223 protein-coding genes, 1 tRNA gene, 8 pseudogenes and 3 riboswitches (2 of these 235 running past the window's edge) are annotated in these 230,686 nt (G+C 43.4%); of the genes and pseudogenes, 43 read left to right on the top strand and 189 right to left on the bottom strand.

Annotated elements, in window-relative coordinates:
- The 19 genes and pseudogenes from A9176_RS06805 to A9176_RS06720 form a co-directional block, all read right to left on the bottom strand.
- Positions 1 to 163: the 5' portion of a hypothetical protein gene (locus A9176_RS06805; RefSeq protein WP_077282812.1), read on the bottom strand. It extends 149 nt beyond the left edge of the window; the window shows 163 of its 312 coding nt (coding positions 1-163); its start codon is at positions 161 to 163; its stop codon lies off the left edge, out of view.
- Positions 164 to 165: 2 nt separating this feature from the next.
- Positions 166 to 1,122 (bottom strand): annotated as a pseudogene (locus tag A9176_RS06800) (cell division protein FtsK); the annotation flags it as partial.
- A gap of 41 nt (positions 1,123 to 1,163) precedes the next feature.
- Positions 1,164 to 1,970, bottom strand: a complete 807-nt coding sequence (locus tag A9176_RS06795) for an IS3 family transposase (RefSeq protein WP_198150919.1) — start codon at positions 1,968 to 1,970, stop codon at positions 1,164 to 1,166.
- 45 nt (positions 1,971 to 2,015) lie between these two features.
- Entirely contained in the window at positions 2,016 to 2,258 is a 243-nt protein-coding gene (locus A9176_RS06790; protein ID WP_077282423.1) for a transposase, read from the bottom strand.
- Positions 2,259 to 2,429: 171 nt separating this feature from the next.
- Positions 2,430 to 2,867 carry a CidA/LrgA family protein gene (locus tag A9176_RS06785; RefSeq protein ID WP_051660646.1) on the bottom strand — a complete coding sequence of 146 codons (438 nt, stop codon included), beginning with the start codon at positions 2,865 to 2,867 and terminating at the stop codon, positions 2,430 to 2,432.
- Between the two features lie 209 nt (positions 2,868 to 3,076).
- Positions 3,077 to 3,574 (bottom strand): hypothetical protein, encoded by a 498-nt coding sequence (locus tag A9176_RS06780; protein ID WP_068852832.1) that lies wholly within the window; start codon positions 3,572 to 3,574, stop codon positions 3,077 to 3,079.
- A 304-nt stretch (positions 3,575 to 3,878) separates the two neighbouring features.
- Positions 3,879 to 4,892 carry a biotin-dependent carboxyltransferase family protein gene (locus A9176_RS06775; RefSeq protein ID WP_077282810.1) on the bottom strand — a complete coding sequence of 338 codons (1,014 nt, stop codon included), beginning with the start codon at positions 4,890 to 4,892 and terminating at the stop codon, positions 3,879 to 3,881.
- Positions 4,889 to 5,605 carry a 5-oxoprolinase subunit PxpB gene (gene pxpB, locus A9176_RS06770; protein WP_077282808.1) on the bottom strand — a complete coding sequence of 239 codons (717 nt, stop codon included), beginning with the start codon at positions 5,603 to 5,605 and terminating at the stop codon, positions 4,889 to 4,891. Before pxpB ends, A9176_RS06775 begins: the two co-directional genes overlap by 4 nt.
- A gap of 11 nt (positions 5,606 to 5,616) precedes the next feature.
- Positions 5,617 to 6,846 carry an NRAMP family divalent metal transporter gene (locus A9176_RS06765; RefSeq protein ID WP_077282806.1) on the bottom strand — a complete coding sequence of 410 codons (1,230 nt, stop codon included), beginning with the start codon at positions 6,844 to 6,846 and terminating at the stop codon, positions 5,617 to 5,619.
- Between the two features lie 5 nt (positions 6,847 to 6,851).
- Positions 6,852 to 7,616: a 5-oxoprolinase subunit PxpA gene (locus A9176_RS06760; protein WP_077282804.1), complete on the bottom strand. Its 765-nt coding sequence runs from the start codon at positions 7,614 to 7,616 to the stop codon at positions 6,852 to 6,854.
- Positions 7,617 to 7,620: 4 nt separating this feature from the next.
- On the bottom strand, positions 7,621 to 8,391 hold the full coding sequence (locus A9176_RS06755) for a putative hydro-lyase (RefSeq protein ID WP_077282802.1): 771 nt from the start codon (positions 8,389 to 8,391) through the stop codon (positions 7,621 to 7,623).
- Between the two features lie 12 nt (positions 8,392 to 8,403).
- A complete protein-coding gene (locus A9176_RS06750; RefSeq protein WP_077282800.1) occupies positions 8,404 to 9,744 on the bottom strand; it encodes an acetyl-CoA carboxylase biotin carboxylase subunit in 1,341 nt (446 codons plus the stop codon).
- On the bottom strand, positions 9,744 to 10,145 hold the full coding sequence (locus tag A9176_RS06745; RefSeq protein ID WP_077282798.1) for an acetyl-CoA carboxylase biotin carboxyl carrier protein: 402 nt from the start codon (positions 10,143 to 10,145) through the stop codon (positions 9,744 to 9,746). Before A9176_RS06745 ends, A9176_RS06750 begins: the two co-directional genes overlap by 1 nt.
- A 181-nt stretch (positions 10,146 to 10,326) precedes the next feature.
- Entirely contained in the window at positions 10,327 to 10,860 is a 534-nt protein-coding gene (locus A9176_RS06740) for a C39 family peptidase (protein ID WP_242943207.1), read from the bottom strand.
- Between the two features lie 48 nt (positions 10,861 to 10,908).
- Entirely contained in the window at positions 10,909 to 11,067 is a 159-nt protein-coding gene (locus tag A9176_RS08975; protein WP_278320916.1) for a hypothetical protein, read from the bottom strand.
- A pseudogene (locus tag A9176_RS06735) lies at positions 11,050 to 11,583 on the bottom strand (hypothetical protein); the annotation flags it as partial. The pseudogene A9176_RS06735 and the gene A9176_RS08975, both read right to left, overlap by 18 nt.
- A gap of 52 nt (positions 11,584 to 11,635) precedes the next feature.
- Entirely contained in the window at positions 11,636 to 12,238 is a 603-nt protein-coding gene (locus A9176_RS06730; protein WP_077282794.1) for a hypothetical protein, read from the bottom strand.
- 118 nt (positions 12,239 to 12,356) lie between these two features.
- Complete coding sequence (locus A9176_RS06725; RefSeq protein WP_077282792.1) at positions 12,357 to 13,895, bottom strand: ClC family H(+)/Cl(-) exchange transporter; 1,539 nt, start codon at positions 13,893 to 13,895, stop codon at positions 12,357 to 12,359.
- 144 nt (positions 13,896 to 14,039) lie between these two features.
- Positions 14,040 to 14,285, bottom strand: a complete 246-nt coding sequence (locus A9176_RS06720; RefSeq protein ID WP_019039753.1) for a GlsB/YeaQ/YmgE family stress response membrane protein — start codon at positions 14,283 to 14,285, stop codon at positions 14,040 to 14,042.
- Between the two features lie 266 nt (positions 14,286 to 14,551).
- Here A9176_RS06720 and A9176_RS06715 point away from each other — a divergent pair, with 266 nt between their 5' ends.
- Positions 14,552 to 15,391 carry a VOC family protein gene (locus A9176_RS06715; RefSeq protein ID WP_077282790.1) on the top strand — a complete coding sequence of 280 codons (840 nt, stop codon included), beginning with the start codon at positions 14,552 to 14,554 and terminating at the stop codon, positions 15,389 to 15,391.
- A gap of 51 nt (positions 15,392 to 15,442) precedes the next feature.
- On the opposite strand, the gene A9176_RS06710 is transcribed toward A9176_RS06715, so the two are convergent.
- Together A9176_RS06710 and A9176_RS06705 are read right to left on the bottom strand one after the other, a co-directional pair.
- Entirely contained in the window at positions 15,443 to 17,125 is a 1,683-nt protein-coding gene (locus tag A9176_RS06710; RefSeq protein WP_077282788.1) for a glycoside hydrolase family 13 protein, read from the bottom strand.
- A 15-nt stretch (positions 17,126 to 17,140) separates the two neighbouring features.
- Positions 17,141 to 18,484: an SLC45 family MFS transporter gene (locus tag A9176_RS06705; RefSeq protein WP_077282786.1), complete on the bottom strand. Its 1,344-nt coding sequence runs from the start codon at positions 18,482 to 18,484 to the stop codon at positions 17,141 to 17,143.
- 146 nt (positions 18,485 to 18,630) lie between these two features.
- Here A9176_RS06705 and A9176_RS06700 point away from each other — a divergent pair, with 146 nt between their 5' ends.
- A complete protein-coding gene (locus A9176_RS06700; protein ID WP_077282784.1) occupies positions 18,631 to 19,626 on the top strand; it encodes a LacI family DNA-binding transcriptional regulator in 996 nt (331 codons plus the stop codon).
- Between the two features lie 56 nt (positions 19,627 to 19,682).
- Here A9176_RS06700 and A9176_RS06695 read toward each other — a convergent pair whose 3' ends face one another.
- The 7 genes from A9176_RS06695 to A9176_RS06665 form a co-directional block, all read right to left on the bottom strand.
- Positions 19,683 to 21,293, bottom strand: coding sequence for an ATP-binding cassette domain-containing protein (locus tag A9176_RS06695; RefSeq protein ID WP_077282783.1), 1,611 nt, complete (start codon positions 21,291 to 21,293; stop codon positions 19,683 to 19,685).
- A 50-nt stretch (positions 21,294 to 21,343) separates the two neighbouring features.
- Positions 21,344 to 22,117 carry a hypothetical protein gene (locus tag A9176_RS06690; protein WP_077282782.1) on the bottom strand — a complete coding sequence of 258 codons (774 nt, stop codon included), beginning with the start codon at positions 22,115 to 22,117 and terminating at the stop codon, positions 21,344 to 21,346.
- Positions 22,104 to 22,739, bottom strand: a complete 636-nt coding sequence (locus tag A9176_RS06685) for an ABC transporter ATP-binding protein (protein WP_077282781.1) — start codon at positions 22,737 to 22,739, stop codon at positions 22,104 to 22,106. The genes A9176_RS06690 and A9176_RS06685 overlap by 14 nt, the downstream gene beginning before the upstream one ends.
- Before the next feature lie 2 nt (positions 22,740 to 22,741).
- Positions 22,742 to 23,359, bottom strand: a complete 618-nt coding sequence (locus A9176_RS06680; RefSeq protein ID WP_077282780.1) for a hypothetical protein — start codon at positions 23,357 to 23,359, stop codon at positions 22,742 to 22,744.
- Entirely contained in the window at positions 23,347 to 23,973 is a 627-nt protein-coding gene (locus A9176_RS06675) for a hypothetical protein (protein ID WP_157093702.1), read from the bottom strand. The genes A9176_RS06680 and A9176_RS06675 overlap by 13 nt, the downstream gene beginning before the upstream one ends.
- A 263-nt stretch (positions 23,974 to 24,236) precedes the next feature.
- Positions 24,237 to 24,650: a hypothetical protein gene (locus A9176_RS08905; RefSeq protein ID WP_242943206.1), complete on the bottom strand. Its 414-nt coding sequence runs from the start codon at positions 24,648 to 24,650 to the stop codon at positions 24,237 to 24,239.
- A 418-nt stretch (positions 24,651 to 25,068) separates the two neighbouring features.
- Entirely contained in the window at positions 25,069 to 25,377 is a 309-nt protein-coding gene (locus A9176_RS06665) for a bacteriocin immunity protein (RefSeq protein WP_077282776.1), read from the bottom strand.
- 208 nt (positions 25,378 to 25,585) lie between these two features.
- Here A9176_RS06665 and A9176_RS06660 point away from each other — a divergent pair, with 208 nt between their 5' ends.
- Positions 25,586 to 26,035: an ASCH domain-containing protein gene (locus A9176_RS06660; protein WP_077282774.1), complete on the top strand. Its 450-nt coding sequence runs from the start codon at positions 25,586 to 25,588 to the stop codon at positions 26,033 to 26,035.
- A gap of 45 nt (positions 26,036 to 26,080) precedes the next feature.
- Here A9176_RS06660 and A9176_RS06655 read toward each other — a convergent pair whose 3' ends face one another.
- Genes A9176_RS06655 through A9176_RS06645 form a run of 3 tightly spaced genes read right to left on the bottom strand, consistent with a single transcriptional unit; the run spans position 26,081 to position 28,613 of the window.
- The gene (locus tag A9176_RS06655; RefSeq protein WP_242943205.1) at positions 26,081 to 26,638 is read right to left on the bottom strand and encodes a hypothetical protein; all 558 of its coding nucleotides are present in this window, start codon (positions 26,636 to 26,638) and stop codon (positions 26,081 to 26,083) included.
- 9 nt (positions 26,639 to 26,647) lie between these two features.
- Positions 26,648 to 27,508, bottom strand: a complete 861-nt coding sequence (locus A9176_RS06650; RefSeq protein WP_077282772.1) for a YceG family protein — start codon at positions 27,506 to 27,508, stop codon at positions 26,648 to 26,650.
- On the bottom strand, positions 27,489 to 28,613 hold the full coding sequence (locus A9176_RS06645; protein WP_077282770.1) for a toxic anion resistance protein: 1,125 nt from the start codon (positions 28,611 to 28,613) through the stop codon (positions 27,489 to 27,491). The genes A9176_RS06650 and A9176_RS06645 overlap by 20 nt, the downstream gene beginning before the upstream one ends.
- A gap of 172 nt (positions 28,614 to 28,785) precedes the next feature.
- Between A9176_RS06645 and A9176_RS06640 the strand changes: the two genes are divergently transcribed.
- From A9176_RS06640 to A9176_RS06630, 3 genes are read left to right on the top strand one after another with little or no spacing between them, the layout of a single operon-like run.
- On the top strand, positions 28,786 to 30,126 hold the full coding sequence (locus A9176_RS06640; protein ID WP_077282768.1) for an FAD-dependent oxidoreductase: 1,341 nt from the start codon (positions 28,786 to 28,788) through the stop codon (positions 30,124 to 30,126).
- A 30-nt stretch (positions 30,127 to 30,156) separates the two neighbouring features.
- The gene (locus A9176_RS06635) at positions 30,157 to 30,978 is read left to right on the top strand and encodes a LysR family transcriptional regulator (protein WP_077282766.1); all 822 of its coding nucleotides are present in this window, start codon (positions 30,157 to 30,159) and stop codon (positions 30,976 to 30,978) included.
- Positions 30,979 to 31,018: 40 nt separating this feature from the next.
- Complete coding sequence (locus tag A9176_RS06630) at positions 31,019 to 31,357, top strand: hypothetical protein (protein WP_077282764.1); 339 nt, start codon at positions 31,019 to 31,021, stop codon at positions 31,355 to 31,357.
- Positions 31,358 to 31,404: 47 nt separating this feature from the next.
- On the opposite strand, the gene A9176_RS06625 is transcribed toward A9176_RS06630, so the two are convergent.
- Positions 31,405 to 31,815 (bottom strand): GNAT family N-acetyltransferase, encoded by a 411-nt coding sequence (locus tag A9176_RS06625; RefSeq protein WP_077282762.1) that lies wholly within the window; start codon positions 31,813 to 31,815, stop codon positions 31,405 to 31,407.
- 136 nt (positions 31,816 to 31,951) lie between these two features.
- Between A9176_RS06625 and A9176_RS06620 the strand changes: the two genes are divergently transcribed.
- Positions 31,952 to 32,353 (top strand): VOC family protein, encoded by a 402-nt coding sequence (locus tag A9176_RS06620; RefSeq protein WP_077282760.1) that lies wholly within the window; start codon positions 31,952 to 31,954, stop codon positions 32,351 to 32,353.
- Positions 32,354 to 33,141: 788 nt separating this feature from the next.
- On the opposite strand, the gene A9176_RS06615 is transcribed toward A9176_RS06620, so the two are convergent.
- Positions 33,142 to 33,726: a hypothetical protein gene (locus A9176_RS06615; RefSeq protein ID WP_077282758.1), complete on the bottom strand. Its 585-nt coding sequence runs from the start codon at positions 33,724 to 33,726 to the stop codon at positions 33,142 to 33,144.
- A 94-nt stretch (positions 33,727 to 33,820) separates the two neighbouring features.
- Positions 33,821 to 34,240 (bottom strand): hypothetical protein, encoded by a 420-nt coding sequence (locus A9176_RS06610; protein ID WP_077282756.1) that lies wholly within the window; start codon positions 34,238 to 34,240, stop codon positions 33,821 to 33,823.
- A gap of 265 nt (positions 34,241 to 34,505) precedes the next feature.
- On the opposite strand from A9176_RS06610, the gene A9176_RS06605 reads away from it, so the two are divergent.
- On the top strand, positions 34,506 to 35,909 hold the full coding sequence (locus A9176_RS06605) for an ATP-binding cassette domain-containing protein (RefSeq protein WP_077282754.1): 1,404 nt from the start codon (positions 34,506 to 34,508) through the stop codon (positions 35,907 to 35,909).
- Between the two features lie 55 nt (positions 35,910 to 35,964).
- On the opposite strand, the gene A9176_RS06600 is transcribed toward A9176_RS06605, so the two are convergent.
- From A9176_RS06600 to A9176_RS06545, 12 genes and pseudogenes are all read right to left on the bottom strand, one after another.
- The gene (locus A9176_RS06600) at positions 35,965 to 37,437 is read right to left on the bottom strand and encodes a 6-phospho-beta-glucosidase (protein ID WP_077282752.1); all 1,473 of its coding nucleotides are present in this window, start codon (positions 37,435 to 37,437) and stop codon (positions 35,965 to 35,967) included.
- 14 nt (positions 37,438 to 37,451) lie between these two features.
- Positions 37,452 to 37,766, bottom strand: a complete 315-nt coding sequence (locus A9176_RS06595) for a PTS lactose/cellobiose transporter subunit IIA (RefSeq protein ID WP_077282750.1) — start codon at positions 37,764 to 37,766, stop codon at positions 37,452 to 37,454.
- 5 nt (positions 37,767 to 37,771) lie between these two features.
- Positions 37,772 to 38,089 carry a PTS sugar transporter subunit IIB gene (locus tag A9176_RS06590; RefSeq protein ID WP_029509400.1) on the bottom strand — a complete coding sequence of 106 codons (318 nt, stop codon included), beginning with the start codon at positions 38,087 to 38,089 and terminating at the stop codon, positions 37,772 to 37,774.
- A gap of 81 nt (positions 38,090 to 38,170) precedes the next feature.
- Positions 38,171 to 39,484 carry a PTS sugar transporter subunit IIC gene (locus A9176_RS06585; RefSeq protein WP_029509399.1) on the bottom strand — a complete coding sequence of 438 codons (1,314 nt, stop codon included), beginning with the start codon at positions 39,482 to 39,484 and terminating at the stop codon, positions 38,171 to 38,173.
- Between the two features lie 210 nt (positions 39,485 to 39,694).
- A complete protein-coding gene (locus A9176_RS06580; RefSeq protein WP_077282748.1) occupies positions 39,695 to 41,512 on the bottom strand; it encodes a LysM peptidoglycan-binding domain-containing protein in 1,818 nt (605 codons plus the stop codon).
- 217 nt (positions 41,513 to 41,729) lie between these two features.
- Positions 41,730 to 42,059, bottom strand: a pseudogene (locus A9176_RS06575) (MFS transporter); the annotation flags it as partial.
- A gap of 101 nt (positions 42,060 to 42,160) precedes the next feature.
- Positions 42,161 to 44,860: an HAD-IC family P-type ATPase gene (locus A9176_RS06570; RefSeq protein ID WP_077282746.1), complete on the bottom strand. Its 2,700-nt coding sequence runs from the start codon at positions 44,858 to 44,860 to the stop codon at positions 42,161 to 42,163.
- A 191-nt stretch (positions 44,861 to 45,051) separates the two neighbouring features.
- Positions 45,052 to 45,498, bottom strand: a complete 447-nt coding sequence (locus A9176_RS06565; RefSeq protein WP_077282744.1) for a threonine/serine exporter family protein — start codon at positions 45,496 to 45,498, stop codon at positions 45,052 to 45,054.
- An 11-nt stretch (positions 45,499 to 45,509) separates the two neighbouring features.
- Positions 45,510 to 46,283, bottom strand: a complete 774-nt coding sequence (locus A9176_RS06560) for a threonine/serine ThrE exporter family protein (protein WP_077282741.1) — start codon at positions 46,281 to 46,283, stop codon at positions 45,510 to 45,512.
- Positions 46,284 to 46,444: 161 nt separating this feature from the next.
- Complete coding sequence (locus tag A9176_RS06555) at positions 46,445 to 46,870, bottom strand: Rrf2 family transcriptional regulator (protein WP_077282738.1); 426 nt, start codon at positions 46,868 to 46,870, stop codon at positions 46,445 to 46,447.
- Positions 46,871 to 46,932: 62 nt separating this feature from the next.
- Positions 46,933 to 47,790, bottom strand: coding sequence for an NAD(P)H-binding protein (locus tag A9176_RS06550; protein ID WP_029509392.1), 858 nt, complete (start codon positions 47,788 to 47,790; stop codon positions 46,933 to 46,935).
- Between the two features lie 171 nt (positions 47,791 to 47,961).
- Entirely contained in the window at positions 47,962 to 48,891 is a 930-nt protein-coding gene (locus A9176_RS06545) for a DMT family transporter (protein ID WP_077282736.1), read from the bottom strand.
- A gap of 202 nt (positions 48,892 to 49,093) precedes the next feature.
- Here A9176_RS06545 and A9176_RS06540 point away from each other — a divergent pair, with 202 nt between their 5' ends.
- A complete protein-coding gene (locus A9176_RS06540) occupies positions 49,094 to 49,582 on the top strand; it encodes an MscL family protein (RefSeq protein WP_029509390.1) in 489 nt (162 codons plus the stop codon).
- An 81-nt stretch (positions 49,583 to 49,663) separates the two neighbouring features.
- On the opposite strand, the gene A9176_RS06535 is transcribed toward A9176_RS06540, so the two are convergent.
- The 4 genes and pseudogenes from A9176_RS06535 to A9176_RS06520 form a co-directional block, all read right to left on the bottom strand.
- Positions 49,664 to 50,998 carry a dihydrolipoyl dehydrogenase family protein gene (locus A9176_RS06535; RefSeq protein WP_077282734.1) on the bottom strand — a complete coding sequence of 445 codons (1,335 nt, stop codon included), beginning with the start codon at positions 50,996 to 50,998 and terminating at the stop codon, positions 49,664 to 49,666.
- Positions 50,999 to 51,158: 160 nt separating this feature from the next.
- Positions 51,159 to 51,794, bottom strand: coding sequence for an NAD(P)H-binding protein (locus tag A9176_RS06530; protein ID WP_077282732.1), 636 nt, complete (start codon positions 51,792 to 51,794; stop codon positions 51,159 to 51,161).
- A gap of 170 nt (positions 51,795 to 51,964) precedes the next feature.
- Positions 51,965 to 53,311, bottom strand: a pseudogene (locus A9176_RS06525) (FAD-dependent oxidoreductase).
- Between the two features lie 488 nt (positions 53,312 to 53,799).
- The gene (locus A9176_RS06520; RefSeq protein WP_048701613.1) at positions 53,800 to 54,000 is read right to left on the bottom strand and encodes a cold-shock protein; all 201 of its coding nucleotides are present in this window, start codon (positions 53,998 to 54,000) and stop codon (positions 53,800 to 53,802) included.
- Between the two features lie 263 nt (positions 54,001 to 54,263).
- Between A9176_RS06520 and A9176_RS06515 the strand changes: the two genes are divergently transcribed.
- The 3 genes from A9176_RS06515 (at position 54,264) to A9176_RS06505 (ending at position 57,631) form a co-directional block, all read left to right on the top strand.
- Positions 54,264 to 55,565, top strand: a complete 1,302-nt coding sequence (locus tag A9176_RS06515) for a Y-family DNA polymerase (protein ID WP_077282730.1) — start codon at positions 54,264 to 54,266, stop codon at positions 55,563 to 55,565.
- The gene (locus A9176_RS06510) at positions 55,558 to 55,986 is read left to right on the top strand and encodes a hypothetical protein (RefSeq protein ID WP_077282728.1); all 429 of its coding nucleotides are present in this window, start codon (positions 55,558 to 55,560) and stop codon (positions 55,984 to 55,986) included. Before A9176_RS06515 ends, A9176_RS06510 begins: the two co-directional genes overlap by 8 nt.
- Positions 55,987 to 56,095: 109 nt before the next feature.
- Complete coding sequence (locus A9176_RS06505; RefSeq protein ID WP_077282726.1) at positions 56,096 to 57,631, top strand: glycosyltransferase family 39 protein; 1,536 nt, start codon at positions 56,096 to 56,098, stop codon at positions 57,629 to 57,631.
- Between the two features lie 59 nt (positions 57,632 to 57,690).
- On the opposite strand, the gene A9176_RS06500 is transcribed toward A9176_RS06505, so the two are convergent.
- From A9176_RS06500 to A9176_RS06485, 4 genes and pseudogenes are all read right to left on the bottom strand, one after another.
- Complete coding sequence (locus tag A9176_RS06500) at positions 57,691 to 58,785, bottom strand: ABC transporter permease (protein WP_431739657.1); 1,095 nt, start codon at positions 58,783 to 58,785, stop codon at positions 57,691 to 57,693.
- Positions 58,782 to 59,501: pseudogene (locus tag A9176_RS06495) on the bottom strand (ABC transporter ATP-binding protein). The gene A9176_RS06500 and the pseudogene A9176_RS06495 overlap by 4 nt, the downstream one beginning before the upstream one ends.
- 133 nt (positions 59,502 to 59,634) lie before the next feature.
- Positions 59,635 to 60,315, bottom strand: coding sequence for a VIT1/CCC1 transporter family protein (locus A9176_RS06490; protein WP_077282725.1), 681 nt, complete (start codon positions 60,313 to 60,315; stop codon positions 59,635 to 59,637).
- Position 60,316: 1 nt separating this feature from the next.
- Positions 60,317 to 60,985, bottom strand: a complete 669-nt coding sequence (locus A9176_RS06485) for a VIT1/CCC1 transporter family protein (protein WP_242943204.1) — start codon at positions 60,983 to 60,985, stop codon at positions 60,317 to 60,319.
- A 182-nt stretch (positions 60,986 to 61,167) separates the two neighbouring features.
- Between A9176_RS06485 and A9176_RS06480 the strand changes: the two genes are divergently transcribed.
- Positions 61,168 to 62,034, top strand: coding sequence for a LysR family transcriptional regulator (locus A9176_RS06480; protein WP_077282721.1), 867 nt, complete (start codon positions 61,168 to 61,170; stop codon positions 62,032 to 62,034).
- A 30-nt stretch (positions 62,035 to 62,064) separates the two neighbouring features.
- Here the strand turns inward: A9176_RS06480 and A9176_RS06475 are convergent, their stop codons facing one another.
- From A9176_RS06475 to A9176_RS06345, 28 genes and pseudogenes are all read right to left on the bottom strand, one after another.
- The gene (locus tag A9176_RS06475) at positions 62,065 to 63,270 is read right to left on the bottom strand and encodes a PLP-dependent aminotransferase family protein (protein WP_077282719.1); all 1,206 of its coding nucleotides are present in this window, start codon (positions 63,268 to 63,270) and stop codon (positions 62,065 to 62,067) included.
- A gap of 106 nt (positions 63,271 to 63,376) precedes the next feature.
- Entirely contained in the window at positions 63,377 to 63,652 is a 276-nt protein-coding gene (locus A9176_RS08900; RefSeq protein ID WP_242943203.1) for an MFS transporter, read from the bottom strand.
- Complete coding sequence (locus A9176_RS06470) at positions 63,649 to 64,488, bottom strand: MFS transporter (protein ID WP_242943202.1); 840 nt, start codon at positions 64,486 to 64,488, stop codon at positions 63,649 to 63,651. The genes A9176_RS08900 and A9176_RS06470 overlap by 4 nt, the downstream gene beginning before the upstream one ends.
- Entirely contained in the window at positions 64,485 to 65,258 is a 774-nt protein-coding gene (locus A9176_RS06465) for an amino acid ABC transporter ATP-binding protein (protein WP_077282717.1), read from the bottom strand. The genes A9176_RS06470 and A9176_RS06465 overlap by 4 nt, the downstream gene beginning before the upstream one ends.
- Before the next feature lie 10 nt (positions 65,259 to 65,268).
- Complete coding sequence (locus A9176_RS06460; protein ID WP_077282715.1) at positions 65,269 to 65,478, bottom strand: hypothetical protein; 210 nt, start codon at positions 65,476 to 65,478, stop codon at positions 65,269 to 65,271.
- Between the two features lie 65 nt (positions 65,479 to 65,543).
- Positions 65,544 to 66,350 (bottom strand): IS3 family transposase, encoded by an 807-nt coding sequence (locus tag A9176_RS06455; protein ID WP_198150923.1) that lies wholly within the window; start codon positions 66,348 to 66,350, stop codon positions 65,544 to 65,546.
- Between the two features lie 45 nt (positions 66,351 to 66,395).
- Entirely contained in the window at positions 66,396 to 66,638 is a 243-nt protein-coding gene (locus A9176_RS06450; protein WP_004912700.1) for a transposase, read from the bottom strand.
- 10 nt (positions 66,639 to 66,648) lie between these two features.
- A complete protein-coding gene (locus A9176_RS06445; protein ID WP_077282711.1) occupies positions 66,649 to 67,278 on the bottom strand; it encodes a hypothetical protein in 630 nt (209 codons plus the stop codon).
- A 95-nt stretch (positions 67,279 to 67,373) separates the two neighbouring features.
- Positions 67,374 to 68,120: a sensor histidine kinase gene (locus A9176_RS06440; RefSeq protein ID WP_077282709.1), complete on the bottom strand. Its 747-nt coding sequence runs from the start codon at positions 68,118 to 68,120 to the stop codon at positions 67,374 to 67,376.
- The gene (locus A9176_RS06435) at positions 68,121 to 68,708 is read right to left on the bottom strand and encodes a hypothetical protein (protein WP_077282707.1); all 588 of its coding nucleotides are present in this window, start codon (positions 68,706 to 68,708) and stop codon (positions 68,121 to 68,123) included.
- A gap of 4 nt (positions 68,709 to 68,712) precedes the next feature.
- Positions 68,713 to 69,390, bottom strand: a complete 678-nt coding sequence (locus tag A9176_RS06430) for a response regulator transcription factor (RefSeq protein WP_077282705.1) — start codon at positions 69,388 to 69,390, stop codon at positions 68,713 to 68,715.
- Positions 69,391 to 69,432: 42 nt separating this feature from the next.
- Positions 69,433 to 69,867 (bottom strand): peptide-methionine (R)-S-oxide reductase MsrB, encoded by a 435-nt coding sequence (gene msrB / locus A9176_RS06425; protein WP_010003633.1) that lies wholly within the window; start codon positions 69,865 to 69,867, stop codon positions 69,433 to 69,435.
- A 127-nt stretch (positions 69,868 to 69,994) separates the two neighbouring features.
- On the bottom strand, positions 69,995 to 71,872 hold the full coding sequence (gene pabB, locus A9176_RS06420) for an aminodeoxychorismate synthase component I (protein ID WP_077282703.1): 1,878 nt from the start codon (positions 71,870 to 71,872) through the stop codon (positions 69,995 to 69,997).
- Complete coding sequence (locus tag A9176_RS06415; protein WP_077282701.1) at positions 71,859 to 72,458, bottom strand: anthranilate synthase component II; 600 nt, start codon at positions 72,456 to 72,458, stop codon at positions 71,859 to 71,861. Before A9176_RS06415 ends, pabB begins: the two co-directional genes overlap by 14 nt.
- Positions 72,459 to 72,495: 37 nt before the next feature.
- A pseudogene (locus A9176_RS06410) lies at positions 72,496 to 73,184 on the bottom strand (NADPH-dependent F420 reductase).
- A 2-nt stretch (positions 73,185 to 73,186) separates the two neighbouring features.
- Positions 73,187 to 74,227, bottom strand: coding sequence for an LLM class flavin-dependent oxidoreductase (locus A9176_RS06405; RefSeq protein ID WP_077282699.1), 1,041 nt, complete (start codon positions 74,225 to 74,227; stop codon positions 73,187 to 73,189).
- Between the two features lie 168 nt (positions 74,228 to 74,395).
- A complete protein-coding gene (gene ribH, locus A9176_RS06400) occupies positions 74,396 to 74,875 on the bottom strand; it encodes a 6,7-dimethyl-8-ribityllumazine synthase (protein WP_077282697.1) in 480 nt (159 codons plus the stop codon).
- A gap of 12 nt (positions 74,876 to 74,887) precedes the next feature.
- Positions 74,888 to 76,081: a bifunctional 3,4-dihydroxy-2-butanone-4-phosphate synthase/GTP cyclohydrolase II gene (locus A9176_RS06395; RefSeq protein ID WP_077282695.1), complete on the bottom strand. Its 1,194-nt coding sequence runs from the start codon at positions 76,079 to 76,081 to the stop codon at positions 74,888 to 74,890.
- Positions 76,074 to 76,670 carry a riboflavin synthase gene (locus A9176_RS06390; RefSeq protein WP_077282693.1) on the bottom strand — a complete coding sequence of 199 codons (597 nt, stop codon included), beginning with the start codon at positions 76,668 to 76,670 and terminating at the stop codon, positions 76,074 to 76,076. The genes A9176_RS06395 and A9176_RS06390 overlap by 8 nt, the downstream gene beginning before the upstream one ends.
- Positions 76,634 to 77,692 (bottom strand): bifunctional diaminohydroxyphosphoribosylaminopyrimidine deaminase/5-amino-6-(5-phosphoribosylamino)uracil reductase RibD, encoded by a 1,059-nt coding sequence (gene ribD, locus A9176_RS06385; protein WP_077282691.1) that lies wholly within the window; start codon positions 77,690 to 77,692, stop codon positions 76,634 to 76,636. Before ribD ends, A9176_RS06390 begins: the two co-directional genes overlap by 37 nt.
- A 115-nt stretch (positions 77,693 to 77,807) precedes the next feature.
- Positions 77,808 to 77,952, bottom strand: a riboswitch (FMN riboswitch).
- Between the two features lie 85 nt (positions 77,953 to 78,037).
- Positions 78,038 to 79,036 carry an AI-2E family transporter gene (locus tag A9176_RS06380; RefSeq protein WP_077282689.1) on the bottom strand — a complete coding sequence of 333 codons (999 nt, stop codon included), beginning with the start codon at positions 79,034 to 79,036 and terminating at the stop codon, positions 78,038 to 78,040.
- Positions 79,037 to 79,066: 30 nt separating this feature from the next.
- Positions 79,067 to 80,314, bottom strand: a complete 1,248-nt coding sequence (locus tag A9176_RS06375; protein WP_077282687.1) for an LCP family protein — start codon at positions 80,312 to 80,314, stop codon at positions 79,067 to 79,069.
- Between the two features lie 142 nt (positions 80,315 to 80,456).
- The gene (locus A9176_RS06370; protein WP_077282685.1) at positions 80,457 to 82,484 is read right to left on the bottom strand and encodes a KUP/HAK/KT family potassium transporter; all 2,028 of its coding nucleotides are present in this window, start codon (positions 82,482 to 82,484) and stop codon (positions 80,457 to 80,459) included.
- A gap of 205 nt (positions 82,485 to 82,689) precedes the next feature.
- Entirely contained in the window at positions 82,690 to 83,169 is a 480-nt protein-coding gene (locus A9176_RS06365) for a glutathione peroxidase (protein WP_010004943.1), read from the bottom strand.
- A 26-nt stretch (positions 83,170 to 83,195) separates the two neighbouring features.
- The gene (locus A9176_RS06360; RefSeq protein WP_077282683.1) at positions 83,196 to 84,248 is read right to left on the bottom strand and encodes a 2,3-butanediol dehydrogenase; all 1,053 of its coding nucleotides are present in this window, start codon (positions 84,246 to 84,248) and stop codon (positions 83,196 to 83,198) included.
- A gap of 163 nt (positions 84,249 to 84,411) precedes the next feature.
- Positions 84,412 to 84,960 carry an NADPH-dependent FMN reductase gene (locus tag A9176_RS06355; protein ID WP_077282681.1) on the bottom strand — a complete coding sequence of 183 codons (549 nt, stop codon included), beginning with the start codon at positions 84,958 to 84,960 and terminating at the stop codon, positions 84,412 to 84,414.
- A 94-nt stretch (positions 84,961 to 85,054) separates the two neighbouring features.
- Complete coding sequence (locus A9176_RS06350) at positions 85,055 to 86,326, bottom strand: 2-hydroxycarboxylate transporter family protein (RefSeq protein WP_077283265.1); 1,272 nt, start codon at positions 86,324 to 86,326, stop codon at positions 85,055 to 85,057.
- A 23-nt stretch (positions 86,327 to 86,349) separates the two neighbouring features.
- A complete protein-coding gene (locus tag A9176_RS06345; protein WP_029509347.1) occupies positions 86,350 to 87,978 on the bottom strand; it encodes a malolactic enzyme in 1,629 nt (542 codons plus the stop codon).
- Between the two features lie 141 nt (positions 87,979 to 88,119).
- Here A9176_RS06345 and A9176_RS06340 point away from each other — a divergent pair, with 141 nt between their 5' ends.
- Entirely contained in the window at positions 88,120 to 89,010 is an 891-nt protein-coding gene (locus A9176_RS06340) for a LysR family transcriptional regulator (protein ID WP_077282679.1), read from the top strand.
- 83 nt (positions 89,011 to 89,093) lie between these two features.
- Positions 89,094 to 90,206: an SLC13 family permease gene (locus A9176_RS06335; protein ID WP_077282677.1), complete on the top strand. Its 1,113-nt coding sequence runs from the start codon at positions 89,094 to 89,096 to the stop codon at positions 90,204 to 90,206.
- 34 nt (positions 90,207 to 90,240) lie between these two features.
- Here the strand turns inward: A9176_RS06335 and pnuC are convergent, their stop codons facing one another.
- The 6 genes from pnuC to dnaG form a co-directional block, all read right to left on the bottom strand.
- The gene (gene pnuC / locus A9176_RS06330; protein WP_077283263.1) at positions 90,241 to 91,026 is read right to left on the bottom strand and encodes a nicotinamide riboside transporter PnuC; all 786 of its coding nucleotides are present in this window, start codon (positions 91,024 to 91,026) and stop codon (positions 90,241 to 90,243) included.
- A 271-nt stretch (positions 91,027 to 91,297) separates the two neighbouring features.
- The gene (locus A9176_RS06325) at positions 91,298 to 91,867 is read right to left on the bottom strand and encodes a uracil-DNA glycosylase family protein (protein WP_077282675.1); all 570 of its coding nucleotides are present in this window, start codon (positions 91,865 to 91,867) and stop codon (positions 91,298 to 91,300) included.
- 68 nt (positions 91,868 to 91,935) lie between these two features.
- A complete protein-coding gene (locus A9176_RS06320; RefSeq protein WP_077282673.1) occupies positions 91,936 to 92,673 on the bottom strand; it encodes a 3-oxoacyl-ACP reductase in 738 nt (245 codons plus the stop codon).
- Positions 92,673 to 93,230, bottom strand: a complete 558-nt coding sequence (locus tag A9176_RS06315) for a QueT transporter family protein (RefSeq protein ID WP_010004500.1) — start codon at positions 93,228 to 93,230, stop codon at positions 92,673 to 92,675. The genes A9176_RS06320 and A9176_RS06315 overlap by 1 nt, the downstream gene beginning before the upstream one ends.
- A gap of 6 nt (positions 93,231 to 93,236) precedes the next feature.
- Positions 93,237 to 93,282, bottom strand: a riboswitch (PreQ1 riboswitch).
- Between the two features lie 52 nt (positions 93,283 to 93,334).
- On the bottom strand, positions 93,335 to 94,633 hold the full coding sequence (gene rpoD / locus A9176_RS06310) for an RNA polymerase sigma factor RpoD (protein ID WP_010001570.1): 1,299 nt from the start codon (positions 94,631 to 94,633) through the stop codon (positions 93,335 to 93,337).
- 59 nt (positions 94,634 to 94,692) lie between these two features.
- Positions 94,693 to 96,555 (bottom strand): DNA primase, encoded by a 1,863-nt coding sequence (dnaG, locus tag A9176_RS06305; protein WP_077282671.1) that lies wholly within the window; start codon positions 96,553 to 96,555, stop codon positions 94,693 to 94,695.
- Between the two features lie 568 nt (positions 96,556 to 97,123).
- Between dnaG and rsgA the strand changes: the two genes are divergently transcribed.
- Complete coding sequence (gene rsgA, locus A9176_RS06300) at positions 97,124 to 98,068, top strand: ribosome small subunit-dependent GTPase A (protein WP_207650667.1); 945 nt, start codon at positions 97,124 to 97,126, stop codon at positions 98,066 to 98,068.
- Positions 98,069 to 98,227: 159 nt separating this feature from the next.
- Here the strand turns inward: rsgA and spxB are convergent, their stop codons facing one another.
- The 4 genes from spxB to A9176_RS06280 form a co-directional block, all read right to left on the bottom strand.
- Positions 98,228 to 100,048, bottom strand: a complete 1,821-nt coding sequence (spxB, locus tag A9176_RS06295; protein ID WP_029509339.1) for a pyruvate oxidase — start codon at positions 100,046 to 100,048, stop codon at positions 98,228 to 98,230.
- A 388-nt stretch (positions 100,049 to 100,436) separates the two neighbouring features.
- Complete coding sequence (gene topA / locus A9176_RS06290; protein ID WP_077282667.1) at positions 100,437 to 102,542, bottom strand: type I DNA topoisomerase; 2,106 nt, start codon at positions 102,540 to 102,542, stop codon at positions 100,437 to 100,439.
- A 38-nt stretch (positions 102,543 to 102,580) separates the two neighbouring features.
- Positions 102,581 to 103,447: a DNA-processing protein DprA gene (dprA, locus tag A9176_RS06285; RefSeq protein ID WP_077282665.1), complete on the bottom strand. Its 867-nt coding sequence runs from the start codon at positions 103,445 to 103,447 to the stop codon at positions 102,581 to 102,583.
- Positions 103,448 to 103,527: 80 nt separating this feature from the next.
- Complete coding sequence (locus A9176_RS06280) at positions 103,528 to 105,411, bottom strand: ABC-F family ATP-binding cassette domain-containing protein (protein WP_077282663.1); 1,884 nt, start codon at positions 105,409 to 105,411, stop codon at positions 103,528 to 103,530.
- Positions 105,412 to 105,511: 100 nt separating this feature from the next.
- On the opposite strand from A9176_RS06280, the gene A9176_RS06275 reads away from it, so the two are divergent.
- The gene (locus A9176_RS06275) at positions 105,512 to 106,450 is read left to right on the top strand and encodes a dihydroorotate oxidase (protein WP_077282661.1); all 939 of its coding nucleotides are present in this window, start codon (positions 105,512 to 105,514) and stop codon (positions 106,448 to 106,450) included.
- 35 nt (positions 106,451 to 106,485) lie between these two features.
- On the opposite strand, the gene A9176_RS06270 is transcribed toward A9176_RS06275, so the two are convergent.
- From A9176_RS06270 to A9176_RS06255, 4 genes are read right to left on the bottom strand one after another with little or no spacing between them, the layout of a single operon-like run.
- Entirely contained in the window at positions 106,486 to 107,121 is a 636-nt protein-coding gene (locus A9176_RS06270) for an ABC transporter ATP-binding protein (RefSeq protein WP_077282659.1), read from the bottom strand.
- Positions 107,111 to 108,016 (bottom strand): iron chelate uptake ABC transporter family permease subunit, encoded by a 906-nt coding sequence (locus A9176_RS06265; RefSeq protein WP_172643214.1) that lies wholly within the window; start codon positions 108,014 to 108,016, stop codon positions 107,111 to 107,113. Before A9176_RS06265 ends, A9176_RS06270 begins: the two co-directional genes overlap by 11 nt.
- Positions 108,013 to 108,867, bottom strand: a complete 855-nt coding sequence (locus A9176_RS06260; protein ID WP_077282655.1) for an ABC transporter substrate-binding protein — start codon at positions 108,865 to 108,867, stop codon at positions 108,013 to 108,015. The genes A9176_RS06265 and A9176_RS06260 overlap by 4 nt, the downstream gene beginning before the upstream one ends.
- 1 nt (position 108,868) lies before the next feature.
- A complete protein-coding gene (locus A9176_RS06255; protein ID WP_157093701.1) occupies positions 108,869 to 109,663 on the bottom strand; it encodes an NEAT domain-containing protein in 795 nt (264 codons plus the stop codon).
- A gap of 399 nt (positions 109,664 to 110,062) precedes the next feature.
- Here A9176_RS06255 and A9176_RS06250 point away from each other — a divergent pair, with 399 nt between their 5' ends.
- Positions 110,063 to 112,306, top strand: a complete 2,244-nt coding sequence (locus tag A9176_RS06250) for a leucine-rich repeat domain-containing protein (protein ID WP_077282651.1) — start codon at positions 110,063 to 110,065, stop codon at positions 112,304 to 112,306.
- Positions 112,307 to 112,397: 91 nt separating this feature from the next.
- Here the strand turns inward: A9176_RS06250 and A9176_RS06245 are convergent, their stop codons facing one another.
- Positions 112,398 to 113,645, bottom strand: a complete 1,248-nt coding sequence (locus A9176_RS06245) for an acetate/propionate family kinase (protein WP_077282649.1) — start codon at positions 113,643 to 113,645, stop codon at positions 112,398 to 112,400.
- 155 nt (positions 113,646 to 113,800) lie between these two features.
- On the opposite strand from A9176_RS06245, the gene A9176_RS06240 reads away from it, so the two are divergent.
- Both A9176_RS06240 and A9176_RS06235 read left to right on the top strand, forming a co-directional pair.
- The gene (locus A9176_RS06240; protein WP_077282647.1) at positions 113,801 to 114,703 is read left to right on the top strand and encodes an N-acetylmuramoyl-L-alanine amidase; all 903 of its coding nucleotides are present in this window, start codon (positions 113,801 to 113,803) and stop codon (positions 114,701 to 114,703) included.
- Complete coding sequence (locus A9176_RS06235; RefSeq protein WP_029509328.1) at positions 114,703 to 115,002, top strand: hypothetical protein; 300 nt, start codon at positions 114,703 to 114,705, stop codon at positions 115,000 to 115,002. Before A9176_RS06240 ends, A9176_RS06235 begins: the two co-directional genes overlap by 1 nt.
- 57 nt (positions 115,003 to 115,059) lie before the next feature.
- Here A9176_RS06235 and A9176_RS06230 read toward each other — a convergent pair whose 3' ends face one another.
- From A9176_RS06230 to thrC, 3 genes are all read right to left on the bottom strand, one after another.
- A complete protein-coding gene (locus A9176_RS06230; protein ID WP_077282645.1) occupies positions 115,060 to 115,593 on the bottom strand; it encodes a 5-formyltetrahydrofolate cyclo-ligase in 534 nt (177 codons plus the stop codon).
- 43 nt (positions 115,594 to 115,636) lie between these two features.
- Entirely contained in the window at positions 115,637 to 116,869 is a 1,233-nt protein-coding gene (glyA, locus tag A9176_RS06225; protein WP_010003658.1) for a serine hydroxymethyltransferase, read from the bottom strand.
- Positions 116,870 to 116,981: 112 nt separating this feature from the next.
- The gene (gene thrC, locus A9176_RS06220; RefSeq protein WP_077282643.1) at positions 116,982 to 118,445 is read right to left on the bottom strand and encodes a threonine synthase; all 1,464 of its coding nucleotides are present in this window, start codon (positions 118,443 to 118,445) and stop codon (positions 116,982 to 116,984) included.
- 113 nt (positions 118,446 to 118,558) lie between these two features.
- Between thrC and A9176_RS06215 the strand changes: the two genes are divergently transcribed.
- From A9176_RS06215 to A9176_RS06205, 3 genes are read left to right on the top strand one after another with little or no spacing between them, the layout of a single operon-like run.
- Positions 118,559 to 119,845, top strand: a complete 1,287-nt coding sequence (locus A9176_RS06215) for a homoserine dehydrogenase (protein ID WP_077282641.1) — start codon at positions 118,559 to 118,561, stop codon at positions 119,843 to 119,845.
- Complete coding sequence (gene thrB, locus A9176_RS06210; protein ID WP_077282639.1) at positions 119,842 to 120,720, top strand: homoserine kinase; 879 nt, start codon at positions 119,842 to 119,844, stop codon at positions 120,718 to 120,720. The genes A9176_RS06215 and thrB overlap by 4 nt, the downstream gene beginning before the upstream one ends.
- A 4-nt stretch (positions 120,721 to 120,724) precedes the next feature.
- Positions 120,725 to 122,083: an aspartate kinase gene (locus tag A9176_RS06205; RefSeq protein ID WP_077282637.1), complete on the top strand. Its 1,359-nt coding sequence runs from the start codon at positions 120,725 to 120,727 to the stop codon at positions 122,081 to 122,083.
- Between the two features lie 40 nt (positions 122,084 to 122,123).
- On the opposite strand, the gene A9176_RS06200 is transcribed toward A9176_RS06205, so the two are convergent.
- The 10 genes from A9176_RS06200 to A9176_RS06155 form a co-directional block, all read right to left on the bottom strand.
- Positions 122,124 to 124,673: a M1 family metallopeptidase gene (locus A9176_RS06200; RefSeq protein ID WP_077282635.1), complete on the bottom strand. Its 2,550-nt coding sequence runs from the start codon at positions 124,671 to 124,673 to the stop codon at positions 122,124 to 122,126.
- Positions 124,674 to 124,756: 83 nt separating this feature from the next.
- Complete coding sequence (locus A9176_RS06195) at positions 124,757 to 125,725, bottom strand: asparaginase (protein WP_278320901.1); 969 nt, start codon at positions 125,723 to 125,725, stop codon at positions 124,757 to 124,759.
- Entirely contained in the window at positions 125,722 to 126,513 is a 792-nt protein-coding gene (gene recO / locus A9176_RS06190) for a DNA repair protein RecO (RefSeq protein ID WP_068849936.1), read from the bottom strand. Before recO ends, A9176_RS06195 begins: the two co-directional genes overlap by 4 nt.
- A 44-nt stretch (positions 126,514 to 126,557) precedes the next feature.
- Entirely contained in the window at positions 126,558 to 127,469 is a 912-nt protein-coding gene (gene era / locus A9176_RS06185; protein ID WP_055307985.1) for a GTPase Era, read from the bottom strand.
- Between the two features lie 113 nt (positions 127,470 to 127,582).
- Complete coding sequence (locus A9176_RS06180) at positions 127,583 to 128,056, bottom strand: diacylglycerol kinase family protein (RefSeq protein ID WP_077283259.1); 474 nt, start codon at positions 128,054 to 128,056, stop codon at positions 127,583 to 127,585.
- The gene (gene ybeY, locus A9176_RS06175; RefSeq protein ID WP_029509318.1) at positions 128,040 to 128,513 is read right to left on the bottom strand and encodes an rRNA maturation RNase YbeY; all 474 of its coding nucleotides are present in this window, start codon (positions 128,511 to 128,513) and stop codon (positions 128,040 to 128,042) included. The genes A9176_RS06180 and ybeY overlap by 17 nt, the downstream gene beginning before the upstream one ends.
- Entirely contained in the window at positions 128,494 to 129,504 is a 1,011-nt protein-coding gene (locus A9176_RS06170) for a PhoH family protein (protein ID WP_077282633.1), read from the bottom strand. Before A9176_RS06170 ends, ybeY begins: the two co-directional genes overlap by 20 nt.
- Before the next feature lie 62 nt (positions 129,505 to 129,566).
- Entirely contained in the window at positions 129,567 to 130,763 is a 1,197-nt protein-coding gene (locus A9176_RS06165; RefSeq protein WP_077282631.1) for an ammonium transporter, read from the bottom strand.
- Between the two features lie 152 nt (positions 130,764 to 130,915).
- Complete coding sequence (pyk, locus tag A9176_RS06160; protein ID WP_010002699.1) at positions 130,916 to 132,337, bottom strand: pyruvate kinase; 1,422 nt, start codon at positions 132,335 to 132,337, stop codon at positions 130,916 to 130,918.
- Positions 132,338 to 132,433: 96 nt separating this feature from the next.
- Positions 132,434 to 135,787, bottom strand: a complete 3,354-nt coding sequence (locus A9176_RS06155; protein WP_077282629.1) for a DNA polymerase III subunit alpha — start codon at positions 135,785 to 135,787, stop codon at positions 132,434 to 132,436.
- Between the two features lie 127 nt (positions 135,788 to 135,914).
- On the opposite strand from A9176_RS06155, the gene A9176_RS06150 reads away from it, so the two are divergent.
- Positions 135,915 to 136,112: a DUF2929 family protein gene (locus A9176_RS06150; protein ID WP_077282627.1), complete on the top strand. Its 198-nt coding sequence runs from the start codon at positions 135,915 to 135,917 to the stop codon at positions 136,110 to 136,112.
- A gap of 29 nt (positions 136,113 to 136,141) precedes the next feature.
- On the opposite strand, the gene A9176_RS06145 is transcribed toward A9176_RS06150, so the two are convergent.
- From A9176_RS06145 to A9176_RS08745, 11 genes and pseudogenes are all read right to left on the bottom strand, one after another.
- Positions 136,142 to 137,029 carry a type I 3-dehydroquinate dehydratase gene (locus A9176_RS06145; protein WP_029509312.1) on the bottom strand — a complete coding sequence of 296 codons (888 nt, stop codon included), beginning with the start codon at positions 137,027 to 137,029 and terminating at the stop codon, positions 136,142 to 136,144.
- A complete protein-coding gene (locus A9176_RS06140; RefSeq protein ID WP_029509311.1) occupies positions 137,026 to 137,580 on the bottom strand; it encodes a hypothetical protein in 555 nt (184 codons plus the stop codon). The genes A9176_RS06145 and A9176_RS06140 overlap by 4 nt, the downstream gene beginning before the upstream one ends.
- Positions 137,577 to 138,377, bottom strand: coding sequence for a shikimate kinase (locus A9176_RS06135; protein WP_077282625.1), 801 nt, complete (start codon positions 138,375 to 138,377; stop codon positions 137,577 to 137,579). Before A9176_RS06135 ends, A9176_RS06140 begins: the two co-directional genes overlap by 4 nt.
- A gap of 13 nt (positions 138,378 to 138,390) precedes the next feature.
- Positions 138,391 to 139,230, bottom strand: coding sequence for a prephenate dehydrogenase (locus tag A9176_RS06130; RefSeq protein WP_029509308.1), 840 nt, complete (start codon positions 139,228 to 139,230; stop codon positions 138,391 to 138,393).
- Positions 139,227 to 140,522 (bottom strand): 3-phosphoshikimate 1-carboxyvinyltransferase, encoded by a 1,296-nt coding sequence (aroA, locus tag A9176_RS06125; RefSeq protein ID WP_077282623.1) that lies wholly within the window; start codon positions 140,520 to 140,522, stop codon positions 139,227 to 139,229. The genes A9176_RS06130 and aroA overlap by 4 nt, the downstream gene beginning before the upstream one ends.
- A gap of 36 nt (positions 140,523 to 140,558) precedes the next feature.
- A complete protein-coding gene (gene aroC, locus A9176_RS06120) occupies positions 140,559 to 141,737 on the bottom strand; it encodes a chorismate synthase (protein WP_048701894.1) in 1,179 nt (392 codons plus the stop codon).
- A 43-nt stretch (positions 141,738 to 141,780) separates the two neighbouring features.
- Positions 141,781 to 142,848 (bottom strand): 3-dehydroquinate synthase, encoded by a 1,068-nt coding sequence (aroB, locus tag A9176_RS06115; protein WP_077282621.1) that lies wholly within the window; start codon positions 142,846 to 142,848, stop codon positions 141,781 to 141,783.
- A gap of 25 nt (positions 142,849 to 142,873) precedes the next feature.
- Positions 142,874 to 143,884, bottom strand: a complete 1,011-nt coding sequence (gene aroF, locus A9176_RS06110; protein ID WP_077282619.1) for a 3-deoxy-7-phosphoheptulonate synthase — start codon at positions 143,882 to 143,884, stop codon at positions 142,874 to 142,876.
- Positions 143,881 to 144,714: a shikimate dehydrogenase family protein gene (locus tag A9176_RS06105; RefSeq protein ID WP_077282617.1), complete on the bottom strand. Its 834-nt coding sequence runs from the start codon at positions 144,712 to 144,714 to the stop codon at positions 143,881 to 143,883. Before A9176_RS06105 ends, aroF begins: the two co-directional genes overlap by 4 nt.
- Before the next feature lies 1 nt (position 144,715).
- Positions 144,716 to 146,656 (bottom strand): transketolase family protein, encoded by a 1,941-nt coding sequence (locus A9176_RS06100; protein WP_077282615.1) that lies wholly within the window; start codon positions 146,654 to 146,656, stop codon positions 144,716 to 144,718.
- 311 nt (positions 146,657 to 146,967) lie between these two features.
- Positions 146,968 to 147,072: pseudogene (locus A9176_RS08745) on the bottom strand (ECF transporter S component); the annotation flags it as partial.
- A gap of 153 nt (positions 147,073 to 147,225) precedes the next feature.
- On the opposite strand from A9176_RS08745, the gene A9176_RS06095 reads away from it, so the two are divergent.
- Positions 147,226 to 148,032, top strand: a complete 807-nt coding sequence (locus A9176_RS06095) for an IS3 family transposase (protein WP_198150922.1) — start codon at positions 147,226 to 147,228, stop codon at positions 148,030 to 148,032.
- Here the strand turns inward: A9176_RS06095 and A9176_RS06090 are convergent.
- The 15 genes from A9176_RS06090 to A9176_RS06025 form a co-directional block, all read right to left on the bottom strand.
- Complete coding sequence (locus A9176_RS06090) at positions 148,029 to 149,072, bottom strand: metallophosphoesterase (protein ID WP_077282611.1); 1,044 nt, start codon at positions 149,070 to 149,072, stop codon at positions 148,029 to 148,031. The genes A9176_RS06095 and A9176_RS06090 overlap by 4 nt on opposite strands.
- A gap of 1 nt (position 149,073) precedes the next feature.
- The gene (locus tag A9176_RS06085) at positions 149,074 to 149,253 is read right to left on the bottom strand and encodes a hypothetical protein (RefSeq protein ID WP_077282609.1); all 180 of its coding nucleotides are present in this window, start codon (positions 149,251 to 149,253) and stop codon (positions 149,074 to 149,076) included.
- A 48-nt stretch (positions 149,254 to 149,301) separates the two neighbouring features.
- Entirely contained in the window at positions 149,302 to 149,472 is a 171-nt protein-coding gene (locus A9176_RS08740; RefSeq protein ID WP_157093700.1) for a hypothetical protein, read from the bottom strand.
- Positions 149,473 to 149,922: 450 nt separating this feature from the next.
- A tRNA-Phe gene (locus A9176_RS06080) sits at positions 149,923 to 149,994 on the bottom strand.
- A gap of 164 nt (positions 149,995 to 150,158) precedes the next feature.
- Positions 150,159 to 150,551, bottom strand: coding sequence for a DUF722 domain-containing protein (locus A9176_RS06075; RefSeq protein ID WP_077282607.1), 393 nt, complete (start codon positions 150,549 to 150,551; stop codon positions 150,159 to 150,161).
- A 190-nt stretch (positions 150,552 to 150,741) separates the two neighbouring features.
- Positions 150,742 to 150,954, bottom strand: a complete 213-nt coding sequence (locus tag A9176_RS06070; RefSeq protein WP_077282605.1) for a hypothetical protein — start codon at positions 150,952 to 150,954, stop codon at positions 150,742 to 150,744.
- A 190-nt stretch (positions 150,955 to 151,144) separates the two neighbouring features.
- Positions 151,145 to 151,426, bottom strand: coding sequence for a helix-turn-helix domain-containing protein (locus A9176_RS06060; protein WP_077282601.1), 282 nt, complete (start codon positions 151,424 to 151,426; stop codon positions 151,145 to 151,147).
- A gap of 1 nt (position 151,427) precedes the next feature.
- A complete protein-coding gene (locus A9176_RS08735) occupies positions 151,428 to 151,586 on the bottom strand; it encodes a hypothetical protein (RefSeq protein WP_157093699.1) in 159 nt (52 codons plus the stop codon).
- A complete protein-coding gene (locus tag A9176_RS06055) occupies positions 151,576 to 151,980 on the bottom strand; it encodes a dTDP-glucose pyrophosphorylase (protein ID WP_077282599.1) in 405 nt (134 codons plus the stop codon). Before A9176_RS06055 ends, A9176_RS08735 begins: the two co-directional genes overlap by 11 nt.
- Positions 151,981 to 152,031: 51 nt before the next feature.
- Entirely contained in the window at positions 152,032 to 152,727 is a 696-nt protein-coding gene (locus A9176_RS06050) for a putative HNHc nuclease (protein WP_077282596.1), read from the bottom strand.
- Between the two features lie 11 nt (positions 152,728 to 152,738).
- A complete protein-coding gene (locus tag A9176_RS06045) occupies positions 152,739 to 153,149 on the bottom strand; it encodes a single-stranded DNA-binding protein (RefSeq protein WP_077282594.1) in 411 nt (136 codons plus the stop codon).
- A complete protein-coding gene (locus A9176_RS06040; RefSeq protein ID WP_077282592.1) occupies positions 153,136 to 153,759 on the bottom strand; it encodes an ERF family protein in 624 nt (207 codons plus the stop codon). Before A9176_RS06040 ends, A9176_RS06045 begins: the two co-directional genes overlap by 14 nt.
- Positions 153,752 to 154,099 carry a hypothetical protein gene (locus A9176_RS06035; RefSeq protein ID WP_077282590.1) on the bottom strand — a complete coding sequence of 116 codons (348 nt, stop codon included), beginning with the start codon at positions 154,097 to 154,099 and terminating at the stop codon, positions 153,752 to 153,754. Before A9176_RS06035 ends, A9176_RS06040 begins: the two co-directional genes overlap by 8 nt.
- Before the next feature lie 48 nt (positions 154,100 to 154,147).
- On the bottom strand, positions 154,148 to 154,954 hold the full coding sequence (locus A9176_RS06030; protein WP_198150921.1) for an IS3 family transposase: 807 nt from the start codon (positions 154,952 to 154,954) through the stop codon (positions 154,148 to 154,150).
- Positions 154,955 to 154,999: 45 nt separating this feature from the next.
- Positions 155,000 to 155,242, bottom strand: coding sequence for a transposase (locus A9176_RS06025; protein WP_004912700.1), 243 nt, complete (start codon positions 155,240 to 155,242; stop codon positions 155,000 to 155,002).
- Positions 155,243 to 155,310: 68 nt separating this feature from the next.
- On the opposite strand from A9176_RS06025, the gene A9176_RS06020 reads away from it, so the two are divergent.
- From A9176_RS06020 to A9176_RS06000, 5 genes are all read left to right on the top strand, one after another.
- Positions 155,311 to 155,820 (top strand): S24 family peptidase, encoded by a 510-nt coding sequence (locus tag A9176_RS06020; protein WP_077282586.1) that lies wholly within the window; start codon positions 155,311 to 155,313, stop codon positions 155,818 to 155,820.
- A gap of 64 nt (positions 155,821 to 155,884) precedes the next feature.
- Positions 155,885 to 156,499 (top strand): DUF4352 domain-containing protein, encoded by a 615-nt coding sequence (locus A9176_RS06015; protein ID WP_077282584.1) that lies wholly within the window; start codon positions 155,885 to 155,887, stop codon positions 156,497 to 156,499.
- A gap of 169 nt (positions 156,500 to 156,668) precedes the next feature.
- Positions 156,669 to 157,712: a site-specific integrase gene (locus A9176_RS06010; protein WP_077282582.1), complete on the top strand. Its 1,044-nt coding sequence runs from the start codon at positions 156,669 to 156,671 to the stop codon at positions 157,710 to 157,712.
- Positions 157,713 to 158,103: 391 nt separating this feature from the next.
- Positions 158,104 to 158,334, top strand: coding sequence for a hypothetical protein (locus A9176_RS06005; RefSeq protein WP_077282580.1), 231 nt, complete (start codon positions 158,104 to 158,106; stop codon positions 158,332 to 158,334).
- Between the two features lie 111 nt (positions 158,335 to 158,445).
- Complete coding sequence (locus A9176_RS06000) at positions 158,446 to 159,012, top strand: hypothetical protein (RefSeq protein WP_077282578.1); 567 nt, start codon at positions 158,446 to 158,448, stop codon at positions 159,010 to 159,012.
- A 454-nt stretch (positions 159,013 to 159,466) separates the two neighbouring features.
- Here A9176_RS06000 and trmB read toward each other — a convergent pair whose 3' ends face one another.
- The 3 genes from trmB to A9176_RS05985 are packed head-to-tail and all read right to left on the bottom strand — an operon-like array spanning position 159,467 to position 162,175.
- Positions 159,467 to 160,126: a tRNA (guanosine(46)-N7)-methyltransferase TrmB gene (gene trmB / locus A9176_RS05995; protein ID WP_029509297.1), complete on the bottom strand. Its 660-nt coding sequence runs from the start codon at positions 160,124 to 160,126 to the stop codon at positions 159,467 to 159,469.
- A gap of 47 nt (positions 160,127 to 160,173) precedes the next feature.
- Positions 160,174 to 161,445, bottom strand: a complete 1,272-nt coding sequence (locus tag A9176_RS05990) for an ABC transporter permease (protein ID WP_198150920.1) — start codon at positions 161,443 to 161,445, stop codon at positions 160,174 to 160,176.
- Positions 161,432 to 162,175, bottom strand: coding sequence for an ABC transporter ATP-binding protein (locus tag A9176_RS05985; RefSeq protein ID WP_077282574.1), 744 nt, complete (start codon positions 162,173 to 162,175; stop codon positions 161,432 to 161,434). The genes A9176_RS05990 and A9176_RS05985 overlap by 14 nt, the downstream gene beginning before the upstream one ends.
- Before the next feature lie 70 nt (positions 162,176 to 162,245).
- Between A9176_RS05985 and A9176_RS05980 the strand changes: the two genes are divergently transcribed.
- From A9176_RS05980 to A9176_RS05970, 3 genes are read left to right on the top strand one after another with little or no spacing between them, the layout of a single operon-like run.
- Complete coding sequence (locus A9176_RS05980; protein WP_010000190.1) at positions 162,246 to 162,677, top strand: HIT family protein; 432 nt, start codon at positions 162,246 to 162,248, stop codon at positions 162,675 to 162,677.
- Positions 162,678 to 162,682: 5 nt separating this feature from the next.
- The gene (locus A9176_RS05975) at positions 162,683 to 162,922 is read left to right on the top strand and encodes a hypothetical protein (protein WP_029509294.1); all 240 of its coding nucleotides are present in this window, start codon (positions 162,683 to 162,685) and stop codon (positions 162,920 to 162,922) included.
- Between the two features lie 54 nt (positions 162,923 to 162,976).
- Positions 162,977 to 163,888: a peptidyl-prolyl cis-trans isomerase gene (locus A9176_RS05970; RefSeq protein ID WP_029509293.1), complete on the top strand. Its 912-nt coding sequence runs from the start codon at positions 162,977 to 162,979 to the stop codon at positions 163,886 to 163,888.
- A 33-nt stretch (positions 163,889 to 163,921) separates the two neighbouring features.
- Here the strand turns inward: A9176_RS05970 and A9176_RS05965 are convergent, their stop codons facing one another.
- Genes A9176_RS05965 through A9176_RS05955 form a run of 3 tightly spaced genes read right to left on the bottom strand, consistent with a single transcriptional unit; the run spans position 163,922 to position 168,417 of the window.
- Positions 163,922 to 164,869 carry a 3'-5' exoribonuclease YhaM family protein gene (locus tag A9176_RS05965; RefSeq protein ID WP_077282572.1) on the bottom strand — a complete coding sequence of 316 codons (948 nt, stop codon included), beginning with the start codon at positions 164,867 to 164,869 and terminating at the stop codon, positions 163,922 to 163,924.
- A gap of 15 nt (positions 164,870 to 164,884) precedes the next feature.
- Entirely contained in the window at positions 164,885 to 167,248 is a 2,364-nt protein-coding gene (locus A9176_RS05960) for an ATP-binding protein (RefSeq protein ID WP_077282570.1), read from the bottom strand.
- Positions 167,249 to 167,253: 5 nt separating this feature from the next.
- On the bottom strand, positions 167,254 to 168,417 hold the full coding sequence (locus A9176_RS05955; protein WP_077282568.1) for a metallophosphoesterase family protein: 1,164 nt from the start codon (positions 168,415 to 168,417) through the stop codon (positions 167,254 to 167,256).
- Between the two features lie 122 nt (positions 168,418 to 168,539).
- On the opposite strand from A9176_RS05955, the gene A9176_RS05950 reads away from it, so the two are divergent.
- Entirely contained in the window at positions 168,540 to 169,571 is a 1,032-nt protein-coding gene (locus A9176_RS05950; RefSeq protein WP_077282566.1) for a lactonase family protein, read from the top strand.
- 35 nt (positions 169,572 to 169,606) lie between these two features.
- Here A9176_RS05950 and A9176_RS05945 read toward each other — a convergent pair whose 3' ends face one another.
- From A9176_RS05945 to A9176_RS05840, 22 genes are all read right to left on the bottom strand, one after another.
- Positions 169,607 to 170,299, bottom strand: coding sequence for an SGNH/GDSL hydrolase family protein (locus A9176_RS05945; protein WP_242943201.1), 693 nt, complete (start codon positions 170,297 to 170,299; stop codon positions 169,607 to 169,609).
- 142 nt (positions 170,300 to 170,441) lie between these two features.
- Complete coding sequence (locus A9176_RS05940; RefSeq protein WP_077282562.1) at positions 170,442 to 171,293, bottom strand: DegV family protein; 852 nt, start codon at positions 171,291 to 171,293, stop codon at positions 170,442 to 170,444.
- Between the two features lie 7 nt (positions 171,294 to 171,300).
- On the bottom strand, positions 171,301 to 171,801 hold the full coding sequence (locus tag A9176_RS05935; protein WP_029509284.1) for a dihydrofolate reductase: 501 nt from the start codon (positions 171,799 to 171,801) through the stop codon (positions 171,301 to 171,303).
- Entirely contained in the window at positions 171,794 to 172,999 is a 1,206-nt protein-coding gene (locus tag A9176_RS05930; protein WP_077282560.1) for a CCA tRNA nucleotidyltransferase, read from the bottom strand. Before A9176_RS05930 ends, A9176_RS05935 begins: the two co-directional genes overlap by 8 nt.
- A 95-nt stretch (positions 173,000 to 173,094) precedes the next feature.
- Positions 173,095 to 174,360, bottom strand: coding sequence for a tetratricopeptide repeat protein (locus A9176_RS05925; RefSeq protein ID WP_077282558.1), 1,266 nt, complete (start codon positions 174,358 to 174,360; stop codon positions 173,095 to 173,097).
- Between the two features lie 201 nt (positions 174,361 to 174,561).
- A complete protein-coding gene (locus tag A9176_RS05920; RefSeq protein WP_010000206.1) occupies positions 174,562 to 174,789 on the bottom strand; it encodes a CsbD family protein in 228 nt (75 codons plus the stop codon).
- A gap of 262 nt (positions 174,790 to 175,051) precedes the next feature.
- The gene (locus A9176_RS05915; RefSeq protein WP_010000207.1) at positions 175,052 to 175,327 is read right to left on the bottom strand and encodes an HU family DNA-binding protein; all 276 of its coding nucleotides are present in this window, start codon (positions 175,325 to 175,327) and stop codon (positions 175,052 to 175,054) included.
- A 195-nt stretch (positions 175,328 to 175,522) separates the two neighbouring features.
- Positions 175,523 to 176,836 carry a ribosome biogenesis GTPase Der gene (der, locus tag A9176_RS05910; protein ID WP_077282557.1) on the bottom strand — a complete coding sequence of 438 codons (1,314 nt, stop codon included), beginning with the start codon at positions 176,834 to 176,836 and terminating at the stop codon, positions 175,523 to 175,525.
- 103 nt (positions 176,837 to 176,939) lie between these two features.
- Entirely contained in the window at positions 176,940 to 178,130 is a 1,191-nt protein-coding gene (gene rpsA, locus A9176_RS05905) for a 30S ribosomal protein S1 (RefSeq protein ID WP_010000210.1), read from the bottom strand.
- A gap of 95 nt (positions 178,131 to 178,225) precedes the next feature.
- A complete protein-coding gene (gene cmk / locus A9176_RS05900; protein WP_077282556.1) occupies positions 178,226 to 178,903 on the bottom strand; it encodes a (d)CMP kinase in 678 nt (225 codons plus the stop codon).
- Positions 178,904 to 178,916: 13 nt separating this feature from the next.
- Complete coding sequence (locus A9176_RS05895; RefSeq protein WP_029509277.1) at positions 178,917 to 179,489, bottom strand: hypothetical protein; 573 nt, start codon at positions 179,487 to 179,489, stop codon at positions 178,917 to 178,919.
- 76 nt (positions 179,490 to 179,565) lie between these two features.
- A complete protein-coding gene (locus A9176_RS05890) occupies positions 179,566 to 180,150 on the bottom strand; it encodes an ECF transporter S component (protein ID WP_077282554.1) in 585 nt (194 codons plus the stop codon).
- 66 nt (positions 180,151 to 180,216) lie between these two features.
- A riboswitch (FMN riboswitch) is annotated at positions 180,217 to 180,352 on the bottom strand.
- Positions 180,353 to 180,404: 52 nt separating this feature from the next.
- Entirely contained in the window at positions 180,405 to 181,154 is a 750-nt protein-coding gene (locus tag A9176_RS05885) for a pseudouridine synthase (RefSeq protein WP_077283257.1), read from the bottom strand.
- On the bottom strand, positions 181,147 to 181,746 hold the full coding sequence (gene scpB / locus A9176_RS05880) for an SMC-Scp complex subunit ScpB (RefSeq protein ID WP_010002770.1): 600 nt from the start codon (positions 181,744 to 181,746) through the stop codon (positions 181,147 to 181,149). The genes A9176_RS05885 and scpB overlap by 8 nt, the downstream gene beginning before the upstream one ends.
- Entirely contained in the window at positions 181,739 to 182,515 is a 777-nt protein-coding gene (locus A9176_RS05875; protein WP_029509275.1) for a segregation and condensation protein A, read from the bottom strand. Before A9176_RS05875 ends, scpB begins: the two co-directional genes overlap by 8 nt.
- Positions 182,494 to 182,850 (bottom strand): hypothetical protein, encoded by a 357-nt coding sequence (locus tag A9176_RS05870; protein WP_010000220.1) that lies wholly within the window; start codon positions 182,848 to 182,850, stop codon positions 182,494 to 182,496. The genes A9176_RS05875 and A9176_RS05870 overlap by 22 nt, the downstream gene beginning before the upstream one ends.
- 38 nt (positions 182,851 to 182,888) lie before the next feature.
- Complete coding sequence (xerD, locus tag A9176_RS05865) at positions 182,889 to 183,785, bottom strand: site-specific tyrosine recombinase XerD (protein ID WP_068850017.1); 897 nt, start codon at positions 183,783 to 183,785, stop codon at positions 182,889 to 182,891.
- Positions 183,769 to 184,650, bottom strand: coding sequence for a CvfB family protein (locus A9176_RS05860; RefSeq protein WP_077282552.1), 882 nt, complete (start codon positions 184,648 to 184,650; stop codon positions 183,769 to 183,771). The genes xerD and A9176_RS05860 overlap by 17 nt, the downstream gene beginning before the upstream one ends.
- A 112-nt stretch (positions 184,651 to 184,762) precedes the next feature.
- Positions 184,763 to 185,209, bottom strand: a complete 447-nt coding sequence (locus A9176_RS05855; protein WP_029509270.1) for a GatB/YqeY domain-containing protein — start codon at positions 185,207 to 185,209, stop codon at positions 184,763 to 184,765.
- A gap of 86 nt (positions 185,210 to 185,295) precedes the next feature.
- Positions 185,296 to 185,481, bottom strand: a complete 186-nt coding sequence (gene rpsU / locus A9176_RS05850) for a 30S ribosomal protein S21 (protein ID WP_077282550.1) — start codon at positions 185,479 to 185,481, stop codon at positions 185,296 to 185,298.
- Between the two features lie 135 nt (positions 185,482 to 185,616).
- Complete coding sequence (locus tag A9176_RS05845; protein WP_048701813.1) at positions 185,617 to 187,119, bottom strand: carboxypeptidase M32; 1,503 nt, start codon at positions 187,117 to 187,119, stop codon at positions 185,617 to 185,619.
- A 33-nt stretch (positions 187,120 to 187,152) separates the two neighbouring features.
- Complete coding sequence (locus A9176_RS05840) at positions 187,153 to 188,418, bottom strand: MFS transporter (RefSeq protein WP_029509267.1); 1,266 nt, start codon at positions 188,416 to 188,418, stop codon at positions 187,153 to 187,155.
- 169 nt (positions 188,419 to 188,587) lie between these two features.
- Between A9176_RS05840 and A9176_RS05835 the strand changes: the two genes are divergently transcribed.
- Both A9176_RS05835 and A9176_RS05830 read left to right on the top strand, forming a co-directional pair.
- Positions 188,588 to 190,135 (top strand): PucR family transcriptional regulator, encoded by a 1,548-nt coding sequence (locus A9176_RS05835; RefSeq protein WP_077282548.1) that lies wholly within the window; start codon positions 188,588 to 188,590, stop codon positions 190,133 to 190,135.
- Positions 190,136 to 190,270: 135 nt separating this feature from the next.
- Complete coding sequence (locus A9176_RS05830; RefSeq protein WP_077282546.1) at positions 190,271 to 191,668, top strand: amino acid permease; 1,398 nt, start codon at positions 190,271 to 190,273, stop codon at positions 191,666 to 191,668.
- 140 nt (positions 191,669 to 191,808) lie between these two features.
- Here A9176_RS05830 and A9176_RS05825 read toward each other — a convergent pair whose 3' ends face one another.
- The 4 genes from A9176_RS05825 to A9176_RS05810 form a co-directional block, all read right to left on the bottom strand.
- Positions 191,809 to 192,825 (bottom strand): LacI family DNA-binding transcriptional regulator, encoded by a 1,017-nt coding sequence (locus A9176_RS05825; RefSeq protein WP_077282544.1) that lies wholly within the window; start codon positions 192,823 to 192,825, stop codon positions 191,809 to 191,811.
- 61 nt (positions 192,826 to 192,886) lie between these two features.
- A complete protein-coding gene (locus A9176_RS05820; RefSeq protein ID WP_068850036.1) occupies positions 192,887 to 193,735 on the bottom strand; it encodes a sugar ABC transporter permease in 849 nt (282 codons plus the stop codon).
- Positions 193,736 to 193,737: 2 nt separating this feature from the next.
- Positions 193,738 to 195,099, bottom strand: a complete 1,362-nt coding sequence (locus A9176_RS05815; protein ID WP_068850039.1) for a carbohydrate ABC transporter permease — start codon at positions 195,097 to 195,099, stop codon at positions 193,738 to 193,740.
- Between the two features lie 57 nt (positions 195,100 to 195,156).
- Positions 195,157 to 196,389 (bottom strand): extracellular solute-binding protein, encoded by a 1,233-nt coding sequence (locus A9176_RS05810; protein WP_077282542.1) that lies wholly within the window; start codon positions 196,387 to 196,389, stop codon positions 195,157 to 195,159.
- 354 nt (positions 196,390 to 196,743) lie between these two features.
- On the opposite strand from A9176_RS05810, the gene A9176_RS05805 reads away from it, so the two are divergent.
- From A9176_RS05805 to A9176_RS05790, 4 genes are read left to right on the top strand one after another with little or no spacing between them, the layout of a single operon-like run.
- Positions 196,744 to 197,847: an ABC transporter ATP-binding protein gene (locus A9176_RS05805; protein WP_048701826.1), complete on the top strand. Its 1,104-nt coding sequence runs from the start codon at positions 196,744 to 196,746 to the stop codon at positions 197,845 to 197,847.
- A 49-nt stretch (positions 197,848 to 197,896) separates the two neighbouring features.
- Entirely contained in the window at positions 197,897 to 199,681 is a 1,785-nt protein-coding gene (locus A9176_RS05800; RefSeq protein WP_077282540.1) for a glycoside hydrolase family 13 protein, read from the top strand.
- A gap of 10 nt (positions 199,682 to 199,691) precedes the next feature.
- On the top strand, positions 199,692 to 201,323 hold the full coding sequence (locus A9176_RS05795; protein WP_077282538.1) for a glycoside hydrolase family 13 protein: 1,632 nt from the start codon (positions 199,692 to 199,694) through the stop codon (positions 201,321 to 201,323).
- Between the two features lie 15 nt (positions 201,324 to 201,338).
- Positions 201,339 to 202,985, top strand: a complete 1,647-nt coding sequence (locus tag A9176_RS05790; RefSeq protein ID WP_077282536.1) for an alpha-glucosidase — start codon at positions 201,339 to 201,341, stop codon at positions 202,983 to 202,985.
- Positions 202,986 to 203,042: 57 nt separating this feature from the next.
- On the opposite strand, the gene A9176_RS05785 is transcribed toward A9176_RS05790, so the two are convergent.
- The 8 genes from A9176_RS05785 to A9176_RS05750 all read right to left on the bottom strand — a co-directional run bounded on the left by A9176_RS05785 (position 203,043) and on the right by A9176_RS05750 (position 213,827).
- Positions 203,043 to 203,909 (bottom strand): YitT family protein, encoded by an 867-nt coding sequence (locus A9176_RS05785; RefSeq protein ID WP_029509253.1) that lies wholly within the window; start codon positions 203,907 to 203,909, stop codon positions 203,043 to 203,045.
- A gap of 110 nt (positions 203,910 to 204,019) precedes the next feature.
- Positions 204,020 to 205,789 carry an aspartate--tRNA ligase gene (aspS, locus tag A9176_RS05780; protein ID WP_077282534.1) on the bottom strand — a complete coding sequence of 590 codons (1,770 nt, stop codon included), beginning with the start codon at positions 205,787 to 205,789 and terminating at the stop codon, positions 204,020 to 204,022.
- The gene (gene hisS / locus A9176_RS05775; protein ID WP_077283255.1) at positions 205,786 to 207,090 is read right to left on the bottom strand and encodes a histidine--tRNA ligase; all 1,305 of its coding nucleotides are present in this window, start codon (positions 207,088 to 207,090) and stop codon (positions 205,786 to 205,788) included. The genes aspS and hisS overlap by 4 nt, the downstream gene beginning before the upstream one ends.
- A gap of 337 nt (positions 207,091 to 207,427) precedes the next feature.
- Positions 207,428 to 208,102, bottom strand: coding sequence for a beta-phosphoglucomutase (gene pgmB, locus A9176_RS05770; RefSeq protein ID WP_077282532.1), 675 nt, complete (start codon positions 208,100 to 208,102; stop codon positions 207,428 to 207,430).
- A gap of 12 nt (positions 208,103 to 208,114) precedes the next feature.
- Positions 208,115 to 209,083, bottom strand: coding sequence for an aldose epimerase family protein (locus A9176_RS05765; protein ID WP_077282530.1), 969 nt, complete (start codon positions 209,081 to 209,083; stop codon positions 208,115 to 208,117).
- Between the two features lie 40 nt (positions 209,084 to 209,123).
- Positions 209,124 to 211,391, bottom strand: a complete 2,268-nt coding sequence (locus A9176_RS05760; protein ID WP_077282528.1) for a glycoside hydrolase family 65 protein — start codon at positions 211,389 to 211,391, stop codon at positions 209,124 to 209,126.
- Positions 211,392 to 211,415: 24 nt separating this feature from the next.
- Positions 211,416 to 212,771 carry an SLC45 family MFS transporter gene (locus A9176_RS05755; protein WP_077282526.1) on the bottom strand — a complete coding sequence of 452 codons (1,356 nt, stop codon included), beginning with the start codon at positions 212,769 to 212,771 and terminating at the stop codon, positions 211,416 to 211,418.
- 111 nt (positions 212,772 to 212,882) lie between these two features.
- Positions 212,883 to 213,827: a LacI family DNA-binding transcriptional regulator gene (locus tag A9176_RS05750; protein WP_077282524.1), complete on the bottom strand. Its 945-nt coding sequence runs from the start codon at positions 213,825 to 213,827 to the stop codon at positions 212,883 to 212,885.
- 119 nt (positions 213,828 to 213,946) lie between these two features.
- Between A9176_RS05750 and A9176_RS08970 the strand changes: the two genes are divergently transcribed.
- Complete coding sequence (locus A9176_RS08970) at positions 213,947 to 214,081, top strand: hypothetical protein (RefSeq protein ID WP_257784547.1); 135 nt, start codon at positions 213,947 to 213,949, stop codon at positions 214,079 to 214,081.
- Positions 214,082 to 214,115: 34 nt separating this feature from the next.
- Here A9176_RS08970 and A9176_RS05745 read toward each other — a convergent pair.
- The 4 genes and pseudogenes from A9176_RS05745 to A9176_RS05730 form a co-directional block, all read right to left on the bottom strand.
- A pseudogene (locus A9176_RS05745) lies at positions 214,116 to 214,715 on the bottom strand (nitroreductase family protein).
- A 110-nt stretch (positions 214,716 to 214,825) separates the two neighbouring features.
- Positions 214,826 to 215,350, bottom strand: a complete 525-nt coding sequence (locus A9176_RS05740; protein WP_181407071.1) for a GNAT family N-acetyltransferase — start codon at positions 215,348 to 215,350, stop codon at positions 214,826 to 214,828.
- Positions 215,351 to 215,570: 220 nt separating this feature from the next.
- Positions 215,571 to 216,770, bottom strand: coding sequence for an aminotransferase class I/II-fold pyridoxal phosphate-dependent enzyme (locus A9176_RS05735; RefSeq protein ID WP_077282522.1), 1,200 nt, complete (start codon positions 216,768 to 216,770; stop codon positions 215,571 to 215,573).
- Positions 216,771 to 216,899: 129 nt separating this feature from the next.
- Positions 216,900 to 218,033 carry a THUMP domain-containing class I SAM-dependent RNA methyltransferase gene (locus A9176_RS05730; RefSeq protein WP_029509241.1) on the bottom strand — a complete coding sequence of 378 codons (1,134 nt, stop codon included), beginning with the start codon at positions 218,031 to 218,033 and terminating at the stop codon, positions 216,900 to 216,902.
- Between the two features lie 59 nt (positions 218,034 to 218,092).
- Here A9176_RS05730 and A9176_RS05725 point away from each other — a divergent pair, with 59 nt between their 5' ends.
- Positions 218,093 to 218,377, top strand: a complete 285-nt coding sequence (locus A9176_RS05725; protein ID WP_010004533.1) for a hypothetical protein — start codon at positions 218,093 to 218,095, stop codon at positions 218,375 to 218,377.
- Here A9176_RS05725 and A9176_RS05720 read toward each other — a convergent pair.
- From A9176_RS05720 to A9176_RS05700, 5 genes are all read right to left on the bottom strand, one after another.
- Positions 218,369 to 219,007, bottom strand: a complete 639-nt coding sequence (locus A9176_RS05720) for a DnaD domain-containing protein (RefSeq protein WP_010004532.1) — start codon at positions 219,005 to 219,007, stop codon at positions 218,369 to 218,371. The genes A9176_RS05725 and A9176_RS05720 overlap by 9 nt on opposite strands.
- 132 nt (positions 219,008 to 219,139) lie before the next feature.
- Positions 219,140 to 220,447 carry an asparagine--tRNA ligase gene (gene asnS, locus A9176_RS05715; protein WP_048701901.1) on the bottom strand — a complete coding sequence of 436 codons (1,308 nt, stop codon included), beginning with the start codon at positions 220,445 to 220,447 and terminating at the stop codon, positions 219,140 to 219,142.
- A gap of 52 nt (positions 220,448 to 220,499) precedes the next feature.
- Complete coding sequence (locus A9176_RS05710) at positions 220,500 to 221,681, bottom strand: pyridoxal phosphate-dependent aminotransferase (protein ID WP_077282521.1); 1,182 nt, start codon at positions 221,679 to 221,681, stop codon at positions 220,500 to 220,502.
- Between the two features lie 22 nt (positions 221,682 to 221,703).
- Positions 221,704 to 222,237, bottom strand: coding sequence for a hypothetical protein (locus tag A9176_RS05705; RefSeq protein WP_029509235.1), 534 nt, complete (start codon positions 222,235 to 222,237; stop codon positions 221,704 to 221,706).
- 38 nt (positions 222,238 to 222,275) lie between these two features.
- Positions 222,276 to 224,681, bottom strand: coding sequence for an exonuclease domain-containing protein (locus tag A9176_RS05700; protein ID WP_077282519.1), 2,406 nt, complete (start codon positions 224,679 to 224,681; stop codon positions 222,276 to 222,278).
- Between the two features lie 156 nt (positions 224,682 to 224,837).
- On the opposite strand from A9176_RS05700, the gene mvk reads away from it, so the two are divergent.
- Positions 224,838 to 225,770 carry a mevalonate kinase gene (mvk, locus tag A9176_RS05695; protein ID WP_077282517.1) on the top strand — a complete coding sequence of 311 codons (933 nt, stop codon included), beginning with the start codon at positions 224,838 to 224,840 and terminating at the stop codon, positions 225,768 to 225,770.
- A gap of 26 nt (positions 225,771 to 225,796) precedes the next feature.
- Here mvk and A9176_RS05690 read toward each other — a convergent pair whose 3' ends face one another.
- The 4 genes in view from A9176_RS05690 to recD2 are tightly spaced (at most 43 nt apart) and all read right to left on the bottom strand, a layout consistent with a single transcriptional unit that may run on beyond the window.
- Positions 225,797 to 226,786 carry an aldo/keto reductase gene (locus tag A9176_RS05690; protein ID WP_029509232.1) on the bottom strand — a complete coding sequence of 330 codons (990 nt, stop codon included), beginning with the start codon at positions 226,784 to 226,786 and terminating at the stop codon, positions 225,797 to 225,799.
- 3 nt (positions 226,787 to 226,789) lie between these two features.
- Positions 226,790 to 227,683, bottom strand: coding sequence for a GDSL-type esterase/lipase family protein (locus tag A9176_RS05685; protein ID WP_077282515.1), 894 nt, complete (start codon positions 227,681 to 227,683; stop codon positions 226,790 to 226,792).
- A complete protein-coding gene (locus tag A9176_RS05680) occupies positions 227,680 to 228,654 on the bottom strand; it encodes a ribose-phosphate diphosphokinase (RefSeq protein WP_029509229.1) in 975 nt (324 codons plus the stop codon). The genes A9176_RS05685 and A9176_RS05680 overlap by 4 nt, the downstream gene beginning before the upstream one ends.
- Before the next feature lie 43 nt (positions 228,655 to 228,697).
- Positions 228,698 to 230,686: the 3' portion of an SF1B family DNA helicase RecD2 gene (recD2, locus tag A9176_RS05675; RefSeq protein WP_077282513.1), read on the bottom strand. 399 nt of this gene lie beyond the right edge of the window; 1,989 of the gene's 2,388 nt are visible here — the last part of the coding sequence; its start codon lies beyond the right edge, outside the window; the stop codon is at positions 228,698 to 228,700.

The raw sequence follows: 230,686 nt of genomic DNA, 5'->3' as shown, positions 1-230,686 counted from the left end.
CAATTGCGCCACTTTCAACATCAATATTCTTAACGATATTTCTAACGTTAGACATTTCATTGGCATCAATCGAACGTAACTTATCCAACATCAACGACATATTTCTTGAACCATTAACTAAACTTAATCTAGTACACTCAATTGCCATAATATCAACTGCCATTATTATCCCTGACTTTCTCTTATTGTGATATTTTCACGCATGTATTCATGTAAATTGAAGTCTCTTGGTACTTCCGGTGCAAAGAATGATCTAACTTGACTATCTCCAATCTTAATAAAGCCCCAGCCTTTCAAATGTGATGACAAAGGACGCAATTGTTTTTCATTATCAGGGAATACCATTTTTTCAATTTCTGGTGTTGGCACACCCATGTTAATACGCATATTCAATTGGTTACGTACTGCCATTGGCAAAGAACCTGCATCAGGTCTTTGCATACCAATCAAAATATAAAAACCAAGTTCACGTCCCAACATAGCAATCTCATTCAAATTAGACATTGCGGTATCATAACTTGCTTTAATCGGGTCATCATAGGCTAACCTATCATTCATTTCAACAAACGCCCCAAATTCATCAAAAATTAAAAAGCAAGGCTCAAAACCAAAATCCTTATAGGTGCCAATATGACCTGATGCCTTTAATTCTTCCATACGTTCTGCACGCTTCATCATTAACTGATAATACTTAATCACAGCACCGTTTATTTCAGATGCTGTACTATGAACACGCCCCTTTAATTCATCAACATATTTCAAACTAGCCAAGTCAGACCGTTTTGGGTCGATAATATCGACATACTTAGTAACTTGTAACAACTGTCCAATAATCGCAAACATAGTATAAGATTTACCAGTACCAACGTTACCTGATAGTAAAGCATTGTAAAAAGTATCATACTTCCTCCAATCAATACCCTTTGAAATTTGCAATAACCCTTTTTTAGGTTTCAATTCTTCTAACTGTCTTCTAAACTTAATCGGGTCAAAAGCAAAGGTACTAATCATCTTGTTTTTCTCAAATTCCGTGGTCTGTCTATCTGCTAGTAGGGCAATTTCAACAGTATTATCAAATTCACCCTTGGAAAAACGTTCCATATATTTTTGGCCATCTACTGGTGCTCAGAAGTCAATAAATTGGACTATTTTTATTCAGTTAATTAAGCAACATTTGAGATACGATTACTATTATAAAAATTGATATACCAACCAATGGCTGCTTGGACTTCAGTTAATGTTTGGTATGCCTTCAAATAAACCTCTTCACGCTTCAATATTGAATGAAACGCTTCCATACGGCCATTATCGTACGGATGGCCTTTGAGTGAATAAGAATGTTTCAAGCCATAATTTTGACATTTAATATTAAACTCAGCACTCGGGTATTGTGACCCCATATCTGAATGAATAATGAGTGGCTTTCGATGCTTATCTAACGCCATCTGTAAGGCACTTGTGGCTAGCTCGGCTGTCATTGTATCGCCAATTTTATAGCCCAATACTTTTCTCTTCTCAGGATCCAAAACGGTCGCTAAATAGACCCATCTATGATTAGTCAACTGAATATAAGTGATATCTGTTTGCCAAACACCGCTTAAATCATGCAAATGTCTAATCAGATTGGGTTTTTGATCAACCGTCACAACAGTTTTGGGTTTGCGATAATGTTTTTGCATGCGTGATCTAATCCCTAATTCACGCATTAATTTGAGTGTCATATATTCAGATATTTTTGGACAGTCATTGTTTAGTTGACTATAAGCAGCAATACGACGATAACCATAAAATTTAAAGGTTTTCCAAATGTCTAAAATATAAGGTTTCAGGGATTCTCTACGCTTTTCTTGTCGACTGGGTTGCCAATGGCGCCAGTTGTAATAGGTACTAGGTTTGATTTTAAGTGCACTTAAAATACGCACAAGCGCGTAGCCTTGTGCTAAAAATTGATTAACTAGCGGCAATCCCACATTACGGACTATTTTTTGGCTAGTAAGATGGCCGCTCAATGCCTGTCAGGCTATGCGTGATAAAATTTCGTTTTCTTCCTCCAAAATAGCGAGGCGCTTCTCTAGTTGCTTAACGTCTTTTAAAGTCTTTGACTGACCCCTGATCATGATTGGGGTAGCTTGTTTAACCCAAATAGCAATAGAATCTTTTGATGGTCCAAATTCTTCTGCTAATGATTTGAGTGAACGGCCTTCTTGGTGAAGTTTAACCAATGAATCTTTGAAATCTTGTGAATAACGAATTGACATAAAAATACTCCTATACTTTCATTTTACGGACTGAATAAAAATAGTCCATTTTTTTAGTATAAGAGCAACAACGGCTGGAAGATGAAAATGGGATACTTTTTGAATAGATGTTGTCCGATCCAGTAAACAAAAATTGTTAAGAAAATGCCCCAGAATGGTGTATTAAGAATATTAATCATTGTAGGCGCCTCGTACGATTTTAGTGCGCTTTGCGCTGAATTTGCCGGCAATTTTAGAAATGATTTTAGAGGTGTAGGCCACCGACAACAACAAAATAATAGTAGCTAAGATAACGACGACAATGATTTTAATGCCTTCCTCTCGGAATAAATGCAAAGAATTAGCTAACGAAATGCCTGACGGTACAAATAGTAACCCAATCATCCCCAAGAGATTTTGTGATAACTTCTCGACTTGCTCCAATCGGACCAGTCCACTGGTTAAACAAAGAAATAATAAGATTAAGCCGATCAACGGTGTTGGCACTGGAAATTGCGGTAAGATAACACTCATCCCCAATGATATTAAATAAGATACCAACAGAATCGCACTAAAAATGAGAAACTGGGTTAATATTGGCGCAGCTGGTTTTTCGTGATGATTTTTCATGATTCTCTCCTCTTTTTCTTCATGAAAGCGCTTACACTACACAAACTATTTTACGCTTTTATTCGATAATTACAACACTTATACCGTAATATAACAAATATCATTATTGCATAACATCAAGATAAATCGCTGACAATATAAAAAGCCGATCCCTAAACGGCATCGGCTTTTTATATTGATTTTTGCAGCATAATCATAATGATGAGCCATTAAATTTTGATATTCTTACCAAACCATTCTTGCAAAATCTGGTATTTTGTGTTGAATTCAAATGCAAACGGATAGGTCTTGCCTGTATCTTGACGAATCAAATCACCGCGTGCAATAAAGGCATTACCATCTGGTTCCCAAGTCGTTTTTAAGTTTACGATTTGATCCTTTTCAAACAGCTTGCTAAAGCTAGTACCCTGTTCTTCACTTTCTAAGCTTTTCGCCACAGCATCGTTGATATTTTGGCTCCCAAGATCCTGCCCATCAACATATGTACTACCTGCGTAATTGTCAGGATCTGCCAGATACGTGCCAAAGCCCGCATCGGTAAACAGCTCACCATTAATCCGCTTAACCACTTTATTTGTGTCGATTTGTGGTGCTGGGCTAGTATGTGGCTGCCCCTGTGATTGCCGGATGAATAACAACAGGATAATCCCCAACAACGCCACGATTCCTACCAAAGAACCAAACATCAACTTTTGCTTATTTGTCATGTCTTCCCCCTCTTCTCACCGACAAACAGACAAAACATTGCCGGTGCTGTTCATTCATTTTTGGCACCACTCACAACGCATAAAAACAGTTAGTTGCAATCAATGTTTCTATGCGTTGCTCCCCCAGGTACCTTTAACAGATATTATTTTATCAAAAAATTTTTTAACTCGCTACCACAATGCTCCTAAGTAGTCAATGAATGAAAATGGTGTACGTACTTAACATAAACAAAAAACAACAACCGTTTTAAAGTTGTTGTTTTTACTGTGTTGTTAAAACCTATCGCAAATAATTTTGTATCGTTTAAAAAAGCTGTTTAATTTTATTTGCCATTATTCTGACAGGTAGCAATGTTTCCCAAGGATGCGATTGATAAACACCTTTGATAAATCGATCCATTTCAGCTGTCATTTCCCAAGCGTCGCTAATAGCTACCTTCTCGAAAAAAATAGGTTGATCTTGCGGCCACTGGGCGAGTATGCCCAAATCAGCGGTCATTACTTTGGCAATGACTGGATAACCACCATGTGTTGCACGATCAGCTAATAAAATAATTGGCTGACCATCACGTGAAATTTGTATGGCACCGTTCATATTGGCTTCTGAAAGTAAGTTTTCAGTTTTAGCATTAATTTCAGGCCCGTCTAAACGATAACCCATCCGATCAATATGCTTACCTAAATGAAATGCTTGGCTTAATAATTTTTCCCAGTCCTTATTAGAAAACCAATCTGATTCCGGCCCGTCAACAATCCGAACTTTATGGCGAGTTGTCAAACTAACCAGCTGATTAGGCATTTTTGGTGATAATTTTGGCTGCAGTCGAGGCCATGCTTCTGCCAAAGATAAAATCGGTAGTACGTCGCCGTGTTCTAATGATCTCCCGTTAAAACCACCTAGTTTTATTGATAAACTCGTTGATCGTGATCCCATACGCGTCGGGACCTGTACACCACCTGCAACACTTAAATAGATAAATCGTCCCTGTGTGATTTGTGTAAAATCCAGCACATCGTTTTCTTTCACCAAAATTGGCATATCTTGACCAACCACTTCATCATTACGTTTCACTAATGCGCGCGCGCCTGTTAAAGCAACAATTGTCTGACTTGAAATTTGGATTTTTCCGCCCGTGATAGCAAACTCTATGCTAGCGGAATTATCGCTTGGACAATTACCAACCAGCGCGTTACCAATTTGATAAGCAAAGTTATCCATTACACCGGAATTTGGCAGGCCCTCACCTTGGTGACCAATTCTACCGGTATCTTGAACTGTTGCTAACGTACCAGCAGTTAAGATTTTAATTGCATTCATTGTATCGATGCCCCCGCAAAAAAGTCATTGAAATGTACACCGGCCAATTGTTGGAATTCGCGTTTATCAATTGCATAAAATTGTACCCTATCTCCAGCATGAAAGCTTATTTCGGGACGATTAGCATCAAATACGACTAATGGTGTTCGTCCGATAATTTGCCACCCGCCAGGCGATACGACAGGATAATAACCGGTTTGCTGACCAGCAATGCCAATCGACCCAGCTGGAATACGTAAGCGCGGCGTTTCTTTTCGTGGCGTATGCAGTTTCTCATCTAAACCACCAAGATAAGCAAATCCTGGTAAAAATCCTAACATGTAGATTCTATAGGTATGACTCGTATGTAAACGAATAACCTCTGCCACAGACAAATCATGATACTTCGCAACCTCAAGTAAGTCTAGGCCCACTGTTTCATCGTATAATACTGGTACGTGATACAGTCGGCTGTCGCTACTCGTATCAATATTTATTTGTTGCTCTAACTGTGTCCGTAGAAAATTTTGAAAAGCTACAATATCGATAACTAGTGGATCAAAAACAAATGTCACCACACGGTAAGCCGGTATAATATCCAACAAACCGTTAATATGTTGACTTTCTACCAATTTAGCTATGGCTAAAACCTGTCGATTAATCGTTTCGGAAATAACATTTTCAAAGACAACATTAATGCTGGTATCACCGGAAAACATAATTTTTGGTGTCATATTTTCTCCTTTTATAAGGTATTGATCAGTATTTCAATACCAGCAAATGCCATGAATAGGACAACAAGCCAACCAAAAATACTTAACAGTATTGGATGTTTATAGGTATCTCCCATAATCTTATGCTTATGTGCGCCAACTAGTAAAATAGCTAAAGCAATTGGTAAGATGAGACCGTTAATTGCACCAACAATCACTAAAATTTGAGCTGGTTTGCCAATGATATAAAAGACCAAGGTAGAAAGTGCAATAAAACTAATGACTAAGTAAGGACGATACTTTTGGAATTTTGTAGCCCCTTCTGAAGAGTGCGAATAATTTAAAAATGATACAGATGTAAATGTTGAGCCAAGAACTGATGTCATACCGGCGGCAAATAACAGTAAGCCAAAAAACTTATAACCAAAGTTACCAGCGGCAATTTGAAAGATAGCGGCTGCTGGGTTGGCAGGGTCAAGCTTATGCCCCGCCATGACGACTGCAAGGCCTGCTAAAAATAACATCACACGAATGACTGAAGCAATACCGATACCAGAAAGGGCACCTTCATTAACGTATTTCAAACCTTTTTGACCACGAATGCCACCTTCTAACAAACGATGACCACCAGCAAAAGAAATATACCCACCTACTGTCCCACCAACAATTGTAACAATTGAGTAGAAATTGATATCAGTCGGTAGAAAAGTATGTTTAACCGCTGCACTAACGGGCACAGTTGTCACAGACAGGATGTAGATTAAAACAGCAATTTTAACAACTGCTAAGACTTGGACTGTCCGATCCATTACGACTAGCGCATTGCGAACGACGAACACGATAATTGCCAAAAGCGCTGCTATAATCGCCCCGTTTTCTGCCGAAATACCAAACAACACATTTAGTCCAAGACCTGCCCCAGCAACATTCCCAATATTAAAGAAAAAGCCACCCACAACAATTAAGAAGGTTAAAAAGTAACCCAATCCCGGGAAAATATCGTTGGCAATTTGCTGCGCATGTTTACCAGAAACGGTAATAATACGCCAAATATTTATCTGCACGACAATATCAATTAAAATAGTGACCAAAATAGCAAAGCCAAAATTTGGCCCTAATTGACTTGTAAATGCTGCAGTTTGGGTTAAGAAACCTGGCCCAACAGCAGACATTGCCATAACAAAGGCAGCGCCCATTGCGACAGATCGTGCGCTTCTTTTGTTAATTGATGAAACATTATTTTTTGTGTCGTTTTGAGCCATATTTTTTATCCTCTTGTTGTGATATCACTAGTAACGTCAATTTGTTTATGGCGTAGTAACTGCTTAATGTGTCGTGCTAGTTCTACCGCCGCTTGATTATCACCGTGCACACAAATTGAGTCCACAGTTAAGGGCACAGTTTCCCCAGTGATTGCCACCACAGACTGATTGATTACCATGTCTAATGCGCGTTGTGCAGCTTCTTGTGGATCTAAAATCATTGCATTTGGTTGTGTCCGTGGCACAAGCGTACCATCAGCCTGATAGTTTCTATCGGCAAATACTTCTTGTGCAAATTGTATATGCGCTTCTTTTGCGGCATGAATTAATTCACTGTTTGCTAAGCCATAAATAATGGTTTGCGGATCCACTTGCTGAATGCCAGCTACAACTGCTTTGGCAATATGTCGGTCTTTCGCAGCCATGTTGTACAAGGCCCCATGTGCTTTGACATGATGTAACTTATGATCTGGCGTAAACGCGCTCAAAGCCCCCACCTGATACGCAACCATAGCTGTGATGTCACTAGGAGACATGATAATTTCTCGGCGACCAAAGCCCTGTAAATCAGCAAATCCTGGATGGGCACCAATTGCAACGCCCTCATCAATAGCTAATTGAATCGTTTTAGCCATGATTGTTGGATCACCAGCATGAAAGCCACACGCAATGTTCGCAGAGGTAACTTGTTTTAAAATTTCTTGGTCTAAGCCAATGATATATTTTCCAAAACTTTCGCCTAAATCAGCATTAAAATCAACTTTTATCATTTTTTCACACGATTAAATCCTTATTGGGTAAATTGGTAACTAGCATATGACCTGGTGCGTGCGTGATAGCGAAATGCGGTTTTGAAGACATTACTGCTGCTTGAGGTGTAACGCCACAAGCCCAAAAAACCGGTGTTTCGTCAGCTTTAATTGTTACAGCATCACCAAAATCTGGTTTAGTGAGATCGATAATGCCAATCTCTTCAGGATTACCGATATGAATTGGTGCGCCGTGAACACCGGGCATACGATTTGTCACATTCACTGCGGTTGCAATTTGACTACTTTTGATTGGGCGCATGCTCACAACCATGTTGCCTGAAAAATGACCTGCTGGTAGCAAAGGTATATTGGTATTAAACATTGGCACATTGACTTGTTCCGTAATATGACGAATTTCAATACCAGCTTCAATTAACAAGTCTTCAAAAGAAAAACTACAACCAATCAAAAAACTCACCAAATCATCACGCCAGTAATCTGTCACTGACAACACTTCTGCTGTCAAATTACCATCTTGGTAAATACGATACTTTGGTAGATCAGTTGTCAAATCAATATCGGCACCTAACCGTTGTAAGTGTCGGTTCCCCATTTCTGTGACTTCTAAGATCGGTATAGGTTTTGGATTCCGTTGCGCCAGTAATAAGAAATCATACGCATCTTTTTTTGGTAGAACGATTAAATTTGCTTGTGCAAACCCAGGACATATCCCAGCTGTGGGTTTTTGATACGCATTATTTCTGACTGAATGTCTAAATGCTGTTGGCGTCATAATAACAATCTCCTATTCCTCAAGTTGATGGTCGAGCCAGTCAATATCTGTTCTACTTTCCTCTGAAGTGAAGTCAGGGTGTGTCAAGATACGTAGTAATAAATCCAAATTCGTTTTAACGCCTAATATCACTGTTTCTTCAATAGCGATTTTTAAACGTGTTAAGGCTTCTTGACGATCACGGCCTGATGCAATGATTTTGACAATCATTGCATCATAAAATGGTGGTACTGTGTAACCTTGATATATAGCAGTTTCAACGCGTACGCCTAAACCGGCAGGTAAATGGAGACCGCTAATTGTACCGGATGATTGCGCGGAAACTCTTGCCTCAACAGCAAACTTTTTTTTAGTATCTACAGGTATATCAGCTAGCTTTTGACCGTAGGCTAATTGTAATTGTGCACCTACAATATCAATACCTGAAATCTCCTCAGAAATCGCATGTTCCACTTGAATTCGTGTATTCATCTCCATAAAGTAATAACGACCAGGGCCTTGATACAAAAATTCAAAAGTACCCGCACTACGATAGGCCATCTTTTTTGTTGCTTTTAACGCAACTTCTAACATCTCAGAGCGTGTGGCTGCATCTAGGTATTGACTGGGGGCTTCTTCAATGACTTTTTGATGATGACTCTGAATGGTGCAGTCACGTTCACCCAAGACAAGGGCATTTCCTAACCCATCACCTAATACCTGAACTTCGATATGTCGTGGCTGATCAATAAATTTCTCAAGATACATTCGGCCATCACCAACTGACGCTTTAATTTCATTCTGGGCAAGCTCGAATAATGATTGAAAACTATCTTGGCTTGGAATCAGTCGCATGCCTTTTCCGCCACCACCAGCAACAGACTTAAGCATCACTGGATAACCAATTTGATTAGCCTGTGTCAAACCAGCATGTACATTATCAAAAAAAACATCACTTCCAGACACAATCGGTACGCCGGTTTCTGACATGAATTGACGTGCACTAGCCTTATCTCCCATTTGAGAAATGGTATCACTTGTTGGGCCAATAAATGTAAGACCCATTGATTCGACGTTACTGGCAAAATCCGCGTTTTCAGACAAAAAGCCATAACCAGGATGAATGGCATCCGCATGTGTAATCTCTGCTGCCGCTAAAATTGCATGTTGGTTCAAATAGCTATCAATCGCATTTGCAGGACCTATTTGGACGGCCTCGTCTGCCATTGCGACATGTAGCGATGCTTTGTCGGCGGACGAATAAACCGCTACTGTTGTGAACCCCAATGTTTTTGCCGCTCGAATAATTCTGACCGCAATTTCACCACGGTTAGCAATTAAAATTTTAAAGTTGTGTTCTACTGTACTGTGCATCACGACAACCTAAACAATTTTTGTCCATATTCAATTGCATCACCATCTTGAACTAAAACCTCAGCAATCACGCCCTCATTATCTGCTAAGATGTTGGTCATCATTTTCATGGCTTCTGCAACACCAACTACAGTCGATTGGGTTACTGTCTGTCCCACTGTAACAAAGGGTGACGATTCAGGATCAGACGCGGCATAAAACGTGCCAATTGTTGGTGATACGATGTAACGCATCTCTTGCTGTGGTTGTTCTTTTGCAATATCTATGCTGTCAGCTATTTGAATCTCACGATTAATGTTTTTTGAGACACTAATTTTCGAATCACCTTTTTTAAATGAGATATGACTAAGGTTATTGTCGTTTAATATCTTTACGATAGCAGCAATGTCATCAATTTCCATGTGTTTTTCACCTTTATTAAATATAAATTAAAATTTATCACTTTATTCAAGGTGTTATGTTATTTATGTGAGAAAACCTTACTCAAAATTACATTTTTATTAATTTTTGTGTGTTGTGAATAGGATTTTTTTCAAAAAAAAAAGACAATCACTTGTCTTTTTACCACGTTATTTTATGACGCTACATAATTGCAAATACTGGTCGTCCGGCATTCCAATCAGCAGGATCGCGACTCAGCGTATTTGAAAGATAGTTAAGATCGTACCAGCCATTGAAGTAATAGCGACTGTAAGGATCATAGACCTGCGTTGCCCCGTTACTGTAACCGTAAGTGGCAATTGCGTGACCGATACCATTAGCCACATTAACATAGAAAATTACAGGAACGCCTTGTTGTAACAATTGCGCCGTGCGGGCAACCGTATTAATTTGTTCGACTTGACGACCATAATAATGTACGGTATTAATCAAGTCAATGCCCGTCGCACCGTATGATGATGTACTGATGTTATTCATCACGCCTCTTACGTTGTCTGGATTCACTGGGATACCATATGACCCATTCAAAACCATTGCAATACTAGTTGGGACACAGCCAGCTGGCCCCATTGTATAGTCATTAAAAGGATGATTTGCCCAGCGACTATCTAATTGCGAGAAGTAAACCGGTTGGTTTGCATGCTTTGTGACAACTTGATAATTTGTCGGGTTCAAATAGGCTGTCCCTGTTTGCGGTACAGCATGGCCTTTTTGAATCAGTGTTCATTGAATGGCTTCAATACGCTTTGCTAAGCCAGTTGAGCCAGCAATACCATCATTAGCTGTCCAAGCCAACCAACCCACATCTTGGATATGAACACGATAGTAAAGGTTATAGTAACTAGCTAATTGGCCGGTCAAAGTCACTTTAATGGCCTCCATTTGGCGTGACTGACCAACCGTCCCTGCTAACTGACCATCGGTGACTGCATTTTGCCAACCTGTTCCTGAAACGTGTGCCTGATAGACAACATCCCCGGTCAAGCCATTGTTATCAAGATAAATCTTGATTGCTTCTAAGCGTTTACCCTGCCCTGTTGTCCCAGCAACTGTATCATTATTACGCGTCCCTTGCCAGCCATAGTCTTGGCCTTGTACTTGGTATTGTAAGTTAGCTGTGCCAACACTTGGTCGTTGCGTGCTTTGGGTGAAGGTTTGTTGCTTCAAATTAAGCAAGAATTGAATCGCTTCAAGGCGTAACCCTAGACCAGTTGAGCCAGCCACAGTCCCGTTTGAAGCCCAATCTAGCCACCCAAAATCTTGAATATGAACACGATAGTAAACGTCATACTGGTTGGCTAATTCACCGGTCAAATGAATCTTGATGGCCTCCATTTGACGGGCTTGTCCAACTGTTCCTGCTAGCGCACCATTTTTAACTTCACTCTGCCAGCCAGTTCCGGAAACATGTGCTTATCACCTGGGTAGGTGTTGCTCGTGTTGTTAACGGTTATTTTAACCCCCTCCAAACGTAACGCTTGGCGGTGACACCAGCTGTTTCGTTTTCATGGACAGGGTTTTGCCAGCCATAGTTTTGTCCTTGACCTTGCACAGTGATATCGGGTGTTGCAACGGTTTGTGGCGTAGTCGTTACACTTTGTGCGGGGGTTGATGTCACTGCCGATACCGGTGCTGTTGTGACTGGTGATACTGCACTAGCTGTATTTTCAGTAGGCGTTTGTGGCGCTGTACTTGTGGCGTTTGGCGTAGATGCTGTCTGCGGGACAGATACATCACTAACGTTGTTAGTTGTTGCGTCAGTGCCAGTAACTGGACTTTCTGCACTAGCCGATGTTGCCGAAGAGCTTGCTGGCGTGGTACTTGTCACCGGTGATGACTTTGTCGTAGATGCATCTGCTGGCTGCGTTGCTGTTGCATCAGTCGTTGTCGCGGTCGGATTTGCTGTCACAGTCTGCACAACCTGATCGGTACTAGTTTGCGTAGTTGTGTCAGCGTGTACCTGTGACACGCCAGTTAAGGCGATGGCACCAGCAACAAAAATCCCCGTCACCAACGTTTTACAGGATTTGTATAACTTATACTTTTTTAACATCACATCTCCTCAATTCTCCCGAAAAATAAAACGACAATAGTCTTATACTATATTTTCTCACATTTTATACACAGATTACACCCATTTTAAATCATATTATGTTCGTTAGCCTATCTGACTACACCACCACCGTCGCTAGTAATTGCCGTTTAATGGCTTGCGCCACATCTTGATTAGCGCGCAGGTAAATGATGTCGCCAGCACGTAAAACCAAGTCGCCTTTTGGAATGAGCAAGTTATCCGACCGTTTGACCAATGTGATTAAACTGTTGGGCATTAAATTCAAATCGCGTATTTGCTGATCTTCCATGATGCTGCCGGCTAAAACGGGAATTTCAAGCGTGGCCATCTTAGACGAAACATTTTTTTGCTGGTTTTGTTGTAATAATCTAGCCAACAATGATTCGTAAATTGGCGCACCGTTGAGTAAATCAACGACTAAATAAGCCACTAAACTAACAAAGGCCAATGGCAAAATATGCGTGACGCTCCCAACCATTTCAAAAACAAGAATGATCGCAGTGAATGGTGCCTTGCCAATACAAGCAAAATACCCCGCCATACCAATCACTACAAAATTTAAAATATACGTCGTCGGCATCCAGTTCAAGGTCACGAACACATTGCCAATGAGGGTGCCACTCAAAGCCCCTAACGTGAGAATGGGTAAAAAGATCCCACCAGGCAGACCAGAACCATAACTCACCATTGAAAAAACAAACCGCACAGCCAATAGGCCTAGCAGTAGCTTAATGCTAGTTGGGGTATTATTGAGCGATAAAATCAAACCGTTACCACCACCCAAAATGTGTGGCCAAAGTAGGCCAACTGGCAGTACTAAGATGAATGGGATCACCCCATAAAAATACTTGGGTAGCGGTAATTTGTCATACAAGGACAAGCTAGCCAGCAGGATACGTTGATATAAATAACCAAACAACCCTAACATCAGCCCAAATACCAAGAGCAAACCGTACAACTTCACCGGAAAAACGGTTAAATTCCCCACAGCTAAGACTGGTGTTTGCCCAAACATGACCGTCGAGACAAAGTCCGATACAGTCGCCCCTGTGACAGCCCCCACCCAAACAAACGGTGAAATGCTATGATAGATTTCTTCAAGGACGAACATCACACCAGCTAGCGGGGCGTTAAAGGCCGCAGATAAGCCAGCAGCGGCGCCACTGGCGATTAAACTTTTAGCTTTGTTATGGCTTAAATGTCGGTATTTTGCTACGCCTTGACCAATTGCAGCACCAAGTTGGATCGATGGCCCCTCGCGGCCAAGCATCAGGCCACTACCAATGGCTAAAATCCCAGCAGTAAATTTGCGCCAAAGCGTTGCCCACCAATTATCCGTTATCTCTCCGGTTAATACCCCTTCAACTTGCGGGATCCCTGATCCTGATATATGCGGATTTTGCTTGAGTAACCAAGCAACTACGATGAGACAGCCAGCATTTAACAAAATAATGAGGCCCAATGAGAACAATTCACCCCGTCCGACAGCAAGGTATAAGGTCTGAAAGTACGCTAAAACTTTTTCAATTGACAGCCGAAAGAGACTCACCACGATACCGGTTAGAAAACCAATCAAGACACCATAGCCCACAATGGCTAGTTTTGACGTATTTAAGTGTAACTTCTGATTTAACATAGCCTTAGTTTACAACAGAATTTGGGGTGAGTTCAAATTCTGCTATCATGCGCTCTGGTCTGTCTAAAAAAAAGGGAACCTTAACGGTTCCCTTTCACATGTCAGCAGGCTTATCTCAGATAACACTGCTGTTATTCACTTGTTTTAGCGGTTTGCTCGAATACCGAACACAGCTGACACAATCAATACTAGGACAACTGCCCCAATAATTGAAGGAATCAAAGCCATGCCAGCTAGACTTGGTCCCCAGTGGCCAAGAACGCCTTGTCCAATAGCTGAACCAATCAAGCCAGCAAGGATATTACTAATCCAACCCATGGATGCCCCACGGTTCGTAATAGCACCTGCAATTGCACCAATAATGGCACCAACAATTAATGACCAAATCATATGAGATTCCTCCGTCCTTTGCGCTATATTCTTGTTACTTGTTGATTATATTATATCACTCTCGCAGTAATTTCACAAATCAACCCAACACAAAACGCCTTATCATAGGCTTTGGTAGCGTTTGCCAGCTGTTATGATTCACAATCAAAATCATCATCACTGAACAGCGCATTTCAATGTCAGCAAATCACTAGACTTTTTTCGTAAAACACTTTATTATACTTATAAATAGTAAGCAAAATAAATCAACAGTCAGGATAGCGCCAATGCAGCCAATTACTTACCACATGACACACCTCACGCTCGTCGCCAATGATGAAGCCCAAATGCGGCCTTTTTGTCGCGATATTCTTGGTTTCGTCGAGACAAAAATCGACGCACAAACCTATAGTTATGCGTTAACAACCACCCAACCACCAATCCTCACGTTGGTATTTAACGGGACAGCACCGAGTGCACCACGGCAAGGGTTATACCATTTCGCCCTACTCTTCCCAGATACTGCTAGTCTAGCGAGTTTAGTGGCACATCTTTTGACAATTAACTATCCGCTAGGTGGCGGAGACCATGATGTTAGTGAAGCTTTTTATTTAAACGATCCCAGTGGCAACGGGATTGAACTCTATCATGATCGGCCGCGCGAACAATGGCAATGGGATCAAAATTTTGTCCAAATGGGCACTAAAGCCGTTGACATTGCCACATTACTACAGGCACGGAAAAGTAACTGGGTAGGTTTTCCATCACAGACCACGATTGGCCATTTACATTTTGTGGGCCATAACGTAGCAGCTGGGGATGCTTTCTTCATTGATGGCTTGGGGATGGACTTGACGACCACCTTTGCTAATAGCGCTAACTTTTATTCGCATAATCGCTACCACCATCACCATGCTTATAATACGTGGTTAGGCGCCCAAGTAGCGCAACGCCAGCCGCAAGAAAATGGTTTAACTGATTGGACAGTTGCCGTTAATCCGGCCTATTTTGCGCAACTGAAAACGCGATTTGCTGATCACGGGCAATTGGTAGACGCCCATACACTGACAGTGGTTGATCCATTTGGAAGTACGTTAATTATCCACGAAACCGCTGATGAAGCTTAACCACTAGTAAAAGCCTTCGATTAACGAAGGCTTTTTGTTATGCGGATGACGTTAGTTGGTCAGGTGATAGACTTTTGCTTCATAGGGACGTAATGTCGTGCCAGTATCATCGTCATAATTACCAATAATTAGCGTTGCCGTCTCAGGGACTTGATAATCACGTGTTAAGGTGTCACTTGTAAAATTGTTAATGACCAGTAAGGTGTCATTTTCTCCAACTCGACGATAAGTATAAACTTGCTCATCAGTTGGATCTAATAATTGGTAAACACCCGTAGTGATAATTGGCAAGTCGTGCCGTAAGCGGATTAACTTCTGATAATAATAGAAAATTGAATTTGGATCGTCTAAGGCTACTGCCACGTTAATCGTTTCGTAATTATCGTTCAACTTCAACCAAGGTGTGCCAGTGGTAAAGCCCGCATTGGTGCTGTCATCCCACTGCATGGGTGTCCAAGCATTATCCCGACCTTTGGCGTGGACGTACCTTAACATCGTTGCTTCATCGGTTAAATGATCCTGATCGATTAAGTACTTAAAAGCATTTTTAATTTCAACATCGTCAAAGTCATCACGTTGCAAATTGTAGGCGTTCGTCATACCAATTTCTTCACCTTGGTAAATGTATGGCGTGCCCTGCATGAAATGCAGGAGCGTTGCGACCATTTTGGCAGAAACAACACGATATTCCGGTCGGTCATCCCCATAGCGGCTCACAGCCCGTGGCTGATCATGGTTATCCCAATACAATGAATTCCATGCTTTACCCGCCAAATCGTTTTGCCATTTGGATAAATTCGCTTTTAAATCAACCAGTGAAACTTTTTTATCATACCACTTGCCAAGCGCTGGGTTGGGATTGTTATCAAGATCCATATGTTCAAATTGGAAGACCATATTCAATTCTGAATGATCCTGATTAGCATACTTCACGGCGTTTTCAATATCCACCCCTGATGCTTCGCCAATGGTCACCATATCTGCCCGATTTAAGACCTTTTGACGCATCTCTTGCAAATATTCATGGACATGTGGGCCATTGGCGACCGCCTGATTTGAATTACCATAATCCCCACCTTCAGGTACTTCGCCATCGGGTAGGCCATCAGGCTTAGAAATTAGGGAAATCACGTCCATGCGAAAACCATCAATGCCCTTGTCCACCCAGAAATTCATCATATCAAAGACAGCCTGACGTACTTCAGGATTCACCCAGTTCAAATCAGGTTGCCCTGCAACGAATAAATGCAAATAATACTGTCCCGTAGCGTCATCAAATTGCCAAGCTGGTCCCGAGAAGAAGGATCCCCAATTATTTGGCTCATGCCCATCAACGGGATCGCGCCAAATATAGAAATCGCGCTTGTCATTATCTTGTGATTGCCGACTTTCAATGAACCACGGGTGTTGGTCTGAGGTGTGATTTACCACCAAGTCCATCATAATCTTAAGCCCCTTATCATGGGCTTGTGCTAATAGGTCATCAAAGTCAGCCATCGTGCCAAATTTCGTGTTAATGGCTTCATAATCGGAAATGTCGTAACCATTATCTTTATCTGGCGATGCGTAAACGGGGTTAAGCCAAATAACATCGGCGCCTAATTTCTTGATGTAATCAAGGCGTTGTGTAATTCCCTTCAAATCACCAATCCCATCACCGTCAGTATCCTGAAAGGACCTCGGATAAACTTGATAAACCACTGCTTTTTGCCACCATTGAATTGCTGCTGTCATATTAATGCTCCTTTTTTAATAACGCTTTTCTTCTTTGACTATCCATATCAAACAACCACCAATCATTAAACAAACACCGGCAATTGCTAACATATTGGCCATTGATTGCCCCACTGCCGAAAAGATGGCAAAGCTAGCTACCGAAGCCACAATTTGGGGGATACAGACAAAACAATTAAACAAGCCCAAATAAACCCCATCATGTTTGCCATCCAACGTATTGGTTAGGATCGTATACGGAATTGAAATCAACGCCATCCACCCAATGCCGAACAAGCTAAAACCAATCAGTGATGATAAATGCGTATGCCCATACGCAACCACCAGGAAATCAACCCCACCAATGATTAAACTCAAGAAATAGGCCCATTGGCGCGTGCGATTGTTTAATCGCTGAAACGCAATACCCACAATAATTGCTACTAACGAATAAACTGCTTGTAAAATGCCAAACCAGTTACCAGCCGCCTGATAACCTGATGAGGCAGGATCAGAAACATGCCAAATGTTTTCGGATAATGCCCCAGTTGAATAAGTCCACATATACGGAATACCAAACCAAACAAAGAATTCAACAATTCCCAGTGTCCAAAATACCTTTGGTGCGTGCTTTAGAATTGTTAGCAGTGAGTCATGCGTTTTTGTGTCGGACTGATAGCCATGATAATCAGCTAAGGTCTTTGGATTATACTCCTTCACATTCATAATCGTGAAAATCGTTGAGAACAATAAAATTGCTGCAGCCACGTAGAATGAAATTTTAACGGAATCAGGCACAACGCCCCGTGATGCTGTATTGGCGACCCCAAATGCAGTCAAAATAAATGGAAAAACGAAAGCAATGACACCGCCTAAACTACCCCAGATATTTTGTAAACTCCAGGCTTTATCGGTTTGGCGTGCATTGACTATGTCTGGAATCAGCATTTTAAACGGCTGCATCGACACATTGGCCGATAGATCCATGAATAGTACGGTCACCGCCCCAAACCACAAAGCCATCATGGAACCATATCCAAATCCTAGTGACCCCGTATTGGGTAACAGGAGTAGGACAATCAAGGAAACCAAACAGCCACCAATCAAGTATGGTATTCGCCGTCCGAGTTTTGGTAACCAGGTTTTATCAGAGAAATAGCCGATTAATGGTTGCGTTACCATCCCTGCCAATGGCGGCAAGATGAAGAAAAACCCTAGCTTTGTTGGGTCAGCGCCTAAAGTCTGAAATATGCGACCCATATTACCAGTTTGCACTGAAAATGCGACTTGAACGCCAGCATAGCCAAAAGTCATCAGGAATAACTGCATACTGGTGAGCATCGGCAGCTGTCCCCTGTTTTGCGTTGTACGATTCAACATAGTCACTCTCCTTTAAGTGATAATTTCGTCTAGTTGAGAACCCGACTACATTTAAGACTGCTAGCATATTAAACATAATCTTTTTTGGATTTTGAGTAAACGCTTTCATTTTGTTTGTCAACTGACTTTACGCTATAATATGGATTATGGCTATTACAATTAAAGACATTGCAAATCGCGCCGGCATTTCAGCGGCATCCGTCTCACGAATTTTGACAAATCGTGGGCGTTTTAGTGCGGAAACAGCCCAGCGCGTCCGTCAACTCGCCGAAGAGATGGGTTATTATAAAAATCAATCGGCTGCCGATTTGTCACAAAAGGCAAGTCGCGTGATTGGCGTACTTGTCCCTGCAACACATACCAACTTTGCTGATGAAATTATTAAAGGCATGCAACGTCAAGCATTTGAACTGGGCTATGAATTGTTAATTGTCTTTCTGGAAAATGATGTCCAGCATCAAATTAAAACGGTCAAATCATTACTCTCACGACAATTGTTAGCTGTGATGATGTTGGCGGTTGACCTTGAAACAGCTGTTTTTGATGTCTTAATGACGGCTGACACGCACCTTTTGAGTATTTCCAATCAATTAAATAATGGGATACCGTCTATTTCTTCTGATAATTATGCGATGATGCATACCATTGTTGATTATTTATATGATCAGGGGCATCGTCAAATCGCGTTAATTGGTGCCGCTGATCCAGACTCAGTGGTCGCAACATTACGGCGTCAAGGCTTCATTGATGCACTAGCAAAACATGGCATTCGGTATGATCCTACCTTGATTTGGGGTATTGAAAATGCTTATCAGACCGGCCTTGAGACCATTCAAAATTTTGGCGTGCCATTACCCTTCACTGCAGTGATTGGATCTGCTGATATTGTTGGGATTGGTATCCTGAATGGTGCTAAAGATGCTGGCGTTAGTGTCCCTAATGACCTGTCAATTATCACCGTTGATGGTACGGATCTCACCCAACTCACACGGCCTCGATTGACTGCCGTTCAGCAAAACTTTACCCAAATGGGCGAACTAGCTATTACAACGATTGCCAATCAGGCACTCTCACCTCATACCATTATTTTTACAGATGTGGTATTGAAACCTGGTGACACAGTAGCAAAAATATCACGATAGAAAAAGCCGCCGATTGATTTCGGCGGCTTTTTCTTGTTAATCAGTCGATATTGGCTTTAGCCCACATGTCCGAGTTGATGGTTCGCTAATTCAAAAATCGAGAAATTTTTTGGAAGTTGATTAGCTTGATGGGTAACCAGAACTACTGTTAAATCCGTCATGGCCGCAACATAGTTGAGTAATTTAGTCGCTAATTGCGTATCTAACGCACTGAAGGCTTCATCTAAAAATAAGACTTGCGGCATCTGATAAAGTGCTCGCGCTAACGCGATCCGCTGTTTTTGGCCACCCGATAATTTTTCAATCGCAATTTTACCATCTTTATTAGCGATATCCGTTAATGCCAATAGGTCAATCAGTTCACGATAGCGTTGTTCATCCAAATCACGCCCAAAAACAATATTGTTTTGCATTGAATCTGATAACAGTTCCGTGAATTGTGGCACAGATATAAAACCATCAGGCATTTGTCCATTTGTCATATCAGTTAATGGTTGGTGATTTACAAAAATTGTGCCAGCAGACAACGAAAGTTTTTGCGTTATGATTTGCAATAAGGTTGATTTGCCAATGCCAGATGCGCCAACAATAGCCATTTTGTCCCCTTTTTGTATCGTCATATCGATATTTTTGAAAATTGGCGTCGCTTGATCAAATGAAAAACTACCATCTTTTATAGTCAGACTCTCGAATACCTGTCCAGCTTCTTGCTTATTGTTAGTCGTATTGTGTAAAGGATACTTATCAAAGATTACCTGACTGCTGGATAACTGAGTCCAATAGGAAACGATAATTCCCAATGAATCAAACACTTTTGTGCCTAGCTCCGACACTGAAACAATGAAACCAATGGCAAAATAATGCTGCCACGCCAAATAGCCTGTTAATCCCAGTAAAAAAATCTGGCTCGAAATATTGATGATACCAATAATCGCATTGACGCCCGCCTGTCTTTTTGACAAATTTAAATGCGCTGTATTCCACTGTGTCAACACATTCGCCAATCTTTTTCGCAATAACCCAAATTGACCGAAGCTAAAAAAGCTGTCATAATTTTCGAATAATTCATTACTCTGATGCATGAGTATTTCATTTGCTTCTGAAACTTGCTTCATGCGTTTGTTCACTAATTTTTTCAGTTGTCGGGGTAAAGCTATTAAAATTAATCCGAGCACAAGCGCTGTGACAGCAAGTGACCAATGCAACCGAAATAGCGCAATACTGGCAAAAAAAGCATTACCAGAGAATCGCATCATGATGTAAAGACTATTTAACGCTTGATTCTCGACTAATTGCACATCGTTTTGTAACCAAGAAGCATAAGTCGAAGGCTTTTGTGCAACGACTTGTTGATACGACTGGGATAAGATACCATTTGTGACAGACCATCGCATGTGAGATGACATGCGATTCATCGTATCTCTTTGAAAGCGCGTCTGAAAGAAAGTTAGACCGATCGTTAAAAGCCATAAACTCAACGACTGCACAAGATACGTCATAAACTGGGATAATTGATGTCCGATTAAGCAGTTTGTCGCCTTCCCCAAGAGCAATGCCGTTTCTACTTGAAAGTATGAATTAACCCAGAAAATGGCTAACAAGCTTAAATTACGCCATTTTTCTGAAGCGATTAGTGTGTAAATTGTCATTGGTTTTTGTTTGGACATTGGCTTGTTATCCTCTCGTTTAATGTGCGGTGATGTAAATCTTGTGCTGACTATTTTTTGACCGGTGTCAGTAAAATAGTCACATCATTGTTTGGTAAATTTAACATGGATACAGTAACAAGCCTATCTTTTTGAACTGATAATATACCAGAACTATGTCCTGAGTCTTTTCCCTGAGCGGCATACATCGTTACATTAAAGTTATCTTTTTGCGTGCTATCTGGTATGACAGTCCCTTGATAAGTGGTCGTTGAGACTGAAAGCATTGATCCTGCTTTTGCTGTGGAACTGACTGCCTGACTTGTTAAGTTTCCCTGATAAGTCACGTTGTATTCGCCCACAGGCAATTGAATTTCGGGTAGATAGTTACCTGGATTTGTAATAATATAACTTTCACCAGATTTTGCTAGTGGGGCAAATTTGGCTGGTGTAAAATCGACAGTCCGTCCAGCTTCCAAATAAACGGGATCAGTATCGCTTAAAATATGACCATATTCATCTTTACCAGGTGTTAGCCCATTAGCGGACAAGTATTGGGTATCCCCACCAGTAATATGAACATCATAAAATCCAGGCTGGTACTTCAATTCACTGACACTTTTACCTGCAGTAATTGGTCCGTTCAAAGTAAATGGATTTGCAGGATTATTTGATTTTGTAGTTTTCCCACCATTTTTGGTTGCTTCTTTTTTGACTACCGGAACATAATGCTTAGCAGCATTCTTGCTCATTTGTGTGCGGACATAGTTAAACAAGATTGAGCCGACTAATACAATAATTAGAATACTAAATGTGATAATTGTTGATTTTTTACTGCTTCTCATCGGTCACGCTCCCATCCGCCATATTGATTATTTGATCGGCCAAAATATTAAGGTCTTCAGGATTGTGGCTGGCCAATATAATGGTTGCGCCGCGTTGCTTCTCAACCTCAAATAGTGCGCGCATTTCTTGTACACCATCATAATCAATTGCATTTGTTGGTTCATCTAAAAGAATCAATGCCGGTTTTTCAAAAATTGCCTGAGCAATCGCTGCGCGTTGTTTCATACCTAACGAGTATTGACGGACTTTCCGTTTATCGTTAGGATCAAGCCCAACACGACGAATTGCGTCATCAATCATCTCATCAGTCGCAACCTTTTTGATTTTGGCTAATAATTGCAAGTTTTTCCTTAAAGTAAAGTCAGGCAAAACGTTATTATTTTCAATGAGTAAACCCAATTCACTGGGAAAATCAATATCTTTGTGTAATGTTTTGCCATCAATAACAATCTTCCCAGAGTCAAGTCGAATTAACCCAGCGATAGCACGTAATAACATTGTTTTCCCGGCACCATTTCGGCCACGTAGACCATAAATTTTGCCATTTTCTAGGGTCAAGTTGATTTTATCTAAAACAGTTTTATTTCCAATGTGCTTTGTTGCGTTTGCCACGTTGATCATATTTATCCCTCACCGTAAAAATCTTTTCGTTTCATATTAATGTAGATAGCGATAATCACTAGAATTGTTAATAATATCGTTATCATTGGCTGCCAAAGCGCATTACTTTTTTGAAAGACTAGTGTCCCTAGTGCTTTTAGATTGGCACTACCCATAGCAATGGCTAATAAGGGTAAACTAATAGCTAATATTGCGATCCCACTTTTGAAAAGTAATTCTAACAATAAATAAAATGCTGTGTACAAAGCATAGGCTACAAAAAGATTGAGTGTTGACATCAATAAAAACTGATGCACCATCACTTGATTGATGATGCTGATTACACCAACGCTAATCAACACCAATACCAGGCTTTTTATGTATGCAGAGATTATCAGAGAATACATATTTTTTGTTCTGATTAATCGATTCAAATAGGCGCCAGTTTGCCAGATTGAAAGACGACCGACAATGGCTAAAAATGGTGAAACAAGCAATCCGAAGTAGGTCATCTTGACCAACAATGGTTGTGATCCATAGTCAATAAGATAGACATAATCGCCTTTTTCAGATAGTAGAAACATTAATAATCCCATCACCGATGTGATAGCAAATAATGCTTTTATGTTTACTTTACCCATTCCCACCTCCTGAAACTCCGCAGAAACCATACTTTTAAAATGTATAAGATGACAACTATGAGAATGATTGTTAGCATTGCTCGAATGATACCTGAACGATAACTTTGATTATTAAGCATTGCGGTCACTTGTGTATCAGATAGTAGTGATTGACTCAATGGCCCAAAATGTAATGAGGTGACAATAATAATCAATACTACTAACCCGATGATTATTGTCGATTGGTGCCAGTAACTATAAACTAGTAATGTTAAATTGACGATGATTAATGACCATAAAATTGAAATCACAACTTGAAGAAACCAAATGAATGAAAAATTAACCAGTTGTGTCTCAGTAGGATTGAAAAACCATATCCTGAAATAAGGCATAATCCAATAGATTAGTCCAAACACAGCCGCAAGGATATACGTTCGCCTAATGATTGCCCGTCCAAGTTGTCCACTTGCACCAAAACGAACTGTTTTTTGGATCGAGAATGAATAATTAATCGACCAGTATAATAATAAAGCGGTACTGAGAACAACTTGCCAGGTCCAATTCTGGAAATAGTTCCCGCCAGTTACCACTTCAAATCCAAGCCAATCTGAATAATTGACTGCTTCCCAACTCATATTTAAAACGTAAAATAGTGACATAAAAATAGTTATTGTGAGCGTGGAAATCCAAAATCGCCGTTCGTAGATCATGTTAATTCCCCCGAACGACGCCAAAGATAGACGACAACATTGATAATGAGTAGCGTTACGATAAATACTATCCAACTGATAAGCCACTCAGGAAATAAACTGAGATGTGCAAAGGATTGTACCAAACTACCAAAATCAAATAGTTGACTACCAAGAAGGACGGTTGCTAAGACTACCAAGGTCAATACTTAATAAAAACTATCAAATATCAAACTGATCGATACCATCATCATGGCAGTAAAAAATACAGCGACTAAAAAAATGCCCAAAAACATGAAAAAAGTTAATGCCGGATGCTCTAATTGCCACCAAACAAAATGATATTTTTCTAAGTCTGGTAACTTAGGTCTGTCCAGTAATAGTCGCATCTGGCCATCATACTTCTTAAAATTGAAGGTTTGAATTGCTAAAACAACAACGAGATTGGTCAATAAAGGAATTGTAAAAAGCAGTACACCGGCTATTCCAGCTGCTAAGTACTGCCCTCTTAAATATTTTGCCACACCCACACGACTCACCACATTGTAAGATTGGCCAACTGAAAAATCATTCAATGTCGCAGATCCTGCACCAATCAAAAGCCAAACTGGAAACAATCCCAACAAAACGCTGTTAGCATGTGACCATATGTCCCACCCACGCTACTTGCCATAAATGTATTAAGCCAAAATGACTTTGATAAAGAAAGACCGCTCAACATTACTGCATGTTGAACGGCGTCAGTTGTCGTGATTATAGTCATCATGAAAACAACAATCCAAAATTGTTTTGTTTGTAAAATACGATTTAGACTATAATTTATCATTAAATATTTTCCCTTTGTCGTCTGAAAAAAGCATAAATTGTAATTAGCATTCCTTGTAGCGTATCATTTTATTACAATACGGTCAATGAAATAACAAGCGAAAATACATCAAATACTAATTTAATGTCTTATTTATAGGAAAATACACTCGTTATAGCACTAAATTTTATGAGAAACCTAATAACAAACTTATTATTTTTTAAATTTCACCCAGTTCAACGACCACCAAAGTTCATGCCAAAACCAAATCCAAGCCCCATGTATTTATCGGCATATTTGAAATTAGTGATTTGAAGGTAGAACGGTGCCACCTTTTGAGACAAGCTATTTTTCACAGACAATGGCGTTAAACTATATTTTAAATCAGCAACAATTTTAGGTAGATACTGGTACTTTTCTAGTCTTGCTTTAGTAGCTAGTAAAATTTGCCGTTCATCTTCACGAATACTACGATCTAAAATCAGGTCTGTTATTTGCGCTAACAAATCTGCTGATTCTTCTGTTATAAAATCTTTTTGACGCATGTTACCCCCCATAATCTACTAAATTATTATACCATAATGAGAGATTTTATCATTAAAAACCGCTATGGTACATGATCTAATACCAACTTGATTATCAAGCAGCATTCCCGTAAAATAATGTTTAAATTAGAAATCACAGAAAAGTATCATCTTAAAAAATATCGTGTTGTCAATAACCGTAGTGCACAAGAATAACGGAGAAACCCCAATGACCCCAGAAGCATTATTCGAAAAAGCTAAAAAAGCTAACGCAATCCCCGAAAACGCCAAGATGCAATCGGCGTTCCAATTTGGCGTTGATCCCGATGAGTTAGCTGACCTTGTTCTAAGTGGTGTCAAAACGGCCACGACCAGTGCGCTTGATTTGTATCGAGACGATGAACCGCTACCACAAACAGGTGCCTATGATGTGGTCTTAGATAGCCAAAATCAGGCGGTTTGCGTGATCAAAAATGATCGCGTCATAGCCACAAAATACCTTGATGTTGATGCCAAACACGCCTATCTTGAAGGCGAAGGTGATCGTAGTTTAGCCTATTGGCGTCAAGTTCATCATGCATTTTTTGTTGAAGAGTACCAATCTGAAGGCCACGTATTTGATGAACAAAATGCTAATATGCTCCTGGAAAATTTTCACGTGGTGTACCCCACGACATGATATAACTCACAAAAAAAGCAACGATTGCAATCGTTGCTTTTTTGTTTAATATTCATGGCGGCGATAGTAATAATTTGGCCGTCGTAGTAACTTAACGATCAAAATAATAATCACAATGACTAGAATCAAGATAACCCAACCGGCATAGCCGCCTGATTGCGTCTGCATTTGCCCATTTTGATCATAATAAGTGTTGCTACCAAAGCCAAACATGGTATGCCATAATGAATTTCCCATATGGTTTCCAATTGCCCAACCAGCACCCCAACCAATGCCGCGCGTTAAACTACGTCCAAAATCAGACATCACACCATTTTGTCGTGATTGTGTCCGATAAGATTGATAACGCGTGTTTGAATTGGTATCACGGTTGGTACGGTATTTATTGTTATAGGTGTTGGTATTTGGCGTTTGCGTTTGAGGTCGTTGATAGCTTCTAAACGTCGACCCTGGATTGGATCGTGTTGTCGCACGGCTACCACCGGTTGCACGCCCACTACCACTAAAACTACGTGCTGCCGCGTTATCTGGGGCAATCGCAAATAATGGTGCAATCAATAATATTAGCCATAATTTGGCCATGTGATGTGTGATACGTTTCAATTTTTTCTCCTAATTACCAAACAATTTTTGCAGGAAGGATTTTTTCGGATCGCCGGTCGCTGATGCCGTTGCCCGGATTTTATCATAGCTAAAATGGTCATAACTATCGGATGTCATGTAATTTTCCAGCGATGCAAAAGCATGTGGCGAATAAATCACAATATCCCAGCCCAGTTGATGAAACATATTATAGGCAACAACATCTTCAAATGTGATTTCACCCATGGACTCTTGATGTACCACAGCGAGTAATGGCACTTCCTTTGGGTAATCCACTTCAAGACTCATTTCTAATAGCTCTTTTGGTAGGTCTAACAAAACTGATAAAACGGTTTGCTGATTTTCAGTCGTCTGAGGGACACTAAATGGCCAGTCATTGAGTAATGCCACAATGGCTTCAGCAATTTTATCTTGTAGTAATTTGTTCAGCACTTGGTAGGCCCAGGCATCCGATTGTTGCACCGTTTGTGGCGTCAAGTTGGCCATAATGGCATCAAAGTCTGCTGATGAAATACGCCAATCACTTGCGGTCATGTGTCGTGTTACCAACGCCTGCAGACCTGTAGTATCGCGAATACTGTCGAGGTGTTGCCAATATGGCTTTTCATTCGTTGGCAAACCATCAACCTTAGCAAAAACTGTTGGGATCGTGATGGTTTCCTGCGTATCATCTTGTTCAAATCCCGTACGGATCATCGCCGGCATCTCGAGTAAAATATTGAGTTCAGCCAAGGTCGTTTCAATCCGCACAACATCCATCTGATAAGCTTTTGTAGCAAAATCGCCTTGTAGCAATGCACTATTATTTGAGGCTTCAAGCAACTCATCTTGTGCCTGCCGCGCCAATGTTTTAACTGTTTTCTTGCCCATTATCTGTTACCTTCACATCATTAACGGCTGCTTTAAAATCAGTCATCATTTTGGCCATTTGTTCACGTGACGCTTCACGCTTTTTAGCATTCTCTTGTTCAATCGTTTTCGTCTCTTGAACGGCATTGAGGATTGTTGTGACAATGCTTTGCATGTCTTCAACAGAAACTGTTGGTTGCCCACTTGATTCCAAAATGAATTTATTATTAACAGCCAAACGTTCTGCGTTTTTCTTCATCAAATCGGCGGTCGCTTGCTTTTGTGCATTCAAGCCTTGTTGCGCATAATTCCCCTGCAATGCCGTCACGGCTTGTACCAAGCCAGTCTGCAAAGCCGGAATTGTATTAATAAAGGCTGCATGATACTGCTGAATTAAATTCAGATTATTATCTTGCGTTTGTTTGATTTGCGGTGCTGTAATCGTGGCCATTGCTTTCGCTTGCTCCAAATCAAACGCGCGTTTATCCAGCACCTCGGCGACTTGTTGCAGTTTTGGCAAAGCAATTTGTGCTTCTTCATCCCCACCTTGCGCGGCTAACAGGGTGTTTTGCACGGTCATAGCTTGGCGGTTACGCAAAATGTAAATCAAGGCAATATACTGATCCAAATTCTTAGCATAGGCTGCATTGGCCGCAGCTAATTGATCCATATCATCAACACGTTTTTGAATCGTGTTTTCATAGGACTTCAGCGCCACAAATAACGCATTGACCTCGCTACCAATTGATTGGTATTTGGCAACGCGTGCTTTGAGCGTAGCTTCAGCGCGACGGAACAAAGCCTTTAGCCCACGTTCTTGGTCTAACTTCAATTCTTTAAACTCAATTTGCTTGGTTAATTTGACCAACGCGTCTAAAACTTTCGTCGACCCAATCGTATCAGCAACCGTCAGTTTATCCAGCAGCTGACCAGCAATTCCAGACATTTTGTCAGCTGGTTCTTTCCCTAAATCATATAAAGCAACTGTGTCCGTTAAATCGATACTGTCAGCGATCTTAATCACTTCAGGATCAGCCATCAATTCTTTGGCACGCGTTGATTGTGGTTCAAATTGATTGTAATGTGGTTCAACAGTTGGTGTATCAACTGAAAATAAGTTTGACATGCAGGTACGTCCTTTGTGCATTTTTGAATTGCTTTATTATACAATTTTTGTGATAGACAATTCAACCGTGCTCAGTCAGCATATTTATTATTTACTGATTAAAAACAACGATTTAATTATTAAATACAATTAAAAATCATGGTATGCTAAGTGTGTTTAAAGGAGTATGAAAATGACGATTCAAACGACATTACTGATTATTGGTGGGAGTGACGCTGGCATATCAGCGGCATTGCGTGCCAAAGAACTAGCACCAGACACCGACGTTACCCTACTGTTAGCGGATAGCTATCCAAACTTATCGATTTGCGGTTTTCCCTACGCTTTTAGTGGTGAAGTCCCTAGTTGGGAAAACTTGCGCCACCGCACCCTGGCTGATTTAGAAGCAACCGGCGTTAATTTTCACTTAGAAACCACGGTTAATACGATTGATCCAGCAGCCCATCGGGTGACAACCAACCGCGGTGACTTTGTATATGAGAAGCTGATTGTTGGTACGGGCGCATTGCCAGAAACCAGTCATATTAAAGGCGTTGACAATGCCTTTGTCTTGCATGACATGGCGGACTACTTTGCCATTGATCAACACGTGACGACCACGATACCCAAAACAGCTGCGATTGTTGGGGCCGGTTATATTGGGATTGAAATGGCCGAAGCATTGGTCAAACGCGGGGTGCAAACGGCACTTTACCAGCGTGGACCTGAAATTCTTTCGACCATGTCGCCTGACATGAGCCGCTTACTGCACGACACGTTACGTGAAAATGGTGTTGACGTTGTGACTGACTATACCGTATCAGAGATAACATCTGATGGCGTCGTGATTGGGGACCAAGCAGCTGCATTTGATCTCGTTCTCTTCGTCACCGGCGTAAAACCTAACAGCACCCTCCTCGCCCATGCTGGTGCCGAATTGGCTGAAAACGGTGCCGTTATGGTCAATGACTTCATGCAAACCAATCTTGAAGATGTGTACGCTGCGGGTGACTTGACGATTACCAAGCATCGCCTGTTAGGCACGACCTATCTGCCATTAGGCACGACAGCCCATAAACAGGGCCGAATTGCTGGTGCGCATGCCGTTGGCTTAGCAACCCCATTTCAAGGCATTGTCGGTAGCCAAGTCCTCAAAGCATTTGACAAAGTAGCCGTGCGGACGGGCTTGTTACCGGATGAGGCCACCCAAGCTGGTTTCACACCACTGAGTGTCACAAGTGTAGTCGATGACCATAAGGCTTACATTCCTGGCGCTACCAAAATCACCATCCAGATTACTGGCGATCAACACACTGGTCAATTGCTGGGCGCACAACTGATTGGCCAATTTGGCTCAGAAGTCGCAAAGCGGTCAGACGTCTTGTCCAGCGCGATTTTCAACAAGATGACTGTGAGTGCGGTCAGTGACTTGGATTTGTCTTATTCACCACCAATTGCTGCCCCTTGGGATGCCATCCAACAGGCCACCCAAGCTTGGGAACAAGCGTGGCGAGCGGCACAAAAGCGTGACTAACAATACCTTTTTGCATGAGGAGAACGTGACATGTTGCAATATATTCAATCATTTATCACGGTTTATCAAGTCCGGAGTTTTACCAAAGCCGCAGACCAATTATTCATCAGTCAGCCGAGTGTTTCGTCCCATATTAAACATTTAGAAGCCGCCTTAGGCGTCGATCTGTTTACACGTGGTAAAAAATCAGAGGTACAACGAACCGCAGCAGCTGATTTATTTTACCCGCAAGCACAAAAAATACTCACCGATTGGCAACAGGCACAAAAATTCTTCTCAACCCGTGACAATGCGACCGAAAAAGTCGCGCTTAAGATTGGTGCCTCGCACTTTTCAGCGCTAACGTTGGTCCCTCATTTGATACCGGCACTCACACAATTACCGGTTCAACTTACGGTTGAAATGCGTAATTCACAAGACTTGATGCAACAAATCGCACAAGGGACAGTTGATTTTGCCTTCGTCGAACAACCGGTCATGGATCCGAGTCTATCGGTTGTGCCACTTATGACGGACCAATTAGTGCTGGCCGGCAGTGGTGATACTTGGCTACTTCGTGAAGTCGGCGCTAGTACCCGTGCGCATATGGATCGCTATTTTGCTCAACACGGGTTGCCAGACAACACCCTCACCATCACAAGCACCGACGTTATGTTGGCGCTCTTGCAGACTGGTTTTGGGAAGGCAATCATTTCGAAAAAATTAATTGCTAATCACATCCCTTATGTCCCACTTGATGAGAGTTTCCAACGCCCTGTCAACTTGATTTATCGCGCACCACTTGATGCCAGCAAAACCAGCGTACTAGAAACAATCACGCAAACCCTTACAACCAACTTTGAAATCCAATAGTGTTAAAATAGAGCTATTTTAACTAATAGGTGCTGTCATCATGAATTCAGAGAAAAAATTAAAGATTTTAGATATTATTTTAGCGAGTCTGATAGCTATCATGTTGCTGGTTGTCATGGGTTTGGTCATCTTTCAACCTGCCGATCATAAACTCGTATTGATTATTGTCGCCCTATTAGCGTTAATATTGATTGCACTATCCACTTATCGTTACTGGCTCGCTTATCCTGAACAAACAGGTATGAAAGCGCCCTTGTTTGTGCCTAAAGCTATTGGCTTGGGCTGGTCAATCAATCCACGTAATCCGATTGGCATGGCGCTAACAGTTGTTATTGTGATCTTTCTAGTTGTTGTGTTTGGTGTTGCCTTGCTTAAATAATTAATCGTACAATGACTAAAAAGGCCCTGTTTGGGGCCTTTTTTAAGTTATTGCGAAAAATTATAAAAAGCAACGATATTGCCTTGGTCTACGGAAATAAAACCGTTTTTTTCATAAAACTTTCTAACATCAGGTGCATCATCCGTCAGTAAAACACGTTGTCGGACTTGTTTGTATCGATTTAAAACCGTTGTCATCAATGTTGTGCCAATTTTTTGATTTTGATAATTTGGCTGAACCAACAGATCTTGAATATATATAATTGTCAGCCCATCCCCTACTACGCGAACTAAGCCGACTAATTTCTGATCGTCCCATGCAGTGATGACACACAACGATTGACGGATTGCTTGTTCTAGGCCATTTAAATCCCTTGTATAGGCAAACCATTGAACACTGTTGTAAAGATCTTTTAAATCACTAGGAGATATTGCTTTCATTTCTTTATATGTGATCATAGGTTGTGGCTCCCATCGGGCATTTAATCATAAATAACATATCATTATTCTATCACTTTTCGTTAATGATTATGTTATAAAGATTATTTTTATTGCTTTATGCTATAGTGTTTAAAATAAGATAATGAGGTGAACTATGAGTAGCGTTGGTATTATCAACCACATCGAGATTTATGTCAGTGATTTAAAAGCAACACGTCGTTTTTGGGATTTGTTACTTTTAGAAAATTTAGACTATACCATTCATCAAAAATGGGAAACAGGTGTCAGTTGTGTGTTGAAAGATACCTATATTGTTTTTGTACAGTCCACCCATTTGATGCCTGCATATAATCGTACACGCGTCGGTTTAAATCATTTGGCTTTTTCTGTGTCAAGTATTGCACAATTAGATAATATACGTGATCAACTCTGTCAAGCAAATTATACAGAATTATATACTGATCGTTATCCTCACGCTGCTGGTGATGATACTTTTGCCCTGTTTTTTGAAGATCCCGATCGTATAAAAGTTGAAGTCGTTGTCTATAAAGAATAGAATATTAAAAAGCAGCATCGCTTTTCTCTAAGGAAAATCCTTAAAAAATACAATATTCGAGGTTTGTTCATGCGTAAATTTTATCAACGTTGGCAATTTTGGTTTTATCTAGTAGTTGTTATTTTAGAGATAGTTGAAGTAACATATGTGAGTCCGTTTAACATTTCAGACTGGCAATCATGGCTATCAGTTGCCATCATAATACTATTAAGTTACAGCCTTTACGATGAAATAAAGCATACATCAACTTCAAAGCAAAAATAACTAGATAAACCAACATCATTTTTTGCTTTCAAATCACGTCATCATGTGATGTAGAATGAATTTACTGGTTTATAAGAGAACACACCCACAAATTGGAAAACATTAACGATTTATTTTTGCTGTTTGCCCAGTTAAAACCAATATGTATAATAATAAAAAGCAGTAGCGACATAATAACCGCTACTGCTTTTTATTATCAGGTAAATTCGTATCTTCTCTCACATCGATTACTGATGCTGAGCCATTAATTCTCCAGCTGTTGCGACAGAATCCCCGTCTGCCACTGGATCAATAATACGCAAAATCTTGTCTGCGTTATCCGTTACTTTAAATGTCCCTGGTCCTATAAAGTAAACACCAAATATAGGATTTCTAAAAATACGCGTGTTAGGTTCAAGGTTAATAAAGTTCTGGTATTGGCTCTGATTGCGAGTTCGTCACCGATTCGGTTGTTCAAGATGTTGCAATAACCGAATCGGTGGTAGTTGCTGTTGGTGTTTTAAATCCCTCAGTAATAAAATAATTTATGCATCCAAGTGTTTAAAATAATACGATTGACTTCCTATATACCTCAACTTATTTGATGAATTTTTTTCTGTAAACTGCTTGGATTTTTTTAGCGTTTTCATCGCATCATCTGATTTTGATATCGTTTTCCAAGTAGAATCATCGTCTAGTTTTTTATTCACCAAACTAATAATAGGTGTAAATTTGTCCACATTCTTATTCAATAAGTAAGGTAAAAACTCAATAATGAGAACATCTTGAGTTTCATATACCCCTAATATCTTGTAATTTCTATCTAATTTGTGTTCCAAAAATTCCAAAGCAATATTATCAGAATTATTTATAATATTATCATATGATATGGCCTGCTTAAAAATCCGAGAGTTAACATACAATCCTATAGCACACATTATATAGAGAATAAGAAATAAGATAAGTAACACGATGAGGCACAGATATAATATTTTAAAATCAGTGGTTAAGCCCCACATACTGACTAGTATACTTAATATTAATAAAACTATACTCCCGATCAAAAATCCTTTTACAGCAGATTTTATATCAAGGTAATGCTTTTTCCTCTCGATGTTGTAATCAGACATCTTGAATTTCTCCCCTTACCTCATAATATTTTTATTTATATTATTATAGTACCACTGTATTTTTTAGGGCCCAAAATCATGACCAAAACACGCATTACTGACCTTTAATCGCATCATACGTTGTTCTTGTCCAACCACTGGCAACTGGATCGACCCAGTGATGGACGCCATTGGCATCCATGATGTCAAAAGGCCCATCACCTGTATAATAACCGCCACCATTAGGATCAACCCAAGCCGTTTGTGTGGGTGGCTTATCATTTGGATTACCCTCAGGGCCAACTGTTATTTGATATCTCGGATCATTTTTGATTGTTTCTGCGCTAACTGGTGCTTTGGTTACCGCATCATTTTTAGTTATTGTGCCCGCTGTCGCAACTTGATCCTTTTGACCAAGGATACGTGTGCGTACAAAATGGTTCACACGAACCGAACTGACCATGATAGCACCCAAGAGACTCAATAAAATGACCAAACTAACCAACTTGACCAAAAATCTTTTACTTTTCCGCATACCTCTTCTCCTAATGCTGGTACGTTTGTGCGACGTTTAGCTGGATTCATTATACACTTATTTCATCAAATTAATTGTTTTGTAGGCGTTATTCATGTATTATGATAACAACATTAAGAAATCAGGTGATAACATGATAAATCAACTAGATCACAACATGCACGCATAATCCGTGTCCGTTCACTGCCGTTAGACACAATCGGCAATTGTTCGAGATGACCAACGACTTGGAACGTGACACCAGTTTTGCCGAGGTACGACAATCATGATTACCGCTAACCATCTCACGTTCAATTTCACAACTGAAGCGCTATTATTTGAAAACGTTAATTTTAAATTAAGCCCTAAGCAACGGGTTGCCTTAATTGGTGATAACGGATCGGGTAAATCCACCCTACTTAATTTACTGGTTAAAAACTTGATGCCAACAAGCGGCACCATCCAGTCAGATGGGTATACCCTGCTCGTCCCACAATTTTACGATGACAATACCCAAAATAGCCCTGGAGAAAGCCAACGTCAACGCTTACAGCACGCATTTTCTCAACGACCAGATATCTTACTGCTCGATGAGCCAACCTCAAACTTGGATCAAACGGGCATCCAATATTTAGTCAACCAACTGAAGCGCTTTAAAGGTATCGCGGTGGTTGTTAGCCATGATGCAGCATTCTTGGCCAAAATCGCCACTGCTGTATTAGTGATTGACCAAAAAAACATTGCCTTTTATCCCACCGATTTTGCGACCTTTCAGCAACTGCAAGCCAATAAAATCCAGCAACAATATGCGCAATACGAAGTTACCCGAAAACAAAGGCGGCAACAACTCGCCTCACTGTCCCGCATGCAGGAAAAAGCGACGAATGCCAAAAAGGCCAAAAAGGTTTCCAATTCTGAGAAAAAAGCGATTGGTTTAGCTGGCCGAAAGGATAAAGTTCAAAATGGTTTAGAGAAAAAAGTTAAAAAAATCCGCGCTGATATTCAGCAAACTGCTCACGGTAAACCATTTGAAAAGATGGGCCTTAAATTACTCACAACCTACCAGCAGCCCAAAAAGATTATGCAAAAAGTGACGTTGGATCGCTTAATACGTGATGACCTCGTATTAATTGACAATCCAATTAACCTCCGCCTCCAATCTGGTGAAGTGGTAGTAATCCTTGGGGCCAACGGCGCGGGTAAATCAACGTTACTCAATGCGATTTTTCACGATGTGACGCAAAAACGGCACCGCGTGAATTATTTTCATCAAAATATCCAAAGCCAATTCAACGCTAACCAACCATTATTGCCACAACTACAGGCAATGTCGGGGATGAACCTACAAGTTATCCGCGATGTCTGTGGCGCCCTAGGTATCCGTTCGGATATTTTGAGCAGATCCCCAAATACATTGAGTGGTGGCCAACTTTTGAAAGTGCAATTAGCTTTAAATTTGATGATGCCCTTTGACATCTTATTGTTAGATGAACCAACCAATTATTTGGATTATGATGGTGTATTGGCCTTGACTAACTTCATCAACGATTCTCAAGCAGCAATTGTCTTGATATCTCACGATGAAACGTTTGTTAAGCAAACCGCTACCCAATCTTTTATTATCCAAAATCAAAATTGGATCGATTATTTAACCTACGATGATTATTTTGATGTTAACGTGACCAACTAAAAACGGTTAGAACTTAATCTAACCGTTTTTTTTGCTTTGTCATCACAGATGTTGTTTAGTCTAGTGTTTGACCACCACTCGCAATGACTTCGCGATACCAATAAAAGCTATCTTTTTTGAGTCGTTGTCCTGAACCCTCGCCCATATCGTCGAGATCGACATAAATGTAGCCATAACGCTTCTTCATTTCTCCAGTACCAGCTGACACAATATCAATTGGTCCCCATGATAAGAAACCAATCACGTCAACGCCATCCAGCACAACTGCCTTTTCCATTTCACGAATGTGCTCACGGAGATAGTCAACACGATAAGGGTCGTGAATTGTCCCATCGGCTTCGATTGTATCATAAGCCCCAATCCCGTTTTCAACGATCATGATCTTTAATCCAGGATACAATTCGTTCATTTCATTCAAGGTGAAACGTAAGCCTTTTGGGTCAATTCCCCAATCCCAATCATTCGTTTTAATGTAATCGTTCTTGACGATTTCAAAGTTACCGAAGTCTTCCATTTCGGCATCTTTATCCGACACGGCGCGGACCGTTGTCGAGTTGTAGTAGGAAATGGCCATATAATCAACCACCCCTGCCTTCAGGTCTTCACGGTCTTGGTCAGTAATATCTGGTCGGAAACCTGAACGTTCAAAGAATTTTTCCATATCACTTGGGTATTCACCGCGCACATGCACATCCATCATCCAATCACGGGCCTGACGTGCCTTTTGCCAAGCCAACATATCTGCTGGACTTGGTGTGGCAGGATAGAATGGTGCCACATTGGCCATACCACCAATCACGAAGTCTGGATTAATCTCATGCCCAATCTTGACCGCCCGTGCAGAAGCCACTAACTCGTAGTGTCCGGCTTGCACCATCGCTTCTTGCTTATGTTTCAATGTCGCTTGTTCATCAAAGCGAATACCTGAATTTGTCCAAACTAAGAATTGATAGATTGGATCATCTGAAATAGCCGTTTGGTTGGAAATTTCATTGTGTGTCATCCAGTAGGTCACCTTGTCACGGTAGCGCTTAAACACCACTTCCGCATATCTGACAAACAAATCAATAACTTGACGATTTGACCAGCCACCATAAGCTTCAACTAAGTGATAAGGCATTTCAAAATGCTGTAACGTAATCACTGGTTCAATGCCGTGTTTATGCATTTCGTCAAATAGGTCATCATAGAAAGCCAAACCCGCTTCGTTTGGTTCGGCATCATCCCCATTGGGGAAAATTCGCGTCCAGGCAATCGACGTTCGAAAGGCTTTAAATCCCATTTCTGCCATGAGGGCTAAATCTTCTTTGTACGTATCGTAAAATTCAATCCCGTGATGGTTAGGGTAATTCAACCCTTCAACGACACCATCGGTAATCTGGCGTGGTAAATTATGCGCACCAGCGGTCAACACGTCAGCGATACTAACGCCTTTGCCGCCAGCTTGCCATGCGCCTTCAGCCTGATGTGCGGCAATCGCGCCACCCCATAAAAAGTCTTGATTCAATTGATACGTTTCTTTTGACATGTGTATTTTTCTCCTTAGCCTGCTTGGCGTTCGTAAAGCGCAATAATTTCAACTGCTAAATCTCGGAAGGTAATCCCATTCATTAAGTGATCTTGCGCATGCAACATATACAAATCGACTTCAATGTATTCCCCTTGTGCTGCTTTCGTCAGCATATCTGTTTGGATATCATGTGCTGTTTTAAGCGCTTCATCGGCTGCCTGTATTTCAGTACGTGCACCTGCAAAGTCCCCAGTCTTAGCCAATTGAATGGCTTGAAACGCGTGTGATTTCGCATCGCCACCATTCAAAATTAAGCCCATAATGACTACCATTCGTTCATCATTCATATCGCTTAACCCATGATCTTTTCCGCAGTTGCCAAAACATTGTCGCCCTTCATCATCCCGTAATCCATCATATTGATGATATCCATTGGGACACCGGCTGCATCGGTCTTTGCTTTAACCTCATTCTTTAAGTAAGCCACCTGTGGTCCGAGTAATAACACATCTGGATGGCGTTGTGCTAAGGCATTGTCAACATCAGATGTTGAGGTGGCAAAAATGTCATAATCTTTCCCTTGTGCCGATGCTGCACTTTGCATCTTTGAAACGAGCATTGAGGTTGACATCCCCGCTGCACATGCTAACATAATTGTCTTTGTTGCCATCGTAATTCCCTACACTTTCTTTGTTCCCTAATGTAATCGCTTACATTTTATCCTAAATAACTTGTTCTAACTGATTAAAATTTAAACTGCCTTTTCTTGGGCCACCAAAATTTTGTCGTACTTTTGTGCAAATGGCCAATAAATTGGGATCGTGATCGCCAACATGAAGATTTGCCAAAGCATCACTTTCCAACCACCGACGATGAAGCCAGAAATAACTGGTGGTGTTGTCCAAGGTACATACACCCCGTTTAATGGTGGGATAATGCCAAATTTAATCGCATAATACGTGCTGAAACCAGTCACGACGGGTGCTAAGATGAATGGCACAACCATCACAGGGTTCAACACCAGTGGAATCCCGAACAAAACAGGTTCGTTAATGTTGAAGAGTCCTGGCCCAATTTCTAATTTAGCCAATGTTTTCATCTGCACTGACTTTGCGCCAATGATCATATACACCACCAAGCCAATTGTAACCCCAGCACCAGTGACTGTGATAAACTGTTCGAAGAATGATTGGGTCACAATATGTGCGCCGTTGTCTAATGACAATTTTCCAGCTTGATACAACGTCAAGTTGTCCGCGTTGTTACTAATCAACAAAGGTTGCATAATGCCGGAAACAATTGTTGAACCATGGACCCCGAAGAACCAAAGGAATACCGGCACTAAGGTAATTAACAATACCCCGAATGGGCCATCTGATGCGTGTTGCAGCGGTGTTTGGATAATGCGGTAAATCCATTCTGCAAATGTGGTGTTCCCTAGCTTCTGGAACAATCCGTACACAATGGTCGCACCAGTGATAATGGCAGCGGCCGGCACCAATGCTGTAAATGAAGCCGCTACGTTACTTGGCACTTGTTCTGGTAGTTTGATCGTAATACCCTTCTTCATGAACCAGGTATAAATCCAACCAACCAACATCCCGATAATAATGGCTAAGATCATGCCTTTACCACCAAGCCAAGCTTTATCAATGGCATTTTCTGCCATCCAATTAGTGGATGTCTTCGTCTTATCTAAGACATTGGCAACCGTTGTGACATGATTGGGTTGCAAGATAATATCCGTGACAATCGCTAACAATCCAGCTGGAACCCCATCATACCCTGAGTCATGCACCCATGAGTACGTAATCCCAAAGACTGCAAACAGCGCCATGATCGCAAACGAGCCGTTGTACGCTTGCATGAACCAATCATCAATGCCAATTTTCGTGAAATAGGCTGCGACGGGTTGATATGGGAATTGTCCCAAGATCAGAAAAATTGCCCCAACAATGATAAACGGAATTGGATATAACATACCGTTTTTCATCGCTGTGATCGGGCGTGTATTCACAAACCTCATCACAACCGGAATCACCTTGTTGTTTAAAGTATCTGACAGTTTTGCCATCTTCCCACCTATATTTTCTTAATTTTCCCTAAGTGTAAGCGGTTACATTTAGATTATGCTTTAAGTTTAGCAGGCCGGTTTTAACTCGTCAAACAAATTAACTAAATATAAATATATATGACAAATTTAATTTTTAATCCTTAATAAGCACAAATAAAAAAGCTATCGTTAAGATAGCTTTTTGACATGAGATTTATCGTGTTAGTCCAATGACTGTAAATTATAGCGTTCAACCAAATTAATCAACGCACTTGCGTACGTTGGCGCAGTAGCATAGCCAGCAGCTTGCAAACCAGTGGCCATTGCGATGTAATTTGGTGCATTAATGACGCCATTGGCTGCGTAACGGCTGTTAGCCAGCAAGAAATTAGTGTGATCTTGGAACGATGCCATTTGTGACCCATAAGCGCGGAATGGTGCCACGACCGTTACCCACTTACCGTTTTCAAATTCTGACGTGTTCATGTTCACCACAGCACCAGCCCAACCATAGCCTTTTTTGATCCCAAACAAGTTATGGTATGGTGCTGAAGCCAACGCTGATTGTCCCCAACCGCTTTCAAGAATCGCTTGAGCAACCGTTACGGATGCCAAAACGCCCGTCCCTGCTGTTGCCGCTTGCGCATCAACAACCGCTGTCCGCAACCATGCGGCTTGCGCAGCACTTAAGCCAGCTGTTGACACACCGTTTGCTGCAGCCGGTTTTGAGACTGTTGGTGTTACTGGTGTTGGTGTTGATGTGGCAGTTCCAGCACCAGCAACTGGTGCGCCTGTTGTTTTCAAAACTTGCCCCACATAAATGGTGCTTGACAATTGCAAACCATTCAAAGATAGCAACGTTTGCACGTTCGTCCCTAGCTTTGCTGCAATACCATACAATGTATCGCCTGACTTCACCGTGTAACTACCGTTCGTTGATGGCATAACCGTTGGCGTACTTGTCGGTGCGTTTGGCGTTGTGACCGTGGCATTGTTAGCGTTTTGAATCGTTAACTTTTGTCCAGGATAGATAATGGCTTGCAATGACAAGTTGTTCCAGCTGAGCAAGTTCGCCAATGAAACACCGTTTGCCGCAGCGATTGCTGACAACGTATCCCCAGACTTAACAGTATAACCTGTTGTGCTTGACGCCGTATTCGTTGGTACCCCTGCAGAAGGCTGGGTTGTATTTTGCGTATTATTTGAACCGGCGGCGTTAGATACCTTCAAAACTTGTCCCACGCGGATTGCATTCAAATTTGAAATTTGATTCAACGCAGCGATTTGAGCCAAATTCATCTTAAACTGAGCCGCGATTCTTGATAGTGTATCACCGGCTTTAACCATATAAGTTGTCGCAGTATTAGTTGCGGGTGCCGCCGGTGCTGCTGGTTGCTGTGTTGGCGCTGCAGGTGCAGACGGTTGCGCGTTGTTAGTTGCACCTGTTACCTTGAGCACTTGCCCCACCTGAATTAAGTTTGGGTTTGTGATGCCGTTTAACGCAACCAACTGTGAGAGCGACATTTGGTGCAAAGCAGCAATCTTTGAGAGCGTATCCCCAGACTTCACGGTATAGCTAGCAGCATTAGATGCCGCTGGCTTTGAAGTGTTCGTCTGATTGGTATTCGTATTGGTATTAGTTGTTGTGCCATTGACCTTTAACACTTGACCAACATTAATCGCGTTAACATTTGAAATTTGATTCAATGCGGCAATTTCTGCCACACTCATCTTAAATTGCGCTGCAATCCGCGATAACGTATCACCTGACTTCACGGTATAAGTTGCCGCAGTAGTCGCTGGCGTTGCCGGTTTGTTAGCGTCTTCTGCATCCAACACTAACACATCACCAGGATGAATGATATCTGAATTCAAGCGATTCAATGCCTTGAGTTGGCTCACACTTAAATTATGTTGTAAGCCAATGTCATACAGCGTATCCCCTGGTTTGACACGATAAGTTGTGCTGGCAGAAGCGGTTGATGCTTGGACACCAACCATAGATGCCGCAACTGCACCGACTAACACAGATTTTTTCATGCATTTTCTCTCTTTCAAACAAATTGACTATTAAATTATAACATATTCGTTAATATTGTTAAGAAAAACATAAGAAACTATGTTGCGTCTTGTGGTCAAAAAAATTACAGTTATGTGTCTGTGAGCGATTCGCACAAAAAAACACCGGCATAGCGCTGGTTTAACGTACCCTGCCACCCTATGCCGGTGATTTATAGACACTAAAATTTAATATAACTCAGGCTTTAATTACCTTTTCATCTGCGGTATAGCCCTTTGCATGCGCACGTGACCGTAATTCAGCTTCAATTGATTCCAATGATCGATTACGGGTTTCAATTGTATATTTGTGAATAAACCAAATCGCAGCAAAACACATCACACCATAAATGATAAACAGCTTCGCAATCCCTTGGCCTTCAGCATTCACAACGTGTGCGGGTGTGAAGGCAATGAGTAACATTGGAAATGATTGAGACACACCGAAATTAGCTGTCCAGTTAATCACCGCACCAAACGAATTACCCAAACCACGAATATTCAATGGGAAGGCTGCAAACAAAGCAACTAACTATTTTTAAAGTTGTTTAACCCCTAAACAAACTAACGCAAAATCACAAGTTCAAAACATCAAAAAAAGCTACCCGATATGGGTAGCTTTTCAAATGATTAAGCAGTACGACGCTTTTGTTTTGCAAGACGGCGGTACTTGTCTAACTCGGTCACGAGCAAGACAATGAAGCCAGTTGCCAAGACCACAAGCCAATCCGTCCATGATAGCCCTGCAGTCGTGAAGACACCTTGCATAAATGGTACATACGTGAACAAAAGTTGCAAAATAATCATCGCCCCAATGGCAACGAAAGCCATTGGATTTGTCCAGAATGACGCACTTAATGCTGGTGCAGCTGTTCGAATATTAAAGAGATAGAAAATTTTACCAAAGATAATCACGTTAACTGCGGTCGTACTTGCCACAGCAAAACCAGTGATTTCATCTAAGTACTCAAAGATTCCCAAAGCGACAGCAGCGATAATCACACTGACATAAACCATCTGGAAAACATCATAGCGACTCATCAACTTAGCCGATGTTTTACGTGGTGGCTGTGACATCAAGCCAGGTTCCATCGGCTCGAAAATAAACGCCAATTGTAGCGTCAACGCTGACACCATGTTGATCCAAAGCAACTGTGTGGCTGTTAGTGGCATCGGCTGCTGCAACAAAATACTAAAGACCACAATAAGCCCTTCGGCGAAACTGGTTGGCAATAAGTACAAAATTGTTTTGCGAATATTATCATACAAACGACGACCTTGTGCAATCGCAACTTTAATCGTTGAAAAGTCATCATTAGCCAAAACCATATCTGCGGAATCTTTGGCAACGTCTGTTCCCTTGATACCCATGGCAATCCCAATATCAGCCTTTTTCAAAGCCGGCGCATCGTTCACACCGTCACCAGTCATGGCAGTCACTAACCCATTGGCTTGATAAGCTGTAATAATCCGAAGTTTGTCTTTTGGTGTTGTACGGGCAAAGACATCATATTGCGGGACAGCCTTAGTGAGTTCGTCATCGGATAATTGTTCAATTTCTGAACCAGTAATCGCTTGAATATTGTCCGCCAAGCCCAATTGTTGCCCAATTGCTTTGGCAGTATCAGGGCTATCACCCGTGATCATTTTCACGCGAATGCCTGCACTACGCATATCCGCGATGGCTTTAATCACCTCAGGACGTGGTGGATCAATGATTGCCGCCAAGCCCAAGAAGGTAATCCCAAGCTTTTTCAATAGCTCGTGGGTCACTTCAGTCACATCAGGTGCAACGTCGATGTACCCCACCGCAATCACACGCTTACCTGATTTTGCAAAACTAGAGGCTAAGGTTGCCCAATAGTTCAAATCAAAATTTGGATCATTTTTGGCTAAATTAAAGAGCTTATCAGGTGCGCCCTTAATCGCCACAAAGCGTGATTGCTTTTGGGTTTGAACTAAACGTGCCATATAACGGTAATCCGAATCAAACGGAATGCGATCTAGTTCGATTAACTTTGGCTTCTTGAGGCCAAAGGCCTTATAGTAAGCCGATAAGAAAGCTGCATCCGTTGGTTCACCATTAATTTCCCACGTGCCATCTTCATTGGTTAAGAATGTATCGTTGGCTTGATGCCCCATTGTCAAAAACATTTCAAGGGCTGGGTCCTTTGCAGCATCAACAATGACATCATCTAGTAAGATATCCCCGTCCGGTGCATAGCCCGTACCGGTGACGTGATAATGATGCTGACCGATCACAATATCTTGGACCGTCATTTCATTTTTGGTTAAGGTACCCGTTTTATCTGAGGCAATAATGTCCACTGCTCCCAATGTTTCAGCAGCAGGTAACGTTTTAACAATGGCATGTTTTTTCGTTAACTTTTTAACCCCAGTAGCTAAAATGATTGATGTTGCGGCAGGCAACCCTTCAGGCATTGACCCAACAATCATCGCAATAATGGCCATCACAAGCGTTGGCAATGAATAAATTTGCAAGAACCAACCAAGCCCAAACATCACAACCGCAATGACAATAATGAGCCAAGAAATACCACGACCCAAACTATCTAATTCACGGATTAATGGTGTTTTTTGTGCCGAAACATCCGCAACACTTTGAGAAATTTGACCAATTTGCGTATGCACACCGGTGGCCACAACAATACCGGTGGCACTACCGTTCGTCACAGCCGTTGATGCATAAGCCATATTACTACGCTCAGCAAGCGGTATTTGACCTACCAGCAGCATATTATCTTTTAAGACTGAATCAGCTTCACCTGTCAAAGAGGATTCTTGAATGCGTAAATTATCTGAATCAATGATCCGTAAATCGGCTGGGACGTTGTCACCGGCCTCTAAGTAGACAAGATCACCTGGTACCAATTCGCGCGATGGGATATCAAAACGTTCCCCATCACGAATGACGGTCGCCTCAACAGATAGCATGCTTTTGATTTTATCTAACGCATTGCTAGCATTCACTTCTTGCATATAGCCAATCAAGGCATTAATAATCACCACAAGACCAATAACGATGGCATCTGAATAGTGGCGCATGAGTAACGTCAATGCGACAGCTACGAGCAAGATGTAAACAATGACATTGTTAAATTGACGCAAGAATATTTGCCATTTTGGCGTTTTCTTGCTATTAACTTCGTTGTAGCCAAACTTTTCAAGTCTCGCTGCGGCTTGTTGTGAATCGAGACCGTCAGGAAAATTGCCTTGCAATGTATCCACGGTCTCTGTCCACGACTGTTGGTAGAAATCTGATGAATTCAATAACGGAACGTCATCAGCTTCATTTGATTTGGTGCTCATAAAATAACACACTCCTTTAAGAGAAAAAATTCTTTGCGTCTTGCTGTTTAAGGTTGGCCGCCAAATCAGGTGATTTGGTAAGTCAGTTTCCCACGCACGTGCGCCGCTACTCCCGCAAGGAGTGTTTAATTTTGAACAAATGAGATTAATATAACAACTTCAGTATATAATATAACGAATTCAGTTGTCAATTATTTACGTAACCACATTTTTTTCTGATACAACCAGCCATTAAATATATTAGCAACACCAATCCCTAAAGCCAAAGACATCGCGACACTACCAGTATTAAATAACCCTTTCAGCACGGCTGTTAAATTATTTTCAGAAAGTTTTTGCAAGGTACTAAAAGCCATGCCCCCTGGCACAAGTGAAATCAACGCGCCGACATAAATCATGGTGACAGGCACACGAAAACGGCGTGCTAGGAAAAAACCTAGCATCCCCACCACCAACGATGCCATAAAATTGGGCAGCACAATGCTATGATGCACACTATCTAACACATAATAGACCATCCAAGAACAGACGCCGGTAATACCAGCCCCAAGTAAGGCGCGTTTTGGCACATTAGCAATAATTGAAAACCCGACACTCGACAACAAGGCCAAAAAAGTACTTAAAATCAAATCCGTCACAAGTTATTACCTCAAACAAATCTTACTAGTTCAAATGCGATCCATACACCAGCAACAAGCGAGGAAACGACCAGCAAAGCGGTAATCGACCGCACCAAGCCCGACAGTACGTCCCCCATAATGATTTCGCGAATCGCATTGGTCATGGCCAGACCAGGTACCAGTGGCATCACCGCACCAAGAATTGCCGACAAAGTCGAGATTTGTGGGAATAAATCATGGCACATTAAGACAAACAAGCCAATTGCTAAGCCACCAATAAATTCAGGCGCATAAGGCGTTTTAGACTTTTTGTCCGTTAGGATATACGCCAGATAACCAATGACACCGGCAAAAAACATGATCACATAGTCAAGCGGTGTCCCTTTTGCAATCAAAGACGGCGCCATCCCGACCAGCCCTGCACTAAATACCTTTAAAGCTAGTGGGAAATCCACTACCTGCTGCTTTAATGTTTTGATACCGGCGTAAAATTCCTCTGGCGTGATTTGTCCAGCCACCAAACTACGCGATAGCGTGTTCACGTGGTCAACCGTTCGTAAATTAAAACCGGAAATACGTGCCTTAACCAATTTCGTTTGTACCCCATTGTTTGCTGAAACGATTACAGCGGTTAACGTCACGTAACAAGTCAATGGCAGGCCGAGTGATTGCCCAATATGTTCAACTGTTTCTTCAATCCGAAAGGATTCTGCCCCACCAAGGAGTAACAAGCGGCCAGCATCGGTCGCGACATTGATAATGTCGGCTTCGCTATAGCTTGGATTCGTCATATTTGTTGCCATCAAATTCGTTCACCATCACTTGAACAGCGCCAAGTATTGTCCTTCATTCATTTAAATCATACAAAATGCGGTTATTGACGACGACAATATTCGTGTTAACGTCAATAGCTCTTTAATCAGTATACATTAAAAAGCACCCAAATTTATGGGTGCTTTTAACTTTATTTCTGTTCGTTTGTAACAAGGTCATGAATCACATCAGCTAGCGAAATCGCCTGCATTTTTTGAAAAGCAGCTACTTCAATTTCAGTATAAAAATGATTCAACGTATCTTGAATACGACTACCAACAAAACAATCCGGATTGGTTTTGGGATCAATATGCAACAATTGATGCGTCATATTAATCGCCTGATAGACATCATACAAACTAATGGTTGCTGGTTCGCGTGCTAACGCTGGTAACGCCACCCCTTGGCGGGTCGTGAGTAACCCTGCTGCCCGCAAATCCAGCATTAAACTCCGCACCACACTGGCATTCGCGCCAATACTACCGGCTATCGCTTTACTTGATAAGTCGTTGGTTTGATTAATATGAATATAAGCTAAAATGTGTATGGCATCGCTTAATTTATAAGAAAAACGCATATTAGGCGTATGCCCTCCCTGTGATCTTTGATATTTACCAATGATTGTTTACTGGCAATGCGTTAAGCTTGACGTGACAAAATTTCCTTCAAAGCAGCGGGCAATGGCGTTAAGTCGCGACCCAAAACAGTTGCTAAATCATCTGAAGCCACATCAAGCGATCCTTCGGCAATGGGACTTTGGAATGAAGCAAAGAGCACGGCCAAATCATGTGGCAAGTCGTTCTTTTCTAGAATGGCAACATATTCGTCTTGCGTCACTTGATCCACTTGAATAGCTTGTTCAGTTGCTTCAATTAAAGCTTGACCAAGCGTTGCATAATCCGCTAACACGCCAGAGAATTCATAGACCGCTTTTGGTGCATCACTTACCAATACTTTAACCGCGGCTTCAGCATATTCACGTTCCAACGCCCAGCCTGCACGGCCTGGTGCCCAGTAAGCTGTCACTTGTCGACTAGCACCAGTTGTGATGAATCCCATTTCATTTTCAAGATACCAGTTATTTCTTAAAATTGCAGCTGAAATATCAGCCTTTTCCAAGGCTTTTTCAGTGGCTAAATGATCTTGCGCTAATGCACTCACTGACTTGTCAGCTTGGATGAAACTTGTATAAGCCACAAATGAGACATGATTGGCTACCATGGCATCAATCACGTTTTGATGTTGCGTTGCGCGTGGAACTGGACCACCAGGTTGCGATGAAATGAACAAGACCCGATCAACACCAGCAAATGCCCGTGTCAAAGCTTCAACATCATCATAATCCGCTTCACGGATGTCTGCCGACCCAAACAATGCCTTGGCTTTCTCTTGATTACGTACAATAAGTACAATATCTTTTTCATCCACTAATTCTCGCAAATAGTGATAAGCGAGTTGGCCGAAGTGGCCTGTTGCAGCAGTAATGGCGTATTTCATAATCGGTGTCCTTTTCTATTACCTGTTGGTTTATTCTGTACAAGTATTATAGCACAACTTGTTGGTTTATTGATAACAAGTGATCGCCACATGTTAGCGTCACAATCCAATAAAAAGCACGTGTATCTGTTACCGATACGCGTGCTGCGACACAAGTTGTGACACAGCCAATTAGCCCAGCTTAATGAAAGCCACACCGACGGCCATGACAATGATCCCAATGACCTTCAACCAAGACACAGCCTGCCGTGGTGATTGCCACCAACCAAAATGTGACACAGCCATTGAACCGGCAAGTGCCCCGATTAAGCCAATCATCACCGCAAAACCAGCACCCAGCACTGGCACACTCACGGCCATGGCGACAACAAATATACTGCCAAGGATTCCCCCAATATATACCCATTTAGGTTGGCTTGGTACAGGTTTGGTTGGCATTAGTCGCTTATCACGCAACAGCACGACAAGGAAAATAATTAACATGCCAACACCAAACGACACAATGGCGGCCCCAATTGCAGAACCTAAGGCCACTGCTAATTTTCCGGCAATGGCCTGTTGTGCTGACGATACAGCACCAGCAATGACACCCCAGACTCGCCAAGCGTTTAATTCGAGTGCCGATTCTTCAGACTTATCAATCGCATTTTCACGATCTAATTCGCGTCGATTGGCCCAAACGACCGCAATATACACGCCAAACAATAATAATGCCGTTCCGCCAGCTTTTGTCAGTGTCATGGGCAATTGTTTGGCTGCAAACCAACCGAACGTGTCAATCATCAACCCCATTAGCACTTGGCCAACAATCGGGAAAACAATCGCCTGAATCGCACCAATTTTTGGAAAGAGCAAAATATTCGACGTTAAATAAACAACGCCAAAGATACCAGGCGTCCAAATCCACCAAGGATGTTGCCCTGTCAGTGTCACATGCTGACCACTCACAAGAAAAACGGCCACCAAGAAGACGAACCCTACGGTAAACGACACCAAACTTGAACGGAATGGTGATTTTAACGCCGCACCCAAGCGCGCATTAATTGGCGATTGGTTGGCTAAAGCCACGCCCCCTAACAATAACCCCACGATGTATAACATGATATTCTCCTTACTTTTTTAAAGCACTTAGTTCAAGTCTACGCGGATTCAAACAAATTGCAAGGCATTACGGCAAGTATCATTACATCTATTTATCGTTATATTTTGATCCCGTGGTCACGGTATTGAGAAAATTTGGCATGTCACGGTGAGATTTGTTATACTTATTTTTACTACATTTGTTAGGAATCATACGTCACCCATGAAAAATCCAAGAAAATTTATTCAACAACAAACAAATCATATGCTATCCAAGTCCACTGAAAGATTGGGTCAATTTAAGCAATTTTTGTTTGCGCCCAACTTGATTACCTTTGTGATTTCAGTGGTTGTTGGTAACAGCTTTGGCTCTACCATTAAGGCATTGGTCAACTTAGTGTTTGGTCTCTTTGATTTTACAAGACTCTGGCTCTTTTCTACGCAGCACACGCTTTACTATAATCGGATTACACAGCCATTATCTGAATTTGCTAGTAGCCTATTAACCACAGTCTTAATTGCAACGATTGTATTCTTCACGATTCGCTTTATTAATGAAACATTGATTGTCGATCCCGTCAATAAATGGGGCTACAATCAAGCGCATGCCGATGCCCTACATCTGCAAAAGCAAAACGAGGAAACAATTGCCTTACAACGCAAAATCCTGGCAGAGCTTGAAAAACTCAATCAACAAGAAAACCCAAAGTGATGGCACTTTGGGTTTTTCTTTACGCAAGTAATCTGTCATAAAAAACTTGAATGTCATACGGTATGCCAAGATGTTCATCCCTTACAGTTGTCCCCATGCCGATGCCGCAATTGTTGGGAACAAATAGATAAGACGTTCAATTTCAGCAGGCTCAGAGCCAAATTCAATTGCTGGCAACAACGCATTGATTGCGTTTTCTGCCTGAGGTGACACTTCAGTAGCCCCAACCAATTGATGTACCTGGTTAAAAATTAAGATATTGTCGCCAATTGTCTCCTGATCAACTTGCCGATACCAATCATCTGGCGTGTGGTGTGCCACAATTGTATAGTCATCAGGATGCTGTTTGGCCTCAGCAACACTTATCCCTGCTTGCGCCAAACGTGGTGACGTAAAGACCACAGATGGTATCACGGGGTACTTAATTGGCGCTACCGTTTCACCTGAAAATGTGTGCATTAAGTATCGTGATTCAAAAATAGCGGTTGGTGTTAACTTAGGTTGTCCCTTATCAATCACATCCCCAGCAGCATAAATATTTGGCACGGTTGTCTGCAAATAACGGTTGACGACAATGCCTTTATCCGTATAAGCAATACCAACTTCATCTAAACCAAGTGCTGCGATATTAGGCACACGCCCCGTTGCATCCAACACCCAGTCACTGGTCAGGGTAAGATCGTTGTCACCCACAACAACAAAGTGATCCGCAACCTGTTGGATTGCCGTCACCGTTGTTTCTCGTATGAAGGTTACCCCACGTTGACTCAAATCAGTTATAATCTGTTCTACAAAAGGTTGATGATAGGCACGCAAAGCTTGTGCGCCCCGCATCAAAACCGTGACTTCTGAACCAGCAGCGTTCGCCATTGTGGCAAACTCCATGGCGATATAACCAGCTCCAATAATCGTTAAACGCTTTGGCATGGCGCTTAAGTTCATAAAATCTTCGGAATCATGCGCGAACGCCGAACCGGGAATATCGAGTCGATTGGGTCGTAATCCGGTTGCAATCACAATTTTGTCAGCAGTTTTAGGCTGACCAGCCACTAATACCGTGTGAGCATCAACTAACTGACCACGGCCAAAGAGCACATCGACCGAATTGTCATCAAGCAAACCTTGAATAAATGCTGGTAAACCAGCAATCACTGTCTGTTTATGTGCTTGGTTAGCAGCCCAATCAATGGTGACCTCACCTGGCATCACGCCATGAACATCAGCTAGGTGTCGTTGCAAGGCGACTGGTGAATCCAACACAATTTTGGCGTTACAACCACGATTTGGACAAGTGCCGCCGATCAAGTCTTGTTCAATCACACCAACCTTGACGCATTTGGCACCAAGTGGAATGGCGCCATCAAAAGTCCCATGACCGCTGCCAATATACAAAACATCATAATCATATGTTGTCATTTTTCCGCCTCCTATGGCATACGTGCTGACTAAAGCCAACAATACTTTAGTCATGCCTACAGTATAACTGAAATCAGAAAACCTACTGGATTTAAGCACTGTGAAAATTACCACTCGCCAAAATCAACTGCCAATCTGATCAACAACACTAATTAAAGGTTTAAATTGCGGCCAGTGCCGTGTCAATTGCAACTGGCCCATCACTCATCTGAATCACTTGCTTAATGGTATTATCATGATTGAGCAACGAAGCAAGGGTTTCGCCAACGTTTTGAATTGTATTTTTTGATCCACTAGCATCGTTTAACGCAATATGATGGCTGCCCTCACCCGCCACCAAGGCTGTTGCTTGCAAAATTGTATAATCGAGTTGTGTTTGATTCACTAAATAGTTGTCAGCGAAAAATTTTGCGATATTGTAGTCTAATAACCCTGCTAAGGCCGGATTATCCCATTTTTCAGGTGTGAGTGAAAAAGCGGAACTGAGCATAATGAAACGTTGAATATGGTTCATTTCGGCCACTTGCATCATTTTGACCGCTCCAAAAGCATCTGTCTGTAGCAAGTCTTGACTGCGGGAACCAGCCACAAAATAAATCGCCGCAACGTCTTTAACCGTCTGCGCCAAGTGCGTGACCGTGTCATGTAAATCCAATTTAACGGGCGTAATATGGTCAGATACCATAATTTTTTCTGGTGACCGTGAACCGGCAACGACTTCATGCCCTTGTGCGACTAACGACTGCAATAAAACCGTTGCTACCCGACCGGTTGCACCAGCAACAAATACTTTCATGTGATGACTCCTTCTACTTACCGTATTCTTGAACGTCTATTCTAACACATCACTGCGCGTTATATTACACTTTATGTTTTGTAATGTTTCAACCCACCCGCTGCTAATCGCGGTTCAGTATACTAAAAAACGCGTCGATACTAGCACAACTAGTATCAACGCGTTATGTGTTATTGAATCAAACCAAAAAGATCATTGAACCCTTCCATCATTGATGGGTGTGAATAAATTTGATCACGCAATGCTTGGTATGGCAACTTGTGATGCATAGCCAAAGAAATCACGTTAATCAATTCTTGTGCTTCGACTGCAAAGAAAGTCGCCCCCAAAATCAGGTCGTCTTCTCCAACCAAAACCTTGAGATAACCACGGGTATTGCCTTCAATATGGGTTTTTGGCAGGCTCGCAACCGGTAACTTAGCGACCCGATAGGCGACATTTTTAGCTTCGGCTTGCGCTTCCGTCAAGCCAATTGTTGCCAATGGTGGATTGGTGAACAACACGTGCGGCACCAAATCTTGCTGTGCCAATGTGGCTTTCCCATCACCGAATAATTGTTGCCAGACAATTCGTGAATCATCGAGTGAGATGTACGTAAACTGGGCACCCCCACGCACATCACCAACTGCCCACACATTGTCAACTGTAGTACGTAGGTGATCGTCTACGACCACGGCACCATTCTCAACAGCAATATCAGTATTTTCCAAACCAAGATTAGCAATATTTGGTCGACGACCAGTGGCAATTAAAACAGCATCAGCTGTCAACGGTGCAACAGGTTCATCATTAGCTTCAAGCGACAAAACAGTGTGATCACCCTCATCAGTCATTTCAACCACTTGTGTTTGATAACGAATCTCGACACCTAAATCAGTCAAAGATTCAGTCACGGCCGTTACAGCTTCTGATTCAACCTGTGGCAACAAGCGATCGTCACGCACCAAAAGCGTCACCTTAGCGCCAAATCGCGCATAAGTCGTAGCGAATTCAACGGCAATATAACCGCCACCAATAATGACTAGGTGTTCCGGCAACGTTTATTTAGCCATCAAAGTGTCTGTTGTATAAACAAACGCACTATCCTTTAGCCCAATAATACCTGGCCAAACTGGCTTAGCACCGGTGTTGATAAAGATGCGTTCGCCCTTAACGGTCTCTGTTGTGCCATCCTTCATTTGGATTGTTAACGTATGATTATCAACAAACTGGGCTGCGCCAGTAATAACTGTTGCCGTTGGTAAATCTGCCACCTTACGATAGTTTGCTTGACGTAATTTACCAATTGTCGCATCTTTCTTTAAGACAGCACGCTGATAGTCCGAACGATCCGTTGCACTACGCGACAAAGTATACAAAAACTTTGACGGGATGCAGCCGACATTAATGCAAGTGCCACCATACATTTGATCCGACTTTTCAAGTAAAATAACAGATTCCCCTTTTGCCGCTAACTTAAAAGCGAGCGTTTTGCCGGCCTTACCAAAACCGACAATGACATTTTTTGCTTCTTTCATACGATCTTTACCACCCATTCTATTTTATTTATGATTATGACCAATTGGTGCCAACAGCTGGGTATTTATTTTTACAAAACTTGTTCATACCTTCATTACACAATGTCTTGAGTTGCAACGCTTTCACGCGATAGTTCTGACTTTCCCTAACTTTTTACTTACAAGTCGATTATATCACTGATAGCAAGATGTACATCAAAATCTGAATTGGATTTAAAAAAATTCATAAAAAAACCACGGTTTACCTTAAAAGTAAACCGTGGTCTTCGGACTAAGAATGCCCAACATGTTATGTTAATATATGGGTTTTTATCATACAGAAAAAATATACTAAAGTAAGGTACAACCACATGTTGGGCCAACGCATGATGCGTTACTACAATAATTTATCATATCAACACTTAAATTGTCAAACCTTTATCAAAGAAAAATACTAAGCACTATAAATAAAAAAGCCCACCTTAGTAAGGTGAGCGTGATTATTGATATTAAGCTTTAACGATGTTTGCAGCTTGCAAACCACGATCTGACGTTTCAACATCGAAAGTCACTGATTGACCTTCATCAAGTGTTTTGAAACCATCGCTTTGAATAGCTGAGAAATGTGCGAAGACATCATCACCGTTTTCACGTGTGATAAATCCAAAACCCTTGTCGCCATTAAACCATTTTACTGTGCCTGTTTCCATTATATGTTTCTCCTTTGGTGCATTCACCAATCTTTATTTGTAATTTTAAATCATTGGTACTGAATGTCCTTCAAAAAAGAGAAATCAAAATCAAAAACTTTATTGCTCATTAACCTTAACACGTATCACGGCGAATAGCAAATTTAAAAGCCCTTGACCACGAATTAATGTGATTATCCATGACCCAAACCCAACACGCACGACTAGACAAATAGAACATTTGTTCGTATAATGAGATCGTTAGTATTTTTGGAGGCTTTGACATGAATGACTATGACTATCGCTTTGAAACAAAACGTGTGGTATTCGTGATTGACACCAAATCTTTTTATGCTTCTGTCGAAGCCGTGGCCCGTGGTTTGCACCCAATGAAAGTGCCGTTAGTCGTGGTATCAAAAGGCCCTAATGTTGGCGGTGGTGGCTTAGTGCTGGCAACATCCCCAATGGCTAAAAAGCGACATGGCTTAAAACATAATGTCAGCCGTCTGAAAGACTTACAAGGATTACCTGATCTTATTCAAGTCCCACCACGCATGAACCACTATATTGACATCAATCTAGCAATTAACAAGATTTATCGTCAATATGTTGCCGACCAGGATTGGCACCCTTATTCCATTGATGAAAGTCTCTTAGATATGACGGATACATGGGAATTTTTTGGGTCAACACCACAAGCAGTCGCCCGTAAAATTCAGCTTGACGTCCATGCCCAAACCGGCTTATACACTACTGTTGGCATCGGGGATAACCCCACTTTGGCAAAAATTGCGTTAGATTTGTATGCCAAGCACGATTCCTCATTTATTGGCGATCTTCATTTTGAAACCGTGCCAGAAAAATTGTGGCCAATCAATCAACTAGATCGTATCTGGTCAATTGGTCATCGCACCGCTCACAAACTCAATCAAATGGGCATTTATAGCATGGCTGACTTAGCACATGCGAACCCATTTCGTTTAAGGAAAGTTTTTGGCCCACAAAATGGGCTACGCTTATACGCCTTAGCTTGGGGCGTCGACCGGACGCTCATTCGCGAAAAAGTGGTCCCCGCGTCTCAAAGTCTAGGCAATTCTCAAATTCTGCCACGCCCCTATACTGATATCAACGATATCCGCATCGTTTTGCAAGAAATTGTGGCGCAAGTTGCTACCCGTTTACGTCAACAGCATTTGCTGGCGGGCACCATCAGTATTCAGATTAACAGCTTCACAACGCGTCAGCAGTGGCAGCAGACACAACGGTTAGCGACCCCGACTAATGTCACTCAAATTTTACAACGACACGCAGCCGCCTTATTGACCCAACATTGGCAAAGCGGTGTTGCCCAGCAATTGGCTGTTTACTTTGGCGAGCTATCATCAGATACTGTGACGCAGTTGGATTTGTTTAACACCCCAGCCACACTCGCCAAACAACAGCAACTCGACCAGGCAATCGATCAGATTCGACAACGTTTTGGTCTGACTAAGCTCGTGTATGGCGCATCACTTGATGCAGCAGCAACAGCCATCAATCGCGCCAATTTAGTCGGTGGACATCAAGGCGGGCAAGTAAATGACTGAACAATACCCAAATTATGAGCCAAGCTGGCCATTGCAAGTTTTTGGTCAGCTTTATCATGACCAAGGCATGAAAAAATGGGGTGGCTTTTATCTCTCTGATCACACAGCAGCCCGGCAGCGCGAAGCCGAAACAGCAGCAGTCGTCGCTGCTCGGCAACGTCACGCGCAAATGAACCTGTCTGATATGATGGCACTGGCACAGTTAGCCATCGAAAAACAGCTATCAGTTACCGCACAAAGCAACACCGCCACCTATAATTTAGCTGGGGATCTTGTCTTGCCCCCACTCATCCAGGGCCCCATTACCGGTTACACCACACAACATCTCCGAATTGCACAAACAATCTTAGCTTGGGCGGACATGCGCTGGTTGGCTATACTTGACGAACATCAGAAAAGCACCACTTCACCAAGCCGTTAGTTTCCATCACGATACCAATCACAAGTTTATCTGCAAAACATCATTATATTTGTTATGATAGTGCTATCTGTGTTTAAATTCATCGGAACTTTTGGAGGAACTTTCAGTTATGCAACGCGTGTTTTATCGCATGATTAACACCGCCACTTTAATCTTGTTACTGCTGGCACTCTTCTTATCATTGCAATCCAGTACACTATCACCCTGGCAACTGGGTAATCGGTTGATTATCGGCCTTTTTGTGGTGCTATTGCTGAGTTATGTTGGGACACTTTTACCCCTACAACGGCCAATCGCCATTATTTGGCGGTGGTTTAAATCCCATCACAATAGCTTATTCTGGCTAGCATTTTGTCTACTGGTAAGCTGGCAAGTCGCATTACTCATGACGTTGCAAACTGACGTTGGTTCAGATGCGCAAGTGATTTTAGGTGGTTTAGAAACGCCACAAACCATTGCCCACTATTTATCCATTAATCCCAACAATACCATGTATTTTTTCATGAGTTTCGTCATGTCAAAAGTGATTGGGACCCAATTATGGGCATTTAAATTAGCGACGCTTGTCATCATTGATGTCTCAGTCCTACTCTTTCGCTTATTTGCTAAAACATATTTTAACTCACGCGCGATTGCCAATAGTGCGACTTTAATTTTTGCCTACTTTGTCATGGCTCAACCTATCTTTATCCTCCCTTACACGGATAACTACGGCCTCTTATTTACCAGTTTGGCACTCCTTTGCCTACTCAAAGGGTTTAAAACCAACAAATGGGGATTTCTGTACCTCACGGTAGCTGGTATCGCCCTGGGATTGCTCTACTTATTGCGCCCTAGCGCCATTATCTTTGTCATCGCCTTGGTTGTTTTTTTGATCATCTCACCAAAGTATTTGCGTCGTACGCAATCGCTTAAAAAAATAGTACTATTAGGGCTGACTGGTGGCTTGTTTTTTGCCATGACTGTCGTATCGTTTAATAGTTACGTGGCGAAACAACAAATCGTTACCATTGATCCGACAAAAGGGTTCCCTGCCGTCCATTATATTTTGCTCGGTAGTTACGGTAATCCTGAGGATAAAAACACGGTGCACGGCACATTTAATGACGCAGACTACGGATTCGCCATTGCTTATCCCAATAAAGACGCGCGCAAAAAGCCAGAATTACAGCGCCTGATTGCTCGTACGCAAGAACGCGGACTGGGCGGTTCGTTGAAATTCTATCTCATGAAATATAGTGATAATGTCGATACTGGTATCATGGGGGCCCACCGCGAGCAGTTGTGGTCAACCGTCCGAACACTCAAACAAAAAAATACCGCCAGTCAAAAGTTACAAGATGTCATTTATCAACATAACATTCAAGTTGGCGATCGCGTCACTTGGCATGCGAATTACCAATTTATCATGCAACTGGTTTGGTTACTCATTTTAGTTGCTATGATTTATACGACCTGGTTTTATCAAACAAACGCTAAAACGACCTTGATTTCACTTACCTTACTTGGCGGTCTCCTGTTCTTATTGATTTTTGAATCTGGTGGGACAAAATACATGATTCAATACACGCCATTTATCAGTTTATTAGCCGGCTATGGCCTTTATCACATGTGTCAACGACAAACATACATGAGCCGCCATTAATTAAAAAGCTGAAGTAGCCATGACTACTTCAGCTTTTTTACTTGTCGTTTTACAGCCATCTAAACACGACGATATTGCTTTAAACCGCGAATATTGATCCCGGTCAAAATGATGAAGAAACTAAGTAAAACCAAACAGTCAAACCAAATATGGGTCAGACCGAAACCTTGCATCATAATTTTTTTATCCGCATTGGCGACATATGTCAAAGGCAGAATGTATTGTACTTTCGCAAGCCACGGGTTGATGGTATCCAACGGCACAATCCCTGAAAAGAAAATTTGTGGCACGACAATCAGCGGAATAAACTGCATCATTTGGAATTCGGAAGCCGCAAAAGTCGACATCAAGATACCTAGCGCCAACGCAACTAATGCTAAGAGTATATTCGTCACAATAACCCAACCAATCTGGCCAACAATTGGCAAGTGCAATGCGTACACCGTGTACAAAACAATCGTTAACGTTTGTAAAATGGCAAGCACGCCATAGCTAATGGTATAGCCAAAAATAATCTGTCCACGGCGAACTGGTGTGGCTAACAAGCGTTCGAGCGTCCCTGTTGTGCGCTCCTTCAAAATAGCCATGCCACTCACTAAAAAGACGAAGAAAAAGACAAAGAATCCCATTAGAATGGGCAGCACCGTATCCATATACCGTGTCTGACTAGCGCCATATAGATAAGTTTGTTCTACCTTTGGCCGAAGTTGTGCGTCCAACGCTTGTTGATGAGGTAATGCGCTAACGACCTGCAGCAATGTTTGCAACTTATTTTGCGTTAAGGTATTTTGTAGGGCTGCTTTGGCTAAAGTTGTTTTATTCACATCCAAATTAGCATACGTTGCCTGATATGTATGCGTGGCCTTTTTGTAGACAATCACGCTATCGACCCGCTGCGCTTTTAACGCATCATGCGCAGCCGCTTCAGTTGTATAACTAGTTTGCGTGACATGTTTGACCTGACCGAGTTGCTTCGCCACAGGCGTTGGCATCTGTACCGTACCAATTTTGACAGACGGTGTGGCATTCGTATTAAAAATTAAATTCATCAACGTTAAAATCAACAACGGTGCCAAAAACATCAACGCCAATGTACGTTTATCCTTCGCCAATTCCTTTAAAATACGTTGTCCAATGACCATACTTTTCATCATTTGGTAGCCTCGACTTCCGCTTTCAAGAACACCTGCTCTACTGTTGAAACGTCATACTGTGCTTTGAGTGCAGCAGGACTATCATCAGCGATAATGCGGCCATCAAAAAGGAGCACAACACGATCAACTCTTTCAGCTTCGTCCATCACATGCGTGGTCATCAAAATGGTCTTTTGGTTGGCTTGTTGACGCCGTAATTCCTCCCAGATTTGAAGGCGCAGCGCAGGATCAATGCCGACCGTGGGTTCATCTAAAATTAATAAATCCGGTTCCCCTAACAATGCAATAGCGAGTGACAGGCGGCGTTTCATGCCTCCCGAATAGCCTTTAACTTGTTGTTTTAAGGCAGCAGTTAAATTAACAATCTGCGCCACCCGACTAATTTCGTGATCAACAGCTTTAATATCACGCATTTGTGCGAAAAATTTAAGGTTATCATAGCCAGTCAGCGTCTCATAAAGCGCATCATTTTGCGCCATGTAACCAATTTGAGCTAACGCTTTGCGATTTGGCATCCGCGTCTCAAAAATATACGCTTCACCTGTGTCAGCTTGTGTCATGCCAAGGGCTAGTTTAATCACCGTTGATTTTCCCGAACCAGACGGGCCAATTAACCCTAACAATTACCCCGTTGGTAACTGCAAGCTCACGTGGTCAAGCACTGTACGTGTCCCATATGATTTCGTCATATTTTGGAGTGCCAAAATAGTTGTCATCCGCATTCTCCGTCATTCAATTTTACTTGATTATACGTCTGAGAAAATCATAAGTAAACACTTTACCCAATCGCAGTATTGCATGGCCTGTCACCAACTAAAAAAGCTAAAGTAGCACTGGCTACCTCAGCTTTTATTTGAGCAAAGTCCCAATCCAATAAGTAAATCCCATCGTAATCACACCCGTTAAAACATTACGCAATATAGCGGGTAATTTTGGTGCGTGACCTGACCAAGCACTTAGCCAGCCAGTCAAGAAGAGTGCCCACAGCGTGGCCATGACCGTCCCAATCACTTTATAGTCCTGCGGCAAAAATGCCACGGCTAATAGTGGCCAAATCCCCCCAGAAACCGAGGCGATAAAGGATGATACTAACGCATGTGACGGGCTTAAATATTCACCCACAACAATCCCATGCTTAATCTGAACATAGTGTTTTAAAGCATCCTTGGCCATTAAATCATCAGCGACTTGGGCCGCCAATTCAGGGGTTGCACCTCGTTGTTCATAGTACGTCGCAATTTCATCATGAACGACTTGCGGTTGTGTGGCTAATAAAGTTTCAGCCTTGGCAACAACGGCTTGTTCGGTATCTTTTTGAGACGACACAGATACAAATTCACCAGAAGCCATGGAAAAAGCGACCGCAAACATTTCAGCAACGCCCGCCACAAAGATAACCGTGTTATTTGTTGTCGCACCCGTGACCCCTAAAATAACACCGGCACCACCAATGATTCCATCGTTAGCACCTAAAATCCCTGCACGAATAATATTTAATCTTTCAGATAATGATAATTTCTTTTTTGTCATGTTAAGCAACCATGAGTAAACCAACTACATACGTGACCCCCATGGTCACGACTCCCATCAACACACTCCGTAAAATCACCCGTGTTTTCGGCGTATTACCATAAACGGCTGAGAAATAGCCCGTTAACACAAGCGCTAACACCACAAAAACAAGTGTGGTAATGACGCGATAAGGTGCCGGCACTAGCGTCATGCCAACCATCGGTAAAATCGCCCCAATTGGGAAAGCGATCATCGAGGCCAATGCTGCTTCAATTGGTGAAATCAAATTATCTTCATCAATACCATAACGGGCATGTAACGTTTCGTTCAAGCCATCTTGCTGCATCGTTTGTTGCGCTAACGCACGGGCATGCTCGGCAGTAATGCCATCAGCTAAATAGTGTTGTGTTAGAAACTCTTTTTCTTGGTTAAAATGTTGATCCAACGCCATAATCTGCTGTGCGCGTGCTGCGCGTTCAGAATCTAGCTGTGAGTTAACCGAGACATATTCCCCCGTCGCCATGGAAAAAGTCCCCGCAATGGTAGCCGTTAACCCAGCCAAGAAAATAGCCCAAGCATTCATTGAGGCCCCGTAGACCCCAAAAACAACGCCTGCAATCGAGATAATCCCATCATTAGCACCCATCACAATGGCGCGTAAAATATTAATTCGTTTACTAATATGCATTTCCATGGGGACATTATAGCACAAAATAACACGTGTTTCAGCTTAAAATCTGTCAAAAATGAGATGTTTAATCGTTGTCACACCAGACTATATCGCGTGATTATTAAGTGTGGTACGATAATACTATCAGCATATCTTCATGGCCAATTATCAGGGCGCATTGAAAAATCAGGAGTGTTATTGTGAACACATTCATCTATGAAACCATCGTCACAATTGTTGAAGAAAAGTCCTTCCAAAAAGCATCTGAAAAACTCAACATTACAGCCAGTGCGGTCAGTCACGCCATTAATCAAATCGAAAAAAAATACGGGTTCCCCATTTTTATTCGTAACCGTGCAGAAGTCTCTCTAACGACGAATGGGGCGCAACTTTACCCCATTTTTCGTAAAATTCTCGCCGAAGAAACAGAACTCGAAAAAACAGTGCAAGCAATCCAAGGTTTAGAATCTGGGGTCATTAAAATTGGTGCCTTTAGTAGTGTCTGCATTAATTGGCTCCCCGATATTTTGCGTAATTACGCCAAACAGTTTCCCAATATCGCCGTTTCTCTGACCCAAGATAACTTTTCAGATATTAGCCAACACGTCGCCTATGAAGAACTTGACCTCGGCTTTACGCTTCTCCCCGTCTCCGAAAACGTCAAAGTCAGTGAACTCCTGCGCGATGAAATTAAGTGTGTCGCGCCTGCAAACTTTCAGCCTCGTAATGGGAAAACTATTACTAAGGCAGATTTAAAAGGTGTTCAATTCATGTTGCAAAAAGCGGATTATGACCGTGACACCAAAAAAACGTTGGATTTTTACGATGTTCGCCCAAATACCATTAACTTCTCCATTGATGATCAATCAATTGTTTCAATGGTTGAAGCAGGCCTGGGTTTCGGTATTTTACCTGATTTAGCGCTTAGAAAACTAAGCGGTGACGTCAGCATTTTCTCATTCGATGAACCTTTTTACCGCACCATCGCCCTTGTCCAAAGTAAAAACGACATTTTATCGCCAGCCGTGCGTGCCTTAGTCCAAGAAATTGAAACTTATCTCAGCTAAAAAAGCCAATCGTAATGACAGATTGGCTTTTTATTGTGCAACAAACAGGTGTTGATGTAACGCTTTGCCCAAACGCGCAATCCCTGTTCTGATGTCGTCTGGCGTTGCACCAGTAAAGTTTAACCGGAATTGATGAGTCACCTGCCGTGAAGCATATTGCATCTCTGATGGCACATAGACAACTTTGGCTTGTGATAACATCTGTTCGGCTAATAATGCGGTTGCATTAACCTCTTCGGGCAAACTCACCCAGATAAAGAAGCCACCATTTGGCTGCGTAAACGTCACTGTGTCTGGCATATCAGCAGCTAAACAAGCTAACATCAACGCACATTTATCACGATATTTGGCATTAATGGTTGCAATATGTGCCTGAATGTCATGCTTGGCTAAATAGTGATCAATCGCCATCAAGCTAATATACGACGGTTGGATATCAAGTCCTGATTTGATTTTTAAGAACAATGCCATTAATGCCGGATTGGCCACAAGCCAGCCCGTACGCAAAGCCGGCGATAAAATTTTAGAGAAACTAGAAATTAAAATCACACGGCCGTCTGTGTCTAATGCGGCTAATGATGGCACGGCCTCGCCAGTGTAACGCAAATAACGGTAGGGGCTATCTTCAATGATGCAAAAGTCATATTGTGCAGCTAAAGCTAATAATTGCTTGCGCTTCGCCAAGCTCATGGTTACCCCAGTTGGGTTTTGAAAATCGGGAATCGTATAGACAAATTTTGTCTCTGGATACTGCTGTAAGGTTGCTTCTAACTGTGCCATATCCATACCATCAGCTTCTAAACTCACTTCATGATAAATCGGCTCATAGCTATCAAAGGCATCTAAAGCCCCCATATAAGTTGGTGCTTCAACGATAATATGGTCATCCTTATCTAAAAAGGCGCGCCCAATAATATCAATGGCTTGTTGCCCGCCTTGCGTCATCATAATCTGATCAGCTGTTGGCCGGTAATCAAAATAAGTTGCCGTCAAAGCCGCAATTTTTTCTCGCAGTGATAATGGCCCTTGCGTATCGTGATATTGAAAAATTGACGCACCTGCCGTAGCAATCGCTTCATTAAAAGCCTGAGCTAAAGCCTCGCTAGGAAAAACCGCTTCATCTGGCAGTCCCATTCCAAAAGAAATATTTTCTGGATCAGCCGCCTGGGCAAAAATTTGATCCATGTTTAACTCTGCTGTTTGTTGGTAACGGGTTGATAAATGTGATCGTGTCATAAGCGTTTAGTCCTCTTGCTTTCTTGACAACTATCATACCCGAATCCAAACATGAATATGACGAAACTATTTTAATTTAACATGAATAAAATTCATTTATTATCAGTTACACTGATTGTCGCAAGATTTGACGATAGCGCATGACAAGGCTTAACGTCGTGGCAACCAATATCGCAGCGACACAATACACCGCAAAATAGCCAAAATAACTGGCAAAAATCCCCCATATAATGGCCCCCATACCATAAGCTACGTCCGTTCCGGATGAAAAAATAGCGGTCGCACGACCACGCTGTGCTGGCAAGATATCCCGTAGTACGACGGCATTCATCAAGGGCATCAACAACGCAAAGCCAAGGCCAATTAATCCGCCGGCGATCAAAAATCCCCCAATGCCTGGACTAAACGCAATGCATATAGCGTCAAGGGCAACCCTTTTTCAAACCCAAATTGGACTAAAAAGGCGGCCACGGCGGCGTTGGCGAAAGCAGCAATAAAAACAACCAAACTTGGCGCCCAAATACTCACTTGTGCAAGCAATGCCAAAATTCCAACTGGAGACGTTGCCGCAGTCGTTTGCTGCGCTTTGACATCATAAGTGTCACGCACCAAAACCGTTAAACCCAGTGCCACAATAACCAAACCCAGACTGAAATAAAACATCGCCTGAAATCCCCAATGATTGACGATTAAGAGGCCAATTGCTGGCCCAACTGCTGCTGGTAAGGTTTGTGAAATACTGAAGTAGCCTAACCCAATGGATAGCTGTCGTGGGGGTAATTTGTCAGCGACCAGCGTTGCAACTGCGGTACTTTGCGTGCCATTACCAATACCTTGAAACGCACGCAGTAAAATCAAAACAAGTAATGATTGACTAAAAATCAGTAAGCCGAAATCGACCACTAAAACGAGCAACCCAATCACGATTAATGGCTTGCGCCCAAAGCGATCAATCATTTTACCCACAGGCACACGCGCTACTAAGGCTGCTAACCCCCAAATCCCAATCACCAAGCCCGACATCATCGCATTGCCACCTAATTGTGTCACATATAATGGTAACGTCCCCATTTGTGCGGTCACGGCGGTCATGACCATAAAATTAATCACCATTAACAACAGAAAATCTTGTTGAAAAAGACGCTGCGTCTGACCAACATGGCGGTCTTTGGCGGCGTCTTTGGTATGCGGCATCAGCCGATCATGCTGTTGTATCATAGGCTGACCAATTCAGCGGCACTGAAATCTTGACCAGCTAAGCGCGCTAGGAATTTCTGTGTGCGATGATCTTGTGGTGTATTAAAGATGGCTGCAGGCGTCCCTGATTCCACCACCATACCACCTTCCATGTACAAAATACGATCCGCCACTTCATAAGCAAATTGCATTTCATGGGTCACAACAATCATCGTATGCCCGGCTTGTGCTAGTTTTTTCATGGCAGTTAACACTTCCCCCACAAGTTCCGGATCAAGCGCACTCGTTGGTTCATCAAATAAAAGCAATTCTGGTTCCATGGCCATCGCCCGCGCAATACCGGCACGTTGCTGCTGGTCACCGGAAAGCTGTGCGGGATAATAGTTCACGCGATCAGCCAACCCAACTGCTGATAAGGTGCGTAAGCCCAGTTTAGTCGCCGCCGCCCGTGACATTTTCTTCACGCGAATCAACCCTTCAATTACATTTTGTAAAACCGTCATATTTGGGAACAAAGCATGTCCTTGAAACACCATCGCTGTTTTTAAAATTAAGTCACGCGTATTTTTGGGGTCATGACCAGCAAAATCTTTGGTCACCTCATCAATTCTAATCTGACCACGATCTGCCTTTTCTAACGTGTTAAGACAACGCAAAAAGGTTGTTTTGCCCGATCCAGAAGGGCCTAAAATGACAATCACCTCGCCTTTTTCAATCGTAAGATTAATCCCTTTTAAAATTTCCTTGCCATAAAATGATTTATGGACATCCTGAATTGTAATAAAGCTCATGGTTGACCTCCTAATTTAGCACTACGTTGTCAGATATACCTGTACTGATCACATCGTAGGCATTGTCAAATGCCGTCATCACGATATCGCGAACGGCGGCCGATGTGTAATAGGCAATATGTGGGGTGAGTATCACATTCTCAAATGCTTGTAACGCCTGATAATATGGGTTTGTTTGAAAGCCTTGGGTATCTTCATTTTCTAAAGCATCTAAGGCCAACCCACTAAATTTACCTTGTCGGACTGCTCAGAAGTCAATAAATTGGACTATTTTTATTCAGTTAATTAAGCAACATTTGAGATACGATTACTATTATAAAAATTGATATACCAACCAATGGCTGCTTGGACTTCAGTTAATGTTTGGTATGCCTTCAAATAAACCTCTTCACGCTTCAATATTGAATGAAACGCTTCCATACGGCCATTATCGTACGGATGGCCTTTGAGTGAATATGAATGTTTCAAGCCATAATTTTGACATTTAATATTAAACTCAGCACTCGTGTATTGTGACCCCATATCTGAATGAATAATGACTGGCTTTCGATGCTTATCTAACGCCATCTGTAAGGCACTTGTGGCTAGCTCGGCTGTCATTGTATCGCCAATTTTAGAGCCCAATACTTTTCTCTTCTCAGGATCCAAAACGGTCGCTAAATAGACCCATCTATGATTAGTCAACTGAATATAAGTGATATCTGTTTGCCAAACACCGCTTAAATCATGCAAATGTCTAATCAGATTGGGTTTTTGATCAACCGTCACAACAGTTTTGGGTTTGCGATAATGTTTTTGCATGCGGGATTTAATCCCTAATTCACGCATCAATTTGAGTGTCATATATTCAGATATTTTTGGACAGTCATTGTTTAGTTGACTATAAGCAGCAATACGACGATAGCCATAAAATTTAAAGGTTTTCCAAACGTCTAAAATATAAGGTTTTAGGGATTCTCTACGCTTTTCTTGTCGACTGGGCTGCCAATGGCGCCAGTTGTAATAGGTACTAGGTTTGATTTTAAGTGCACTTAAAATACGCACAAGCGCGTAGCCTTGTGCTAAAAATTGATTAACTAGCGGCAATCCCACATTACGGACTATTTTTTGGCTAGTAAGATGGCCGCTCAATGCCTGTCAGGCTATGCGTGATAAAATTTCGTTTTCTTCCTCCAAAATAGCGAGGCGTTTCTCTAGTTGCTTGACGTCTTTTAAAGTCTTTGACTGACCCTTGATCATGATTGGGGTAGCTTGTTTAACCCAAATAGCAATAGAATCTTTTGATGGTCCAAATTCTTCTGCTAATGATTTGAGTGAACGGCCTTCTTGGTGAAGTTTAACCAATGAATCTTTGAAATCTTGTGAATAACGAATTGACATAAAAATACTCCTATACTTTCATTTTACGGACTGAATAAAAATAGTCCATTTTTTTAGTATAAGAGCACCAAAATGTGAACGTATCAAAGCGACCAAAATACTGGCGGTAAGCAATAATGGCCAAAAAGACCAACCCGAGATAAACCCAAGTATCTAAGAAACCAAGACGCAGCGATTCCGCTAACCAATCACCGACTGCCGTCCCTAAAGTAAAACTCAACGTGACCGTTGCCCAATAAAACAGCTCACGATGATTGGTTGTAATGGTGTGCACAGACAGATTATGCGCATTGCGATACCACAACACAAAGGTAACTATTAAGGCTGAACCATAAATCACAAACGCAGCGACATACGATATGCCAATGCCATGGGTCGCATCCGCAATGAAAGTACCAAAAATTGCTAAGCTTAACAAAGTTAACCAATAAGTCCAAACACGGTAGCGCGGTTGCCTAAATTGTAAAAACAGAAATACCCCAAAGCTCAGTAAGCCAATGGCCAAATCCGCAACTGGTCCTAATGTCTGATTGAAAAAATCCGACCAAGATTCCCCTAACCCAGTGGTAATTAGTTTTGTGGCCCAAAATGCTAGCCCAATGGCCGGCACCTTTGTCGCCAAATATGTCCGTTCTGTCATCAAAATAAAAAACCTGCCTTCATAAACTAACCTTAGTTTAGCGCAGGTTTTAATTTCATACTATGGTACCATTCTGATGGTTTTCTGATAATTTGTCAGGAAGTTTGTGGTGCTAGGAATGTCAAAGTGACAATCGTCCCGACTGGTTGATTATCGGATAAGGCAATACTGATGTTTTGACGCGCCGCTAATTGTTGCGCCAAGGCCAGTCCCAACCCATTGCCTGGTGTTTCCGAACGCGAGTCATCCCCACGATAAAAACGATCAAAGACTCGCGTTTTATCCGCTGCCGAAATCCCTTGCCCAACGTCTTTAATGATGACTTGGTTCAACGCACTCGTCACGACGATTGGCGAATCGGCTGCAGAATATTTAGCGGCATTATCCAAAATAATCCGCACTAATTGTACAAATTCGTTCACCCGTAAGTGGACCGAAAAGTCAGTTAACGTTGTGATTACGTGACGCTTGGTGTCGATTTCAAAAGCCGTCACAATATCTTGCAACACAGGCGCAATTTGAACAACTGTTGGTGGATTCACGTGATCATCAGTAGCCCGCGACATGTCGAGTAACGTATCCACCAAATTTTGCATCCGCCGCGATTCTTGATCTAACATGGCAATCGCCGTTGGGATAATTTCTGGATGGGTTGCCCCACGCCGTTTGATCAGGTCAATATTGCCACGAAAGCCCGCTAACGGCGTTTTCAATTCATGCGAAGCGTTGCTAATAAAGGCACGCTCTTTCTCAATTTGTGCTTGCAGTTGTTGTAACCAATCTTGTAAATGTTGATTCAACGTGACAATTTCTTCAGCCCCGTCAATATCAGGCAACGTCAACTACTTAGTTCCGGCTTGATCTAATTGTTTCACTGCACGTGTTAAAGTCAATAACGGCGCATTCAAATCTTGCGCCAGTTGCCGCACAATAAATATCGCTAAGACAAAAATCACAGTTAGCGTCACAAATAAGGCGGTACTGACGGTCAGCACCATCCCAATCACTTCAGCTAAACCAATATAAATTTGATAGGTCATGTTACCAATATGGCCCGTTTGATAGTAATAAAAATAACGTTCGCGCGCTTTATAGATCATCCCAAACCATAAATGCCGCCCTTTAATTCGTTTGAGAAAAGCCTCACTCCCAGTAGAATAATACGTGGCCTGCTGGGACTTAATCACGACAAATGTATCACGAGTATCAATAGTCGAATTCCGACGCCAGTTCGCCCAGTCAAAACGAGAATCAATATCAGCACCACGTAAACTGGTCACAATGCGCTGGGCATCGGCCGTACGCGATTCGAGTAATTGATAACTGACTGTACTCAGCACCACCACTGTCGTGGCGATATAAATTAACGCAAATAATTTAACATAGGCTCGGGTCATCAAGGCAACCGCTGCGTTTTGACGTCGTCTCATACGCTTAATCTCCGACACGCATAACATAGCCTAAGCCACGTGCCGTTTCAATCAAGGACGGTTGGCCATCACGCGCAATCTTTTGACGTAAATGGCGAATATTAACATCAACTGTGTTATATTGCCCCGCAAAATCAATGCCCCAAACATGATCAAGAATGGCATCACGTGACATCACCTGACCTTCATGCTGCATCAAAAAAGCCAACAAATCAAACTCACGCTGTGTGAGGGCAATCAGCTGATCACCTCGTTGTACCCGATGTGTCGTCGTATTTAAGGTTAAATCGGCCACTTCAAAAACAGTTTGCACCGGCGCAACTTGGCGGCGTAACACCACCCGCAACCGTGCTAATAATTCTTCAGTTTCAAAGGGTTTCGTCAAATAGTCATCTGCCCCATTATCAAGCCCCATGACCTTATCATCTAACTCACTTTTAGCCGTCATCAGAATCACTGGCAACGTCTGATTAGTTTGCCGAACATGACGTAAAACAGCCATCCCACTCTTTTTTGGCAACATCCAATCCAATAATACAGCATCTACAGTTTCTGATGCCAATAAGGCGAGCCCTTGTTGCCCGTCAAAGGCCTGCAAAACCGTGTAACCTTCAAACGTCAATTCATTTTTAAGATAAAATTGCAGACTCATCTCGTCTTCAATGATTAAAACAGTCGCCATGCATCCTCCAAAGCGTTACAAAACGATTAGCCGTTATGAACCTTACGCTTCGTCGTCAATATGTGCTAAATAGTCGCCATAGCCCGCAGCAGCCATCTCTGCTTTCGGAATAAAACGCAGCGCTGCTGAATTAATGCAGTAGCGTTGCCCACCCGTTTCGGCTGGGCCATCAGGAAAAACATGTCCCAGGTGTGAATCTGCGTGCCGCGACTTCACTTCAACGCGTGACATGCCATAACTATCATCTGCTTGTTCAACGATATGATCCGTAATGGCAGCCGTAAATGACGGCCAACCACAGCCAGCATCATACTTCTCTTTTGAAGTGAATAGGGGTTCCCCACTGACAACATCAACATACAGGCCTGGCTCATAAAAATCATCATACTTGCCCGAAAACGGCCGTTCCGTTGCAGCGTTTTGCGTCACGTTATATGCTTCAGCATCTAATTTTGCTAAAATTTCTGACTTATCCATGGTGTCTCCTTTGCCGATTCGTACCATTTATACCAAAACAAGTATCTCTTGATATCTGTGAGCCCAACAACTCACATTTTGTAAGTCTATTGTACCTTATTTTGGCTTCACCGCGGCATAAAAACAATCAGATCCCAACGAGATCAATCGCAACCAGACCACGAACGGCATTTGTCATATAAAAAGCGTCAAAATTAACTAACTCACTCACCGGAATCTCAGCATATATGACGTGATGCGTTTTGGCAAATTCTGCTAAATACGTCCCCGGCAAAGCTTGAGTGCTTGGTGTCACATAAGTATCACCGCGTTTCGCTAGGAAATTACCAATTGACAACTCGGTCACGACACCATCTGTATGGAACAACACATCTTGGTAGCCCTGTGTTTTTGCGCGCACTACTTCCGGATGAAATACCTTTTGAAATGTCGGCCCGGATAACTTGTATTGGGTCAGGACGGACGGGGCAATCGCTTCATCCGCTAACTTCACGCGATACGGTCCCACTAAAGGCGGTAACGGCCGTGTGGTAGCGGATAATGTGTCGCCATCGGTACTAACCCGTAGTACCCCATCCGGACTTTGAGCAGCTAAAGCTTGTAGCTGTTGTGACAAGTCCGGTTGGTGATACTGTCGCGCAAGTCGCGTGACATGGGCCGATAAATTTAATAACTGGCCATCTTTGACTTGTCCAGTGGTAAAAATTGGGGTCGGTAGCGTCTCAATCCCAAAAACAGTTAAAAATGGTTGCGCCTTGACCAGGATTTCATCAAATTCAGCGGCAGCATCACTTTCATAAGTGACCCCACCCCCAACCCCAAGCTGGTAAGTCTGCCCATCAAAAGCCAATGTTCGAATCGCAATGTTCATATCTAAATCGAGCTGCCGATTCAACCAACCTTGCATCCCCGTATAAATCCCACGTGGTCGTTTTTCCAGACTGGCAATCACGGCTTGCGCACTTTTTTTTGGGGTGCCAGTAATGGAGCCGCCGGGAAACATTGCTGTCATGAACTCAGTAAAGGTCAGATCCGCCTTCACACGACTTTGAATAGTCGTCACAAGTTGATGAACATGCGCAAAGGTTTCCACGGCAGCCAATTTTTTCACAACCAAATGGCCTGGTTCACTAATGCGGGCCACATCATTACGCAATAAATCGGTTACCATCAATAGTTCTGCATGGTCTTTAGTATTATTTGCGAGTTTGGCCAGATTTTGCGCATCTTCTTCAGGCGTTTGGCCGCGCGCAATCGTCCCCTTAATCGGTTTGGTGGTCAATTCACGGTCATGAATGGCGACAAAGCGCTCGACTGAACTTGAAATTTGGGTCATTTCCCAATCTGGATAGTGTAAGAAACTGGCAAAAGGCGCTGGATTTTGCGTCACTAATGCTTGAAAAACACTAATCGGTTCAGCATCAGATAAAATATCAAATTGTTGGGTCAAATTACCGACATACAGATCACCAGCGGCCATATGCGCCCGCATTTTTTCAACACTGGCCATATATTCCTGACGCGTCTGATCCATAAAAATCGCCGCCGGTTGCCGCACGGCTGGGACTTTCTGTGGTGTTGGTAATGGTGAAGTTGCCGATAACCAATAGGCTTGGTCAGTTTGCTCAAACTGGGCGACATATAATTGCTGTGTCTCGTGGTCAAACAGCATGAGCTCGTCATACAGGCTAAATCGCGCCGGATCACCTTCATAACTCACAAAGCCTAAGATTTCAGGTTGGATCGGCCAGTCCGATAATTCTGGTAGTTTGGTTGTGCGCAGCGCATCCACCGCTTCAGAAAAGGATAATGTCGTTTTTGCCTGATTGATACGGACAACACCATCACGTTGCGTGACCGTTGCAAACGGCGCATGGGCCAAAATACTGAAGTGTTCCGACGCCTCAGGCTGACTCGTATAAAGCAAAACGATTTCTTCATCTGGCCGATAATGCGCCAAGAAAACATCCCAAATATTGGCATTATCGCGCTTAAATTTTTTCAAAATCCTGTACCTGCTCCAAAAAATTGTTTAAAATATCGTAACCATGTGCCGTCATCCAACTTTCCGGATGAAACTGTACCGACCAGATAGGCAACGTTTGATGATGCATGGCTTGAATAACGCCATCTTCACTACGTGCATCAACACAAAAGACCGCCGGTAATGCGGTTACAATCAGCGAGTGATACCGTGCGACTTGAAAATTTTGGGGCAACCCCGTCATGAGACCTTGACCAGTATGCGTCAAAGTTGACGTCACCCCGTGTTGTGGCCGATCCCCGCGAATCACTTGACCACCAAAAACGTCTGCAATGACCTGATGTCCCAAACACACCCCAAGAATTGGTAAGCGTCCTGCGTAAGTCGTCACGACTTGACGAGAAAATGCCGCTTCTTTTGGTGTTTTTGGCCCTGGTGAAATCACAATCGCTTGATAGTCGGCTTGCACAGCAGCCGGCGCTTGCTTAACTTGTTCGGCTAAGGCATCCGCTTCAGTCACGACCGTCACGTCTTGCCCTAACTCTTTCAAGTAGGTTACGAGCAGGTAAGTAAATGAATCATAATTGTCAATCAATAGAATACGCATGGTCACCTCATCACTTTTATTATACTAAAAAAAACGCCTACAAAGCGGCGTTTTCTCGAGCTGATTTAATTTCTTGACCACGTGGTGATTGCGCAAAACGATCAATCATGGCTTGTAATTCTGGTAACGTTACATTGGCACCAAATACTTCACTGCCAGGTTCGAGCATGATGCCATTTGCCAATGGTCCAACATAGAGACTATCAAAACCTAAATCATTGATAAACCCACGAACTGTCGCAATGGCGGCGTCATCATCACCGGCCAGTGCCAATGCCTTACGCTTTGGTGTCCCTGCTGGTGCTGACTCGTCAAATAAATCATGGTAACCCATATGATTAAAAGCTTTTATCACTTGACTATTGGATAAAAGCGTTGGACTAATTCACTTGACGATTGCAAAGGATTGGTTAAATCAGTACGAATCCCATCAACTTCCCACCAATAATTCATCGCATCTAACACGAGTTTACCATCTAAACCAGAGCGATCAATTGTTTCATATTTACTTAATGGCAAGGCTAGGATGACCAAATCGGCCTTAGCCTCCGCCTCTGCTGCCGTGACGGCTTTTGCGCCAGGTGCTAACACTTCAACTGTTAAAGCGATTTTTTCAACTGATCCAGAGCCAGCAATCAACACCTCGTATCCAGCTTTTAAGGCTAATTGTGCCAGTACGATCCCAACTTTTCCAGCCCCCAAAATACCGACTGTTTTAATCGCCATGGTTAATCCTCCGCTAATAATTCTCGTACACGTGGGATGACTTCAGTGGCGTACAATTCAATCATCCGTTCACGGGCTGCTGCGGGTTGCTCACCAGCACCATAAACCAAATCAAAACGGCCAACCCCAAGCGTCTTAATCGCTTTAGCCATGCGTTGGGCAACCACTTCTGGTGTGCCGACATACATTGAACCAGATTGGATTTCGTGTTCAAAGTGTTCGCGAGACATTGGTGCCCAACCACGCGTCACCCCAATTTTATCAAAGGCGAGCTTAATATTTTCCCAAGCCATCTCAACAGCAGCTTCTTGCGTATCAGCAATGAAACCGTGAGAGTGCATTCCCAATGGGTGCGTTGGCATCTCAAACTGCTTAGCCGCCCGTTCGTACAGTTCAACATACGGCTTGAAACGAATTGGATCGCCACCAATAATGGCTAAAATCACCGGGAAACCAAAATGCGCTGCGCGGACAATCGATTCTGGTGAACCACCGACACCAACCCAGGTGTCCAAATGACCTCTTTCCGTTTTTGGAAAGACGTCGGCTTGTTTCAAGCTCTGGGTAAATTCACCTTGCCAATCAAACGGCTTTTCTTCTAATAACTTTGAAAACATGGCGATTTTTTCTTCAAATAAAGCATCGTAATCACCAAGATCGTAACCAAACAATGGGAATGATTCTGTGAAAGAACCACGCCCTAAAATAATCTGGGCGCGACCGTTAGAAACGGCATCCAACGTTGAAAAACGTTCAAAGACACGGACTGGATCATCAGAACTCAAGACCGTCACACCAGAACCAAGGGTAATTTGCTTTGTTTGTGTCGCAATCGCGGCCAAAACTGTTTCAGGACTAGAAATGGCAAATTCTTCACGGTGGTGCTCACCTAGCGTAATGACATCAACGCCTAATTCATCGGCCAACACCGCTTCTTTGACAACTTGACGCAACGCTTGCGCATACGTCATCAACTGCCCATCACTGTTTTTGGGGACATCCCCAAATGTATCTAATCCTAAAATTACTTTTTCTGGCGCCATGTTCTGCTCCTTGTTTTCACTTATTTTTTATAAGTAAATTTTATGTTGAAATGTGACATTTGTCAACCAATATGTTTAACAACAAAAAAAGCAAGCGGTTAACCGCTTGCTCAAATGTTTTTGAACTTAGTTCAAATGATGTGGCCGATGGCTTGTGCACCATGCTGTTTATTGCCGCGCAATGGGCACAATTTGGTCATAAAGACTAAGCACTTCGAGTAAACTCAGCGTGACTTCAGCGCCTTTATTGCCAGCTTTGGCGCCAGCACGATGTTGGGCTTGTTCTAATGTGTCCGTCGTGACCACACCAAAGACAATTGGGATTGACAACGTCTGACCGAGCGCTACCACCCCATCCGCCGCAGCATTAATCACTAAGTCATAGTGCGCGGTATCGCCTTTAATCACAGCGCCCAGCGTCACAATCCCATCAAAGGCTTGCGTTTCGGCGACTTGCTTGGCCACCATTGGGATTTCAAATGCCCCTGGCACCCAAAATACACTGATATTTTCTGCTGCGACACCGTGCATGACTAGCGTCGTTTGCGCACCTTTTAAGAGTTGCTCAGTAATTAAATCATTAAATCGACTGACAACAATTGCAATTCGTCGATGTTCATGTTGCGTGAAATGGCCTGAATAGATCATCATGGTCTCCTTTTAGAGTTGGTGCTGGAATTTTTCTTTTTTGGTTTGTAAATAGGTTTCGTTATAGGGGTTTTTGCCAACTAACAACGGCACACGCGCGACAACGTCAATCCCACACGCTTTTAAAGCAGTCACTTTATCTGGATTATTGGTGATTAACCGAATCGTCGTCAAACCCGCCGCCCGCAGTATCTCAGCTGCTTGGCTGTAAGTTCGTTCATCAGGTTGATGATTGAGATGTAGGTTAGCATCATAGGTATCGAACTGGTGCTCTTGCAAGACATAACTACGTAATTTTTCATGCAAGCCAATTCCCCGCCCTTCTTGTCTCAGATACAAAACGGCCCCACCATCTTGGGCGACCATGGCCAATCCAGCTTGTAATTGCGGGCCACAATCACAACGATAGGACCCAAACGTATCCCCAGTTAAACATTCAGAATGTAACCGTACTAATGGCGGTTCTGATACTGATTGTTGACTGCGGAGTAAGAGCGCTGGTTCCGCTTGACCGGTTTGATATTCCGTTAACATCAAATCGCCGTACCGCGTTGGCAAATGAACGGTTACGCCTTCCTGAATACTTAACGTCGCTTCAAATTCACGATACGCCACCAAGTCAGCCATACTTAATTGTTGTAAGCCATGCGTTGCGGCTAACTTGGCCAAACTTGCTTCTCTGGCCATATGGCCATCATCAGATAAAATTTCAATAATATAGGCGACTGGTGGCACACCGGCAATCTTGGCCAGTTCAACCGCCCCTTCCGTATGCCCTTGTCGTTGCAAGACGCCACCATCTTCAGCAACCAATGGGAAAATATGACCAGGTGTTTCAAACTGTTGGGCCCCAGCACTCAAATTCGCGAGTTGTTGAATTGTATGGGCCCGTTCAAAGGCCGACACCCCTGTTGTGCTATCAATGTGATCGACGCTCACCGTAAATTTTGTCCCAAATTTTTCTGAATTCTGTTGCGTCATTTGCGCTAATCCGAGCGCAGCAGCCCGTTCAGCGGTCATCGGCACGGCCAGTACCCCACGGGCAATAGTGAGCGCTTGATTAATTTTTTCAGGCGTCACAAATGAGGCTAACCCGACTAAATCACCCTCATGTTCACGGTTTTGGTCATCTGTTAAAATGATCAGTTCGCCTTGCTTTAAAGCTGCCACCGCCTGCCGGACACGGGCTTGTACTGTATCACTCATGTGTCGCTCCCATCAAATATTTTGCTAAAATGTCAGTTTCAAGATTAACCTTGTCCCCGACGCGTAAGTCACTTAACGTTGTGTGGGTCAAGGTATGTGGAATTAACCCGATTGTGAAAGTATCTGTTGCACAAGTGACCACGGTCAAACTGACGCCTGACACGGTAATGGCGCCTTTTGGCACAATTTGTTGTCGTAATGTCGATTGCTCAGGTTTAAATGTCAATAACACAGTGTCCTCAATTTGAGCAACTTGCGTCACTTGTGCCATGCCGTCGACATGTCCTGACACAATATGCCCGTCAAACCGATCCGTTACCAACATGGATTTTTCCAGATTAACAGCTTGCCCAATCTGATATTGTTGCACAATGGTCGTGGCATAAGTTGGTTGCATAATGTCAAAGGTTGCTACGTCAGCTGTTTTCGTCACAATCGTTAAACAAACGCCATCAATCATGATACTATCCCCAATCTTACTGGTCTCAAAAAAATGATTAGACGCGGTCACCTGGAGGCGCAATGTTTGTGATAATTGCTGCTGAATGCTGGTTACACGACCAATGGTTTGCGTGATGCCTGTAAACATGTGGCAACCTCCTGATTAATATAACGTTGTCGTTGCGTATGACCGATGCGTTGAATATCATCTGGCAACTGTGGCAACACAATCCCGCTGACGCCGTTAGCTAAAAGACTATCTGCCGTGTAAATGAGACATTCATGCCAGAGTTGGGCTTGTAAGAAGCTCCTCATCAGAGTAGGACCGCCTTCGACCATCACAGATTGCATGCCCCGACGACCAAGATCAGCAATCACCCCAGGTAACCCCGCCGACATCAATACAACATTTGGTTGTTGGGCAAATTGTGCATTTTCTGTATACACTAACCAATCTTTTAAGCGGGCCGCAGGTTCATGCGCCAAGCGACCACGCCGATCAATCACTACCCGTTGCGGTTGTTGATGCGTTAACACCACATCACGTACCGTTAAGCGTGGCTGATCAATACGCCACGTCTCAGAACCGACAATAATAGCACTATGTCGCGCACGCTGGCGATGGACATCTAAATCCGCTACGGCATCCGTGATTTTACTACGTTGCCCACGCACTGCACTCACATAACCATTGTGTGATTGAGCTAATTTGAGTTGAATATAGGGTTGGTGCTGTTCGTGATACTGATAAAACGCTGGATTAAGCTGCCGACTATCATCAGTATCAAGCACGACCACTGAAATACCGGCAGCGCGTAATTTTTGGACACCTAAACCATGTGTGGCTGGGTTAGGATCCAAGTCACCAATCACCACTCGTGCCAGCCCCCAGTCACGGATCGTTTCAGCACAGGCGGCTACTTTACCACGGACTGCACATGGTTCCAGCGTGACATACAGCGTTGCCCCCTGTGCATCACGGGCAGCGCCTAAGTGATGAAACGCATTCATTTCCGCATGCGCCCCACCAAACCGTTCATGCCAACCAACCGCCAAGACTTGATCGGCCTTCACGATTACCGCGCCAACCCGCGGATTTTCAAAAGTTTGTTCTGGCTGTGCCTTGGCAGCCGCTATAGCTGCCAGACGAAGCCCTGTTAAATCATCCATCTTTACCTCCTGTATTTTCAGGACAAAAAACCCGATATGCTAATAACAGCACATCGGGTTTACAGTAATTTGATCGATTCAAAAAAGCCCAAGATAGAGAAAATCCCCATCTTGCCTATCTCTTCTCCCATCCAGACTTTAACTGTCGGTCACAGATTCTCACTGTGTCAACCGCATGAACAATCACGCGGGTCACGGACTTTGGGACACGTTGTCCCATCACCGTCGGTCGGGAATTTCACCCTGCCCCGAAGATTAATTATTTAACCCTTTCAGAGTAGCACCCAAAACCATTCCTGTCAATGAAAAAAGCACGTGTGCGCACACGTGCTTTTTTATGCGGCTTTAAACGCCACGAAAACGTTGAATTTTGAAAAAATCTAATAAGAACGTTAAAATTGGTAACCCAATCACAAGACCCCAAACACCAAAGAGCTTTTCCATGATAATCAAATTCAATAAGATCACCAAGATGGGCATATGCGTCCGATGTGACATAAAATGTGGGTGCAAGAAGTAAGATTCCAAAAAGTGAATCACAGCCACCGCAATGAGGATCACAATGACCGTATGCCAATTACCGATAATAAAGGCAGTAATCGTTAACGGTACTAACGACACCAACACACCGACAACTGGAATCAAACCTAAAACAAAAATCATGATGGTAAAACCTAGTAAATATGGGAACTGTAAAAAGGCTAACACCGCCACCATTGCGGCGGTATTAATCACACAAATCAACAGTTGAACTTCAAATAGACGGCCCAAAATGATAATAAAGCGGTGCAAAATAATATAAAATTCACCAAAAAACTTTTTGTATGGACTGTGCAAAAAATGGAGCGACCAATTTCTTAACTGCGGATAAGTAATACAAAAAATAAAACTAAATAGTAACGCTAAAATCAATTCATAGATAATATGACCCAATTGATTGATTTGCGACAGCGCCTTCGTTAAGATTTGTTCGGTACTAAATGAGTTCGTATATTGATGAAAATTTTTATAGACTTCTTTTAAAATCCCATGGGATCGCCAACTGGGATCCGTTGCGAGGACAATCATGCTTTTGACTTGATGAATGAGCGTATTGGCCCCATGATCAATCGCCCAAGTCAGGAAGCCAACAAAAACGATATAAACTAAACTAATGGCAATCCCACGAGAAAGCTTGAAAATGCGTTGGACACGCTTACCAGCATTTAAGGCTAAATACGAAAAAATTGTCGTCAATAACAGCAAAGACATAAACTGTCTGAGCAAGAAAATGAGGACCACAATGGCCAGTAAAACAAAATAGCGATAAAATCGTCTATTCTTAACGGTTGCAAAAACGTTCATAGGGGCCTCTTTTCTTCAGTGACAGGTGCGTTAATTATTGGGCAATTTTTCGTTGCTTGCAGTATTGAATTCTGGATATTGGTCATCCGCAGAGCCAACTTGTGCCAACTGGTATGACGTGACATCACTACCAAATTCTTCACCAGTTGTTGCCGGTGATAACCCAAGGGCTGAGCGCACCGTATCCGTTACGGCTTGCTGTTGTGCCGTCGTTACCCGTTGATAAGACACACCTTGATACATTTGGCCTTCACCTTGGACAGTATAAGAGTTAATGTGCTTCGTTGCAGCCATGTAGTTTGATCCCAATGCTAACATATCCCCTAATTTAAGATTTGAGGCAATGTTTTTCGTTGTGGCATTAATGAAATCAGTGTTCAAAATCGTTGTCGGATTCGTTTTGACTTTGTTCATGATCGCTTCAAGTAAAATCCGTTGACGCTGGGTACGACCGTAGTCACCCTTTGGATCTTGATAACGCATCCGTGAGAAAGCTAAAGCGGCTTTGCCATCCATCTTCTTATAATGCTTAAAATGTTCACCGTCGGCGGCATAATAATAATCACTCTTTCCTTCGGTAAAACGATAAAGATCATTACCTGTTTCGTGTGCCGTTTCTTGACTAAAGTCGAAAGTCAAAGGTGATACTGCTTGAATCCCACCAAGTCGATCCACTACATCGCCAAGCCCACTCATATTCACCATGGCAAAATAATTAATTGGGATATTAAACATTTTTTGAATCGTCGTAATGGTCGTGCTCACGCCATCGCCCAAAGTCGCTTCTTCATCAGCCGTTTCTCTGAAAGCGTACGCCGCATTGAGTTTTTGTGGGAAACTTTCTTCAAACCCGTCAATGGATGTCATAATATCTCGTGGCAACGAAATCATGGTCGTAGTCTCTTTTTCAGGATTAACCGTCACTAACATCAGTGAGTCTGTCAAACCCGAACGATCACGATCTGCGCCAAAACCACCCGTCGTTCCCGTATCGGTTCCCAACACCAAAAAAGAAATCGGCTTCTTATCTTTAATTAATTGACTCGACATTTTTTCAGATTTAAGGCCTGTTGCCGAGTATGAATGGTCAATTGATTGTTTCAACTTGCTCGCATAGAAGGTACCTAAACCGATACCGACCAATGCCAGTACACTCAAAACCAATAACGCAATACGCCAACCCTTTTTACGCTTTGGTTGATGCAGGTCAGCCCTGTGACGATCAAGGCGTGAAGCTGACCCGTCAAGTGGCAATTCTGTCTTGTTGTTGTCAGACATATTGTCATTCCTTTAATGATATTATTTTTTTGCTACATTACCTAATTTAACACAAAAAATAGTAAAAGAAAAATAAATTTATCAGATTAAAATACCGGGAAAATCGACTGATTACCAATCGATTTTCCCGGTAATGATACCACTACTCGTTGTCCTTCAAAATGTTTTTCACTTCAATCTGGGTTAACTTCTGACGATTGGCAGTCGCAATAAAGAGCGGTACGATTTCTTCTACCACATCACTAAACTCCAACCCATAAAAGTTACTTGAACTCACCGTATGTGATTGTAACCAAACACGACCACCGATTAGGAAGCGATCCCAAGCATGAATGTTAGGTAAATTCAAGAGATCAGCGTAGTATTGGGTAGCCACAACATACTTAAAATCACCAACGTTACCATGTTTATTCATGGCATATTTAGGGAATTGTGGCTTTAATACATTTTGTTTAATCAACTCATTGGCCACCTGTTTTAGATAAACCGGAATCTGCGGTTCCACTTTAAACCCAAGATTAAATGTCACATGGACGATATTATCCGTTCCCAACATATCGACCGCATAACTCTTACCATAAGGATCACTTGATTCCTTAACCGTCACAAACCAATAAATCGTCGCGCGTTTTGGCCGTGAGCCAAGAATTGAATAGATCATTGACCGCTTTAGCATATAATTTTGATGCATATGCGCAATGTAGACCAAATTCGTCGCAAAAATTGGTTCGTCGTCATCCTTCGAGAGATTAATCAGTTGCTTACGATAATCCTTCAATGACACATAATCATCTTGCTTCGAAATGGCTTCCCGTCGCTTATTACCATAATACCAGACCACCATCACCAGCAAAATAGCGAGCATAATAATCAATGTCGCATAGCCACCGTGGATAAACTTCGCCAGACTGGCAATTAAGAAAACAAATTCAATGAAACCAAATAGTATTAAGAAGCCATACGCCAAAACTTTTTGGCCTTGCAATTTAATGAATTCAAACAATAAAATGGTTGTCATTAACATCGTGATTGTGATTGCTAGCCCATAGGCCGCTTCCATATTGTGTGATGTTTGGAAACTCCAAACCACAATCAGTCCAACCGCACAAAGCAACCAATTTACCATGCCAATATACATTTGCCCACGAACATTACTTGGATAAAAAATACGTAGGCGTGGCATGACTTTCAAGTTAATCGCTTCACTGACTAAGGTATAAGCGCCCGAAATCAAGGCTTGTGAGGCAATGATAGCGGCCAGTGTTGCTAGGATAACACCAACAAAGCGCCAGTGACCCGGCAAAATTTCAAAGAATGGATTGGCGGATTGGACCAAAAGATCAGGGCGTTGACTATTTGACATAATCCAAGCACCTTGCCCCATATAATTCAACACCAGCATACTATAGACAAACGGCCAACTGATATAGATATTCCGCTTACCCACGTGTCCCATATCCGAGTATAGCGCTTCCGCACCCGTTGTCGCCAAGAAGACACTCCCGAGAATAAAAATCCCCGTCTTGTTTTCCGGATTAAAGAGAATTTGAATCGCATATACTGGTGACAAGGCTTTCAAGATCGACAGATCAGAGAAAATATTAATGAGACCAAATACCCCAATAAACAAAAACCAAACGAGCATCACCGGACCAAAAATATTCCCAATTTTTTTGGTCCCCGCTTTTTGGAACGTAAAAATCACAAGTAATAGTACGCTGACAACACCGATCACCACGGTCTGATTATCTGGGAACAAAAAGGTCCCAATTTGTTGATTTTTTAACCCTTCAATGGCTGTGGTTACCGTTACCGCAGGCGTTAGCGTCCCGTCCGCTAGGAGCGCTGCCCCACCAATCAACGCAGGAATCAACAACCACTTTTTATTTGTTTCACGTACCCGACTATATAACGCAAAAATACCACCTTCACCGTGATTATCTGCTCGCAGTGCAATCAGGACATATTTGACCGTTGTAATCAACATCAATGTCCAAAAGACCAACGACACGGAACCCAGCACAAATTCTTGGATTTGTGCCACACTACGCGCACTGTTGAGAATCGAATTCATCGTATAGAGGGGTGATGTCCCAATATCGCCATAAACAATTCCCAACGCAACTAATGCACCAGCTGAAACCCATTTTGGTGCCTTAACAATAGACATTTTGTTCTACCTCATTTGTTGTATTAATTCTGTATAGCGATAATTATCTCACAAACCAAACAAAATGCCCACATTTTTTTACCGTAACACAGCACGTAAAAGACTGTCCGCCACCAGTTTTATTTTGGCTTTACAGACGACATATATATCAAAAAATGGCGCATAAAAAGCATCTTTCGACTTTAAAAGATGCTTGTAATCACTATTAGGCCAATAATTTTTCGATTTCAGGGATCATCGCTTCTGGTGATGTTGCTGGTGAAAAGCGCTTCACGACATGCCCTTCTTGATCAACCAAAAACTTCGTAAAATTCCACTTAATACGTTGACCCAAGACGTTTTTGGCATGATCTTTAAGATACGCAAAGAGCGGTGCTGTCTGTTGCCCATTCACTGCAATCAATTGATGCATCGGAAAAGACACGCCATAGGTTAAACGACAAGCGGCCGCTGCTTCCTCAGCTGATCCCAACTCTTGCTTAAATTGGTTCGATGGAAAGCCCAACACTACCAAACCTTGCGACTGATAGGTTTGATAAAGGGCTTCCAATGCTTCAAATTGCGGCGCATAGCCACACTTTGTTGCCGTATTGACAATAATCATTGGCTGACCAGCAAAGTCCCCGAGTGAATACGTCTCACCGTCTTCTTTTACGGCATTAAATTGATAAATATTATCAGTCATCGGTTCTTCCAATGCTGCACAACGGCCTAGTCTTCGTCTGCTAAGTTCACTAAAATTTTTGCCTGGGACTTATCGGTTGTCAATGACTCAAAGCCATCGGTGACAATGTTATCCAACGCAATCATATCAGTAATCACTGGCGCCACATCGATTAGGCCTTGGCTCACCAAATCAACGGTTTTTTGGAAAGTCTCTTTTGAATAAGCAATCGTTGTCGTCAGCTTAACCCCAGCGTTCATTAATTGCATCGGGTCAAAACTAATTGGTTTAGCAAAGATTGACACAATCACCATGGTACCGCGTGGACGTGTGGCAGCAATCGCTTGTTCAAAGGTTGGTTGCACGCCAGCCACTTCAAACGTCACGTCGGCACCATCAGGAATAATGGCTTTAATGGCGGCAATTGTATCGTCAACTTCACTGGGATTCACCACATCAGTGGCACCCATTTCCAAAGCTTTTTCGAGTCGAACTGCTGATAAATCAACAGCCACAATTTTAGTCGCCCCCGCTGCCTTAGCCGCTGCGGCAACCAAGACACCAATTGGTCCAGCCCCAAAGATGACCACTTTTTCACCAAAACGCAAGCCACCTTCTTTAACGGCTTGTACGGCTACGGCAGTTGGTTCAATCGTCGCAGCTAAGGTAAGCGGAAAGTCCTGTGGTAAATGGTACAAGTTAGCTTCTGGGACATTCACATGGGTAGTAAAGCCCCCATCTGTACTCAAACCAATAAAACTATACCCATCATACACATCAACATCATCTGCGACTTCACCCTTAGTGACAGTTGGATTAACTGACACATGATCCCCAACTTTAAAGCCAGTCACATCAGCGCCAACCTGTTCAACCACCCCAGAAAATTCATGTCCCATAGTTAGCGGTGCTTGACCACCTGTCAAACCATCTGGTTGTTCAACCGGAATAAAGACAGGCCCCTCCAGATATTCATGTAAATCACTGCCACAAATACCCGCATAGGCAACACGAACCACAACTTCATTTGCCTTTAACGGTTTTAACGTCACGTCCTCAACACGTACATCCTTTACACCATGCCATACAGCTGCTTTCATGTTCCTGCTCCTTTGCTTGCGTTAACTTATGTTCAGCATCTTTGGCCCCATTATAGCACTTACTGAAAGCGATAACACAAATTTAATATTACGATTCATACAACAATTATTGGCCAACAAAAAAAGTCGTGACCTCACGGCCGCGACTTTTTCAAATTTAAAATTATGACACAAACTTATCAGCAAATGTCACAAATTGTTGGGCGGCATCAGCCAAGAAGGCTTTGGTGTCCGCATTTGTAATTTGACCTGATTCATCAGCAAGTGTGCCGACATTACCGATGTAAAGTTCTGGTTGTTGCATGGTTGGCATGTCTAAGAAAACCAATGTTTGACGCAACACGTGGTGTGCCAATACGCCAGCGATGCCAGAAACTGATTGTGAGGCAACCAAAGCTGGCTTACCAGCCCAAACATTTTGGCCCCAAGGACGTGATGCCACGTCCAACGCGTTTTTCAAAGCTGCTGGAATGCTACGGTTGTGTTCTGGTGTCACAAAAATGAAGGCATCTTGTGCCAAAACGTCATTTCGGAAACGTGTGTAAGCTTCTGGTGAAGCCGCGTCGGAATCTTGGTTATATAATGGCAAATCCGCAATATTAAGGTAAGTGACCTCTGCATCAGCTGGCAAACCAGCAACAAGTGCATCCGCAACACCCTTTGAATATGAATTTTCCCGAATTGAACCAACAATAACACCATACTTTGTCATATGAATTCTCCTATCTTCTTACTATTTATAAGTATAAAGGAAAAAACAATAATTGCAAGTTTTATCTCTAAACAGTGATCCCAGCGGTGACATTTTAATGTAAGAAACGAATTAAGATACCGCCAAGAATCAAGACAATAGCGCCACCCATTCGGTTGCCCATCTGGGCAAAAGCAATCATCTCCATGCGATTAGCGGCTGACAAAACAGCAACATTTCCAGTACCACCCATACTATTATCAGCCATCCCTGCTGCAATTGCAGCTTCAACAGGATATAAGCCAAATAACTGACCGATTACCGCACTTGCCAATCCCATCACCAACACACTAGTCAAAACTAACAACACAAACTGCCAAGTCAGTGAATGCGCTAACACGTTCAAATCAATCAAGGCTAACCCAATACCAGCCAGCACGGCATGCGTTAAATTCCCCATGATCACTTGATTAAACATCACAACTGAATCTTCTAATGGCTTGGGTACCCAATTAAAGGCTTTAAAAATAATCACTAAAATAATAACAAACGCGTAGGTATGCACTTTTGGTACGAAATCATTCAAGATTGTACCGACCAAGAAAAATGAAAAGGCAAGCATTATCCCCACACCGATGCGTGTTGCATCAAGATTGGTCACCGGTTGTGATTTTTCAGCTGCTGTAATCGGAATTAGCACACCATGCCCATCATATTTGGTATTGGCACCGACTTTGGCAATCAAGGCTGCCCCAATGACTGCCATGACATTGCCTAACGTCACGGCTGGAATTAATTCAGAAAACATGACCCCAGCATTCGTCCCTAATCCTTGCGCATAAATATGTGATAGTGGAACGGCACCAGCGCCAATACCACCAGCCATCATCGGCATCGACACAAACATTACCGCATGACCAAAACCAACGCCAAGCAACCAGCCGATGATACCAACAGCAAAGAAACCAAGTACCATTGCTGCTAGCGATACTGGAATAAACCGCACGGCTGCCTTTAACAACAAATTACGATTCATACCTAGGATTGAGCCGACAATTAACGCGGCAATATAAAAATCCAATAAGCCGTTTTCATTCATAAAGGTTTTGGTTGCCGTGACCACATCAGCTGGTATCCAACCCAGTGCCGCTAACGCTGCAGCTGCAAAAATGGTAAAGACCGACCCACCACCCAAGTAAGATTTAACGATCGGCAAGCGATTACCAATATAGTAGAAAAAGTGTCCCAGCAAGACTAACATCAACGTTAAGCCCAACATATTAAGCGGCAACTTATGCAACGCAATGGTCAACGCTAAAATGACCATCATGGTGAGGTAAAGCGGTAAATTAACGCCACTAACCTGTGTTGCCCGTATTTTTTGCATCATAATTTTATTATCTATCCCGCTTAATATTCTGCCGACCACTTCGCATCTTTAACAGCCTGTTTTGCGTCAGCAATTGGCTCACGATTCAAACCTTGATCCAAGACACTTTGAGCGGTCACTTCAGCAATTTTTTGTGAAAACGCCGTCAAATGAGAAACCGGTGGCAATACTGCAGCGCCTGCTTCTTGCGCATCAACTAAGCCACCAAGCGCATGAATCGCCGCCGAAATAGTTTCCTGCGTTAACAATTTTGCCGTTGATGCAATCAACCCAAAGCCTAAACCAGGATAAATCAAAGCATTATTCCCTTGTCCGATTTTGTAAGTCACACCCTTGTAAGTCACATCAGCAGCCGGAATACCCGTTGCAATCAAAGCCTGACCATCGGTCCATTGAATGATATCTTCAGCAGTTGCTTCGGCCAGTTTGGTTGGATTTGACAAGGGGAAAATAATTGGACGTGGTGTATGTGCGGCCATTTCCTTCACAATCTCTTCGGTAAAGGTTCCCGGTTGTGTTGACGTCCCAATCAAAACTGTTGGATGAATCGTTTTCACAACATCCGCCAAGTTTGTCAACGTATCAGCATTGACAAATTCAGCACGTGAACGGGTGAATGGTTTTTGGGCGGCCGTTAAGTCTGGTGTATCGTCAAATAACAACCCTTGCTTATCGACCAAGTAGAAGTGTTGGCGGGCTTCGTCAGCAGTCAAGCCAGCACGCTGCAATTCTGTGAATATTTGATTGACAATTCCCATGCCAGCTGTCCCAGCGCCAAAGGTAACGAAGGTTTGATCAACGAGTTTTTCCTTAGAAATGTTCAAAGCCCCGAAGATACCAGCCAAAACGATCATCCCAGTCCCTTGAATATCATCGTTAAAGGTTGCGATTTCATCTTTATATTTATCTAAGATAACTTGGGCATTTCCCCGACCAAAATCTTCCCAATGCAACAATGATTCAGGGAACAAAGCTTGTTCAGCAGTCACAAATTGATCAATAAATGTGAGATAATCTTCACCAGCAACCCGTGGGTGCCGGTTACCCAGGTAACGTGGGTTGTCGAGCAAAGTTTGATTATTGGTGCCTGCATCAATACTGATTGCCAAAACACTAGCTGGGTCAATGCCGGCTGCTGCGGTATAAACCATCAATTTACCAACCGCGATATCAACCCCGTTGACACCCCAATCACCCATGCCAAGAATGCCTTCAGCATCAGTCACAACAACCAACTTAATATCACGACCAGCTGCGGCATTTAGCAAGGATTGTTTAATGTCTTCTGGTCGGTCAACTGACAAAAAGGCAGCATTTTGTGGATTAGTAAAAATTTCATTATATTGTTCAATTGCATCAGCTACAACTGGATCATAGACAATTGGCATAAATTCAGCGACATGTTGGTCCATCAAATGATAAAACAGCGTGACATTTTCATTAAATAAGTTCATCAAGAAAATACGCTTTTCCAGTGGCGCATCTTTTGATTGAAATTGCTGATAGGCTTGTGCGGCTTGCTCATCGATTGTTTGTACTTGACTTGGCAAAGTCCCAATCAGACCAAGCGTGCGACGTTCTTCTTGTGTAAAAGCCGTCCCTTTGTTCAGAAATGGATTACGCAGTACGTCATATCCTGTGGTTGTCATGTTTAAATCCTCCAAATGTTTGTTTATCATTTAACAACTGCCTTGACTATACAGGTCGCCATCGTTTATAGTCAAACAAGCACGTCGTCATAAATAAAATTTATGGTAATAATCAAAACATTGATATTTAGGGGTTTAAGCATGCAAATTAACGATTTAAAATATTATGATGCGTTATATCATGAAAAAAGTTTTACAAAAGTGGCTAAAAAATTCAAAGTAAGTCAGCCATCCATTAGCAGTGCCATCAAACGACTTGAGACATACTTTCAAGCCAAGTTAGTGATTCGCGGACATGCGACCGCAGATCTTAAATTTACGCTAGCCGGCGAACAACTCTACCAACATGCGGCCTCTATTTTAAATGAACTCGATAGCGCCCACCAAGAAATTACCCATTTGCAATCACGCACGACAACAATTGGACTGCCCCCAATTCTCAAACATGCTTATTTTGCCAAAATCGTGTCAGCCACCAAGGCTTTTGATCGCCAATATAATATTGACCATATGCATATTTATGAAGCTGGCTCTAACGGATTAACCCAATCGTTGGTTAATGGCGATATTGATTTAGCCTTACTTGGTTCTTTAGGTCAAGCCACTAATGACAAACTCCAAGTTTTTCCATTTGCCACAGCCCCGTTCTATATCTATATGGCCAAAACGAATCCGTTAGCCCAACAGCAAACTGGTATTTATTTTAAAGATTTAAAAGACCAACTGTTTGTCTCATTTGATGCCAGTTTTATTCACGTCCAAGCGATGAAACAATTAGCCAAAGCCGCTGGCATTCGCCCCAAAACGTTCTTAAAAACCAATGATGTTTCCTTTCTCATGAGCTTAGTAGCCGAAAACATCGGGGTCGCCCTACTAACCAATATCGTAACCCCAACCGATCCAAATATTGTCGCCATCCCCTTACTTGATGACAATCAACCAACTTTTAGTGCCAATGTGGCCTTTCGAAAAAATCATAATTTAACGACTGAGGAAACTTTACTCATCCGGATTTTATCCCAACAAGCCTAAGCCAAATCCCATCGTGATTAGCAACCCGTAGCCCTGAAAAATCAGGTATAATGAGTGAATATCGAATTCTAGAAAGCAAAAAAATGATCACAGTAGTCAAAAGAATTTATACCGATAAAACGTTTTTGGTCACGTTGGGCTTAGCCATCGTTGCCCTTATTTTCGGCCAAGTGTCGCCGAAAGATATTGATAGTCACACCATTTTGGCACTGCTGGCGTTGCTTGTTATTGTCACCATTTACGGCCAACTCCATGTCTTGACTTACATCGCTAACACCATTGTGGCGAAATGTCGCACAACCCGAGATATCATTGGGGTAATGCTCCTCTTTTCATTTGTTGGCTCGATGTTTTTTACCAATGATGTGGCCATTTTGACACTCGTGCCCATCTTCTTTAAGATTAGTCAACAACTCGCGCTCAAAAAAATTGTGCCGATTAGTTTATTAACCATTTATGCGAACCTTGGCAGTGCGTTGACGCCGTTTGGTAACCCACAAAACCTCTATTTAGTCTCGTATTATCATCTCAGCTTACCGCACTTTATGACCTTATCACTACCAATCGGTATGCTTGGTTTTCTAAGCTTAGTTGTCGTCACCTTGTTCTTTCCGGCACGACCAATTCCAGCCATGACGACAACAGTCCCACCCATTGATCGGCGCAAAGTCAGCTGGCTATTAGTCGCTACGGTGATCGTATTACTTGGTATCTTGTCAGTCTTACCAATTTGGCTAGCCGTCGTGGTCAGTTTATTAGCCGCTAGTCTGTTAGATCGCCAAGTTCTCGTCAAAGTCGATTACGGCATTTTGTTCATGTTCATCAATTTTTTCATCATTGTCGGTGCCATTAGTCGCTTACCAGCCATTCACCACCTCTTGTCATTCACAACAGACACAACGCTCAAAACATTTTTTGCCGGCGTCATCAGTAGCCAAGTAATTAGTAATGTACCCGCTGCGGTATTACTCTCTAAATTCACAACGCACGTGACTGGTTTGTATTTGGGCGTTACCGTTGGTGGTTTAGGAACGCTCATTGCCTCACTGGCCAACTTACTCGCCTTACGTCAATATCAGCTATTTGACCGTGATCGCTCAAGTTATCATTTTTTCAAAACATTTACTTGGCTCAACGTCGTCTATTTAGTTATTTTTATGGTCATTGGCAGCATGATTTGCCTCTGGCTCACCTAAAAAAGCAACCAAATCGCATTTGGTTGCTTTTTTGTTAAGCGGTTTGTGACTTTTTTAACCACATATATTGGCCATAAAATGAATTAATTAACATCATGATTTGCAAAGCAAGCATCGACGTTGCCCCAGCAGATGGGTCTGCTTGCAAGGCTCTGGTCCAGATAATCACGTTAATGACATCTAATACAATCCAAGCAATCCACTGCGAGCGATACCCATAGGTCATCAAGACTTGCCCAATGATGCCAAGCGGTAACAGTGTCGCATCAAGGTAAATTTGGGCACCATGCAGCGAATGACTAATGCCTAAAACAATCCCATAAATCACAAAGGTCATGATGAGATACAATACGGCATTTTTGGCTGATAGTTTTTTGGCTTGCACCGTATTGTCGCGCCCTTTATTTTGATGCCAAACCGAGATGCCGACAAACTGCATCACAAAATAAAAAGATTGCGACGCAATATCACCGATTAGATGATTATTTAAAGCAACAATTAACCACACCGCACAACCAAGGACACCCCAGCTGTAATTTGTTAAGCGGCCCTGATCCACTAAAATCAGATTCATGACCGTCGCGATACCAGTTATCAAACTGATCCAACCAATAAAACCAAAGTTTTGACCTAAAATAAACGCGACAACCGTTGCGCTGAGCATTAACCCCATCATGATGCGTGAGGTTTTGGTTAATGCTGTCAGATCACGTATATTCTCGCGTAAACTGAAGGTGTACCGGAGTTGTTTTGGCAACGCCTGGAGACCAATTTTAATGTTGGTCCAACGGGCAGCAGCCGAGTTTGTTAAGGCATTCATTGACATGTTAAGTTCTCCTATTGTTTTTGAGTAGCCGTGTCGGGAAGCAACGCTACATTGTGTCTGGGCAAGTATTCTCGGTTATTGGCCGGTCTATGGGACATGCATTATCATCCGCTAAACTCCTTCTGATTATTTGTGATATATCACACATTATTGCTTGCCTTATTATAGCGCATCAACCTCACTAATAAAAGTTAAATTGAATTTTATTATGATAACCTCATCACATCACAAAAAAACCAATCATTCAACATGATTGGTTGCTCGTTTATTTTAAAATATTGTGAACGGTGGTTTGTAGTGCTGGCACAACGTCCTGCAAAAACCACGGATTCTTTTTCAGCCAAATATTATTCCGTGGTGACGGATGGACAATCGGGAAATAGCGCGGCAAATAATGCGCATAATTTTTCACGGTTGCTGTGATGGTATCCTTTGGTGACAAGTCGAGATAGTACCGTTGGGCATAGGCACCAATTAAAATCATCAGTTCAACATCAGGCATTTGCGCCAAAAGGCGTGGATGCCATTTCTCAGCTATCCCGGCACGCGGTGGCTTATCACCCGACTTGCCCTTACCGGGGAAATAAAAATCCATCGGAATGACACCGAACAAACCAGAATCATAAAAGGTCGTTTCATCAACGCCCAACCACTCACGCAAGCGGTCCCCAGAGGCATCATGCCACATAATGCCACTATCTTGCACTTTTCGGCTCGGTGCTTGGCCAATAATGACAATTTTGGCCGTTGCTGGTGCCGAAAAAATAGGTTGCCAACCCTTTTGGGTAAAAGCCGCATTTTCCGGATCCGCCATAATTTCTTCTAAAATTGACATACTACTTGTTATCCCCCCTAGAAATAAGTTCAGTATAACATCAATTTTTGACTCTGTCACATCTGCCTTTAATGCCCTAATGTCCAGCCCCCATCAATCGGCAAAACCGCACCATTAATGTAATCAGCCTGTGGACTGGTTAAATATAACGTCAAATCAGCGACTTCTTGCGCGGTAGCCCAACGACGGGCAGGTGTTTGGGCCGCGACTTGTTTGGCCATCACCCCCTCACCAGCAAAATCAGCCGCGTTCATCGGCGTCGCAATCGCCCCTGGGGCAATGGCATTGACATGCAACCCTTGCGGCGCATAATCAAAGGCGAGCTGCTTGGTATAACCAATAATGGCATGCTTACTCGTGGTATAAGCGGCTCCGCCGCCACCAGCCGAAAAGCCTGCAATCGAGGCCATATTAATGATATGGCCATAGCCACGCGCCAGCATCGCCGGTAATACGGCATTACTTAAAATAAACATTGGCGTTAGATTCGTGTCGAGTACGCGCTGCCATTCTGCCAAATTAGTGGCCAACGACGGCTGATAGTCATCGAGCACACCAGCCGTGTTAAGTAAAATATCAAAATCAACGCGATTGGTCAGGTCAGTCGCTAGCGCGGTTAAAGCTTCATGGTCCCGTAAATCAATTTGATAAGTTTGTAAACGCGGATGCACCAGCGAAATAGGTTGAAAGTCCAACGCATAGACGTTCGCACCCGCAGCCAAATAAGTCTCAAGTTGCGAAAAACCGATGCCTGAAGCGGCACCGGTTACTAAAATATGCTTGTTTTGATAATCTTGTTCAATCATTATTTACTCAAATCCACAATTTTACTCAACGCGTAAATGACGACACCACCAATAATCAGTGAGGCCAATTCACCTGGTACTAAACTCACATAATACGCCAGCCATTGCGCCATCAGACCACCTTTAGCCCCTGACGGGAAGGCACCACTAGCACCAATATTAAAGGCAAAAGTAAATTCAGCCGCCAAAATCGCCATCCCCAACGTCGATACGACAACGGTACTGATAATAATTTTGATTAAGGCACTAGTAACACGTCGTGCCAAAAGATACGTCACCCCAGTCATAATCACGGTACCCAGTGTCCCAAATACCCAGTCAATCCAACCAAGTGGTGAGACCAAGTTTGCAATAAAGACCCCAATCCCTAATGCCACCACATAGCGCTTGTTCCAAGCGGCCAAATGATTAAGCCCTTCCGAAGCGCGTAATTGGACTGGTCCAAAAGCAATCGGTTGAATCACGAACGTAATCGCTGCGTAAATCGCTGCTACTACCGCAATTAGGGTGATGTTATGCGCCTGACGGCCGTTAGTTGTTGTTAAATTTTTTTGCATGATGGCAATCTCCTAGTTTTTTTAAGCGGGATGGTTGATGAACCGCTAATTACCAGCATAACATAGGGCGCAAAAAAAAGCCACGCAACGCGTGGCTTTTAAGATTAGATGTTACCGTCATCCATAAAGTCCTTCAATTGCTTTGAACGACTTGGGTGGCGCAACTTACGCAAAGCTTTTGCTTCGATTTGACGAATTCGTTCACGGGTAACCCCAAAGACACGACCAACTTCTTCAAGTGTCCGGGTACGACCGTCTTCCAAACCAAAACGCAAACGCAAGACGTTTTCTTCACGATCCGTCAACGTTTCCAAAACTGATTCTAATTGGTCACGCAACATTTCATAAGCAGCTGAGTCAGCTGGTGAAATGGCTTCGTTATCTTCAATGAAGTCGCCCAAATGTGAATCATCCTCTTCCCCGATTGGTGTTTCCAACGACACGGGTTCTTGCGCAATCTTCAAGATTTCACGAACCTTATCTGGTGTCAAATCCATTTCAGCCCCAATTTCTTCAGGCAAGGGTTCACGACCCAAATCTTGCAACAATTGACGTTGGATACGAATCAACTTGTTAATGGTTTCGACCATGTGGACTGGAATACGGATGGTACGTGCTTGGTCGGCGATGGCACGTGTGATTGCTTGACGAATCCACCAAGTGGCATAAGTTGAGAACTTAAAGCCCTTCGTGTAATCAAACTTGTCAACAGCCTTCATCAAGCCCATGTTACCTTCTTGAATCAAATCCAAGAATTGCATGCCACGACCAACATAACGCTTGGCAATTGAGACCACCAAACGTAAGTTAGCTTCTGCCAATTCTTGCTTGGCTTCTACATCCCCAGCTTCAATACGCTTGGCAATGTTAATTTCTTCATCACCCTTTAGCAAGTTTACGCGGCCGATTTCTTTCAAATACATCCGCACAGGATCATTGATTTTAATCCCAGCTGGCGTATCTTCAGCTTGATCAAGTTCTTCTTTAGAAGGCTTGTTTTGCTTTGCTTGCAAGACTTCTGGTGCTGGTTCACCCTTTTCATCCACGATGGCCACACCAGCATCTTCAACTTTTTCCATCAAGCGTTCAATATTTTCACCATCCAAATGGAACGGTTCTGCCAAACGTTCTGACAAAGTGGCATACGTCACTTCTTTGGCTGGCTTATATTCAGCAATCAACGCCTTGACGGCTTTGTCATATTCTGGGCTCTTAATAATCCCTGACTTTTTAGCCGCTTTTGGCTTTGAGGCACGACCGGCAGCAGCAGCTTCCTCTGGTGTTTTACCTTGTGCCAAAGCGAGTAACTCCGCTTTCTTGGCACGGCTATTATATGAAATGTTTTGTGAATCAAGATAATCTTTGATATCTGAGATTTTGCTTGAAGATAAATTAGTTGCCATGTCTTACTTCTCCTAATATACGGGTTAATCGTTATCACCGGATCTTTGGCCTAAGCCACTTACCCTGAATGTTGTTTCTTGAGGTTGATCAATTCTGTCATCAGTTGCAACAACTTGGTGTCATCATGTTGTTGCTTAGCGACGTTGATCAATTGTTGTAATTCTTGTACGCGTGCTTCAATCGGCGCCTCTTCCATAATGATTTGCAAATAATCACGAATCGCCTCATGCTCAATGGTAAGGTCACCATAAGCCCGATCAATAGCCATAATTTTTTGATTTAAAGCTGGTTTCTGGATAAAATCCATAAACTGCGCTAAATCAAATGGTTCTGGATGTTGCCCTTGATAAATAGCCGCCAACATCATCAATAATTGATAATCTGGATGCACAAACGCAAACCCCGTGGTCGCTTTGACCTGGGCCAATACCTGTGGTGACTTAATCATGGCCATAAGCAAGGCGCGTTCCGCCTGCTCAACTTTAGTTAAGCGTTGCCCAACCCGCGGCTCACTATCAGCTGGTGCTGCGGGTGGTGGTGTCATTTGATCGGTGTAGGCTTTTGACACACGTTTTGAATAATTTTGCGTAGCAGCTGGCCTGGCCCGACTTTGGGCCAACGTTTGTTGCAACTGTGCCTGCAACGCTTGTTTTGAAGTGCCAAACTCATTGGCGATTTTGGTCAGTTGTAAATCTTGTTCAACTGGCGTGGCTTGTTGCAAGGTTTGCATCACCTCTTGCAAAAAAGCCAGATACTGCACTTGGTTGCTGAGATTTTTCCCAGTCCGAGCAGCGTTGACCAAGAATTCAACCGGTGTTTGAATATTTTGTTCCAAGGCTTGTTGCAAGGCAGCTGTGCCACGCTGAATCCGTAGATCATCCGGATCTAATTGATCTGGCAAATGTACGATCCCAATCTCAACTTGTTGCGCATGCGTGCGAATTAACGTAATCGCGCGTTTGGCTGCCTTTTGGCCTGCTTCATCCCCATCGTAAACGAGTAAAATACGTTGGGCAACCCGTGCCAATTGCTGAACATGTTCTGGGGTTAAAGCCGTTCCCATCGTGGCAACACCCATAGTTTTGCCCGCCATGTCTGCCGAAATAACATCCATAAAACCTTCAAAAATCAGTGCTGTATTGGTTTGTCGCATCTGATTTTTAGCACGATCAAAATTATAAAGAATTTTGCCTTTTGTGAAAAATGGACTTTCTGGGCTGTTCATATATTTGATGGTGTTATCTGACGCGAGCGCACGCCCAGAAAAACCAACCACTTGGCCACGTGCCGTCTTGATTGGCCACACAATCCGTCCCGCAAAACGATCACGCATCACGCCTTGATCATTTGTAATAAACAATTCTGATGCTTGCAGGATATCTGGTGCGATATTTTGACCCTTGGCATATTGCAATAACACATTGTCATCCGGCGCAAAACCAATCCCAAATTGCTTGATGACCGCATCAGATAACTGCCGCTTATCGTGTAAATAAGCTAAAGCTGTTTCGCCTGATGTGGTATTTAATAAAATATGCTGATACAACCGTTGTGCCGCGGAATGCAAATCATAAATGGCTTGCGTGCGACTGTCAATGGGATGAGCGGCTTGCGCTGTCAATTGTTGATCAACTGGCATATCCGCTTTTTCAGCCAAAGATAGGACCGCTTCAGGATAGCTCAGCCCTTCTTTTTCCATGATAAAAGAAAAGACAGAGCCTGAACGACCACAAGAAAAACAGTTAAAGACCTGCTTGTTTTCTTCAACAAAGAGTGATGGATGGCGATCATCATGGAAAGGACACGATCCGTTCCATTGGCGTCCGCGTTTAACCAGTTGTGTATATTCCCCGATCACATCAACGATATTCACTTTTTTACGCACTTCATCAATGAAGGCATCTGGGATTCGACTTGCCATGGCCGCCTTTCAATAATAAAAGTCGCAGACCACAGTCTGCGACACGAATGAACTGTACAAAAAATTATACGTTTTTACGCGCAACTTGTCAAGTCATTTGTTTCGGTGCAATCGTTGATATGACGGCATTTTTATTTTTAAGTTACCAGATTATGTAAACCAAAAATAACGTGAGCCCATTAGCACCAAACCAAAAATTGATAACCTTTTAACTTTTTTCTGGTTTAGATATCCTATATTGTGTTTTCGAGCAGTAATGACTAGACTTTTTTCACTTTATTTTGAGGTATCTTGGCATTTTCTCATGTTCGCTCTCTGGTCAATACGGAAAATAAGCCACGACATCGACAATAAAATCCCTCCTCTGATACATTAGAGTGAAATAAGTTGTTTATTAGTTAAACACTTCAATTCGTTAATATTTCATTACTTTTCTAGTTGTGATACTATTTAATCAAGGATCTTGATATGTTAGAAAAAAAGTTCAACCACATTTTTTGCGACTGTTGTGTCACAAAATCATGATTTATATACCGTTGCTAAACATCATGCGTTGGCCAACGACGTTTTGTTAGCAAAAATTTCTGGCCAGTTCGCTTACAATATTAGCACGTCGTTATCATATCCTGTTGTGGGCGACATTGTGGCAATAACACATTCACCTTTTGATAAAATAGCGATTATTCATCGCGTTTGTCCACGCAAAAGTTTACTGTCACGCGTCACTTCTGGCAGCAGTCATACTGTTCAGCCGATTGCGGCCAATATCGACATTGTTTTTGTCACCACCTCACTTGATCAAAATTTCAATTTAAGTCGCATCGAACGTTACCTATCTGTCGCTTGGGAAAGCGGTGCCCAACCGGCCATCATTTTGACAAAAGCTGATTTAGTTGTTGATTTAGAAAACAAAATGGCAGCCCTTAAACAAATTGCCAAATCGTTACCTATCTTCGTGGCAGACAGTCATGAGTTTGCTTCATTAAAACATTTTTTATTGGCTCAACCACAAACTGTTGTGTTTATTGGCTCATCTGGCGTCGGAAAATCAACGTTGATCAACAATCTTCTTTGCTATGAAGCCATGCAGACGAAACAAGTTCGCATGCGTGACCATAAAGGTAAACACGCCACTACCCATAGACAATTATTTCAATTAAAAAATGGTAGTCAGATCATCGATACACCAGGTATGCGAGAATTACAAATTGATGTTGGCAATACCGAGGAAACTTTTGAAGATATTGCGCTTTTGGCTCAAAACTGTCGCTATAAAAATTGCCAACATCATGGTGAACCGGATTGCGCCATTTTTTCAGCAATAGCAAGCGGTCGCTTATCTCAAAAACGCTTCGACAATTATCAAAAAATATTACGAGAAAATAAGTACACGCAAATGTCAGCATCAGAAATTGCTGAAGATAAGTTCAATCGCTATTTTGGCAGCAAATCTGAAGCAAAGCGCGTCAGAAATCTTAAAAAAAATCGCCAAAAAGGCTATGGGCGGTTTTGAATTTATAGTGACTGCAATCATGGTGACGTTAAACCATGATTGCAAAGCCAAATCCTACACCATAACAGGCATTATCACCACAGATGCGCAAAAAAAGGTCAGATACACAAGTATCTGACCTTTTTAGCTCACCGCTATTTAACACATCGCGAGTTGCGCTTAAAAACTATATTTATTACCAGTAGCTGCTGCAACAACTTGTGACGTTAGGCCTTCAGCTTCAAGGAATTCACGGAATGGCACAAGATCTTGTGCTTCATACCGTTCTTTATAGGCTGTAATGACATCTTCGCTATACAACTTTGGATCAAGCTTTAACGTTTCAACTGGGATTGGTCGATCCTTCGTGATTTTTGCATCAATCACAACCACGCGACCTTGGTTGTAGTAGTCAACGGCTTCTTTCACAACCCGATCGACATCTTCAATGCGGCGCACAGTTAAACCAACTGCCCCTTGGGCTTCCGCAATCTTCGCATAATCAACGTCGGTAAAGTCAACACCGAAGTTATACGTATTCGTATCTTCATACTTATTTTTAATGAAGCCATATTCCGTATTGGTAAACACGACGTTAATTACTGGTAAGTTATAACGCACGTTAGTCACCACATCTGGGTATGTCATTGAGAAAGCGCCATCACCCATTAAGTTCCAGACTTGTCGGTCAGGATAAGTGTTTTTAGCCCCAATCCCACCTGGCAACCCAATGCCCATTGTGGCAAATAATGGTGACGTCCGCCACATATTCTTAGGCGTCATATGCAAGTGACGTACTGACATTTGCGTCACATTACCAACATCAGTTGAGAAAATCGCATCTTCGTCGGCATACTTATTAATCGCCTGATAGACTTGATAAGCTTGTAAATCGCCTTCAGTTTTTTGTTCCAAGCGGTTCAGATATTGACGCCAGTTTTGAACATTTTTAACGTTAGCTTGCCACCATGGCGAATCAGAAACTGCAGTCACCTTATCCAAAATTGCCGTAATGGCCTCACCAGCATCCCCTAAGATCGCCACATCATTGCGGTGACGCTTACCTAACATGGCAGGGTTGCTGTCAATTTGGATGAACTTCTTAACATTGCGGAAAGTCCCTTCAACTTCAGAGAATGGGAAGTTTGTCCCCGCAAACAAGACCGTATCAGCTTCCAAAACAGCTTCGTTGGCTGGTTTCCAACCAACACGGAACGTTGAGCCCGTAAAGCCTTCAAAATCCCACTCAAATGTTTCAAAGTTCTTCCCTGTCGTAATAATCGGTGCTTTAAGCTTACGGGATAATTCTTGGACGGCTGGGCCATGTCCCATTGTCCCAATTCCAGCATAGATGATTGGTCGCTTTGCTTGGTTCAACAGTTCTACCGCCGCATCAATATCGGCTTCGTCCACTGGGGCTGAACGGTATTCTTTATAAGTCAAACCTGATGAATAAAGCGGTGAAGAGTAAAGTGCGTCAGCATCAATTTCTGTAAAGCCAAAATCAGCTGGGACTTCTAACACGGCAACGCCACGTTTAGCGATGGCCGTGCGGATCGCATCATCAACCAAATGCGGCAATTGTTCCGCAGTGGCAACACGACGGTTATAAACAGCAATGCTTTCGTACATTGGGTTTTGGTTTAATTCCTGAAATGAATCCATGTTCAATTCACGAACAGGCTTTGAGCCCAAGATGGCTAACACTGGAATATTATCCATCGCAGCGTCATAAAGCCCATTAATTAAATGTGTGGCTCCAGGACCACCTGATCCCACTGTCACACCCAATTTGCCACCGAATTTCCATTGCATCACAGCGGCCATTGCGCCAACTTCTTCATGTTTTACCTGAAGAAACTTAATGTCATTATCAGGATGCCCCATGGCATTCATCAAACCACTCAAAGTACCAGATGGAATCCCATACATTGTGTGGACACCCCACCCTGACATTACTTTTAGTGCCGCAAGACCCGCTGAAATTTTATTACCTGACATGTTACTACTCTCCTTCAAAATATGATCACTTTTTGTAAGCGCTTTCATTTCACATACTTAGTATAGGTCATGGCCGATATAATAGCAAGCCCCAAAACCATTACCTTCGTGATATCTAGCGTGATTAAATCAGCACTACTAGTCATTACATGAAAAAATTATCACAAAATAACTCGCGCGCTATCGTAATGTAACTTTTTCACTGACACGTCAAATTCACTTTCCTATCCCAGTGAATTCCATGACAGCTATCATGACTACTTTCAAAATAACCTACAACTCATCATATCCCTCGATTTAATGCAAAAAACGGCGGCCATTGCTGGCAGCCGTTTTTACTGGTTTTGGTTGTGTGCCATGACCTGTCTTTGATCATGATCGCACAATATTATTTTTGATTATCTGTTGTTGCGGTTTCTTTTGGTGTTGTCCCATCAGCTAAGGTTTTATCCGTTGGCTTCTCCCAAGAGACAAAATCACAATCTGGATAGCGTGAGCAGCCATAGAATGTCCGTTGTTTCTTCGTTTTACGTTCAACCACTTGGCCTTTATGACACTTTGGACATGTTAAGCCAATTTCTTTAATAATGGTTTGTGTATGTCGGCAATCAGGGAAACGTGCACAAGCAAAGAATTTACCATACCGGCCCATTTTAACAATCATCGGTGATCCGCAAACCTCACAGTCCATCCCAGCTAGTTCATCGTGCATAATGACTTTTTCTAAGGTTGCAGCAGCGTTATCAACTTCTTTTGAAAATGGCTTAAAGAAGGCATCAATCACGGGTACCCACTGCTTATCACCCGTTTCAACTTCATCTAACTCGTGTTCAATGCGGGCAGTAAACTGTATATCCGTGACATCGGGAAAATTATCCACGACAATTTTTTGTACGATTTCCCCTAATTCCGTTGGCACAAACTTACGCGCATCAATTCTGACATAATTTCGACGTTGAATGGTATCTAGCGTTGGCGCATAGGTCGATGGTCGCCCAACCCCGTTTTCTTCTAACGCTTTAATCAGCGCTGCTTCTGTATACCGTGCTGGTGGTAAAGTGAAATGCTGTTCCGGATTAATGTTGGCTAACCGAATCTGATCGCCAACAGCTAACTCTGGTAGCGCATTATCTTTTTCTTTTGCGGCTGGATACGCCTTGGTAAACCCTTGAAATTTAGTTTTAGACCCATTAGCCCGGAACGTCACGCCGTTTTGCTTAATCGTGACGGCCATCGTGTCCAAAATTTCAGGTGTCATTTGGCTGGCCACAAATCGTGACCAGATTAAACTATACAACTTAAACTGATCAGGGGTTAATTTATCTTTGATACTGGCGGGTGTTCGCATGACGTCCGTTGGTCGGATCGCTTCATGGGCATCTTGCGCACCTTCCGGTAAATCACCTTTTAACGGTTGGTGGCGTGAATACTCCGGCCCCCAAGTTTCATGAATATATTGTGCCGCCGCGTTGCGCGCTACGGTTGAGATACGCGTTGAATCCGTACGCATATAGGTAATCAAACCAACTTGACCAATGCCACGCCCTAAGTTAATCCCTTCATACAACTGTTGGGCGGTCATCATTGTTTTTCGCGTCCGGAAATTAAGCTGCGTGTTAGCTGTCTGTTGCATCGTTGACGTGGTAAACGGTAGCTGCGGGTTGCGCTTCCGTTCTTTGGCTTCTACGGCAACAACCTCAAAATCCGCTTCACGATCAAGACGTTGCATGACTTCTTGCACATGCGCCTGATCCGGCAATTTTGTTTTTTGATCATCTACGCCATAAAACGTGGCTTTGAATTTAGCCCGTGATTTTTTAAATTCGGAATCTAATGTCCAGTATTCTTCTGGTTCAAAGGCTTGAATTTCTTGTTCGCGGGCAATGATTAATCCCAACGCAACAGACTGTACGCGACCAGCTGACAAACCACGCTTAACCGTTTTCCAAAGAATTGGTGAAATGGAATAACCCACTAAGCGATCAAGGATACGTCGCGCTTGTTGCGCATCAACGAGGTCTTGATTAATTGTCCGTGGTGTTTTAAAAGCGTTTTTGACCGTATCTTTGGTAATTTCATTAAACACAACGCGATTCGGTTGGTCCTGATCCAAATCAAGCAGATGTTGTAAGTGCCAAGCAATGGCTTCCCCTTCACGATCCGGATCGCTTGCCAAATAAACTTTTTTAGCTGCTTTTGCTTCCTTACGCAGTCCCTTGATCACATCCCCTTTACCACGAATCGTAATGTACTTCGGATCGTAATCATTATCAACATCAACACCTAAAGTGGACTTCGGCAAATCACGCACATGCCCAAGACTGGCAATAACTTTATACGTACTCCCCAAGTATTTTTCAATTGTTTTAGCCTTTGATGGACTTTCCACAATCACTAAATTTTTCTTGGATTTAGTCGTCGTCTTGCGCTTTGCCGGCTTTTTGGTTGCTGTTTTTTTTGTTGTTTTTGTCGCTTTTTTTACTGTATCTACCATTTGATATGCCTACCAATCACTTCTTATTATATAGCATATCAGATTGTATCTAGGTTTTGGACACTTTCGAGAATATCGGTTGGTTTTGCGACTAATTTTGCACCTAATTGAATCAATTCATGGGTGCCTTGTGCGGTTGCTGAAAAAATTGTCCCCGGCACTGCTAGGACATCACGATTTTCCTGTAAGGCAAAATTAGCCGTGATTAAACTACCTGAATGTTGTTTCGCTTCAACAACCAATGTCGCTGATGACAGCCCAGCAATGATACGATTACGTGCGGGAAAATGAGATTTTTGCGGTCCGGTGCCAGGTGGATATTCGCTTAAGACCAATCCTTGTTCGCCAATTTGGGTTTGCAAGTGGTGATGTGCTTTGGGATAGGCTACGTCGATACCTGTACCAATGACGGCAATCGGTACGCCACGTTGTGCCAACGTCATTTGATGCGCCATCACATCAATGCCTTTTGCTAAACCCGACACAATCGCGACGTCTTGCCGCACGACATCAGGTAATAACGACCGCAATACGGCTAAACCATACGGCGTAGCTGTTCGCGTCCCCACAACGGATAGACTGGGTAACCTTAAAGCTTCTAGATGACCTTGATAAAACAAGACCAGTGGCGCATCATAAATTTCTCGTAGACGACCTGGATAATACGAATCAAAATACGTCATATAAGGTGTCGACCACTGTTGCGCGCGTTCAACTGCACTACTATATGTCCGCCGGATCAAATGATGGCTGCGTTGATCGCCAAAAGATAAAATAAGATCTAACGGCCAAGGGTAAATGGTTGGTACTTGCACTGCTGTGACGGCTGTTACCACGGCACGTGCTGCTTTAGCCCCCATACCAGCTGTCAAATGAATGGCGAGTAACTGTTGATTTAAGTTCATGTTAAACTCCTTAAATCATCATACGTTTTCGGCCACTCGTGCTCAAAAAAAAAAAAAAACGACCTGTTACCAGATCGTTTTTAGCCTGTGACAATCTCACTCAAATATTCCCAGCGCAACATTTTTTCTTCCAACGCGGCTTCGAGTTGATCTTGTTCCTTTTGTAATTCGCCTAATTTCACATAATCCGTGCCAAATTTAGCCATTTCATCAGGAATAGCTTGAAGACGCGTTTCCAATTCGGTAATGTCGTCTTCAATCGTTTCCCATTCCTTCTTTTCATGATAAGTGAGTTTCTTTTTAGCTGGCGCAGCTGGTGTTGTTGGTTTTGGTTGGACCACTTTCGCAACTTGGGCCGTTTTTTCTGCTGCTTGTTGGGCCAAGTATTGACTAAATAAGCCATCATACCGCGTCACCACGCCATCACCTTGAAACATATACAATTGGTTCGCCACTTTATCAAGGAAATACCGATCGTGTGACACCGTCATCACGGCACCCGCAAAATCATTCAAGAAATCTTCCAAAACCGTCAACGTACTAATATCTAAATCATTTGTTGGTTCATCCAGTAACAACACATTGGGTTGCTGGAGCAACAGTTTCAAGAGATACAGACGGCGCTTTTCCCCACCTGACAATTTACGAATCAACGTGCCATGCATAAACGGTGGAAATAGGAATTGTTCCAGCAGTTCAGACACACTAACTTGATTGCCATTTTTATCCGTAACCGAACTGGCCACATCAGATAGATAAGCAATTACCCGCTTATCCTCAGGAATCGTTTCCGTTACTTGCGTATAATACGCCATCTTAACGGTCTCGCCTAACTCAATCACGCCACTGGTTAACGGTAGTTGCCCGGCAATGGCATTCAAAAAGGTGGTTTTCCCTGCGCCATTTTCACCCGTAATCCCGATCCGATCGCCCGCCGCAACACGCAAATTAAAATCATCCAAAATCCGTTTATCGCCAAACTGTAACTGCGCATGCTCAATGACGATAACTTTTTTCCCTAGTCGTTGTTGGCCTAAATTCACGGCAACATCGTCATCTACCTTCAGCGTTCCCATTTGTGATTCTAGTTCAGCAAAGGCGTTTTCACGGGCTGTTTGCTTCGTTGTACGTGCCCGTGCTGATTTACGCATCCAGGCCAATTCTTGTTTATAGAGCTGCTGTTGCTTGTGTTCGGCAATTCTTGACTTGGCGATCCGTTCAGCCTTGCCGGCCATATAATCCTGATAATTCCCTTTATATTCGTATAATTCACCAAATGATAATTCGAAAATACGCGATGCCACGGCATCTAAGAAATACCGATCATGGGTCACAACCAAGACAGCGCCTTTATAATTGGCCAAAAACTTTTCCAACCAAGCAATCGAATCAAAGTCAAGATGGTTGGTTGGCTCATCAAGAATCAACAAATCCGGGGCTTCAATTAACACTTGGGCCAACCCCACACGCTTGCGCTGACCACCGGAAAGTTCGCTCACCTTTCGGTGTAAATCTGGCATATGCAATTGCGTCAAAATCGCCTTAATATGCGCTTCAGTTGTCCAAGCGTCATCACGATCCATCGCATTTTGGGCCGCCTCAAACTGTTGGGCTGCCTTCTCATCAGTCGGATGTTCACCAAAATGTTGCAACGCATATTCGTATTGCCGAATCGTTTGAAAAATGGGTTGATCCCCCGACAAAATTGCATCCATCACGCGAGCATCTGGATCCAAGTCCGGATTCTGTGTCAAATACCCAATGGTATAGTCATTTTGCGTGATGATTTGACCGGCATCAGCTGGATTGACGCCAGCAATGGCATTCAAAAGCGAGGTTTTCCCCGACCCATTGACACCAATTAAGCCAATCCGATCACCTTCTGTGATTAAAAAAGAGATATCGTTAAATAACACTTTTTCGCCGTAAGTACTTTTTAAGTTTTCTACTCTAAATTGTTTCATACTTCTATTATACCCAACCTTTGGCCTTTTTATCGGCTTATTTTTTTGATATACTTGGACTAACATTTTGCGAACTTTGACGAATTTGAGGAGACGAAACATGCAATTAACTGCCGCCATTCAAAATTTTAATTTTGACCACATTTTACTAAATGCTGCTGGGGTAATGTGCCAGACAAAAGAAGAGCTCGACACAGTTCTGGCTTCCAATTACACTGGCGCCGTGGTGACAAAGTCGGCAACACCCGCCTTGCGTGAAGGTAACCCCACGCCACGTTACTACGAAATGGCACAAAATCTTGGCACGATTAATTCAATGGGCTTGCCCAATGCTGGGTTTGACTACTACATGGATTACGTCTCACAAAAGCAAACCGATAAACCTATTTTCTTCTCAATTGCTGGTCTTTCCAAGCAAGATAATTTAGACATGTTGCGTCGACTGGAAGCTTCAGATTTTGGCGGCTTGATTGAATTGAATCTCTCATGTCCAAATGTCCCAGGCAAGCCCCAAACAGCTTACGACTTTGAAGCAACTGAAGCTATTTTAACCGAAGCATTCGCCTTCTTCACTAAGCCTTTGGGCGTTAAATTACCCCCATATTTTGATATTGTGCATTTTGACATGATTGCCGCTATCTTAAACAAATTCCCGCTCGCGTTTGTCAACACGATTAACTCAATTGGTAATGGCTTGGTCATTGATCCTGAAACTGATACTGTTGTGATTAAGCCAAAAGCCGGCTTTGGTGGTTTGGGTGGCACAATTGTAAAAGCCACGGCCTTAGCTAATGTTCGGGCTTTGCGTGATCGCTTGCGTGACGATATCAAAATTATTGGTACTGGTGGTGTCACAACTGGCCGTGATGTATACGACCACGTGTTATGTGGGGCCGATTTGGTTGAAGTCGGCTCACAATTGGCGGTTGAAGGCATTGGCGTCTTTGAACGGCTGGAAACTGAATTAGCCGCCATTTTAGCAGAAAAAGGCCTCACCTCATTGGATCAAGTCCGCGGTCAACTCAAAACAATCGCTTAATAAAAAGCAATCCACATGGATTGCTTTTTTAGTGCTTAACTATCAAAATAGCGGTGTCCGGCCACTGTGATCTGCTGTTGGATCGTGGTCTGGAAAACAGCGGATAATAACGTATCCGTCAGCATCTCTTTTGGCGTACCAGCAAGGATGGTTTGCTCATGCATCACCCAAATCCAATCTGCTACCCGTTGCGCATAGTTTAAATCATGCACAATCATGATGACACTTGTCTGTGCTGTCACCAGTAACTGCGTCAACCGTTTTTGATAGCGTAAATCTAAAGCTGACAGTGGTTCGTCTAGTAATAAAATTGGTGCCTGTTGAACCAGCATAAACGCTAACCAAACGCGCTGTTGTTGGCCACCAGACAGTGTCCGCATGGCCATTTTCAATAAAGGTGCGAGATCAAATGCCGCCACCACATCAAGACTTGGCGGTTGAGTCGCACGTTGCTGGCCAAGTACTAGTACCGCTTGTACCGAAATATCGTCGTAAATGTCATTTTTTTGCGGTAAATAAGCCGCTTCCGGTAATCGACGGGCTAATTCAGCTAGTAACGTTGATTTCCCAACCCCATTTTGACCAAGCATCACGGTTATCCCTTGATCAGGCCAGCATACCGTCTGCTCATGCAATAGATCACGCGGTAGGGTTAAGTCATTAATTTTCATATTGTCGCCACCATAAAACCATAAAAAATGGGGCTGTTAGCAACATCAGCATTGCCCCAGTGGGTAATTCAATCGGATAGCGGCTACTATGTGCCAGCATATCACTCAAACTCAAGACCAATGTGCCAAACAACGCAGTTGGCAACAACCGTTGCTGCGCACTGCCACCAAACCAAAAACGTACTAATTGCGCTACGATTAGCCCCACAAAAAATATTGTCCCTAATACAGCACTCACCGCACCAATATAACCGGCTGCAACGAGCTGCCAGGGCCAACTTAATCGTGATTCAGGATAGCCCAGACGTGCAATATGACCCTGCGGCAAAGCAAATAATGCTAATTGTGCCGGTCGTAATTGTATGAAGATTAACCCCAGCAAGCCAATCACGGTTAACAACCAAGTGTCGGTCACGGTCACATTGGCCAATGATTTTCCCAGCAAACCTTGTTGGTTAGTCAGTAAACTGGTACCAGCATTGAAAAACAATGCCAAAGCGAGGCCACCCAGTGGCAACAATAAGGGTTGGTGGCCCATTTTTAAGACACTGCGGCGCAACACGACTAACCACCCCATCGCCAGCACGGCCCCAATGGCCACGCGATAGGTCAACGCGGGCGCCCAACCCACCGTCAATAAGGCTAGGCCTAACTCACTGCCACTCGCCAAACCTAGCATACTGGCATCAATATAGTGATGCCGTAAAGTTGTTTGGAAAATCAAGGCACTAACTGCTAGCATTGCCCCACCGATTAAAGCAAACAGCACGCGGGGCAAGCGCAATTGCCAAAAAATATCCCAACTCGGCCATTGCTGTCCTAACGGGACACCTAACGTTATCACCACAACTAACACAATACTCAGATACAAGATCAGCATCCCCCATCGTCTCATTGCGCCACCGCCAGCCATTGTTGAATATCGCGATAGGCCGTCACGACTTGTAAATTCGCCGTCATACCAAAATCAGGGGCCGAAACATCATGAATTTGACCTGTTTGCGTCGCTTTTAAATGCGCATAAGGCGCTTGCTGAAATATTTGATCAAAACTCTGCTTGACCTGGGTTGGCATCGCATGAGCCAGTCGTATCACAACAGCTGGATTTTCTTGGGCAATCGCTTGTGGATTTGGTGTGGTCAAAGATTGATTCACATCACCGCCAACAACTTCACCGCCGGCGCGTTTAACCAAATCACCGAGATAACTGTGCGCATTTGCCACCAAGAAGCCACCGCCAGGCATCCCCACCAAAATTAAAACCTTCACGGGTTTTTTAAGCGTTTTTGGTGGTAATTTAAGCGATTTCAGTAACTTTTGGGCTGCCGCAACTTGATGATAGGTCATGCCAAGTTGTAAAATATTGCGCGTCAGCTGCTGGTAAGTTGTGAAATCAAGTGCCGTCATTTTAATCTGGCTGGCCTTTAGTTTGGTAGCATAATCCGCCGTTAAAGCCGCATCAACATACACGACACTGGGATGAACACGGAGAATTTGTTCAAAATTAACACTCACATGATTACCGACTTTTGGCAACTGCGCATAACGCGCTGGTAGCGGTTCTTGACTGGTCGGCACGGCTGCTAGCGGTACTCCTAACCGATCAAAAATCGCCACTTGTGCCATTGTTGTCGCAACCGGTCGGTTTGCTGGTTGCGCTTGCCGTTGTGCCACCGCGTAGCCAATACCACCGATTAGGAGCACTATCAAAATCACGCCACTAACAAACACCTGTTTTTTAGCCATGTTAACCCACTTTCTGTCGTTTTTTGGTCCAAATCATATGACCAACGATACCCAGCCCACCCAACAAGACCCCTGCTAAGGCTGCCGGCCATAGCGGCGCTTGTTGATGACGTTGTGGCGTTGGTGTTGCCGCTTTGGCGACAAGAGCGGGCTGCGCAGCGGATACTTCGGCTGATGACGACGTAGCCGCTGGCGTTGGTTGATCAACGGCTGGTTGGACATTACTGCTACTGTTAGCTGACGGCACCACTTGCTGCGACGATGCGGCTGCGGTCGTGTTAGATGAGCTATGCGTCTGGCTAGCTGATGCTGGCGCTGTTGGCTGAGCCTGCCCAGTTGTAGCGGCAGCCGTTTTTGGTTGCGCAACTGCTGGCAAATTTTTGGCGTCAAACTGCAAATTAAAATCATAAGTATGGTGATAATTTAAACTCGCAACGTCGACTTTCATCGTGCCACTTAACAGCGTGTTGGGATTTTTGACCAGAAAGCTAAACGTATAATAGTCGGTATTACCTTTTGTGCTCTGGGTGACCGTTGGTTTTTGTTGATTAATCGTCAAAATAGTCACTGGAAAACGGCCCAACTCGTGCTGCGTTGCAATGACAAGTTGCGCCCGATACTGGTCGCCAGCTGGCACTAAGTCACCAGGCGTCACAAAATAAGCACTGGCATACGAGACGTCATGCGTACCGTACTTCAAAACCTGGTAAGGCACTGCTTGGGCCTGCACACTAGTCATGTTGGCAGTCCCAACAATGGCGCCAACTAGACACCCAAAAATAATTTTTTTAAACACACCAACCACCACCAAACGTTATTTCTTTCTCACCGTTGCCGTTTTCATCACGGCAACCCCTAAAAAGGCAATAGACCCATTATATCGTTTTGACAAGTCAAAAAGTTTTATAATGTGATAAATTTATCGAACGATAAGACGTGTGACTCATTGGCCCCGTAGCAACACGCGCATTTTATTACAATTGACGTATTTCCCATAAAACTGGTCAAACACCACATTATATACTCTTTGATAAGCGTGAAATGCCTTGCTGGCTGGGGATTGTCGGCTATTTTCCATGCGCTTGTAGTCTAGGTATTATCACCCTTTGTATAAAATTGTGAAATGAGAAGCAATGCGATACAATAATGCCTTAGTCCCTTTGACAGTAGAATAGGAAAGATAGGATAATAGCTCATGAGTCGAAAACACGTGACGGTTTTCTTGGCAACTGCCGCACTTGCAATAGTCGTTGCCACGTCACCCCAGAAAATTGCTGCCGCTGACGTTTCAGGTAGTGCACCAACCCTTGCGCAACCTGAACCAGATTTAGCAACTTGGTTGCCCGATAAAAATTTGCAAACCAATTTGCAACAGTTACTCGGACCAGATGTCCCACTGACACAAGCCAATTTGGCCAAATTAACAACGGCTAATTTAACGTATAGCGATGTGACCAATTTAAAAGGGCTGGAATTCGCCAAAAATCTACAACAATTAGATTTGACCGGCAATGCCATCAGCGACCTAACACCACTACAGCACTTAACGCAATTAACCGACCTGAGCTTACGGCTAAATAAAGCTGATCAACTCCCCGATTTAGCAAAATTAGGGCAAGTGCCCATCCAACAGCTAAACCTCGTTGGGGATGCTTATGGTACGGCGCCACAGCAACTAGCCGGTTTATCGCAACTGACACAACTACAATCGCTCAAGTTAGTCAACAGCAAACTCACCACACTACCACCACTGGCGCCAACTGCTCCCCTCACTACGCTTGATTTATCTGGAAACAAACTCACGGATGTGACCGGACTCGCAAACTTTCCGTTGCTGACGACATTAAGCCTTGGCAGTAACCAAATCGCAGATTGGCGCCCTGTTGCAAATCTCAACCATCTCACCAGCCTCACAACTGGGAATAATCCACAAACAAACATTAGTGTGTTACAGCGTTTAACCCAACTCAAAAAACTGAATCTCTCACAATTAGGCATGACTAACCAAGATTTGAAACTCGTGACGAACATGACAAGCCTGCAAGATTTGGCGATTGATTTCAACGGGACCATTTCTGATTTATCACCGTTGGCCGGTTTAAAACAATTAACCGATCTTGATTTCAGTAAAGATGCCGTTAGCGATTTATCACCGCTAGCTGGGCTGACTCAGTTGGCGAATTTATCTTTATCCAACAACCAAGTCACGGATTTATCGCCCTTGGCAAATCTCACCCAACTCGGAAATTTAACCATTTTACGTAACCAAGTACGGGATTTGAGTCCACTAAAACTGCTCAATAAGCTGACCTACCTCAACGCTAAATTCCAATTTGTCACCATGCCAACCTTGACTATCCCCAGTGATGCCGCTCAATTTAACACGCGTCTCTCGGCTAAAGCCATTGATGGTACTGTGATCCCGCTAACGTATCAAAGCGGGCTAAATGCCACTGTCAATCTTGACCAAATTAACTATTCAGGGCTGACTGGCGACGGGCAAACTAGCTTCTCATGGGACAATGCAGCTGGGGCTAACAAACTCAGTAGTCGATTTAGCGGGTCCCTCATCCAACCAATTAAATTGGTGCAGACTGTCGTCACTCCCACCCCAACACCTGATGTTGTACCCGAACCAGTGACATTGTCCGTTATGAAAGGCGACAATCAGAACTTAACCTCCGTGGCAAGCAATTATATTTTACCGACAGCGACGTTAACCCGACATGCGGATGGCTCGGGCAGCTTGACTTTCACCGCGAATGTCCCCGCTAACTACGGTAAAGACAGTATTGCCTTTACGCAGGCCACTCAAGTTTCTGCTGACCTGGTTGGAAGTGCCTATATTCTCACATATACGTTGCCACTTTCAGCAGCTGAATTAGCCCAACCCGCTATTTTGGAAGATATGCAAGTAGCCATTGATTTGCCTGGTTTTGACTATCATCATGCTTATCAAGTCTATTTCAAATTGTCACAAGATCCCAATGCTGCGCCGACATCTCCTGCGCCAATCTTTGAGATCCCGCAGACAACACCTGATCTGCAACTAAAACCTGATCAGGTGTTCGATCAGGCAGCCACACCCCTATTGGCTCACAACCAACCAAGCGCATTGCAACCACTGTTACCAGTATTATCAGCGCAACCTCAGGCCACCAAAAGCCTGATGGCACAGACTGTAACAACGACGAAACAGCCGCTGTTACCAGTAGCAGCTGCAACTGTGCCAACAGCACCCAAATCGACCCCAGCGCCGACTACGCCCGCTAAAAAAGCGCCTGTGCCTCATACAACTACGCCGCAAAAAGTTGCGACGACACACCCCAAACCCGCACCGAAAAAAATAACCCAACACTACGGTGCTCAAATTGCCATTTTCACGGTTTCACTACTTAGTGTCCTTGGTATTTATGGCTTCCGTATCTTGCGAAAATAAACCATTAAAAAAGCCGCTGTTTTGATTTAAAACAGCGGCTTTTTTGGCCAACAAAAAACGCGGCACAGCATTGTGTCGCGTTTAAATTGTATTAACGCAATGATTCAACGTCGCGGGCAATCATCAATTCTTCGTTTGTTGGAATCAACAAACCAGTTACTGATGAATCAGGTGTTGTCAAAACAGTTTCCTTACCACGCACATTGTTGGCTTCGGCATCCAACTTCACACCGGCAAATGACAAGGCTTCAAGGACCTTCGCACGTGTCACGGCATCGTTTTCACCAATACCAGCAGTAAAGATGACGGCATCAACACAACCAAGTTCCGCAAAGTATTGACCAGCGTAACGAATGACACGGTCATAGAACATATCAAGTGCCAACTTAGCGTGTGGGTGTGTTTCTTGGACTTCTTCCAAATCACGCATGTCGTTTGAAATTGTTGAAATACCCAACAAACCTGACTTCTTGTTCAAGATTGACAACATTTCTTCGTTTGTCAAACCTTCACGTTCTTGAATATAGTAAATCAATGATGGGTCAACATCACCTGAACGTGTCGCCATTGTCAAACCAGCCAATGGTGTGAAGCCCATTGATGTGTCGTATGACTTACCGTTCTTAATCGCTGTAACTGATGCACCAGCACCCAAGTGGAATGAAATTGCGTTGAATTGATCCAATGGAATACCAAGCTTTTCAGCCGCACGTTCCGTCACGTAACGGTGTGACGTACCATGGGCACCATACTTACGCGCACCGTAGCGGGCATAATATTCGTAAGGAATGCTGTAAAGATAGTTCTTTTCAGGCATTGTTTGGTGGAATGATGTGTCAAACACCGCCACTGACAAAGCATCTGGCAACAACTTTTGGAAGGCACGGATACCCATAGCGTTGGCTGGGTTGTGCAGTGGGGCATAATCACCCAAACGATCAATCTTAGCAAGCACTTCGTCAGTAACAACAACAGAGTGGTTAAACCATTCACCACCGGCTACGACACGGTGTCCAACACCAGTGATTTCGTTAAAGTCCTTCACGATGCCAAGATCTGTCATCTTTTGCAATAGCACGTCAATTGCTTGTTCATGATCCTTAATGGCCATTTCATGTTCAAACTTCTTGCCGCCGTTTTTAGTTAATGTGATATGCCCTTCTTCGGCACCGATCAAACGCTTTGGTTCGATATTATTACCGTACTTGATTGAAATTTCAGCATTATCTGAACCAATACGTTCAATAATACCCTGCATCAATACCTTTTCCTCAGGCATTTCCAACAATTGGAATTTAAGTGATGAGCTACCAGCGTTAACCGCCATTACTTTTGACATCGTGTTTACCTTTTAACCTTTAAATGTATTCATAACAGTTCCTGTTATGTCATAATTCAATTGTAACATTTTTTACGGGTAAAGGTCACGTTGATCTAGCGCGAAATATGTTACAATATTTATACATGAATAACAATCGCTTGAGTAGGTAAAACATGATAAAAAAATGGTTATTAAGCAATCTCATCGGCGTGAGTATTAGCGTCTTCGTCTTAATGACAACTTTTGGATTAGTTTACTCGCTCGCCAATAAAGACAAAATCTCAACCGGGCCAGACAACGTGCAATTGCGTTCGGGGCCTGGCTTACAGTACCGATCACTGGCGACCTTAAAACGTGGCACCGACTTAATTGTCTTAAAAGATGATCAAGGTTGGTATCAAGTACGGCACGCTGATAATGAAAAAGTTGGTTGGGTGGCGAGTTGGGTGGCTAAATCGCATACCTTACGGCACGCCACACCGATAAGTGAAGCCACGATTGTTTTAGACCCTGGGCATGGTGGTAACCCAAATAAGCGTTATAATGGTTTGTCTGGTGACAATGGCTCATCATCAGCCGATGGTAAGTATCACGAAAAGACGTATACCTTACGTACGGCACGTCAAGTACGTGATGCGTTGGCCCCAACGGGTGCGCGTGTCTTAATGACGCGTGATTCAGATGTGCTAGTCCCCTTATTAGACATTCCAAAGCTCGCGACCAAGTACCGTGCTGATGCGCAAATCTCCTTTCACTTCGATCACGCTGGGGATGAGAACAGCGCAACTGATGCCACCGGTATTACCCAATACTATTATCAAGAAAATGGCCAAGCCCTAACCTCAGCACTGCATAACGCTTTAAATAGCTTACCCATGACTGATCGTGGGATGGACACCGCCAAATATGTGGTCTTAAATCGCGCTTCGCAGCCAGCCACATTACTTGAATTAGGTTACATCAACAATCCCTCGGATTTCAAAAAGATTCAATCAACACGTTACCAAAAACAAATTGCCAATGCGATTACCAAGGGACTCACAACGTATTTTGACAATGAAGCAGGAAAGAAATAATGGCATTTTTTAAAAAGACAAAACAAGCATTAAGCGCAAATATTGCGAACCAAACAACAGAACAAGTCGAAGAACATTTAGACGGGATGATTGTCCAGCCCTTTGCTTACCGGAAATTATTGATTATTTACCGGATTGAACAATATCCAAGTACGAATAATCACATTGATAACAAAATTTTGACCTTTGAAACCAAAGAACCTTTGTCAGAACGCCGTTATCATGAAATTATTGACCGGTTAAAAAATGACGAGAGTGATCGCATTTCAATCGTCAATATTTTACCCCTCGTCGACTAAAACGTCACATAAAAACCACGCTAACCTATTTCAGCGTGGTTTTTTTATGTGTTTAACTTAACGTGTCAACACTTGGTCGATAACTTGATCATGGGGTTCTAATGGCAACGTCTCAAGTAATTGCGGGGTTAAGGCCAGCGCAATGGTTTGGCCCGTATAAGTCGACAAAAATCGATCGTAATAACCCGCGCCAAAACCTAAACGGCCGCCTTGTTTCGTGTAAGCTAAGCCAGGGACAATCACCAGATCAATGTTTTCTGGTGGATACACTGTGTTTTCCTCTGGCTCTTGAATGTTTAACGCGCCTGCCGTAAATGCCGTTTGCGGCGTAATCGCAACAAACTGCATCTGTTTCGCCACAATCTTTGGTACCACAACTTGTTTCCCATTGGCCCAAGCTTGGGCAATAATTGGCTGTGTGTTCAGTTCCATAGGTGTACTGAGCACCACGGCAATGGTTTTTGCTGCGGCCCATTGCGCCGTATTAAATAGTTTAGCTCGTAACGCAGTCTCTTCGGTTAAACGGTCCGGTCCTTGATAAGCTTGTAGTTTTTGCTTTTGTACTTGTCGCAAATCACGTTTTGTGTGCATGTTATCTCCCCCAATAAAAAAGTCGGCCTAGGCCGACTTGCCATTATTCAAATAAGTGTGTCATGGCCAAAATTTCGGCTTCTTTTTTCACTTCTTTTAATACCTTTGGATCATCATAATTGTGAATGGCTGTCACAATTAATTCAGCCACACGGCGGGCATCAGCTTCTTTGAAACCACGCGTTGTGATAGCAGGTGTCCCAATACGAATACCAGAAGTGATGAATGGGCTGAGTGTTTCATTTGGCAAGGCTTCTTTATTGGTTGTGATTGACACAGAATCCAATAATTCTTGCGTTTGCTTACCATTCAAGCCAGTCTTCGTCAGGTCTAAGTTAAACAAATGGTTATCCGTACCACCGGCCACTACGCGAATATCTTCAGTTTCTGAGAATACTTCTGCCATGGCTTGGGCGTTCTTGATAATTTGTGCGGCATAAGTCTTGAATTCAGGTTGCAACGCTTCCCCAAAGGCAATCGCCTTTCCTGCAATCACGTGTTCCAATGGCCCACCTTGTGAACCAGGGAAAATTGCTGAGTTCAATTGCTTAGCATACTTTTCTTGTGACAAAATGACACCACCACGTGGACCACGCAATGTCTTGTGCGTTGTTGACGTCACAACATCCGCAATGCCAACTGGATTTGGATGCAAACCAGCAGCTACAAGGCCGGCAATGTGAGCCATATCAACCATCAAGTAAGCACCAACTTCGTCCGCAATCGCGCGGAACTTGTCAAAGTCAATAATACGTGAATAAGCTGACGCCCCAGCAACAATCATTTGTGGTTGCACTTCACGTGCTTGTTGCGCAATGGCTTCATAATCTAATTGTTCTGTTTCAGGGTCCAAACCATAAGTAAATGATTCGTACATTTTACCAGAGAATGATACTTTCGCACCATGTGTCAAATGTCCACCGGCATCCAAATCCATCCCCAGAATACGGTCCCCAGGCTTTAAGAACGCCATGTAAGCCGCAGCATTTGCTTGTGAACCAGAATGGGGTTGCACATTGGCATATTCAGCGCCAAAGAGCGCCTTCAAACGATCAATCGCAAGTTGTTCAATCACATCGACATACTCTGTACCACCGTAGTAACGCTTGTAGGGATAACCCTCAGCATACTTGTTCGTTAATACAGAACCTTGCGCTGCTCGGACACCTTTTGAGGCAAAGTTTTCCGATGCAATCAATTCAATCGTGCGGTTTTGGCGGGCACCTTCTTGTTGAATGGCGCTCCACACTTCAGGGTCACGTTCTTTAAATGACATGATGTTCTCCTAATACGTTAATGACTTAATTATAACGTATTGAACCATTTTTTTCTTTCTAATTATCCGTATAATAACGAATTATTTATCATATTTAATTAAAATGTTCGTTTTATAACAATTCTTGGCGGAACGTCTTTTCAATTTGCGCGGGTGTAATCACCTGACGATGCAAAATTGGTTGTGCAAATAACGTCTCGACCGCTGTCGGAATGGTTGTTTGCGTGAGTTGGGCTAATTGGGCCAAACCTTGATAACCTGTTTCAGCTTGCGCACCTAATGCCGTCAACACCGTATCCGCAAACTTATACGGACTCGCCGTCGCTGCTAGCAAAGTTGGGCCACTAATCGCTTGTTCTGACAAGACAAAACGGCCAACAGCCGTATGTGGATCAATGGTGTACTGCGTCTGATCAAATACGGCTTGAATTGTCTTTGTCACCTGTTCTTGCGTGGCAAAGCCAGCCGTAAATTGGCTGAGTTGACGACGCGTTTCCGGCGTAACCTCATAGGCGCCCTTGTCAGCGAGGTCTTGCATATAACGTTTCACTTCGGCAGTGTTACGACCGCTGGCAAAATACAGCAAGCGTTCCAAGTTACTTGACACCAAAATGTCCATTGCTGGCGCGTTGGTGACCTTGAATGCGCGTTGTCGATCATAACGACCCGTCTGGAAAAAGTCAGTTAGCACATGATTTTCATTTGACGCGACGACAAATTGTCGTACAGGTAACCCAATTTGACTGGCATAATAAGCAGCCAACACATTCCCAAAATTACCGGTTGGGACAACAATTGTGACCGGTTCACCGGCCTGCACTTGACCTTGGTTAACTAATTGTGCATAGGCATGAATGTAATAAACAATTTGTGGGACCAAGCGCCCAATATTAATTGAGTTAGCCGATGAAAAACGTTGATGATGAGCAGCTAAATCAGCTACTAAGTCTTTTTCAGACAACAACGACTTCACTGCTTTTTGGGCATCATCAAAATTACCCGTAATGGCAATCACATGAGCATTCTTGGCCGCTTCAGTTTGCATTTGTTGTCGCTGCATCTCACTCACACCCACTTCAGGGTAAAAGACGACAATCTCTGTTTGCGGGACATCACCAAAGCCGCGCATCGCTGCCGTGCCCGTGTCTCCAGACGTGGCCGTTAAAATAACCATCGTGTCCGTAATCTGCTGCTTTTTGGCAGCGGCGGTCATCAAATGCGGCAACGCTTGTAAAGCCACATCTTTAAAGGCCAATGTTGGGCCGTTAAACAGCTCCATATACGTGAGTTGATCTTCTTGGTGATACGTGACAACGTCACGCTGCGCCCACTGGTTCCCATAAGCTTTCGTAATAATATGATCGATTTCAGCCACACTAAAATCATCAAAAAAACCATCAAAAATTTGTGTGGCAATTTCTTGATACGTCTGACTTTTTAATTTTTCCCAATCCAATGTCAAGGCTGGCCACACTTCAGGGACATAGAGCCCACCATCTGGCGCAATACCGTTTAAAATGGCTTGGCTGGCGGTCACCTTTGGTGCTTCACCACGTGTTGAAACATAATTAAGCATACATGATTTCCTTTAATATTGAGTCATTAAGTTAGATTATAACAAATAACTTCTAATTCTTGAAGAAAAATGATAGAATTGTCATAATAATGAACGAAACAAAGGATGATTTTATGGAAATTGGAATTGGCCTCTTTGGCTTAGGCACAGTCGGCAGTGGCGTGGTGAAAATCCTCCAAGAAAATGCCGAACAAATTACAAAACGTACCGGTGCTCGCCTTGTCGTGAAGCAAGCTGTCGTGCGTAATTTAGCAAAGCAACGGACTGGTTTTCACCAGAATTTTCCAACCACCGATGACCCCAATGACATTTTGGCAAATCCAGCAATTCAAATTGTCGTGGAGGTCATGGGTTCAATTGATCAAGCCTACACGATTATCAAACAAGCCCTGACTGCAAAAAAGCATGTGGTTACAGCCAACAAAGACTTGATTGCCAGTCGCGGTCAAGAACTCGTCGCCATTGCGGAAGCAAATGGCGTTGATTTGTTTTTTGAAGCGGCAGTTGCCGGCGGTATTCCAATCCTCCGTACCCTGTCAACGAGTTTTACGGCGGATGAAATTTCGCGTGTTGCCGGTATTATTAATGGCACCAGTAACTTCATCTTAACGCAGATGGCAACCAATCAGTTATCTTATCACGCAGCTTTGCAGTTAGCCCAGGAAAAAGGTTTTGCGGAATCTGATCCAACCAATGACGTCGATGGTTTTGATGCCGCCTACAAACTCATCATTTTGGCTAATTTTGCGTTCGGTGTCCAACCCGTGATGTCTGATTTAACCATTCAGGGCATTACGGGTATAACTGATGCTGATATTGCGGATGCCAATAGTTTTGGCTATGCCCTTAAATTATTAGGGGTTGCACAACGCGTCGGGGAAACAAAAGATGCCATTAGTATCGAAGTGTCCCCACAATTAGTCCCTTTCACCCATCCGCTCGCCACAGTGAATAATGAAAATAATGCGGTCTTAGTCAATGGTGAGTCTGTTGGTGAAGTCATGCTTTATGGCCCTGGGGCTGGTGAAATGCCAACCGCTAATTCGGTGTTAAGTGACTTAACCAATGTGGCAACTGACCTCGCCTTAAACACGCCTGGTCGTCCCTTTAACTCCTTTAACCAAAACATTGATTTGGCCAAGCCATCACAGCGTATTGCACGCCGGTTCATTGTGATTGAAGTGGATGATACACCAGGTGCGATGTATTCAGTAACCGGCATGTTTGCTGCGGCTAAAATTAGCTTTACCGATCTCAAACAAACCCCTGCTGCTAACGGTACCGCGCGTTTAGTCGCCTTAACCCATCCTGCTAGTGATGCTCAAATCAATCTCATTCGAACGACCATTCGCAATGCCGATGGTATCAATCTCGCTGCGGAGTATAAGTTATTCTCATGATTACAATTAAAGTACCAGCTACTAGCGCAAATATTGGCCCTGGTTTTGACTCACTAGGGATTGCCTTACAAACCTATTTAACCTTAGAAATTCACGAAGAAACCGCTAAATGGGTGGTAGAACACACAATGGGTGCTGCCATTCCCCATGATGCCACGCACTTCATTGTGGCAACTGCTCGCCAATTAGCCCCAGATCTGACACCCCATCGTTTGGTGGTCAAATCAGACATTCCATTAGCACGTGGCCTGGGCTCATCTTCATCGGCCTTACTGGCTGGTTTGGCGATGGCCAATGAATTGGCCAACTTACAGTTAACAGCTGATGACATCTTAACGTATGCGACGAAACTAGAGGGCCATCCAGATAATGTTGCGCCAGCATTATTTGGTGGTGGGGTCGCCGCCTACTTTGACGGCCAACAAGTTTATCATGCCCCAATTCATTTCCCTGAAGACTTGCAATTCGTCACCTATATTCCTGACACGCAATTATTGACGGCCGCAGCGCGGGCTGCGTTGCCCGCCCAATTGGATTTTAAAACCAGTGTGGCAGCTGGTGCGATTGGTAATACCTTGATTGCGGCCCTCAATGCCAATGATTTTGAGACGGCTAAGCAGTTGATTGAAGCCGATAAATTCCACGAATCCGCGCGTCAGCATTTGGTCCCGCATTTGGCACAAATTCGAACGATTGCCCATGACCTCGGGATTGTAGGCACTTACTTGTCCGGCGCAGGCCCAACAGTCATCACTGTAGCACCTGCCCAAGTCGCGCAAAAATTACTAACAGCGCTGAAAGCTGCCGGTTTACCTGGCACCTGCCAACAATTGCAGTTGGATACCACTGGCCTCACTATTCAAAAGGAAGATTAAACCCATGAAAGTTTCTAAATTTGGCGGCTCATCACTCGCTGACGGTCGCCAATTACAACGTGTTTTTGATATTATTCAATCCGATAACGCCCGTAAAGTTGTGGTCGTTTCTGCTCCAGGTAAGCGTTTTAAAGACGATACCAAGGTAACTGATTTACTCCTTGCTTATGCCGAGGGAACAATTGCTGACACCGACACAACAGAGATTGTGCAAACCATTAAAGCCCGTTATCACGCCATCGGCGATTATTTTGACCTTCCTGCTTATGAATTAGCAGACATTGACGAACAAATTGATCATCTTGCCCAAAAACACTACCGTTCATTTGATTATCTTTACGCCGCTTTCGCCGCCCACGGTGAATTTCTCAATGCACAACTCGTCGCCAAAGTCTTCACCCACCTTGGCTTACCAGCCCGCTTCGTTGACCCCAAGGAAATTGGTCTTCGCGTTGATGATCAGGCACGCTCAGCCACTTTCAATCCAAAATCTTACGACACCATCGCGAAACTTGATTTGACCACCAGTGAACGCTTGATTGTGCCAGGATTTTTTGGTTACACAGAAAATGGTGACATGGCAACATTTTCACGTGGTGGTTCTGACATCACTGGTGCCATTATGGCACGCGGTTTGAGTGCTGACTTGTATGAAAACTTTACGGATGTCAGCGCGATCTATGCCGTTAATCCCAACATCATTGATCAACCGGCGGCTATCAAACAAATGACTTATGACGAAATGCGTGAACTGTCTTATGCGGGGTTTGCTGTTTTTCATGATGAAGCCATTATTCCAGCCATTCAGGGTGGCATTCGTATTAACATTAAAAATACCAACGACCCTGACGCGCCTGGTACTTTTATTGTGCCACCAACTGAAGTACAGCAAACAACACCGGTAACTGGTATTGCGAATTCTAATCGTTTTGCCGCCCTCTACCTCCACCGTTATTTGCTCAACAAAGAAGTTGGTTTCACACTACGTATTCTGGAAATTTTAAAGCGGCACAACATTTCATATGAACACATGCCTTCAGGAATTGATGATTTAACCATTATTTTTGATAAAACCCTCCTTTCTCAAGCCCAAATTGATCATATGTTGGCTGACATTGCCGCCGAAATTAAGCCAGACACGCTCAAATGGTTACCAAGTTATGGCATTATTATGATTGTGGGTGAAGGGATGCGTAACCGTATTGGCGCGTTAACTGAAATCGTGGCACCGCTTAAGGATCAAGGCATTAGCTTGCAGATGGTGAACCAAGGCGCCAGTGAAATCTCAATTATGTTAGGTATTCAACCCGATTTAGCTGATCAAGCAGTTAAAGCTATTTATCATAATATTTTCACAGCCTAAAAAAACCACTCACAATGTGAGTGGTTTTTTGTTAGGCAGCTTAAACCTTATCCGCAAGATAAGTCGTTAATGCTTGGCTTAACGGTGCACGTTGGTTATCAACCAACGCCATTTGGTTCGCAATGACAAGCTGGCCCATTTTGATTTCTCGGGTCAAGTTAGGTTGCTGTAATTTCGGCATGAAGAAGGCGTTAAACTCAGTGAGTCGTTGCGCCGTTTGGAAATAGTTAGCTGGGACTCTTACCAAATTGGTATAGTTCATACTACCATTTAATTTGTGATCCAGCCATGACCAATGTTGGCGCACCCAATCCCATACCTGTTGTTGTGCCAACGGATTATGCAAGAGGCCCCCATACCAAATGGCAAAATCTTGCGGCTTAATAATGGCTGGTTGATTCAAGCTCGCAATCAGCGTTTTCAGTGCTGTAGCATCTGTGCTGGCTGGCAAAACAGCCATTAAATCATTTTTAAACCCCGTATCCGTTGTTTGTTGATAAGCTGTAAATAGCTGTTCAAACAACGTACCCGTTGGCTGGGTCGTTAATTGATATGTCAACACCGCACGCCGCATATAAGCTGGCATTTGCGTGAGGTTATCGCGATATTGGGTAAATTGTTGCGTTGCCATCGCCATGGCTTCCGGCAATTGAGCATACAAGGCGGCATCCAATATTAACGGCCGCACTCTGATATCATCATTTGATTCTGTTGGTTGCTCATGCCAACCCAACCGTTGTAAATGTGGTTGCACCAGCTGTCCGACAAACTGCTTAAGCTGCGCTGTGCTTGCAGGATCATCGGCTACCAGACGCTTTAAGTCCGCAATGATTTGATGTACAGCTTGTTGCACTAAAATAGTATTATTTTGTGCCAATTTTCCAAGCATTGGCACCAGTTGCGCATACGATATCACTTGCGCTTTAGCGAGTAATCTGAGATCCGTCAACAGTTGTAATTGTGTCACCGCATCTAACTGGTCACTATGCGCCATTAAATCAGCCAATAATTGGTCGTCATAGTGTATCACGGCATGCACTTGATTGTGCAAATTAAATTGCAACGGACCCCCAGCTTGCGCACGCAATGTGGCATAGTCGCCCACCACCATCTCAGGCGTCGTCAACATCAGGGTGTCCTCTGAAAAATTATTGGTCAATGGCACCTGCCATAATTGCCCTGTTGTGGTATGCTGACCAATGAAAAACTGGCTTTGCTTGACCACAAGTTGCCCATCGTCATTGATAGACGCTGTAATCATGGGATAACCTGGTTGTGACAAATAAGTCGCCATCACACCTGACACATCTTTTCCAGACGCTTGCGACAAAGCACGCCACAAATCGTCACCAGTCGCATTGCCATATTGGTATTGATCAAAGTACTGCTTCAGACCCGCTCGGAATGCTGTTTCACCAATCATGGCTCGTGTCATCACTAACATTCGCGCCCCTTTAGCATACACAATCGCACTATCAAATAAAGTGTTCACTTCATCCGGATGATTAATGGCCACATGCACCGGTTGTACACCGTCAATTGCATCACGATTTAAAGCTAATGAGACGTCATTCATTTGGAACGATTCCCAAATGTGCCATTCTGGCATTAAAGCATCAACAGCAACGTATTCCATCATGTTGGCAAAACTTTCATTTAACCATAAATCATCCCACCATGTCATCGTGACTAAATCACCAAACCATTGATGCGCCAATTCGTGCGCAATGATGGTGGCAACCCGATGTTTCTGCGCCAAAGACGCATTGTCGGGATCTAAAATCAGCGCTGATTCACGATATGTGACCAAGCCCCAGTTTTCCATGGCACCAAATGACAAATCTGGCACGGCAAGTTGTTTGGATTCTGGCAATGGATACGTGGTATCAAAGTAATCTTCATAAAATTCAATACTGCGCTTGGCAATATCCAGCGCAAAACGGAGCGCCGACGGTGTATAAGCATCAGAAGCAAAAACTTGAATTTTTACCCCAGATGCTGTAGTCGTTGTTTGACTAATTAACGCCCCGAAAGCAAAGGCCACCAGATAGGTCGACATCCGTTTGGTCGTGGCAAAATAGTGTACGCCGTCAGCAACGTGCGTTTCTGGCATATTCGCCAAAATGGTTTCGTGCGGTTGCTCGTCATACTTAATCGCCAAATCAAAAGTCGCTTTGGCCGCTGGTTCATCAATCCCTGGAAAGGCCTCACGTGCACCACTGGATTCAAACTGCGTCAACACAATTTGTTTTTTGACACCATTGACCTCATAATCTGCCGGATAGATGCCCATCAACGTGGCGGTTAAGACTGTCTCATAAGTGACAACAATTTGAATATCACCCAAAGGGACGTTAGAAATCATTAACGCATCTTGTTCATCCTGCGTATTAAAGGCCATTGCTTGCCCATTGACGGTAACCGTGTTGATTTTGAGACCACGCTGATGTAACAAAATTTGATTTGTCAGTGCCTGACCAAAAATGGTGGTTTGGCCGCTAATGCGCTGTTTTTGTCGATCAATATCCAGATAAACATCATAATGTTCTGGTATGAATGTTGTCAGAAAATGTTGCAATGGTTTCGTCATCAGATCTCCTTTTGGGTCACTAGTCTTACTTGGTCGTCGTGGTTAAGCAATGGCGTGCGCATCAGCTCACCCGCATTTCAGTATTAAAATTGATGCAAATAGTTTTTCAACGCCACATCGTCCAAGTGATTATCTAAGCCAATCAACAACTTGAGACGTGCTTTTTGACCGTTAATACTTGTGGCAAAGATGGCCCCAGCTTTTTCAAGTTGGACACCACCACCCAAATAGTCATAGACTGGTTCGGCCACACCATTAAAACTCCGTGACACAATCACCACGGGAATGTTGCGTGATAAGAGATAAAGCACCCCATTAGCCGCTTCTTTTGATAAATTCCCGGCGCCCAAGGCTTCAATAATGATCCCATCAATTTTAGCGGCCGCTAACAATTCTAATAGTTGACCGTCCATACCGGCATATGCCTTTAGCACCGGAATATTTTGCTTGACGCTGTTGATTGGCAACACATGGCGTTGTGGCAAATCATAAAAGTAAATAATTTGATGTTTCGTCAATAGCCCCATCGTGCCACTAATTGGTGAGCCAAATGTGGCCACATTGGTCGTATGCGTTTTAGTCACAAAACGCGCGGCATGAATTTCATCGTTCATCACAACCAATACGCCACGGTGCCGTGAATCGTCATGTGCCGCAACCCGCAGTGCAGAATGGTAGTTATATAACCCATCTGACCCAAGTTCATTAGACGAGCGCATTGCCCCAGTCATCACAATTGGGAAATCAACCGCTAACGTACTATCCAAAAAGAATGAGGTTTCTTCTAACGTATCTGTCCCATGGGTAATCACAACCCCATCAAAGGCTTGCTTGGCCGCCAAAATACGTTGTTGCAGTTGCAACATATGCACGGGCCCAATATGCTCACTAGGCAAATTGAAAATATTTTCAACCGTCAGGTCAACGTCTGGTAAGGCCAATTTAACGCCCGTTAAGGGATTTTCAACGCCTGTTTCAACACCACCATTTTCGCCTTCGTGCATTGAAATGGTCCCACCAGTATGGAGGACTAATATTTTTTTAATGGTCATGATGCACCTTCCTTATTCTTTCTGAAATTAACCAATGTATTTTGCCAAGCATGCATTTGCTCGATAAACGTCTTAGCACGTGGCTTTAATCCCACTTGCTTATCATAAATATGATCAATCACCCGCTGAAGCCCGCGTTTGGTAACGGGCGATAGATTGATTTGATTGATTTGCCGCAAATCAATCACACTAAATTGCCGCAAATAAAAAATAGTTTTCTGATCTAACATCAATCGATGTTCGTCTAAATCATAATGTTCTTCAGCTAAAATGCCATTATATTTTTCCGAATAATCAAAACGTCCGGTCACTTGGCCGCTGATTGGGTCGGCGCGCCAATTAGGCGCAACCCCAAGTGGCACGAGTAACTGAATTTCAAAGATATTGGCAATCACTTGCGGATCAAGGCCCGCTTCTAATTTCTGTAAAGCCAGTTCAAACTGATGATACCAACGCGTCAACGGTTCACCCTCTTCAAAACTCTGATCAATCAGACTGGCAATTAAAGCCGCATAAGCATTGGCTTCAATATCATCAATCAATCGTGGATATAAGTTAGCTTGCTGCGCATCATTGATATAACCAAGTCCGGTGTTGCGCTTTGGTAATGCTCCTTCAAACGATAAAATCGTGAACGGCTGCACAGCGGCACTCAACGTCGACTTTGGCTTTTTTGCACCACGTGCCAAAAAAGTTCGCAACCCATCCTTTTCGGTGAGCATACGAACTAATAAATCATGGTCTTTATATTGTCTGGTATATAGCACAATGCCATTAATTACTGCCATTTATCACATTACCAACTACATTAACTGGCAGGTCATCGTCAAGCTTAATAATCTTCTTTACGGTAACCTAGTGTTTGCAAAGCTTGTGGTCGGTCACGCCAGCGTGGTTCAACCTTAACCCATGTTTCCAAGAAAACTTTGTCGCCCATCAAACGTTCAATATCTTTACGGGCGCGCGTGCCGATTTCTTTAATCATCGCCCCTTGCTTACCAATAATAATATTCTTTTGCGTTGGGCGTTCGACAATAATTGACGCTTGAATATGAATTTTATCTTCACTTTCACGCGCGATCTTATCAATCACCACGGCCACTGAATGTGGAATCTCCTGACGTGTCAATTGTAAGACTTTTTCACGAATCAATTCGCCAATGACGAAGCGTTCTGGATGATCTGTTAGTTGATCAGAATCGAAGTATTGTGGCCCTTCTTCAAGGCTTTCAACAATGTTACCCAATAATTCTGGCACATTGTCCCCTTCAGTGGCAGAAATTGGGAAAACTTCCGCCCAAGTTGGGGCGTCTTCTTGATAACTTTGAATGACATCAAGGAGTTCATCTGACGTGACCAAATCAACTTTATTAATCAACAGATAGATTGGTGTGTCTTTTACTTCTTTAAGTCGGCTAATAATAAAATCATCACCGCGACCACGTGGCATTGAGGCATCCACCACAAACCAAATGGCATCTGCTTCATGCAATGCTGAGAAGGCTGACTTCACCATGAAGTCACCTAATGAATTTTGTGGCTTATGCACACCAGGTGTGTCAATGAAGACTACTTGTGCATTATCAGTGGTATAAATCCCTTGGATTTTATTCCGTGTTGTTTGTGCTTTATCTGACATGATGGCGATCTTTTCACCAACGATGCGATTAAGCAATGTTGACTTACCAACATTTGGTCGGCCAATAATGGCCACGAATCCTGATTTAAATGGTGTTTCTGTCATAATATTTTGCGACGCCTAGGTCGACTTTCTCCCCTATTGATAGTGATAGCTCGATTACCACTGGCAATCCAAGCACAGTAGGTACCTTATCGATACCACATATTAATGTTACCTTATTTAAAATTATGTAGCAAATCAGAAAAATTAGTCACAATGCCGAATTGACGCCAAACATAAGGCTGAAAAATCAGCAATAAAATGATAATTTCAACGCCGACTGCCACTAAGACTGCCCCCGCAGCGACATCCTTGGCCAGTTTTGCCAACGGATGATACTTTTTTTCCACGACGAGGTCCACAACGGCTTCAATAATCGTGTTCAAAAATTCACTGAAAATCACAATAAACACAGCTATTGTGACCCAAAGCCAGTCTGATCGATACAAGCCATAATGCAAGCCAGCAACTAAAATCAGAAAAGCTAACAAAATATGGATACGCATGTTGCGTTCGCGCACCAAGATCAACCAAATCCCGTTCAACGAGTTACGCATTGCTCGGAAAAAATTACGATTACGCGTTGTTTGCCGCTTTTCTGATGCTGGTTCACCGATTAATTTTGTCTGTTTATTATCTCTTGAGGCCATAATCATCCAAAATCTTCCGCTGCAAATCAAACATTTCCTTTTCTTCTGCATCGCCTAACATATGGTCATAGCCATTTAGATGCAAAAAGCCATGTACGACCAAGAAGCCAAGCTCACGTTCATAGCTGTGACCCAGGTACTCTGCTTGCGTAGCGATGACATCCACAGAGACAATGATATCCCCAATGTTTTTAGCAATGTCATCCACCGCAGCAATTTGTTCAAACACGTCATCGCCTTCTTCGATGGCAAAACTAATGACATCAGTGGGTTTGTCCACGCCACGATATTCGCGATTATAACGTTGAATGTCATCATTATTGACAAACGTAATCGACATTTCTGTATCATCTGGTAAAGCTAATGCTTGGCCAGCAAAATCAATCACCGACGTCACGAGGTCGTGGTGATAACGACTAATACCAGCTTGTGTTTGATCAATGATCGCTAGATCCATGTGAGGATGGCTCCTTTTCATTCGTGTATTGTGCAGCTTCTGCGGCCTCGTAGGCATTAACAATCAATCCAACGACTGGATGTCGCACCACATCTGCGCTACTAAAGTTAATAAAGGCAATCCGATTCACTGATTGCAAAATCTTTTGCGCCGTAATCAAACCAGACTTAGCCCCACGTGGTAAATCGATTTGTGAGATATCACCGTTGACAATCATTTTTGAGCCAAAGCCCAAACGTGTCAAAAACATTTTCATCTGTTGATTAGTGGTGTTTTGTGCTTCATCCAAGATGATGAAGGCATCGTCTAATGTTCGGCCACGCATATAAGCCAGTGGCGCAATTTCGATGACCCCACGATCCATCAAGCGCTGCGTCTGTTCAGCCCCAATAATGGCATGCATCGCATCATAGATTGGTCGCAAATACGGATCAACCTTCTCTTTCAAATCACCTGGCAAAAAGCCTAGTGACTCACCCGCTTCAACGGCTGGTCGCGTAATAATAATACGCTCAACTTCTCCACGTTTCAGCGCAGAAATCGCCATCACGACGGCAAGATAGGTTTTTCCCGTACCGGCTGGTCCAATCCCAAAAGTCACATCATGCTTGCGAATGGCTTGAATATACTGCCGTTGTCCGAAGTTCTTCACACGAACGGCACGGCCTTTATTATCACGAATCAATGTTTCTGAATATAAATCACCAAAATATTCAAGTGTGCCACGTTGTGCCATCGTGACAGCACTCACGACATCCGCCGGTGAAACGGTAATTTGATGTTTAATCAGTTGCGTTAATTCATGTAAAACAGCTTGCGCAAGTGCCACCTGATCGGCTTCACCCGCAATCGTCATCTGGTCGCCGCGTGCATACAACGTGACATCTAATCCTTCCTCAATGAGACGGATAAGACTATCATTTACCCCAATTAATTTCGTCTGCTGCTCAGCATTCTCGAATTTAAAAATTTGCTGTATTTGTGCTGACAAATTGCAAATCCCCTTTTATATTGTTTCTTTTAATTTTAACACAAAAAACGGGCATTTGCCCGTTATTCCACCGTTAAATCATGCATAATATTGTCATAACCCTGCGCTTCTTCTTCAGGTGTTAGGCGTAATGGCGCGGCGATCACTGCAGTGATTTTTGCCAAAATATAGGTACCAATCGCCGCAAAGGCCACGGTGAACAAAATCGCCACCAACTGCTTCCAAACGAGTGACCAGTCACCGTTCACAGCACCAGCAATGCCGCCAATTGTCTTATCCGCAAACACCCCAGTCAAAATGGCCCCCACTGCACCCCCAATGCCATGAATCCCAAAGGCATCTAGCGTATCATCATAACCAAAACTATTCTTAACAAAAGTAATGCCGCCAAAGCCAATGACACCGGCTAACAAGCCCATCACAACCGCAGCCCAAGGTGCAACGAAACCTGCAGCTGGTGTAATGGCAACTAAACCAGCAACCCCACCACTTGTAATGCCCGACAAGGTAGCGCGGCCATGCATTTTATATTCGGCAAGTCCCCAAGTCAATACACCAGCAGCTGAAGCCAACCACGTGTTAACCAAGGCCAAAACAGCAATACCGTTGGCAGCTAATGCAGAACCTGAGTTAAAGCCGAACCAACCAACCCAAAGCAAGGCCCCACCAATTAGGACGTATGAAGGACGAACTGGTACGTGTTTGTCATTATGACGATGACCAATCATCAAAGCCAATACCAAGCCCGTCACACCACTTGAAATATGAACAACTGTCCCACCAGCAAAGTCAATCGCGCCTAGCTTAGCCAACAAACCAGCGCCCCACACCATGTGTGCCAATGGGGTATAAATAAAAATCAACCATAGCGTTATAAACACAATCATGGCTTTAATGCGGACACGGCCAATCACCGAACCGGTAATGATGGCAGCTGTGATAATTGGAAACATGCCCTGGAATAAGGCAAACGCACCATCTGGAATCGTTAAACTCTTGGTCGAATGGGTAAATGACACCCCTGATAAGAACAAGTGCTTAAAGTTCCCAATGATATCACCCGCGCCACCAAAGGCTAACGAGTAACCAACAGTGAACCAGACCATTGTCGCAATACCAATAATTAAAATTGGTACAAACATCGTGTGCAATAAATTGCGTCGTTCACCCAAGCCACCATAGAAAAGGGCTAAACCTGGCGTCATTAACCAAACCAATGCCGCTGAAATTAACACCCAAGCCAAATCACCTGTATTCATAAAACTGTACTCCTCTTTTAACGTTGCTCTAATCATATCAGCTAGACCAATTGATCGTTTTAATTGTGGTAGGTTTTATGACATTGCTAATTTTTAACCCAAAGCAAAAAAATAGCCGCTAGCGGCTATTTCACTTAAAGCAATTGATTTGATTAAACTGTTTGTACAGTAATCATGTTTGTTGTACCAGATTGTGACATTGGTACACCGGCTGCGATAACAATTGTGTCACCTGAGTTAGCCAAACCTTGTTCCTTAACAGCTGTCTTAGCCAATGCAATCATTTCATCGATTGTTGCAGGGGCTTCGTAAACAACTGGCAAGACACCGTAGTTCAAAGTCAAACCACGTTGTACACGTTCTGAATAAGTCACGGCCAAAATGTTAACTTCTGGACGGTACTTTGATACCATACGTGCTGTGTAACCTGAGTTTGTTGACACAACGATTGCCTTAGCGTTTACGCTGTGGGCAATACGTGATACAGCTGAAGCAACAGCTTCAGTTGAATCAGTTTCATCAAAGTGAAGATCTTGATGACGACCGTAGTAAGGCAATGATGATTCAGCCTTTTCATCGATAGCAGCCATTGTTGCAACGGCTTCAACTGGGTATTCACCGTTAGCTGATTCACCTGACAACATTGTGGCATCAGTACCATCGAAGACAGCGTTGGCAACGTCGGAAGCTTCGGCACGTGTTGGACGTGGGTTTTCTTCCATTGAGTCAAGCATTTGTGTCGCAGTGATAACTGGCAAACCAGCCAAGTTCATCTTGCGGATCATTTCCTTTTGTACCAAAGGCACGTTTTCGGCTGGAATTTCAACACCCATGTCACCACGTGGCACCATCAAACCATCAGAAACAGCAATAATAGCATCAAGGTTATCGATACCTTCTTGTGATTCGATCTTAGGCACGATTTGCACGTGTTCCATGTTCTTTTCCTTCAACAGCTCACGAATTTCGAGCACGTCTTCAGGCTTACGAACAAATGATGCGGCAATATAGTTGATACCGTGGTCCAAACCAAAGCGGATGTCATCAGCATCCTTTTCAGTGATACCAGGCAAGTTGATTGAAACACCAGGTGCGTTAACACCCTTACGTGATCCCAAGATACCATCATTGTCAACACGAACAACAAGTTCACGGTTGGCAACATCCTTTTCAAGAACAGTTGTGCCAAGCAAACCATCATCAAATAAGACTTGTCCACCCACTTGCACGTCATCAAACAAACCTGCGTAGGTTACGGCAATTTTTTCCTTTGTACCTTCAAGGTTTTCGTCCATTGAGATACGCAAAACGTCGCCTGTTTGGAATTCAATCTTACCATCGACTTGCTTTGTTGTACGGATTTCAGCACCCTTTGTGTCCAACAAGATACCGACTGTCTTACCTGTGATCTTTTCAGCTTCATGAACAGCATTCATGCGGCCCAAGTGTTCTTCGTGATCACCGTGTGAGAAGTTGAAGCGGAATACGTTGGCACCCGCTTGGATCAACTTGACGATTGTTTCGACATCAGATGATGACGGACCAAGTGTTGAGACGATTTTCGTCTTTTTCATGGTTAAATATGCTCCTTAGTTATCTTGGTTGTTGCTTGTGCAACACTACCCAAGCTCTATTTTATACATTCTTAGGTGTTTATACAAGCCATAATATTAATGACTTCGTCGAAAGACCACATTGTCATTTCCCAGCAATGGCGCCAGTTCACGCATGATAGCGGTTTCATCACTTAACCAAAATGCCGGTGCTAATTGTTGATTTTTTTGGTCATTTTGCCAATGAATCACGACGGGATTATTACCATGATACTTTTTCAAAACGGCAATAACGTCACGGCGATTTTCTTGCGTATCATGTGCGGTATCAAACTGCAAAAACCACGTCCCTTTTTGTTGTGATTGGGTTAAATCCGGAGCCAAACTCAAGTGATCGGCCACCACTGAAATTTTCCCATTATAGTGATCCACACGGCCCGTGAATTGGATGATGGCGCCAACCTTTAGGTCAGCTTTCACTTTGTCATAAAGTTGATGGAAAACGGTCACACTAGTTGTGCCCGTCGCATCTGATACTGTGACAAAAGCCATTTCTTCACCCTTTTTGGTACGGGTTGTGCGCACTTGGTCAATGAGGGCAATAACGGTCACCGGTTGCTTTTTATCAGTCTTTTCAGTCAAATCAGCAATCTCTTGGTAATTGTGATCAGCAATTAAGCTGGCATACCCATCCAGTGGATAGCCCGATAAATTCACCCCAATCGCCTCTTTTTCATAGGCTAACTTCTCCGTCAAATCCCAATCCGGCACTTTCTTAATTTTGGTTTCGTTTAAAATTAAGTCGCCAAAGCTAGCCGCTTCAATCAAATCATCTAAAGCGGTAACAAGTTCCATCCGATTGTAGCCGAATGTATCTAAAGCTCCCGCATAAACTAGCTGACGCAGCGTGTCCCGTTTTCTAAACTTTTCTGGTAGACGCCGCACAAAGGATTGAATTGATTGGAACGGGCCATTAGCTGTCCGTTCAGCCAAGACAGCAGCCACAAAATCAGTTCGCAAACCTCGGATATTATTAAGTCCCATTTGCAAGACGCCTTGATTAACTGTCCAAAAACGTTGTGACTGATTGATGTGCGGTGCTGCTACTTGCAATTGACGCGCCTTAGCTTCCGCAACATACAGCCGCACCTTTTCCGGTGACCCTAAATTGGCATTTAACACAGCAGTAAAAAATGCCGCTGGATAATGGGCTTTCATATAAGCCAATTGGAAAGACAACTTACTATACGCCACCGCATGCGAGCGATTAAAGCCATAGTTTGCAAATTCATCAATATAAGCAAAAATTTGGGCCGCTTCTTGGCGATCATGTCCCAAGGCTACTGCCCCATTAATAAACTTTTCTTGCATCGCCGCCATTTGCGTCGGCTTCTTTTTTGACATGGCACTACGCAACACGTCCGCTTCCCCAAGCGTCAAACCAGCATAAGCTTCAGCAACCAACATGACTTGCTCTTGATACACAATAATGCCAAATGTTGGCGCTAGAATAGTTTTCAAGCTGGCGTCAGGCACCGTCACGGGTTCAAGACCATGCCGCCGTTTGATAAAGCTTTCAATGTTACGGCTGGGCCCTGGCCGGTAAAGCGAATTAACCGCCACAATATGTTCAAAGGTGGCCGGTTGCAATTGCCGCAAGACATGTTTAATGCCTGCCGATTCAAATTGAAAGATCCCATTGGTATCGCCTTTAACATACAAAGCAAGTGTTGCCGCATCATCCAATGGCACACGGCTAATATCAAAGTGCTCTGGCAATTGCTGCCGTGCTTCATATAAAGTTTGTGCCAAAATGGATAAGTTTGATAACCCTAGGACATCAATTTTTAGCAGTCCTAACGCCTCAACCGTATCCTTTTCAAACTGCGTCAATAAGCGCTCGTCAGTCCCTGACTGCACCGGCAATGTGTGCACCAGTGTATCGGCACTTAACACGACACCCGCTGCGTGCGTCGAATAGTTTCGTGGCAACCCTTCGATTTGTTGGGCAACCTTTAGCAGTAATTGCCCGTCATCAAGTTCTGACAAGACCTTTTGGAGCCCATCACCTGCTTGGAGCGCATCTTGAATTGAGACTTTTCGCCCTTGTTTACCTGTTGGCACGGCATTACTAATCCGGCTCATCATTTGCTGCGAGACACCAAACACGCGCGCCGTATCGCGCAGTGCTTGCTTAGCGGCTAACGTGCCAAACGTTAAAATCTGAGCAAAATTACGCTGGCCATACTTGTCATGTAGATATTTCAAAACAACGTCTCGTTTATTATCCGGCCAGTCAATATCAATATCTGGCATTTGGACACGTTCCGCATTCAAAAAACGTTCAAAGAGTAAGCCAAACTGCAGTGGATCCACATCCGTGATGCGCAATGCATACGCTACCAATGACCCAGCAGCTGATCCACGCCCTGCCCCGAGTTGGATATGGTTTTGATAAGCAAAATTCACAATATCCCAAACAATTAAGAAATAATCATTAAAGCCCAACTGATCAATCACTGCCAGCTCATGTGCTAAACGCGCTTGATAACGGGACTGATCGACATGCAAGCCTTGTAATCGCGCTGCCAAACCTTTCTCGGCCAACGTTTTTAAATACGTGCCGGCATCCGGCATACCAGCTGGCAACTGAAACGCCGGTAAAGCAGCTGTCTGACTAAAAGTCAACGTGACTTGACTTCTGGCTACCAAGGCTTCATTGGCCAAAAAGGCCGCCTTTAAGAAATCACTCGTCTGATAGGCGGCCTTGACCTGGTTGTAATCTTGTAAAATTTGGGTGCCTGATTGCTGGGCCAACGCTTTAATGCCCTCTAATTTGACATTGGCATCAATTGACTTTAACACCTGGGTCGTGAACGCATCATCTGCATTCAGATACGCAACGTCATCTAGTGCAATCAATTGTGCTTGGGTTGCCGCTTGGAACTCAGCAAGACGGGTTTGGATTTGTGGCGCCATCTGGGGGTTAATCCCCAAATATAAATGTGCTGGCGCAATATAAGTCGTAAGGGTTTGCCAATATTGCGCCACATCATCGTATGCCGACGCAATGAACTGTGATAATTCACTATCGCCTGGCAAAATCACGTTAATTCCTTCTAAATGCTCTGACAATGCCGCCAACGTTAAATCAGGCGTTTTGGCCGTCATTTTCGCTGACGATAACCACATTAAGTTTTGATAACCGACTTGCGTTTCTGCGATTAAAATCATGGGAAACGTTGTCGCCGTGTTCACTAATCCATTAACTTCCAAAGTTACGCCAAATAACGGCTTAAGATTATTTTCCAAAGCCGTTCGGTAAAACTCGACTGCCCCATACATCACATTGAGATCGGTTAAGGCAATCGCCTCATAGTGCCGTGCTTTCGCTGTTGCAACAATTTGAGGAATCGTGTTAGGATTTTTTAGTAAGCTATAGGCGCTTAAAATTTGTAACGGTGCGTACATTAGCCCTCCGCATAATTTCGCTTCATGATACGAAACTTTGTTCCCTTTAATTATACACGAAAATCGTGAAAAAAGGTTGCGCTTTTCAGGAATAAGCGTATGATAGTTCTGTAAAGAGGTGAAAAGTATGAAATTCATTACTGTTGCTTTTTGGTCTGCTGTATTTGGCGAAATTTTGGGTTACATTGTGTCTCAATTAACTGGTGGTACTTATTCATTTGTTGGTGCTGCCGTTTTGGCCATTATTGTTGGCGAAATTGCGATCATTGCAATCCCTGCAATTTCAGGCTCAGCCGCATCAAAAGCTATCATTCATAAAAAATAAAAAATCGCGCAAATTATTGCGCGATTTTTTTATTTGGCTTGCCAAGCTGCTCTTAATTCACTTATTGTGAGTTGTCCTGGTGCACTTACAGGTTGGCCATCTAAGACCGCAAAGGTCATTTCTGAGCCATATTGATACCCTTCAATCCGTGACCGCTGTCCCAATAGCCCCATGCTAATGGTGATGAGCGGCTGCGCAATTTGTGCGGCTTGTGTGGCTAGCAATAACCGCTCAACATCCGCTTCATCATGTGGTGTCACCGCAAGTTTCACAATATCAGCACCCGTTGCCGCCAAATCAGCTAAATAAACCGGCACATCTGGTGTCTCATTTAAGTCATGATACGACATGATAACGGGCACACCAACTGCACGCGCGGCCGCCATGATTTTATCACGGAATTCGGCAGCTAACGTATATTCCACATCAACAGCGGCAAAATGATAACCCGATTTTAACGCATTGACCATGAACAACGTATATTCAAGTGGTGACATTTCGCCCCGACCACCTTGTGCTTGCGTGCGATACGTCAAAATAATGGGAAAGTCGCCAATCGTCTCAAACACTGACCCCGTCAGTTCTTTAATGATTTGTTGGTTCATAATCGGCCAATTCGCCTTAAATTCCTGCTGGGCTTGGTCGATTTCTGCTAACATTTTAGCTTCCGTCATCGCGGAAACATCTTTTTGCGCTAACGCTGCTTGCGCCCCTGCTTTCACCTGTTGCCACATCACCGCTTCACTAAAATCATCCGCAATATAGTCGGCACGCCATTCCACTACGTCTGGCTTTTGGGCTTGGAGTTGCTGGGCAAACGGTGTCAATTTATCAGTTGGTCCAAGCATTAATGGCACAGCGATAACTGGCTTACCAGTTGGGCTTTCAGGAAGGTGTAATTGTTCTCGTAATGTCATTTGATTTGATAGACAACCCAGACCATTTGTGGACTTAATCGTTGTCGCACCTGGTACTTTGGGTCTTCACTTTCTGGTAATTTTAAGAATTGTGCTTCTGATATAATTGTAAACCGATTTTGGTCATTTATAAAGGCTGACATGGCGACAGGCTTACTGGGGGCAAAAATCACCGAGGGTCCCCAGGCATTATCTAAGCTATTAGCGCGTAAATATTGGGCCAATAACCCCTCAGTTGCGGCATGGATGACAGCCACATTGCGTGCATAAGCGGTATTTTCAACCACAACAAGCGTCATCAAAGGCCGAGCAAACGTGGCCACAATGGTTGCCTTTTCCCAAGCCAAATAGTTAAAATTTGCCCAATCCAACGCTGGCAATTGATGCGATTTAAACGCTGCTGGCACGAGAATTTGATCGCCGGCATAATCGTCTAAATGTGTTAAAATACTTTCAAAATCTTGATGTAAAACCAACGTCTGGTCGGTAATGTAATCTTTTGCTGCCTGTTCTGAGTCGGTTCCGACAGGCCCTAACGTGTGTAGTTTCATCGCTTTAACTGCTTATTTTCTTTATTAATCGCTGAATTTGTCAGGATGGTCATAATTTGATCAATCATGTCATCTGAGATATCAGCCGATTGCGCAAAATCATATTTCAATAAATCACGCATCTGTTGCATGCGCGCTGTTTGTACGGTAGCCATGCCAAATTTTTCCTTGTACTCGGCTACGGCCCCAACAATTTGCATCCGTTTTTCAATCATTTGAAAAATTTGACGGTCAAGCGCATCAATTTCCGAGCGTAATTGTAACAAATCTAATTCATCTTCCGGCGTACTAAATAACGCGATAATTTCTGCTGCCAATCGTTCAGGCGTTTTACCAACCGTTTCCACTGTGACATGTGCCACACTACGATATAACGGATCCCGTAATTGCCATAACTGAAAAAATGCTGCGGTTGATTTTTCTTGCAACAACGGCCGTTGGCCTTCGTTCAGCAAACGACTAATCGTACTTTCCAAGTTCCCATGCAGATAAATAATTGTGGCCGATGAGGCTTGCAATATCGCCCGATTCTCCGGCCGCTCAATCACCCCACCACCGGTCGCCACGACACCTTTAAACGTCTGCAAATCTGCTAAAACTTGGGTCTCCAGCGCACGAAAACCCGCCTCGCCTTGACTGGCAAAAATTTCTGGAATCGTTTGGCCAGCGCGGCGTTCAATTTCTGAATCACAATCGATAAAATTGGCTTGGTGTTGGCGGGCAATTTCCTGACCAATCGTCGTTTTGCCGGCGCCCATAAATCCAACCAATAGCAATGTTTCTGGTGCTGTCAACATGATTGTCGCTACCTCATAAATGTTGTCGTGCCTTTTGCGCAGATTGAATCAATCGTAACAATTGGTCAGTGTCTTGTGCGGCCAATGCCTGATTAAATGCAGTCAGTTCCGCCATCAGTTGTTGCGTACTGGCAAGTACCGCTGCTTGATTACTCATTAAAACGTCCGTCCAAAGTTTGGGGTCACTGGCTGCAATGCGCGTGGTATCTTTAAAGCCACCGGCTACATATTGCCCAAAATCGGCCACATCCCCAAGTTGCTTAACCGCTGCATTCATCAACGCAAACGCCGCAATATGTGGCACATCACTAATCATCGCCATCAAGTGGTCATGGGTGGTTGTGTCAATCGTTTTAAAGTTCGCCTGTAAGGGCGCCAACAACGCTTGCAATGTCGATAAAGCAGCCTGCCCTTTTTGATTCGGGATGAGGAAATAGGGTGCTTGCTGGTATAACTGTGGGTTGGCGGCAGTCACCCCACTTAAATGCGTCCCTGCCATCGCATGTCCACCAATGAAGGCCACATGAGCGAGTTGCGTGGCTGCTACAGCCATAATGTCTCGTTTTGTCGAGCCAGTATCTGTGATGATGACATCCGATTTCAAAGGCAGCGACGCGAGTGTCTGTAATGCTTGGATAATCCCTGTCACGGGTGTTGCTAAAATAATGACGTCAGCTTGCGTAGCGACTGGCGCTAATTGTGATGCCGTTTCGGCAACAATTCCTTGGGCTAACGCTAGTTTTAACGTGTTTGGGTCTTGATCAACACCAATCACGTGATGCGCCGGTTGGGCGTTCAAACAAACCGCCAATGACGCCCCCATTTCTCCTAACCCTTGCACAACAATGTTCATCGCATCACCTGCATCAAATCGGCCAAAAATCCAGGATAAGAGACACTCATCGCATCTTCACCGGTCATCACAACATCTTGATGCGCAATCAAAGCGGCCACCGCATTCATCATACCAATCCGATGGTCCCCATGCGTCTCTAACAACGTGGACTCATTGCTACCATGTAGTGGTGTGCCACCGTGAATAATCATGCCATCCGGTAAGGCCTCAATATCTGCGCCCAACTTTGTTAATTCAGCAACCACCGTGGCAATACGATCTGTTTCTTTCACCCGCAGTTCAGCCGCACCCGAAATGACAGTATCCCCTTGTGCTTGCGTGGCAGCTAAGGCCAAAATGGGGATTTCGTCTACAGCGCTAGGAATATCTGCAGCGGTGATTTGTATCCCGTGTAACGGTTGGGCGCGCACTGTAATATCTGCAGTCGGTTCATAGCCGTCATTCACATGAGTCAGCGTTAAGTCAGCGCCCATCCGCCGTAGCAGACGCAAAACCCCATCGCGCGTTGGATTAATGCCCACATTTTTCAAAGTAATCTCAGAATTTGGGGTAATCAAGGCAGCCACAATGAAAAAGGCAGCACTGGAAATATCAGCTGGTACTACGACATGTTGGCCCATCAGTGTTGGCTGCTGTGACAAGGTAATGACGCCATGATCTGCCTGGATTTGACCGCCAAATTGGCGCAGCATGCGTTCAGTATGGTCACGTGAAGGCAATTTTTCAATAATAGTCGTCTGTCCCGCGGCTTGCATCCCAGCTAAAATAATGGCACTTTTAACTTGCGCAGACGCCACTGGCATCTCATAGGTGATACCGGTTAACGCTTGATTCGCATGAATCACACCTGGTAATTTATCACCATCGGTCAACGTAATTTGCGCCCCCATTTGTGATAACGGTGCTAACACACGTTGCATCGGTCGCTGACTTAATGAGCCATCCCCAAAAATTGTCATGTCAAAGGGCTGTTTACTCAACAACCCCATTAACAAGCGTGTGGAGGTCCCTGAATTTCCCATGTCTAATGGCGCGTTGGGCGCCTGAAAATGTTCAAGTCCTTGTCCTTGAATGCGGACATGTGTGCCGGTTTGTGTGATCTGAACCCCCAAGTCCTGAAAAATGCGCATGGTGTGTAACACATCATCAGAATCTAAGAAATTTTCAATTTCAGTCATGCCTTGGGCAATCGCCCCAAACATCAAGGCGCGGTGTGAAATAGATTTATCCCCAGGGACAGTTAGTTGCCCGTGTAAGCCCGTTGTCGGGGCGGGCGTTAATCGAATCATAGCCTCTCCTTTTTCCTGTTATCTGAAAATATCTTGTTAGAAACGACGAACTTCTTCACGGTAGGCCGCGACCTGTTCTTTCATCCGGTCAATATTGTCGGCATCAAACTTATCCAAAACGGCCTTAGCCAACTCAATGGCCACCATCGCTTCGGCAATCACCGCAGCTGCCGTCACCGCCGTCGTATCGGAACGTTCAATGGACGCTTTGTGATCTTGGTGGGTATCAATATCAACCGACTGCATTGGCCGATAAAGTGTTGGAATCGGCTTCACCACGCCACGCACCACAATCGCTTCCCCAGTTGTCATGCCACCTTCAAAGCCGCCTAAATTGTCTGAGCCACGATAGAAACCCTTTTCCGCATCCCAAAAAATTTCGTCCATCACTTGGTCGCCATATTTTTCAGCATTGTCAAAACCACCGCCAAATTGCACGCCTTTAAACGCGTTAATCCCGACAATAGCCCGTGCGATTTTACCGTCCAATTTTTCATCAGCTGAAACATAAGACCCTAAACCAACTGGCATGCCAGTTGCAATGACTTGGACCTGACCGCCGACCGTGTTGGCATCGCGTTTCGTTTTATCAATCACGTCACGAATCGCCGCATCGGCTGCAGCGTCAAGGGCGCGGGTTTCAAAGCTTTCCGTGACCTCACGTAAAGCTTGTAAGTCATGATACTGGGTTAACTGGCTCAAATCGGATTTAGCTGGCCCAACATTGACCACAAAACCATGAACATCCACGCCTATTTCAGCTAATAGTTTCTTAGCCACAGCACCGACCGCCACGCGCATCGTCGTTTCTCGGGCAGAGGAACGTTCTAACACATTTCGTAAATCATCATGGTGGCGGTATTTGATCCCCCCCACCAAATCAGCATGACCTGGTCTTGGTCGCAATACTTTCCGGAGCGTATTTTCCGGTGTAGCCGGCGTGTTAGGCGCCATAATTTTTGACCAGTTATTGTGATCATCATTGTGCACATTTAAAGTGATTGGTGAACCAAGCGTGTACTGATGCCGCACCCCTGTTAAAAAAGTGACCGTGTCTGTTTCAATCTTTTGACGCTCACCCCGACCATACCCGCGTTGGCGCCGTGCAAGTTGTTCGTTAATGTCTTCTTGGGTAAGGTGTAAGCCGGCAGGAATCCCTTCAATCACAGCAATTTCTTCTGGGCCATGGCTCTCGCCAGCAGTTGTATATCTCATCGTCTTATTATATGTTGCGCCCACAGGCGCAATTCCTTTCAAATCAAATTGATGCCATAAATTCCGGCATAGCGGATAACGCTTTGGGCACAATAACGGGTTGCCCAACCTCAGCGAGCGCAACCAGGTTCAAAGTACCGGCATGATTTTTCTTATCATTAACCAATCGGTCAAAGAAGGCTGGTGTGCCTAGCAAATCAGAGGTAATTGGCAGACCAACTGCCGTTAATCGAGATTGTAATGCTGGGACAAGATCAACTGGTGAAATGCCATCACGCGCCATGCGTTCAGTCAACGCCATCATACCAATCGCCACTGCTTCACCATGTCGCAGATCCCCATGTGCCAGTAATTCAATCGCATGACCTAACGTGTGGCCAAAGTTGAGGAACTGCCGCTGACCGGCTTCTTTTTCATCCGCCATCACGACCGCTGCTTTGTAAGCAATGGCGCGGGCTGATAATGCTTGCGCATGGGTGCGAATATCTGGGATGCTCCGAATCTTACCCGTCAAGTCAAAAAATTCAGATCCGGCTAACGCAGCCGTTTTCACCACTTCCGCATAGCCTTCCACTAAATCACGATCCGGCAAAGTAGCTAAGTAAGTCTGATCAACTAAGACCAAGTCAGGTTGATAAAAAGTGCCAGCAATATTTTTGGTTGCGCCTAAATTGACAGCAGTTTTACCACCAACTGATGAATCCACTTGCGCCGTCAACGAGGTTGCAATTTGAATATAGGCAATGCCACGCATATACAGTGATGCTACCACGCCAGCTAAATCACCAATCACGCCACCACCTAACGCCACCACCCCGTCACTGCGGGTAAATCCATGCTCGGCCAGGGCGCTTATTAGATCACCGGCAACTTGGAGCGATTTTGATTGTTCGCCAGCCGGCACTTCGAGTGGTAAAACATGAAAGCCGGCCGCTTCGAGTTGGCGTGTCGTATCGGCTAAATAAAGTGGCCCAACATGACTATCAGTAATTAGAGCGATTTGCCGTGATGACCAAACGGCTGCGACTTCGTCGCCAATGCGCGTGTGGTTATTATCATCAATTTTAACGTCATAAGCCTGTTGACCAACATTGACAGTTACAGTCGTCATGATCTTTCCTTTCTCACATGCCATATCATTGCGCCACTAAATCAGCTTGCACAACCTCACGCACCCGACGCGCTTTGTCCGCTAATGCGCTAAATTCTGCTGGGGTCAATGCTTGCGCCCCGTCAACAAAGGCATGCGCTGGATCATCATGAATCTCCGTCATCAAGCCCTGAGCCCCCGCTGCAATCGCTGCCAAAGCCAACGGTGCCACAAATTTTGCAACCCCAGCGGCATGTGAGGCATCAGCAATCACTGGAAAATGAGTCAAGCTCTGCAATACTGGAATCGCTGACACATCAATGGTGTTGCGCGTGTACTTATTATCGTAAGTGCGAATACCGCGTTCCATTAAAATAATTTGCGTATTCCCACCAGCCACAATGTATTCGGCGGCATTTAACAAGTCATCAATCGTGGCAGACATCCCGCGTTTCAAGACAACAGGCTTCCGCTTTTGTCCAAGAGCTTTCAACAAGGCAAAATTCTGCATATTGCGTGTGCCAACTTGGAAAATATCCGTGTACTGATCCACAAGCTCAACGTCACGGGTATCCAAAATCTCGGTGACCATATCCATCCCCAAAGCATCAGCAGCGGCACGATGCGCTTGAAGACCAGCTTCACCATTCCCTTGGTATGAGTAAGGTGATGTGCGTGGTTTAAAGGCCCCACCACGTAAAATCGTTGCCCCAGCCTTTTTAACGGCCTCACCCATGGTCATCACATGGTCCGGACTTTCAATGGCATCTGGCCCAGCCATAAAGACAAAATTGTCGCCGCCAATGACAGAATGCTTGGTCGTAATCACCGTGTCTTCTGGATGGAAGTCACGTGATGACGCAATGGCGGTATGGTGGTTAGTAATAACCTCAATAATGTCATTTTTAAAAGGTGCCAGTAGCTCATCTGATAATGTTTTAACGCCGGCTAATGCCACACGGTTGTTGTGGACAAATACCGGTTTAAGTGGATCACCTGTGCTCAGGTTATCGGCCAAATGTTGGGCAGTGGTATTGTTATTTGCAATAATAATCATATTGTTAATCCTCGAATTGTTTCTGCCATCAACTGGCGATCAGCTGGTTGGTTAAACCAGTATTCAAAACTTAATGCGCCCTGATTCACTAGCATCACCAACCCATTTTGCGTAGGTAATTGACGACTAGCAGCGGCGCGTAATAAGCCTGTTTGTTGGTTACGATAAATCATATCTACCACTAACGTGTGTTGTGGCAAGAGGCCAATTTGGTAATCCGTTAATAAGGTGCGGGCATCATTCATCCCTACCGTTGTAGCATTAATTAACAAATCGGCTTGTTGTAAAGCTGCTGAGAGTGTTTGATTATCAGCCAAATCGGCCAATTGCCCAATCCCTTGGCTGAGATATGCCACGGTTGTTTCCCGTTGTGACCAATCTAGATGCGCACGGTTAAACACGGTTAATTGCCGTACCCCGTATTGTGGTGCTGTTGCCATAACGGCACGCGCAGCGCCACCAGTGCCAAGCAACACCACCCGTTCATGTGGTTGGTTACGCGGGATACTTTGCCAAAAACCATCGCCATCCGTGCTCGTTCCAATCAAGCGTCCTTTTACATTTTTGACCGTATTCACCGCTTGCAGACGTTGCGCCAGTGGTGTGAGCTCATCTAAATACGGGATAATGGTTGATTTATGGGGGGTCGAAACATTGAACCCACCAACTGATAGGACCCGTAATCCTGCAACCGCAGCACCCAGTTGTTCGGGTGCAACATCAAATGCTTGATAATACGCATCGATTTGTCGTGCGGCGATCATCCTATTTTGCATCACTGGTGATAGCGAATGCATAGCCGGTTGGGCAACCAAACCATATATTGTCATACTAACTCCCTAAATATTGCGTAATTTTTTCAGTCAACACATCCACGGCCAAACCAACGTCTTCAAGAACGGTTTGCGGTGCAGCGCTCATGCCGAAATGATCAAGGCCAAATATCAAGCCATCATCGCCGGCAACAGCCTGCCAACCAAGCGTTGTGCCTGCTTCTATTATCACATTTTTAGCCTGGTCTTTGGGGATGATTGCAGCTTTTTTTGACTGATCAAGCGATAGAAAACGTTGTAAGTCTGGCATTGAAATGACCCGACTAGTCTGTGGGAGCTGTTGGCTAACAGCCAGTGCTAACTGCACTTCTGACCCTGTGGCAATCAAATTAACGACGGCCGCTGGTGCCGCGACAATTTGTGCGGCCCCAGCAATCATGGCCTGATGCGCTTGTGCTGGTGTGCCCTGTACACCTAAGCTGCCACGACTTAAGACTAAAACCGTGGGTGTATCTGTTGATAACAGGGCTTGGTGCCAGGCGGCCGCCACCTCTTCAGCTGTCCCGGGTCGTAAGACGTTCACCCCAGGAATCAGGCGCAACCCCATTAATTGTTCAACTGGTTGATGCGTCGGCCCATCTTCACCCACCGTGACACTGTCATGGGTAAAGACATAAATGACAGGGACGTGCTGCAAGGCACTCAAACGAATGGCGGCCTTCATATAGTCGGAGAATGCCAGAAATGTACTACCAAACACTTTGGTGCCACCGTGTAACCCAATCCCATTCATGACTGCGCCCATACCAAACTCTCTTACGCCAAATCCAATGTTACGACCCGTACGATTATTTGGCGCAAACAAGGATGAATCGGTAATCGTCGTTTGCGTGGAACTAGCTAAATCCGCAGCCCCACCCCACAACTGTGGCCAAGTTTGAGCGACTGTTTGTAACGTGATTTTTCCAATTGTGCGCGCTGCTTGGTGTTGCGCGGTAGCATTCAGGGTTGGTATTTGTCGACTCTGACATTGCGCAAATTCAAGATAAGCTTGTAACTCGGCAGCACTCGGCTTTGTTTGTTGTGCGAGACGCTGCATTATTTTGTTACGCATATGGGTAACGAGTGGCTCATCGAGGCTAAAGTTCGTCGTTAATGTGGTGCCTAAATTATCCGCTAAAGCGTTGAGTTGGGCCGGTGTTAGCGGCGTCCCGTGGGCTTGATGCGTCCCAGCATATGGTCCTGAATCACCAATGGTTGTCCGCACCGCAATCAACGTGGGTTCTGGTGACAATTTGGCATTTTCAATCGCATCATGAATGGCCGCTAAATCATTACCATCAGTAATGCGTCGTACATCCCAACCATAGCTGGCAAATCGGGCGACATTATCCGCCGTATCGGCCCGCGCCCGCTGGCCATCTAAGCTCACCTGATTATCATCGTAGAACACAATCAGTTTTGCCAGCGCCTGTTGGCCAGCCAGCGTCGCGACTTCATGACTGATGCCTTCCATTAAGTCACCATCCCCAACTAGCGCATAGGTGAAGTGGTCAATGACCGTTGGAAATTGGGCATGAAGTTTAGCTTCTGCCATCGCCATACCAACTGCCATGCCTAATCCTTGTCCCAGTGGCCCAGTGGTCGCATCCACGCCTGGTGTCACCCCCACTTCAGGATGCCCAGGTGTTTTTGAATGTGGTTGACGAAACGCGGCTAAATCAGCAGCCGATAGTGCAAAACCTGCGGCATGCAAAGTGGCGTACAGCAATGCTGCCCCATGACCTGCTGATAGCACAAACCGATCGCGATTAAGCGCCTCGGGTTGTGCCGGGTCAATCACCAATTGATTCGCATACAATTCATAGAGCATTGGCGCCGCTCCCAAAGCAATCCCTGGATGACCCGAGCCTGCTTTGGTAATCATTTGGTTAGCGAGTAATCGTAATTGATTAATCGTCTGCGTGGCAATATCAGGTTTTACTAATGTTTCGCTCATTATTCTTCCTCATAAAAAAATCGTGCAGGGTGTAACCCCCAGCACGATTTACCACAACAGTTCACCTGTTAAAATAAAAAGCCACTAAGTGTTACACTCCACTTAGTGACCCAACCTTGAAAAACCTCTGGCCGCTAAGTGCGTCGTTGACCGACGCACTTAACATGCGGCGGTACTACATAAACCAGAAGTAATAATAGCTATTGTTTTTCAAGATTGTATTGTTCATGATTTTTCTCGTTCCTATTTGATGCTCTTACTATAACGTTAAAAATGATAGTTGTCAACAATAAATTAAAAATAAGTGATAATTATTTAATATAGCGATGAATGACGGGATAAACAATCGCTACCACATAAACACCGATCAAGCGATCAAGGTAATCTGTCCCCACTTGAACCAAAAAGACTGCGACGACTTCATTAATGCCCATGCCATGCAGACTTTAAAAGACGTTAAGCAACTAGAGAAGCGCCTCGCTATTTTGGAGGAAGAAAACGAAATTTTATCACGCATAGCCTGACAGGCATTGAGCGGCCATCTTACTAGCCAAAAAATAGTCCGTAATGTGGGATTGCCGCTAGTTAATCAATTTTTAGCACAAGGCTACGCGCTTGTGCGTATTTTAAGTGCACTTAAAATCAAACCTAGTACCTATTACAACTGGCGCCATTGGCAGCCCAGTCGACAAGAAAAGCGTAGAGAATCCCTAAAACCTTATATTTTAGACGTTTGGAAAACCTTTAAATTTTATGGCTATCGTCGTATTGCTGCTTATAGTCAACTAAACAATGACTGTCCAAAAATATCTGAATATATGACACTCAAATTAATGCGTGAATTAGGGATTAGATCACGCATGCAAAAACATTATCGCAAACCCAAAACTGTTGTGACGGTTGATCAAAAACCCAATCTGATTAGACATTTGCATGATTTAAGCGGTGTTTGGCAAACAGATATCACTTATATTCAGTTGACTAATCATAGATGGGTCTATTTAGCGACCGTTTTGGATCCTGAGAAGAGAAAAGTATTGGGCTCTAAAATTGGCGATACAATGACAGCCGAGCTAGCCACAAGTGCCTTACAGATGGCGTTAGATAAGCATCGAAAGCCAGTCATTATTCATTCAGATATGGGGTCACAATACACGAGTGCTGAGTTTAATATTAAATGTCAAAATTATGGCTTGAAACATTCATATTCACTCAAAGGCCATCCGTACGATAATGGCCGTATGGAAGCGTTTCATTCAATATTGAAGCGTGAAGAGGTTTATTTGAAGGCATACCAAACATTAACTGAAGTCCAAGCAGCCATTGGTTGGTATATCAATTTTTATAATCGAAATCGTATCTCAAATGTCGCCTAATTAACTGAATAAAAATAGTCCAATTTATTGACTTCTGAGCAAATGTCGCTGTATTCGTTAGCAAACAGCATCGGTAAGCGTTTAAGGGCTAAATTACCGTGGGCAACCATGACACCGATCTTATCGAATTGAAATGCCAGCCGTTCAGTGTTAGGAACGTTTTCAAACACAACCTGTGGGAACTTCTTACTCAACCCCCATACAAACATGTACTGGCTATCTGTATCATGGTTTCCAGAAACAGCCTTAACTTCAACATTACCGCTATATTTAAGCGACAATTCAATCAGCGAGCTGAAGAACTCTTCTGCTTCGTTTAAAGCTCTAATTGTTTTTACAAGGTCGAGTTGCGTATTACTGGAAGTTTGAGACTTTGTTATAAAGTCAGAATGAAGTACGTCACCGCCAATGATGATTTCAATGTTTTTATGACCTGATTTCAAAATGTTTGCAATCTGTTGCAAATGCCCCTGCAATTTATCAATACGTGTAATACCAAAGTGCATATCAAACAGCGGGATAAGAATGCTGTTATGACCTTTAGTGACGTTGCTGACTTTAACAGGCTTAATATCACGGTTAAAAACAGATAACGCATCATCAATTGATACTTTCCCAACCTTAGGCTTAACCGTAATCTTAGACTGATATAAATCAATCAAGCCATTCTCTTGGCTATTTTGTTGCCAAAAGTTGTTGCGGGCCGAAATAATATCCCATTCAGTTGGATCAAAGCCGTGCGCTCTCAAAACGAAATCAGGGTCTTTAGCCTGTTCACTTGTCATCTGCAATGTAGTTGATGATGATTGACTGCCGTCTTTATTTAGCACAATCTCAGTACCACGCGCTACATCTTTAATCTTGGTTTCTTTAACAGGTGTATGAGTGGCGCCTTTTCTGTATCTTTGCACTGACCGCCGACTAACATTTAAACCGTAATGATCATAAAAATAGTCGATAACCTGACGCGTATTCATGCCTTGTGTATATAATTTTTTAACCAGTGACTTGTATTCATCGGTCCATTTAAAATACGCCATACTAAAACCTCACGTGCTTACGATAATTAATGTTCCGATTGTCGTAAATTTCTGCTTTTACTTGCGCTCTGGAACGTTCATGCCGTTCAACACTCTGACGTCTAGTATTTTCAGCGTGTTCTTTGTTCACTTTGGTCGCGTTATGGATATGCCTTAAACGTTTCTTCGTTTCTTCATCCATGATTTTCTCCAATAAAAAAACACCCGTTAAGGTGTTAGTGTTTGTTACCTAAAACTCACGCATATGTTTTTGGTAATTAATATTCTTATTCTCAAACAGCTCAGAACGCGCCTTTTGACGCTGCAATGTTCCCCGTTTTTTTGGCATCTTTTTTTGTCGTGTATTTACTTCTGCCGATCGAGTGGACCGCCTAATAAGTCTCAAATCGTCTTCATTCATGATGTTCTCCAAATAAAAAAAATCAAATGTGACTAAAATCTATTTTATCACAATTTCTTTGGTTATGTACGACCGGCAGGCAAGCTGGTCATTAAGTTGTGTTTGCGTTTCCGCAACGACAGGACAGGGAGTCGCACCCTGTAACCGATATTTCTAACCCAAAACGACTCAAATTCTGGGGCGCTCTTGCGCAACCTGCCAAAGACGTGGTGAGGATTTGCACCCCACAGTTTTAAGACTTTCGATTGTTCTAGTTGTCTTGCTTTACCTTTTCCGCCACACGTCTCGTTTTTATGCACCGGTGCAGTGCAATGTGAATGATCAGGACTCGAACCTGACGCGTTGCCATACATTCACCCCAGAGTTTACCTAACTAGTATGGAGTCGCTTTCAAATGAAGTCGCAACTCAGATAAAATCTGTATCGTATTATACCACCTCGTCAGGCGAATGGTCACACACAGAATTGAACTACAATCTCTGGGACTTCACTCCAGCGCTCTACCATTTGAGCTATATGACCAAATTTGGGTGCTGGCTCACTCTGTACCGGTGTCTTACTAACCAGCTCCCAAATATGCTTTTAGGGATGAGCAATAACCCGCTTTGTTTAATCTTTCGATAATACTAATTTACACCTGTTTTTATGTATAAAAAGCCATAAAACAGCTCGTAATATACATCTGTCTATAATACTGCTCCTAAAATGTGCTTAACCTCCACCCGCCAAGACTTCGCAGTGCTTTCTCCGATGTGAAATTGCTGCGCTACCTTTACCCACGTGACAGACTTGCTTGCATAATAATACGCAACTACTTTCTGCTTGTCAGGTTCAAATGTCGCTATCCAGCGTTTGACATCTTCCTTTTGCTTAATTAGCATCTGCAGTGTCTTGTCGCTTTCCAAGCGTATCATCATATCGTCTAATGGTCGTGCGTGTTTATTTAAGGCTTTACCACCGCCGATATTTTCGTCAACCGGCCCGCGATCATTTCGCAATTCGTACTCACGTTGTCTAATTTTTAAATCGAGACGACCAGAAAAGTAGTCTCTCAAAATACTATCTATCCTATCTGCCATGATCTCCTTTCTTACATTGCGTTCTAACCCACCTAATTTGACATATAACGCGTTTTAATTACACAGGTGTGTAAATGTGTCACTTGTGCTTAAAGTGGTCTAAAATTAATTTATATACCGATATAAATCCAACCATTGTAATTGCTAGTTGCAAAACGTCTCGTAAGTTATTTCCGATTTCAATCATGTTTCACACCTCATCTTCTAACAAAACCGGCAACAAACCGATAGCTTGACCACCATATCGTTTAGCTGTATCAAAAACATATTCTTTTGAAAACCAAAAGGCATCTCTTGCGTGAAACGTAATTTTGTATTTTGATTCAGATAAAATTGACGCGTTATGATCTTTTGCTAGATAGCCGTTACCGATTTTTACAACATATGCAACATATTCACTCATCTCTACACCTCCACTGGTGTTGCTCGACCCATCTTAAACACTTGCGTCTTCAACTTAGGCATGTGGAACATCTGCGTGTTCGCATTAGCTACCGCGTCTTCTAGGTTGCTGTAACTACTGCCTGACGTCTCCCATGGGTCGTTGTCTGAATAACGATAGCCAACTATGAATACCTGCTTGTCTACTACTTTCATTTCACACCATCCGTAAACCTATCTAGTGTAAGATCGAGTGCCATTGCAATCTTGGCAAGCGAACTAAAGTACGGGTCGCGTCGTTGTCCGCTAACAATCACCCTGACGTTTGTTGGATCACTTAGACCTGCTCGTCTGGCTACTTCGCTATAAGTGTATTCATTGTCTATCATGGCCTGTGCGATAACTCGCCCATAATGGGTGTTGTATACAGAATTTGCGTAATAATACAATAATTCTTTCTTTGATGAGGTTCTGAAAGCACGTTTTGTTACCATATCAATCACCAACCCTTCCGTAGTCACCGACCACGATCGCTTTCTTATCTGGCGCCGTGAGGGATAGTGTACCGTTCAGCTTTTCAGCTTGCGCACTAGCTCCCTCGAACGTATCGAAAGTTTCAATTGTGTGTCCGTCAATTCTCACGTCATATTTCATGTGTTGCCTCCATTTCATAAATTTCAAGTCGCGGATTCGCCTTATCAAGATAAAAATCATGATCAAACCCGCCAATATTTTTAACGTTGTCGTTTTCCAGGAATGTTTTGCCGTGTAACTTAGCTGTTAGCATGCCGTCAAAGATGAACTTTTGTGTAAACGTCCAGTTGTCTGGGTCAATTCTGCGGTCTGGCAAGTACCAGTCGAATTTCAGTTTAGCCGGCCACGTGAACATCACACCATCCACCATCGACTGTAGGAACACGCTGCGTGTATAAGCTGTACCAACTCGCTTTAACTTAGCGCCTAGATACCTATTCTTGCGTTCTGCTTCAATATACTTGTTCAACGTCAACGGCCGTAAATGCGTTAAATCTAGCGTGATTTTGTTCATTCTATCTTCCTACCAGCAAATCTCCGGACTTGTAAGATATTAAATCCATAGTTACTCTCCCTTTCCACCAAAGCGTCTGCCTCGGCTTTCTAATTCCTTGATAATCTCTGCTGTCACTCGCACGCCGTTGACGTGATACTTTGCTTTAAACGCACTTAACCCAATTTTGTGCAATTCCATGTGGTGCGTGTGGCTTAGGCTAAATACCGTGTTGCCGATGTTGCTGATCTTGTCACGGTCACGCCCCATGCCGACTGTGTGTTCGCCGTGGGCCAACTCAACCGGTCGTGAGCCGTCTAGTACGTCAAATCCCTCAATAAGCGCCCGATACTCCCAATGTGCAATGTCTTCCGGTTCTAATGCGTCCAGTGGTTTAAAACTCAAAGGCACGTTGTGATCGGCTACGAAGTCCAACATGAACGTTATGAGACCAGCCGCTACCGACTTTTCAACGTCTCGCAGTGAAATTGTGTCCAACTCTTGCCAATACTCGTAAGCCAACTTGAACCACTGCTTGATGTATTCCGGTGCATCGCCAGACCACTTAGCGATGTCGTTAAACATGGCATAGATAAACCGCCTTTGCTTAGAGCTAATCTCACGGTCATCTCTCACTTGAATTTCAACCAACGTTTGCTTAAAAAGTTGAAACGTTGATAAAAACTGGTTAGCACTTTCTTCGTCTTTAAACCTGAATATTATTTCGTTACCGGATTTTTGTGTTGGGTACGCCTGAAACTCTCTCATGGCGTCACCAGTTAGAAGGGCAGCGCATCGTCTGAAATGTCGATTTGTTTTTTACCCGCTGCCGCAAACGGATCAACGCTATCTAAGTTGCTTTGTGTTTGCGTTGCGCCTCGTGGATCAAGCAAATCAAAACTTGTTGCATTTAGCTCGTTCACGTAAACACGTTGCCCGTTGTTGTTCTCGTAGTTCCGCGTCTGCCACTCGCCACCTAATCCAACTTGTGACCCTTTGTGTGTGTAGTTAGCAAAGTTTTCAGCCGTCTTGCCCCACATCACGAAGTTGATGAAGTCTGCATCAGGTTGACCTTCCGACTTAAACCGCCGATTAACCGCAATAGATCCGCTGGCCACTGCTTTACCCGATTGTGTGTAGCGTAATTCGATGTCTTTTGTTAGTCGTCCTGTTAAATTAACTTGGTTCATTTGCTTTTTCCTCTGCTTTCTTGTGCCATTCAGTTACTTTTGCTAGTAGCGCTTTGTAATTGTCTTCTGTAACAAATTTCAATGCCGCGACATTTGCTGCTTTTAGCGTGAACGCCATCATGTCTTGTCCGCTAAGTTGAGATGTGTCTGTGATCAACTTTTCCAACAAGACCAACTTTTCTTGTGAGATAGTCTTAGGTGTGGCTGGCTTGCGATTTGAGCCACTTGCACCGTTGCCATCATCATCAACATCACTTGCGATACCAAACGCCATAGACAGGCTATAACGGCGTGCATACGTAAGTGCCGACCCTTCCGCTTGCGCCGAGTTCGTCCCGCGGTTTCCTAGGTCGTCTGCTACTTTTGAGCCTGCCAAGTCCAATGTCTCGCCATAACCGATAATTCGCGTGAACATCACGCCGTCTTGCACAATGTTTGTGAAAAAGAACTTAGCCCCAGATACCTTACGCGCTTTGACGATTGCATTGATAACCGCGTCCAATGTCACGTAGCTAGATTTGAACATTGGATTGCTCGCATCTTTTTTGGGTTGTTCGATGTTGTTTTGTGTTTCGGCCAATGCCTCATACAAGCTATTAAAATCAGTCATATTTCACCCTTTTCTGTGTGTCATAAATGACAACCTTTTCTAAGTCTGCCTTGATAGCTTCACCGTACTGCTTTTCTAGTTGTGTCGGTGTCTTGACCTGAACGGCACCCCAACCGTACTTTTTGACGAATGCCTTCTTTAACTTCTCATCATCGGCAGCTAGTGATTTCCGTGTAGCCTCTGTGTAACTGATGCCTTTAATCTCCACGCCGTCATCAAGCTTTGCTTTCACCGCATCCTCAACGTTTTTCATCGGTGTTTTCAAAGACTTAATCGCATACGCCAGATCATGTAATGCCTCTGAAGACATCTTTTCAACCGTTTTTTTATCTCGCAGCATGTCTAAGTGCTCAGAAGTCAATAAATTGGACTATTTTTATTCAGTTAATTAGGCGACATTTGAGATACGATTGCGATTATAAAAATTGATATACCAACCAATGGCTGCTTGGACTTCAGTTAATGTTTGGTATGCCTTCAAATAAACCTCTTCACGCTTCAATATTGAATGAAACGCCTCCATACGGCCATTATCGTACGGATGGCCTTTGAGTGAATAAGAATGTTTCAAGCCATAATTTTGGCATTTAATATTAAACTCAGCACTCGGGTATTGTGACCCCATATCTGAATGAATAATGAGTGGCTTTCGATGCTTATCTAACGCCATCTGCAAGGCACTTGTGGCTAGCTCGGCTGTCATTGTATCGCCAATTTTATAGCCCAATACTTTTCTCTTCTCAGGATCCAAAACGGTCGCTAAATAGACCCATCTGTGATTAGTCAACTGAATATAAGTGATATCTGTTTGCCAAACACCACTCAAATCATGCAAGTGTCTAATCAGATTGGGCCTTTGATCGACCGTCACCACAGTTTTTGGCTTGCGATAACGTTTTTGCATGCGTGATCTAATCCCTAATTCACGCATTAATTTGAGTGTCATATATTCAGATATTTTTGGACAGTCATTGTTTAGGTGACTATAAGCAGCAATACGACGATAGCCATAAAATTTAAAGGTTTTCCAAACGTCTAAAATATAAGGTTTCAGGGATTCTCTACGCTTTTCTTGTCGACTGGGCTGCCAATGGCGCCAATTGTAATAGGTACTAGATTTGATTTTAAGTGCACTTAAAATACGCACAAGCGCGTAGCCTTGTGCTAAAAATTGATTAACTAGCGGCAATCCCACATTACGGACTATTTTTTGGCTAGTAAGATGGCCGCTCAATGCCTGTCAGGCTATGCGTGATAAAATTTCGTTTTCTTCCTCCAAAATAGCGAGGCGCTTCTCTAGTTGCTTGACGTCTTTTAAAGTCTTTGACTGACCTTTGATCATGATTGGGGTAGCTTGTTTAACCCAAATAGCAATAGAATCTTTTGATGGTCCAAATTCTTCTGCTAATGATTTGAGTGAACGGCCTTCTTGGTGAAGTTTAACCAATGAATCTTTGAAATCTTGTGAATAACGAATTGACATAAAAATACTCCTATACTTTCATTTTACGGACTGAATAAAAATAGTCCATTTTTTTAGTATAAGAGCAGATGAATAAGGATTTAAGTTCTGACGACGGTATTCGTGACAAGGTTATCAGTATGTACGATTCACTAGATGCCAACCGTCAACAAGCTGTTTACAATTTTACAAAGCAACAATACAATGAACAAAATAACGTCATCGAGTTCCCTGCACCAACACGTACACAAGTTAGCGTATACGGTGCTGTATCTGCTGGTACTGGTGAATATCTACTTGACGGCACACCTGAATTAGTTGACTACGATGGCGCTGTTCCTGAACATGACTTCGCCGTTATTGTCAATGGCGACTCAATGGAACCAACATTTGAAGATAAGCAAATCATATTCGTTAAAAAGACTAATGAAGCTCGTAATGGTCAGTTCGTTATTGCTGATTATGATCATCAGGCATTCGTCAAGAAGTTCATGCGAGATGAACACGGCGCACGCCTCGTATCATTAAACAAAAATTACCCAGACATGCTAATCGATGAAGAACACGAACTGTCAATCTTCGGCGTTGTCGTATTCTAAACCGTAGATGCGGTGTACATATATGTGCCAAGCAGCCACATTAAAAGGCTAAGGAGAAAATTTTATGGCAAAGAAGATTGTTGATGAAAACGGCAAAACTTACGTTCAAAAGAAGCCGTTTTACAAGCGTGTTTGGTTTTGGGTGCTTGCGGTTATCGTCGTGATTATTTTTGGCTCAATGAGTGGGTCTGGAGATAAAGCAAAAAAAGTTTCTGATGATTCAGCGAAAAAAGTGTCTGATAGTTCAACCAACAAATCAGAAAGTTCATCATCAGTTGCACCAGCTACCAACACAACATTCAAAGTTGGAGAAACTGCTGAATACAAAGGCGTTCAGTTCAAAGTTAATAAGGTTGACTTTACAAACGGCGACCCAGATGTTGATACTCTTGACACTGGAAAGCAATACGTCGTTGTAAATATCACGATTATGAACAATGGCGATGAAAAGTATGATTATAACCCACTAGATTTCAAACTTGACGATAATGGAAATCAGACAGATATGTCAGAATTTACCACAAGTGTACAAGATGAATTACATAGCGGTACTCTTGCCAAAGGTGCATCTGTTACCGGTAATCTTGTCGGTCAAGCTAATACTTCAGATAAGTTGAAGCTTATCTATGAAGGCAACGTCTTCTCATCTAAAGAACACATCTCTTTCGCTTTAAATTAAACCAATGCCCTTATGGGCGTACATAATAGACAATGAAGTCTATAAAATAAGACAAATAAAAAAGCACACCCTCTCGACTAAAAGCTGGGTGTGCTGTATGACATAAACGCACGGGGCGTTCTATTAAATTATAACAGATGTAAGCCCTCTTTTAAAGGAGGCTTTTTTTATGGCATCAATTTACAAACGCGGTGAAACTTGGACGGCTAACGTGTCGTTTGTATCGAGTGGCAAGCGTGTCAGAAAAACAAAATCAGGCTTTAAGTCAAAGCGTGAAGCGAACACGTGGGCAATTCAAATCGAAAACTTGAAGATTGACAATGCGCTGAATCAGGTATTTTCGCCCTCTATTACAGTTGCTGAATATTTTGAAAAATGGCTTGAGACATACAGGACCAATCTCAAGCCAACGACTATGCTAGTTTATCGTGCTACCCTGCACAGCATTCAACAAAGTGAATTGTTGGCTAACACACAAGCGTTCAAACTCACCAGATCGCGCGCACAGCAGTATTTAAATGAATTTGGCGCTACTCATGGTATATCAACAACTAAGAAGCGTAAAATGCAATTATCAGCGGCTTATAGTGATGCTGTGTTAGACGGCTATATCAAGTTGAACCCTTTTGATAGAACAACCGCCACAGGACACAACCCAAAAGATACTAAACTGAAGTATCTCGAGACTGAAGAATATCTTGCGTTGATTGAAAAGGCAAAACTACTTGAAACGTCAACAAGTGACGTCATACTAATTGGTGCCTTAACAGGTGCGCGAATTGGCGAAGTGCTTGCGCTGACGACTGATGATATTTCAGACGGATTAATTGATATCAACAAGACTGAACAGTCAGCAACTCGCAAGATTGACACAACTAAAACCAAAAATTCTGTTCGGGTCGTTGACGTCCCTACTTGGCTCACTGATTACTTGCTAGAAAAGTATGATGGTCGTCTATTTAACCTTAGCCAAACAGCAGTGAACAAAGCCTTTAAAAAACTACAGGTTGCGCTTGAATTCGATCACATTATTACATTTCATGGCTTACGACACACTCACGCCAGCTACCTACTTTCACAGGACGTGTCAATCGACTACATCAGCCACCGATTAGGACATTCTAGCACGGTCATAACGATGAAGGTTTATGCTCACATGCTGACGTCCAAAAAACAACGTGAAGTCAAAAAGACGATAGCCCTTTTCAAATAGATTGTAGCCTTCTAAAACTAAGGGTAACAAAAAGGCTACAAACAAGCCTGAAACGTTGACTTGTAGCCACTCTTTTTATCCTGGGCAGCATTTCGAACCAGTCCAACGGGAAGCCGTTGATTTTTGATAAATGCTTATTAAGTGTATCAAAAATCACGTCACAAAAGAACCCCTAGCCTCAGATATCCCACCTTCCCAACATGCAAACGTTTAGCAATTCGCTTGATAAAACCGATAAATATGATACAATTCGGTTGACTGACACCTAAAACTCATTTAATATATTTTATGGAAAAAATCACTTTGCCCGTTGCAAATTTGCAACATCATGCGGTAGATCAACACAACATGTGCTAAACAATCACAGTAAAAGGTTTTTGGGGGAGAAAAAATGGCTGAAATTTTATGCATTCTTTGGCTGATAGCAACATTAATCTTTATGTTGTTATTAGTTGTTTTTTTCGTTGATAAAATCAACAAACGACCAAGTGCGATTAATCTACGGATACTTATTATTGCTTTCTTTGTCGTTTTTGTCTTTTTTGCTGGGATTATTGGGGCAGCCATTATGGATGCTGCTGAAACACAGCCAACAGCCTACCAAACAAAGCAAACACAATAACCCGACGTTTGCGTCATGCCCAAGTGGGCGTACATATTGGACCATGCAGTCGCTCAAATAAGCGCAACATGTGCTGAGCATCCACATAAAAAGGCTTTAGGGAGTCATGAGATGACAGAAATTTTTTCCATACTATCTCTAATTGCGGCAATCGCATTTATCGTTTTGTTGGTAATTTACGTCATTGATAAAATTCGCAAGCGTCAAGGGTCGATCCGTTTACGCACGGTTATGATTGCTTTTGTCGTCGCACTCGCCTTCTTGAGTGCGTTAGTCGTAACAATGATTGCACAATCAAAACGTGATGCACACGACCAAGATCCTAAAGCGTACCAATCAAAGATCACTTACAACCAAGTTGCGCGTAATCCTGAGCAATTCGATGACAAGAAGTTAAAATTCACTGGTCGCGTTTTGCAAGTGATCAATGTCGAAGATGATGAAATTGAAGTGCCAATTGCCGTTGATAATAATGAGGATCACGTGATGCTCGTTGAAATCGATCGCCACTTACTTAAAAACGCAAGTATTTTAGAAGACGATCTCATCACTGTATCAGGGATTGGTGATGGAACCAAGTCTTACAATGACCCCAACCATGGTCATGTGACTGTCCCATACATGGAAGCCAAAATCGTCAACAATCGTGGTGATGCGAACGATATTTACGAAGAATAATTGTCATTTGTTGGCGTGAAGAGACACAACGTCAAAATTTGATCAATAAAATACGCACATAAAAACCGCTAAACGTTTGTTTAGCGGTTTTTATGTGTATTTTTTCAAAATAAAAAGCCTAACAGGCTTCTTGATAAAACGGATATACATTACAAAACTAGATTTAATTGATTAATTAAACTCACTTAATATATGTGATGTTAACGGGCTCTCTGTCCCATTCAACATCTATTAAATATCATATTAAAACAAATAACTTATGATTTGACAAGTATTCTGCTAGACTGCTGAAAACACTCTCTGTTGCATTCAATAACACTAAGTGTATCACATATTTTAATCCCCTGCAAGCAAGGTTTTATTTTTTAATCCCCAAATGTCCCCAAACAATAAAAACACCACTCGATTTGAGTCGTGTTTTTATTTTTAATGGCAGGCTGTAACCCTTGCAGGACTAGAAGTGTGCCTTAATTTTATAGATTGGTTGTCCTTTAGCTAAGAACTTCTGTTCATACTCGGTTTCAATGTTGCCAGCGACCTTGTCTTCGTCTGCATGCAAATCCAATGTGTAATCATCGGCTGTCCAACGCATACCGTAATCCATGAAACTGACCATTGAGTATTCAAACAAGTGACGATTATCGGTCTTAAATTCAACTTCACCATGATCAGGCAAAATTGCTTCATACGACTTCAAAAATGTCTTGTAAGTCAAACGACGTGATTCATGGCGCTTTTTTGGCCAAGGATCAGAGAAATTCAAGTACAATTTGGCAACTTCGGCCTTTTCGAAATACGTTTCGACCCCGTTACCATTACCGTAAATGTAACGCAAGTTCGGTAACTTCCCAACTTGATCAAAACTTTTACGTGCCGCAATGGCAATCGCTGTTTCTTGAATTTCCATCCCAATATAGTTGATTTCCGGGTGTGCTAAAGCCATCCCCAAAATAAATTGACCTTTTCCTGAACCAATTTCAACATGAATAGGTTGTTCTTGATCAAACAAGTCTTGCCACTTGCCAATTTGTGCCGTTGCCCGTTCTTGGTCAATCACAATATCTGAATGGGCAGCCAACCAATCGGCCGCCCAAGGTTTTGCTCGTAAATGCATATGCATAACATCAACCAATGCGCATTACGCATTGATTGCCTTTCTTTTTAAAATCTTTTCTTATTTAACTGTTTGGGGAGATAAACTCGGCTTAAAAATAGCCACATCACAACCACACTAATCAGCGTTGCCCCCATTGTTGCCCACCCGTGTGGCCAACTTGCCCACACCAGCAAACTGGCAACTAATCCATTGAGTTGTTGATTCAACGTGATAAAGGCTTGCTGCTGTGTTGCGGGCGACACTGGCATTAAACGCGTCCATAACGTCTGTTGCGTGTTAGTATACAACGGTAACAGTTGAAACGTGATTAAATACATAACAGCTGCTGCAATGACGGCCACTAGCCAAATTGGCGCCTGTGCTAATGCCCAAACGAGTAGCAAGCCTAGCACTGCTAATCGCATGGCTAATGGCAAACTGTCATTATCTCGCGCCAAACGTATCAAATATAAACGATACATGACCGACTGGCGTTTTGTCAATGTTTTTATCACCCCGTCCAAATAACGCCGACGCTTAATGGTTCTTGGTTGGTTAGGGATTTCTGCAAAGGTTGCATAAAAGCGATAGACGCGCTGCTCATGTTGTTGTGCTTGCGCAATGGCTATCGGCCAATTGATGGCCAAGCTTTTGGCCCGTGTTGCTGTTAACCAATAACGATAACCAGCTAGACATAATATGATGAGTAGCGTCAAGCCAACCAACCCCAGCCATTTTTGCGGTACAGTTAAGAGTAAAGTTAGCAGACCACCAGGTATCACAACGCGATATATGATTGCTTGCACACCCCGTTGCCAGGCGTGATTTGACTGTTGCAGCGTTAAAAATAAACGTTGCCGCGCGATCAAAAGCAGCTGCCCTTTGTAGGCCAAAACGATACACCAGAGCAACGCCAAACGCCAGCCTGACATGCCCCCGATTTGCCAAAGGATGGGCACAATAAGGCCGATAATCGCTGACTGCCACACCATCGCCACACCATAACTCCCTGCAAAAGCACGTGGCAGATGATGTTTGACAAGCTGTTGGTCACTGCCCATCAAAAACAGCGCATCAGCCGGCTTAAAATAAGTGATCAACGCCCCAAATTGCAGGCCCACGACCAACCACAAGACCACAGCGGCAATTAACCACGGCGATTGCCACAACTGCATGTATCGCGGGTCCGTTAACAGTTCGCGATAGCCCAGTACCCCAGCGCCAAATGCTATCACGAGAAAAACTAGAAAATGGTCATTAAACAACCGCTTCAAGTAAGTAACCGTGATGTGATTAGCCTGGTGCCAACGCGCCGCAAAAAGCTTAGTCATGGCCATGAGACACCGCTCCTTGTGCCAAATCAAAATAGTCATCAAGCGTCACCAACGTGAGCTGATATTGATTCGCTAATGCTTGCGGGGACCCCACAAAGCGTACTTGGCCAGCTTCTAGCACGACAAAAGTGTCCACAAATTGGGCCGCCGAACTCAGCAAATGCGTCGTCAACAAAACACTGTTGCCAGCTGATGCTTGTGCTTGCATCAAGCGGACCACATCCCGATGGGCCAACGTATCGAGTCCCAAAAATGGCTCATCAACGAGTAATAACGGTGCCTTTAACATAAATGCTGAGACCAGCATCACCTTTTGGCGCATCCCTTTGGAAAAATGGCTTGGTAACCAATGTAATTTGTCCGCTAACCGAAATAAGGTTAACAACGCCACCACATCTGGCCAGACCGCGGTTTTATCAAAACCATGCGCAGCTAACATCAAGTCGAGATGTTCTTCTAACGTTAATTCTTCATATAAAATCGGCTGTTCTGGAATATAAGCCAATTGTGCCTTGAAGTTTGACGGGTCTTGTGCCAAATCAAAGCCGTTCAAGGTAATTTTGCCAGATTTTGGTAATAACTCACCAATAATATGATTGATGGTGGTTGATTTACCTGCCCCATTTAACCCAATTAACGCCACAATTTGACCATCAGCTACTTCAAACGACACGTTGTGCAAGACTTGATTCCCAGCATAACCGCCGGTTAAATTGTCAATTTTTAATCCCATGATTCCATTATAACAGGGGCCATTGGTTATTTGGTATAATAGCCATAACAAAACGAAATGGAGTTAAACAATGGATATTTTTGATCAAATCATTGCTGGTGATATTCCCAGCTACAAAGTATATGAAGACGACGATGTGTTAGCATTCCTCGACATTTCTCAAGTAACCCCTGGTCATACGCTAGTCGTGCCCAAAAAACATGTCGATGATATCTTCGATTATGATGCCGCTGTGTCTGAAGCGGTGCTATTGAAACTCCCTATGCTTGCGCGGGCAATTAAAGCCAGTGATCCTAAGATTACGGGGATGAATATTTCGTCTAACAATGGCGTATCCGCTGGTCAAACAGTCCGTCACTCTCACTGGCATTTGATTCCACGTTATGATGATGACAATTTGACTTCACGCTTGGCACCAACCATTGACAACAGTAGTCAATTCTCACCTGAACGTTACCAAGCGATTGCTACAGCGATTACTGAAGCCCTTGAAAAGGAGTAACTGCCATGGTTTTCATTGATCAAATCAAACATGTGATTGCCCAAATTCAAACCATCCTGTCTTTGAGCAAACAACTTAAAAACCAAGAAGCCCAACTTAAGGTGCAATTAGCGCAACTGAAAGTCGTGCAAGATGATCTCCAAGTTGACATTAATAAGATGAACTTCAAAAATAAGCCACATCTCGATCGCATCCAAGAGACCACTGCGCACCTGAAAGCTGAATTGTCAAAGTATCAGGCGTAGTGACTGATTTTGTGTTAAAATAATCAAGATACTAATCAGAAAAGGAAGCATCTCATGCGCAAATTTATTTGGGGGCTACTTGTTGTTATTTTTGCAGGTGGTCTAATCTATCTTGGTCTCAATTCATCAAAAACACTGATGACATCTGACGCAGGAAAAATTACGGAAAAATCATTCTTGGCTGACTTAAAAAAGTCACCAGCTGGTCAACAAGCGTTCGCCAACACCGTGGTCACAACCGTACTTGACAATAAATACGGAGGTGATGTCTCAAAGTCTGACGTGCAACAAGCATTTGATACGCAAAAGGCGCAATACGGCGATGCCTTCAAGACCGTCTTAGCTTCAAACAATATGACTGAAGCACAATTCAAGACGAACATCAAGAACAATTTGATTATGACGGCAGCTGTGAAAGCCAACTACAAGGTGTCAAACAGCCAACTTGAACAAGCTTACAAAGACTATCATCAATCAACAACAATTTCGATGATTAAAGCAAAAGATGAAGATTCTGCCAAAAAAGCCATTGAAGACTTAAAGTCAGGTAAAAGTTGGAACGATGTTTATAAGCAATATACAACAGATAAGACTTATGAAAAGTCAAATGGCCAACTCCCTGCCTTTGATTCTACTAGCACAAGTGTTGATTCAGCCATTCAAGATGCAGCCTTCAAGCTTGCAAAAACCGGTGACTATACCACCGACCCTGTAACTTCTAACGGTAGCTATTATGTGATCCGTTTGGACAAGACGACAAAGAAGCCTAGCTTGAACAGCGTGCGTACACAACTCACGGACAAGCTTGTCACAAACTTCTTGAATGATCAAAAGAGCAGCGATAAAGTGCAAGCCATTATTGGTAAGATCCTACGTCAAGAAAACGTTGACGTTAAGGACGCACAACTTAAAAATGCTTTGAATGCTTACTTGACAGCTGGTTTAACAGCTAACAAGTCAAAGTAAATTAAAAACACGTCACTTCAGTGACGTGTTTTTTTATGCCTGCGTATCGTGATAAAAACGACGATTATCTAACCCAAAGATACGATCAGAAAAAGCATGTTCTGGCGTTTTTTCTAAAGCAGCCGTCATCATCTGAATATCGGCATCAATCTCATCGAGTTGATGTAACACTTCGGCGGTCATCGTGGCTGGTCGTACTGGTGAACCATATTCTAGTACCCCATGATGCGCCAACACAACGTGCCGCAGCAACAGCATGTCTTCAGATTGTAAGTCAAATTTTAATTCGTGAGCGGCCAATACAATTTGTTCATCCACCAACGTAATATGCCCAATCAAATTCCCAGCCAATGTATATTGCGTAGCAACTGGACCGGATAATTCAATGACTTTGCCCAAATCATGCAACAAAGCCCCAGCAATCAATAAGGATTGATTGAGCTGTGGGTATTGCGCTGCGACACTTTTTGCTAAACGCGCAATCGATAATGAATGATACGCTAAGCCACCGGCAAAGGCATGATGGTTCACCTTAGCTGCTGGAAAACGCAAAAATGCCTCATGATAGGTTGTAAATAACTTTCGGACCAATCGATTCCAAGTAGGATTGGTAATCATCAAAATAAGGTCATTTAATTCTTCTTGCATCGCCTCTGTCTTAATCGGCGCATGCGTCATAAAATCAGCCGGATCATCCGGTTCCCCAGTTTGTGATAAGCGTACATGCGTAATTTGAACTTGTGGCTTATCCTGATAAGCACCGCGAACGCCCTGCAATTTGACGATTTGACCTGGCAGTAAAGTTTTTATCTGCTCATCCGTCGCATCCCACAAATTACCTGGCAAATCACCCGATCGATCCGAAAAAACCAGACTCAAATAAGGCTTACCTGTTTTTGTCAGTCGCATATCGGCACTCTTAATTAGTGCAAAATTGTCAATCGGTTCTGTATCTTGATACGCTGTCAGTAATTTCACCATTTGCTACCTCTTTGATTATAATTTTATCATACTCTCGGCCGCTTGATCGGGCCAAGCCGTTGTAAAATAGATGATTTGTTGCTGCTGGGCAATATCTTGTAACAGCGCGATCATTGTCTGTTTACGCTGCGGATCAAAATTAACAAACCCATCATCAATCAAAATTGGGACTGATACAATATCTGCAATCACGCGACTTAAAGCCAACCTTAACGCAATATAAAGTTGTTCTTGTGTCCCAGTTGATAATTCAGTCACGGTAAATTGTTGCTGGTCCGCGCGCGTGACTAGTAATTCTGACGCTGAAAATGTCATCTCATGATAGCGTCCGTGCGTTAAGCGCTTGAAATACTGCGTCGCCAATGTTTGCATTTTTGGAAAGCGGTTTTGCGAGGCACGTTGCAAAGCGACTGTAATCCATTGACTAGTCAACTTTTCGGCAATATAAACACCGAATTGTTCAATTAAGGCGGTCTCCTCGTCTGCAAGCGCCTGTTGCATGGCAATAAATTGATCGTTACTGGTTAAATGTGCTTGTTGTGCTTGATGATCTGATAATGCCGCTTGGCAGGCAAAAAGACGCTGCTGGGCAGCTTGTAACTGCTGTTGTAAAGCAGAAAGTTGTCCCTGTAAAGTATCACGATCCTTAATTTGTTCTAATTGTGCCAGCACGTCAGGCTGAATTTGACGCATCAAATCGTCATACCGTTGGCGCAGTCTGGTCTGTGATAACTCTTGTTGTTTTAAGGCCTCAATATCTGCCATGTCACTGACGTGATACTGGGCAAATAAATTTTGTTGTGCTTCACGGGCTTGATCTAATTGCTGTTGATGAAAAGCGATGGCTTCAACGCGCTGCTGTTGTTGCTGGCTCAACGCCATAAAGTCGTGTTGCGCCGTTAATTTTTGCTGTTCATAGCGATGTTGCAATTCAACCACTGATTGCGCTAAATCAGTCATGTGCAACGTCACGTTAAAATGCGTGGCAACTGGCTTCAATTGACGCATAATCGCAGTTTGCAAATCAGCAATCGCAATATTTAAACCCGATAACTTTTGTTTTGTTGCCGGTTGTTGCTGCAAGGTTTTCTGCAGTGTTAACACCTCATCAACCGTTAAATGACCATAACGCGCTAAAATTGCGGCGACTTGGCGCTGATGTGACTTGTATTGCCAAAAGGCCAAACCAGCCGGCACAACAGCCAACAAGACCGCTGGTTTGGTAACCAAAAAGCCTAAAACGCCCACAACCAAACTCGCCATTAACCAGACCATTTCAGAACTACGCCGTGTCAATTGCTGCTTTTCAGTAGGATTTAGCGGTTCGGGTAGCACCCCGTCTTCAAATTGTGCCTGTAATTGGCGTTGCGCTGACAGGAGCTTTTCCCGTGCTGCTAGTTTCTCCTGTAATTGTGTCACTGCGTGTTGGGCTTGCGCCAAAGTTGTCTCGAATTCAAAGGCGTCTGGTGTGGCTGCCACTTGTTTGGGATCTTGTGCCTGTTGTAAAGTTTCTAAAGCCGATTGATGTAATTTGATGGCTGACGTCTGCTCTTGTAAAGCCAACAAATCCGCATCTGAAACGTGCGGCCCAGCTTGCGTCATTTTTGTTTTTAACGCAACAGCTGTTGTATACACATCATATTGTTGTTGCACTTGCTCATGCTGTTTAACTTGTGCTGTCAGCGATAAAACAGCTGCCTTAGCTTCAGCTACGCGTTGTTGATCAGCCATCACTGCCGCCTCACCGGCGATAAAGTCAGGTAAGGCGGTCGCTTTTTGCTGAACTTGCGCCAATGTATCAAAATAATGCTTGGTCGCTTGATTAAGCGGCCGCTTACCTGTTGGCCGTTGCGCAAATTGCTTGTCTGCTTGTTTGTCTAGGTCATCAGCAACAGTTAACCACTGTGCGCTGCCCACGGCCCCAATATTGAGCAAAAGCTTCTGTAAATCAACCGCTTTAAGCTGTGTAATTTCTGCTAAATCCTGTTGACTAAAATTAAAAATCGCATCAAAGACTTCACGATTTAGCGGGGCTAATTGGTCAGCTAACCACTTTTCAGGTTCCGCGATACGCGTTTGGTCAGCCAAACGCGTGATCGTTAATTGCGATTGTGTACGGCCTAAACGGGTAATTTTCACCGTTTCGGACGCAAAACGCACCGTTAGGCTCCCACCATAGCGGCTCCCATCTCGTGGGTCATAAGTATTGGTCTTCCCTTTTTTACTGGGGAAACCAAATAAAATTCCGACGATAAAGGCCCGCAAGGTTGACTTACCAGACTCATTTTGGCCAAGAATGACTTGGAGTCCTGATTGAAAGTCAAAATGTTGCTTTGACCAACGCCCAAAGCCACTGATATCGACTTGTTGGATGTCCATGCGTCTCACATATTCCTTTCTAATAACAGTTGTTGCATTTTGTCACGCAAAGCTTGCTTACCAGCCGCACTGAGGTAATACTCACGGACCACATTGGGTACTTGTGCGGGTAAATGCGCCCCCATATCAAAATCATCGAGTACTTGCGCCAATGCGTCATGCCAAAATTGTTGATCAATTTGATCGGCTGCTAACATCGTTGTGGCTGCTTGTCGCCGTTCCAGTTTAACAACCCATTGGTTGGCTGGTAAATTTGCCCGAATTTTGGCTAACATCACACCACTCGTTAAACGTTCAACCACAGCTGGATCTAGCTGTCCAGTGAATTGAATGGTTAAAAAAACTGGCGTCTGATCATCACGTTCGGCCAGTTGCGCTAACAACTCATCTTCGTTTAAACTGTCGGTAAAAACGAGTTCCTCCCAACGAATCACCGTTGATGGCTGAAATACTGGGACTAATTTACCTTGCGTCGCTGTGACTAAATAGTAGCCCTTCTCGCCAGTTTCTTTCCGGTTTAACCCCTGTAAATTCCCCGAATACCCAATAAATGGTTGCTCATGTAGTGTTTGTCGCACATGAATGTGACCAAGTGCCCAATAATCATAGCGCTTGGTGAGCAGTCCTTGCACGGTAAAGGGCGCATAAGGATCGCCCGCCTTCCCCAGCGCGCCGTGATACAGACCAATATGATAGTCATCCGTCGTGCTTTTCACCGGAAAATCCGTTAAAACAGGCTGCATTTGTCGCGGCGTTTGGTAGCTAAAACCAGTAAGCGCCACCCGTTCACCGGACGTAAGTGTGAACCGTTGTGTCGCCACATCCTGACTGAACACATATACATTTGCTGGCCAAGGTAAGTGGGCATGTTGATCTGCTTCAAAATCATGATTCCCGAAACTCAAATAGACCGGAATATTTGCTTGATTTAAACGTTCAAACTGTTGATGCACAAAAACTTGGACTTTGGGACTGTTTTCTGTGGCACTATATAAATCCCCAGCAATCACTAAAAAATCAACCTGCGCCGTCAGCGCCTGCGTTATCATTTTTTCAAATGCGTGCATGGTTGACGCTTGCACCAACTGTTTGAGCGCTGCTGGTAACTCACGATCTAACCCTTTAAAGGGGTTTCCTAAGTGACTATCCGCTGCATGAATAAATTTCATAATCGACCTCTCTGAACAAATGTTCGCTTATTTTATTATACTGAATTGCTTGCGCTTTCACAACTTGTGAAACCCCTTACATATATGCTATGATAGAGGCAATACATCAAGGAGAGTTTATTATGACAATTCATAAAATTTTATTTGGTACTTATACGAAACGCATCTCAAAAGGCCTCTATGAAGCTGAACTCGACACTGAAGCGCGTCAACTACAAAACCCCACTTTTGTGGCACCACTAACAAATCCGACTTACCTCGCCGTATCAAAGGCTGACAAAGTATATGCCGTTGAAAATCGCGACGGTCAAGGTGGCGTTGTCATATTTGATAACACTGTTCGCCCATTGGCTGAAATTGATGCCCAATTAAGTGAAGGCTCTGCACCAGCTTATATTGGTATTGATGAAGCCCGTCAACTTGTCTTTGCTGGTTACTACCATCGTGGTACCGTTGAATCATATCAAATCAAGCCTGATGGCAACTTGTCACTCGTGACAACATGGACTAATACAGGTTCTGGCCCACGCCCAGAACAAGGGAGCTCTCACATTCATTTTGCTAACTTGACGCCTGATAATCGCTTAGTTGCTGTCGACCTAGGAACAGATGAAGTGATTACTTTTGACGTACAAGATGATGGCCAATTTACTGAAGTAGCGCGTTTCCACACTGAAGAAGGCTTTGGCCCACGTCATATTCGTTTTTCACCAGATGGGCAATATGCCTATGTGCTCGGTGAACTTTCAAGCTTGCTAAGTGTCTTGAAATATAACGCTGAAGATGGCACATTTGAACACGTAATGACAGCCTCAACGATTCCAGCTGATTGGACAGCCCACAATGGTTCAGCTGCCCTCCGTATCAGCCATGACGGTCGATTCATCTACGCGTCAAACCGTGGCCACAACTCAATTGCGGTCTTTAAGGTCATGAATGAAGGCGCTGAAATTGAACGTATCCAACTCATCAGTTCTGAAGGTGAATTCCCCCGCGACATGAACTGGGATGACAACCAAGATTTCCTGGTTGTTGCTAACCAAGACACGGATAACGTGACGCTTTTTGCCCGCGATCAAGCAACTGGCGAATTAACGCTACTACAAAAAGACTTTGCCATTCCAGAAGGTGTGCGCGTTGCCTTTGAAAACTAATCAAAAAAGTTCAAGTCAAATGACTTGAACTTTTTTTATTTGGCCTTGATTATTTCGGTATACGTTTCAGCAATTAATCTGGCAATGCGGCGCTGACCCACATCATTTGGATGTAACCCATCCGGCATAAATTGTGCCCGAAAGTCAGCCTGACTCGGATCAAACAAGCTTTTTTGCATTAAGTTGATGACCGGTACTGCCAAATCCTGACAAGCCGCAAGCTGAGCAGCTACATAGGCATGCAAATCCAAGCCCAAGCCATTTAACGTCCGGTCAGTTCGTCGCACCTGTTGCCCGCGGACAGGTGTTTGATATGTCGGCGTCAGGACGATGATTGTCGCCTGCGGCTGGCGTTGCCGTAAATGGGCAATAATCTGATAGAACGCACCGATATAAGTCGTAGCGGTTAAATCAGTCGGCCCACCAATGGGGACATCTCCCAACCAATCATCATCCGTACCTTGAACGATATATAAGTCAGCTGGATCTAACCGTTGTGCCTGTTGAAATATACTGGTAAAACCATTATCAGCAAGATGCGCACCGGATACCGCCAGATTTTGGACCGTGGCCCCTGTGGCTTTTTGAATATACTGGCCATAATTATATTTGGCTTTTAAGCCAAACGACACACTATCGCCAATAATGCCAATTTGGCGCACATTCTTAAGCGCCGAGTGCCGAATACGCGCTAAACTCACCATATCGGTGTCTTGCCATTGTGTCATTATCCGCCAAGTTTTAAACCGGCCGATAAGTTGATGGCTGAAATGTTTCAATTGTCCCCACATTGCGGTTTCCCAATGTCCTTTCTTGACACAAAGGTTAAAATAAAACCCCAAAAAATTTTGGGGTTTTAATCACCTATTTTTAATGTGCCTGATACAAAATAGCCAAAGCACCGATACCCGTATGGGTTGAGACAATCGGTGTTGTATTCGTCACTTCAATCTTAATATCGGGCCAGATAGCATTTAAACGGGCAGCCATTTTTTCGGCCACTTCTGGCACACCGGCATGAGAAATACCAATGGCAATCATTTCATTATAAGATTGCATTTTTTCAATCACACTGTCATTGAATTTGGCAATGGCTTTCATCCCACGTCCCTTAGCCAACACTTCAACTGAACCCGTGTTATCAACTGTTGCACCGACTTTAATATTTAACAAATTACCGATGATGCCAGATGTTTTACTCAAGCGACCACCAGCCACCATGTTATCTAATGACGTAAAACTCAAAAATGTATGCGATTCGGAACGTACCTTTTCTGCTTCCGCCAAGATTTCCGCCATTGATGCCCCTGTTTGTGCCATTTTAGCTGCTGCTAAAACAGGGAAAGCTTCGGCACGGTCAGCATTTAACGTATCAAATGTTGTGATTTTGGCTGCTGATAGTGCGGCCGCTTGTTCGGCTGCATGCACTGTCCCAGACAAACCAGATGAGAGATGCATACTCAAAATTTCTGATTCAGGATATTGTTGATGAATCGCATCATAAGCTGCTTGAAACTTACCAATTGATGGTTGTGATGTTTGCGGTAAGGTAGCACTTTTTGACATCTTTTCAAGGAATTCATCACGTTGAAGCGTCACACCATCTTCATAAACGACCCCATCAATTTGTACCGTCAAAGGCACTACCGTAATATCATATTGGGCGATTTCTTCTGGGGTTAAAGCAATCGCTGAATCTGTAACAATCTTTATATTCGACATTTTTTCCTCAATTCTTACGCTGATATCGTTCAACAACAAATGCGTAGTCATGTTTTTCATCTTTTGGGTGTGGTTGACTGGCAATCAGCTCAAATTGTGACAAATCCACCGTTGGGGCAAACGTATCACCCGCCACATCACCAGCAACTTTTGTAATTATTAAATCCGTGGCATAAGGCATGAACGCTTGATACATGGTTGCCCCACCAGCAATTGTCACATCACGATCTTCTGCCGCAATCTTTGCTAAAACTTCTGACATGCTATGCGCGACCAGTACGTCGTCGTAGCCAGGTTGCCAATCGGTTTGATGGGTTAAGACCAGGGTTGTCCGGTTGGGCAATGGGCGCCCAATACTATCCCAAGTCGTCCTACCCATAATCATTAACGTCCCCATTGTTTCTTGTTTAAATAGCTTAAGGTCATCAGGTAAATGCCATGGTAAGTCCCCATTCTTACCAATTGCGTGCTGTTTGTCTTCTGCCCATACCATTTTAATCTTAGTCATGTTGACTGAGCTCCTTTGCATAGGCTAACAATGCCGCTGGCTGATTAACCACTTGGCCTGTAACAACTGCCCGTTCAATTTGCTTTAAAATACGTCCCATTTGTGGGCCTGGTTGTACAATTTGTTCGGCAATTAATTGGCCGCCAGCCACACGTAGTTCACGTGTATGATGAATCGGTAAGACCGCAAACATCGCGTCCACATCGGCAATTACCGCATCATCGGTTCGGATTAAACGTAAGACGTGCATTAAAACGTCACGGTAATCATAAATTTGATATAACGTCCATAAGTCACGCCGCGCAATGTGGCGTGCAACCGGCACAACCGCAGTGGCCATCTTAATCAAGTCCCGACTTGTTTTCCAAGTCCGCATAAATGTCGTCATCTCTGACTCATTTAATGTTGAACGGGTTAAAAGATGCGCCCAAACGACGGGAATTGTTGCGGGTTGCTGGGCTTCAAGGTCAGTCATGATCGCATCAAATTGCCACTGGTCAAGTTGACCAGGTAAGTACGTCACAATGCCATCTTCAATTGCCATGGCCAGACTGGCGGCGGCTTGTTGCCCCATCAATAGTTTTTCAAATTCAACACGAATCCGTTCAACCGCAATTTTGGCCAAATTTGGCGCCAACCGTTGCAAAGCTGCGCGGGTATCCGGTGCGATTTGAAAGCCAAGCTGGGCACTAAAACGTAAAGCGCGCATCATGCGCAACGCATCTTCGGTAAAGCGTACTTCAGCCTCACCGACGGCCCGAATGACGCCAGCCGACAAATCCGCTAGTCCATCGAACAAATCAACAATTTCACCATCATAGGTCATGGCTAAGGCGTTAATCGTAAAATCACGGCGTTGCAAATCTTCGGATAAACTGCGCACAAACGTAACCGTATCCGGTCGGCGAAAATCTGTATAGGTCGATTCCGTCCGAAACGTCGTAATTTCGTAGCCCGGCCCATGATCTAATACCATCACAGTCCCGTGCTGAATGCCAGTATCGACTGTTTTATCAAATTGTTTTTTGACTTCTTCTGGAAATGCAGCACTCGCAATGTCAACATCATGAATCGGTTTTTGAAGTAACATGTCGCGTACGGCGCCACCAACAAAATAGGCCTCAAATCCGGCTGCTTCTAAACGTTGCAAAACTGGTTGCGCAGCCACAAATTCCGATGGTAACGTTTCAATTTTCATACATAATATCCTTTTGTCTATTATATCAAAAACACCCTAATTAGAAACACTCCCTCGCACCATTTATCAGGCTGATTCCGGTCTTTTTTCTCACCTTAGTAAGCTAAATCTTCCAGACGCATTTGCATGTCCAGATCATCAGGTGCCAAGAATAGATATTGCTTCAACGCAGTGATTTCTTCTTCAGGTTGCCCTTGTTCATGGTACCAATCAATCAAATCGCGCAAGAAGGCGCTATTGTCTTGGAATAATGGCGCAGCAGTTGCCCAATTTTCAGCGGCCTTGTCTGTCTCCCCGATAGCCTGATAGGCACGGGCTAATGACCAATAGAACTGTGGATCTAAGACATCCTCTGCCATAGCGGTCGTTAAGCGCGCAATCACGTCGTCATAACGTTGTTGGGCAAGCCAAAGATCTGTCAACGCAATTAACGTGGCCACATCGGACTCATCAACAGCGAGTCCCTTAAGGTAATAAGCTTCGGCTGCCGCTGTATCCCCCAATTTTTCAGCCGCTTGGCCAGCAAGACGATATAACGCCACATTCGTTTCATCTTGGGCCAACCCCGCTTGGTACGTCCGATAAGCATCTTCTAACTGGTGAATTTGCGTATAGGCTTGTCCAAGTAGTGGATAAACTGATGTGTACTTTGGATCAACATCCAAAATGTCATTAAATAGCCGAATGGCTTCGTTTTCTCGATGCGTTTCTTGGTACAAAATAGCTAGTTGGAACCGCGTGTCCAACGTCATCAATTCCGGCTTGATTTGTTCCAAATAACCAATAGCATGGTCATATTGTCCGATTTGGGCATATGCAACCCCGATCCGAGCCACCAAGTCCACCCGACTCATGTCGCGCTTGCCTTTCAAAAGTAAGGCGCGGTAGCGACTAATGGCCTTTTGGTAGGCTTGATTTGCGAAATAAAATTCAGCTAAAGCAAACTGGATAATATCTTCATCTGGTGCTAATTTTTCAGCCTGTAACAAACTGTGTTCAGCTGCTTCATTTAAGCCTTCTGATTGATAAATATCGGCCTTAACCAATAATGCCCGCAAATAAGAATCAGAATCTGGTTGAATTTGCGCGAGGTAGTTTTGTGCGTCATCAATATCGCCATCTTCAATAGCAATGTCAGCTAACGCTGTGCGCAATTCATCTTCGTCCGGATACTTAGCCAATAATTGTTGATAAGCCCGTCGTGATTCTTCTAAAAAGCCCAAGGCATACAACTCTTCGGCTAAACTATAAATCAACTCATCGCTATCTTGACGTAATGATTGATCAAAAAATTTTTGCGCCGGTTCTAACTGACCACGCTCCAGTGCATCTAACATTTGTTCGGCATAACTTGTTGACATTCTGACTCCTCTAACTTTGACCCCTATTTTTTATTGGCCGACCACACTACTTTTTAGGGCAGTATGTCACCATTAATATGATTTTATTTAACAGCCTATTTTACCATAAAACCGTTGGTAACAGCGACTTTATGGCTAACATATCGGCAATCTATTCAAAATAAAAACGCCGCTCATTGAGCAGCGTTACTAACTAATATCTTACTTCTTGAGATGGTCGAAACCATCTTTCACTGCGTCAACGGCTTCTTCTGCCTTGTCCTTGACTGCTTCAGCAGCATCTGATAGCTTGTCCTTCACATCAGCAAATAGCCCTTGAGCCTTGCCTTCTGCTTCACGTGCCTTATCACCGGTAACCTTGCCTTCTACTTCTTTTGCCTTACCAGCAACCTTGTCCTTAGCGTTATCAAACTTTTCTTCAACTGACATAACTTGTCCTCCTTGAGTGGTGATTTGACGTTACAAGCATATTCTAACACAAAAAAGATAATATAGGGTGAATTTTGCACATTATTTTTTAAGTATTTTGCCCTTTATTTATTAATGCCTTTTAAAATTAATGGCATCATGACACAGAAAAAGGCAAGCGCTATTGCGCTTGCCTTCGGTATGCTAGATTAGAAAATAAACACTTCTGTTGACTCATTTCCCCCCAGGATACCCTGTCAATCACGATTCAGTCAGAATCTGATTACTTAACAGCTTCCTTCAATGCCTTACCAGGCTTGAATGCAGGTACCTTTGATGCAGGAATTTCGATTTCTGCGCCAGTTTGTGGGTTGCGACCCTTACGAGCTGCACGGTCACGAACTTCAAAGTTACCAAAACCGATCAATTGAACCTTTTCACCGTTCTTCAAAGCTTCTTCGATTGATGTAAAGACAGCATCAACTGCTGCAGTAGCATCCTTCTTTGTCAAACCAGTTGCCTTTGCAACTGAATCTACTAATTCTTGCTTGTTAGCCATTTTCGCTTCTCCTAAGAGTTTTTATTAACCGTCAACCGGTTTTGAAATCTGTCGAAACATTATTTCATGTAACTAGAATAACACAAGAACGCCCGAATGTGTAGTGTTTATGCGGGTTTTCAGGTTTTCGTAATAATTTTGTCACAAGAAAATGACGTCATCACAACATACCTCACATGCGCCGTTGCTGATTTCTCATTTGCGGGCACGGACAATCAATTTGATTGGTGTACCCGTGAAATCAAAGGCTTCACGGATTTTATTTTCTAAGAAACGTTCGTATGAGAAGTGCATCAATTCAACATCATTAACAAAGATAACAAAAGTTGGTGGTTGCACGGCAACTTGTGTCGCATAGTAAACACGTAAGCGACGGCCATTATCAGTTGGCGTTGGGTTCACGGCAATCGCATCCATAATGACATCATTCAACGTTGACGATGAGATACGCTTACGGTGGTTAGCATCAACGTCCTTAATCATCTGTGGCAAACGATCCAAACGTTGCCCCGTTTTTGCTGAGACAAAGACAATTGGGGCATAATCCAAGAACTTAAATTCTGCGCGAATCATATTCTCGAAATCCTTCATCGTGTGATCATCTTTTTCAATGGCATCCCACTTGTTGACCACAATAATCATGGCACGGCCGGCTTCATGCGCAAAACCTGCCACGTGCTTATCTTGTTCCCGAATACCTGCTTCGGCATCCAGCACCATCAAGACCACATTACTATCATCAATGGATTTCAAGGCGCGCATCACAGAATACTTTTCCGTATTCTCATACACCTTACCGCGCTTACGCATCCCAGCAGTATCCACCATGATGAATTCATCACCTTCAGGTGTGACAAAACGCGTATCGATGGCATCACGGGTTGTCCCTTCGATATCAGACACAATCACGCGTTCTTCGCCCAAAATGGCATTCACAATTGATGACTTGCCAACATTAGGCCGACCAATGATACTAAAACGAATAGCGCCATCGTCTTCTTGTTCAGCTGCTTCGTCGGGGAAATTCTTGACAACTTCATCCAACAAATCACCTAAGCCCAAGCCGTGTGAACCAGAAACTGGATAAGGTTCACCAAGACCAAGTGAATAAAAGTCATAAATATCTTGACGCATTTCTGGGTTATCGATCTTATTGACCGCAAGCACGACAGGCTTGTCCGTCTTATAAAGCATTTTTGCGACAACTTCATCAGCTGACGTCACCCCTTCACGCCCAGATGTCACCATGACAATGACATCAGCTTCATCCAAAGCTAATTCAACTTGGGCCCGAATTTCGGCCAAAAACGGTTCGTCTCCGAGTTCAATCCCACCGGTATCAATCATCCGGAATTCATAATTCAACCATTCGGCTGGCGCATACAAACGATCGCGTGTCACCCCTGGTTGATCTTCAACAATTGCAATACGTTCTCCGACCATCCGGTTAAAGATAGTCGATTTTCCGACGTTTGGTCGGCCAACAATGGCTACTACTGGTGCTGCCATAATCGCACCTCCTTTTTCATACCGTGAGCGCCCACTAATGCTCACTCAATTTTTCTTCAAAAATAAAAGAACTGGCGAACCAGCTCTTTTATGTTGATGCTTCTTACAACTTATCACCAAAGATGTCACCCAATGTTGCGGCTGAGTCATCTTGTTGCTTGTAAGCAGCGATATCAGCACGTGAAGCTGAACCATCGTTACCACGACGATCTTCACGTTCTGGCTTTTCTTCCAAAGCCTTCATTGACAATGAAATACGTTCTTCGGCTGGCTTAATGTCCAATACCTTCACTTGTACCTTGTCACCAGACTTCAAAACTTCTGATGGGTTTTCAATACGCTTGTTTGAAATTTGTGACACGTGCACAAGACCTTCGATACCAGGCAAAATTTCAACAAAGGCACCAAAGTCCTTCACACGCTTAACAGTACCTTCAAGCACTGAACCTGCAGCGATTTGATCTGCAGCTTCGTCCCAAGGTCCACGTTGTGTTGCTTTGATTGACAATGAGATACGACCCTTTTCAGTGTCCAATGCCAAGATCTTAACGTCAACCTTGTCACCCTTTGTCAATACATCGGCTGGGTTCTTCACACGATCATGTGAGATTTCTGATACGTGAACCAAACCATCAACACCACCCAAGTCAACGAATGCGCCGAAGTCTGTCAAACGAGCAACAGTTCCTTCAACAACTTCACCAACTGACAACTTGCTAAATACTTCAGCCAACTGTGCAGCACGTTCTTGTGCAGCAACAGCCTTACGTGACAAAATCAAACGTGCATTAGCAGGGTCAATTTCGATAACTTGTGCTTTAATATCCTTATTCTTGAATTGGTTCAAATCAGAAACGAAACGTTCTGCAACCATTGATGCTGGTACGAAACCACGTACGCCGTTAACATCAACAATCAAACCACCACGAACAGCGTTGATAACCTTGGCATCAACTGTGTCACCTTCAGCAAAGCTCAAGTTTTCCCATGCTTTGCGCGCATCCAAACGCTTCTTTGACAACAAGTAAGCTACGCCTTCCTTGTCGCTTGTTACGTTAGAAATGACAACTGCTTCAATGGTATCACCAATTTTTAATTCGTCTGCCAGGTTGATGTTACGATCGTCTGAGTACTCACGTGCTGGCACAACTCCTTCTTCACCGGTAGACAAACCAACAACTGCTTGGTTATCATTATCAATAGCTAAAAGCTCACCGGTAACGACATCTCCCACCTTAATTTGATCTGCTGCGCTTTCGAGAGCTGCTAAGAACTCGTTGTTTGTTTCACTCATGACGTCTAACGTCCTCCTACAATTTACACTATGTGTATAGTTTACCAGAATATTTTTATCTTGTATAGTAAAAAACAGCGTTTTCACGCTGTAAGTTAATCTCGCTGTTTATCTAGAATAATTTTTGTAATCATTGCCACAACTTCATCGATGCTGTGACCCGTTGTGTCGACCAAAACGGCATCATCGGCTTTGACTAACGGACTAATCTGACGATGTGAATCCTTATAATCACGCGCCTCAATTTCAGCTTTTAAAGTTTGCAGGTCAACAGTCATGCCCTTAGCTAAATTCTCTTGATAACGGCGTTGTGCGCGTTCGTCAACACTGGCCACAAGGAAGATTTTCACTTGCGCATCTGGTAACACTGTTGTCCCAATATCACGCCCATCCATGATCACATTATGGCTGTTAGCAATGTCTCGTTGACGGGCCACAAGATCGGCTCGCACTGCGGCATATGATGAAACCAATGACACGTTGTTCGTGATTTCCGTTGAGCGAATCGCTTCCGTCACTTCTTGATCATTTAAGAAAACACGTTGCACTGGTGTCCCTGGTTCAAAGCGCACCTGCGTATGCGGCAGTAAAGCTACAACCCGTGCTTCGTCATCATAGGCGACGCCAGCTAATTTGGCCGCTAAGGTGATGGCACGATACATTGCACCTGTATCTACGTAAACATATTGTAATTGGGTAGCTAAAATTTTAGCAATCGTTGACTTACCAGCTGATGCTGGACCATCAATTGCCACCTGAAAATTATTTGTCATAGTCTCCTCTAACTTAGCGAATATTCAAATCGCGACCAGCATATTGGGTGTAATTTGACACCGTCAGGCCTGGGTTTAACGCAATCACTTGATCTGTTGTCATCCCATGGGTCACGGCAAAATTATAAAGTGTTTGGCTGGCACCGAGCACGGCTGTATTGTTGGCAACACTTGATGATGATACTTCAGGTGCCGCACTGCTACTACTTTCGACCGCACTTGATGAAACGCTCTCATCAACTGAACTTGTGTCATCACTACTACTTACAGCAGATTCAGATACAGCTGTATCGTCTGAAGAAGCGACTGATGACGATGATGAATCAACAGATGATGCTTTTTTCGACGACGCCGTTTTCTTATGACTCACTGATGACGCCACTTGTTGCTGGGGTGCTTTATGATTCACCCAAAAGCCATAGACTGGGACACTCGATAAAATCAGTAATCCAAGAATAATCAAAAATACCCGAAGGCGCTTGTGTTCGCTGTTTTGTTGGCTTGATTTACGCGAAAACTGCGGTTCAACTTTTTGTTGCTTTGATCGGGCTGACCGACTCATCTTATTTGGGTCAAAATCGTTCATAATAAAACGACCTCCATCATAATAGTTCACTTAAAAGTTTACCACATAGGAGGTCGTTGATGTCGATAACGTTTGCTTAAGATAAAATTTGACGTTGCATGGGCTGCAAAATAGAAAGCACCGCAAAACTGACAATGCCCCATATCAAACCTTGCGCAATATTAAAGGGGATCACCATCGCGATAAAATATTGGCCTAACCCAATCATTTTAGCGATGTCAAAATGGGCAAACTTCGCATAGAGCGGCACCGCAATCAACCAGTTCATCACGACACCTGCCAATGTTAAGCCCACTGTTGCCGCACCGACTGCCAACAAGGCGCGGCCAATTTTTTTGGCGTCAAACTGCGGCATTACCCAAAATAAGATAAGCGCAAAGACCACAATCGCCCCCAAGTTAACGGGTAAGCCAAGATAGGTATTGACCCCTTCATTAGCCAAGATTAACTTTAAGAGCGTCCGTAAGATAACGGTCCACAGTGCCGCTATCAGATCTAACCAATACCCTGCGATCAGCACCGGCACAATTGAAAAGTCTAATTTCAAAAAATCAGCCCCTGGTATCAACGGCAATTGTGGAAACAACATTAAGCCAAATGACAAGGCACTTAAAATCGCGATCAGCGTTAAGCGTTGCGTGCGTGTGTGTGAGATAGACATATTTTTTGCCTCAAAAAAACTGCACAATTTGTCAGGGTAGCACAAAAAGGCAGTTTTACTTTCTTTTTTAAACTTCTTTATACCCGACTTTACGGTCGGCTCTGGATTTTGACCAGATCAGCTGCTTACGCAGGTCGCGGGCTTACCATGTCTTGCATGTCTCACCGCCGGTTGGGATTTACACCCGACCCTGAAGTATATTCAATTAAGATTACTTACTAATTGTAACAAAGTAATCATCACAAAGCAACGTTTTAGCGGCGACGATACATTTTGTAGTCTTGATTCTTGAGGCGCTTGACTTCTGCACTGGTTAATTTACGATATTCACCCGATTGTAGACCCGTCAAATCAAAAAAGGCATACTGTTCACGAGTCAGCTTAGCGACTGGCAGCCCCACTTTTTGGAGCATGTTTTTCACTTGGTGATTACGCCCTTCATGAATAATAACGCGTACCATACTGGTCTTTTTGTCTTTATCCACGCGCTCAACACTCACCCGCGCCGGGGCCGTCTTCCGACCTTGAATGATCACACCACGCTTTAGCGGTGCTAGCTTTTCGTCAGTCGCAATCCCTTCAACTTTGGCCATATAGACCTTGTCAACACGTGACTTAGGGTGCATCAATTGATTAGCAATCACCCCATCATTGGTCAATAATAAAACACCAGTTGTATCATAATCTAAACGACCAACAGGATAAACACGTTGTGGCACGTCTTCAAGCACATCAAGCACCGTTTGGCGGCCCTTGTCGTCACTATTTGTCGTGACGACCCCACGTGGCTTGTTCATCAAATAATACACCAGCTTTTCGCGGCCTTCAATCGGTGCCCCATCAACCTGAACGGTATCATGTGGCATCACTTTGATGCCAAGGTTTTTGACCGTCTCACCATTGACTTGGACCCGACCTTGTGTGATTAATTCTTCTGCCCCACGACGTGAAGCAAGTCCTGCTTGCGCAATGACTTTTTGTAAACGTTGTGCTTCTTCAGACATCATTTTTTTCTTCCATTTCTGTTGTCTGCGCATCAAATGCGCTGGTAAATAATTCGCCACCACCATCTGCGACGTCAAGGGATTCAAAATCTGGTAGTGGTGGGAGTTCATCAAGTGACTTTAAGCCAAAATAATCTAAAAATTCGGCTGATGTCCCATACATAATAGGACGGCCTGGTTCATCTTTTCGCCCCGCTTCAACCACAAGCTGACGCAACATCAACTTCTGAATGGTCCCCGCTGACTGCACGCCCCGAATTTGATCAATTTCAATGCGCGTAATCGGTTGCTTATAGGCAATGATGACCAAAGATTCTAGTTGTGCTTGTGATAAAGTGGCCTGGGCTGGCGCTTCAAAATAGCCCTTAACAACCGCGCCAAGTGCTGGCTTGGTGACCAAACGATACATACCATCCGTTTCCCGAATCTCTAACGCACTGTTGGGATCATCAGCATATTTATTGGCGAGCGCTTCAATCAAGTTCAACACTGCCGGCTTATCGAATTGGGTAATACTACAAAGCGTTGATAGCGCCATCCCTTCATCACCAGCGACAAAGAGCAGTGCTTCAATTTGACTCAAATTATTCATGCCCGTCTATGTTCTCAATTTCTACAAATATTTCTGCTTGTGCATCCGTTTGATGCAAAATAACCTGGTCTTCCTTTGCCATTTCCAGCAAAGCAATAAACGTCATGACCAGCGATTCGCGATCATGTAACTGGTCAAATAACGACTCAAAGGGCAGCATATCCCCAACTTGGTGGGCTGCAAAATGCTGACGAATATTCGCCACTGCGTGCGCCATCGTCATTTTTTCACGGACAACCCGACGACTAATGGGTTCATGTTGTCGCTTTTTGCGCAATAACTTAGCAAACGCTACCTGTAAATCCACTAACCCAAGCCCTGGTGCCAGTGCCATATCAGGCTCAAAATCTGCTGGGACTGCCATCGGTAACCGTGCAAATGATTGGTGATCAGCGCGCTCTCTTTCTCGTAATTGCGCACTAGCAGCTTGAAACTGTTTATAGGTTAACAGTTGCCGCATCAATTCATCACGCGGATCATTCAACTCCTCAACCAGCATATCATCGTCATAGGTTTCTTGTGGCAACAAGTCCGCTGATTTAATTTGAACTAACGTAGCTGCCATCACCAAATATTCAGATGCCACATCCAACTGCATATCTTGCTGCGCCTGAATGAAGGCCAGATACTGGGCCGTGATTGTGGCAATTGGTAAATCAAAAATATCCAGTTCTGATTTTTTAATTAAATGCAGTAATAGATCTAACGGGCCTTCAAAATCGCTTAATTTGATTGTTAAACGCTGCGCTACGATGTTGCTCTTCTCCATTTATTAATTAATTTTTGATTATCTAAGGTTCCCATCAAAAAAGCCGTTGGATTTTGCGTTTGAAAATTAGACAACAACTCAAAATAATTTTCCACCGTGCGGGCTTCTGGGGTAAACGCCACATGACGCACCAACACGATATCATGGTCTAAAAATTCAACGCCTAAAACACCCTGCACCCAATTACTACGCTGCCAAACATAGAGACAACGTGTCTCACGATCGTTATACCAAGCCATTTCAGCTTTCAAAAACGGTAACTCACGTAACCCAGGCAACAACGATAAAATACCCATCACGGTTTTTTGATTATCACTTCTAGCCAATGCTAACATTTTTCTTCCTCATTAATGGCAGGTCTGACGTCGGTCAATTATGCCCGTGGATGGTACTGATCATACACTTCACTCAACCGCTTTTTTGAAATATGCGTATAAATCTGAGTGGTTGAAATATCGGCATGCCCGAGTAATTCTTGCACAATCCGTAGGTCCGCCCCATTTTCTAAAATATGCGTGGCAAACGAGTGGCGCAACGTATGAGGCGAGACATCTTTTGTAATGCCTGCTTCAGCAACCAACTTCTTAATGATTTTCCAAACACCCTGCCGTGTGAGTTGTCCCCCACGATCATTTAAGAAAACATAGGGTGATGCCTTACCCTTGAGTAAGGCCAAGCGACTGCTGGCAAAATAACGTGTTAACCAGTCCGCCGCCACTTCCCCAATCGGAATAATGCGTTCCTTATCGCCTTTTCCAACGGTTTGAATCAACCCCAATTGCAAATGTAAATCACTTAACTTAAGGTTGACCAGCTCGCTGACACGCAAGCCAGTGGCATACATCACTTCAATTAACGTGCGATTCCGGATATCAAGTGGGGTCGTGTCTGTTGGCACAGCCAGCAAGGCATCAATTTCCGCCACACTCAAAACGGCCGGTAAATGCGTGGCTTTCTTCGGTGGTTTAATATCGCGCATCGGATTTGGCAAAACAATTTTTTCTTGAGCTAAGTAGCCAAAAAACTTCCGAAGCGACGTGACCATGCGGATCACAGAATTATTAGATTTACCAGCTAACCGTAGTTGATTCAACCATGCCAAAACCACGACATGATCGACTGCTTCCAGTGACAATTTTTCTGCTGTCAAATAGGCGCCAAATTGGGTTAAATCCTGTCGGTAACTGTTAATTGTATTATCAGACAAGCCACGTTCTATCCGAATATAGTGCAAATAGTCGGCAATGGCGAGGTTAATTGTTTGTGTCATTTTCGGCAATCAGTTGAATACCACCGTCAACTTGTTCAATTAAGCGGGCTTTATACAGATGACCTAACGCACGCTTGAACTGACTCTTACTAAAGCCAAATTGACGCTTAATGGCTTCGGGATTACTTTTATCATTGAACGGCAAAAAATGATCCGTTCGACGTTGCAACTGGAGCAACAAGAATTGGGCATCTTCATCCATTGTCTTATAAGCTAATGGCTTGAGTGACAAATTCAACGTGCCATCTTCACGGACGCCAATAACACGCGCTTTAAGAACTTCCCCTAATCTTGGCTCATCGTGACGTTGTGATGGGTGAATAAAGCCTAGATAATAATCTTCAGTAATCACAAGTGTGCCCGCGATTTTATTACGGTACACTGTGGCTTTAACTGTTTTAGACTTCATTTCTTGTGGTGCACGGCGAGCAACCGCACCAATAATGTGCTGCTGGGCAAGCTCGCCCCACAACCGGCCTTTATTATCTTCTTTCATCGCTAGCATCAAGCGGTCACCCTTTTGTGGCCACAATGTTGTGATGGTTGGCAGATCATCTAAAGAAACGACCAGGTCCTTGTTAGGTAGCCCGATAGCGACAAACACCCCTAAGTCGTGCCGGTTGGCCACAACCGTCCCCCAGCCATAAACATCTTTTTGAGCTGTTGGTAGTGTTTTAGTAATTTGTAGCTTATGATTTTCATTTTCATAAGCAAAACCTGTTACAAAGCCCCCAACCTTAAGGGGCTTTTCAAGTTCTGATTTGTCAATTTCGTACGTAAAGCCATCAACTTGCGCAAAAAAATACTGGGTATTTTCATCCGTTACTGATGCTTTTACAATTGTACCAACTGTTGGATTCGTCATGATTTTTCCTCTGATGCGCAACTTCACGCATTTTTCTTTAATACCCTAGTTTAACACGGATAGACAACGATAAGCCAACAAAAAAATCGGCCGTAGCCGATTATCCTTGTCGTTATTGTGCCAAGGTTGCCTTAACTAAGTCAGCGACGACCTTACCATCGGCTTTACCTTTGACTTGCGGTGTCACCACGCCCATAACCTTGCCCATGTCTTTAGGACCGGTTGCGCCAGTTTGTTCAATAGCTGCCGCAACAATGGCAACGATTTCTTCTTCGGTCAATTGTGCTGGCAAATACTTGGCCAAGATCGTTAATTCTGATCGAATCCCTGCCGCTAAGTCTTCACGGCCACCCTTTTCAAATTCCGATAGAGAATCTTGACGTTGCTTCACTTCACGTGATAACACCGTCAATTCTTCTTCTGGTGTCAAGTCATGACCCAAACTAATTTGTTCGTTCATCACTGTTGACTTCACCATCCGAATAACCGATAGCGCTTCCTTATTCTTATCTTTCATTGCTTGCTTCATATCAGCGTTCAATGTCTCTAACAGGCTCATGTGTCTTCTTCTTTCTTGTTTAGTCTATTGCTATTTTAACATAAAATGCAAAAGAAAAACGCCACCGAGGTGACGTTTAGAACCGATTAACGGCTCTTCTTCTTGTTACGCTTTTGTGCTGCTTCAGACTTCAATTTACGAGCAACTGAAGGCTTAACATAGAATTCGCGCTTACGGTATTCTTGGAGAGTACCGTCCTTTGAAACACCGCGCTTAAAGCGACGCAATGCATCATCCAAAGATTCGTTCTTACGTACGATGACCTTTGCCATGTGATAACCCTCCTTTCTCGCATTTTATTTCGATTAAACGACATGCTGTAAATACTTATTTATTCTATCAAAATCCAGTGTTGCTGTCAACAACAGACCCCAAAGCGTGCCTTTATTTTTTGCCGGATTGGGGTATTATTTTGGTAACTGGTAGGCCGTAGCATATAAATCATTCATCACGGTTAACCAATATTGTGGATTCAACCCTTCACCAGTCGCTGCCATTAAGATGTCGCCTGGATCAACTGCCCCACCGTGTTGCCAAATATGTTGTTTGCGCCACTCAAAAATTGGTGTGTAATCACCTGAAGCATAAATCTGCTCGAAATCCAATGTTTTTTGCATCGTAGCCATAAACTGCGCCGCATATAAATGGCCCAAAGCGTAACTTGGGAAGTAACCAAATGACCCACCAGCCCAGTGAATATCTTGTAAAATACCAGTCAAATCATCCGGCACCGTCAAGCCTAAGTATTCTTGATATTTATCACGCCAAAGCTGCGGCAACTCTGCTACTGGCACATTGTCATTAAAGATGGCTTTTTCAATTTCATAGCGAATAATAATGTGCAACGGATACGTCAATGGATCCGCTTCCGTCCGAATGAGCGTCGCCTCGGTTTTAATCCAGCCATTATAAAAGGTTTCAAATGAAATATCATCAAATGTTGGCGCAAACACCGCTTGCATTTTTGGATATTCTGCCTGCCAAAACGCCTTTGAGCGACCCACCATGACTTCATTAAAGAGTGATTGTGACTCATGAATACTCATACTAATCGGCATCACGGCACGTACGGCATCATACTTAGCGGCCACATTCTGTTCAAACAATCCATGCCCTGCCTCGTGGAAAATGCCCAACACCGCCATTTGGAAATTATGTTCGTCCCAGCGCGTGGTAATACGCGCATCATCACGATTTAACGCTTCCATAAAGGGATGAATGGTGTCATCCAGACGGCCTTTATTCATATCATAGCCTAATCGCTGTGAAGCAGCTAAAGCATACTCACGTTGCTTGTCTTTAGATACTTGCCGTGATAAAAACGTGCCATCAGGCTCGGTCCCAAGCGTTTCTAGGCGATGACGTAAGGCCATGATCCCTGTTTTTAGTTCATCAAACACCGCGTCTAATTTAGCCACGGACAAGCCTGGTTCATATTGATTCAGCAACACATCATACGGCGTTGCTTCATCAGTTTGCCACAAGGGAATAAATTGCTTCAAGTAAGCAATAATTTTTTCAACATAAGGCTGGAAAATTGTGTAATCATTAGCCTCACGTGCTTGAGCCCAGTAATCTTGGGCCTCAGATAATGTCCGTTGGAAATCAATATAGTCCTTTTCAGGAATCTTCCCCGTCACGTCAAAATCTTTCTGCGCTTTGGCTAAGACTAATTGACCAAAGTCATCTAGAACGCTTTTATCCGCCGACAACGCTTCGAGTAACTGTTGTCGTTGTGGGCCCGTGGCGACCTGAAAGGTCTTTTCAGCCAAATAAGCATCCACATCAGCCCGAAAATGCCCTGCATCTTTTGGCATACCGGTCAGGGCATCCCAGCCAGATAATGCCGAAATTTCTGACAAAATGGTCTGTTCTTTAATTGAATCTAAAAGTGCTTGTTGTGTCGCCATGAAACCCTCCTTGTATTATCATTATTTTATCATTTATTGATCCAGTTTAGAAGTGGCCTTTGTATCAGCCATCCGCCAATAAACGAGCAAACTAATAAAAATAACAGCGGCGACATAAACAAAGAAGACCGATTCATGATGCGCATTCTTGAGATAAAGCGCCACATATTCCGCCGTCCCACCAAAAACGGCAACGGTCAGACCATAAGGCAACCCGACACCTAACGCCCGAATTTCTGTTGGGAACATTTCTGCTTTCACAATAGCGTTAATAGCTGTATAACCTGTCACAATCACCAAGCCCGCTAGCATCAAGAAAAAGGCCACCCAGGCACTCTTCGTTTGTGCCAATGCTAAGAAAATAGGTACGGTGAACACTGTTCCTAACCCACCAAACCAAAACAGCAATGGCTTCCGCCCAATTTTATCCGACAACGCCCCAGCAAAGGGTTGTAATACCATGAAAATAAACAAAGCAGCAAAATTAATCCAAGTCACTGTTTGTTTTGGCAAACCCGTGGTATTAATCATAAACTTTTGGAGATATGTGGTATAGGTGTAAAAGGCAATCGTCCCACCTAACGTCAAACCCATCACCGTCAGCACTGCCTTAGGATAATGTAACAATTCACGCAATTGCCCCTTCTCTTTTTTGGCTTGTGCCAAGAATTGATCGGACTCTTCCATACTCAGCCGCAAAACAAGAACGATTAACGCCCCAAGCGCACCAATGACAAAGGGAATCCGCCATCCCCAGACTGCAATCGCATGCTCAGACAACGTGATTTGCAAGATAATTTGTACCCCTAAAGCCAGCAATTGACCACTAATCAACGTCACATATTGAAAGGATGAGTAAAAGCCGCGGTGCCCCGCACTTGCCATTTCTGACAAATAAGTAGCTGACGTGCCGTACTCACCACCCAAAGATAGGCCCTGGAAAAGTCGCGCAATGACTAAGATCGCTGGTGCCAATATCCCAATTTGATCATACCCTGGTGTCACCGCAATCACCAACGACCCCGCTGCCATAATCAGCACTGATAATGTTAACGCGGCTCGGCGTCCATGTTGGTCGGCATATTTACCCAGTAACAAGCTCCCCAAAGGACGCATCAAGAAACCAATCGCAAAAACAGCTGCCGTACTTAACAGCTCGGCTGTTTTATCATGTGATGGAAAAAACACCGGTGCAAAATAAATGGCAAACGCGGCATACACATACCAATCAAACCACTCCACCAAATTCCCTAAAGAACCTTTTAAGACGTTACTAATAATTGCTTTTTCTGTTCGCATAATTATCCCTTCATACCCTACCCAACGTTAAATATATCATTCCTACATATCGTAATATATCATGCCGTCCGATACGGGTATTCGTGCGACTTGCACAACGTTCAAAATTCGCTTGTGCACTATCACTAACTACGATACAATGAAAAAAATACTTTGAGGCTGACACGACATGCAATTATCTGAGATTTTACAACACCCATCCTTACGCAACATTCAAGTTGCGGCTGGCGCCGATGGGTTATCACGCGAAGTATCCCAAGTCGGTATGATTGATGCACCGGATATCACGGACTTCTTATTTGATGGCCAACTTCTGGTCACGTCTGGTTATCATTTTTCCCAGAATCATCATTTATTACGTGATTTGATTATTGGCATGCATGACACGAATGCCAGTGGGATTGCGATTAAGGCTGGTCGTTACGTTACCACCCTGCCCAAAACGATCATTGAGCTGGCCGACCATCTTAAAGTGCCTATTTTATGGACACCAACAGATGATTTTTTATCATTAACCGTTAAACGGCTGACGGCTGTTATTTTAGAAACTCAGAATACTGAACTAAAACAAATCATTGCCATCAACCAGCAATTGTCGGAATTGAATGCACAAAATATTACCTATCAACACCTACTCGATCAAAGTGCTAAAGTATTGGAAACACCACTGGCACTACTCGATGCCCACTTTACAGCCATTTATGCGAGCAGCGAATGGGTGGCGCAACGTGAATTCTTAACCCATTACTTACGCCACGAATCTGGTATTGACTACTTGAATTTGACCGTCCCAGTTCGGGTTGAATTTAACCACCAACTCATTGACATTTTGCCGATTTTTTCCGCTTTAAATGAAAACAAAGCGTTTGCTGCCTTTGTTGTTAATCAAGATGAACCATCAAGCTTTCAAATTTTAAAGCGCCAACAGGTAATGAATACACTCGGTTTAGCTAATTCGCGCACTGATTTGTTGAACGAAACGGAGTTTCGGAACCGTTCTGGTTTCTTCTTAAACGTGATGCAACGCGGGTTGAGCCATGAGGCAATTGATAATTATCTCTATAATGCCAATATTGACAATAAACGCCGCTATCGGGTGGCCATTCTTGATTTCAGCGAAAAAAACAAGGTCATCGAATCGCGTCAATTTGAAATTCGCCAACAACTCACCCGCTGGTTTATTTTTGAACATGATTGGCAAGTCTTGACCTTTTCTCATCGCCAGCAACTCGTCTTGTTGATTGACGAACAGATTGATACGCGACACTTCCTCAAGCGTCTCTATGATTTTTTAATGCAACAGCCCGGTTTACATTATGCTTTTACGATTGGCTTTTCAAGAATTGCCGAATCGATTCATATGCTGTCTGACTTATATGATCAGGCCAATAACGCGCTGAAATTAACCTCTCAACAGCATCCCATTATGCGATTCCGGCCTAAAAACGCCCAAGAGCTACTACACCTCTTGCCAAAACAAGAAGCCCGTGTTTTCGTTGAAAAAACATTGGGTCCAATTTTAGAGAATGCCGAACTACTGGAAACCTTAGAAACTTATGTTTTCTTGCATCAAAATGTGACGGCCGTGGCTAATGCTTTATTCGTCCATCGCAATACGATTACTTATCGCTTAAAACGGATTAACGAGTTACTCGGCGTTGATTTAGAGATGCCTGACGTGTTAGTTGATATTCAATTAGCACTCTTACTCATTTAGGCACATACTTTTTTATTGATTGTGCACAAAATATTCTTTATTTTTTGTCATCCTTCCCGATATGCTCAACCGTAAAACTGCTAATATGTTTATATTGGCTCTTTTTTTTTGGCCACGATAACCGGAGGTACAAATATGATTGAATATACAGACTTAGCAACTAACCCTGACGGCACAGTACGTGGCCTCAAAAAGAAGCATGTCCAAATGATTGCCATCGGTGGCACAATTGGTACCGGCTTGTTTTTAGGGGCTGGTAATTCGATAGCCAAAACCGGCCCATCAATTTTGGTTGTCTATGCCATTCTTGGCGCATTTTTCTTCTTAATGATGCGTGGGATTGGTGAAATGCTCTACGCCGATCCAACCCAACACACATTTGTGTCATTTATTAGTCGCTACGTCGGCGCTGGGGCCGGCTATTTTGCCGGCTGGTCCTACTGGATTGGGTTGACCTTCGTCGCCATGGCTGAATTAACCGCTGTCTCGACTTATGTGAAATTCTGGTTTCCAGGTTGGCACACGTGGTTAATCCAAATTGTCTTCTTAGCTATTTTGACTTTGGTTAATTTGGTGGCCGTCAAAATTTTTGGTGAAACAGAATACTGGTTTGCCATGATTAAAATTATCGCCATTCTGGCCATGATTGCGACTGGTTTGTTCTTGATTTTCACCGGTTTTGAAGCGCCCGCAGCTGGTGGTCATACGATTGCATCATTTAGTAATATCACCCATAATTTTGAGCTATTCCCCAACGGGCCAGCCATGTTCTTTGCCGCATTTCCCATGGTTTTCTTTGCCTTTCAAGGTATGGAATTTGTCGGCATCACCACAGCCGAAACACAAAATCCGCGTCAAGTCTTACCACGCGCAATTAACACCATTATCTTCCGTATTTTAATTTTCTATCTGGGTGCCATGATCATTATCATGTCCATTATTAACTGGCACGTCATCGCCAAAACACCTGGTCAAAGCCCCTTCGTGATGGTGTTTGAATTAGCGGGCTTCAAGGCAGCAGCAACGGTGATTAACTTCGTCGTCTTAACGTCGGCTGCCTCAGCATTGAACTCTGCGCTCTATTCGGCAGGACGTCATTTCTATCAATTAGCAAAAGAATCAAATACTACGATCATGGCGCCATTTGGCAAGATTTCTAAACTTGGCATCCCAGCCAATGCCATTATTTTTACCGCTGCCTTGGTACTCTTTTCACCCATTATCAGTGCGTTGCCACAAATTACATCAGCCTTTAGTTTCATCACGGCCATTTCATCAAATATGTATATCATTGTTTATGGGTTAACGATGTATGCCCATCGCAAATTCCGTGAATCAGCTGATTTTTTGCCTGACGGGTTCAAAATGCCAGGTTACAAAGTCACTAGTCCTTTAACCTTACTCTTCTTTGTTGCCATTTACTTCAGCCTGTTCTTCCAGTCTGATACGCGTATGTCAGCCATTGGTGCCATTATTTTCACCGTTGTCTTTGGTACCCTTGTGCATCAACGTTTTAAAAATACCAAAAATTAACCATCAAAAAAGCGAATCTGACGATTCGCTTTTTTTGATGCCCGTTCGATTATACCGGCAATACTGGCTATCTCTGCCGGAATAGCCAAGCTAATTGCCAGTGTGTTTCCTTTTTTGTTATCCCTTATGCACTAATCAAATCAATCATTTGGTATCATTCGATTCAACGGTTCGCCACCAAATTCAGGTAAACGATACGGCACGATCACGCTTGTTGCCTTTGTTTGCTCCAGCACAGAACGCTGATCATTAAACAATAATCGGACCGCTTCACTGCCCAAACTACGTGGCAACACATCAACTGAATAGAAGTCCTCACCACCGAGTCGTGCATATTCAGAATGATTAAATGCGATCGTTGGTAATTTGGGGTGTGTGGGCAAATGGGCTTGAGCTTGATGACGTGCCAGATAACCGATTTTGTCATCACTCGCAACAATGCCATCAATTTCGGGATGTAATTCGAAATAATGTTTCAATACCTGTTTTTGCGCTTGAAAATCAATCGGTAATGATAAAATTTGGCCCTCTGGTTGGGCAATATGAAACCCAATTTCACGATTTCGCTCATAACGCCAATCAGCTACAGTGCGAACAAAGAGCGGTGCTTTTAGATTAAACTGGTCAACTAACTGCCTAGTCGCCTCTTCTCCAGCGCGTCGGTTATCATTATCAACATATAAAACATGATGCGCTTGCTCAGGTTCGCCAGTAACAACCACACGCGCGTTGTTTTCGCGTAACAATTCAGAAATTGGATCATTTTCAACCGTGTAAAGCAGTATAAAACGACGAACTTGTCCGGCTTCCACCATCATTTTAACGGCATTGTAGACTTCAGACCAATTGCTGCCCGTCGCAGTAGTCAATAAGTATTGTCGCGCAACGAGTTGAGAATTAATACCAAATAGTAATTGCATGGCAAAATCATTTTCAGCACTACCGACGGCTTGTGGCTGAAAAACTACCCCGACCGTGTTACTTTCACGCTGTGTTAAATTCCGTGCAGCAAAATTTGGCGTATAGCCCATATCTTGTGCCATTTTTTTAATCCGTTCCTTGGTTTTAACACTAATTTTGGGTGAATCAGCCAACGCGCGCGAAACCGTTGACATCGCAACACCGGATTTATTTGCAATATCTTGTATTGTTACCATAGCCCCCTCCTGTACCCGTTATTGTAACATGAAAAAGATTGGGACTGACGTCCCAATCTTTTTAACCTTTGACCGAACCACTTGTCACACCAGAAACGTAGAATCGTTGCAACACAATAAACAAAATTGTAATTGGAATGGCAATAATCACTGCCCCCGCAGCGAAACTCATGAATAATGAATTCGCCGTTTCTTTCGTCATCATCGAATATAATCCGATCGCAACGGTATAGTTTTTAACATTGTCCCCCATAATCACCTGAGCAAAAATGAAATCCATCCAAGGCCCCGTAAATGCTGTCAATGCCGTAAAGACAATGATTGGTTTAGATAATGGCAATGTGATTTTGGTAAAAATTTGCCATTTCGTTGCCCCATCTAACATGGCACTTTCATCCAATGAATACGGAATCGTATCGAAAAAGCCTTTTTGAATGTAAAATACCAAACCAGCGCCCGACACATACACTAATATTAAGGCGAACAAACTTTGCGTCAAACCAGCTGCTTTCAAAATATAATAGATCGCAAACATTGCCATAAAGCCTGGGAACATGTTCAAAACTAAGGCAACTTTCAAAAAAGGACCCTTTAACTTAAATCGTAAGCGACTCAATGAGTATGCCATTGCTAACACTAAAGCTGTGGAAATAAAACCGCTCACAATCGACACAAATAATGTATTCAAGAACCAGCGACCAAAAGGATACTGTGAGTTGGTAAACAGTTGGACGTAGTTATGAAGGGTATAGGTTTTTGGCCAAAAATAGTTAACAAACGCACCACCCTCCCCACGGAAACTCGTCAATATAATCCAGAGAATAGGCACGACCCAAACAATTGCCATGACAGTCAATAATAGATACAAAATCATTGTATTACGGCGTTTTACGCCTTTTAAACTATGCATTGTTATGCCTCCATCCCAGAATTTGATATTTTCTTATAAGCAAGCAACGAGAATGTGGCAGACAAAATGAAGATTAAGATACCAATGACTGAAGCTAAGTTATAATCAGCGGTATTCAAAGTTAAATTGTATAACCAAGTAATCAGCAAATCTGTTGAGCCAGCGCCGTAATAATTGGAGTTAGCCGGGCCACCACCGGTTAACAAATAAATCACATTGAAATTGTTCACATTACCAATGAACTGTTGAATCAAACTCGGTGCCATCACAAACACAATTTGCGGAAATGTGATTGACTTGAAAATTTGGAATTTATTCGCGCCATCAATTTCTGCTGCTTCAATTTGTTCTTCAGATTGATTTTGTAAAATCCCCGTTGTCACCAACATTGTCGCTGGGATACCAATCCATAAGTTAACAACAATAATTGTTAACTTAGCAAACAACGGATTTGTGAAAAATGGTAACGATGTTTTAGTCAGACCAGCGTTAATCAGCAATGTGTTCACTAAGCCACCATCAGCAAACATATTGTTCATAATTAGCAAACTAATGAAGGCTGGAATCGCCATCGTTAAAATGAAGAGTGTTCGAAAAACTTTTTTGCCTTTGATCCCCTTAGCATTGATCATCATTGCCAAGATAACACCAAAGAAAAATGATGTTACAGTGGCGGCAACGGCCCAAATTAACGTCCAGGCCAGTACAGGAAAGAAGGTACTAGCCATTTGCCCGGAGATCACATTACCAAAATTCGCAAAGCCAACCCAACTAAATAAATTTTTGGGTGGCAAGTGATTGTGATCGTATGAGGTAAAAGCAATCGCAATCATATAAATCAGCGGCAAAATAGTAAAGAATAAAACGCCTGTCATTGGAATGGCCATCAATGTCACATGCATTTTTTCGTCAAGCAAGGACGCTAAGTCTTGCTTCAAAGTTGGCAGTGGTTCACCGGCTTGTTTTAATTCCCATATTTTCCGCGCCGATGCCAAATTAGCACGGTATAAGAGTATAAACAGTACCGTAATAATGACCGCTAGCATGCCCCACAGTAGCAAAAGCATTGAATTATCACCCGCTTTTAAGACAGAAATACCTAATTTTTTGTCATAAACCAAACCTTGTGCATTTGTGCCCAACGTGATCATGTTGTGATAAGCTTTTAATCCTGTCGTGAACAACCACATCACCCAAGATATTTCTAGTGCTAAAAAGATAAAGCCTTTGAGATATTGTTTATTGGCAATGTTGGCAGCACCCATAATTAAATAAGAGGCCTTGGTCGCACCATCTGCTTTTTTAAATAACTGTGTTAGGGGTATATGTGCTTCAAAAGTCGCATGCTTTTTTCTTTTAAACATCTTTCCATCCTTCATAAGTATGTACACAGTGACTGCTAGCCACTCACTGTTTTACTTCTATTTAACTGATTTTGAGGCATTTTTAACCAAAGTGGTCAACTTTGGTAACATTTGACTGTCTGAAATCTTGCCCTTGTATGTGTCGTTAAACAATGCATCAGATGATGTCCAGAAGTTAGCCATCGCTGGTGATTTAGGCATTGGTGTTGAATAACCCTTTTGCGACATGTCGACAACCGCCTTAGCAAGCGCATCATTTTGAATATCTTGAGAAGCTTGAACCTTCTTAGATGATGGAATGTAGTGTGAATCTTTGAATCCAAGCTCTTGTACCTTATCACTTGATAAGTACTTTGCTAATTTCATCGCTGCCAATGGTTCTTTTGTATCTTGTTTAACACCAAATAACTTAACACCCAAGAACGCCTGCATCTGCTTTTCGCCAGAACCCAAGTCAACTGTTGGATATGGGGCAATGTCCAAGTTGTCACCTAGGGCTTTTTTATAGTCATTATATGACCATGGCCCAGACAAAGTTGCTGAAATGTTGCCTGATTGTAGCAGATTCAATGTATTCGTGCTGGCTTGAACAACACCCGGATTATCTTTTTGGGCTTTGATCCACTTCAGAACGGATACACCTTTTTCATTGTCAATATTTGTCCCTTTGGCTTTTTCACCATTGTTCCCATACAAAGTGTCTCCGGCAGTGTAAAACAGTGGTGCGAAAATGTAGTTAGCCCCAGCTGATGCTAAATTGGTGCCAATTTTTCCCTTGGATGTCAAACTCGTCCAAGATTTAATATCATCATTGCCAAGTTGCGTTTTGTTATAATACAAAACTTGTGACTCAATACCGTAAGGATAACCGTACACCTTGCCCTTATAAGTTGCACCCGCCATTGCATTAGAAATTTGCGTTGATTTAAGGCTTTTAGCATATTTAGTATTTTGATAAATCAATCCCTGTGATGCTAACGAACCGATTTGATCATGCGGAAACATGAAGACATCGGCAGCAGCCGATGGATCCTTTTGCAAATTCTTTAATGCATCAGTTGAGTTCATGTACTTAATCGTCACCTTGATACTGGGATTCGCTTTTTCAAAATCTTTAACAGCTTGAACATAGGTTGGTTTTGTCCCTGTGTCCACCCACAACTTCAACTTTGCCGTCTTGGCAGCACTTACTGTTGGTGTATCAAGTGCCACACTCAATAATCCAACGGTAGTTGAAGCCGTCAGCAACGTTACCATTGCCCCAGTCATCACGCTCATCATTTTTCTCATGATGTTTTTTCCTCCAGAAAAATTGTCTTTGTCTTTTTGATTACGCAATCATCATAAAACATTGATTCAAGTAATGCAAGCGTTTACATTTTTATTGTTTATAAATTGGTCTAAAAAATATGTGATATTTTGATTGCGATTAATTGAGCATATACAGGCGTATTTTTTGATTATTTACGCATTAATGACGATTCTATTATTAAATAAATCATATTTTTCACAAACATATCGAATTTGGTATAGCAAATTTGTGGAAGCGCTTGCATTTATTTCTAAGTATGCTAACCTTATCAATGTAAGCGCTATCATTTTTATAGTTGCGATATCCGATATTAAAAAAACAAGGAAGACAAAATGGCTGAAATTCGTTTGGAACACATCAATAAAACCTATCCACACATGACCACCCCATCTGTGGCAGATTATAATCTTCAAATTCACGATAAAGAGTTTATCGTGTTTGTCGGGCCATCTGGTTCCGGTAAATCAACTGTTTTACGTATGATCGCCGGCTTAGAAGAGATAACTAGTGGTGAATTTTTCATTGACAATAAATTAATGAATGATGTCCCACCTAAAGACCGCGATATTGCGATGGTTTTTCAAAATTATGCCCTCTACCCACATATGAGCGTGTTTGATAATATTGCGTTCGGTCTCAAATTAAGAAAAGTACCCAAAGCAGAAATCACACAACGTGTGCAAGACGCAGCGAAAATTCTCGGTATTGAAGACTATCTTGATCGCAAACCCGCTGACTTATCTGGTGGTCAAAGGCAACGTGTCGCGATGGGACGCGCAATCGTTCGCGATGCAAAAATTTTGTTAATGGATGAACCCCTATCTAACCTTGATGCCAAATTACGTGTTGAAATTAGAGCAGAAATCACTAAGATTCACAAGCGGATTGGTGCCACGACTATTTATGTGACGCATGACCAGACAGAAGCGATGACACTGGCTGATCGCATTGTGATTATCGACCATGGTGACATTCAGCAAGTTGGTACCCCACAAGAACTTTACAATGAACCCGCCAACATTTTTGTGGCCACATTCATTGGTATGCCATCAATGAATATGATTTCTGGTCAGTTCAGTCATGATGTATTGACGACAAAAGATGGTTTTACGCTGAAAATTCCGCTTGGTATGGCTAAGCAACTCACCGCCCGTGGCTACGAAGGCAAACAAGTTGTCTTCGGTATTCGGCCAGAAGATATTCATTCCGAACAAGTCGCACTCGACACCTATCCCGAAAGTAAAGTGACAGCAACGGTTACCATTGCAGAACTAATGGGCGCCGACTCAATGTTGTATACGCAAGTTGGTTCACAACAACTGGTTGCGCGTGTCAATGCCCGTGATTACAATCAACCTGGTGCCGCAATTGAACTCGCAATCAACACCAATAAAGGCCACTTTTTTGATGCCGATACGACACAGCGGATTGTCTAAGACTGTCGCGATTTCCTGACCATTTAATCCATTAACGAGGCCATTATTTATGAATAAAGCAGCAATTTATCATCGTCCTGAATCTGAATATGCTTATTTATATACAGCAGATGAACTACGATTACGTATCCGAACCGCAAAAGATGATATCCAATCCATTAGCGTCGTTGCTGGAGATCCCTATAATTGGCAGAACGGTACTTGGCAAAAATCGGCCAATGTTGTCATGGAAAAAACACTTGTCACTGAGACCCATCAATATTGGCAAGCATCATTAACAGCGCCTTTTAACCGTTTAAATTATGGCTTTATTTTAACTGACAGTTTCGGCGATTCAGTTTTTTATGGTGATCAGGGATTTGAAACACTCACAGCTTCTGCAAATGATGACAGCGGTTTGATGGGTGCCAATAATTATTTTAAAATGCCCTATTTTCAAGAAATTGATCGTTTTAAAGCACCAGATTGGGTCAAGAAAACAGTATGGTACCAAATTTTTCCTGAACGCTTTGCCAATGGGGACACAACCAATGATCCATCTGGAACATTACCTTGGCGCTCAAGTGATCATCCCACCGCTGAAAGTTTTTACGGCGGGGACTTGCAGGGTATTATCAACCATTTAGATCACTTCAGTCAACTGGGTATTAACGGCTTGTATCTCACACCTATTTTTAAAGCACCGACTAATCATAAATATGATACGCAAGATTATTTTGAAATTGATCCACATTTTGGGACAAAAGAAGATTTTAAATTATTAGTTGAAAAGGCCCACGCTGCCGGAATCAGAGTGATGCTTGATGCCGTGTTCAATCATATTGGTGATCAAAGTCCGCAATGGCAAGATGTTATGGCTAATGGTCGGCAATCAAAATACGCTGATTGGTTTCATATTCATGACTTCCCTGTTCGTTATACGCCGACTGATAATTTCGAGTATGCTGCCGACGCAAACTACGATACATTCGCCTTCACACCACACATGCCCAAACTTAACACCGCTAATCCAGCAGTACAAAATTATCTGATTGACATTGCGACCTACTGGATTAAAGCATTTGATATCGATGGCTGGCGTTTGGACGTGGCGAATGAAGTTGACCATCATTTCTGGAAAAAATTTCGCACGGCAGTAACTGCCATCAAACCTGATATTTATATTCTGGGTGAAATTTGGACAAGTGCACAATCATGGTTGCAGGGTGACGAATTTTCAGCCGTCATGAACTATGCTTTCACAGGATCAATTGTTGACTTCTTTGCCAAGCAACAACTTTCACCATCCCAAATGGTCCATAAACTCAATGCCCAACTGATGCTAAATCGCGACCAAACAAATCAGGTCATGTTTAATCTACTTGACTCCCATGATGCGCCACGTATTCTAACCGTTGCCAGCAATCATCAGTCAATCGTGAAACAAATGTATACGTTTATGTTCTTACAACAAGGTACACCGGATATCTATTACGGTAGCGAATATGCCATGACCGGCCAACAAGATCCCGATAATCGGCGACCGATGGTTTGGCAAAGTGATGAACAAGATGCATCAATGTATGCCTTTTTAAAGCACTTGATTCAGCTACGCCATGATTATCAGACTGTCTTGTCTGAAGGGACACTGTCTTGGGAGACAGATGATCACAAAAACATTGTGAGCTTCACGCGTGAACTGGGGCAAACAAAAATCGGCGCCATATTTAATGCTGGGCATACCAATTATGCCATTCCAACAACAATTGATGGCGCTCACATTATTTTAGAACAGCTATACAACGATCAAATCATTGAGCCTCATGGCTTTATTGTGACGATTTCTAATCAATAAGGAGTTTTTTATGACAGCACCTTGGTGGCAATCAGCCGTTGTCTATCAAATATATCCCCGTTCGTTTCAAGACACTAATCATGACGGCATCGGCGATATTCAAGGCATTATCTCACATCTTGACTACTTGCAAAAACTCGGCGTTGACGCCATATGGTTGTCACCCGTTTATGCTTCACCAAACGATGATAACGGCTATGATATCAGTGATTATGAAAGTATCATGTCTGAATTCGGTACAATGGCCGACATGGACGCTTTAATTCATGCTGCGCGTGAAAGAAATATCAAAATCGTGATGGATCTCGTGTTAAATCACACTTCTGATGAACATGCTTGGTTTATTGCATCAAAACAAAATCGCGACAACGCTTATCGCGATTTTTATATCTGGCGTGATGCGCATCAGCAGGCAGAACCAAATGACCTACATGCTGCATTTGGCGGTAGTGCCTGGACATTAGACCCCCTCACCAATCAATATTATTTACATCTGTTTAGTCCAAAACAACCTGACTTAAATTGGGCCAATCCTGACGTCAGACAAGCACTCTATCAGATGATTAATTTCTGGATTGATAAAGGTGTTGGTGGTTTTCGTTTAGACGTTATTGATTTAATCGGTAAAATACCAGATGAAAAGATAACTGCTAACGGTGCTAAGCTCCATGACTACTTAAAAGAAATGAACCAAGCCACCTTTGCGCATCACGATTTAATGACAGTTGGCGAAACTTGGGGGGCAACACCCGAAATCGCCAAATTATATACGCGTCCTGATCGACAAGAACTATCAATGGTTTTTCAATTTGAACACATCACACTCGATCAAGAAACTGGTCAAGACAAATGGTTTTATACCCCATTAGATGTGAGCAAACTCAAGGTTGTCATGACTAAATGGCAAACACAGCTCAACAATGATGAGGGTTGGCAGTCACTATTTTGGAATAATCATGATTTACCTCGCATTGTCTCACGCTGGGGGAATGATACGACTTACCGTGTGGCGTCAGCAAAAATGTTGGCCATTTTGCTGCACATGATGAAAGGCACGCCTTACATTTATCAAGGTGAAGAAATTGGGTTAACCAATACCCCAGTCAAAGATATTTCAGCTTTACGCGATATTGAATCATTAAACTATTACCATGATGCACGCAAAGATGGCAATCTATCTGATCATGCGATACTTGATCAAATTAATCATAAAGGTCGTGATAATGCGCGACGCCCTATCCCTTGGCGCAATAGTCTGAATGGTGGTTTCTCTGATGTTGACCCATGGCTTGATGTCAATAGCCATTACCCTGAGATTAATGTTGAAGCCGCTTTAAATGATCCCAACAGTGTTTTCTACACGTATCAAAAATTAATTACACTGAGACATCAAAATGACATCGTGGTTTATGGTGATTTCGAGCTTATTGATACAGTTGATCAAGTCTTTGCTTATTACCGACATTATCATGATCTCACCTGGCTGGTTGTGACTAATTTCAGTCACCAAACCAATACGTTCACCAGTGCAGATCACATCGAAGCCGTCATCATTGCAAATTATGACGCACCAACCACTTTGCAGCATAAAACGCTGCAACCTTATGAAGCATTTGTGGTGCAAGTCACAACAAATGTGTGATTTTAGAGGTCGTTAATGATGACAAAACAGACGCCACCATGGTGGCAATCAGCGATTGGCTATCAAATATATCCACGTTCATTTCAGGATACCAATCATGATGGTATTGGCGATTTGCAAGGTATTATTAAGCGCCTACCCTATCTTAAATGGCTTGGTATTGATTTTATTTGGCTCAATCCAATTTATACCTCACCAAATGTCGACAATGGTTATGACATTGCTGATTTTCAAAACATTGCACCAGAATATGGGACATTATCTGATTTCAAAAAGCTGATTGCAGCAGCGCACAAACTAGATATTCGTGTCATTATGGATTTAGTTGTCAACCATACATCAAATCAACATGCTTGGTTCAAAGCAGCTAAAACGAGTCGTACTAACCCTTACCACGATTTTTATATTTGGCAACCAAACCATCATCACCAGCCACCAAACAATTGGACTAATTTTACTGGCGATAGTGTTTGGACCTATAATCAAGCAACTGATGAATGGTATTTCCACTTGTTTGCGCCAGAACAGCCTGATTTAAATTGGGAAAATCCATCTGTACAAACCGAAATGATCAATATGATAACTTGGTGGTCTGAACAAAATATTGATGGTTTTCGTCTGGATGCGCTCAGTCATCTTAAAAAAGTTTCATTTGAGACACCACAACCCACCGGTGAACATCAATTTGATATTTTTGCTAATAATCCAGGTATCGAAAAATTTTTAAAACGGTTACATGACACTTTTCAATCACTGCATTTGATGACTGTTGGCGAAGCTGGCGGTGTGCATGCTGACACTGCGAGAAATTGGACGGGACCACAGGGTTTCATTGACATGATTTTTGAATTAGAACATCAATCACGTCAATCAGAAGTCCCACCACGCGCCGACATCAATCATTTATTGTCTAGTTTGACAACGTGGCAGACACAACTCAATTCCCAAGGCTGGCTAGGGCTATATCTTGAAAATCATGATCAGCCTAGATCACTAACTGTTTATGGCGATAACAAGCCTTTAGCAGCGAAAAGTTTGGCCACTTTGTTACTCACACTGCGCGGTACACCATTTATTTATCAAGGTGAGGAATTAGGCATGACCAACATCCCCTTTACTTCGCCAGATCAAATTGATGATCCACCAACTTATCATGATTTTCAACGCTTTAAGTCGACTGGGATGACAACAGATTTAGCCTTAAAAAAAGCAACAAGTTGGTCACGTGACAATGCTCGAACCCCAATGCAGTGGACCAAATTTGGCTTTTCCGACAATGCATCAGATGCTAAAAAAACCTGGTTGGTCACTAATCCTAACACGAAAACGCATAATTATCAGGAGAGTCGAGAAAACCCTGATGCCATATTGAATTATTATCGTCGCTTAATTCATCTCCGTCGACATGATGACAACTTAAAATCAGGTGATTTTCAGTTAATCACTATGGCAAATACTAAAATTTTAGTGTTTACACGACATACCACCGATAGCCAACGCTTAATTATCATCAACTTGTCAGATACGGCTCAAACAATTTCCCTACCCAAACAACTACTCAAGAAAGACTGGCAGCCATTGCTAGCAACGATTAATCCTATACCAGAAATATCACCAACCCTGAACCTGCAACCATTTCAATCTATTATCTGGTATCACTAACCCGTTAAAAACACCAAAAATTAGCCATCAAAAAGAGCGAATCGTCAGATTCGCTTTTTATAGTTCTGGTTCGTAGAAACGGCCCACGGTATGTTCGATCTTCCACGTTGATGAAAAGGCATGTTCATCAACCGCCTTCATCGCTTCCCGTAACTCATACCGTTCTTGCTCGGTAATCACCGTCAATAATACGGAACGGCCTTCACCGGTATAGCCACCACGTGCATCATTAATAATGGTCACACCACGCCGCATTTTATCATAAATACCTTGCACCATTTCATCTGGTTTGGTCGTAATGATCATGACCTGCATTTGCTGCTGACGGGTATAAAAGGCATCAATCATGCGTGAACTGACAATCACACCAACAATTGAGTATAGGGCGTATTTCCAACCGTAAGTCAAACCCGCCCCAATCATAATCAGTGCGTTAAAGCCAAGATTGACCGGTCCCATCTTAAAGCCAAACTTCTTTTTGACCAAGATACCAATCACATCAAGGCCACCCGTGCCAACCCCATAACGCAATGCCGTGCCAACAGCCATCCCATTAAGGGCGCCACCAAACAATGCGTTAATCAACGGATCAGGCGTTAACACCCGATGCGTATCAAAGAGTGGGATGAAGGCCGCACTGAGTAAAACAGCCAAAGTGGTAAAAATCGCAAATCGCCACGATAACCGCCACCAAGCAATCATCAACATAGGCAAATTAACAAAGGCCAACGCCAAGCCAACTGGAATCTGCCCACCAGATAACGTTGACACTAATTGGGCAAAACCGGTAAAACCAGAGGAGTAAATATGCCCTGGCCGCCAGAAATAATCCATGGCGACCGCGACAATAACGGCATAAAAGACCGCCCCGCCGATACGTCCGGCAACACGATGTTTCATAAAGTTGTGGAAAAATTTTCGCATGATGAATGTGCGTTAACGCTTGTCCTTTTTGAATTAGAGTATGATAAATATAGCATGAATGCCCGCAAAAATATACCTCTAATCAAGATAAACGACACGCATTTTCTCATTTAGTCAGCATCAGGAACAATTAAGCCAAGATCATTCAATTGCTTACCGTCCACACGTGTTGGTGCTTCAGTCATTGGTTCAGTTGCGCGTGAATTCTTAGGGAAGGCAATCACTTCACGAATGTTATCTTGGCCTGCAAGTAACATGGCCAAACGATCCAAACCAAGCGCAATACCGCCCATTGGTGGGAAACCATATTCCATACCCTCTAACAAGAAGCCAAAGGCTTCATGCGCTGCTTCTGGTGTAAAGCCAAGTGCCTTAAGCATCTTTTCTTGTACATCCATGCGATGAATACGGATTGACCCTGAACCTAATTCGTACCCATTTAAGACCAAGTCGTAACTTTGTGCATGGGCTTGGTGCGGATCTTCACCCTCATCAAGATAGTGCAAATCTGCCTCATTTGGCATGGTAAATGGATGGTGCGCGGCAATCCAGCGATCAAATTCTTCAGAGTATTCAAACAATGGCCAATCCACGATCCAAGCAAAGGCCCAGGGATTGTCTTGATCAATCAAATTTAAATCTTGCGCTGTTTGACGACGTAGGTAATCTAAGGTTGCCGCGACAACATCCGCACGGCCAGCACCAAACAACAACAAGTCGCCTTCTTTGGCGCCAGTGGCTGCAAGCAACGCATCAGCTTCAGGGAAGAACTTGGCGATTGGGCCAGAAATACCATCAGCGGTTACCTTTAACCAAGCTAAGCCCTTTGCGCCAAAGCGTTCAATATATTGCGCAAGCTTGTCAATATCTTTACGGGAGTAGTGCGCCGCACCACCAGGAACGGCAATCGCTTTGACCACGCCACCATCTTTGACTGCATTCGCAAAGACACCAAATTCAGAATCCTTGACCGTTTCAGACAAGTCCTTAAGTTCGTAAGGAATACGCAAATCAGGCTTATCCGTCCCAAAACGCGTCATTGCTTCTTCCCAAGTAAGTGTTTGAATTGCGGCAGTGTCTAGATCATAACCGATGACATCATGCATCATCGTCTTCACCCACTCATTCACTAAGGCCCGGATTTCATCAGCCGACATGAATGATGTTTCTAAGTCCATTTGCGTAAATTCTGGTTGACGATCACCACGCAAGTCTTCATCACGGAAGGCCCGCGCAATTTGGAAATAACGATCAAAACCAGCGCCCATCAACAATTGCTTAAACAATTGTGGTGATTGTGGCAAGGCATAAAATGAACCGGGGAAAATACGTGAAGGCACTAAGTAATCACGTGCGCCTTCTGGTGTTGACTTGGCCAAAATTGGCGTTTCAATATTGATGAAATCATTGTCATCCATAAATTTCATCGCGCTTGACATGATCTTTGAGCGAATACGAAGATTCTTTTGCATTTCTGGTCGACGTAAGTCCAAATAACGGTATTGCAACTTCAATTCTTCGTTAGCGTTCACACCATCTTCAATATAAAATGGTGGTGTCTTTGATGTAGCTAAGATTTCTGCCTCTGTAACATCAATTTCCACTTTACCCGAATGAATCTTATTGTTCACTTGGCTCGCTTCACGGTCAATAACTGTTCCTGTCACAGCAATCACGTATTCATTGCGCATGGCTTCTGCCACGGCCAACGCGGCTGGATGGGTCGCGTTAAATGTGAGTTGCACAATCCCTTCACGATCACGCAAGTCAACGAAAATCAAGTCACCAAAATCACGGCGCTTTTGTACCCAACCTGATAGTGTCACAGTTTGGCCAAGATACTTTTCATCAATTAAGCCGGCATATGGTGTTCGCTTCATTGTTCTTCATCTCCTTCTGCATCAATAATTGTTGGCAAATCTGTATAAAGATCAGCTAATTTCACTGTTTGTTGCTGACCAGTTGCCATATTTTTAATCTTTGCTACGTGATCCGCTAATTCTTGTTCACCAATCGTGACCACGTACTTGCTTTGGTAACGATCAGCTGATTTAAATTGGGCTTTCGCTGAGCGCCCCAAGTAATCACGTTCCGCGACGTAACCAAAACCACGAATGGCTTGCACAATTTGCATGGCTGCCACTTCTGTGTCATCACCAATATTGACAACATAAAAGTCTAGCCCTTCAGGTTCAACTGGCTTTAAACCTTTGGCCTCAAGAAGACTCACCAACCGTTCCACGCCAATCCCAAAGCCAACACCAGGCGTTTCCGGCCCACCGAATTCTGATACAAGGCCAGAATAACGGCCGCCACCAGCAATGGTTGCTGCCCCTTTTAAGGTGTCATCCACCGTCATGATTTCAAAAATGGTATCGTTATAATAATCCAAACCACGCACCATTGTCGGATCAACTTCAAATGGAATATCAAGCGCAGTCAACAGTGCTTGGACTTTTTCCCAGTGTGCTTTTGCATCATCAGAAAGATAATCCAAAATTACTGGTGCATCCGCAACAAAGACTTGATCACGGGGATCTTTAGAATCCAAGACACGCAATGGATTCTTTTCTAAACGCGCTTGTGAATCAGCGGATAGTTCATCAAAGTGGGGCTTCAAATAATCAATCAAAGCCTGACGATAAGCGTCACGGGTTGCCTTATCTCCTAAGGAATTAATGGCAACCTTCAAGTTATCCAAGCCAAGAGTTTGGAAAAAATTGATCAGCATCGCAATGATTTCAACATCAAGCGCTGGTGATGATGAGCCAAAGGCTTCTGCCCCAATTTGGTGGAATTGACGGAAACGACCAGCTTGTGGGCGTTCATAACGAAACATTGGGCCAATGTAAAAGGCTTTATACGGCTTGTCAAATTCTGGGCCATAAAGCTTATTTTCCACAAAGGCACGCACGATGCCGGCTGTGCCTTCCGGCCGCAAGGCCACATGGCGATCACCCTTATCGTGGAAATCATACATTTCTTTCGTCACCACATCAGAAGTATCCCCTGCTGAACGCGAAAAGACTTCAAAGTTTTCAAAAAGTGGTGTCCGCACCTCTTTAAAATTGTAATCGCCAAACAAAACGCGGGCTAGATTTTCAACATATTGCCATTGGGCCGTTTGTTCTGGTAACAAATCAGCTGTGCCTTTGGGGCGTTGGAAAGTTGCTTTTGCCATTTTCATTCACACGTTGTGCGACGCTTAAATTGTCGACAACGCCTACTCCTTTTATTTTTTACATTAAACCTCAAAAGCGCCCTTAACGACTAATCGTTAAGGGCGCTTTTGCACGGTACCACCTTAAATATTGACAGTACTGACTGTCACTTTGACTGCTTATCGCGCAACCACGCACTGTCTTGAACAACAGCGACCTCCAAGGTGTCACCAATCACGTCATTGTTTTGCTTACATCACCCGCAAAATTTCTAAAGGTCCAAACTGTGATTTTTCCAATTCATCGGCTTTAATATATAACCTAATCATATCGGGTCACTGCTTTAAAGTCAAGCAGTTATTTATCCATTAAAGCCGCAATGTTTTCAAGCGTCACATCTGCAGTTGTTGCAAAATTCAAGTCTGCTGCTGACAACACATTTGGATCACCAATACCCAATGATATTGCGCCAGCGGCGTTAATCGCTTCAATACCAGAAGTTGAATCTTCTAAGCCAATCGTTTGTTCTGGTGGCAATGATAAAATTTCAGCCGACCGCACAAAGATTTCTGGATCTGGCTTACCCTTAGCAAGCGTTGCTGGATCAACAATCCCAACAAAATCATCTATCAAACCGAGGTGTTCAAGAATAAGTGGCGCATTCTTAGATGCTGAAGCAATGGCGAGTTGATACCCTGCTGCTTTAGCATTGGTAATGAAGGCCTTCATCCCCGGTAAAATATCAGCTTCTGTCAGTGTAGCAATCAATGTTTGATAGTTGCGGTTCTTTTCGTCAGCCAAAACTGCTTTTTCCGCGTCACTATAAGCATCGCCCTGCCCACTGGCTTCTAAAATCAGTTGGAGAGAATCCATCCGGCTAATCCCCTTGAGGCCTTCAGCCAATTCATCTGTCCAAGGTGTGCCAACTTTGTCAGCGACCTGTCGCCAAGCTTGACCATGGAACTTCGCCGTATCAGCGATCACACCATCTAGGTCAAAGAGGAAGCCCTTTATTTCTGAAAAATTAGTCATTTTTTGACTCCTTTAAATTAAATCATAAGTCACTTGATAGGTTTTCTTCACATTTGCCGGTAACACAATATCCCCAAAGTCTGGATGATTAACCGCGTCAGGTAAGGTTTGCATTTCAATCGCAACGGCTGTCATCTGATCACTATCCATCGCTGGATTGGTCGTAAAGACCACCACCCCGTTACGATCTGAATCAATGGCAAGCGCCACACCAGTCTTGGGCGAGCGTAAGATCACTGCCGGCCCTTGCCGATCATCAGCCAAGCGCCAAGCATCATCAAAGCGGGTGTCACCAATTGGTTTTAACGCTTCGAGGTCAAATTTAGTCCCAGTGTTTTCAACCAGTATTCCAGTTGGGATTTTAGCGTCATCAACTGCCACATGCTCACGCGCAGCAATTTGTAATTCATGCTGGCTCGCATCTTGCTGTCGCCCATCAAAGTTGAAATAAACATGGGTCATCGGATTGAATAATGTCGTTGCCGTTGATTGCCCACTGAATGTGATCGTCACACGATCAGCCTCATCCAGTGTATACGTTACTTCTGCCCGCAATTCGCCGGGAAATTCTGTCACAAACGTGTGAGTAAAATGCACCGCTACTTGGTGGGTATCTTGCGTCACGGATGCTTGCCAATTCACGCGATCAAACCCATTAATACCTGAGTGCAAAATGTTTGGGCCATCATTCGGTGTTAATTTGAACGCTTCACCGTCAAATTGATAGGCCACTTGCGATAAGCGACCACCCACTGGACCGATTGTATGCCCCACGTGGAAAGGTTGTCCCACATAGTCAGACAGCTGATCAAAATTAACCAGTAGTTCATGTGATTGACCAGCTTTAATCACGCGAAATGATTGCCAAGTCGCGCCATAGGTCAAAGCGGTCACCGCTGTTTGATTATCATTGACTAACGTGTACGCCGTTACTTCTTGACCATCTGGTAAATGGCCAAATACCTGCTCTTTTACTTGCATAACCCCTACCTTACTTCAAGTCAAATGTGTCACAACACGCTTACTTGTCTGACTTTGACAATGTCACTTCTTCTCCTGAAAGGTTAATTGTCAATGGGTCACCACTAATAAGTTGCACATTGGCACCAGTTTGGTCAACTGATACTTCCAAGACATGACCACGGAAGACCAAACGGAAGCTGTACTTGTCCCACTTCTTTGGCAAGAATGGCTTCAAGTGCAGTTGACCATCACGAACACGCATGCCAGCAAAGCCTTGGACAATCGCCAACCATGAACCTGTCATCGCTGTAATATGAAGGCCATCTTCTGTATCGTTGTTATAGTTATCCAAATCCAAACGGGCCGCACGCTCATACATTTCAACGGCCTTATCTGACATTTCAAGATCAGCAGCCAAAATGGCGTGAACAGATGGTGACAATGATGATTCATGCACTGTCAATGGTTCGTAGAATTCAAAGTTTTGACGCTTTTCATCTTCAGTAAAGGCATCTGGGAAGTAGAACATCGCATGCAATGTGTCTGATTGCTTAATATATGGTGAGCGCAAGATGCGATCCCATGACCAGTTTTGGTTAATTGGGCGAATATCTTGTGGCATATCAGCAATTGGTGTCAAATCCTTATCCAAGAACGTATCGTGTTGTTCAAAGATATGGTAGTCCTTGCCCTTCAGCGTGATATCTGCTTCTGGCAAATACATCTTAGCCACAATGTCTTGCCACTTTGCAAGTTCGTCAGCTGACACATTCAAACGTGCCTTTTGATCATCTGCAATGTCATCGTAGTTATCCAACGCATACTGCAAGACCCACTTGGCCATCCAGTTGGTGTAGAAGTTGTTGTTGACGTTGTTTTCGTATTCGTTTGGTCCCGTGACACCATGAATCATGTATTGGCCGTGACGTTCAGAATAGTGCACACGATCAGCCCAGAAGCGCGCAATGTTGTACAAAACTTGCGCCCCATCACCTGTCAACCATGAACGGTCGCCGGTAATGTTAGTGTAGTTATAAATTGCATAAGCAATCGTTGAATTACGGTGAATTTCTTCAAACGTAATTTCCCATTCGTTGTGTGATTCAATGCCATCAAAGGTTACCATTGGATACAAAGCACCTGCTAGGCCTTGTTCCTTAGCGTTATGGAAAGCACCATCAAGTTGATCAAAACGGTATTGCAACAATGATCGTGTCACTTCAGGTTCAGCAACCCCAAGGTAAACTGGGATGGCAAACGCTTCCGTATCCCAGTACGTTGCCCCACCATACTTTTCGCCAGTGAAGCCCTTTGGTCCAATGTTCAAGCGTGGATCGTTACCGTAGTAAGTTGAGAACAATTGGAAGAGATTGAAGCGAATACCTTGTTGGGCGGCATCGTCCCCTTCAATTTGAACATCGGCCTTTTCCCAACGGTTAGCCCATTCTTGGGTGTGTGCTGTATACAAGTCATCATAGCTTTGTCCTGCAATCGCTTGCGTGATTTCAGCACCTGCAGCGACCACGGCATCCAAATCCGCATAATCACGTGATGTTGTCACGACAACACGCTTTTCAAATGTCACTTCGCCAGCTGCTGGCACCGTCAACTCAAAGTGATCAGTCACTTCGGTTGCTGTTTGTGAGGTCGTTTGGTTGTCACCACCGACAAAGCTTTGACGCGCTACGACTGTAAATTGTGGCACACCAAATGGATTTTCAACCGTTTGTGTGGCAATAAATGAGGCGTCATTTTCATGACCAGCTGACAACACTTGCCAGAACTTTTCATCATAGTTTGAATCTTCATTGACAACATCTGCATCAATACTTGCGTCAAAGCGCACTTGATGGGCTTGACCATCCGCTGAGGCAAACGTGTAATGCAAGACGGCTAATTCCTTTTGTGCGACTGAAATCAAACGGGTTACCGTCACTTTGACACCAAATACCGTAAAGGTACGGTTTAAGACACCCTTTTGCATATCCAATGACAACTCAAAGTCTTGAACATCATTTTTCGCCAAGTCCACTTGTTGGCCATCGATATAGAAATCTGCTTTAACAAAATTCAAAGCATTAATTGCCTTACCGAAGTAGTGTGGATAACCATTCTTCCACCAACCAACACGTGTTTTGTCGGGGAACCAGACACCACCGATATAAATACCTTGGTGCGTATCACCTGAATACACTTCTTCAAACATGCCACGCATGCCCATATATTCATTTCCCAAACTGGTCATTGATTCCTGAAGACGCTTGTCTTGTGGATTCAATTCGTGGGTTGTGACTGTCCAGGGATTAACTTCAAAAATTCTTTTCATTTGTTTTATACCTCATTACGTTTATTATACATCAGCATTAACTGGGTTACTGTGGATTTCCTTAATAAAGGCAACACTTAGCGCACCAAGGAACATCAAGATACCAGATACCAAAATCATGACTGGGAAGCTTGAACCCAAAGCTGGGAACAATGCGAAGCTGGCAACTGAAGCCACAATTTGTGGCAAGCAGATTGAGCCGTTAAACAAGCCCAAGTATGTGCCCATGTGATCACCTGGCAACGCATTTGTCACCATGATGAATGGGTAAGTCATCATACCGGCCCATGAAATACCAATTAAGATAAATGACACAATCAACAAGTATTGTGAGTGGACAAAGAATACTGACGCAAAACCAATTGCGCCCAAGAAGAGTGACAAAGCATAACCTAGCTTGTTACGTGAAGCTGGAATCTTTGACAAAACAAGTGACCAAACGACGGCTGCAACCGCGTAAACAGCTGACATGATACCAAACCAGTTACCACCGTTTTGGTAACCTGCTGTTGTTGGATCAGTCGCATTGAAAATGTTATCAGCGACCGCACCAGTACCATAAGTCCAAAGGTATTGGAAAGCCATCCAGCAGAAGAATTGTGTGACTGTTACTGTCCAGAAAGTCTTTGGGGCACGCTTGAGCAAAGCGAAGAAATCACCATTACCATTTTCAGCTGTGTTCAAAGCATAACCATGGTAAAGTTCGTATGTGGCATCGTCATATTCTTTGACATTAAATACGGCGATCAATGAGAAGATAACCAACACAATGGCACCAACATAGAATGAAATGACAACAGAAGCAGGCACTTCACCCTTTGGCGCCGTGTTAGCAACACCAACTGCTGTCAGCAAGAATGGGAAGATTGTTGCTAAGACTGAACCCGTATTTGAGAGGAAACTCTGGATTGAGTATGCGTATGACTTCTGATCTTCGTTGACCATGTCACCAACAACCATTTTGAAGGGTTGCATTGCCACGTTAGAACTCAAATCCATGAACAAAATTGTAATGGCACCAAACCATAGACCAGCCGTTGTTGAGAAGCCGAAACTACCTGAGTTTGGCAACAAGAACATCACAACAACTGAGACCAATGCCCCGACCAATAGGTAAGGCATGCGGCGTCCAAAGCGCTTTGTCCATGTGCGGTCTGAGAAGTAACCCACAATTGGCTGAACAAAGAGTCCAGCAAGTGGTGGTAAGATAAAGAAGAATCCTAATTTTGTGGGGTCAGCCCCAAGTGTTTGAAAGATACGTCCCATTTGTGAACTCTGCAATGAGAACGCCATCTGTACGCCTAAGAAACCAAAACTCAACATCCAAATTGTGCTTAATGGCAAATTTGGTAGGCCTTGGCCTTTTTGCTTGTTAACCATAATCGTCTCCTTAAATAAAACATATAATATTGTAAGCGTTTACAGTTATTAGTATAAAACATAATGTAAAAAAATGAAACCGCTTTCGCGGTGTTAACGGTAACATGTTTTTTAGTGGCGCGTTGTGTCTCGAATAATCAAATCTGGCGCTAAACGCTGCATCCCTAGCTCCCCATTATTGAGTTGTAAAAACAAATTATCCACCAAAGCTTGCGCAATTTGTTCAAAGGGTTGTCGAATCGTCGTTAATTGTGGTGACGTAATTTGATCAATGAAGACGCCATCAAAACCGACCACCCCATACTTATCCGGTATGCCATGATTTCGTCCCAATGCTCGGACAACGCCCAAGGCAATCCGGTCGGTTGCACAAACAATGCCAGTGTTTTCTGGTAAATGTGGCATCAAATTATCAATCAACCGTTCGGCCTCATGCGAGTGATTAGCGACCGTATACACCCGCGATACGCGTTTATTCGCAGCCATGGTAGCTAAATAACCCTGTTCGCGTTCGCGCATAAATGGCAAATCAACCTGCATGCCAATGTATATAATTTTGTCATAACCGGCCTGAATCAAATGCTGGGTTGCTAGCGTTGTCCCGAGACGGTTATCACTATCCACAAAGGCCATATCATGATCAAGCGGTGATTCCCCATATAAGACAACTGGTACATTTAAGGCCTCTAAAGCGGCCAAATCTGCATGTCGCCAACCACTCACAATCACCCCATCAATTTGGTGATTGTCCTGAATTTTGGTACTAATTTGTAAGGTATAGCCTTTTTTATTTAAGAGATCAGCTAGTTGTAGTAATAAAATCGCATAGTTTGGTTCAACCGTCACGACATCTTCTAAGACTAGAAATTCAATCACGTAGTGCCGATTTGTCACCAGTGCTTGGGCCATCCGATTAGGTTGATAACCAACGGCTTCAATTGCTGCGCGGACGGCGTCTCGCACTTCTTTTGAAACTTTCTCCGGATGATTGATCACCCGACTCACTGTCATTTTAGAAACATGCGCACGATGTGCGACATCTGCTAAATTTGCCATGTTAACTCCTTTATGTTGCTTATGTTTCTCATTTTACCATGACCCGTCAAGTAAACGACTGCCCTATATTTCGCCGTTAGAATAAGGTATACTATTAGAGACACAAAAGGATGGAAAATATGGGACGTTATCAGATTGACTTTAAGCAAAAACAAGCCGATGCCAAATACAAGTCGGGACAACAAACACAATTAACAAAGGCTGAAAAAATTGCGGCCATCAAGGCAAAATTGACACAGCAAAAAAGCAAGTAATCCTTATTTAGGATTACTTGCTTTTTAAATGAATTTAATTGAAAAATTTGAAACGCTCTGCATCGCTCATCATGTCTTTTTCACTAGCAGCTGCTTCAATTGAGCCAAATGGCATCTGGGCGCGTAACCGCCAGTTGTCAGGAATATCAAAAGCCGCAGCGACTGCTTCATCAATCAACGGATTGTAGTGTTGCAATGATGCGCCTAATCCAGCTTCCGTCAACGCAAGCCAAGTGGCATATTCAGCCATGCCATGCCCTTGTTCTGACCAATCGTAGAAGTTTTCCGCATAAAGTGGAATTTGTTCTTCATACATCTTAACCACGTCGGTATCAGTATAGAATAATACTGTTCCGAAACCGGCCTTAAAGGCGTGGTTAATCTTAGCCAACGTTTGCTGATACGCTGCTTCATCTGGCACTTCTTGTTGTAATCGTTGCGCTGTCATATCCCACAACTTTTCATGGGCGTCACCCATCAAAACAACGGCACGAACCGATTGGTTGTTAAAGGATGTTGGTGACTACTTCACAGCTGACTTCACCAAATCATATAAGGCTTCAGGCGTTTGTGTAACTTGTCGTCCTAACGCATAGATTGAGCGACGTTTTGTTTGTAGATCCGTAAAAGACATGGTGTATGTTTTATAGTATGGCTAGACCATACTATTCCCCTTCCAACAAATTATCACTTTGTGATAGTTCTATCATACCAACTGACTTAAAATAAGTAAACAACGGCCACTTATAATACCAGTTGATAAGCCCAACGGATGTTGCGGTCTTCACCTTCTTGGATGTACACATGCCCTTGTTTTTGAAAACCATTACCAGTAATTACGGCTTGCATGGCAAAGTTTTCTGGATGCGTATCAATTCTAAAATCGCGTTGATTTTGTGCGTAAAAGTATGACAAAATTGCTGTCATAAAACGCTGGGCAAGTTTTTGACCACGGAATTCATTTGACATCGCAAAGCGATGTAGCGTGACATAGCATTTATCATCATTCTGCCATTGGCCAGCCTCGATTACACCATAAACTGGATCTTCTCCGACAATGACGGCCGCATAGCCAGCAATTGTTTCATCCACAACGAGCACATAACCTTGTTTTAACTCTAAATCGGTGGCAATTGTATCTTGATTGGGATACCCCATTTGCCATTGGTTAAGGCCTTGTTGCTTCAAATACTCTCGTCCATTATCGATGATTGCTTTGATGTCGTGCAAGTCATCTGCGTACGCTTGGCGCATGTATACTGCTGGCATATTTCCAAAGTATTCAGGGAATATTCTTTAACCCTCACGTTTATTCAACTCCATGGTCTGACTCATTCACGTCGTCATTGATTGCCCGAATACGTTTCCTCCATTTTGGTAGTTCATTCCAAATTAACACAGCTGCTTTGTCATAAAACTGACAAAACAGCTGAGTTAATCATTTAATTCTACCATGATAGCCAGCAAAAAAAAACAAGTTTATGCACCTTTAAACAGCTGTTGCGCGCGCCGAAGTAGCAAAGCTTTTCAAACGCGACATGGCGTCAACCAGCATGGCCATGCTCGCCGCATAACTGATGCGAATATAGCCTTCTCCACCAGGCCCAAAACCGGAACCCGCCACAACAGCAAGCCGTTCGCGAGCTACTAATTCATTGGCAAACACCACGTCATCTTGGCCTAAATCAGCTGGAATTTTAGCAAAAATATAAAAGGCACCGTTTGGGCGTACCATGTCAAAGCCAAGAGCCGTCAATTCAGTGACTAAAAAGTCACGCCGCGCCTGATAAGCCGCCTTCATACGCTGGGTGTCCGCCAAACTACGCGCACAATTGAAAGCTTCGGTCGCCGCGGCCATCGCCGGATTCGATGGGGTCATAATCACAAATCCGTGGACTTTATTAATCTGAGCAATTAACGCTGCTGGCCCAGCCAAAATCCCAATGCGATAACCCGTCATGGCGTGTGATTTGGACACGCCATTCACAACAATGGTTTGCTGCGATAAATAAGTCGCCATGGAGACGTGTTCCCCTTCGTATTGTAGTTCTGAATAAATTTCATCTGAAATCACCAAAACAGACGTTTCTTTTAGCACGTCCGCTAACGCCTGCATTTCTGCTGCCGTATAAGTCGCCCCCGTCGGATTCGATGGATTGGTTAGGAGTAAGACTTTGATGCGGGGATGCGTTGCTAACACCGCGCGCAAACGCTGGGGGGTTAAAATAAAATCATCCTGCGACACATCTACCAAGAGCGGTTCCCCACCATTCAAGTGTGTCATTTCGGCATATACTGGGTAAGCTGGTGTGGGAATTAACACCTCATCGCCTGGATTTAAGACCGCTGAGAGAATTGTAAACAGGCCCTCAGTGGCACCAACGGTTGTTAAAATTTCCGTGGTCGCGTTGTAATTTAATTGGTAGCGTTCAGCCAAAAATTTCTGAGCTGCCTGTCGCAAAGCCAGTGAGCCCGCAGAGACCGAATAATGAGAATCATCCGCTTCAATGGCAGCCACAGCGGCAGCTTTAATATGGTCTGGGACTGGAAAATCAGGTTCACCAATTGTTAACTTTAAGATATTTGGCAGATGACTGACTTGTTCACTAAAGGTGTGAATTGGACTAGGGACTACTTGTTGCAAACGATCAGAAAAAATGTTTGCTAGTGCAGGATTTGTTTCAACCATAGTTACGCCTCATTTCTTACATATTCAATATTGTTAACCATTCTACCAATATCATACGAAAAAACACGGGTGATCACGTAAAAATAAAAAAGCAAAATTTATGCAACTTGCACAAATTTTGCTTTATTTTTATTTGGCACGCTTGCCCCAATACTGGAAGTAATCGACGCGCAATGCCCCGTTGTAGAGCTTACGACGCTTCGTTGCTTTCTCACCATAAGCATTTTCAAAGTCTAAATCACTCGTTAAAATATACTTACTCCAACTTGGCAATTGGCGATAAACATCACCCATTTGCGCATATAGTTCACGCGCCGCATCTAATTCACCCAAGCGTTCACCGTATGGTGGGTTGGCTACAATTACGCCATTTTCTTTGTCTGTCGTCCAATCTTTGGCCGCCAGTTGCTTAAAGACAATATCTTGTCCAAGGCCAGCATGCTTCGCATTTTCAATCGCGATTTGTACCATATTTTCATCGATATCAAAGCCTTGAATATCCAATGTTCGGTCATAATCTGCTTGTGCTTCTGCTTCATCACGCACCGTCTCAGACAATGTCTTATCAAACCAATCCATTTGCTCAATATCAAAGTCACGAATTAAGCCAGGCGCAATATTTCGGCCAATCAAGGCGGCTTCAATTGCTAATGTTCCTGATCCCGTCGTTGGATCAACAAATGGTCGATCTGGATGCCAATTCGTCAACAAAACCAGCGCTGCAGCAAAGTTTTCCTTTAACGGCGCCCCACCTTTATTGACACGATAACCACGTTTAAACAATGATGGGCCCGTCGTATCCAATGTGACAATCACATGGTCCTTGTCGATCATGACTTCAAGCTGCGCAAAGTAGCCATTTTCAGGTAAACGTGTCCGAATATGGTACGCTTCTTGTAAGCGATTAACAATCGCCTTTTTCGTAATGGCTTGCACGTCTGGTACACTAAAGAGTTCAGACTTCTTAGACCGTCCGGCCACTGGGAATTCTGAATCGTAGTTCAGATAATCTTCCCATGGTAAAGCTTTGACGCCTTCAAATAAGTCATCAAATGTTGTCGCATCAAATTCACCAACGATGATTTTCACACGGTCAGCTGTTCGTAACCAAATATTAGCGTTTAAAATGTCACGCGCTGTGCCATCAAAACGGACACGATAATTTTCGACCTTTGGGTCATAACCCAAGCGTTCTAATTCTTTGCCGACTAATGACTCAAGACCTGCCGCAGCAGTCGCCATTAAATGATATGTTTTTTCCATTTGTTTTCCTTTATACTAATTAAGTCACAACACGTGACGATAGGTAGGTTTAATTGCACATGAAATTGATTGATTTAACACAACTCACACACTATATGTCCCCAAAAAGTCGTTTATATTGGCAAGATGCGTCGGCAATTTTACCAGTTGCCCAGGTTAAATTTGCCACATCTGGTCCCAATTTGATGATCGTGACCGGCCAGCATCCCATGACGTTATCCCAATTGCAAACGCGCCTGCAAGATATGAGCAGCGAAACACAATTATTTGCGCCAGATGGCCAACCAATTTTTGGGTTTCACTTACAGTTAGAACACCCCGTCCCACACATTATTTTAAAATAAATTGTCATATGTGTAGGTCACGCCACGCCGCTTTTGCTTTGCAATTTGCGCTTGGGTGGCTGTTTTAACGTTGTCTCGTTGCCAATTCACCAAAATTGTTTCAATATAACGTAAACTACGTGCATTATTGGCAACAGCTTCTTGAATGGCTAATAACATCAAGTCTGGTTCAAAATGATCTTGATCAAACCAATGGCCAACCGTCTGCATTTCCATCGGTGTCAATGGTCGACCAAATTCAGCCTCCAACGTTTGGAAAATCTCACGGCGCGTCGATTTCCCATCAGACATGATGGGCTGCACACTAATTTGTTGCCCTTGCAGCAATTTGGCAATCATCGGCGTGAAATCATACGTTTCTACTTGTTTCGTGGTCGCAGCAATCACCATCAGCTCACGCGTAATCAAACTTTTCAAGCGGGCAACCACGACATTTTCAGTCACGTGTAAAATTTGCGCTAAAATTTTAGGCGTCGCAGCATCCCCTTGGCTTTGGATACGTGTTACCTGTAAATATAAGGCTAAATCATCATTATCCATCCCAATTTCTTGGTAGTGTTGCAACAAATCATTACTAATCGCCGTTTGACCTGCTTGAATATATTGCTGTAATCGTTGATCTAATACCATCTGTCAACCTACTTTAATTCCAATACCGTTATAAAAACGTCCAAGTTAAGCTTGGACGTTTTTATCATCTACTTTAGTCTAACATGTTTTGATCGGAGACGCTGAACAAAAGCTGTCTTCGCCCTTTAAAAATTATGGTCGGATACGATTAGTCATTCGTGGGAACGGAATCGCTTCACGAATATGTTCTTCACCCGTGACAAATGTCACCATGCGTTCTAACCCTAAACCAAAGCCTGAGTGTGGCACTGAACCAAACTTACGCAAATCCAAATACCAGTTGTATTCCTCAAGGTCTAAGCCTTGTTCTTCAATGCGCATCTTCAAGTATTCGTAGTCAGTATCACGTTCTGACCCACCGATAATTTCCCCATAACCTTCTGGTGCCAATAAGTCGGCAGACACAACAACATCATCACGTGTTGCGTGACGCTTCATATAAAAGGCTTTGATTGCCTTTGGGAAATTGATAATAAAGACTGGCTTAGCAAAGTGATTAGCCAAGAATGTTTCTTCTGGTGACCCAAAGTCAACACCCCATTCAATATCAAAGCCATTGTCTTGCAACAACTTCACTGCATCATCATAACTGATACGTGGGTAAGGTAGCTCCGTGTAAGACGCCAACAATGCCTTGTCACGACCAAGAATATCAAGTTCTTGCTCATTGCGTTCCAAGACCTTTGAAATCAAGAATGAAATATAGCGTTCTTGCAATTCAAGACTCTCTTCTTGATGCATGAAGGCCATTTCTGGTTCGACCATCCAGAATTCTGTCAAATGACGACGTGTCTTTGACTTTTCTGCACGGAATGTTGGGCCAAAAGTAAAGACCTTACCAAAGGCCATGGCGCCTGCTTCAGCATACAATTGTCCTGTTTGTGACAAAAAGGCTGATTCGCCAAAGTAATCCGTTTCAAACAATTCTGTCGTCCCTTCTGGGGCAGAACCAGTCAAAAGTGGTGAATCCAACTTTGTAAAGCCTTCGTTGTTAAAGAATTCATACGTTGCGGCAATCAACGTATTCCGGATCTTCAATGTGGCAAATGGCTTCAAATGACGCAGGTAGAGGTGCCGTTCATCAAATAAGAAGTCTGTCCCGTGTTCTTTTGGCGTGATGGGATAATCATGGCTTTCACCAATCACTTCAATATCAGACACCGCCATTTCATAGCCAAATGATGATCGCGCATCTTCACGGATTTCACCTGTCACGTACAGACTTGTTTCTTGCTTTAACCCTTTAGCCAGTTCAAAAACTGATTCCGGCACATCTGCTTTGGCTACCACAGCTTGAAAGAATGCTGTCCCATCGCGTAATTGCAAAAAGGCCAACTTACCTGAACCGCGCTTTTGACGAAGCCAAGCCCCAATCTTGACCGTTTGGCCAACATAGTTTTTAGCATCGATAATTTGAATTGTGGGAATATCTTGTGACATGATCATATACACGTGGTTTGTTACCGCACCACCTGCTTCTCCTCTATTTTAATTAAATGTATTGTTGAAAAAATTCAGTTAAACGACGAACAGCTTCGTCCAAAACTGCTTGGTCTTTGGCATAGCCCATTCGCAAATAACCTGGCATCCCGAAACCTTCACCAGATGGCATGGCTACGCGTGCTTCTTTCAGGATTTTCATCGACAGCTCACTGGTATCAGCTACCCCAGCCGCCGTCAGTACTTGTGGCTCAACCTCTGGAAATAGGTAGAAAGCACCTTCGGGCTTGACGGTCACTTCAAGGCCTGGCACGCTGTTAAGGGCGTCGAACGTGGCGTTCAAGCGCTTCTCAAAGGCTTGTCGCATCACTTCAACAGATGATTGGTCACCTGTCAATGCCGCAATCGCCGCATATTGTGCAACTGCTGTTGGATTAGACGTCATGTGATCCAACAACTTGTTCATTGCGACAATCACCTCGGAACTGGCTAACGTCCAACCAATTCGCCAACCGGTCATTGCATAAGCTTTTGACACCCCATCAACGATAATCATCCGGCTATTTTCAAGCGGTTGAAGTTGCAAGCCTGACGTGAATGTTGCGCCGTTATAAACGAGCTGACCATAGATTTCATCCAAAATGACATACGTGTCATGTTCATTAGCCCAGGCCAAAATCGCTTGTAATTCGTCACGCGTATAAACTTGGCCGGTCGGATTGGTTGGCGAATTCACAATAATGGCCTTAACCGGTGTTGTCAACGCCGCAAGATCAGCGACTGTTAACTTCAAAGCGGCATTATCTGGCACAATTGTTTGCAATTGGCCGCCAGCTAGCTTAATTTGTTCAACATAGCTGACCCAAAGTGGTGCCGCTGCAACCACAACGTCGCCTGGATTTAAGAGCACCTGCATCAACGCATAAAGTGATAATTTAGCCCCAGTCGTCACCGTCACATTGTTACGGGCGATGGTGGCATCGTACCGTTGCTGTACGTGATCTACAATGGCCTGCTTTAAAGCATCTAACCCACTTGTTGGCGTATAAAAGCTGGTTTGATGAGCTTCAATCGCCGCAATCGCTGCTTGGGCAATGTGTTCAGGTGTTTGAAAATCTGATTCGCCAACACCCAAATTAATCACATCAATCCCATCGGCTTGCATGGCCTTGGCTAAACGACTCATTGCCAAGGTAGCGGCGGCTTCGACTGCTTGCGCTCTTTCCGAAATCATTTTTTCTCCTCGTTCCTATTACTTACAGGCCGTTAATAACCCGATAAGGTTTTCCAGTTTTAAAATCTAAGGTCAGGTAATTTAAAGCATTATTTTGCCCTTTATAACTGACTTCCCATACCAACGTTTTTTTGTACTCGCTGATATTTGCAGAATAAATTTTCTTTGGCTGATACGTTTTCAGCAATAATTGTCCTAATTGCTGATTGGTCATCCCATCTCGTCGATCATAAACCGTGACGCGCGAACTATTGCCATGGACAATGGCGACTTTTTCTTGACCACGAGCCGTTGTCCCAACAACCGCATAAGTCGTTCCTTTACGATAATCAGCACTAATTTGCTTAACCGTCGCGATGTCTGTTTTGGCCTTCACCAATTTTTGCAATCGCGCCTCATCTTGTCGCATCGGACTTAACGACACATAAAAGTAACCTAACGTAATGGCTGCCACGACAATTCCGATGCCCGCCCCGACAAACCAAATCCGCGCCCAATGAACGCGGGAACGGCGTTGACGTTGGCGGATTCGAATATCATCTTTAAATTGCATCATTTTGTTTAGTCCTCCAACGCATAGCTAGATTTATTATATCAAAAATCTGTCAAAATTTGGCCATACTGTGCCAGCAAATTATTTTTTAACACCACGTTGGCTTTGATGTCTGCTTGTGACTTAAAGCGATGGCGTTGCATGGCATTTAATTGTGTGACGAGTAATGCTTTCGGATGACGTTGCATTTCAGTTAATACCAAGGCGAGACGTGACACTGGTTGCCAAACTTCCCGTTCCGGTACAATCACAATGTTTGGTAACTCCTGATCGCGTAACCACATGGTTGACATGATTTTTGGTGTGACAATCAGAATGTTTTGCTGTTCGGTATGCCGTTGGCGCTGGATTTTTTCAAGTGAGCCGGTGACCCCTTCCGCAACGAGTCCGTAGTCAGTTGTCAAAACATGTTTTAACTTTTGATACCAATGATTCACCCGTTCACCATCTGGCACAATCATCATAATTTCACCCACGTTATGCTGTGTGAGCGCTTGTAAGTGCGTGACTGGCGAAGTGCGACCCATTTGAATCACAGTTACCGGTTGATTATCATGGTGAATAAAATCGCGTTCTGCCGTCATCTGCTCTGGCACCTCACGCAAAAAGGCACTCACCTGATTATCTAAGTATTCACTGACAACCAAAAGTTTATGGATATGCGCCAAAAAGTGTGTTTGATACGTGGTGGCGACTGGAACGAAGAATGTTCTCGTGAACTGCGTTTGCCCGTTTTCGTCGTGTTCTTGATCCTGCACCGTCACAAGCGGTTCTTGCTGCAAACGTTTGATGTTGGTCAGTTCATGCGGTAAGGTCGCCCATGATGCCGGGACAACGCCATGCTCGCCAATATCCAAAATCGTCATTAAACGCATGATGATCATTAATAAACGTTCTGCGCGCTTGAGTTGGGTGGTCACCTTATCGGTTTGCAAAATTTGCTTCACTAATTTCAAGGCTTCTGCCACACTTTGTTTGACAAACAAACGCTGCTTATGCGTGAGCCCCGCAACTTCTTGATGCATCAACCCTTTCAAGCTGTTTTTAATGTCTGTCAAATTCAACTGTGCCCGATAATGTGCTGATAATTCATCAACAAACGCACTCGGCGTTTCCATGACCACGACCGGCCATTTTGTACGCTCACGCGCTGCCAAAAGCGGTTGCGCCTGATTAAAGTAAGTTTCAAAATTCATCGTCAACACTTCAGCACGGTTGACCAAACGTTGCGCACGTTGATAGAAAATCCCCTGCTCATTGCCACGCAATGCATCTAGAATCGGCAAATTGGTAGCGCCGACTTGGATTTCGTTTAATAACCCAGTCTGTGTTTGCGTTAACCACACTAAAATGCGGGCTTTGAAGAATTGGGCTGGCGACGTGTCGTCAGCTGTTTTTAACAATTGGTTAAAACGTTCAACATCAATATACGCACTCGGATCATGCAAAATGGCTGCCGTAAAATGGACATCTAATAATTTAGCGATTTTCTCCACCAACGCTTGTTGCTGTTGCTGCAAACTGTCATCATTTGTCAACAACACGATTGGACGTGCTTGCGGATCAAAAATTAATGGGACCAAATAACCCAAAGTTTTGCCGATTTTCGGTGCAGTCAACACCGTTAATACGCCATCAGCTTTTTTAGTGAGGAACGCATAGACGCGATTCATTAAATCATTCTGGGCTTCGTTTTGGGTTAACCATTGCCCAAATTGCCGCTGCTTCTCTTGCGAAGACTGTGGATAGGCAGGCAACGTCGCTGGTGTCATTGGTGGCACGGGCTCTGGTTTCGTCACGGCGACTTGGGCCACAATGTCAAAATCAGTTTGTTGCCGTTTTGATTTGACCACCCGTAAAAAATCTTGTGTTTGTCTCAGGAGTGGCCACTGCCCAAATTGTAATTGCTGGAGAACAATAACGGGTAACTGTTCCGCCTTTTGCCATAGCTTCAAAAACAGTAAGGCCGTTGCTTGCGCATCAGCATTTGCCCGATGGGCGTTATTAAGCGTAATATTTAAAAATGTTGTCAAATCCAACAACCGATATCCTGGCGCTGTTGGCAACAAAATTTGTGCTAATTGAACCGTGTCAATGGCAGGATTGGTCAGCACTGGAAAGCCTGTCCGCGCTAACTCGTCGTTCAAATAAGGATAATCAAAATTAATATTATGCGCAATCAGCACAGTATCTTGTAACATGTTACGTAGAACTGGTGCGATTTCTTCAAAATAAGGCGCATCACGCACATCTTTTTCTGAAATATGCGTGAGTTGTTGAATGTTGCGATCAATTGATTGACCTGGATTCACAAAAGATTCAAAATGATCAACGATACGGCGATTTTTGATAAAAGTCATCCCAATTTGGATGATGCGCCCACCGCGAGCAACACTCTGTCCAGTTGTTTCTAAATCGACAACAACAAACGTTTTATTGGCGTTCATAGCAAACACCTTTCTCTGGAATTTAGTGATGAATTGCGTTGTTAACTTTGCCCTAATCAGGCAACACTACGACAAACTTAACAACGCAATTCATCTATCATTTTACACTATTTAGAAAAGTGCGGTACAATAGTAAAGGAAATTCGGAGAAAAATCATGATTAGTCAAATGCTTGGGGTGGGAATTGCCCATGCCAAAATTATTTTAGTCGGTGAACATGCCGTCGTTTATAACCAACCAGCTATTGCCATTCCATTAACAAACCTGACCGTGACGACAACAATTCGACCAGCCTTTAGCGGGCAAACAATTGAAAGTAGCACGTTTCACGGCGACCTCGATGAATTAGGCGCCAATGTGGAAGGCTTGCGTCAGCTCATCCTTAAATTACTGCAATCTTTAAATTTGGTTGATGCCCCTTTCACGCTAGAAATTGAAACAAATATTCCACAAGAACGTGGTTTCGGCGCGTCAGCGGCTTTTGCAACCTCGATCACAAAAGCCTTTTTCGATTACGTGAAGGCCCCCTTGTCACCTGAACAATTAAAACACTTTACCGATTTGGCGGAAGGGATTTCCCATGGCTCGGCCTCTGGTTTAGATGCCGCCACTGTCGGCTCTGACGACCCCATCTGGTTCGTCAAAAACGAGACCTTAACGGCTTTTAAAATGACCTTAACAGGGACACTTGTTGTCGCTGATACAGGCATTCATGGCCAAACGATGCACGCTGTTAATATCGTGAAAAGCAATTTGGATGATGATTATGACCTCACTTGGCAAAAAATTGTTCATTTGGGGCAAATTGCAGAAAAAGTGCGGGCTGATTTAACCCATAATCACCCCGAACACGTCGGTTTATTATTTACGGCGGCACATCACGAATTACAATCACTCGGTGTGTCACACCCTAAACTCGACAACCTTGTCAATGCTGCCCTACATGCTGGCGCACTCGGTGCTAAGCTGACCGGTGCCGGTATTGGCGGCGCAATGTTTGCCCTAGCCAAAAATAACGATGATGCCATCACCATCGCCAACGCTCTGACAAAAGCAGGCGCACAAAACACTTGGATTCAACCATTATAAAAAGCATCCCAACGGGATGCTTTTTGCTATTTCAAAATCGTTTCAATTTGAGCAACTTCGTCATCAGTGAAAGTCATGTTATCACTAAAGGCTAAGTTATCTACCAGATGGTCAATCTTACTTGCCCCGATGACAACAGTGGCAACGCGACGGTCACGGAGTAACCAAGCTAATGCCATTTGTGACAATTTTTGACCACGGGCTTGCGCAATGGCGTTTAAGGCGTTTAACTTAGCAATCAAGGCCGCTTTACCGTCTTCAAACAAGAACGCATTCGTCCGGTGAATTGGGTAATCTTCCGGAATATCCTCTAAGTAACGATCCGTCAGCAAGCCTTCAGCTAGTGGCCCATAGGCAATCAAGCCAGCATGATTTTCATCCAATACGTCCAACAAACCATCATCAGCGGCCGTTTGATTTAACATGTTATAAGACACTTGGTTCCCAATAAATGGTGTGCCAAGTTCATCAAACAACTTCGCAATGGCGGCTGTTTGTTCAGCATTATAATTAGATACCCCGACATATAATGCCTTACCTTGCTTAACCAATAAGTCCATCGCATAAGCAGTTTCTTCTAAACGCGTGTTGGGATCCCAACGATGTGCATAGAAAATATCAACATAATCTAGTCCCATGCGTTGGAGACTTAAATCCAAGGCGGCCGTCAACGTCTTTTTACCGGAAAACTCACCCAATGGTCCAGGCCACATGTGATAACCCGCCTTAGTCGTGATAATCAGTTCATCACGATACGGCTTCAAATCACTGCGATAGACCTGACCAAAAGTTTCTTCCGCGGTACCGTTACTTGGGCCATAATTAGATGCATTATCAAAGCTAAAAATACCACTGTCAAATGCCTTCAACATCACTTTTCGAGAATTTTCAAGTGGCATTTGGTCACCCAAATTACGCCACAAGCCAAATGATACGACTGGTAAAATTAAGCCAGAATCACTCACCCGGCGGTAAGGTAATTTCTCATAACGTTGTTCATCTGCTGCATATACCATGATTTAAAGTCCTTTCACTATTTGCTCTGCAATAATTTGATGCGCTGCACAATTCGGGTGGACATCTGTCATGGCTGGTAACCATGACTTGGTTTCAATTAACGTGAATTGATCAAAGCGTGCCGTTTCAGCTAAAAACACCTCACGAAACGCCCCATTCAATGGCATCATTAATATAATTTTAGCATTGTGAAAGCGCTTTATCAATTCCAATAAATAGATGCGTAAACCAAATGCAAACGCGGTCGGTGTGGCACCATAGTTAAAATCGTTGGTGCCATAATTCACTAGTACGAGGTTAGTCGTCACTAATGGTCGCGACACATTGTCACCAACATGCCACAAGGCTTCGATCGCTGTTGGGATTTGGTATGGCGCAGCAGCGGTTAAGCCAGTTCCCCCATACGCAATACGCGCCAACGGTTGCCCTAAGGCATCAGCCACCAGTTGTGGGTAGCTCAATTCGGGATGATGCCCATCGGCGGCCATGGCTTCACCGGCAGTAATGGAATCCCCAACAAACGTCACGTAAGGCTGTACATTTTCAATTGGGGCCACTTCGCCCTGATCAATTGTCACGGCTGTCACATAGACAGGATCTTGCCAAAAAGCTTCACTACTACCTGCGCGATCACGCAATACCATGCGAACCTCGGCCGTCTCTGTGGGTATGGTCACTTGCAAGGTTTGGTCCGTAACCGGCATCTCCTGCCAATCGGCGGCATTGATTTGCACCGCAAAAGTCAACCCGTCGTAGTTTTTAGCAAATGATAATCGCACCACGTGAACATGGGTTGTCACAAAAGCTACTGACGCCCCAAATTGGGTGGTCATCATGCCATCATCCGTCACGCCCCATTCTGGTGACAATAATCGTGTCATGTCAACTGTTTTCATAATTTAACATCCAAGTTATCCGGACTTCTCATAATGTCCTCAATACTTTCGCACGCATCGACCCGTCGAATCGCTTCGGCAAATGTTGCTGCAACTGATAATTGTACTAACTTATCAAAACGCTTATCATCGGGTACTTCAATCGTGTTCGCCACTAATGTTTTTGAAATTGCCGATTTGGCTAACTTGTCAACGGCCTGTTCTGACAACACTGCGTGTGGGGCAACAGCGTAAATATCTGTCACACCAGCCGCCGTTAACGCTTCACTCGCCAACGTCATGCTTGTGCCCGTGTCGATAATATCATCAATCAAAATCGCGCGCTTCCCCTGCACATTGCCAGTAATGCCAAATGGTGCCGTTTGCAAATCTTCACCGACCCGACGATCAATGACTGCCCATTCTGCATGAAGTAGTTTCGCAAACTTACGCGCACGACCAACACTCGCGTGATCTGGTGCTACAACGACTAAATCTGACCCCAACAGGTCATTTTCATAAAAGTAATGGCCTAAAGTTGGCATTGAAATCAAATGATCAACTGGAATATCAAAGAAGCCCTGCACTTGATCAGCATGAAGGTCCATCGTGATAACACGCTTAACCCCTTGTGATTCTAGCATGTTCGCAATCAAACGCGCCGCGATTGGTTCACGTGAACGCGCCTTGCGATCTGATCTGGCATAGCCAAAATAAGGAATCACGACATTAATGGTCTTGGCAGAAGCACGACGTGCCGCATCAATAAAGATCATTAACTTCATAAAATTATCGTTGACCGGATCGGAAATGCCTTGAATCACATAGACATCTCGACCACGAACGGTTTGCTCAATCCGTTCATAAATTTCATCATCGGCAAATTGCCGTACATCAATATCTGATAAGTTGGTGCCTAAAATATTGGCGATTTCATCAGCCAACTTTGGATTACTTCCAAGGCTAAATAAGCGATATTCAGGGGTCGTCATCTTCTATCTCCGTCTCGTTTTCTTAGTTTCATTATACCAGTAATCAGCTGGTTGCCATAAAATCATATGGGGTGACATCCGCCAAACCAATCATTGGTGAGATGGTTTGTGCGGCAATTAGCGCCGCAGTTAGTTGATATTTTTCAGTTACTGGTGGCGGTGTTGGGCGCACCACTGGTGTGGCGGTGGGCGCGTTTTCTGCTTGCAGCCGTTGCGTCAACCAAGTTGCCCGCATCGGCACTGGAGTCTGCGCTGCCCGATTAAATGCCGCATATTCTCCAACCAAAATTAAAGCTTCTTTTGCGCGCGTCAGGCCAGTATACAACAAGTTTCGGTTTAACATTAAGCCAAAACGCGTGGTGAGTGCCATAACCACCAGTTTAAACTCATTGCCTTGTGCTTTATGGACCGTCGTTGCATAGGCTAACGTGAGTTGGTTTAACTGCTTCTTGGGATACACCAGCTCTTTGCCATCAAAATCAACGACGAGGCTATCCTCATTTTCAGTATTACCAGGGTCTTTTTTATAGCGAATGGCGATAATTTTGCCCATATCGCCATTAAAAATATCACGCTCACTGTCATTTTCAAGTTGCAAGACCTTATCGCCCTGCCGAAAAATTGTCTCGCCAAACTGTAAGAATTTTTGACCAGGCTTCAGGGGATTAAACAAAGCTTGCGCCATCGTATTTAACGCATGCACGCCAGCAGTGGTTTTATACATTGGCGCTAAAATTTGTAAATCATCAGCCGTATAGCCTTTGTTAATGGCCGCTTGTACGACTTGCTCAATGGCCGTCACCACTTGATCTGGGCCGACCATAAAGGTCGAACGATCACGCTGATTGGTCATAAAGTCCTCGGGTAGCTGACCATTTTTAATATGTTGTGCCAATGTGGTAATACTACTACCGCGACCCTGCCGATAAATCGTTGCCAGTTCGATATGAGCAATTCGCTGACTGGCTACAAAATCAGCCAATACGTTTCCGGGACCAACCGACGGCAGTTGATCCGCGTCGCCAACAATAATGACTTTCATGCCACTCGGAATGGCAGCAAACAACTTTGCCGTCAATTCAATATCCAACATGGAGGCCTCATCAATAATTAGTAGCCCACCCGCAATTGGATTTTCGGCATTAAATTCCGGTTCATCTAAATCTGAAATCCCCAGTAGCCGATGAATCGTCGTCGCCTCATGGCCAGTAACTTCAGTCATCCGTTTGGCAGCTCGTCCGGTTGGTGACGCTAATTTCACCGCATAATTTTTTAAGAAATCTTGGGTATTATCAGCATATTTCGCCCGTTGCTGCAACAATTTATGCCAAGTTGCCACCATCGTGCGGACAATTGTCGTTTTGCCTGTCCCAGGACCGCCCGTCAGCAAAAACACTTGCGCATTCAAGCCAGCTTTTACCGCCGCAATTTGCGTGTCATCTAACTGCAAGTGACCTGGAGTGGTCACCGCATCAGCAATCGCCTCCGGTGTGATATCAAAAGGCATTGGAGCGCGTAACAAACGCTTAAGATCTTGGGCCACTTGCCGTTCAGCTTGATAAAGCGTTGCCGCATATAAGCGACCTTCATCATCGACTAAAATATGATTGGCAATTAACGCTTCAATGGCTTGGTCAATATCAGCTTGTAACTGCTGATCATGCAGTAATTGCCCGGTAGCTTGTAGCAGTTGTGCGCGCGATAAATAAGTATGGCCATATTGGAAACTGACATTCATCATCGTGGCGTAAACAGCCGCCTGCACTCGGCGCTGATCCGTACGCGCATGCCCATTTTTTTGACCAATGGCATCGGCAATTTTAAAGGAAACCCCATCAAATTCAAAAACCAAACGATAAGGATCCGTTGTTAAAATTTCCTCAGCTTCATGGCCGTATTGGTCATAAAGACGCCCAGCCAAATCAGCTCCTAATCCATACTGATTACCAATTTGAAATAAGCGTTCCAAACCAAGGTTCAATTGGAGACTGCGCGCTAATTTTTGCGCTGTTGCTGGTTTAACGATACCGTC

The organism is Leuconostoc garlicum, assembly GCF_001998805.1.
Lineage (GTDB): Bacteria > Bacillota > Bacilli > Lactobacillales > Lactobacillaceae > Leuconostoc > Leuconostoc lactis.
This window is presented reverse-complemented; position numbering and strand designations above follow the sequence as displayed.

What these genes read in the sequence shown, in the direction of transcription:
- A9176_RS05730 (WP_029509241.1), bottom strand. Translation starts at nt 218,033, where the DNA reads ATGGAAAAAACATATCATTTAATGGCGACTGCTGCGGCAGGTCTTGAG.
- A9176_RS05705 (WP_029509235.1), bottom strand. Translation starts at nt 222,237, where the DNA reads ATGATGCAATTTAAAGATGATATTCGAATCCGCCAACGTCAACGCCGT.
- A9176_RS06550 (WP_029509392.1), bottom strand. Translation starts at nt 47,790, where the DNA reads ATGAAATACGCCATTACTGCTGCAACAGGCCACTTCGGCCAACTCGCT.
- A9176_RS06015 (WP_077282584.1), top strand. Translation starts at nt 155,885, where the DNA reads ATGGCAAAGAAGATTGTTGATGAAAACGGCAAAACTTACGTTCAAAAG.
- A9176_RS06435 (WP_077282707.1), bottom strand. Translation starts at nt 68,708, where the DNA reads ATGAGACGACGTCAAAACGCAGCGGTTGCCTTGATGACCCGAGCCTAT.
- A9176_RS05895 (WP_029509277.1), bottom strand. Translation starts at nt 179,489, where the DNA reads ATGAACGATTTTGACCCAAATAAGATGAGTCGGTCAGCCCGATCAAAG.
- A9176_RS06745 (WP_077282798.1), bottom strand. Translation starts at nt 10,145, where the DNA reads ATGGAAATTGATGACATTGCTGCTATCGTAAAGATATTAAACGACAAT.
- A9176_RS06750 (WP_077282800.1), bottom strand. Translation starts at nt 9,744, where the DNA reads ATGCACAGTACAGTAGAACACAACTTTAAAATTTTAATTGCTAACCGT.
- A9176_RS06515 (WP_077282730.1), top strand. Translation starts at nt 54,264, where the DNA reads ATGAATGACTATGACTATCGCTTTGAAACAAAACGTGTGGTATTCGTG.
- A9176_RS05955 (WP_077282568.1), bottom strand. Translation starts at nt 168,417, where the DNA reads ATGAAATTTATTCATGCAGCGGATAGTCACTTAGGAAACCCCTTTAAA.
- A9176_RS06040 (WP_077282592.1), bottom strand. Translation starts at nt 153,759, where the DNA reads ATGACTGATTTTAATAGCTTGTATGAGGCATTGGCCGAAACACAAAAC.
- A9176_RS06260 (WP_077282655.1), bottom strand. Translation starts at nt 108,867, where the DNA reads ATGGCTAAAAAACAGGTGTTTGTTAGTGGCGTGATTTTGATAGTGCTC.
- msrB (WP_010003633.1), bottom strand. Translation starts at nt 69,867, where the DNA reads ATGGATAAGTCAGAAATTTTAGCAAAATTAGATGCTGAAGCATATAAC.
- A9176_RS06785 (WP_051660646.1), bottom strand. Translation starts at nt 2,867, where the DNA reads ATGAAAAATCATCACGAAAAACCAGCTGCGCCAATATTAACCCAGTTT.
- A9176_RS08735 (WP_157093699.1), bottom strand. Translation starts at nt 151,586, where the DNA reads ATGAAATATGACGTGAGAATTGACGGACACACAATTGAAACTTTCGAT.
- A9176_RS06600 (WP_077282752.1), bottom strand. Translation starts at nt 37,437, where the DNA reads ATGTCAAAAGAAACGTATCAATTGAATCAAGACTTTTTATGGGGTGGC.
- A9176_RS06145 (WP_029509312.1), bottom strand. Translation starts at nt 137,029, where the DNA reads ATGACATTACGAGAACAATTACACCTTCCTGAAAGCCCAACTGGTAAG.
- A9176_RS05805 (WP_048701826.1), top strand. Translation starts at nt 196,744, where the DNA reads ATGGCTGAAATTCGTTTGGAACACATCAATAAAACCTATCCACACATG.
- A9176_RS06760 (WP_077282804.1), bottom strand. Translation starts at nt 7,616, where the DNA reads ATGATAAAAGTTGATTTTAATGCTGATTTAGGCGAAAGTTTTGGAAAA.
- A9176_RS05965 (WP_077282572.1), bottom strand. Translation starts at nt 164,869, where the DNA reads ATGGTGAAATTACTGACAGCGTATCAAGATACAGAACCGATTGACAAT.
- A9176_RS05975 (WP_029509294.1), top strand. Translation starts at nt 162,683, where the DNA reads ATGGTTTTCATTGATCAAATCAAACATGTGATTGCCCAAATTCAAACC.
- A9176_RS06465 (WP_077282717.1), bottom strand. Translation starts at nt 65,258, where the DNA reads ATGAGCTTTATTACAATTCAGGATGTCCATAAATCATTTTATGGCAAG.
- A9176_RS06240 (WP_077282647.1), top strand. Translation starts at nt 113,801, where the DNA reads ATGATAAAAAAATGGTTATTAAGCAATCTCATCGGCGTGAGTATTAGC.
- A9176_RS06180 (WP_077283259.1), bottom strand. Translation starts at nt 128,056, where the DNA reads ATGGCCTCAAGAGATAATAAACAGACAAAATTAATCGGTGAACCAGCA.
- A9176_RS06085 (WP_077282609.1), bottom strand. Translation starts at nt 149,253, where the DNA reads ATGGATGAAGAAACGAAGAAACGTTTAAGGCATATCCATAACGCGACC.
- A9176_RS06195 (WP_278320901.1), bottom strand. Translation starts at nt 125,725, where the DNA reads ATGACCATTAAAAAAATATTAGTCCTCCATACTGGTGGGACCATTTCA.
- dnaG (WP_077282671.1), bottom strand. Translation starts at nt 96,555, where the DNA reads ATGGCAAGTCGAATCCCAGATGCCTTCATTGATGAAGTGCGTAAAAAA.
- A9176_RS06315 (WP_010004500.1), bottom strand. Translation starts at nt 93,230, where the DNA reads ATGCAAAAAAATTTAACAACAACTAACGGCCGTCAGGCGCATAACATC.
- A9176_RS05700 (WP_077282519.1), bottom strand. Translation starts at nt 224,681, where the DNA reads ATGAACGCCAATAAAACGTTTGTTGTTGTCGATTTAGAAACAACTGGA.
- pnuC (WP_077283263.1), bottom strand. Translation starts at nt 91,026, where the DNA reads ATGAATGCCTTAACAAACTCGGCTGCTGCCCGTTGGACCAACATTAAA.
- A9176_RS06250 (WP_077282651.1), top strand. Translation starts at nt 110,063, where the DNA reads ATGAGTCGAAAACACGTGACGGTTTTCTTGGCAACTGCCGCACTTGCA.
- hisS (WP_077283255.1), bottom strand. Translation starts at nt 207,090, where the DNA reads ATGGCAAAAGCAACTTTCCAACGCCCCAAAGGCACAGCTGATTTGTTA.
- A9176_RS05950 (WP_077282566.1), top strand. Translation starts at nt 168,540, where the DNA reads ATGACAATTCATAAAATTTTATTTGGTACTTATACGAAACGCATCTCA.
- A9176_RS05960 (WP_077282570.1), bottom strand. Translation starts at nt 167,248, where the DNA reads ATGGACATCCAACAAGTCGATATCAGTGGCTTTGGGCGTTGGTCAAAG.
- A9176_RS06370 (WP_077282685.1), bottom strand. Translation starts at nt 82,484, where the DNA reads ATGTCTATTGTTAAGGCACCAAAATGGGTTTCAGCTGGTGCATTAGTT.
- A9176_RS06595 (WP_077282750.1), bottom strand. Translation starts at nt 37,766, where the DNA reads ATGAATGATGAACGAATGGTAGTCATTATGGGCTTAATTTTGAATGGT.
- A9176_RS08975 (WP_278320916.1), bottom strand. Translation starts at nt 11,067, where the DNA reads ATGGAGGCCATTAAAGTGACTTTGACCGGCCAATTAGCTAGTTACTAT.
- glyA (WP_010003658.1), bottom strand. Translation starts at nt 116,869, where the DNA reads ATGTCATTTAAAGAACGTGACCCTGAAGTGTGGAGCGCCATTCAACAA.
- A9176_RS06725 (WP_077282792.1), bottom strand. Translation starts at nt 13,895, where the DNA reads ATGTTAAATCAGAAGTTACACTTAAATACGTCAAAACTAGCCATTGTG.
- aroB (WP_077282621.1), bottom strand. Translation starts at nt 142,848, where the DNA reads ATGACGACTGTAACTGTCAATGTTGGTCAACAGGCTTATGACGTTAAA.
- A9176_RS06215 (WP_077282641.1), top strand. Translation starts at nt 118,559, where the DNA reads ATGGAAATTGGAATTGGCCTCTTTGGCTTAGGCACAGTCGGCAGTGGC.
- A9176_RS05940 (WP_077282562.1), bottom strand. Translation starts at nt 171,293, where the DNA reads ATGTCGAATATAAAGATTGTTACAGATTCAGCGATTGCTTTAACCCCA.
- A9176_RS06165 (WP_077282631.1), bottom strand. Translation starts at nt 130,763, where the DNA reads ATGAATACAGGTGATTTGGCTTGGGTGTTAATTTCAGCGGCATTGGTT.
- A9176_RS05765 (WP_077282530.1), bottom strand. Translation starts at nt 209,083, where the DNA reads ATGCAAGTAAAAGAGCAGGTATTTGGCCATTTACCAGATGGTCAAGAA.
- A9176_RS06775 (WP_077282810.1), bottom strand. Translation starts at nt 4,892, where the DNA reads ATGAATGCAATTAAAATCTTAACTGCTGGTACGTTAGCAACAGTTCAA.
- A9176_RS06135 (WP_077282625.1), bottom strand. Translation starts at nt 138,377, where the DNA reads ATGTTGACAGCACCAGAAACATTGCTATTGGTTGGATTTATGGGCGCC.
- A9176_RS06365 (WP_010004943.1), bottom strand. Translation starts at nt 83,169, where the DNA reads ATGACTGATAATATTTATCAATTTAATGCCGTAAAAGAAGACGGTGAG.
- pxpB (WP_077282808.1), bottom strand. Translation starts at nt 5,605, where the DNA reads ATGACACCAAAAATTATGTTTTCCGGTGATACCAGCATTAATGTTGTC.
- A9176_RS06685 (WP_077282781.1), bottom strand. Translation starts at nt 22,739, where the DNA reads ATGATCAACGTGGCAAACGCAACAAAGCACATTGGAAATAAAACTGTT.
- A9176_RS06615 (WP_077282758.1), bottom strand. Translation starts at nt 33,726, where the DNA reads ATGTCTGATTACAACATCGAGAGGAAAAAGCATTACCTTGATATAAAA.
- A9176_RS06610 (WP_077282756.1), bottom strand. Translation starts at nt 34,240, where the DNA reads ATGCGGAAAAGTAAAAGATTTTTGGTCAAGTTGGTTAGTTTGGTCATT.
- A9176_RS06325 (WP_077282675.1), bottom strand. Translation starts at nt 91,867, where the DNA reads ATGTCAATTTTAGAAGAAATTATGGCGGATCCGGAAAATGCGGCTTTT.
- A9176_RS06555 (WP_077282738.1), bottom strand. Translation starts at nt 46,870, where the DNA reads ATGCGTTTTTCTTATAAATTAAGCGATGCCATACACATTTTAGCTTAT.
- A9176_RS06445 (WP_077282711.1), bottom strand. Translation starts at nt 67,278, where the DNA reads ATGACAGAACGGACATATTTGGCGACAAAGGTGCCGGCCATTGGGCTA.
- era (WP_055307985.1), bottom strand. Translation starts at nt 127,469, where the DNA reads ATGACAGAAACACCATTTAAATCAGGATTCGTGGCCATTATTGGCCGA.
- A9176_RS06415 (WP_077282701.1), bottom strand. Translation starts at nt 72,458, where the DNA reads ATGCGTATTCTATTGATTGACAATTATGATTCATTTACTTACCTGCTC.
- A9176_RS06205 (WP_077282637.1), top strand. Translation starts at nt 120,725, where the DNA reads ATGAAAGTTTCTAAATTTGGCGGCTCATCACTCGCTGACGGTCGCCAA.
- A9176_RS06155 (WP_077282629.1), bottom strand. Translation starts at nt 135,787, where the DNA reads ATGTACGCACCGTTACAAATTTTAAGCGCCTATAGCTTACTAAAAAAT.
- A9176_RS06280 (WP_077282663.1), bottom strand. Translation starts at nt 105,411, where the DNA reads ATGAAACAATTTAGAGTAGAAAACTTAAAAAGTACTTACGGCGAAAAA.
- A9176_RS06690 (WP_077282782.1), bottom strand. Translation starts at nt 22,117, where the DNA reads ATGAGAAGCAGTAAAAAATCAACAATTATCACATTTAGTATTCTAATT.
- A9176_RS05970 (WP_029509293.1), top strand. Translation starts at nt 162,977, where the DNA reads ATGCGCAAATTTATTTGGGGGCTACTTGTTGTTATTTTTGCAGGTGGT.
- A9176_RS05680 (WP_029509229.1), bottom strand. Translation starts at nt 228,654, where the DNA reads ATGACGACCCCTGAATATCGCTTATTTAGCCTTGGAAGTAATCCAAAG.
- A9176_RS05825 (WP_077282544.1), bottom strand. Translation starts at nt 192,825, where the DNA reads ATGGTAACAATACAAGATATTGCAAATAAATCCGGTGTTGCGATGTCA.
- A9176_RS05990 (WP_198150920.1), bottom strand. Translation starts at nt 161,445, where the DNA reads ATGGCCATGACTAAGCTTTTTGCGGCGCGTTGGCACCAGGCTAATCAC.
- A9176_RS06505 (WP_077282726.1), top strand. Translation starts at nt 56,096, where the DNA reads ATGCAACGCGTGTTTTATCGCATGATTAACACCGCCACTTTAATCTTG.
- A9176_RS06050 (WP_077282596.1), bottom strand. Translation starts at nt 152,727, where the DNA reads ATGAGAGAGTTTCAGGCGTACCCAACACAAAAATCCGGTAACGAAATA.
- A9176_RS05815 (WP_068850039.1), bottom strand. Translation starts at nt 195,099, where the DNA reads ATGTTTAAAAGAAAAAAGCATGCGACTTTTGAAGCACATATACCCCTA.
- A9176_RS06660 (WP_077282774.1), top strand. Translation starts at nt 25,586, where the DNA reads ATGACCCCAGAAGCATTATTCGAAAAAGCTAAAAAAGCTAACGCAATC.
- A9176_RS06755 (WP_077282802.1), bottom strand. Translation starts at nt 8,391, where the DNA reads ATGACGCCAACAGCATTTAGACATTCAGTCAGAAATAATGCGTATCAA.
- A9176_RS05755 (WP_077282526.1), bottom strand. Translation starts at nt 212,771, where the DNA reads ATGGTTAACAAGCAAAAAGGCCAAGGCCTACCAAATTTGCCATTAAGC.
- cmk (WP_077282556.1), bottom strand. Translation starts at nt 178,903, where the DNA reads ATGACAAATAATTTTCAGGTGGCAATTGATGGTCCAGCATCAGCTGGT.
- A9176_RS06060 (WP_077282601.1), bottom strand. Translation starts at nt 151,426, where the DNA reads ATGGTAACAAAACGTGCTTTCAGAACCTCATCAAAGAAAGAATTATTG.
- A9176_RS06010 (WP_077282582.1), top strand. Translation starts at nt 156,669, where the DNA reads ATGGCATCAATTTACAAACGCGGTGAAACTTGGACGGCTAACGTGTCG.
- A9176_RS05710 (WP_077282521.1), bottom strand. Translation starts at nt 221,681, where the DNA reads ATGATTTCGGAAAGAGCGCAAGCAGTCGAAGCCGCCGCTACCTTGGCA.
- A9176_RS06765 (WP_077282806.1), bottom strand. Translation starts at nt 6,846, where the DNA reads ATGGCTCAAAACGACACAAAAAATAATGTTTCATCAATTAACAAAAGA.
- A9176_RS06540 (WP_029509390.1), top strand. Translation starts at nt 49,094, where the DNA reads ATGAAAAATCCAAGAAAATTTATTCAACAACAAACAAATCATATGCTA.
- A9176_RS05720 (WP_010004532.1), bottom strand. Translation starts at nt 219,007, where the DNA reads ATGGTATTAGATCAACGATTACAGCAATATATTCAAGCAGGTCAAACG.
- A9176_RS06070 (WP_077282605.1), bottom strand. Translation starts at nt 150,954, where the DNA reads ATGAGTGAATATGTTGCATATGTTGTAAAAATCGGTAACGGCTATCTA.
- A9176_RS06570 (WP_077282746.1), bottom strand. Translation starts at nt 44,860, where the DNA reads ATGAGCACCAAATCAAATGAAGCTGATGACGTTCCGTTATTGAATTCA.
- A9176_RS05930 (WP_077282560.1), bottom strand. Translation starts at nt 172,999, where the DNA reads ATGAAAATTGAAACGTTACCATCGGAATTTGTGGCTGCGCAACCAGTT.
- rpoD (WP_010001570.1), bottom strand. Translation starts at nt 94,633, where the DNA reads ATGGCAACTAATTTATCTTCAAGCAAAATCTCAGATATCAAAGATTAT.
- ybeY (WP_029509318.1), bottom strand. Translation starts at nt 128,513, where the DNA reads ATGGATCTAGCGATCATTGATCAAACACAAGCTGGTATTAGTCGTTAT.
- A9176_RS05725 (WP_010004533.1), top strand. Translation starts at nt 218,093, where the DNA reads ATGAAATTGATTGATTTAACACAACTCACACACTATATGTCCCCAAAA.
- A9176_RS06090 (WP_077282611.1), bottom strand. Translation starts at nt 149,072, where the DNA reads ATGGCGTATTTTAAATGGACCGATGAATACAAGTCACTGGTTAAAAAA.
- A9176_RS06490 (WP_077282725.1), bottom strand. Translation starts at nt 60,315, where the DNA reads ATGACAAAAAAGAAATTATCATTATCTGAAAGATTAAATATTATTCGT.
- A9176_RS05740 (WP_181407071.1), bottom strand. Translation starts at nt 215,350, where the DNA reads ATGCCAGCAGTATACATGCGCCAAGCGTACGCAGATGACTTGCACGAC.
- A9176_RS05785 (WP_029509253.1), bottom strand. Translation starts at nt 203,909, where the DNA reads ATGCGAAAATTTTTCCACAACTTTATGAAACATCGTGTTGCCGGACGT.
- A9176_RS06335 (WP_077282677.1), top strand. Translation starts at nt 89,094, where the DNA reads ATGATCACAGTAGTCAAAAGAATTTATACCGATAAAACGTTTTTGGTC.
- A9176_RS05810 (WP_077282542.1), bottom strand. Translation starts at nt 196,389, where the DNA reads ATGAGAAAAATGATGAGCGTGATGACTGGGGCAATGGTAACGTTGCTG.
- rpsU (WP_077282550.1), bottom strand. Translation starts at nt 185,481, where the DNA reads ATGGCAAAGGTCATCGTACGTAAGAACGAATCTTTGGATGATGCATTG.
- A9176_RS06510 (WP_077282728.1), top strand. Translation starts at nt 55,558, where the DNA reads ATGACTGAACAATACCCAAATTATGAGCCAAGCTGGCCATTGCAAGTT.
- A9176_RS06395 (WP_077282695.1), bottom strand. Translation starts at nt 76,081, where the DNA reads ATGAGTGATACAGTACAAGCCCGTGTCCGGCAGGCGGTGGCAGCTTTA.
- A9176_RS06705 (WP_077282786.1), bottom strand. Translation starts at nt 18,484, where the DNA reads ATGTTGAATCGTACAACGCAAAACAGGGGACAGCTGCCGATGCTCACC.
- A9176_RS05935 (WP_029509284.1), bottom strand. Translation starts at nt 171,801, where the DNA reads ATGACTAAGATTAAAATGGTATGGGCAGAAGACAAACAGCACGCAATT.
- A9176_RS06275 (WP_077282661.1), top strand. Translation starts at nt 105,512, where the DNA reads ATGCAATTAACTGCCGCCATTCAAAATTTTAATTTTGACCACATTTTA.
- A9176_RS06340 (WP_077282679.1), top strand. Translation starts at nt 88,120, where the DNA reads ATGCAAATTAACGATTTAAAATATTATGATGCGTTATATCATGAAAAA.
- A9176_RS05840 (WP_029509267.1), bottom strand. Translation starts at nt 188,418, where the DNA reads ATGCGAACAGAAAAAGCAATTATTAGTAACGTCTTAAAAGGTTCTTTA.
- A9176_RS06235 (WP_029509328.1), top strand. Translation starts at nt 114,703, where the DNA reads ATGGCATTTTTTAAAAAGACAAAACAAGCATTAAGCGCAAATATTGCG.
- A9176_RS05845 (WP_048701813.1), bottom strand. Translation starts at nt 187,119, where the DNA reads ATGGCGACACAACAAGCACTTTTAGATTCAATTAAAGAACAGACCATT.
- A9176_RS06720 (WP_019039753.1), bottom strand. Translation starts at nt 14,285, where the DNA reads ATGATTTGGTCATTAATTGTTGGTGCCATTATTGGTGCAATTGCAGGT.
- A9176_RS05875 (WP_029509275.1), bottom strand. Translation starts at nt 182,515, where the DNA reads ATGGAGAAGAGCAACATCGTAGCGCAGCGTTTAACAATCAAATTAAGC.
- der (WP_077282557.1), bottom strand. Translation starts at nt 176,836, where the DNA reads ATGGCAGCACCAGTAGTAGCCATTGTTGGCCGACCAAACGTCGGAAAA.
- A9176_RS06150 (WP_077282627.1), top strand. Translation starts at nt 135,915, where the DNA reads ATGAAATTCATTACTGTTGCTTTTTGGTCTGCTGTATTTGGCGAAATT.
- A9176_RS06645 (WP_077282770.1), bottom strand. Translation starts at nt 28,613, where the DNA reads ATGTCAAACTTATTTTCAGTTGATACACCAACTGTTGAACCACATTAC.
- A9176_RS06450 (WP_004912700.1), bottom strand. Translation starts at nt 66,638, where the DNA reads ATGTCAATTCGTTATTCACAAGATTTCAAAGATTCATTGGTTAAACTT.
- A9176_RS06475 (WP_077282719.1), bottom strand. Translation starts at nt 63,270, where the DNA reads ATGACACGATCACATTTATCAACCCGTTACCAACAAACAGCAGAGTTA.
- A9176_RS06780 (WP_068852832.1), bottom strand. Translation starts at nt 3,574, where the DNA reads ATGACAAATAAGCAAAAGTTGATGTTTGGTTCTTTGGTAGGAATCGTG.
- aspS (WP_077282534.1), bottom strand. Translation starts at nt 205,789, where the DNA reads ATGAAGCGAACACCATATGCCGGCTTAATTGATGAAAAGTATCTTGGC.
- A9176_RS06320 (WP_077282673.1), bottom strand. Translation starts at nt 92,673, where the DNA reads ATGATTGAACAAGATTATCAAAACAAGCATATTTTAGTAACCGGTGCC.
- A9176_RS05795 (WP_077282538.1), top strand. Translation starts at nt 199,692, where the DNA reads ATGACAGCACCTTGGTGGCAATCAGCCGTTGTCTATCAAATATATCCC.
- A9176_RS06025 (WP_004912700.1), bottom strand. Translation starts at nt 155,242, where the DNA reads ATGTCAATTCGTTATTCACAAGATTTCAAAGATTCATTGGTTAAACTT.
- topA (WP_077282667.1), bottom strand. Translation starts at nt 102,542, where the DNA reads ATGGTAGATACAGTAAAAAAAGCGACAAAAACAACAAAAAAAACAGCA.
- A9176_RS06105 (WP_077282617.1), bottom strand. Translation starts at nt 144,714, where the DNA reads ATGACAATATATGGTTTGGTTGCCCAACCGGCTATGCATTCGCTATCA.
- A9176_RS06380 (WP_077282689.1), bottom strand. Translation starts at nt 79,036, where the DNA reads ATGAACGTTTTTGCAACCGTTAAGAATAGACGATTTTATCGCTATTTT.
- rpsA (WP_010000210.1), bottom strand. Translation starts at nt 178,130, where the DNA reads ATGAGTGAAACAAACAACGAGTTCTTAGCAGCTCTCGAAAGCGCAGCA.
- A9176_RS05890 (WP_077282554.1), bottom strand. Translation starts at nt 180,150, where the DNA reads ATGTCTATCTCACACACACGCACGCAACGCTTAACGCTGATCGCGATT.
- A9176_RS06530 (WP_077282732.1), bottom strand. Translation starts at nt 51,794, where the DNA reads ATGAAAGTATTTGTTGCTGGTGCAACCGGTCGGGTAGCAACGGTTTTA.
- A9176_RS06045 (WP_077282594.1), bottom strand. Translation starts at nt 153,149, where the DNA reads ATGAACCAAGTTAATTTAACAGGACGACTAACAAAAGACATCGAATTA.
- aroA (WP_077282623.1), bottom strand. Translation starts at nt 140,522, where the DNA reads ATGATTCGATTAACGCCCGCCCCGACAACGGGCTTACACGGGCAACTA.
- A9176_RS05685 (WP_077282515.1), bottom strand. Translation starts at nt 227,683, where the DNA reads ATGAAAACAGTTGACATGACACGATTATTGTCACCAGAATGGGGCGTG.
- A9176_RS06375 (WP_077282687.1), bottom strand. Translation starts at nt 80,314, where the DNA reads ATGTCTGACAACAACAAGACAGAATTGCCACTTGACGGGTCAGCTTCA.
- A9176_RS06675 (WP_157093702.1), bottom strand. Translation starts at nt 23,973, where the DNA reads ATGAGTTGGGAAGCAGTCAATTATTCAGATTGGCTTGGATTTGAAGTG.
- A9176_RS06345 (WP_029509347.1), bottom strand. Translation starts at nt 87,978, where the DNA reads ATGACAACCACAGGATATGACGTACTGCGTAATCCATTTCTGAACAAA.
- A9176_RS06560 (WP_077282741.1), bottom strand. Translation starts at nt 46,283, where the DNA reads ATGGCAACAAATATGACGAATCCAAGCTATAGCGAAGCCGACATTATC.
- A9176_RS06355 (WP_077282681.1), bottom strand. Translation starts at nt 84,960, where the DNA reads ATGACAAAGTATGGTGTTATTGTTGGTTCAATTCGGGAAAATTCATAT.
- A9176_RS05750 (WP_077282524.1), bottom strand. Translation starts at nt 213,827, where the DNA reads ATGGCAAATTTAGCAGATGTCGCACATCGTGCGCATGTTTCTAAAATG.
- A9176_RS06630 (WP_077282764.1), top strand. Translation starts at nt 31,019, where the DNA reads ATGAATTCAGAGAAAAAATTAAAGATTTTAGATATTATTTTAGCGAGT.
- A9176_RS05790 (WP_077282536.1), top strand. Translation starts at nt 201,339, where the DNA reads ATGATGACAAAACAGACGCCACCATGGTGGCAATCAGCGATTGGCTAT.
- A9176_RS06790 (WP_077282423.1), bottom strand. Translation starts at nt 2,258, where the DNA reads ATGTCAATTCGTTATTCACAAGATTTCAAAGATTCATTGGTTAAACTT.
- A9176_RS05735 (WP_077282522.1), bottom strand. Translation starts at nt 216,770, where the DNA reads ATGGTTGAAACAAATCCTGCACTAGCAAACATTTTTTCTGATCGTTTG.
- A9176_RS06430 (WP_077282705.1), bottom strand. Translation starts at nt 69,390, where the DNA reads ATGGCGACTGTTTTAATCATTGAAGACGAGATGAGTCTGCAATTTTAT.
- mvk (WP_077282517.1), top strand. Translation starts at nt 224,838, where the DNA reads ATGATTAGTCAAATGCTTGGGGTGGGAATTGCCCATGCCAAAATTATT.
- A9176_RS06605 (WP_077282754.1), top strand. Translation starts at nt 34,506, where the DNA reads ATGATTACCGCTAACCATCTCACGTTCAATTTCACAACTGAAGCGCTA.
- A9176_RS06390 (WP_077282693.1), bottom strand. Translation starts at nt 76,670, where the DNA reads ATGTTTACAGGCATCACGCAAACCATTGGTCGTGTAACCAGCATTCAG.
- A9176_RS06700 (WP_077282784.1), top strand. Translation starts at nt 18,631, where the DNA reads ATGGCTATTACAATTAAAGACATTGCAAATCGCGCCGGCATTTCAGCG.
- pgmB (WP_077282532.1), bottom strand. Translation starts at nt 208,102, where the DNA reads ATGACTAATTTTTCAGAAATAAAGGGCTTCCTCTTTGACCTAGATGGT.
- A9176_RS06035 (WP_077282590.1), bottom strand. Translation starts at nt 154,099, where the DNA reads ATGCTGCGAGATAAAAAAACGGTTGAAAAGATGTCTTCAGAGGCATTA.
- A9176_RS06665 (WP_077282776.1), bottom strand. Translation starts at nt 25,377, where the DNA reads ATGCGTCAAAAAGATTTTATAACAGAAGAATCAGCAGATTTGTTAGCG.
- scpB (WP_010002770.1), bottom strand. Translation starts at nt 181,746, where the DNA reads ATGAATAATTTGAGTCAAATTGAAGCACTGCTCTTTGTCGCTGGTGAT.
- A9176_RS06005 (WP_077282580.1), top strand. Translation starts at nt 158,104, where the DNA reads ATGGCTGAAATTTTATGCATTCTTTGGCTGATAGCAACATTAATCTTT.
- xerD (WP_068850017.1), bottom strand. Translation starts at nt 183,785, where the DNA reads ATGACACAAACAATTAACCTCGCCATTGCCGACTATTTGCACTATATT.
- A9176_RS06545 (WP_077282736.1), bottom strand. Translation starts at nt 48,891, where the DNA reads ATGTTATACATCGTGGGGTTATTGTTAGGGGGCGTGGCTTTAGCCAAC.
- A9176_RS06680 (WP_077282780.1), bottom strand. Translation starts at nt 23,359, where the DNA reads ATGGGTAAAGTAAACATAAAAGCATTATTTGCTATCACATCGGTGATG.
- A9176_RS06695 (WP_077282783.1), bottom strand. Translation starts at nt 21,293, where the DNA reads ATGTCCAAACAAAAACCAATGACAATTTACACACTAATCGCTTCAGAA.
- A9176_RS06000 (WP_077282578.1), top strand. Translation starts at nt 158,446, where the DNA reads ATGACAGAAATTTTTTCCATACTATCTCTAATTGCGGCAATCGCATTT.
- ribH (WP_077282697.1), bottom strand. Translation starts at nt 74,875, where the DNA reads ATGATCTATTCAGGCCATTTCACGCAACATGAACATCGACGAATTGCA.
- A9176_RS06520 (WP_048701613.1), bottom strand. Translation starts at nt 54,000, where the DNA reads ATGGAAACAGGCACAGTAAAATGGTTTAATGGCGACAAGGGTTTTGGA.
- A9176_RS05690 (WP_029509232.1), bottom strand. Translation starts at nt 226,786, where the DNA reads ATGGTATATGCAGCAGATGAACAACGTTATGAGAAATTACCTTACCGC.
- A9176_RS05860 (WP_077282552.1), bottom strand. Translation starts at nt 184,650, where the DNA reads ATGACGAATCCAACAGTTGGTACAATTGTAAAAGCATCAGTAACGGAT.
- A9176_RS05870 (WP_010000220.1), bottom strand. Translation starts at nt 182,850, where the DNA reads ATGTTAGCATTGGCTAGAAGTGATAATCAAAAAACCGTGATGGGTATT.
- A9176_RS06055 (WP_077282599.1), bottom strand. Translation starts at nt 151,980, where the DNA reads ATGAACAAAATCACGCTAGATTTAACGCATTTACGGCCGTTGACGTTG.
- aroC (WP_048701894.1), bottom strand. Translation starts at nt 141,737, where the DNA reads ATGAGATATACAACTGCTGGCGAGAGCCATGGCCCAGAAGAAATTGCT.
- A9176_RS06620 (WP_077282760.1), top strand. Translation starts at nt 31,952, where the DNA reads ATGAGTAGCGTTGGTATTATCAACCACATCGAGATTTATGTCAGTGAT.
- A9176_RS06245 (WP_077282649.1), bottom strand. Translation starts at nt 113,645, where the DNA reads ATGTCAAAAGTAATGGCGGTTAACGCTGGTAGCTCATCACTTAAATTC.
- A9176_RS05915 (WP_010000207.1), bottom strand. Translation starts at nt 175,327, where the DNA reads ATGGCTAACAAGCAAGAATTAGTAGATTCAGTTGCAAAGGCAACTGGT.
- A9176_RS06715 (WP_077282790.1), top strand. Translation starts at nt 14,552, where the DNA reads ATGCAGCCAATTACTTACCACATGACACACCTCACGCTCGTCGCCAAT.
- A9176_RS05980 (WP_010000190.1), top strand. Translation starts at nt 162,246, where the DNA reads ATGGATATTTTTGATCAAATCATTGCTGGTGATATTCCCAGCTACAAA.
- A9176_RS06635 (WP_077282766.1), top strand. Translation starts at nt 30,157, where the DNA reads ATGTTGCAATATATTCAATCATTTATCACGGTTTATCAAGTCCGGAGT.
- A9176_RS06640 (WP_077282768.1), top strand. Translation starts at nt 28,786, where the DNA reads ATGACGATTCAAACGACATTACTGATTATTGGTGGGAGTGACGCTGGC.
- A9176_RS06710 (WP_077282788.1), bottom strand. Translation starts at nt 17,125, where the DNA reads ATGACAGCAGCAATTCAATGGTGGCAAAAAGCAGTGGTTTATCAAGTT.
- A9176_RS05885 (WP_077283257.1), bottom strand. Translation starts at nt 181,154, where the DNA reads ATGTCTGAAGAAGCACAACGTTTACAAAAAGTCATTGCGCAAGCAGGA.
- A9176_RS06730 (WP_077282794.1), bottom strand. Translation starts at nt 12,238, where the DNA reads ATGTTAAAAAAGTATAAGTTATACAAATCCTGTAAAACGTTGGTGACG.
- A9176_RS06270 (WP_077282659.1), bottom strand. Translation starts at nt 107,121, where the DNA reads ATGAAAATTAATGACTTAACCCTACCGCGTGATCTATTGCATGAGCAG.
- A9176_RS06230 (WP_077282645.1), bottom strand. Translation starts at nt 115,593, where the DNA reads ATGCACACAAAACGTGATTTGCGACAAGTACAAAAGCAAAAACTACAA.
- A9176_RS06075 (WP_077282607.1), bottom strand. Translation starts at nt 150,551, where the DNA reads ATGGCAGATAGGATAGATAGTATTTTGAGAGACTACTTTTCTGGTCGT.
- A9176_RS05920 (WP_010000206.1), bottom strand. Translation starts at nt 174,789, where the DNA reads ATGTCAGTTGAAGAAAAGTTTGATAACGCTAAGGACAAGGTTGCTGGT.
- A9176_RS08740 (WP_157093700.1), bottom strand. Translation starts at nt 149,472, where the DNA reads ATGAATGAAGACGATTTGAGACTTATTAGGCGGTCCACTCGATCGGCA.
- spxB (WP_029509339.1), bottom strand. Translation starts at nt 100,048, where the DNA reads ATGTCAGGTAATAAAATTTCAGCGGGTCTTGCGGCACTAAAAGTAATG.
- A9176_RS06535 (WP_077282734.1), bottom strand. Translation starts at nt 50,998, where the DNA reads ATGACAACATATGATTATGATGTTTTGTATATTGGCAGCGGTCATGGG.
- A9176_RS05855 (WP_029509270.1), bottom strand. Translation starts at nt 185,209, where the DNA reads ATGAGCCTGTTAGAGACATTGAACGCTGATATGAAGCAAGCAATGAAA.
- A9176_RS05985 (WP_077282574.1), bottom strand. Translation starts at nt 162,175, where the DNA reads ATGGGATTAAAAATTGACAATTTAACCGGCGGTTATGCTGGGAATCAA.
- recO (WP_068849936.1), bottom strand. Translation starts at nt 126,513, where the DNA reads ATGGCAGTAATTAATGGCATTGTGCTATATACCAGACAATATAAAGAC.
- A9176_RS06200 (WP_077282635.1), bottom strand. Translation starts at nt 124,673, where the DNA reads ATGACGAAACCATTGCAACATTTTCTGACAACATTCATACCAGAACAT.
- A9176_RS05835 (WP_077282548.1), top strand. Translation starts at nt 188,588, where the DNA reads ATGCAATTATCTGAGATTTTACAACACCCATCCTTACGCAACATTCAA.
- thrB (WP_077282639.1), top strand. Translation starts at nt 119,842, where the DNA reads ATGATTACAATTAAAGTACCAGCTACTAGCGCAAATATTGGCCCTGGT.
- A9176_RS06100 (WP_077282615.1), bottom strand. Translation starts at nt 146,656, where the DNA reads ATGAGCGAAACATTAGTAAAACCTGATATTGCCACGCAGACGATTAAT.
- A9176_RS06485 (WP_242943204.1), bottom strand. Translation starts at nt 60,985, where the DNA reads ATGCATATTAGTAAACGAATTAATATTTTACGCGCCATTGTGATGGGT.
- trmB (WP_029509297.1), bottom strand. Translation starts at nt 160,126, where the DNA reads ATGCATTTACGAGCAAAACCTTGGGCGGCCGATTGGTTGGCTGCCCAT.
- A9176_RS06140 (WP_029509311.1), bottom strand. Translation starts at nt 137,580, where the DNA reads ATGAAACTACACACGTTAGGGCCTGTCGGAACCGACTCAGAACAGGCA.
- A9176_RS06470 (WP_242943202.1), bottom strand. Translation starts at nt 64,488, where the DNA reads ATGATACAACAGCATGATCGGCTGATGCCGCATACCAAAGACGCCGCC.
- A9176_RS06650 (WP_077282772.1), bottom strand. Translation starts at nt 27,508, where the DNA reads ATGGGCAAGAAAACAGTTAAAACATTGGCGCGGCAGGCACAAGATGAG.
- ribD (WP_077282691.1), bottom strand. Translation starts at nt 77,692, where the DNA reads ATGGATGATTTAACAGGGCTTCGTCTGGCAGCTATAGCGGCTGCCAAG.
- A9176_RS05800 (WP_077282540.1), top strand. Translation starts at nt 197,897, where the DNA reads ATGAATAAAGCAGCAATTTATCATCGTCCTGAATCTGAATATGCTTAT.
- A9176_RS06590 (WP_029509400.1), bottom strand. Translation starts at nt 38,089, where the DNA reads ATGGCAACAAAGACAATTATGTTAGCATGTGCAGCGGGGATGTCAACC.
- asnS (WP_048701901.1), bottom strand. Translation starts at nt 220,447, where the DNA reads ATGTCACAAGATATTCCCACAATTCAAATTATCGATGCTAAAAACTAT.
- A9176_RS08970 (WP_257784547.1), top strand. Translation starts at nt 213,947, where the DNA reads ATGGGACGTTATCAGATTGACTTTAAGCAAAAACAAGCCGATGCCAAA.
- A9176_RS05945 (WP_242943201.1), bottom strand. Translation starts at nt 170,299, where the DNA reads ATGACACAATGGCAAGACACCGATATGGTGAGTTTAGCGCGTATTCGG.
- A9176_RS05760 (WP_077282528.1), bottom strand. Translation starts at nt 211,391, where the DNA reads ATGAAAAGAATTTTTGAAGTTAATCCCTGGACAGTCACAACCCACGAA.
- A9176_RS06580 (WP_077282748.1), bottom strand. Translation starts at nt 41,512, where the DNA reads ATGAAAAAATCTGTGTTAGTCGGTGCAGTTGCGGCATCTATGGTTGGT.
- A9176_RS06350 (WP_077283265.1), bottom strand. Translation starts at nt 86,326, where the DNA reads ATGCAAAAAATACGGGCAACACAGGTTAGTGGCGTTAATTTACCGCTT.
- A9176_RS05925 (WP_077282558.1), bottom strand. Translation starts at nt 174,360, where the DNA reads ATGTCAACAAGTTATGCCGAACAAATGTTAGATGCACTGGAGCGTGGT.
- dprA (WP_077282665.1), bottom strand. Translation starts at nt 103,447, where the DNA reads ATGAACTTAAATCAACAGTTACTCGCCATTCATTTGACAGCTGGTATG.
- A9176_RS06625 (WP_077282762.1), bottom strand. Translation starts at nt 31,815, where the DNA reads ATGATCACATATAAAGAAATGAAAGCAATATCTCCTAGTGATTTAAAA.
- A9176_RS05830 (WP_077282546.1), top strand. Translation starts at nt 190,271, where the DNA reads ATGATTGAATATACAGACTTAGCAACTAACCCTGACGGCACAGTACGT.
- A9176_RS06500 (WP_431739657.1), bottom strand. Translation starts at nt 58,785, where the DNA reads ATGATGAAAAGTATGGTCATTGGACAACGTATTTTAAAGGAATTGGCG.
- A9176_RS06130 (WP_029509308.1), bottom strand. Translation starts at nt 139,230, where the DNA reads ATGAACATTGTTGTGCAAGGGTTAGGAGAAATGGGGGCGTCATTGGCG.
- A9176_RS06360 (WP_077282683.1), bottom strand. Translation starts at nt 84,248, where the DNA reads ATGAAAGCAGCTGTATGGCATGGTGTAAAGGATGTACGTGTTGAGGAC.
- aroF (WP_077282619.1), bottom strand. Translation starts at nt 143,884, where the DNA reads ATGATTATTATTGCAAATAACAATACCACTGCCCAACATTTGGCCGAT.
- pyk (WP_010002699.1), bottom strand. Translation starts at nt 132,337, where the DNA reads ATGAAAAAGACGAAAATCGTCTCAACACTTGGTCCGTCATCATCTGAT.
- thrC (WP_077282643.1), bottom strand. Translation starts at nt 118,445, where the DNA reads ATGCTTAATTATGTTTCAACACGTGGTGAAGCACCAAAGGTGACCGCC.
- A9176_RS05820 (WP_068850036.1), bottom strand. Translation starts at nt 193,735, where the DNA reads ATGCATAGTTTAAAAGGCGTAAAACGCCGTAATACAATGATTTTGTAT.
- A9176_RS06020 (WP_077282586.1), top strand. Translation starts at nt 155,311, where the DNA reads ATGAATAAGGATTTAAGTTCTGACGACGGTATTCGTGACAAGGTTATC.
- A9176_RS06405 (WP_077282699.1), bottom strand. Translation starts at nt 74,227, where the DNA reads ATGGCGCCAGAAAAAGTAATTTTAGGATTAGATACATTTGGGGATGTC.
- A9176_RS06265 (WP_172643214.1), bottom strand. Translation starts at nt 108,016, where the DNA reads ATGAGACGATGGGGGATGCTGATCTTGTATCTGAGTATTGTGTTAGTT.